The following is a 229,856-nucleotide window of genomic DNA, read 5'->3' as shown; positions in this document are numbered from 1 at the left end:
CGAGGAGATGTAGCACTTTGAGCAGCAGCACGACGACACCGCCCACCGGCCAGAACCCGTTCTGGTCGGTGGAAGAGCATCTGGACGACATCCTCGAAGCCGTCCGTCCGCTCGAACCCATCGAGCTCCAACTCCTCGACGCACAGGGCTGCGTCCTGGTCGAGGACGTGACGGTGCCCGTCTCGCTGCCGCCCTTCGACAACAGCTCCATGGACGGGTACGCGGTGCGGGTCGCCGATGTCGCGGGCGCGAGCGAGGAGTTCCCCGCCGTCCTCGCGGTCGTCGGCGACGTGGCCGCGGGCGCGGGCGAGCAGCCCACCGTCGGCCCCGGCCAGGCCGCCCGCATCATGACCGGGGCCCCGCTGCCGCCCGGCGCCGAGGCCGTCGTCCCCGTGGAGTGGACCGACGGGGGCCTGGGCGAGGGCCCCGTCTCCGGAATGCGCGCCCACAGCGCCGCCCCTGAGGGCGCGTCGGGCGAGGTGCGCGTGCACCGCCCCGCAGAGGCCCGCGCGCACGTGCGGGCCCGCGGCAGCGACGTCCAGGCGGGCGACCGCGCCCTGGCCGCGGGCGCCGTCCTCGGCCCCCCGCAGATCGCCCTGCTCGCAGCGATCGGCCGCGGCACGGTGAAGGTGCGCCCCCGCCCGCGCGTGGTCGTCATGTCCACCGGCAGCGAACTGATCCAGCCGGGCGAACAGTTGGCGGACGGCCAGATCTTCGACTCCAACAGCTTCACCCTCACCGCCGCGGCCCGCGACGCCGGAGCCATCGCCTACCGCGTGGGCGCCGTCGCCGACGACGCCGAGACGCTGCGCTCCACCATCGAGGACCAGCTGATCCGCGCCGACCTCATCGTCACCACGGGCGGCGTGAGCGTGGGGGCGTACGACGTCGTGAAGGAGGCCCTGTCCGCCATCGGCGACCCCGACGACGGGGACGGCATCGGGGCGGGCAGCGGCGTCGAGTTCCGCAAGGTCGCCATGCAGCCCGGCAAGCCCCAGGGGTTTGGCTCCATCGGCCCCGACCACACACCGCTGCTCGCGCTGCCGGGCAACCCGGTCTCCTCGTACGTCTCCTTCGAGCTCTTCGTGCGCCCCGCGATCCGCACCCTCATGGGCCTGCCCGAGGTGCGCAGGACCACCACGCGCGCGGAGCTCCTGTCGGACAAGGCGCTGTCCTCTCCCGCAGGGCGCCGCCAGTTCCTCCGCGGGCGGTACGACGCCGAGGCGGGCCGCGTGACGCCCGTCGGCGGGTCGGGCTCGCACCTGATCGCGGCTCTCGCGCACGCGAACGCGCTGATCGTCATCCCCGAGGACACCACTTCGGTGGAGCCCGCCGCCGAGGTCGAGGTGGTCCTGCTCGGCTGAGGAGGCCGCCCGCGCGGTACCGTGTCGCGCACAACAGGCCCGCGCGCCGCACCGCGCGGCGCCCGGACCGGGAGCGCCAAGCACATGACCGCGATTTCCCGGGGGAACACCCCCGGAGCCCCTGAGCAGCAGCGACTGACCCACATCGACGAGGCGGGCGCCGCCCGCATGGTCGACGTGTCCGCCAAGGACGTCACGGCGCGCACCGCCCGCGCCAGCGGCCGCGTCCTGGTCTCGCCGCGCGTGATCGAGCTGCTGCGCGGCGAGGGCGTGCCCAAGGGTGACGCCCTGGCGACCGCGCGGATCGCGGGGATCATGGGGGCCAAGCGCACCCCGGACCTGATCCCGCTCTGCCACCCGCTGGCCGTCTCCGGAGTGAAGCTCGACCTCTCCGTGGCGGACGACGCCGTGGAGATCCTCGCCACCGTGAAGACGACCGACCGCACGGGCGTCGAGATGGAGGCCCTCACTGCGGTGAGCGTCGCGGCCCTCACGGTCGTCGACATGGTCAAGGCCGTCGACAAGGGTGCCGTCATCACGGACGTACGGGTCGAGGAGAAGACCGGCGGCAAGTCGGGGCACTGGCAGCGCGACGGCGAGCGGTCCCAAGAGCCGACGAAGGAGCGGGCGGGAGAGCAGGCATGAGCAGCCAGGACCTCGACACATCGGTCGGCGGCGCGCTGCCCGCGCCGTACAGCGCGCTCGTCGTGACCGCCTCCAACCGCGCCGCCGCCGGTGTCTACGCCGACAAGGGCGGCCCGATCCTCGCCGAGGGCCTGACCGCGCTCGGCTTCGCCGTCGACGGGCCGCGGGTCGTCCCCGACGGCGACCCCGTCGAACAGGCTCTGCGCGCGGGCGCCGAGGCCGGCTACGACGTCATCCTGACCACCGGGGGCACCGGCATCTCGCCCACCGACCGCACGCCCGAGGCCACGCGCCGCGTCATCGACCACGAGGTGCCGGGCATCGGGGAGGCGATTCGGGCGTACGGCAGGGAGAAGGTCCCCACGGCCGCGCTCTCGCGGGGACTCGCGGGTGTCGCGGGCCGGACGCTCATCGTGAACCTGCCGGGCTCCACCGGAGGCGTACGCGACGGTCTCGCCGTCCTGGAGCCGCTGCTGAAGCACGCCGTCGACCAGCTGCGCGGCGGCGACCACCCGGGTCCGCCGGGGGGTGCGAGCTGAACGGCTCCTCCTGGCCCGTCGAGCTGACGGACGGCGACATCGCCCTCCGTCCCATAAAGATGCGCGACCAGCGGGCCTGGCGCGAGGTCAACCGGCGCAACCGGGACTGGCTGCGCCCCTGGGAGGCGACGATTCCGCCGCCCACCCCGAGCGGCCCGATCGTGCACCGCCCCACCTACCGGCAGATGGTCCGTCATCTGCGCGCGGAGGCCAACGCGGGCCGGATGCTGCCCTTCGTCATCGAGTACCAGGGCCGTCTCGTCGGACAGCTGACGGTCGCCGGGATCACCTGGGGCTCGATGTGCTCGGGCCACGTCGGCTACTGGGTCGACCGGTCCGTCGCGGGCCGCGGGGTCATGCCGACCGCCGTCGCGCTCGCCGTCGACCACTGCTTCCGATCGGTCGGGCTGCACCGTATCGAGGTCTGTATTCGACCCGAGAACACCCCGAGCCGACGGGTCGTGGAGAAACTCGGATTCCGCGAGGAGGGTCTTCGCCCGCGGTATCTGCACATCGACGGAGCGTGGCGCGATCATCTCGTCTTCGCGCTCACGACCGAAGAGGTTCCGGAAGGTTTGTTGCGCCGCTGGCACCGGGCGCGGCCTCGGAACACGGCTTAGCGGCCCGGCCCGTGACCTGGCCCCATGAGCCGGTGGGCTGGTCCGGACCTGTTCACGGCTCCGGCCGGTTCTCGACCCCCGTAAATGAAATAAGTGTTCGAAATTACCGCCCGAACGACCGTCTGAGACGCGTATGAGACTTGTCTCAGGCATTAATTTCCCGCTCTCGGCGGCCCGTTGATCGCACCAGTCACAAAAAAAGTTCGAGATATCAGCCAGATCGTGCGACACACCGGCGCAATTGGCAGATGGCCTCACACAAACCCCTCTACCGTGTGAGCGTGAGCAGCAGCGGCCTCATCTACGCAGTCATCGTCGGGGCCTGGGCCGCCTACTTGGTGCCGATGTGGCTCCGTAGGCAGGACGAGCTGAACGAAGCCCGTCCGACGGAACGCTTCAGCACCGCCATCCGGCTGCTGTCCGGACGGGCGGGGATGGAGCGCCGATACGCCAAGGACCTGCAAGCGCGCTCGCCCGAGGAAGGGGAGTCGCTCGACGACCCGGACGGCATCACCGGCTCGGTGGACGTCCGGTCCTTCGTCGCGCCCCTGACCGAGCGCGAGCCCGAACGGGAGCGGGAGCCCGAGCGAGAACCCGAACGCGCGCGCGAACCCGTGCGCGAGCGGGAGCCCGTGGGGAAGCGGATGCGTGAACGCGAATCCGCGCCGGCCCCCGCGACCGGTGCACCGTCCCGCGCGACACCCGCGCAGCGCGCCGCGTCGGCCGAAGCCGCCGCGCGCGCCCGGCGCACCAAGGTGCTCGCCCGGCGCCGCCGTACGACGGTCCTCCTCTTCCTCGCCTTCACCATCGGCACGATCGTCGCCGCGGTCGGCGGGCTCGCCTTCCTGTGGGCGCCCGCCGTGCCCGCCGTGCTCCTGAGCGGGTACATCGTCTACCTGCGCGGCCAGGAACGGCGCCGCTTCACGTACACGATGGACCGGCGCAGGGCCGAGGTCGCGGCGCAGCGGCTGCGCGAGCGGCAGCCCCGGCGCAGGCCCGTGGAGCCGTCGGCCGACGAGACGGCGGAGGAGGGCTCGGCGCCCGAGACGGAGACCGGCCTCTCGGCGCTCGCCGCGGACCGCCGCGCCCTCGTCGAGCAGACCGACCACGCCGAGTGGGTCGACCAGCAGCGCGAGCGGCAGCGCGGCCCCGGCCGCGGCGACAGCTGGGACCCGGTCCCGGTCCCGCTGCCGACGTACGTGACCGCGCCGGTCGCCCCGCGCGCCACCGGCAGCGTCGACCTGGGCGGACCCGACGCGTGGAGCGCGGCGCGCTCCAGCACGGTGGAACCGACCGCCGAGCCCGCGGCCGACCGCGAAGCGCGGGACGCGCGGGAGCGCGCCGCCGCGGGGCCGGGCGACATCGACGGGGCCGACGGCTCCGACGCCGCCGGCGGCCGCAGTGACAAGCGCCGGGCTGCGTCCGCGCGGCGGGCCCGTGAGCGCGGCCGCACACCGCTCTTCGACCAGTACGAGGACGGCGGTCGGCCGCGCGCGGCGAACGAGTGAGGGACCGAGCGGTCCCCCTGGGCTGACCAGCCAGGAACGGATTTCCAAGTACCCCGATCGGGATGCTAGAGTTTCACTCGTTGCAAGGGCCTGTGGCGCAGTCTGGTAGCGCACCTCGTTCGCATCGAGGGGGTCTGGGGTTCAAATCCCCACAGGTCCACTGCACATGAGATCCCGTCCAGTTCATCGAACTGGACGGGATCTTTGCGTTGTCCACGCAGGTCTTACGGATACATTTGATCCATGTCGTCCCCTTTGAGGGTTTCCGTCGCGTTGGCTGTCGTGCTGGGGGCGGGCGGGTGTGCCGCCGAGCCCCGGGGGCTGCACGTGGAAGGGCCCGCGTTGCGTCCTTCGCGGGTGGCGGGGCCCGTGTACGTCGCGGACGCGGCCGGGGTCGCGTTGCAGCAGCCGACGTCGGCTCAGCTCACCGAGTACGTCGTGGTCTCGCAGTTGAGCTGGCGGGACTGGGGCGGACCGACCGCGCGGGCCACCGGGAAGCTCGGTGGGCCCTGGTGCGGATCCAAGTGCTCCGGCGATCCGTATGACGCGACGCTGACGCTCAGCGGGCTCGAGCAGCAGGAGCGCATGGCGTACTACCGGCGGGCGACCGTCGAGCCGAAGAAGCCGGAGGACCTTCCCGCGGCGGCGGTGAACGTGCAGTTCCAGGGGATCCGGCTGTCGATCCCGGACATCTGAGGGCGCGGGGAGCGGCATGGGACTGCGTACCAAGATCGGTGTCGCCATCGCGGGCACCGCCGCCCTGGTGTCCGTCGTGATGGGGCTGCTCGTCCACCATCGCACCGTCGACGCGCAGTACGCGGGCGCGCGCAGCCAGATCGGGGACCGGCTGCAGACCGCCGTGCAGGACCACGCGGCCGGGGTCGACGGGGACCGTACGCTCATCGACCCCGTCGACCTGCCGGGACCGCTCGCCGGGGCCGTGGAGAACGGGCAGTGGGGTGTCTATCTGGACCGGTCCGGGCGCGTTCCGCAGCTGTGGGCGGCGAGCAAGTACGGCAAGGAGGTCGTCGCGCTGAAGCGGCCCTATGACAGGGAGGCGGAGACCGTACGGGACCTCGACCGGGTGCTGTGGATCTCGGGCGGCTTCGGGACCGCGCTCGCGTGTGTCGCCGGGTTGCTCGTCGCCACCTGGCTCGGGCGGCGGCTCAGGACCAAGGCCGCGGCGGCGCAGCGCATCGCGGAGGGGGACCTCACGGCGCGGCTGCCGCTGCGCGGCAAGGACGAGATCACCCGGCTCGCGTCGGCCGTGAACACCATGGCCGACGCGCTCGCCGCCCGGCTGCAGGCCGAGCGCGAGGTGACGGCGAACATCGCGCACGAACTGCGCACTCCGGTGGCCGGCATGGTGACGGCGGCCGGGCTGCTGCCGCCGGGGCGCCCCTCCGAGCTCGTGCGGGAGTCGGCGGGGCGGCTGCGGGAGCTCGTCGACGACGTCATCGAGGTGGCGCGGCTCGACGGGGCGGGGGAGCAGGTCGCGGCCGAGCCGTGCGCGCTGGGAGCGCTGGTGCGCAGGTCGGCTGCGGCGGGGGCCGCGGGTGCCGATGGCGTGACCGTCGACGTCGTGCGGGACGTGGAGGTGGTGACGGATCCGCGGCGCGTGGAGCGGATCGTCGCCAACCTCGTCAGCAACGCGCTGCGGCACGGGGCGGCGCCGGTGACGGTCGAGGTCGACGGCGGGGTGGTGCGGGTGCGGGACTCCGGAGGCGGCTTCCCGGAGTCCCTGCTGTCCGCCGGGCCGCAGCGGTTCCGGAGCGGGTGCGGGGAGAAGGGGGTGGGCCTCGGGCTCGGGCTGACGATCGCGCAGGGGCAGGCGCGGGTGCTCGGAGCCGGGCTGCGGTTCGGCAATCCGGCGGGGGGCGGGGCCGAGGCCGTGCTCGATCTGCGGTCGGCCGTCAGGGGGTAGGGCGGGGGCGGGGCAGCGGGGGTGACAGGAGCTTTTCGTAGCAGCGGCTCAGGTCGTCGAAGCGGTAGAGGCCGAACTTCTCCGCGGCGGGGGCGTAGCCGCTGGAGGTGTAGAGGGAGATCGCCTCGGGCTGCTTCGTGCCCGTTTCCAGGACCATGCGGACCCGGCCCGCCGCCTTGGCGTCGGCCTCCAGCGCCGCGAGGATGTGGCGGGCGAGGCCCAGGCCGCGGGCCTCCGGAGTGACGTACATCCGCTTCAGCTCGGCGTCGCCGTCCCGGTAGTTCTCCTCGTTCTCGTCCATGCCGCGCCAGCCGCCCGTCGCCAGTGCGGTGCCGTGTGCGTCGTACGCGATGAGATAGCGGCCGCGTGGCGGCTCGAACATGGTCGGGTCGAGGGGCGTGATGTCCCCCTCGTCGCCGTAGCGCTCGGCGTATTCGAGCTGGACGAGGTCGTTGAGCCGGACCGCGTCGGGGTGCGCGAACGTGACGGTGCGCAGCTGTATCCCGGAGGCGGTTTCGGCGGCGTTCGTCTGGATAGTCATGCGCTCCATCGTACTTCTATGCGTGACGGATGGTGGGTGTGGTGGCGGTGGTGCCGGACCAGTGTGCCGGTCTGGGCCGGTATCGTGCCGGGATGCTCACTGTGACCAGCGTGAATGTGAACGGGCTGCGCGCCGCCGCCAAGAAGGGCTTCGTGGAGTGGCTCGCCGGGACCTCGGCCGACGTGGTGTGCCTCCAGGAGGTGCGGGCCGAGGAGCACCAGCTGCCCGACGAGGTGCGGGCCCCCGAGGGCTGGCACGTCGTGCACGCGCCCGCCGCCGCCAAGGGGCGCGCCGGTGTCTCGCTGTACACGCGCCGTGAGCCGGACCGGGTGCGGGTCGGCTTCGGGTCGCAGGAGTTCGACGGCAGCGGCCGGTACGTCGAGGCGGACCTGCCGGGCGTCACCGTGGCCAGCCTGTACCTGCCCTCCGGCGAGGTCGGCACCGAGCGGCAGGACGAGAAGGTCCGCTTCATGGACGAGTTCCTCGCCTACCTGAAGGAGCTCAAGGCGCGGGCCGCCGCCGACGGGCGCCACGTCGTGGTCTGCGGCGACTGGAACATCGCCCACCGGGAGGCCGACCTCAAGAACTGGAAGGGCAACAAGAAGAACTCCGGGTTCCTGCCGGAGGAGCGTGCCTGGATGGACGAGGTCTTCGCGGAGTACGAGGACGTCGTGCGGGCGCAGCACCCGAACGTCGAGGGTCCCTACTCGTGGTGGTCCTACCGCGGGCGCGCCTTCGACAACGACACGGGCTGGCGCATCGACTACCAGGTCGCGACGGCGGGGCTCGCCGAGCGCGCGCTGAAGGCGTACGTGGAGCGCGCCGCGAGCCACGGCGAGCGGTGGAGCGACCACGCGCCGGTGACGGTGGTCTACGACCTGTAGAGGACTGCCCCAGGTGGGTGGCTGACGGTGGGACACGGGCACAAAGTCCGGTAGAAGGCTGTCCCGGTGCCGGGCGGCATGGCAGATTTCGGTCGCGTACACGCGTCGCGTACATGACCAACTGCCGCGCTGCCGGGGGGATTTCATGCCGACCGTACCCAGGCCTTCGAGTCCTTCGAGTCCTTCGAGTTCTTTGATCCCGTCGAGGCCTTCCAGGCGTGCCGTCGTGCTGGGCGCGGCCGGCGCCGGGATCGCGGCGGCGCTGCCCGCCACCCGCGCGTACGGAACGGGCGGCGACCGCGGGATTGCCGTCGGCACGCCGCCCGTTCTGCTGACCGAGCAGGCGTCCAGACGCCTCCTCGTGCTCGACCCGCGGCGCCGCGTCTGGGACCCGGCCGCCGACCCGTCCGTCGTGCGCTGGGCGTTCTCGCCGGTCGGCGACCCGCGCTACGAGGACCTGCTGCCCGACGTGAGCTGGGTCTACCCGTGCGAGGCGAAGGCGCGGCTGCACCGGCGGCGTACTTACGTCCTGACCACGGCGTCCTTCGGGTTCGTGGCCGTCGTCGAGTACCCGACCGGCAGGCGATACTGGGGTACGGCGATCGGACCCGGCGACGACCTGTTCAACCCGCACAGCGCCGAGATGCTGCCCGACGGCAACGTGGCCGTCGCGTGCAGCACGGGCGCGCGGGTGCGGCTGTACGCGGCGTCGCAGGGGCCGCGGGCCACGCGGTACGCGGAGGCCGGGCTCAAGGGCGCGCACGGGCTGCACTGGGACGGCGCGCGGAACGTGCTCTGGGCGCTCGGCGACGACGAGCTGGTGACGTACGACGTGTGCGGGACGCCCGCCCGGCCCGAGCTGCGGCAGACCTCCGCGATCGGTCTGCCCGTCGGGACGCCGGGGAAGACGCCCGGCGGCCACGATCTCCACCCCGTGGTGGGGCGGCCCGGACGGCTGTGGGTGACGACCAACGCCGCCGTCTTCCAGTACGAGATCGAGTCCCGCGCTTTCGTGCGGGACTTCCCAGGGGCCGCGGAGATCTCCCGCAAGTCCGTGAAGGCCGTCGGCGACGACCCGCGGACCGGGCAGGTCCTGACGACCGTCCCGGAGGGCGGGCTCGAAGAGACCTGGTGGACGACCACGGTGAGCGTGCACCGGCCCGAGTCGAGCTACAAGCTGGTCGGCGGCGGCATCTACAAGGCGCGCTGGTTCATTCCGCTGGACCACCGGGGCCGCCGGCGTCCTCCGGGGCGCGGTCGCTGAGCCTGCGGTCCAGTGCCATCGACAGCTCCGCCTCCACCACGCTCTTGGCGAGCGGACGCAGCTGGTCGATGTCGACGTCGGCGGCGTCCGGCGTATGGGTGCGCATGACGGTGATGAACAACTCCGCGAGCGCGTCCGCGTGTTCGCGCACGCGTTGGCCCGCCTCCAGGACCGCGGCCAGCGGAACTCCCTTGCGCACCAGGGTGGACGACGCGTCGAGCAGGCGGCGGCTGATGTGGACGAGCTCGTCGCCGTCCGTGCCCAGGTAGCCGAGGTCCAGGGCGGCGACGAGGTTCTCGGGGGTGACCTCGCCCGCGAAGTGGTCGGCGAGCTCCTCGGGCGTGAGGCGGACCGGCTGCTCCTCGGTCGGCTCGCCGAGGCCCAGGAGTTCGCCGACATCGCGGCCCTTCTCGAAGGCGTCGGCCAGCTCGGCGATCCCGTTCAGGGTGTGGCCGCGCTCAAGGAGGGCGGCGATCGTGCGGAGTCTGGCCAGGTGGTGCTCGTCGTACCAGGCGATACGGCCCTCGCGGCGGGGCGGCGGGATCAGTCCGCGCTCGCGGTAGAAGCGCACGGTGCGCACGGTGATGCCGGCCTCCGCGGCCAGCGCCTCCATGCGGAACTCGCGTACGCCGCCGTTCGGCGTGCCCCCGCCCCCGCCGCCGGAGGGTCCGTGCCCGGCTCCGCCTTCTCGTTGGTCTGCCACGCGGGCAGCCTAGCCGGGCCCTCGGGACCCCCGCTGCGGCGATACCGACGGTAACTTTCCCCCGCCGGACCCCTACCCATCAGTACGCGACTGCCTTACTCTCCCAATTGCGCCAGTAGACACTGGCAGGGTTCAGTACTTCCGGGAGGCGGCGGAATGACAGAGCACGAGCACGTACGGGTGGCGGTGATCGGATCCGGCTTCGGCGGCCTCGGTGCCGCCGTGCGGCTGCGCCGCGAGGGCATCACCGACTTCGTCGTCCTGGAGCGCGCCGGCGCGGTGGGCGGCACCTGGCGCGACAACAGCTACCCGGGCTGCGCCTGCGACGTGCCCTCGCACCTGTACTCGTTCTCCTTCGCGCCCAACCCGGACTGGCCGCGCACCTTCTCCGGCCAGGAGCACATCCAGGAGTACCTGGAGCACGTCGCCGTCACCTTCCGGCTCCGCCCGCACCTGCGCCTCGACACCGAGGTCAAGCTGATGACCTGGGACGCCGACCGGCTCCGCTGGGTGATCGAGACCAGCAACGGCACCTACAGCGCCGACGTCGTCGTCTCCGCCACCGGGCCGCTCTCCGACCCCAAGACCCCGGACATCGCCGGCATCGACACCTTCCCCGGCAAGGTCTTCCACTCGGCCCGCTGGGACCACGACTACGACCTCGGCGGCAAGCGCGTCGCCATGATCGGCACCGGCGCCTCCGCCATCCAGATCGTGCCCGAGATCCAGAAGCGGGTCGGCAGGCTCACCCTCTTCCAGCGCACGCCCCCGTGGGTCATGCCGCGCGCCGACCGCGCCATCACCGGCGCCGAGCGCTGGCTGCACAAGCAGCTGCCCTTCACCACGCAGGCCAGGCGCGGCCTCCTGTGGGGCATCAGGGAGCTGCAGGTCCAGGCGTTCACCAAGCGGCCCAACGAGCTCGGCATGGTCGAGCAGATCGCCAAGCGGAACATGTACCGGGCCATCAAGGACCCGGCGCTGCGGGCCAAGCTGACCCCGACGTACCGCATCGGCTGCAAGCGCATCCTGCTCTCCAACACGTACTACCCGGCGCTCGCGAAGCCCAATGTCGACGTCGTCGCCAGCGGTCTGAGCGAGGTGCGCGGCAACACCGTCGTCGCCGCGGACGGCACGGAGACCGAGGTCGACGCGATCATCTTCGGCACCGGGTTCCACGTCACGGACATGCCGATCGCCGAGCGCGTGGTGGGCGACGAGGGCCAGACCCTCATGGAGAGCTGGAAGGGCGGCATGAACGCGCTGCGCGGCGCGACCGCGGCCGGCTTCCCCAACTGGATGACGATCATCGGCCCGAACACCGGGCTCGGGAACTCCTCCATGATCCTGATGATCGAGTCGCAGCTGAACTACATGGCCGACTACCTGCGCCAGCTCGACGTCCTCGGGGGCCGCGCCGCCCTCGCCGCCCGGCCCGACTCCGTGAGCGCCTGGAACCACCGGGTGCAGGAGCGCATGAAGCGGACCGTGTGGAACACCGGCGGCTGCAACAGCTGGTACCTCGACGAGAACGGCGTCAACACGACGGTCTGGCCCGGCACGACCACCGAGTTCAGGGCGGCGACGCGGCGGGTCGACCTCTCCGAGTACGAGGTGGTGCGGCCCCCGAAGCCGCAGGCGGCGGCGGGCGACCGCGAGGCGAAGAAGGTCGAGGCCGGGGCATGAGCCGACTGACCCATGTGACGAGCGGCGCCTACGCCCCGCCCGCCGCCGCCCGCGAAGTCACCGCCGTCTCCGCCGACGGAGCCCGGATCCACGTCGAGGTGCACGGCCCCGAGTCGGCGCCCGCCGTGGTGCTCGCCCACGGGTGGACCTGCTCGACGGCCTTCTGGGCGGCACAGATACGCGACCTCCGTGCCGACCACCGCGTCATCGCCTACGACCAGCGGGGGCACGGGCGCAGTGTGGCTCCCGCGGCCGCCGACGGGTACAGCACGCGGGCGCTCGCCGACGACCTCGAGGCGGTGCTCGCCGAGACGCTCGCGCCGGGCGAGAAGGCCGTGCTCGTGGGGCACTCCATGGGCGGCATGACGATCATGGCCGCGGGCGGCCGCGCCGGGGTGCGGGAGCACGCCGCCGCCGTCCTGCTGTGCAGCACGGGGAGTTCGGCGCTGGTCGCGGAGTCGCTGGTCGTGCCGCTGCTGCGGGCCGGGCGGGCGCGGACCAGGATCACGCGGTCGGTGCTCGGCTCGCGCGCCCCGCTCGGGCCCGTCACGCCCGTGGCCAAGCGGATCCTCAAGTACGCGACGATGGGCCCCGGCGCCGCGCCCGAGAAGGTCGAGGCCTGCGCGCGCATCGTGCACGCCTGCCCCCGGGACGTGCGCCACGGCTGGTCGAGCGTGCTGGACGCGCTGCAACTGGACGTGGAAGTGGGCGGGTTGAAGGTGCCCACGGCCGTCGTCGCCGGCACGTCCGACCGCCTCACGCCCGTGGTGCACGCGCGGCGCATCGCGGCCGCCCTGCCGGAGTGCCTGGGGCTCACCGAGCTCGCCGGGATCGGACACATGACACCCATCGAGGCACCCGAGGCCGTCACGGGACGGATCAGGGAGCTCGTCGGAACGTACGTACAGGTCAAGGAGGGCGCATGAGCAGGGTCAGCCTCGAAGGACAGGTCGCGGTCGTCACGGGTGCGGCGCGCGGAGTCGGTGAACTGCTCGCGCGCAAGCTGTCGGCGCGCGGCGCGAAGGTCGCACTCGTCGGCCTGGAGCCCGACGAGCTGAAGCAGGTGTCGGAGCGGCTGCACACCGAGTCCGCGCACTGGCACGCGGACGTCACCGACCACGCGGCGATGGCGCAGGTCGCCCAGGAGGTCAAGCGGCACTTCGGCAAGGTCGACATCGTCGTCGCCAACGCGGGCGTCGCCAGCGGCGGCCCGTTCGTGGAGTCCGACCCGGACGCGTGGCGCCGCGTCATCGAGGTCAACCTCATCGGCAGCGCGGTGACCGGCCGGGCCTTCCTGCCCGTCCTCATGGAGAGCCGCGGCTATCTGCTGCAGATCGCCTCGCTTGCCGCGATCACCCCGGCGCCGATGATGACGGCGTACTGCGCGTCGAAGTCGGGCGTGGAGGCGTACGCGCACGCGCTGCGGGCCGAGGTCGGCTACAAGGGCGTCAAGGTCGGCGTCGGCTATCTGTCGTGGACCGACACGGACATGGTGCGGGGCGCCGACCAGGACGACGTGATGCGGGAGTTGCGGCAGCGGCTGCCGTGGCCGTCGAACAAGACGTATCCGCTGGGTCCCGCGGTGGACCGGATAGTGGCGGGCATAGAGCGCCGCTCCAGCCATGTGTACGCGCAGTGGTGGCTGCGGGGCATGCAGGGCATCCGCGGCTATCTGCCCGCGGTCATCGGGTCGGTCGGCCAGCGCGAGATGAAGCGGTTCGAGCCGCGGCTCGGCAGCGTGTCGACGGGGCTCGTCGGGGCGGGCGGCTCGGCGGACGAGCAGGCGCGCGCGGTGAGTTGATCCCCCGGGTGCGCGGAAACGGCAGAGGCCCCCGGCGTCCCGGGGGCCTCCTCGCACGAGCCAGGCGTCAGGCGTCGTAGTCCTGGTCGAACTTGTCCCGCTGCTCCTGCGCGGCCTCACGGGCCTGGTCCGGAGCCTGCGAGGACCGCTCGCTCGCCTCGTCCTGGGCCTGCGAGGCGCGGTCGCGCGCCTCGTCGCTCTTGTCGCCCATGGAGTCCTTGGCCTTGTTGGCGAGGTCCTGAGCCTTGTCCTGGAACTGGTCCTTGATGCCCATGCGTTTCACTCCCGGTTCTGGGTGAGGGGGATGGGGCCTCGACCAGATTTACACGGTCGGACATTTCGCGCATTTCGATCATGTGAGGCCCTGCATACGGGGCTTCACGGCGAGCCCGGAACCTTCACGGCCGGGGTGGCAGCGGTGGGCGGCGGCGGTCCGGCACGTCCGAGTGGTCCGGGGGCGCGGCCGCCGGATTCCGCTCCAGGAGGTCAAGCGCGAGCTGCACCGCGTCGTCGAGCTGCGCGTGCCGTCCCTCCGCCCAGTCCAGAGGGGTGCGCAGGATGTCGAGGTCGGGGCTGACGCCGTGGTTCTCCACGCCCCAGCCGTACGCGTCGAACCAGCCCGCGTTCATCGGCACCGTGATCACCGTGCCGTCGCCGAGCGCGTGCCGCCCGGTCATGCCGACCACGCCGCCCCAGGTGCGCTGCCCCACGACGGGCCCGAGCCCGAGCAGCTTGAAGGCAGCCGTGATCATGTCGCCGTCGGAGGAGGTCGCCTCGTCGGCGAGCGCCACCACGGGCCCCCGGGGCGCGTTCGAGGTGTACGACACCGGCTGGGCGTTGCGCGTCAGGTCCCAGCCGAGGATCTTCCGCGTCAGCTTCTCGATGACGAGTTCGCTGATGTGGCCGCCCGCGTTGCCGCGCACGTCCACGATCAGGGCGGGCCGCGACACCTCAAGGCGCAGGTCCCGGTTGAACTGGGCCCAGCCCGAGCCGCCCATGTCGGGGATGTGCAGGTAGCCGCAATTGCCGCCGCTCAACTCCCGGACGACGCCACGGCGTTTGGCCACCCAGTCCTGGTAGCGCAGGGGGCGTTCGTTGATGAGGGGGACGATCGCGACCCGGCGGGCCCGGCCCTCGCCCTCCGGCTCGAAGGTCAGCTCGACCGTGGTGCCGCCCGCCGCCGAGAGGAGGGGGTAGGGGCCGGTCACCGGGTCGACCGGGCGGCCGTCGATGTGCGTGAGGACCGCGCCCTCCCTGATGCCCGCGCCGGCCAGCGGCGAGCGGGCCTTGGAGTCGGAGGAGTCGCCGGGCAGGATCCGCTTGACCATCCAGCCGTCGTCCCTGCGCACGAGGTTGGCGCCGAGGAGGCCCATGGCGCGCTGGTAGTGGGGCGGGCCTTCGTTGCGGCGGGCGGGGGAGACGTACGCGTGGGAGGTGCCCAGTTCGCCGAGGACCTCGCGGAGCAGGTCCGCGAACTCGTCGGGGGACGCGACCCGTTCGACCAGCGGCCGGTACTGCGCGAGCACGCCGTCCCAGTCGATGCCGGACATCTCGGGGTCCCAGAAGTAGGCGCGGATGATCCGGCCCGCCTCTTCGTAGGCCTGGCGCCACTCGGCGGCCGGGTCGACCTCGTGCAGGATGCGGCGCAGGTCGATCCAGACGGTGGTGTCGCCGTCGCCGACCTCGGTGGAGGGCACGGCGCTCAGGTCGCCCTCGTCGACGACCACGAGCCGTGAGCCGTCGCCGCTGAGCGCGAACCAGTCGAGGTGGTCGACGAGCTGGGACTTCTTGGCCTTGGTGATGTTGAAGTACTCGAGGGTGGGGCGGCCCGACATGTCGGCGGGGTTCACGAAGGTCTCGCCGAGCGCGCCCGAGATCGGCCAGCGCAGCCAGACCAGGCCGCCGCCGCTGACGGGGTGCAGCGCCGAGTACTTCGACGCGGCGACGGGGAACGGTGTGACGCGCGACTCCAGGCCCTCGATCTCCACGGTGGTGGTGCCGTCGCCCCCGCTGCCCTCGGCCGGGTCCAGGCCGCCCGCCGCGGGCCGCCCGTCGGGCAGCAGCGCGAACGGGGACGGGGTCGCCGACGACAGCGGTACGAGGTAGGGGCGGCAGCCGAGCGGGAAGGACAGGTCGCCGGTGTGCACGTCGTAGACCGGGTCGAAGCCGCGCCAGGAGAGGAAGGCGAGGTAGCGGCCGTCGCGGGTGAAGACGGGGTTCTCGTCCTCGAAGCGGCCGTTGGTGACGTCGACGATCGCGCGCATGCCGGGGCCCGCGATACGGGCCAGCTTGATCTGGCGCAGAGACCGGCCGATGCCCGGGTGCGACCAGGTCAGCCAGCAGCCGTCGGGCGAGAAGGCCAGGTCGCGGACGGGCCCGTTGATGGAGCGGATCAGCTCGGTGACCTCGCCGTCGGACTCCTCCGTGACGTCGAGAAGGAGCAGGCGGCCGTCGTTGGACGCGATGGCGAGGCGCTCGCCGTCGCGGTCGGCCACCAGTTCCTGGACGCGGCCGAGCTGCCCGCCCGCCAGCCTGCGGGGCTCGCGGGCGCCGCTGGCCCTGGGCAGATAGGCGATCTCGACGGCGTCCTCGCCGTCGGCGTCGGTGACGTAGGCGACCTGTCCGCCCGTGCCGAGCATCTCGGGCAGCCGGACGCGCACGCCGGGGGTGTCGGTGATGGTGCGGGCGGGGCCGTCGCGGTGGGTGAGCCAGTAGAGGGAGCCGCGGACGACGACGGCGCTGGCCCGGCCCGTCGTGTCCACGGAGAGCGCGTCGACGTGCTGGGCGGCGGGCACCTGGTAGATCCGCCGTCCGGCGCGCGGTCCGCCGAGCCGCACGTCGAGCCTGCGGGGCACGGAGTCCGCCGCGAGAGTGTCGACCAGCCAGACGTCGCCCGCGCACTGGTAGACGACACGGGTGCCGTCGCTGGACGCGTGGCGGGCGTAGAACGTGTCGTGGTCGGTGTGGCGGCGCAGGTCGGAGCCGTCGGGCAGGCAGGAGTAGAGGTTGCCGACGCCCTCGTGGTCGGAGAGGAACGCGATGCGTCCCGCGACGAACATGGGGGAGTCGAGGTGCCCGTCGAGGTCGGCGAGGATCTGCTCGCCGTGCACCCACAGGCGGCCGGTCGCGCCGCCCCGGTACCGCTTCCAGGCGGCGGGTTCGTGCGGCGGCTTGCCCGTCAGGAGCAGGGTCTTGCGGTCCCCGTCGCCGTCGGCGAGCTCGTCGGTGATCGCGATGTCCCAGACCGGGCCCCAGGGCAGCTTGCCGCCGGGCGAGCCGTCGGTGGGGACGCAGTAGGCCCAGCAGAAGTACGAGAACGGCTGGCCGTGCGAGGAGACGGCGAGGATGTCGCCGTCGGGGGACCAGCCGCAGACCCGGGTGTCGGTGCTGCCCCAGTACGTCAGGCGGCGTGCGGGCCCGCCGTCCACGGGTGCGAGGTGGATCTCCGGGTCGAGGCTGCGCCAGGTCGTGTACGCGATGTGGCGGCCGTCCGGCGAGAAGCGGGGGTGGCTCACCTTCGTACGGTCGACGGTGAGCCGCCAGGCCCGGTCGGCGGGTGAGCCCTCGGGGGTGAGGGGTGCCACCCACAGGTCGTCCTCGGCCGCGAAGCAGAGGCGATCGCCGCTGAGGTGCGGAAAACGCAGGTAGGCGTGGTCGTCCTGGAGGTCGTCGCGCTCGTCGGTCACCTCACCATGCTTTTCCGCTCGGCAGGCGGCGGCAACTCGTGCCGGGGGTGAAATGGCGGGGTGAACGGGGGGTCGACGGATCGGGTGACGTAGCACACGTACGAAACGGTTTCGTTTCGCTCGGCGGGGAGCGTACAGTCGTGGCGTACGAAACCGTTTCGTTCCGCGTGACGAGTTCCGTGAGGCGAGCTCCATGAGACGAGCTCCGTGAGACGAGTACCGAGTGATGAGCAGGAGGTGACGATCGTGGCGGAGACCGCGACAACACGGCGCACCAGGATCACGCCCGAGCGCGAGGCCGAGCTGTACGAGGCCGTGCTCGACCTGCTCCGCGAGGTCGGCTACGACGCCCTCACCATGGACGCCGTCGCCGCCCGCACCCGGTCCAGCAAGGCGACCCTCTACCGCCAGTGGGGGAGCAAGCCGGAGCTGATCGCCAAGGCGCTGCGGCACAACAAGCCGGCGTCCCTCGCGGACATCGACACCGGGTCGCTGCGCGGCGACCTGGACGAGATGGTGTCCCGCTCGGACGACTGTCAGATGGAGAAGGACGCCGCGCTGATGCGGGGCCTGTTCCATGCCATCCACGACAACCCGGAACTCCACCAGGCGCTGCGGAACCTGCTCATCGAGCCGGAGCTCACCGGCCTGAACGACCTGCTGCGCAGAGCCGTGGAGCGTGGCGAGGTCGCCGCGGACAATCCGGCGCTGGAGTACGTCGTCCACATGATGGTCGGCGGTTTCGTCGCCCGGGACCTCATCGAGGACCGCCCGGTCGACCGCGAGTTCCTCGCCTCGTACATCGATGCCGTGATCCTCCCCGCCCTCGGCATCTGACCCGACCGCCCCCTGTTCCTGACGCGCACCGCTCACGTCGTCGGGCTGATCTCCCCTGCCCAATCCGGACCACACGACCTGACCGGGAGTACGCCTCCGTGGCCACTTTCCTCTACAAACTCGGCAAACTCGCCTTCCGGCGACGCCATTTCGTCGCCCTCATATGGGTGGCGCTCCTGACGCTCGCCGGGGTCGGCGCCGCGTCCGCGCCCACCGCCGCGTCCAGCAGCTTCTCCATACCTGGCACCGAGGCCCAGAAGGCCTTCGACCTGCTGGAGAAGCGGGCCCCCGAAGCCAGCGCCGACGGAGCCAGCGCCCGCGTCGTCTTCAAGGCACCGGACGGCGAGAAGGTCACCGACAAGGCCAACAAGGCCGAGATCGAGAAGACCGTCGCCGCCGTCAAGGCGGGCTCGGACCAGGTGGCCCGCGCGGACAGCCCCTTCGTCTCCAAGACGGTCAGCAAGGACGGCTCCACGGCGTACGCCTCCGTCTCGTACAAGGTCACTTCGATGGAGCTGACCGACGACGACCGCGACGCGCTGGAGAAGACCACCGACGACGCGCGGGACGCGGGGCTCACGGTCGAGGTCGGCGGCGACGCGCTGCAGGCCATGCCCGAGACCGGTTCCACCGAGATCATCGGCATCGCGATCGCGGCGGTCGTCCTCGTCATCACCTTCGGCTCGCTCATCGCGGCCGGACTGCCGCTGATCACCGCGCTGATCGGCGTGGGCATCGGCGTCTCCTCGATCACCGCGCTCGCCAACGCGCTCGACCTCGGCACCACCACGTCGACGCTCGCCATGATGATCGGCCTCGCGGTCGGCATCGACTACGCCCTCTTCATCGTCTCGCGCTACCGCGGCGAACTCGCCGAAGGACGCGACCGCGAGGATGCGGCGGGACGGGCCGTCGGCACCGCGGGTTCCGCGGTCGTCTTCGCCGGACTCACCGTGGTCATCGCGCTGGTCGGCCTCGCCGTCGTCAACATCCCGATGCTCACCAAGATGGGCTTCGCCGCGGCCGGCACGGTCGTCATCGCCGTCCTCATCGCGCTCACCCTCATCCCTGCGCTGCTCGGGTACGCGGGCAAGCGGGTCCTGCCCGCGGGCGAGAAGAGCAAGCTGTTCGGCGGCGGCAGGAAGAAGGCCGCCGACGGAGGCGAGGCCGGTGAGCCGAAGCAGAACATGGGCACCCGCTGGGCGCGCTTCGTGGTCCGCCGTCCCGTCGCCGTGCTGCTCGTCGGCATCGTGGGCCTCGGCGCCGCGGCCATCCCGGTCTCGCAGCTGGAGCTCGGCCTGCCGGACGACGGTGCGCAGCCGACGTCCACGACCCAGCGCAAGGCGTACGACCTGGTCTCGGAGGGCTTCGGGCCCGGCTTCAACGGCCCGCTGATGGTCGTCGGTGACCTCAAGGGCGCCGACGACCCGAAGGCCGCGGCCGGGGAGATCACCAAGACGATCTCCAAGCTCGACGACGTCCTGACCGTCGCCCCGCCGATGCTCAACAAGGACAAGGACACCGCGATCATCAGCGTCGTCCCGTCCTCCAAGCCCAGCGGCATCGAGACCGAGGACCTGGTCCACTCGATCCGCGACACCGGCGCGCAGATCAAGTCCGACTCGGGCGCCGACATCATGGTCACCGGCACCACGGCCATGAACATCGACGTCTCGCAGAAGCTCAACGACGCCCTGCTGCCCTATCTGGCACTGGTCGTGGGCCTCGCGTTCCTGCTCCTGATCATCGTCTTCCGCTCGATCCTGGTCCCGCTCAAGGCGGCCCTCGGCTTCCTGCTCTCGGTGCTCGCGGCCCTCGGCGCGGTCGTCGCGGTCTTCCAGTGGGGCTGGCTCGGCTCGCTCTTCGGCGTGGAGCAGACCGGACCGATCATGTCGATGATGCCGATCTTCATGGTGGGCGTCGTCTTCGGCCTCGCGATGGACTACGAGGTCTTCCTCGTGACCCGCATGCGGGAGGCGTACGTCCACGGGGAGCGGCCCGGCCAGGCGATCGTGACCGGGTTCCGGCACGGGGCCCGGGTGGTCTCCGCGGCGGCCGTCATCATGATCGCGGTCTTCGCCGGCTTCATCGGCTCGTCCGAGCAGATGGTGAAGATGATCGGCTTCGGCCTGGCCATCGCGGTCTTCTTCGACGCCTTCGTGGTCCGCATGGCGCTGGTGCCCGCGGTCCTCGCGCTGCTCGGCAAGAAGGCGTGGTGGCTGCCCAAGTGGCTGGACCGCGCGCTGCCGAACGTCGACGTCGAGGGAGAGGGCCTGCGCACGGTGGCGGAGAAGGGCGCCGACGGCGACCGGGAACTGGAACGCGTCTGAGCCGTCTGAGTTGTCTGAGCCATCTGGGCCGCGTACGGCTCAGTGGGTGATCGGGGTGGCGGCCACGTGGGTGCGGCGCAGGAAGCGGATCAGTGCCGACGCGTCGAACTGCACGACCGTTACCCCGTCCGCCTCGTGGAACTCCACGACCGTCTGGACCCGCCCGCACGGCCATACGTGGACATTGCCGGAGGTCACGGGCGCCCGGAGCCCGCGTTCCAGGAGCTGCCGGGAGAAGACCCGATGAGGGGAGCCGGGGAGGCCGATCCGCACCGCGTGCGGGTCAGCCTCCCCGTCGTAGTGGAGGATGACGGGGACGGCGCGGTGGCCCTCGGAGGAGTCCGTGACGAGGTGGGCGCGTGCGTACTGCTCGACTGCGGACATCGCTGAACTCCTCATCCTTACGGACACTTCCTCACCAATGTCCCATATGTCCCGAACTTCGCCGCGGATGACATCGACAGGGCATCGACAGGGCATCGACAGGGCATCGGCGGGCATCGGCAGGGCACCGGCGGTCGGCGTAGTCGAATCGGGACCGACGCGCTCTTGCAAGCCGTTTGCAACAGAGCACTATCATTGAACGGTTCACGAGCCGTCCGCCCTGTCCAGGGCCCCTGCCCAGGAGCGCGCGCATGCATGTCCCCGACGGGTTCATCAACGTCCCGGTCTCGGCGGCCGCCGGGGTCGTCGCGGCAGGTGCCGTCGCCGTCAGCCTCAAGGGCGCCCGGCGCGAGCTCGACGAGCGCACCGCGCCGCTCGCCGGCCTCGTCGCGGCCTTCATCTTCGCCGTGCAGATGCTGAACTTCCCCGTCGCGGCGGGCACCAGCGGCCACCTCCTCGGAGGGGCGCTCGCGGCGATCCTCGTCGGGCCCTTCACCGGGGTCCTCTGCGTCTCCGTCGTCCTGCTCATGCAGGGCGTGCTCTTCGCGGACGGCGGTCTGACCGCGCTCGGCGTGAACATCTCCGACATGGCGATCGTCACGACCGTCGTCGCCTACCTCGTCTTCCGCGGCCTGGTGAAGGTGCTGCCCCGCGGCCGCCGCTCGATCACGGTGGCCTCCTTCGCGGCCGCGCTCCTGTCCGTGCCCGCCGCCGCGGTCGCCTTCACCTTCATCTACGCCCTCGGCGGCACGACCGACGTCTCCATCGGCAAGGTCGCCACCGCGATGGTCGGCGTCCACGTCCTCATCGGCATCGGCGAGGCCGCCATCACCGCCCTCACCGTCGGCGCGGTCGTCGCCGTGCGGCCCGACCTCGTGTACGGAGCCCGGGGTCTCACGCGGCCGCTCAAGCTGCGCGTCGCCGGGGAACTGGTGGACGCGCCCGCCGCCGAACCCGTGCCCGCCGCTGCCCGCTCCCCCCGGTCCACCCGCACGGTGTGGATCGCGGGCATCGTCGCCTCCCTCGTCCTCGCGGGCTTCGTCAGCTTCTACGCCTCCGCCGACCCCGACGGTCTGGAGAAGGTCGCCCACGACAAGGGCATCGACAAGAAGGCCGAGGAGCACGCCGCCGCGGACTCCCCGCTCGCCGACTACGGCGTCAAGGACATCACCGACGCCCGCCTCTCCGGTGGCCTCGCGGGCGTGATCGGCGTCGGCGTCACGGTCGTCGCGGGCTCGGCGGTCTTCTGGGGTCTGCGCCGCCGCCGTACGAACGACACCTCACCGGCCGCCGTGCCCGAGGACGTCACCTCCGAGAAGGTCTGACATGGGCGCGGGCCACGCCCACCGGCTCTACCGGCGGGGCCACTCACCGGTGCACGCGCTGCCCCCGCACACCAAGCTCGCGGCGGTCCTCTGCTTCGTGATCGTCGTGGTCTCCACGCCGCGCGAGGCGATGTGGGCCTTCGGTCTGTACGCGGTGCTGCTGGGCGTGGTCACGTACGCCGCCCGCGTCCCCGCCGGGTTCGTGCTGAAGCGGCTCCTGATCGAGATCCCGTTCGTGGCGTTCGCCGTGCTGCTGCCGTTCGTCGCCCAGGGCGAGCGCGTCGACGTCCTCGGGCTCTCCCTGAGCGTCAACGGACTCTGGGGCGCCTGGAACGTCCTGGCCAAGGGGACGCTGGGCGTCGCCGCTTCGGTGCTGCTCGCCGCCACCACGGAGCTGCGCGAGCTCCTGCTCGGGCTCCAGCGGCTCAAGCTGCCGCCACTGCTCGTCCAGATCGCCTCGTTCATGATCCGGTACGGCGACGTGATCACCGACGAGATGCGCCGCATGAAGATCGCGCGGGAGTCGCGCGGCTTCGCGGCGCGGGGCGTGCGGCAGTGGGGCGTCCTCGCCAAATCGGCGGGCGCGCTCTTCATCCGCTCGTACGAGAGGGGGGAGCGGGTGCACCTGGCGATGGTCAGCCGGGGGTATGCCGGGTCGATGCCGGTCATCGACGACATCACGGCCTCCCGCGCCCAGTGGACGTACGCGCTGACTCTGCCCCTGACCGCTCTCGTCGTATGCCTGTTGGGATGGACGCTGTGACTGATGCGACCGATGTGATCGATGCGGCCACCGCATCTCTTGAGGTCTCGGGCCTCGCCTTCGCCTATCCGGACGGGCACCAGGCCCTCTTCGGCGTCGACTTCACCGTCGGGCGCGGCGAGCGCGTCGCCCTGCTCGGGCCGAACGGCGCGGGCAAGACGACCCTCGTCCTGCACCTCAACGGCATCCTGACCGGCGGCGCGGGCACGGTCACCGTGGCCGGGCTGCCCGTCGGCAAGACGCACATGGCGGAGATCAGGCGAAGGGTCGGCATCGTCTTCCAGGACCCGGACGACCAGCTGTTCATGCCGACCGTGCGCGAGGACGTGGCCTTTGGACCCGCGGCGGGCGGGCTGCGGGGGCCCGAGCTCGAGGCGCGGGTGCACAAGGCGCTGGGGCAGGTGGGCATGGCGGAGTTCGCGGACCGCCCGCCGCACCACCTCTCCTTCGGGCAGCGGCGCAGGGTGGCGGTCGCGACGGTGCTCGCGATGGAGCCGGAGATCCTCGTCCTGGACGAGCCGTCCTCGAACCTCGACCCGGCGTCGCGCCGCGAACTCGCCGACATCCTGCGGTCGCTGGACGTGACGGTCCTGATGGTCACGCACGACCTGCCGTACGCCCTGGAGCTGTGCCCGCGCGCCCTGATCCTCAGTGACGGCGTCATCGCGGCGGACGGCCCGACGGGCGAGCTGCTCTCCGACGGGGATCTGATGGGAGCCCACCGCCTGGAACTGCCTTTCGGCTTCGATCCGAAGACAGTGCGGGTTGGAGGCTAGGGAATCGACGGCGCTTGGGTGCTGTTGGCCTTGTTATGAGCGATGTCGCAGGTGTCATGAGCGTCAGGGGTGGGGTGCGGGCGCGGGTGCACGGCACCGTGGCTGCCGGATACGAGCCGGTGCGGGACGCGTTCGTACGCAACTTCGGTGAGCGCGGGGAGCGGGGCGCGGCGGTGACCGTGTACCGGGACGGGCGCCGGGTGGTGGACCTGTGGGGCGGCATGAAGGACATCGACGGGGACCCCTCGTCGTCCGGTGGCCCCGCCTCCTCCGGTGGCCCCGCCTCCTCCGGTGGCCCCGCCTCCTCCGGTGGCCCCGCCTCCTCCGGGGATGCTCCTTGGGAGCGGGGTACGGCTCAGATCGTGCGCTCGGCGACGAAGGGCGTGGCGGCGGCCGCGGTACTCCTCCTGCACCAGCGGGGCGAACTGGACCTGGACGCGCCGGTCGGCTCGTACTGGCCGGAGTTCAAGGCGCGCGGCAAGGAGCGCGTTCTCGTACGTCACGTCCTCGCGCACCGCGCCGGTGTCCCCGCCCTGGACCGTCCGCTGACGCCCGCCGAGGCGCTCGACCCGGACCTCGGCGCCGCGGTGGTCGCGGCGCAGGCCCCCTTCTGGGAGCCCGGCGAGGACCACGGCTACCACGCGCAGACGTACAGCTGGCTCGTCGGTGAACTCGTGCGGCGCGTGACGGGCAGGCCCGTCGGGGAGTGGATCGCGGACGAGATCGCGCGGCCGCTCGGGCTCGACCTGTGGCTCGGGTTGCCGGAAGCGGAGGTGGACCGGGCCGGGCGCCTGGGCCGCATCGAGGCTCCGGCGGGGCCGGGCGGGCTCCGGATGCGGCCCAAGCGGAACGTGGCGGAGGCGTACGCGGACGCGGAGTCGCTGACCCGTCGGGCGTTCGGGGCGATCGATCCCTCGCCGGACGAGAACGACTCCGCGTACCGGGCGGCGGCGCTGCCCGCGTCCAACGGTGTCGCGACGGCGGACGCGCTGGCCCGCTTCTACGCGGGGCTGATCGGCGATGTGGAGGGCGGGCGGCGCCTGTTCGCTCCCGCCACGGCGGAGCTGGCGCGGACGGAGGCGTCGGCGGGCCCCGACCGCGTCCTGGTCGTCAACACCCGCTTCGGCCTCGGCTACATGCTCCACGGGGCGGCGTCCCCGCTCCTCGGCCCCGGCTCGTTCGGCCACCCGGGCCGCGGCGGCGCCCTCGGTTTCGCCGACCCGGAGTCGGGCGTGGCCTTCGGCTACGTCACCAACGGCATGAACAAGGGCGTGACGGCGGACCCGCGGGCGCAGGCGTTGGTGCGGGCGCTGCGGGAGTCTCTGTAACGGGTGGGGCCACGGCCCTGCGGGGGCCCAGGTTCGCGCGCCGTGCCCTGCTGCCACGGTCTGACCTGATGTCCCCCTGCGCGCGGGGGCCGCGTCTGAGCCTCCGGCGCCGCCCCACTGGCGCGTTCCCGCCAGCTCCCCACCCGCCCGCCCCGACATCAGCGCCGGCGCCCGTCCTGGCCCCGGGGGGCTCCCAGGGTCTGCCCTGACGCCCCGCTGCGCGCAGGGGCCGCGTCCGCACCTCTCGCCCCGCCCCCTTGGCGCGTTCCCGCCAGCTCCCCACCCACCCGCCCTCAACAGCGGTCTGGACAGCCCCCAGGCCAGGCCATCGTTCAGGCCCCACGGGTCAGCCGTCGACGCACCGCCCGCCCGACCGTCCTCGCCGGCAATCTCCGCGTCCCGCAGCGTTGCGCCGTCGTGGCCAGCCTTCAGCTCCGGCTCCGTCGCTCGTCGGCGCCCCACGCGGAGCGATCGGAGACATCCGCCCGCGCCTCGACTCCGCGCAGGACCAGCAGCCCCCCGACACCCGGGACGAGCGCCCGCCATCGCGCACCCGGAGTCGACGCGGGCGTCAGCATCCACGTGGACGCGATGACCACCAGGTACGCCGTGCCGTGCAACGGACCGAGCAGCCCCGAGAGCAGACGGGCATGAACCGTGAACAGGTTGGCGAGGAGGAGGGCCAGGGACGCGGCCTCCACGAACGCCGCGATGCGGAGCGTACGCACGGCGATCACGCCCCCGTCGTGGAGCCGGGGCGGACGATCATCAGGACGGTGACCGTCGCCCAGAGGAGGTTGAAGACGCCGGTCAGCATGGCGAGGCGGGACGCTGCGCGCCGCGCGCCTTCGACCGGGCCGACCGAGCCAACCGGGGCAACCGCAGCCGGGCCAGCCGGGCCAGCCGGGTGAGCCGGACCGGCCGAGCCAACCGGGCCAACCGCAGCCGGGCCAGCCGGATCAGCCGGATCAGCCGGATCAGCCGGGCCAACCGCAGCCGGGCCAGCCGGATCAGCCGGGCCAACCGCAGCCGGGCCAGCCGGATCAGCCGGACCAGCCAGGTCAACCGGGCCAGCCGGATCAGCCGGACCAGCCAGGTCAACCGGGCCAGCCGGACCAGCCGGACCAGCCAGGTCAACCGGACCAGCCGGACCAGCCGGACCAGCCGGACCAGCCGGACCAGCCGGACCGGCCGGACCGGCGAGGCCAGCCGGGCCAGCCAGACCCGCCATGTCCAGCAGCCCCCGCTGCCCCGGCAGAATCACCAACGCAAGCAACCCCGCCGCGATCCCCGTCAGGAGCAGCGAGGCGATCAGCCACGCGTCGGTGAGGACGCCGAGCTGGACGGCCGTGGCGATGCCGAAGACGGGGACGGCGAGGCCGGCGACCGCGTAGGCGCGGCAGACGCGGTGCAGGAGCGCGGCGATTCCGGGGGCGCGGTCGTCGGCCGGCCCCCTGTCACCGGCACCGGCACCGGCACCGGCCGCGCCCAGGGCCCGCAGTGCATACCGCGGGAACATCGACGCCGCGACGGTGATCGACCCGACGGCGAGGATCGCCGCGAGGACGTGCACGGACAGCAGGAACTTGGTCATGGCGGAACCTCCAGGGGCGCGGGACGGCGCCCACGCACCGGAACTCGGAACTAATACGTTGGCTGCCAATACATACACCGCCAACCCATCCCTTGTGTAGGCTGCCTACTCATGAAGGCGGATGCGGTGCGAGGGCACCTCGACGGGCTGCTGCTGGCCGTACTGGAGCCGGGCCCGCTGCACGGGTACGCGATCATCACCTCGGTGCAGCGCCGAAGCGGCGGCGCGCTGGAGTTGCGTACGGGCACGATCTACCCGGCGCTGAACCGCCTGGAGCGCCTCGGCCTGCTGAGCAGCAGCTGGGAGTCGGCGGCGGGCGAGCGTCGCCGCAGGGCGTACGAACTGACGGACGCGGGACGCGCGACGCTCGCCGGGGAGCGGGCCGCGTGGAGCGAGTTCACCGCGGCGATCGGCGCGGTCCTGAACCCCGGCACCCAGCCCGGCGCACACCCCGGTACACAGCCCGGACTCGCCACATGAGCCCCATCGACGACCACGTCGCCGCACTGACGGCGGCCCTGCGCGGCCCGATGCGCGCCAAGTCCCGCCTCATCGAGGAGATGCACGACGGTCTGGTGGACACGGCGGCCGCGTACGCCGACGCGGGAATGGACGAGGCGGAGGCGGCGCGTCTGGCGGTACGCGAGTTCGGTACCGTCGACGAACTCGTCCCCGGCTGTCAGCGCGAACTGACCGTCGTCCAGGCTCGTCACACCGCACGCACGGTCGCGCTCACCGCGCCGTTCCTGGTCGCCTGCTGGTACCTCGCGCGTACGGCGGGCAGCGCCCCGGCGCCGGCCTGGCAACTGCCGCACGCGGCACAACTCGCACAACTCCTGGCAGTCCACCTGGCGTTCGTCGCGACCCTCGCCGCGCTGCTCGCCGCGGCGACACTGGCCGCGACCGGCACCCTCGCCCGCCGGCTGCCCACCCCGGACCGGCTGCCCCTCGTGGTCGCCTGGGCCGGCACCACCGCGAGCGCCGCGATGGCCGTCGCGACCCTCGCCCTCGCCACCGCCGCGGCCCTGGCCACGAACTGGCCCCTGCTCGCCGCCGCCGGAGCCCTCGCCGCCGCCGCCCACGCGATCGTGGCGACCTCGGCCCGGGCCTGCCGCCGCTGCGCGACCCTGCCCGCCCTGCGATTCGCGCTGGACTGAGCGGCTCAGAAAGGGCGCCGGGTCCTACCGCGGCGCCGGCGCACGCACCACGAGGGTGCCCGGATCCTTCGGGCCGGGAGCCTTATCGGGATCTCGGGATCTCGGGATCCTTGAGGGTGTGGGCGGCTATGCGGGCGCAGCAGGGTGAGTCGTCGGCGCGTCACCGTCCCCCCGATCGGACGGGGCAGACGGCAACCCCCCACCGCCAACCGCCGCCGGAACTACCCCGCGTGCAACATCAACCCGATCCCCGCCACCATCAACCCCGCCGCCACCAGCCGCGGCGCCCCGAACCGTTCCTTGAAGAAGATCGCGCCTATCGCCGCGCCCACGATGATCGAGGACTCCCGCAGCGCGGAGATCGGGGCCAGGTCCGCTCGCGTCTGGGCCCACAGGACCAGGCCGTACGCGGAGACCGAGAGGGCCGCGCCCGCGAGGCCGACCAGGGCGAACGGGCGGAGGCGCGGGATCAGTTCGGTGCGCCAGCGGTACGCCGCGTAGAGCGGGACCGCGATGCCCTCCAGGATCATCAGCCACGCGATGTAGCCCATGGAGGAGCCGGAGGCCCGTACGCCCAGGCCGTCCACCACCGTGTACGCCGCGATCGAGACGCCCGTCGCGAGTGCCGCGCCGATCGCCGCCCAGTCGGGGCGGCGGCCCGAGCCCCGGATGCCCCACAGGGCGAGGCCCGTCAGGCCCGCGCACGAGACCGCGACGCCCGCCGCCTGCCAGCCGTCCGGGACCTCGCCCGCGAAGACCGCCGCGAGGACGGTGACGACGAGCGGTGCCGTGCCGCGCGCGATCGGGTAGGCCTGGCCGAAGTCGCCGAGCTTGAACGACTTCATGAGCAGCGCGTAGTAGCCGACGTGGATGGCGGCGGAGAGGACCAGGTAGGGCCAGGCGGCCGCGTCCGGGATCGGGACGAAGGGGGACAGGAGCAGGCCGATCAGCGTGCCGCCGCCGGATATGAGCGTGAAGCCGACCAGCTTGTCGGTGATGTGGTGGGCTATCGCGTTCCAGCACGCGTGCGTGACGGCGGCGAGCAGGACGGCCGCCGCGACCAGCGGGGTCACGCGGCCGTCTCGCGCACGTCCACCAGCGTGCCGCCCGCGTGGGCGATCAGCTCCTTGGGGGCCATCGGGAAGACCGCGTAGGGCGTGCCGGCCGCCGCCCACACCTCGTCGTGGGCGAGGAGGGACCGGTCGGCCAGGACGCGGGTCCGTGTGGCGTGGCCGAAGGGCGGAACGCCGCCGATCGCGTACCCGGTCGTCTCGCGGACGACGTCCGCCTTCGCCCGGGTCACCTTCTCCGCGCCCAGCTCCCGGCGTACGAGGTCCAGGTCCACCCGTGACGCGCCGTCCATCAGGACGAGGACCGGGACGCCGTCCGCGGCGAAGATCAGGGACTTGCAGATCTGGCTCAGCTCGCAGCCGATCGCCGCGGCCGCCTCCTGCGCGGTGCGCGTCTGCTCCGGGAAGCGGCGGACCCGGGGAAGCAGATCGCCGAGGCCCAGCTGACGGAGGGCCTCGGCGAAACGGGGGTGGGCGTCGGATGCTTCGGGTGCTGTAGCGCTCATGCCCGGCACGCTAGCGGTCCGTGTACGGGGCACGCGAGCATGTATCCGCATAGCGGACGCCCCCCGTCCGGCACGTGTCGCACGCGGGCAGCGCGCTGTCAGGGGCGCGGGGAACTGTGCGAGCAATCCGGGTAAAGCCGCGGACGCGTCTGCCGAAGCAGCGCGCAGACGCGTCCGCGGATTCGTCGTGGCTGATCGCGCAGTTCCCCGCGCCCCTGACCCGCCCCCCCCGGCGCCCCTGACCCGCCCCCCCCGCGGGCGTCGCTCAGCCTCCCGCCCGCAACATCGCCCGTACCACCGGCCCCGCCGAGTCCCCGCCGTGCCCGCCCTCCTGCACGACCGCCGCCGACGCCAGGTCGCCCCGGTACGCCGTGAACCAGCCGTTGGGCTTCTTCTGGCCGTCGACCTCCGCCGAACCCGTCTTCGCGCCCATGTCGGAGCCGAGGCCCGACATCGGCTCGACCGCCGTGCCCGCGACCGCCGTGTAGTGCATCAGGTCCCGCAGCGCCGCGGCCGTGGAGCCCGACATCTTGCGCGTCGCCGTCGCCAGCTCGCGGTCGTCGACGTCGGGAGAGACCAGGTAGGGCTGCTTGAACGTGCCCGACTTCACCGTCGCCGCGACCGACGCCATGTTGAGGGGGTTCATGCGCACACCGCCCTGCCCGATGAGCGAGGCCGCCATCTGCGCGTCGCTCTGCACCGGCACCGCCCCGTCGAACGACGAGACGCCGATCGACCAGTTGTCGCGGCCGAGTCCGAAGACCTCCTGGGCCTGCTTGGTGAGGGAGTCGTTCTCCAGCTTCTTGGCCTGGCTGATGAAAGCCGTGTTGCAGGACCGCGCGAAGCTCGCCCGGAACGTGCCGTTCTTGATCTGGAACTTGTCGTCGTTCTGGAACTTCCAGCCGCCGTACGTCTCGTACTTGGGGCACGGGTGCTTCTTGTCGACTCCGGCGAGCTTCTTCTCAAGCAGCATCGACGAGCTGATGACCTTCATCGTGGAGCCGGGCGCGATCGAGCCCTGGAACGCCGTGTTGAAGCCGGCCGGTTCGGAGTTCGCCGCGGCCAGGATCTCGCCCGTGCTCGGTCTGACGACGACGACGGACGCCCGCTTCCGCTTGGCGGTCTCGCGCTCGGCGGTGGACTGCAGGGAGCCGCTGAACGTCGTCTTCAGCGTTCCCGGGGTGCCGGGGGAGAGCGTGAGGAGCGTCTTGTCGGGCGTCGACTTCGCGTCGTCCCCCTTACCGGCCCCGCCCTTCTTGGTCCCGGGCTTCTCCGCGCGCACCACCCGCAGCTCGACCCCCGCCTTGCCGCCCGCCTTCTTTCCGTACTTCTCGCGCAGCCCGTCGAGCACCGTGCCCAGTGACGGGTACTTCGCCGCCGTCAGCTCCGCCCCGTCCCGGTCCACCGCCTTGATCGGCGGGTCGCCGGCCTCGCCCGTGACCAGCCGGTCGCCCTCCTTCAGCTCCGGGTGGACCACCGAGGGCTCCCAGCCGACCAGCGTCTTCCCGTCGCTCTTCCTGCGGACGACCGTGAGTTCGGACTCGTACGACAGGGCCTTGCTCTTTCCCTCGTACGAGACCGTGGCCGCGGCCTTGAACGGCACGTCGGCGCCCGCGCGCTTGCCCGGCGTCAGACGGGGCTTCGTGAGGTGGGCGTCCTTGCGGTACGACGTCAGGGCCTTCTTCGCCGCCGCGGGGTCGTCCGTCAGCGCGGCCGCCCGCGCCGCGTCGCCCTCCGCCCACGCGGCGAGGAACGCCCGCGCGGTGGAGCGGACTTCGGCGGGCTTCGGCGGGCCCGACGCCACCGGCTTCTCGTCGACGGTCGAGCCGCCCCCGGAACCCGGACCACCGGACAGCGCGAACGCGGCGGCCCCCACGCCGCACACGACCACGGCCGCCGCCCCGCCGAGCACACCCGGGTGCACCTTCACGTTCCCGACGCCGACGTTCTTGCGCCCGGTGGCGCGCCTTCGCTTGCCCACAAACCCTCCGCAGTTCCCCAGAACCCCCGGCTCCTCACCGGAAGGCCACCTTAGAGGCGTACGGAGAAGCCCTTGACCAGTTCGGCGCCCGGCCGGGCGCCGGACCCGCGCACCGCCTACCCTGCGCCCAGCACCGCCGCCACGATCGGCCCGGCCGTGTCGCCGCCGTGCCCGCCCCGCTCCGCCAGCGCTGCCGCGGCGACATCGCCCCGATAGCCCGTGAACCAGCTGTCCGACACCTCCTGGCCACCTATCTCGGCCGACCCGGTCTTCGCGCCGATGTCGCTGCCCAGCCCGGCCATGGCGCGTGCGCCGGTGCCGCTGACCGCCGTGCGGTTCATCATCTGGCGCAGCTGCTGGACGGTGGAGGCGCGCAGGCCCTGGGCGGTGGCCAGTTGGCGGTCGTCGAGGGAGGCCGGCACGATCACGGGCTGCCGGAAGGTGCCCGTCATCGCCGTCGCCGTGACCGACGCCAAGTTCAGCGGGTTCATCAGGACCTCGCCCTGACCGATGGCGTTGGCCGCGCGGTTGGGGCCGGTGGACTCGGGGACGGAGCCGTCGTAGGACGGGATGCCGACCTTCCAGTCCTGGCCCAGGCCGAAGTTGTTCCGCGCCTCCTCGGTGAGCGACGAGTCGGAGATGCCGTCCTCGTCTATGAGCTTCACGAACGCGGTGTTGCAGGAGCGCGCGAAGTCCTCCGAGAACGTCGCGGACTCGTTCGGCACCATGCCCTTGAGGTTGCTGAACGTCTGGCTCTGCCAGGTCGCGGTGGCCGGGCAGGGCGCGGGGCCGCTCGCCTTGGTGATGCCCTTGTCGATGAGCATCGCCGCCGAGACGATCTTCATCGTCGAGCCGGGCGGGACCTTGCCGAGGAACGCCGCGTTGAACGCGTCCTTGCGGTTGTTGGCGACCGCGAGGACTTCACCGGTGCTCGGCTTCAGCGCGACCACGGACGACTCGTCGCTCCGCAGGACCGCCTGCTCCGCCGCCTTCTGCACGCCCGCGCTGAGCGTCGTGTGCAGTTTGCCGGGTTTGCCGGGCGCGAGGCTGACCAGGGAACGGGTGCCCGCGTCCTCGTCCGCGTGCTGGACGTACAGCTCCACGCCCGGCTTTCCGCCCGCGCTCTCGCCGTACTTCTCGCGCAGCGTGTCCAGGATCGGGCCGAGCGAGGGGTAGTCCTTCTTGCGCAGGACCGTACCCGCGCGGTCCACGGCCTGGATGGGCGGGGCGGCGGACTCGCCCGTCACGAGGGTGTCGCCCTTCTCCAGCGTGGGGTGGAGGACGGCTTCCGACCAGTCGACGAGCGCGCGCCCGGTGGTCTTGCCGCGGACGACGGTGAGCTGGGAGTCGTACGCGAAGGGCTTGCTCTTCCCTTTGTACGACACCGTTGTCGAGACGGAGAACGGTACGCGGGCGCCGGACGCCTCCTTCGGGACGAGCTTCGCCTTGGTCAGGCGCGCGTCCTCGCGGAACCCGGTCAGGGCCTTCGCGGCCGCCTCGGAGTTGTTCGTGTACGCGGCGGCCTGCCGGGCGTCGCCCTCGGCCCATGCCTTCAGGAAATCGCGGGCCGTCTCACGGACCTCGCCGTCCGACAGCGGCCCCGTCCTCACCTCGGCCGCCTCGGACCGCGGTGCGTCGTCGTCCCCGCTCACGTCGTTCACCAACGTGTACGCGCCGTACCCGGCGCCCCCCACCATGGCGGCGAAGACTCCACCGACCAACGCGGCCTTTGCTCCTCTGCGCACGATGCGCCCCCTCCCCAGGAGCCCTCCCGGACGTGGCCGGGAAGGTCATTCGCCCTGAACACTAAAGGGCCGGGAGGAACGGAGGTGAGGTACGGGACTGTCGTTATCCGAAGGTGTCCAAGGTGTGTACTACACCGAGGCGTGGCACCGGGGTGTCACACCCACGTATCCAGCCACATTCGCGACCGCCAGGAATCGATCGGAATCGCGGTGCCCGTGTAGATCGGCCAGAAATAGATGAAGTTCCAGAGGATGAGCAGGACGAGAACGCCCGACGCGGCCGCGCCCGCGACCCGGCGCCGCTCGCCGGACCCCGGCGGGCCGAGCATCGCGCCGATCATCATCGCCACCGCGAGGCACAGGAACGGCACGAAGACGACCGCGTAGAAGTAGAAGATCGTCCGCTCCTGGTAGAAGAACCAGGGCAGATAGCCCGCCACGACACCGCACAGGATCGCGCCCGCCCGCCAGTCGCGGCGGAACACCCACCGCCACAGGACGTACAGCAGCGCGAAGGCCGCCGCCCACCACAGCAGCGGCGTGCCGAGCGCGAGGACCTCGCGGGCGCACTTCTCCGTGGTGTCCGAGGGGCAGCCGTCGTTGCCGGGCAGCGGCGACTCGTAGAAGTACGAGACGGGCCTGCCGTCGACGATCCAGCTCCACGGGTTGGACTGGTAGGTGTGGGGCGAGGAGAGGCCCACGTGGAACTCGTACACCGCGTGTTCGTAGTGCCACAGGCTGCGCACCCAGTCCGGCAGCCACGTCCAGTCGCTGTTCTTGCCCGCCGTCGCCGCCCAGTTGCGGTAGTAGCCGCCGGTGCCGTCCGTGGGCGACAGGATCCAGCCGAGCCACGAGATCACGTACGTGGCGAGCGCCACCGGCACCGTCGATACGAACGCCGGGAGCACGTCCCGGCGCAGCACCGCGCGGTAGGGCCGCACCGCACCGGCCACCCGGCGCGCGCCCACGTCCCAGAAGACGGTCATCAGGCAGAGGAAGACCATGACGTACAGGCCGTTCCACTTCGTGCCGAAGGCGAGGCCCAGGCAGAGCCCGGCCGCCCACCGCCACGGCCGCCACCCCAGGCGCAGCGTCTCCGCGACGTGCGCGTCGGGGCGCACCCGCCCGTCCTCGTCGGCAGGCAGGGCGGCCGCGAGCCGTGCCCGCGCCCTGTCCCTGTCGATCAGGAAGCACCCGAACGCGGCGAGCACGAAGAACATCAGGACCTGGTCGAGCAGCGCCGTGCGGCTCATCACGAAGTGCAGGCCGTCCACCGCGAGCAGCGCGCCCGCCAGACACCCCAGGAACGTCGAGCGGAAGAGCCGCCGCCCGATCCGGCACAGCATCAGCACCGACAGCGTGCCGAGCACCGCCGTCATGAAGCGCCAGCCGAACGGGTCGAAGCCGAACAGCCACTCGCCGACGCCGATCACGTACTTGCCGACGGGCGGATGCACCACGTACGCCGCGTCGTGCGGGATCGCGATGTCGCTGCCCTGCTTCAGGACGTCACCGTTGACCTTCTCGGGCCAGTTGACCTCGAAGCCGCGGTGGATGAGCGCCCAGGCGTCCTTCGCGTAGTACGTCTCGTCGAATATCACGGCCTTCGGATTGCCGAGGTGCCAGAAGCGGGCCACTCCGGCGACGAGCGTGATCAGCAGCGGCCCGGCCCAGCCGGACCACCGCCCCACCAGGTCCGCGGCTCTCCTCGACAGGCCGAGCGTCATCCACAGGCGGGGCCCTGGCTGCGTGTACGGGGGCACGAGGCGCGCCCGCACGTCCTCCCTCGGCCGCTCCACATGGCCGAATCTGCGCAGCCGCCGCTGCCACGGAGGCTGCTGCCCCTCGGCTGCCTGGCCCTCGCGGGTGTCCGGGGAAGACGCGGTACTGGTCACCGCGCCATCGTAGGGAACCAGACTGTGCGAGTCCCGTCCGTGGGCCCTGCGAGGATGGAAGAGTGACAGGAAGCGCTGATTCCCCCGGAACCCTTGTGTTGGCAGGCACCCCCATCGGTGACGTCGCCGACGCGCCGCCGCGGCTCGCCGCCGAGCTGGAGTCGGCCGATGTCGTCGCCGCCGAGGACACGCGGCGCCTGCGCAGGCTCACCCAGGCGCTCGGCGTGCAGGTCGGCGGGCGGGTCGTCTCGTACTTCGAGGGCAACGAGACCGCGCGCACGCCCGAGCTGGTCGAGGCGCTGGTGGGCGGCGCGCGCGTGCTGCTCGTGACGGACGCGGGCATGCCGTCCGTCTCCGACCCCGGCTACCGACTGGTCGCGGCCGCCGTCGAGCGGGACGTGCGGGTGACGGCCGTGCCGGGCCCCTCGGCCGTGCTCACGGCGCTCGCGCTCTCCGGGCTGCCCGTCGATCGCTTCTGCTTCGAGGGCTTCCTGCCGCGCAAGGCGGGCGAACGCCTCTCGCGCCTCAAGGAGGTCGCGGAGGACCGCAGGACGCTCGTCTACTTCGAGGCGCCGCACCGCATCGACGACACGCTCGCCGCGATGGCCGAGGCGTTCGGCGAGGAGCGCAGGGCCGCGGTCTGCCGCGAGCTGACCAAGACGTACGAAGAGGTCAAGCGCGGTTCGCTGAAGGAACTCGCCGAGTGGGCCGCCGACGGCGTACGGGGCGAGATCACCGTCGTCGTCGAGGGCGCGCCCGAGAAGAGCGCGGCGGAACTGGGCCCGGACGAGCTGGTGCGCAGGGTGCGGGTGCGCGAGGAGGCGGGCGAGCGACGCAAGGAGGCGATCGCCGCGGTGGCCGCTGAAGCGGGACTTCCCAAACGCGAGGTCTTCGATGCCGTCGTGGCGGCAAAGAATGCGGATCGGGACAGCCCATCGGCAGGCAAAGGACTATCGTGAAAAGCAAAGCACGGGCCGCGCGCCAGGCCCTTTTCGGGCCCCTTTCCTAAGGAAAGGCCAAAAAGGCTCCAATGCTCGACAGGTCTGATGCGCTCGCTCCCGGAAAGGCGTCCACTGGTTGAAGGGACGCACCCGTCCCCACGCTTCCGGCCCGGGACCTTCCCGGACGTCGGCAGTGCTTGTCCCTCGGGCAAGAGGAGCAGCTGGCATGAGTGAGATCGCAGACACCGGCCACCCCGCCACGGCGCTGAATGTCGTTCACGAGTCGTACGCCTTCGCCTGCATGCGGTGCGGGCACGGTTGGGAGCAGTCCTACGAGATAGAGCACCACGTGGACGGCAAGGGTCAGGAGTTCGTGACGTACCTGGCGGACGGTGCGCGCGTGCCGTCGCCGCTGACCCGGCCCACGTGCCTGAACTGCGGCGGCCACGTCGTGCGGATCATGCGTGCCGGGCAGGTGTCCTCCGTGCTCGACATGATGCGGCGGCAGCACGCGGGAGCGGCGAAGGGCGTCGGGAAGCCGGCCGGGCCGGTGGACGCGGTCGAGCCGGGCGCCCTCGGAACCGGCGAGGGTGACAGCGCGGAACGTCACCACTGGCACCTGTCCGACCTGCTGCACCCGTTCCAGCACCGGCGGGCGCACTAGGTTCCCGTCCGGGCGGACGCGCTTCTTCTGTAAGAAGGGGCCGAGTCGGCCGGACGTGCTTCTTCTGTAAGAAGGGGCCCACCCAGGCGGATGGGCTTCTTCGTAGGATCGAGGCATGCCTTCGAAGAACGCCGACGTACCGCCGCCCCTGCCCGAACCGCTCCGGGTGGCGGTCGCCGACTCCCACACCCACCTCGACATGCAGTCGGGCACCGTGGAGGAGGGTCTCGCCAAGGCCGCGTCGGTCGGCGTCACGACGGTGGTCCAGGTGGGGTGCGACGTACGCGGTTCGCGGTGGGCGGCGGAGACCGCCGCCGCGTACGACAGCGTGCACGCCACCGTCGCCCTCCACCCCAACGAAGCGCCCCGCATCGTCCTCGGCGACCCCGACGGCTGGTCCCGGCAGGGCGCCCGCGAACCCGGCGGTGACGCCGCGCTCGACGAGGCGCTCGCCGAGATCGACCGGCTCGCCGCCCTGCCGCATGTGCTCGGCGTCGGCGAGACGGGCCTCGACTATTTCCGTACGGGACCCGAGGGCATGGCCGCCCAGGAGCGGTCGTTCCGCGCGCACATCGAGATCGCCAAGCGGCACGGCAAGGCGCTGGTCATCCACGATCGCGAGGCCCACGACGACGTGCTGCGCGTCCTGAAGGAGGAGGGCGCCCCCGAGCGCACCGTCTTCCACTGCTACTCCGGCGACGCCGACATGGCCCGCATCTGCGCCGAGCACGGGTACTTCATGTCCTTCGCGGGCAACGTCACCTTCAAGAACGCGCAGGGGCTGCGGGACGCGCTGGCCGTGGCCCCCCTCGACCTGGTCCTCGTGGAGACCGACGCGCCGTTCCTGACGCCCGCCCCGTACCGCGGACGGCCCAACGCCCCGTATCTCATTCCGGTCACGGTGCGGGCCATGGCCGAGATCCGCGGCATCGACGAGGACGCCATGGCCGCGGCGGTCTCGGCGAACACGGCTCGCGCGTTTGCTTACTGACCGATAACGCCCCGAGCCCTTCGCGGGGGGCGGCTCAGGTCAACGCGGCGACACAGCGTAGCCATGCCGCTTTGGAGAGTGACGAGAGCTCCGCTAGGTTCTGTCCGCCCCGGTACGGACCCCTGGAGCGTCATCGTGAGCAACTCGCAGTACGAGACGTACGAGACGACGTACGAGCCGCAGTACGGCCCGCCGTCGTACGAGCCTGCCTACGAGGTGTGGCAGGAGACGTCGTACTCCTACCAGGTGGCGTACGAGGAGACGCTGGACAGCGTGCCGCTCGCTCCGGAGCCGGAGCCCGCGTACGAGCCCGAGGCCGTGGTGCCCGCTCCCGGGCGGGCCGAGACGCGACGGGGCGGGCGCGGCAGGAAGCCCGCCCGGGCTCCCGAACGGATCGGAGCCGGAACCGGGGCCGGGGCCGGAACTGGAGCCGGAGCCGGGGCCGGGGCCGGTCCCGATGCGATGCGGCGGCTGGTCCCGCAGGCGCTCGTCGTCGCGTTCCTCGCAGGCGGCACGTCCGCGTTCGTCGCCGACGACAAGGCCGTGGAGCTCATCGTCGACGGCAAGCCGCGCACCCTGCACACCTTCGCGGACGACGTCGGTGAACTCCTCGCCGACGAGGGTGTGGACGTCGGCGACCACGACATCGTCGCGCCGGCGTCCGGTACGGCCCTGGCCAGCGGCGACGAGATCGCCGTCCGCTACGGCAGGCCCGTCCACCTCACCCTCGACGGGGAGCGCCGCCGGGTGTGGACCACGGCGCGCACGGTGGACGGGGCGCTGCGGCAGCTCGGGGTGCGCGCGGAGGGCGCGCACCTGTCGGCGTCGCGCAGCAGCCGCATCGGGCGGGCCGGCCTCGCCCTCGACGTCCGCACGGAACGCACCGTCACGATCATGGCGGACGGCAGGGAGCGGACGATCCGTACGAATGCGGCGACGGTACGGGAAGCGGTCGCCGAGTCCGGGGTGACGCTGCGGGGCCAGGACACGACGTCGGTCGCTCCCGACAGCTTTCCGCGCGACGGCCAGACGGTGACCGTCATGCGGGTCACGGGCGCGCGGGAGGTACGGGAGGAGCAGATCCCGTTCGACGTGGAGAGGACCGAGGACCCGTCGCTCTTCCGCGGCACGGAGGTCGTGGCGCACGCGGGACAGGCGGGGGTCAGACGGGTCACGTACACGGTGCGCACGGTCAACGGCGTCAAGCAGAAGCCGAAGCGGGTCGGGTCCGAGGTGGTGCGCGAGCCGCAGAAGCGGGTGATCAAGGTCGGCACGAAACAGATGCCGATGTCGGTGGCCGGTGCGGACGACCTCAACTGGGGCGGACTCGCGCACTGCGAGTCGGGCGGGCGGCCCGGGGCGGTGGACCCCTCCGGGACGTACGGCGGCCTGTACCAGTTCGACACGCGGACCTGGCAGGCCCTCGGTGGCTCGGGCCGCCCCCAGGACGCCTCCGCGGCGGAGCAGACGTTCCGGGCGAAGAAGCTCTACGTGCAACGAGGCGCCACCCCCTGGCCCCACTGCGGCAGCAGGCTGTAGGCCGGGCGCCGCGGCCTACCGGCCGGGCATCGCGCCGGCGCCCCTTAACCTGGTGCGGTGAGCACTGAGCAAGGCGCCCTCCTCGGCCCCGCCGACATCCGCGAGCTGGCCGCTGCCCTGGGCGTACGCCCGACCAAGCAGCGCGGCCAGAACTTCGTCATCGACGCCAACACCGTACGGCGCATCGTCCGCACCGCGGAGGTCCGCCCGGACGACGTCGTCGTCGAGGTCGGCCCGGGCCTCGGGTCCCTGACCCTGGCCCTCCTGGAGACCGCCGCCCACGTCACCGCCGTGGAGATCGACGACGTGCTCGCCGAGGCGCTGCCCGCCACCGTGCAGGCCCGCCTCCCGGAGAAGGTGGCGTCCTTCGGGCTCGTGCACAGCGACGCGATGCTCGTGGGCGAGCTGCCGGGCCCCGCGCCCACCGCCCTCGTCGCGAACCTCCCGTACAACGTGGCCGTACCCGTCCTGCTCCACATGCTCGACACCTTCCCGACCATCGAGCGCACCCTCGTGATGGTGCAGGCCGAGGTCGCCGACCGGCTCGCCGCCGGACCGGGGTCGCGCGTCTACGGCGTGCCGTCCGTGAAGGCCAACTGGTACGCGGAGGTGAAGCGCGCCGGATCCATCGGCCGCAACGTCTTCTGGCCCGCGCCCAACGTCGACTCCGGACTCGTCTCCCTCGTGCGCCGCGCCGAACCGGTCAGGACCAGCGCTTCCAAGCGTGAGGTCTTCGCCGTCGTCGACGCCGCCTTCGCACAGCGCAGGAAGACGCTGCGGGCCGCCCTCTCCGGATGGGCCGGATCCGCCGCCGCCGCGGAGGCCGCCCTGGTCGCCGCAGGAGTCTCGCCCCAGGCGCGCGGCGAGGCCCTGACCGTGGAGGAGTTCGCGCGGATCGCCGAGCACAAGGAGGCCGGCGCGTGAGCGTGACGGTACGGGTCCCCGCGAAGGTCAACGTCCAGCTGGCGGTGGGCGCCGCACGCCCCGACGGCTTCCACGACCTCGCCAACGTCTTCCTCGCCGTCGGCCTCTACGACGAGGTCACCGTCACCGCCGCCGACGAGCTGCGGGTGACCTGCGAGGGCCCCGGCGCGGACCAAGTCCCCCTGGACCGTACGAACCTGGCCGCCCGCGCCGCGGAGCTCCTTGCCGCGCGCCACGGCATCGCCCCCGACGTCCACCTGCACATCGCCAAGGACATCCCTGTCGCGGGCGGTATGGCGGGCGGCAGCGCCGATGCCGCGGGCGCGCTCGTGGCGTGCGACGCGCTGTGGGGGACCGGGGCGAGCTACGGCGAACTGAACGACATCTGCGCCGAGTTGGGCAGCGACGTACCGTTCAGCCTGGTGGGGGGCGCCGCGCTCGGCACCGGGCGCGGCGAGAAGCTGGAACCGCTGGACGTCGGAGGCGCCTTCTTCTGGGTGTTCGCCGTCGCCGACGGCGGACTCTCCACGCCCGCGGTGTACCGCGAGTTCGACCGGCTGACCCCGGACGCGCCCGCCCCCGAGGCCTCGCCCGCCCTGCTCGCGGCCCTGCGCGACGGTGACGTGGACGCCCTCGCCGCCACGGCCACCAACGACCTGCAGCCCGCGGCCCTCTCCCTCTTCCCCTCGCTGCGCGACACCCTCGCGGCGGGCACGGCGGCGGGTGCGCTCGCCGCGCTGGTCTCCGGCTCGGGCCCGACGACGGCGTTCCTCGCGCGGGACCACGCGTCCGCGGTGCGGGTGGCGGACGCGCTCCTGGCGTCCGGCACGTGCCGCGCGGCCCGGGTCGCGCAGTCGCCCGCGCCGGGCGCGATGCTCCTCTAGGACGCTCCTCCAGTAGGTGGTTCGCGATGGCGCTGGTCAGATGGCTCCTGGTCGAGCGGGTGGGCCGCGGAGTTGTCCACAACCGCTGAGTTGTCCACAGGGTCGGGCACGGTACGAGTGATCGCCGTAACCTGAATTCTCAGGGCCCCGGGGACGGAACGCAGCGGTCGGACGGCTGCGTTGGGGGCGAGAGGAATCGGGGGAACCATGCCGCACACACCACCAGGCGCACCGGACTCGCCGGACAATCCGGCGGAAGCGCCATTCGACCTGCCTCCGGAGGACACGCCGCCGGTGGATACGTCTCCGGAGGACAGGTCGCCGGTGGACATCTCCAAGTCTGCCGTGCCTGCGGCCGCGGAGCCGCCGTCCCCGGGGCCGCCGCCGACCGTCGCGCCCACGGTGGGGGTGCCGTTCTCGTGGGCGCCTCCTGTGGACGCGCCGTCGGCGAGCGGGCCGTCGGCGAGCGGGCCGTACCCGGTGGGGCCTCCGCCGGGTCCGCCGCTGCCGGGCATGGGCGCGGCCCCGCCCGGCCCGGTTCCGTCCGGCCCGTTTCCATCCGGACCCGCACCGTTCCCGCCGGGCCCGCCGGGGCCACCCCCAGCCCTCTATCCCCGTTACTACGTGCCGATCCCGCCCCGGCCCGCCCCGGTCGCCGGGATCGGTACGGCGGCCATGGTGCTGCTCGGGGGCGTCGCCGCGCTCGCGTTGCTGCGGCTGGTCGCGGACTTCGACCTGTACGACACGTTGGGGCGCTCCTGGTACGCGTTCTACCGGGACGACGACGTCGGGGACTTCTGGGCCTTCGCCGTGCTGCTGCTCGGCATCGGATTCCTCGCGGCGATCCCCGTCTTCCTGACGTGGTTCAACCGCGTGCGGACGAACGCGGAGGTCTTCGCCCCGGGGCGACACCGCCAGTCGCCGGGCATGGCCATCGGCGCGTGGTTCATACCGTTCGCCAACTGGTGGATACCGAAGCAGATCACCGACGACATCGTCGCGGTCAGCGACCCGTCGGGCGGCGTACACCCGTCAGGCGGCGCACACCCGTCGCCGTACGCCCGGCCGGGGCAGGGTGCCGTCACCGCATGGTGGGCGACCTGGGTCGCGTCCAGCGTGCTGAGCGCACTCGGCTGGCTGCTGCTCATCGCCTCCGACGAGGGCGACGTGGGGCAGGGACGCGCGGCCCTGCTGATGTTCATGTTCTCCGACGCCGCACTGATAGCCGCCGGCATCTGCGGCATCGTGATGATCCGGACGATCACGACCATGCAGGACCTCCGGCTCGGCTTCGCGTACCCGGGAACGCGGATGCCGCCACCGCCTCCCGCGGGCCCCCGGCACTGGTGACCGGTGCGCGGTCGAAGGGCCGCCCGCGCGGGCGACTACGCTTGAAAGTCGATCGTCCCCCCTGTCAGGAGTGAAATGGCCGTCAATCTGGTCAATGTCGAGGCAGTCAGCAAGGTGTACGGCACCCGTGCCCTGCTCGACGGCGTCTCACTCGGCGTGTCCGAGGGGGACAGGATCGGCGTCGTGGGGCGCAACGGCGACGGGAAGACCACCCTGATCCGGATGCTCGCCAAGCTGGAGGAGGCGGACACCGGCCGCGTCACCCACAACGGCGGGCTGCGCCTCGGCGTGCTGACGCAGCACGACTCCCTCGACCCGGCCGCCACCGTCCGGCACGAGGTCATCGGTGACCTCGCCGACCACGAGTGGGCGGGCAGCGCCAAGATCAGGGACGTGCTGACCGGGCTGTTCGGCGGCCTCGACCTGCCGGGGTTCCCGCAGGGGCTCGACACCGTCATCGGCCCGCTCTCCGGTGGCGAGCGGCGACGCATCGCGCTGGCGAAGCTGCTCATCGCCGAGCAGGATCTGATCGTGCTCGACGAGCCGACCAACCACCTCGACGTCGAGGGCATCTCGTGGCTGGCCGAGCACCTGCGGACGCGGCGCTCGGCGCTCGTGTGCGTGACGCACGACCGCTGGTTCCTGGACCAGGTGTGCACCCGTATGTGGGACGTGCAGAAGGGCTCCGTCTTCGAGTACGAGGGCGGCTACTCGGACTACGTGTTCGCGCGTGCCGAGCGCGAGCGCATCGCCGCCACCGAGGAGACCAAGCGGCAGAACCTGATGCGCAAGGAGCTGGCGTGGCTGCGTCGCGGCGCCCCCGCCCGCACCAGCAAGCCGAAGTTCCGCATCGAGGCGGCGAACGAACTGATCGCGGACGTGCCGCCGCCGCGGGACACCAGCGAGCTGATGAAGTTCGCGACGACGCGGCTCGGCAAGACCGTGTTCGACCTGGAGGACGTGTCCGTCCAGGCCGGGCCCAAGCTGCTGCTCAAGCACCTGACCTGGCAGCTCGGCCCCGGCGATCGCATCGGCCTGGTCGGTGTGAACGGCGCGGGCAAGACCTCGCTGCTGCGCGCCATGGCCGACGCGGCCCGCAGCGACGGCGACGTGCAGCCCGCGGAGGGGAAGATCGTCGTCGGCAGGACGGTGAAGCTGGCCTACCTGTCGCAGGAGGTCGCCGAGCTGAAGCCGACGCTCCGGGTCCTCGAAGCCGTGCAGCAGGTGCGCGAGCGCGTCGACCTCGGCAAGGGCCGCGAGATGACCGCGGGGCAGCTCTGCGAGACGTTCGGGTTCAACAAGGAGAAGCAGTGGACGCCGGTCGGCGACCTCTCCGGCGGTGAGCGGCGCAGGCTGCAGCTGCTGCGCCTCCTCATGGACGAGCCGAACGTCCTCTTCCTCGACGAGCCGACCAACGACCTCGACATCGAGACCCTGACACAGCTGGAGGACGTGCTCGACGGCTGGCCGGGCTCCATGGTCGTGATCTCCCACGACCGGTTCTTCGTCGAGCGGACGACGGACAAGGTGTTCGCGCTTCTGGGCGACGCCACCATGCGGATGCTGCCGCGCGGCATCGACGAGTACCTGGAGCGCAGGCAGCGGATGGCGGCCGCCGCGACCCCGTCGGCTCCCGCGGCCGCGCCCGCCGCAGCGCGGGACGCCGGGACGAGGACGGTTTCCGCCGCAGAGGCCCGCGCCGCCAAGAAGGAGCTCCAGAAGATCGAGCGGCAGCTGGACAAGGTCTCCCAGAAGGAGGCCAAGCTCCACGCCCAAATCGCCGATAACGCCACGGACTTCGAAAAGGTGGCCAAACTGGACGCCGAGCTCCGTGAACTGATCGGCGAGCGGGACGAGTTGGAAATGCGCTGGTTGGAGCTTGCGGAGGACGCGTAGAGCTGTCGTGGAGCTCGCGTAACGGACGCATTACAGGCCGGTCCTCCCTTGGGAACAGGGACAGGACCGGGCCCGTGTGGTACGGGGGCAGGGTGATAGAAAGGCTGCCCTCAGCACCATTTGGCGTGCCGAAAAATCAGTGAAGGGGGGAGCGCTGATGACTCAGCCGCCCAACCAGCCGCCGTCCGGCGGTTTCGGAGCTCCGCAGCCACCTGGCCAGCCGCAACAGCCGTCGGGCCAGCCGCCGCAGTCGCCCGGCCAGCCGCCGCAGCCGGGTTACGGCTACCCGCAGCAGCCGGGCCCGTACAGCGCGCCCCAGCAGCCGGGACCGTACGGCCAGCCGCAACAGCAGCCCGGCCCCTACGGCCAGCCGCAGCAGCCGGGACCGTATGGAAACCAGCCACAGTACGGGTACGCGCAGCTGCCGACGCAGCCGCAGTTCTCCGGCCCCGGTGCGCCCGGCACTCCGCCCGGCAACGGCAACGGCAAGCGCAACAAGCTCGTCGTGATCGTCGCCGCGGCGGTGGCCGCGCTGCTCGTCGCGGGCGGCGTCACCTACGCCGTCGTGAGCGGTGACGACGGCGGCGGCGAGAAGCCCGAGGCGAAGAACAAGGATCCAAAGCCCACCGCCTCCGCCCCGGTCAACCCGGGCAACGGCAGCGGCGACGGCCACGAGGGCAAGGAAGACCTCAACGAGGGCCGCCAGGCCGGCGAGGCGAAGGTCCTCTGGTACAAGGAGGCGCCCAAGGTGCCCGGCTCCGGCGGCGACGCCCCGGGCATGTGGATCCAGGGCGACATCGTGGTCAAGGCCGCGTACAAGCAGCTCCTCGCGTACAACGTGAAGACCGGCAGGACCGCGTGGAAGGCCATCACCTTCCCGGAGAAGCTCTGCGCCGCGACCGAGACGGCGACGGACGACGGCAAGATCGTCGTCGCGTACAAGGACGGCTCGCAGAGCGGTGCCGAGTGCAACCAGATCCAGGTCATCGACCTGAAGACCGGTGACAAGGGCTGGGGCCACCCGGTCAAGAAGGAGGGCCTGTTCGACTCGTCCCTCTCCAGCAACCTGGTCCTCGTCGGCGACGTGCTGATGGTCGGCCGCGACCAGTCCGGCACGGCGCTGCGGATGAGCGACGGCAAGAAGCTCTACGTCGCGAAGAAGAAGGACGAGGGCACCTGCTTCCCCAACGGCTTCGCCGGCGGCGAGAAGCTCCTGATGGCTCTCTCCTGCGGCGCGAGCACGCCCACCGAGCATGACGAGCTCCAGCAGCTCGACCCGAAGACCGGGCGCGCGCTGTGGACCAAGAAGTTCCCCAAGGGCTGGCGGATCGGCAAGGTCTACTCGGTCAGTCCCACGATCGTGTACCTCACCAATGAGGACAAGAAGAAGTGGAACGTCTCGGTGCTGAAGGAGAACAGCGACGAGACGCGCTCCGAGGTCGTCACCGACGACAACTTCGCGCCCGAGTGCGACACGGCGATCCTCAACCGCCAGCTCGGCGGCTGCCTGGGCGTGACGACGGACGACAAGTACCTGTACCTGCCGTCCGACGAGAAGAGCGGCGCCAACCAGATCGTCGCGTTCAGCCTGGCCACCGGTAAGGAGGCCTGGCGCGTGAAGTCGCCGATGGACGAAACGATGCTGCCGCTGAAGGTCGAGGGCGGCTCGCTGATCGCGTACGTCAAGCCGTCGTACGACTCCGGCGGCCGTGTCGTCTCCATCGGGACGTCCGGCTCGCACCAGCCCGAGACCCTTCTGCAGCACCCGAAGGGCACCTCGCAGATCGAGAGCGGCTTCTACTCGAAGGACGTCGACTACGTGGACGGTCGCTTCTACATCTCGACGACCAACATCATGCGCACGTCCGGCCAGGCCAAGCTGATGCTCGCCTACGGCAAGTGACGCGCTCCCACCCCGTCATCCGCTCGACCGCTCTCGTCCCCAAGGAATAGACCCGTCATGACCCAGCCGCCCCAGCCACCCCAGCAGCCCCCGAACGAGCCCCCACAGGGCGGCTTCGGTGCCCCGCAGGACCCTCCGCCCGGAGGCTTCGGCAAGGCCCCCGAGCCGTCGTACGGCTACCCGCAGACCCCGCCGCCCGCGGCCCCGCCGACGCCCCTCGGCCAGCCCCCGCAGACCCCGCCGCCCGCGGCACCCCCGGCACCTCCGGCGCCCCCGGCGGGCCAGCCCAACTACGGCTACCCCCAGGCGCCGCAGGCACCCCAGCCGCCCCAGGCCCCGCAGAGCTACGGCTATCCGACGCAGCCCGCGCAGCCGCAGGTCCCGCAGGGCTACGGCTACCCGACGCAGCCCGCGCAGCCCCAATACCAGCAGCAGGGCTACCCGCAGCCGCCCACCATGCCGATGCAGCCGCAGCCCGGTGACTCCGGCTCCGGCGGTGGCGGCAAGAAGATCAGCAGCCAGACGACGATCATCATCGCGGCGGTCGCCGCGATCGCGCTGATCGTCGGCGGCGGCGTCTTCTACGCCTCGACGAAGGACGACGACTCCAAGAACACCGCGCAGGAGTCGGGCGGCGCGAACGGCAAGGGCGGCAAGGGCGAGAAGGGCGGCAAGGAGGGCGGCGGCGCGATGCCCGACCAGGGCCCGGCCAAGGAGAAGGCTCCGGGCGACCCCGCGGCCAAGGTCCTCATGCAGCTCCCGCAGCCCGCGATCCCCAAGGACCAGATCTGGAACGCCACCGGATCCGTCCTCACCGACGACACCTACGTCAAGGCCGGCGTCAACGAGCTGAACGGCTACGACCCGGACACCGGCAAGGAGAAGTGGTCGATTCCGCTCTCCGGCATGACCTGCGCGCTGTCTCCCGAGGTCACCGAGGACGGCATCGCCGCGGTCGTCACCGAAGAGGCCAAGCGGAACAAGAAGGGCGACTACGAGCAGTGCAGCAACGTCTCCGCGGTCGACCTGAAGTCCGGTAAGAAGCTCTGGACCGAGAGCGCCGAGACCAACGGTGTGAAGGCGACGTTCAAGGAAGTCACCATCTCGGGCACCACGATCGCCGCGGGCTCGGGCACCTCCAGCGGTGGCGCCGCCTGGGACGTCAAGGGCAACTCCCTGTGGAAGCCGAAGGTCGGCAAGTGCAAGGACGTCGGGTACGCGGGCGGTGACCAGCTCGTCGCGGTCCGCGAGTGCGGCACGTACGGCGACGAGACGCTGAAGGTCCAGCTGCTCGACCCGAAGACCGGCGACGACAAGTGGACGTACCCGATCGCCCCCGGCGTCGACAACGCCAAGATCATCTCGACGAACCCGGTCGTCTTCGGCCAGGACACCACGAAGATCACGGCTTCCGGTGTCACGGACGTCTTCTCGCTCGGCAGCAACGGCAAGCTGCGCGCGAAGATCTCGCTGCCGGACGGGAAGTACGAGCACGACTGCGGCGTGAACATGGTCAACGACTGCAAGGCGATCGCGGTCGGCAACGACCGGCTGTACGTCCCGACGCGCCAGCACGACGGCAGCGGCGAGAGCTACAACCGCACCAACGAGATCGTGTCCTTCTCGCTGGCCACCGGCAAGCCCACCAGTGACCGCGCGGTCGCCGGCGACAACGGCGAGATCTTCCCGATCCGCATGGACGGCGGGAACGTCCTCGCGTACAAGGCGCACGGCTACAAGCAGGGCGCGCAGGTCGTCTCGCTCGACGGCAAGACGATGAAGGAGACCAAGCTCCTGGAGACCCCGGGCTCCGAGGCGGTCACCGAGGCGATCAGCGGCATGGTCCCGAAGTCCAACGAACTCCTCTACGCCAACGGGCACTTGTTCCTCGGCAAGAAGCTGCTGAGCAAGCCCTACTCGAAGGACGACAAGGAGTACGTGGCACTCGGCTTCGTGGCGAAGTAAGCCGCTTCGACGCGAAGCAGTCGAACAGCCGCGGCGCCATGGACGGCGGCGGGCGCCCCCACGCACCACGGGGGGCCCCCGCCGCCGTTCGCGTACCATCCGCGTCTCTCCAACGCCCCCCGAATGGCACGGATTTCGGCATTCCGGGCCGCTTCTGGCCGGTAGGGGGCGCGTAACCTCGAACAAGCGTGTAGCTTCCGGGGGATGAAGGGTCGGGGGGCCCGCGGGGAACTGGGGGGTTGCTATGGGTGTGCGGCTCATGGTGGTCGACGATCACCGACTGCTCGCCGAGGCCCTCGCCTCGGCACTGAAACTACGCGGGCACCGCGTGCTCGCCGCCGCCGCGCCCGCGGCGGGCGCCGCGGAACTGGTCATCAGCAGGGCCCCGGAGGTCTGCCTCCTGGGCACGGCCACACCGGCCGAACCGGGGATGTTCGACCCGGTCGTGAAGATCAAGCGGGACCGCCCGCAGGTGGCGGTCGTGGTGCTCGGCCCGGTGCCGAGCCCGCGCGGGATCGCCGCGGCCTTCGCCTCCGGCGCCTCCGGTTACGTACGCCATGACGAGCGCATCGAAGGAGTGGAGCGCGCCATCATGAAGGCGCGCGCGGGAGAGGCCGCCGTCGCGCCCCAGTTGCTGCAGGGCGCGTTCAGCGAACTGCTCAATCCGGCCGCGCAGCCCGACGACGAGGGGCAGCGGCTGCTGCAGATGCTCACGCCCCGTGAGGTCGAGGTCCTGGTGCGGGTCGCCGACGGTGAGGACACCCGGCTGATCGCCGCGGGCATGGGGATAGCCCCGAGCACCGCGCGCACGCACGTGCAGCGGGTTCTGATGAAGCTGGGCGTCGGATCGCGTCTGGAGGCCGCCGCGCTCGCGGCGCGCACGGGCCTCCTGGAGCGCGCCGAGCGTCCCGCGTCGGCCTACGCGCACCATGCGGGCGCCGCGGAGGACGCGGACATGACGACGGGGCCCGAGCCACCGCGGTGAACTCGGGCCCCGTCGTCGTACGGCAGGAGGTCAGTCGTCCGCCGGTTCCTCGGTGGGCACGACCGCCGGGCGCAGCCAGAGCCACCCCAGGAAGAACAACCCGAGGGCGAGCATGCCGAGGCCCGTCCACAGGTTGATGTTGATGTCCTCGGCCTTCTTCAGGTCGGCGTCGGACGCGGTGATCCCGGCGATCGTCACGATGATTCCGTAGACGACGAACAGGCCGCCGATGATGCGCCGGATGTCGAAGAGGCGCGCGGCTGTCGCGGACTTGCGCTCCAGCTCGGAGACTTCGTTGTGCAGGTCGGAGTTGTGCAGGTCGGACATGTCTTCGGTCCTCCGATCGGTCTAGAGCGAGTACGGCAGGTAGCAGGCCGCGGCGAGCACGATGGCACTCCAGCCGAGCAGGGCCGGCTTGCGGTACCAGGCGTCGTCACCCTCCTCCGCCCCCTCGTCCTCCAGGCCCGGCGAGGCCGTCCCGTAGACGAGACCGGCCAGTTCGGCCTCCGGCTTGGGCGCGGTGAAGAGCGTGACGACGACCATCACGACGGCACCGGCGACGAAGCCGACGATCGCCGAGACGAAGTTCGCGCCCTGGTCGGTCGGGATGTCGATGACGCCCTGCTTGTAGATCCAGAAGTAGTTGACCATCGCGGCGCTGGTGCCCGCGACCAGACCCCACACGCCGGACTTCATCGAGGCCCGCTTCCAGAACATGCCGATGATGAAGACGACGAACATCGGGACGTTGAAGAAGGAGAAGAGGGTCTGCAGGTACCCCATGATGTTGGAGAACGACGAGGCGATGAACGCCGTGCCGATGGAGGCGAGCACGCCGATCGCGGTGATGAGCCGCCCGAAGTTCAGGTAGTAGCGGTCCTCACGGTCCTTGATCACGTACTTCGCCCAGATGTCGTACGTGAACACGGTGTTGAAGGACGACACGTTCGCCGCCATGCCCGCCATGAACGCGGCGAGCAGGCCGGTGACCGCGATGCCGAGGACGCCGTTGGGCAGCAGCTCCTGCATCAGATACGGAATCGCGTCGTTGTACGTCAGGTCGGAGCCCGCCGTGCCGATCTTCGGGACGAGGACGGCGGCGACCAGGCCGGGGATCATCACCAGGAAGACGATGAAGATCTTCGGGAAGGCGGCGATCAGCGGGGTGCGCTGGGCGGCCGAGAGGTTCTTCGCGGAGAGGGCGCGCTGGACCTCGGCGAAGTTGGTCGTCCAGTAGCCGAAGGAGAGCACGAAGCCGAGGCCGAGGATGATCGTCAGCCAGTTGGCGCCGAGCGGGTTGGCGTCACCGATGCCGGTGCCGCCCCAGGCGGTCATGAAGTTCTCGCCGTGCTGCTTCTCGATGGAGCCGGTGAGGCCGTCCCAGCCGCCGACCTTCTTCAGGCCGATGACGCAGATCGGGATCAGCGCGGCGAGGATCACGAAGAACTGCAGGACCTCGTTGTAGATCGCCGACGAGAGGCCGCCGATGGTGATGTACGCGAGGACGAAGAGTCCTGCGACGACGATCGCCACCCACTGCGGCCAGCCGAGGAGCGCCTCGACGACGATCGAGAGGGCGTAGAGGTTCACGCCTGCGATGAGGATCGCGGCGAAGGCGAAGAGCGCCGAGCTGAGCAGGTGCGCCGGCTTGTCGAAGCGCTGGAGCAGGTACTCGGGGACGGATCGGACCTTGCTGCGGTAGTAGAACGGCATCATGACCAGGCCGAGGAAGACCATGGCCGGGATGGCGCCGATCCAGTACCAGTGGACGACCGCGACGCCGTACTGCGCGCCGGTGGCGGCCATGCCCAGGATCTCGGTGGCGCCCAGGTTCGCGGCGACGAAGGCGAGACCGGTCACCCACGCGGGCAGTGAGCGGCCCGAGAGGAAGAAGTCGAGACTGGTCTTCACGGAGCGCCGGGCGGCGAAGCCGATGCCGAGGACCACGGCGAAGTAGATCGCCAGGATCGCGTAGTCGAGGCCGTTGGTGGGCAGCCGAAGCCCCTCGGCCAGGGTTGTCGTGGTGGGGGACTGCATGTGAACTCGCTTCGTTGCGCGAACGGATCAGTCGGGAACCTACGCCTCTCGCTTCAATAACTGAACAGTTCTGTTGGTGTTCTTTGTTTGATTGTGATCGTTGACGTCGCTGTTGGCTTGTGATTTGTTATGTTCGATTCTGTTGGGTGGGTGGTGAGGAGCCCCGGACGTGAAGAAGACCTCGACCCGTCTCGCCGACGGTCGTGAGCTCATCTACTACGACGTGCGCGACGACACCGTGCGCGACGCCGTCGACCGGCGCCCGCTCGCGCCCGTCGCCACCACATCGGAGGTGCGCGAGGACCCCCTCCTCGGCGACTCCGTGGCCATCGCCTCGCACCGCCAGGGACGCACCTACCACCCCCCGGCCGACGAATGCCCCCTGTGCCCGTCCGCCGGGGACCGGCTCAGCGAGATCCCCGACGCGTCGTACGACGTCGTGGTCTTCGAGAACCGCTTCCCCTCGCTCGCGGGCGACGCGGGCCGCTGCGAGGTCGTCTGCTTCACCTCCGACCACGCCTCGTCCTTCGCGGACCTCACCCCCGAGCAGGCCGCGCTCGTCCTGGAGGCATGGACCGACCGGACCGCCGAGCTCTCCCACCTGCCCTCCGTCGAGCAGGTGTTCTGCTTCGAGAACCGCGGCGCCGAGATCGGCGTGACCCTCGGCCATCCGCACGGGCAGATCTACGCGTACCCCTTCGTCACCCCGCGCACGAACCTGATGCTGCGCTCGCTCGCCGCGTTCAAGGAGTCGTCCGGCGGCCTCAACCTCTTCGACGACGTCGTCGCCAGGGAGAGCGAGGGGGAGCGGGTCGTCCTGGAGGGCGAGCACTGGATCGCGTTCGTGCCGTACGCGGCGCACTGGCCCTACGAGGTCCACCTCTACCCCAAACGCCGGGTGCCCGACCTGCTCGGGCTCGACGAGGAGGCGCGCACCGAGTTCCCCCTGATCTATCTGGAACTCTTGCGGCGCTTCGACCGGATCTTCGGCGCGGGGGAGAACCCCACCCCCTACATCGCCGCCTGGCACCAGGCGCCGTTCGGGACGCTGGAGGGACATGAAGGGATCAACCGGGACGACTTCGCCCTCCATCTCGAACTTTTCACGATTCGCCGCACTTCGGGCAAGCTGAAGTTCCTCGCGGGTTCCGAATCCGGTATGAGCGTGTTCATCAACGACGTGCCGCCGGAAGCCGCGGCCCAGCGACTGCGAGAGGTAGCGAGTTCATGAGCGGTAAGTACCTGGTCACCGGTGGTGCGGGCTACGTCGGAAGTGTGGTGGCCCAGCATCTGCTCGAGGCCGGGCACGAGGTGACGGTCCTCGACAACCTCTCGACGGGCTTCCGCGAAGGCGTCCCCGCCGGCGCCTCGTTCGTCGAGGGCGACATCCGCGATGCCGCCAAGTGGCTGGACTCCTCCTACGACGCGGTGCTCCACTTCGCCGCCTTCTCGCAGGTCGGCGAGTCCGTCGTGAAGCCCGAGAAGTACTGGGACAACAACGTCGGCGGCACCATGGCGCTGCTCGCCGCCATGCGCGACGCCGACGTGCGCAGGCTCGTCTTCTCCTCGACGGCCGCGACGTACGGCGAGCCCGTGAACACCCCCATCACGGAGACCGACCCCACCGCCCCCACCTCGCCCTACGGCGCCTCCAAGCTCGCTGTCGACCACATGATCACCGGCGAGGCGGCCGCGCACGGCCTGGCCGCCGTCTCCCTGCGCTACTTCAACGTCGCGGGCGCGTACGGCGACTGCGGCGAGCGCCACGACCCCGAGTCGCACCTCATCCCGCTCGTCCTCCAGGTCGCGCAGGGCAGGCGCGAGGCGATCAGCGTCTTCGGCGACGACTACCCGACCCCCGACGGGACCTGCGTCCGCGACTACATCCACGTCGCCGACCTCGCCGAGGCCCACCTCCTCGCCGTCGAGGCCGCCACCCCCGGCGAGCACCTCATCTGCAACCTCGGCAACGGCAACGGCTTCTCCGTGCGCGAGGTCATCGAGACCGTCCGCAAGGTCACCGGGCACCCGATCCCCGAGGTCATGGCGCCGCGACGCGGCGGCGACCCGGCGGTCCTCGTCGCGTCCGCGGCCACCGCGCGGGAGCGGCTCGGCTGGAATCCGTCCCGCGCGGACCTCGCGGGCATCGTCGCCGACGCCTGGGCGTTCGCCCAGCGCTGACCGGGATCAAGGGGTAACTGATGGACGTAGCGGGGAAGTTCGCCGAGCTGTACGGGTACGAGCCGGAGGGCGTCTGGGCGGCGCCGGGACGGGTCAACCTCATCGGCGAGTACACGGACTTCAACGAGGGCTTCGTCATGCCGCTCGCGCTGCCGCACACCGCCGTGGCGGCGGTGGCGCGCCGCACCGACGGCGTCCTGCGGCTCCACTCCGCGGACATCGACGCCCCCGTCGCCGAACTCCGCGTCGACGAGCTCGAACCCCTCTCGGCGTACGGGCAGGGCGGCTGGGCCGCCTACCCCGCGGGCGTGGTGTGGGCGCTGCGGGACGCGGGCCACGACGTCTCCGGCGGCGCCGACCTCCATCTCGCCTCGACCGTGCCGACCGGGGCGGGCCTGTCCTCGTCGGCCGCCCTGGAGGTCGTCACGGCACTCGCCATGAACGACCTGTACGGACTCGGACTCGACCGGCCGCGCCTCGCGGTCCTCGCCCAGCGCGCCGAGAACGCCTTCGTCGGCGTGCCGTGCGGCGTGATGGACCAGATGGCCTCCGCGTGCGCCACGGAAGGCCACGTCCTGCACCTGGACTGCCGCGACCTGGCGATACGGCAGATCCCCTTCGACCTCGCCGCCCACGGCCTGCGCCTGCTCGTCGTCGACACCCGCGTCAAGCACGAGCTGGGCGACGGGGCGTACGCGGAGCGGCGGGCCGGCTGCGAGGAGGGCGCGCGCGTCCTGGGCGTCTCGCATCTGCGGGACGTCGCGTACGGCGAACTCCCCGCGGCCCTGACGAAGTTGACGGACGAAAAGATCCGTCGCTACGTACGCCACGTCGTGTCGGACAACCACCGCGTCGAGCGGGTCATCGGCCTCCTCGACTCCGGCGACGTCCGCGCGACCGGCGCCGTCCTCACCGAGGGCCACGCCTCACTCCGCGACGACCTGCGCATCTCCTGCCCCGAGCTGGACCTGGTCGTGACCTCCGCGAACGCGGCGGGCGCGCTCGGCGCCCGGATGACCGGCGGCGGCTTCGGCGGCTCGGCGGTCGTCCTGGTGGAGTCGGCGGACGAGGACACGGTGACGAAGTCGGTCCTTGACGCCTTCGCCGCGGCGGGCTTCACGGCGCCGCGCGTCTTCCCGGCGGAGGCGTCGGCGGGGGCGCGGCGGGAGGCCTGAGCGCCCGGGAAGGCCGCCGTCGGAAGCAGCCGGAAAAAGTTTCTGGAAAGAGGTGCCGTGAACCGGTCACACTCCTGTGGCCGGTTCCGTCAGGGCAGTGAAAAAGCCACCGCCCGATGAGGAGCACCCGCCATGTCCACAACCTGTGCAGTCGTCACGCTGATCGCCGCCGCCATGGTGGCCTTCTCCGCCGTATCGGTCTTCCTGCGCGCCGAGTGGGTGGTGAAGCCCATCGCCGACTACGGCATCCCCATGGCATGGCTGCCCTGGCTCGGCACCGCCAAGGCCGCGGGCGCGCTCGGCCTGGTCGCGGGCCTGTTCGTCCCGGTCGTCGGGTTCGTGGCGGGCATCGGCCTGGTGCTGTACTTCGCCGGGGCCGTCGTCACCGTGGTGCGGGCGCGCTGGTACACGCACATCCCGTTCCCGCTGATGTACGCGGCGCCGGTGATCGGCGCCCTGGCCCTCGCGGCCTGAGTCGGGGCGCCCCCGCCCTCCTCAGCCGATCCGCTTGATGAGCGTGAACTCCTTGACGCCCTCGGGGTAGTCGGGGATCACGCTCACCAGCTCGTACCCCCGGTTCCGGTAGAAGCCCGGTGCCTGGAAGTCCCATGTCTCCACACGGGAGTTGACGCACCCCCGATCCTCACGGGCCACCCGCTCCGCCTCGGCCAGGAGGCGGGAGCCGAGCCCCGCCCCGCGGTGCCGGTCGTCGACCCAGAGGTGGTTCACGTGCAGCCAGCGGGCCCACGTGTGCGCGGCGAGGCCCGCCGCGAGGCCGCCCCGCTCGTCCAACGCCCATATCGCCAACGGGACTTCCTGGTCCTCGCGCGTTCCGCGCAGGGCTCTGAGCTCAGGTGACGCCGCCGTGTTCGTCTCGCTCAGCCGCGAGCGAAGCAGACCGAGCCGCTCCTTGTCGACTCCCGTCTCAATACGAAACATAAGGCTCACCATAAACGCGCTGGCCAACCAGTTCTGCAAATCACCTTCCGCTCCTGGCGTCCGGCCCTACTCTGAAGGGCAGTGCCGGTGGGGGCCGGCACTGATCAGGGGGCGAGACAGTCGGGTACGGCGCCCGGCGATGGGGGTGGCGGTGACAGCGCGGCGGCGGCCGTGCGGCCGCGTCGGCCTCCGCTCCGTACGCCGTACCCGCACCAGGCGTTCTCCGATGATGGGGTATCCCCCGCTTCCGGCAGGGAGCGTGGGGAAGGGGGTTTCCGTGGTTCGCATTCGAGTCCTGGTCGTCGACGACCACCGCATCTTCGCCGAGTCGCTGGCGGCCGCGCTCGCGGCCGAGCCGGACGTCGACGTGTCCGCGGCCGGCAGCGGCCCCGCCGCGCTGCGCTGCCTGGAGCGGGCGGTCACCGAAGGCCGCAGATACGACGTGCTGCTCGTCGACGCCGACCTCGGCAGCACCGCGAGCGCGCTGCAGGGCGCCCGCCCCCAGGCTCTCGGCTTCGCCCGGGCAGGGGGGACACCCATCGCCGCCACCGTGCAGGACGGCAACGCCGAAGGGCTCGTCGACGGCATCTCGCTGGTGGCGGGCGTCCGTTCGGGCCAGCCCGCCGTGCGCACCGTCGTGCTCGCCGAGAAGGACGACCCGCGCCGCGCGGCCCTCGCCCTGCAGGCCGGCGCGTCGGGCTGGGTCGCCAAGGACTGCTCGCTCTCCCGTCTCCTGACGGTCATACGCGGCGTGCTCCGCGACGAGACCCACCTGCCGCCCGCCCTGCTCACCGGCGTCCTGCGCGAGCTGACCGCGGCCCGCAAGCACCGCACCGAGTCCGAGCGGCTCGTGGAGTCGCTGACCCCGCGCGAGCGGGAGGTGCTGCGCTGCATGGTGGCGGGGCTCGGCCGCAAGGCGGTCGCCGAGCGGCTCTTCCTCTCCCCGCACACGGTGCGGACGCACATGCAGAACGTGCTGGGGAAGCTGGGCGTCCACTCCACCCTCGCCGCCGTGGCGCTCGCCCGGCGCGCGGGCGTCGGGCCGGCCGATCTAGCCGGGGATGTTGTCGAACGGGGCGGTCAACTGGCGTAGCAGCGCGGCCAGTTCGGCGCGCTGGGCGCGGGAGAGCTCCGCGAGGATCGCCCGCTCCTGTTCCAGCAGTCCGGCAAGGGCCTGGTCCGCGCGGTCCCGGCCCTCGCCGGTGAGGCGTACGAGGACGCCGCGCCGGTCGCTCGGGTCCGGCAGGCGCTCGACGAGGCCCTTCTTCGCGAGGCGGTCGATGCGGTTCGTCATCGTGCCGGACGTCACGAGGGTCTGCGTCAGGAGCTGGCCGGGGGAGAGCTGGTAGGGCGCGCCCGCGCGCCGCAGCGACGTCAGGACGTCGAACTCCCACGGCTCCAGGTTGTGCTCCGAGAAGGCGAGCCTGCGGGCACGGTCCAGGTGCCGCGCGAGCCTGCTCACGCGGCTGAGCACCTCGAGTGGTTCCACGTCGAGGTCAGGGCGCTCCCGGCGCCACGCTGCGACCAGCCGATCGACCTCGTCCTCCATGACGATCAGTGTAGGGGGTCTGTCGACATGAAGTCTCTTGACGTCAAGATACCTCGGGTTCAGGATGAGATCAGAACCCCGTGACCCGAGGAGGTCGTCTCCATGCCTGCCGCCGCCACCTGGGACCCCCACCAGTACCTGCGCCACGCCGACCACCGCGCGCGCCCCTTCGTCGACCTGCTCGCCCGCGTCCCCGAACTCCCCGCCTTTCGGCGCCCGCCCCGCATCGCCGACCTCGGCTGCGGCCCCGGCAACGTCACCCGGCTCCTCGCGGACCGCTGGCCCACCGCGCACGTCACCGGCTTGGACAACTCTCCGGCGATGCTGGCGAGGGCGGACGAGCTGGCGGGCCCCACGGAGGGCGGCGGCCGCCTGGACTTCGCACGGGCGGACGCCACGGACTGGGCCCCGCCCCCGGGGACGTACGACCTCCTCCTCTCCAACGCCACCCTCCAATGGGTGCCGGACCACGCCGCGTCCTTCCCGGCGTGGATCGAGGCCCTGCCCCCCGGCGGCACGTTCGCCTTCCAGGTGCCGGGCAACTTCGACGCCCCGAGCCACGTCCTGATGCGCGACCTCGCCGCGTCCCCCCGCTGGCGCGACCGCCTCGGCGACGTTCTGCGCCACGCGGACGCGGTGCTCTCGCCGGGTGCGTACCTGGCACGGCTCGCGGACCTCGGCTGCGAGGTCGACGCGTGGGAGACGACGTACCAGCACCTCCTCGCGGGCGAGGACCCCGTCCTGGACTGGGTGAAGGGCACGGGCCTGCGCCCGGTCCTGACGGCCCTGGAGGGTGACGGGGCGGCGAAGGAGAAGTTCCTGGAGGAGTACCGATCCCTCCTCCGCGAGGCCTACCCGCCCACGCCCCACGGCACGGTGTTCCCGTTCCGCAGGGTGTTCGCGGTGGCCCGTCGTGCTTTCGAGTGATCAGGCGGGCTCTCAGCTCTTGCGGTGGCCTATCAGGCGCGGCTTCGGCTCCAGGCCGTCCAGTCCGTGCCACGCCAGGTTGACCAGGTGCGCGGCGACCTCCGCCTTCTTCGGCTTGCGCGCGTCCAGCCACCACTGACCCGTCAGCGCGACCATGCCGACCAGCGCCTGCGCGTACAGCGGAGCGAGTTTCTGGTCGAAGCCGCGGCCCTTGAACTCCTGGCCGAGGATGTCCTCGACCTGCGTGGCGATGTCGGAGATGAGGGAGGCGAAGGTGCCCGTGGACTGGGCCACGGGCGAGTCGCGGACCAGGATGCGGAAGCCGTCCGTGTACGTCTCGATGTAGTCGAGCAGGGCGAACGCGGCCTGTTCGAGGAGCTCCCGCGGGTGCCCCGCGGTGAGCGCGCTGGTCACCATGTCCAGGAGCTGTCGCATCTCGCGGTCCACCACGACCGCGTACAGCCCCTCCTTGCCGCCGAAGTGCTCGTACACGACCGGCTTGGAGACCCCCGCCTTCGCGGCGATCTCCTCCACGGACGTGCCCTCGAAGCCCTTGGCGGCGAACAGGGTGCGGCCGATGTCCAGCAGCTGTTCCCGTCGCTCGGCCCCCGTCATACGGGTCCGGCGGGTACGCCGGGGCTGCTTCTCTTTGCCGGCAGGGATGGAATTGCTGGAGTCGGTCGCCACGTCGTCAATCATGCCGCGTCGGAGGCGGCAGCCCCGCGCCGGGACTCGGCCGCGCCCTCCGGCTTGCGGCGCGAGTCGATGCGCGACTGCGACGGCCACCGCACGTCGTACGCCCAGCCGAGCTGCTCGCACCAGCGGATGATCCGCGCCGACGAGTCGACCTGGCCCCGCATCACCCCGTGCCGCGCCGACGTCGGGTCGGCGTGGTGGAGGTTGTGCCAGGACTCACCGCAGGACAGCACCGCGAGCCACCACACGTTGCCCGAACGGTCACGGGACTTGAAGGGGCGCTTGCCCACCGCGTGGCAGATCGAGTTGATCGACCACGTGACGTGGTGCAGCAGCGCGACGCGGACCAGCGACCCCCAGAAGAACGCCGTGAACGCGCCCCACCACGACATCGTGACCAGGCCGCCGACCACCGGCGGGATCGCGAGGGACACGATGGTCCAGAGCAGGAACTGCCGCGAGATCAGGCGGAGCGCCGGGTCCTTGACCAGGTCCGGCGCGTACTTCTCCTGCGACGTCTGCTCCTCGTCGAACATCCATCCGATGTGCGCCCACCACAGGCCCTTCATCAGGGCGGGAACCGTCTCGCCGAAGCGCCACGGGGAGTGCGGGTCGCCCTCCGCGTCCGAGAACTTGTGGTGCTTGCGGTGGTCGGCCACCCAGCGCACCAGGGGCCCCTCGACCGCCATGGATCCCGCGACGGCCAGCGCGATGCGCAGCGGCCGCTTGGCCTTGAAGGAGCCGTGCGTGAAGTAGCGGTGGAAACCGATGGTGATGCCGTGGCACCCCAGGTAGTACATGAAGACGAGCAGGCCGAGGTCCAGCCAGCTCACGCCCCAGCCCCAGGCCAGCGGCACCGCCGCGACCAGGGCGAGGAAGGGGACGGTGATGAACAGCAGCAGGGCCAGCTGTTCGAGCGAGCGTTTCTGCTCGCCGCCCAGCGTCGCCGAGGGCGGCGCGACGGCGGTGGTCGTGGCGGTGGCGGCGGAGCTCGCGTCCGCGCGTGGAGCGTCGTCGATCACATCGGCCTCGGAGTACGCATCGGAGGTTGTCGTCATGGGCACGTCCCCTGTGGGGTCGAGGGTTGAGGTGGGAGCAGTGCACGGGCACGGTTCCTGCAGCGGCTGCAATACCGCGTTTCCTACGGTTCCGTAACCTACGGCGACGTAAGTATGGCAGTGCGGAGCCTCGCGGCAAGAGGCCGCGAGCTCCGTGCCCGAGGTGACACCTATCCTTGGAGACGGTCGGACAGCGCGGTCCGCTCTGTATCTCCCCGGTTCCCCACCGGGACCCCTCCCAGTCTTGAAGCGCTTCAACACTGCAAGGAGCCGCACCTGTGAGCAGTGCCGACGACCAGGGCCAGCAGGCCACCAGCACCGCCAGCACCGAGCTGCGCGCCGACATCCGCCGTCTCGGCGACCTGCTCGGCGAGACCCTCGTACGCCAGGAGGGCCCCGAGCTCCTCGAACTGGTCGAAAAGGTCCGCCGCCTGACGCGCGAGGACGGCGAGGCCGCCGCCACCCTCCTCGGCGGTACGGAACTGGAGACCGCGGCCAAGCTGGTCCGTGCCTTCTCCACGTACTTCCATCTGGCGAACGTGACCGAGCAGGTCCACCGCGGGCGCGAGCTGCGCGCCAAGCGTGCCGCCGAGGGCGGACTGCTCGCGCGCACCGCGGACCGGCTGAAGGACGCCGACCCGGAGCACCTGCGCCAGACGGTGCAGCACCTCAACGTGCGCCCCGTCTTCACCGCGCACCCCACCGAGGCGGCCCGCCGCTCCGTGCTCAACAAGCTCCGCCGCGTCGCCGAGCTCCTGGAGACGCCGGTCATCGAGTCCGACCGGCGCCGCCACGACATCCGCCTGGCCGAGAACATCGACCTGGTGTGGCAGACCGACGAGCTCCGCGTGGTGCGCCCCGAGCCCGCCGACGAGGCGCGCAACGCCATCTACTACCTCGACGAACTGCACGCGGGCGCCGTCGGCGACGTCCTGGAGGACCTCACCGCGGAGCTGGAGCGCGTCGGCGTCGAGCTGCCCGAGGGGACCCGCCCCCTCAGCTTCGGCACCTGGATCGGCGGCGACCGCGACGGCAACCCGAACGTGACGCCCGCCGTCACCTGGGACGTCCTGATCCTCCAGCACGAGCACGGGATCAACGACGCGCTCGACATGATCGACGAGCTGCGCGGCTTCCTCTCCAACTCCATCCGCTACACGGGAGCGACCGAGGAGCTGAAGGCCTCCCTCCAGTGCGACCTGGAGCGGCTGCCCGAGATCAGCCCCCGCTACAAGCGCCTCAACTCCGAGGAGCCCTACCGCCTCAAGGCCACCTGCATCCGGCAGAAGCTGGAGAACACCAAGCAGCGCCTGGCCAAGGGCATCCCGCACGAGGAAGGCCGCGACTACCTCGGCACCGCCGAGCTCCTGCACGACCTCACGCTCATCCAGACCTCGCTGCGCGCGCACAAGGGCGCCCTCTTCGCCGACGGCCGGATGAACCGCACCATCCGCACGCTGGCGGCCTTCGGCCTCCAGCTGGCCACGATGGACGTACGCGAGCACGCGGACGCCCACCACCACGCGCTCGGCCAGCTCTTCGACCGGCTCGGCGAGGAGTCCTGGCGGTACGCGGACATGCCGCGCGAGTACCGGCAGAAGCTGCTCGCCAAGGAACTGCGTTCGCGGCGGCCGCTCGGCCCCTCCCCGGCACCGGTGGACGCCGCCGGCGAGAAGACCCTCGGCGTCTTCCTCACCGTCAAGAAGGCCCTCGAAGTCTTCGGGCCCGAGGTCATCGAGTCGTACATCATCTCGATGTGCCAGGGCGCGGACGACGTGTTCGCCGCGGCGGTCCTCGCACGCGAGGCGGGCCTCATCGATCTGCACGCCGGCTGGGCGAAGATCGGCATCGTGCCGCTCCTGGAGACCACCGACGAGCTGCGCGCCGCCGACGTCATCCTCGACGAGATGCTCGCCGACCCGTCGTACCGCCGCCTGGTCGCCCTGCGCGGCGACGTCCAGGAAGTCATGCTCGGCTACTCGGACTCCTCCAAGTTCGGCGGCATCACCACGTCCCAGTGGGAGATCCACCGCGCCCAGCGCAGGCTCCGTGACGTCGCGCACCGCTACGGCGTGCGGCTCCGCCTCTTCCACGGCCGCGGCGGCACCGTCGGCCGCGGCGGCGGCCCCTCGCACGACGCGATCCTCGCGCAGCCGTGGGGCACGCTGGAGGGCGAGATCAAGGTGACCGAGCAGGGCGAGGTCATCTCCGACAAGTACCTCGTGCCGTCACTGGCCCGCGAGAACCTCGAACTGACCGTCGCGGCGACGCTGCAGGCCTCCGCCCTGCACACCGCCCCGCGCCAGTCCGACGAGGCTCTGGCCCGCTGGGACGCCGCGATGGACGTCGTCTCGGACGCCGCGCACTCCGCGTACCGCAAGCTGGTCGAGGACCCGGACCTGCCGACGTACTTCCTCGCGTCGACGCCGGTCGACCAGCTCGCCGACCTGCACCTCGGCTCCCGGCCCTCGCGCCGCCCCGGCTCGGGCGTCTCGCTCGACGGCCTGCGCGCCATCCCGTGGGTCTTCGGCTGGACCCAGTCCCGGCAGATCGTGCCCGGCTGGTTCGGCGTGGGCTCGGGCCTGAAGGCGCTGCGCGAGGCGGGCCTGGACACCGTCCTCGACGAGATGCACGAGCACTGGCACTTCTTCCGCAACTTCGTCTCCAACGTCGAGATGACGCTCGCGAAGACGGACCTGCGGATCGCCAGGCACTACGTGGACACGCTCGTGCCGGACGAGCTCAAGCACGTCTTCGCCATGATCGAGGAAGAGCACGAGCTGACCGTCCGCGAGGTCCTGCGCATCACGGGCGGGAACGAACTCCTCGACTCCCACCCGGCGCTCCAGCAGACCTTCGCGATCCGCGACGCCTACCTGGACCCGATCTCGTACCTCCAGGTGGCGCTCCTCAAGCGCCAGCGAGACGCGGCGGCCGCGGGCACCGACCCGGACCCGCTGCTCGGGCGGGCCCTGCTGCTCACGGTGAACGGCGTGGCAGCGGGCCTCCGCAACACCGGCTGACGCCCTTGCCCGCGTGACAGGGCCCCGCGCCACTCGGGTGGTGCGGGGCCCTGTTCGTCTTTCGGCCGCGGGTTCGTCGTGGCTGGTCGCGCGGTTCCCCGCGCCCCCTGACCGGCACCGGCGCCCCCGGCGACGCAGCCTGAGCGTCCTCAGGAGTTGTACGTGCTCTGGGCGCGCTCCAGGCCCTCCGCGATCAGGGCCTCCACCGCGTCCGCCGCGCGGTCCACGAAGTAGTCGAGCTCCTTGCGTTCCGCCGAGGAGAAGTCCTTGAGGACGAAGTCCGCGACCTGCATGCGGCCCGGGGGGCGCCCGATGCCGAAGCGGATGCGGTGGTAGTCGGGGCCCATCGCCTTGGTCATCGACTTCAGGCCGTTGTGGCCGTTGTCGCCGCCGCCCAGCTTCAGGCGCAGCGTGCCGTAGTCGATGTCCAGCTCGTCGTGGACCGCGACGATGTTCGCCGTGGGGACCTTGTAGAAGTCGCGGAGCGCGGTGACGGGACCGCCCGAGACGTTCATGTACGACATGGGCTTGACCAGGATGACGCGGCGGTTCGCGGGGCCCGGCGCCCCGATCCGGCCCTCGACCACCTGTGCCTGCGCCTTGCCGGCCCGCTTGAACTTGCCGCCGATGCGCTGCGCGAGCAGGTCGGCCACCATGAAGCCCACGTTGTGCCGGTTCATGGCGTACTCGGGACCCGGATTGCCGAGGCCCGCGATCAGCCAGGGGGCGCTGGCGTCGGTCGTCACGTGCATGTCTCCTTCATACGCGCATCACTGGCTCAGAGGCTCGTAGGCTCACACGCGGCAGCCGCCGCCCCCCAGGGGAGCGGCGGCTGCCGTGCGGACGTGTGTCGCGGAGGCTCAGGCCTCGGCGGCCGCGTCACCCGCGGCGTCCTCGGCCGGGGCCTCCTCGGCCTGCGCGGCCAGGACCTGGAGGACGACGGTGTCGTCCTCGACGGCCAGCGTGGAGCCGGAGGGCAGCGGGATGTCCTTGGCGAGGACCGACGCGCCGGCGTCCAGGCCCGCCACGGAGACGGTGACCGACTCCGGGATGTGGGTGGCCTCGGCCTCGACCGGGAGGGTGTTCAGGACGTGCTCGAGCAGGTTGTTGCCCGGCGCCAGGTCGCCCTCGGTGTGGACGGGGATCTCGACGGTGACCTTCTCGCCGCGCTTCACGATGAGCAGGTCGACGTGCTCGAGGATGCCGATGCGGAGGGCGTCGCGCTGGACGGCCTTCGGGATGACGAGCTCGCTGCGGCCGTCGATGTCCAGGTTGATCAGGACGTTCGAGGTCTTCAGCGCCATGAGGGTGTCGTGGTGCGGAAGGGCGATGTGGACCGGCTCCGAGCCGTGGCCGTAGACAACGGCGGGCAGCTTGTCGGCGCGACGCAGACGGCGGGCGGCACCCTTGCCGAACTCGGTACGGGTCTCGGCGGTGATCTTCACCTCGGACATGTGCACTCCTCGTATATGCAGTGACGGAAAAGAATCGGTCACCCGGCCACGAACGGCCTGCTACGAAGAGCGCGTCGATAACGGACAGCCGCACACGAAAAGTGCGGCCTCCCTCGCCGAGCAACTTCAGCAGTCTACTCGGCGCGGGAGGCCGCACCAAAAGGATCTTCCGAGCGGGTCCTACTGCTCGTCGAAGAGGCTCGTCACCGAACCGTCCTCGAAGACCTCGCGCACCGCGTTCGCGATCGTCGGCGCGATGGAGAGCACCGTGATCTTGTCGAGCTCCAGCTCGCTCGGCGTCGGCAGCGTGTCCGTGAAGACGAACTCGCTGACCTTCGAGTTCTTCAGGCGGTCCGCGGCGGGGCCCGAGAGGACACCGTGCGTGGCCGTGACGATGACGTCCTCCGCGCCGTGCGCGAACAGGGCGTCGGCGGCGGCGCAGATCGTGCCGCCCGTGTCGATCATGTCGTCGACCAGGACGCAGACGCGGCCCTTCACCTCACCGACGACCTCGTGCACGGTGACCTGGTTCGCGACGTCCTTGTCGCGGCGCTTGTGCACGATCGCGAGCGGCGCGCCGAGGCGGTCGCACCAGCGGTCGGCGACGCGCACGCGGCCGGCGTCGGGGGAGACCACGGTCAGCTTCGAGCGGTCGACCTTCGCGCCCACGTAGTCCGCGAGGATCGGCAGCGCGAAGAGGTGGTCGACCGGGCCGTCGAAGAAGCCCTGGATCTGGTCGGTGTGCAGGTCGACCGTGAGGATGCGGTCGGCACCCGCGGTCTTCATGAGGTCCGCGATCAGACGCGCCGAGATCGGTTCACGCCCGCGGTGCTTCTTGTCCTGGCGCGCGTAACCGTAGAACGGCACGATGACGGTGATGGAGCGGGCCGACGCGCGCTTCAGCGCGTCGATCATGATCAGCTGCTCCATGATCCACTTGTTGATCGGAGCGGTGTGGCTCTGGATCAGGAAGCAGTCGGCGCCGCGCGCCGACTCCTGGTAGCGGACGTAGATCTCGCCGTTGGCGAAATCGAAGGCCTTCGTCGGCACGATGCCGACACCCAGCTTGTGTGCGACCTCCTCGGCCAACTCGGGGTGGGCGCGGCCGGAGAAGAGCATCAGCTTCTTCTCGCCGGTCGTCTTGATCCCGGTCACAGCACTGTCTCCTCAGAGAGTTCTTCCCGCTGCCGTACTCACGCGTCCCGGTGCGTCGAGTCGGCCGAATGTGCACTATCACGGTACGCCGTGTCCGGCGCACCCGTTTCCGGTCAGCTTTCGCCGGCCGGCTCCCGGGACGCCGCCTCGGCCGCCTTCGCGGCCGCGCTCCCCGGACGCTTTCGGGCCACCCAGCCCTCGATATTCCGCTGCTGGCCCCGCGCGACGGCCAGCGAACCCGCCGGCACGTCCTTCGTGATCACGGACCCGGCGGCGGTGTACGCACCGTCCCCGACCGTGACAGGAGCCACAAACATGTTGTCCGAACCGGTCCGGCAGTGGGACCCCACCGTGGTGTGGTGCTTGGCCTGGCCGTCGTAGTTCACGAAGACGCTCGCGGCGCCGATGTTGGAGTGCTCGCCGATCGTCGCGTCGCCCACGTACGACAGGTGCGGCACCTTCGAGCCGTCGCCGATCGTCGCGTTCTTCATCTCCACATACGTACCCGCCTTTGAACGCACTCCAAGCCGGGTGCCGGGGCGCAGGTACGCGAACGGGCCGACGAGCGCCTGCTCCCCGATCTCCGCGGTGTCCGCGACGCTGTTGTCGACGCGTGCCCCCGCGCCCACCGAGGTGTCCTTGAGGCGGGTGTTCGGGCCGACCTCGCAGCCCTTGCCGAGGTGCGTGGCACCGTGCAGCTGCGTGCCCGGCTGGATGACCGCGTCGCGCTCGAACGTCACCGTCGCGTCCACCCACGTCGACGCCGGGTCCACGACCGTCACGCCGGCCAGCATCGCGCCGGTCAGCAGCCGGTCGTTCAACGTGCGCCGGGCCTGTGCCAGTTGGACGCGGTTGTTGATGCCCGCGATCTCCTCGTGGTCGTCCGCCACGGCGGCGCCGACGCGGTGCCCGGCCTCGCGCAGGATGCCGAGTACGTCGGTCAGGTACTCCTCGCCCTGGCTGTTGTCCGTGCGGACCTTGCCGAGGGCCTCGGAGAGGAGCCGGCCGTCGAAGGCGAAGACCCCGGAGTTGATCTCGCGGATCTCGTGCTGCGCCTCGGTGGCGTCCTTGTGCTCGACGATCGCCGTGACGGAGCCGTCGGCACCGTCGCGCACGATGCGGCCGTAGCCGGTCGCGTCCGGCACCTCGGCGGTCAGCACGGTCACGGCGTTGCCGTCGCCGCTGTGCACGGCGGCGAGCTTCTGGAGCGTCGCGCCGGTCAGCAGGGGAGTGTCGCCGCAGACCACCACGACGGTCCCGTCGACCGTGCCGCCGAGCTCCTCGAGGCCGATGCGGACGGCGTGCCCCGTGCCGTTCTGCTCGGCCTGGTAGGCGGTGCGGACCTGCGGGGCGATGACCCCCAGGTGCTCGCGGACCTGGTCGCTCTGGAAACCGACGACGGTGACGAGCTGCTCGGGCGAGAGCGCGGAGGCGGCGTGGAGCACGTGTCCGATGAGGGAACGTCCACAGATGTCGTGCAGGACCTTGGGCCGGTCCGACTTCATACGGGTGCCCTCACCCGCTGCGAGGACGACGACGGCTGCCGGGCGGGTTGCGCTCACGGGGGATGCCCTTCGGCTTCGGATGGGTTGGGGTTCCTCTGGGAGGACATCCGCAGGATACCGGGGCGTTGTGCGGTGGAAATGAGGGCGGGTCCCGACCTCGGCGGTCAGGACCCGGAGAAAGAGTGCAGCTCCCCCATCAGGATTCGAACCTGAACAGACGGTACCAAAAACCGCAGTGCTGCCTGATTACACCATGGGGGATCAAAACCGACCGAACCGGACATTCCGTCAGGTTGCCGAGTCGGCACGCAACACTATGCCGTACCGACCCCCTTCGACGCGACGGTGGAGATCGGCGTCCGGTCGCGGAATGTGGACGTCCGGTCCGAAATCATGAGGGGTTCAGCAGTTCGAGGGATATCGGAAGGTTTCGCTTCCGGTCGAACAGGGCGTGTGCTGGATCACCGAGCCGGAAACTCACCGGAAAACCGGGGCGGAACGCCCGTACGCTGGAAGACATGACCACGACGGGGGACGACCGCACCACGGCCATGACCGGGCCGTGGTGGTGGGAGCGGTGGCGCGGTGCCGCGTTGGACGCGGGGCTCGCTGTGCTGTCCGCGGCGGAGTGCGGGGCGGAGGGAGTGGCCTTCGCGCGGGACGCGGGACTGCCCGTCCCGGTGGGGGTCGGCTTCGGCGCGCTCGCGGGGGCCGCGCTGCTGATCCGGCGGCGCTGGCCGATCGCGGTCGTCCTGATATCGATCGCCATCACGCCCGCCCAGATGGGCGTCCTGCTGACCGTCGTCGGCCTGTACACGCTCGCCGCCTCGGAGCTGCCGCGCCGCATCATCGGCGCCCTGGCCGGCATGTCGATGGCGGGCACCCTCATCGTCGCGCTGGTGCGGGCCAACCAGGACATGGCCGAGGGCAGCCCCTCGATCGGCAGCGAGTTCATCCCCTTCTTCGCGGTGACCGCCGCGATCGGCGTGACCGCGCCCCCCGTCCTCCTCGGGCTGTACGTGGGAGCGCGCCGCCGCCTCGTCGAGGGCATGCGGGAACGCGCGGACAGCCTGGAGCGGGAGCTCCAACTCCTCGCGGAGCGCGCCGAGGAGCGCGCGGAGTGGGCGCGGAACGAGGAGCGGACGCGGATCGCCCGCGAGATGCACGACGTGGTGGCGCACCGGGTGAGCCTGATGGTGGTGCACGCCGCGGCCCTCCAGGCGGTGGCGCGCAAGGACCCGGAGAAGGCGGTCAAGAACGCCGCGCTCGTCGGCGACATGGGACGTCAGGCGCTGACCGAGCTCCGCGAGATGCTCGGGGTGCTGCGTACGGGCGACGGCACGAAGGCGAAGGCGGAGAGGCCCGCCGAGCCGCCGCTGGCCGCCGTGGCCTTCGCGGCCGCAGCCGCGGCGTCCCGCGCGGTCGACGAGGACGGCCCGTGCCTCGCGGAGCTCGACGAGCTCGTGGGCCAGTCGCGGGCCGCGGGCATGGCGGTGGACCTGTCCGTGGAGGGCGAGGCGCGTGACTGCTCCGCCGAGGTGGAGCAGACGGCGTACCGGGTGGTGCAGGAGGCGCTGACCAACGTCCACAAGCACGCGGCGGGCGCCAAGACCCACGTGCGGCTCGCGTACCGCAGCGCGGAGATCGCGATGCAGGTGGAGAACGAACCCCCGCCGGACGCCGACGCCTCGTCCGACGCCCGGCTGCCGAGCGGCGGCAACGGCCTCGTCGGCATGCGGGAGCGTGTCATGGGCCTGGGCGGGGTGTTCGTCTCGGGTCCGACGGACGGGGGCGGCTTCCGGGTGTCGGCGGTGCTTCCGGCGGCCGTGTAGCAGGGTCGCCGTACAGCAGGGTCGCCTGTAGCAGGGTCGGGTGACCGGGGCGGGTTGTCCTGTATCCCCGAGCTGTATCGCCGAGCCGTATCCCCCGAGATTCCCGAGCTATATCCCCGAACTCGCCGACAGACGGGTGGGCTGGGCGCCGGTGATGAGGGTCGCCAGGGCCTGGTCGATGTGGGCGCCGAGGAACCAGTCGCCGCTGTGGTCGAGGCTGTAGACGCGGCCCTCGGTGTCGATGGCGAGCAGCGCCTGGGTGTCCGGCTCCTCACCGATGGGGCAGACCTCGGTGCCGAGGGCGCGGCCCAGGTCGCCGAAGGTGCGGGCGAGGTGGAGGCCGTACATCGGGTCGAGGTGCACGGTGGCGGGCGCTATCTGGCGGCCGGGGCCCTGCGGGGTGATGTGCAGGCCGCCGAACTCGGCCCATGCCTCGACGGCCGCGGGGAAGACGGTGTGCCGGTGCCCGGCGGGCGAGGTGTGGCGGCGCAGGGCGTCGGCCCAGATCTCGGCCTGCTTTATGTCCCAGTGGCCCGGGCGCCAGCCGGCGGCGCGCAGGGCGGCGTCGACGGGGACGGGGAAGCGGGTGCTGCCGCCGGTGCCGGGTGCGGCGGCGGTGGCGGGGTGGTCGGGGTGCATGGGGTGGTAACCCTCGTTCGGGTGGTGGGAACGGTCGGCCGGGCGGGCTCTCAGGCTTCGGTGGCCGTGGGGTCGACGACGCGGACACCGAAGTGGGCGGTGAGCGCGGTACAGGAACGGCAGGGCTGGGCGAAGTGCCCGTGCAGGGGGTCGCCGTCCTCACGGATGCGGCGGGTGGTGAGTTTGGCGTGTTTGAGCGCCTTGCGGGCCTCGCCGTTGGTCATGGGCTTGCGCGAGGCGCGCTTGGAGCGGCTCGCGTCGGCCGCCGTGAGGTGGCGGGAGATGAGGATGGCCTCGGCGCAGCGGCCGGTGAAGCGCTCGCGCTGCCCGCTGGTGAGGGCGTCGAGGAAGTCCTGGACGAGCGGGTGCAGGGCGGGGGGTTCCTCGCCGCGGCCCGCGGTGCAGGTGAGGGTGGTCTGGCCGCGTACGGAGAGGGCGGCGGCGACGGTGGGCAGGATGCCGTCGCGGCGCTGGCGCAGGATGGGAGCGTTGGCGGCGGTCGCGCTCCAGCCGACGCGTGGGTCTCCGGCGGCCTGCGCCGCCTGCGCGGCCGTCGGGACGGTGCCCGGGGCCGTGCCGTCGCCGGTCGTTGCGCCCGCCGTCGTCGCCAGTGTCTGGCCGGACATGCTGCTCTGTGCCGTCTGCATCGTGCTCTTCCCTCCCCCTGCTCGCGGCCGTCACCGCGTGTACAACGCCCCCGCGTCGCGGGGACAGCCTGCCAAATGGGGCGGGTGGTGCGGAAGCTGGGGCACCGCGACACGCCTGGCTTTCCGCCGGGATTCGTCACACCGTGACCGTCCGGTGGCTGGTGGTCATGGAACCGGAGGCCCGGTGACCGGTGCCGTGCTTGCGCATAGGCTGTGTCGACATCGCGGGACCGGAAACCGCTGAAGCGGGACCGGAATCCGCAGCAGTGGGACCGGAATCCGCAGCAGCGGGACCAGAAACCGCACAGACAGAACCAGAACCTTCCACAGTGCCGCAGGGGGCAACCGCCATGACGACAGGTCGGCTGGGGCAGCAGTCAGCGCCGCCGAACGCGGCCTACGCCGGGCAGGTCGTGCACTTCCCGGACCCGGTCCGTGCCGCCCGCCATCCCAGAGGCGTGCGGGTGGACGAGCACGGTTACCCGGACTTCTCGGCGTACGCCCGCGCGGCCGCCGAGATCGCCGAGCCCCCGGAGGGCTTCGGCGTCGACGAACTGCGCCTGACGGACTACGTGTCGGCGAACGCGGCGATGGCGGCGGCGGACCACGACCTGTGGGACACGATTCCCGCGGTGGCGACCCCGCACGGCTGGACCTGGCACCACGTGCCGAACAGCCGTCGCCTCGAACTGGTCCCCGTCGAGGTGAAGGCGCTGCTGCGGCACCACGGCGGCATCGCGACGACGGCCGTGGACCAGAACAAGAGGGGGACGCGTCCGCTGCAGGAGACGCGGCCCGCCCACTTCGGTCTGCCGAAGGCCGCGGTCGCGGTGACGGAACAGCAGGTGCAGAGCGTCGAGGAGGACCTCGGCTACCGGCTGCCGGGCGCCTACCGCTCGTTCCTGAAGGCCGCGGGCGGCTGCGCGCCGGTCGGCGCCGCGCTCGACGCCGAACTGGGACTCCTCGTGGACCAGCCGTTCTTCACGGTGCGGGACGAGGCCGCGGTCAACGACCTGGTGTACGTGAACAAGTGCCTGCGCGACCACCTCACCAAGGACTACCTGGGTGTCGCTTTCGTGCAGGGCGGTCTGCTCGCCGTGAAGGTGAAGGGCGACCGGATCGGCTCGGTGTGGTTCTGCGCGTACGACGACGCGCGCGACGTCTCGGAGGCGGCCGGGTGGCCTCCTGCCGAGCGGGTGCGGCAGCTGCTGCTGCCGTGCGGCGACGACTTCGACGCGTTCCTGTCCCGGCTCGCGGGCAATCCGCCGGAGCTGGAGACCGTGGCGAACCTGATGGTGGACGGCGGCTTCGCGCACGCCGTCTCCGTGTCCTCGGGTGGGGAGTGACGTAACGATGGTGACCTTCGCACAGGCGCAGGAGCGCGCCGAGGAATGGATCAACGGCGACGTGCCGGGCTACCAGCACCGTGAGGTGCGGGTCCGGGAGTTCGACCTCGGGTTCGTGGTGTGGGCCGAGGACCGGGAGAACGGTCCGGTGTCCGACGGCGGCGGGCAGCGGCTCGTCATCGCGCGGGACAGCGGCGAGGCGACGCTCTGGCCGAGCCTCGCGGTGGGTGAGGTGATCCGCCGGTACGAGGAGGAGTACGGGCTGCCGGACCTGGCACCGCAGGACGCGGTTCCTGCCCCGCCCGAGCGGGTCGACCTCAATCAGACGTCGTTCCTGCTGACTCCTCCGGAGTGGCTCCAGGAGGCGGCGGACAAGCTGGGCATCCCGGACCGGCGGGCGGAGACGCGGAGTTCGGACCGCGAGGAGCGTGCGGGTGCCGCGGGGTCCGGGGCACCCGGAGGCGCCGGGGGGCCCGGAGCACCCGGAGGTGCCGGAGCACCCGGAGAGCCTGCGGCTCCCGAGGCGCCTGCTGCGCCCTTCGCGCCCGCGGGGTCCGAGGCTGCGTCTGGCGTGCCCGTTGAGCCCTTCGCGTCCGCGGGGTCCGAGGCTGCGCCTGGTGCGCCCGCCGCGCCCGAGGCTCCGGCTGCTCCGGGCGCTCCTGCCGCGTCCGAGACTCCGTCGCCTTTCGCGCCCGCCGCGCCCGCGTCTTTCCCGCCCGCCGGGCCCGAGGCTCCGGTTGCTCCTTCCGCGCCTTCCGCGCCTTCCGCTCCTTCCGCGCCTGAGGCGCCCGTAGCGCCTGGGGCATCCGCGGCTCCCGAGGTGCCTTCCGGGCCCGAGGCTCCGGGTGCGCCTGCTTCGCCTTACGCGGCTGCCGCGCCCACCGCGCCCGGGGGCGGTACGCCGTGGCCCGCGGCCGAGGGGTCGGTCGAGGACGCCGTGCCGGAGCGCATGCCCGAATCCGTGGCCGAGTTCGACGACAGTCTGCCCGCGACGTCGGCGGGCGTGCCGGCGGACGCGACCCCGTGGGCCGGTACGGACACCAACGCCGATGCGGGCGAGGACCATTCGGTGCCGCTGCCCGCCACCGTGTTCGCGCCGCCGCTGACCGGCCTGGACGACGACGAGACGCCGCCGCCGGCCGCCACGCCGGAGGCCAAGACGGCGCTCATGCACGGGGGCAGCCAGCTGCCTGCGACGGCGATCGCGCCCGCGCTGAACAACCCGGCGCCGGGCGGCCCCGCGCCGTACGAGGCTCCGGCCACACCCGCCGGGCCGCCGCCGAACGCGCCGCAGCCGCCCGTCGGTTCGCCGGCGCCCCTGCCGCCGCCGTCCGGTGCCCCGGGCGCCCCCGCGCCGCAGCCCCCCGCTGGTTCGCCGACGTCCACTCCTCCGTCGCCGGGTGCTCCCGACGCCTCCGCGTACGGGTATCCGGCCCCTGCTGGTTCGCCGGCGCCCCTGCCGCCGCCGTCCGGTGCCCCGGGCGCCGCCGCGCCGCAGCCCCCCGTTGGTTCGCCGACGTCCACTCCTCCGTCGCCGGGTGCTCCTGACGCCTCCGCGTACGGGTATCCGGCTCCCGCTGGTTCGCCGACGTCCACTCCTCCGTCGCCGGGTGCTCCTGACGCCTCCGCGTACGGGTATCCGGCCCCTGCTGGTTCGCCGACGTCCACTCCTCCGTCGCCGGGTGCTCCCGACGCCTCCGCGTACGGGTATCCGAAGCCGCCCGCCGCGCCCGCGGCCGGGGACATCGCGGATGCCGCCACCCGCAAGGCGGGCACGAGCACGCCGCCGCCCTCCGGGCCCGGCGCTCCCGGCACGCCTGCCGGTGGCTACGTACCGACGCAGCTCGTCTCCTCGCTGGGCCCGGACGGACCGAAGCCGCCCGCGGCTCCGGGTACGCCTCCGGGTGGTGTGCACCACGCGGCGACGATGCTCGCCGACCCGAGCATGGGTGGCGGCCCGAAGCCGCCGGGTGCACCCGGTGCGCCAGGAGCTCCCGGCGCTCCGGGTACGCCCCCGGGCGCGCCCCAGCCTCCCGGCCCTCCCGGTGCCCCCGGCGCCCCCCAGCCTCCCGGTCCGCCCGGCGCTCCCGGTACGCCTCCGGGTGGTGTGCACCACGCGGCGACGATGCTCGCCGACCCGAGCATGGGCGGTGGCCTGAAGCCGCCCGGCGCCCCGGGTGCCCCCGGCGCGCCCCAGCCTCCGGGCCCGCCCGGCCCGCCCGGCCCGCCCGGTGCCCCCGGCGCCCCGCAGCCTCCCGGTCCGCCCGGTGCCCCGGGAGCTCCCGGCGCCCCCGGCACCCCGCCCCCCGGCGGCGGCGTCCACCACGCCGCGACCATGCTGGCCGGGCCCGCGGTCGGTGGTCCCGGCGCACCCGGCATGCCGTCGCCCCCCGCCCCGGGCCACCACGCACCCGGACCCGGCGTACCTCCCGGCATGCCCGGCGGTCCCGGCGCCCCCGGCGGTCAGCCGTACGGCTACCCCCAGCCGCCCACCGGCCAGCCCACCGTCGGCCCCGGCTACCAGGCCGTGCTGCGCTACCGCGCCGCCGACGGCTCCGAGCAGCAGCTCATCCGGCGTTCGGCGCCCGGTACGCCGCACCCGGAGTGGCAGATCCTGCACGAGCTGCGCGGCATGAACGTGCCGCCGCAGCAGGTGCTCGAGCTCCACACCGAGCTGGAGTCCTGCGAGCTGCCCGGCGCGTACTGCGCGCGGATGATCCGGGAGACCTGGCCGCAGGCGCGGATCACGTCGATCGCGCCGTACGGCAGGGACCACGCGTCCCGCCAGCAGGGCATGCAGCAGCTCCTCGCCCACCAGGGCGAGCTGCACCAGGTCGCGGACGGCCCCGCACGGCCCGGCCCCGTGCGTGCCCCGCTGCAGCAGATGCCGCCCGTGCCGCCGATCCCGCCGGAGGGCGTCGCGCAGGAACTGGCCGCGGCCTTCGGACCCGGCGTCTTCCGCTTCGACCAGCGGGCCGTGTCGCGGCAGGGCGTGCCGGACATCGTGGCGCACACCCTCGTCGTGGCGGGCCTGCCCGTCGACTTCGGGCCGTTCTTCTGGGCGCAGGCGCAGCCGGGCCGCCCCGTGCCGACGCTGGCGGAGCTGGCGCAGGAGCGGGGGGTGCAGCCGGCGTCCGACGCGGGGTCGTACCTGGTGATGGGCAGCGACTTCGGGCGCGCGCTGTGCGTGCAGTACGGCACGGCGAACATCGTGGCGGTGCCGGTGGAGGCAGGCCCCGGCGGCGCCCCCGTACCGCCGCAGTTCGTGAACACGGGCCTGCCCGAGTTCGCCCGCTGCATGGCGCTGCTCGGCCGGATGTGGCGGCTGCGGTTCGGGCTCAACCAGGAGCAGGCGGGCCGTTGGACCGTCGACTTCCAGAACCAGCTGGCCGCGCTCGACCCGGCGGCGCTCGCGTCGCCGGAGAGCTGGTGGTCCGTGCTGCTCGAGCAGATGTGGGACGGGCTGCTGTAGTGCGCGACCTGTAGGTGACATCGAGGCGCCCGGCCCGGGGACGGGGCGGGCGCCTCGCCCATTCGGGGCGCGAGCGGCGGGAATGGCGCCCCGATTCCGACTTCCGCCGCCAATTGACGCATCCTTGACCGGGTGGAGTGGGCGGAGTGTCGCGTTATGAGCGCTTCCGCTTGATCCATCAAGATGTGCGCCAATCGCGCTGTACGCGTGCGGTACGTCGGAGAGGGGATCCAAGGATGAGCAGCAGCGGTGCATCGTCGTCGCCCTACGGCTTCGTCACCGTGCGGGGGCGCGGCTACCGTCCCGAGCAGGTCGAGGCGTACGCCGCGGGCCTCTCCCAGGAGCGGGACGGGGCGTGGGAGCGCGCGGCCCGCCTCACCGTCCTCGCCAAGGACATGGAGGCGGAGGCGGAGCACCTGCGGGACGTGGTGTCGCGGCTCGCGCCCCAGACGTACGAGACGCTCGGCGAGCGGGCCCGGCAGATCCTGGCCCTCGCGGAGACGGAGGCCGCCGCGGTACGGGAGAGCGCGGCGGCCGAGGCACAGGCGGTCACGGAGGACGCGGAGGCGGGGGCGCGGGAGGTACGGGAGGCCGCGCGCGCCTACGCCGAGCGGATCGGCGCCGACGCGGAGGAGCGGGCCGCGCGGCGGCTCCAGGCGGACCGGGCGACGGCCGACGAGATCAGGATCTCCGCCCGGCAGGACGTGAAGGCGTGGCGGGGCGAGGCGCTCGCGGCGCTGCGCGAGATGCGGCAGCGGTGCGAGGGGCTGCTCGCCGAGCAGGAGAAGGAGCAGGGCGAGCGGTGGGAGGCGGCCGAGCGCGAGGCGGCCGAGCGCGAGGCGGCGTCGGACGCGCGGGACGCGGAGCGGGTGGCCGCCGCGGAGGCGAGGCTCTCCGAGGCCAAGCGGGCCTTCGCGCAGGCGGAGGAGTCGGCGCGGCACGGGCAGGAGGACGCGGAGGCGCGGGGCGCGGAGATCGTCGCGGAGGCGGTCCTCTGCGAGGAGCGGGTGACCCGCGAGACGGAACGGATCCTGCGCGAACACGGCGAGCGCTGGGACGAGGTACGGGCCCACATGGACCACGTACGCAGCAGCCTGGCGTCATTGACGGGCCGGGCGCCGGCCGAGGAGACGCCGTAGGAAAGGCTTCCCCCCCGCTCGCCCGGTGAGCGAGCGGGGGGAGTGAGGCAGCGGCTTGCCTAGGCCTCCAGTTCGGGCAGGATCCCCGCGGGCCCGCCCTCGTCCACGATCGCGCGGAACGCCGTCATCATCGCGTCGACCCCGCCCGTCGGGACCACGACCAGGTCCGGGCAATGGAAGAACGCGCCGCCCGCCGCTTCGCCCGTCTGCTTCCAGCGGTCCATGACGGCCGCGATCTCGCGGAGCGTCATGAAGGTGGCGCTCCACCGCGTGCCGTCGGGCAGCCGGAGTTCCGCGTCGGCGTTCTCGACGTCCTCGGCGCGGTCGTCCGCTCCCAGCAGGAAGAGGGCGGTGAACCGGTCGTCCGTGACGATGTGGTAGAGGTCACTTTCCATAGAGCTGCTTCAGCCTCGCAATCACCTTGGGCTCGTTGCCCTTGTCGGACTTGCCGACGATCTCGATGCCGCCCTCCACGTTCCGGAAGAACAGGCGTCCGCCGTTCCGGCCGCGGGCGTACGTGACGTCGGTGCCCGCCAGCGCCTTGCTGCCGAGCCCGGGGTTCATGTTTCCACGGGAGAGCTGCTCGAAGAGACCGTCGAGGTCGCGCTGGACGGCCTGGTTCTTGCCCGCCTGCTGGGCCGCCTTCGACAGCTGCGAGTCCTTGCCGATCGCCGACGTGATGATCTTGCACGGGGCGGCGTTGTGCACGAGGACCGGGGTGTCGCCCGCCAGCACGTAGTACGTGTGCGCGCCGGCCACGGTGAGGTTGCGGACCTCCTGGGCCGGTGCGGTCCAGGAGGTGACCGTGTCGACGCGGGCGGGTGCGCCCGAGTCGGTCCGCAGCGTCATCCCGGGTGCGAGGTCCGCCGCGTTGGTCCACTGGTCCAGGTCGCCGCCGGTCCAGAAGGGGTGCAGATCGGTCGCGGTGAGCGAGGCCGTGCGGTCGCCGCTGTCGCCGTCGACGTCCACGGCGACCTTGACGAGGTTCTTCTCGCCGTCACCGACGATGAGGTCCGTGACGGGCTGCCCCTGGGTCGTGCCGGTGCCCGGCTCGGTGGCCAGGACCTGGTCGCCCTCCCGCACCTGCTCGATGGGGACGGCGGAACCGTCGGCCATGAGCACCGGCGTGCCGGGCAGGAAGCTGTTGCTCGCGCACGAGACGGCGGTCGACCCGCCCTTGCGGGCCTTGCGGACGTCGTCGGCGGTCAGGGCCTTCGCACCCACCTTGGCGCCGACCTTGAGCCAGCGCAGGACGGCGAGGGAGCCTGCCGCCCGCTCCGCCCCGCTGAGTTCCTTGCCGGTGGCCAGGTCCTTGCCGGTCAGCGCCTCGACGATGCCCTTGCCGTCGCCGATGCCCGGCACCAGGTCGAGGAAGAGGGACATGCGGCGCTGCTGCGTGGCTTCGTCGAGGCCGGAGGAGCCGGAGCCCCAGGAGTCGCCGACGCGGGAGAAGTCGAAGTCGATGTCGGGGAGTTCGCTGAGCCGCTCGGCGCCCTTCTTGATGCCGGGGACGTGCTTGTTCGCGGTCTTCATGCCGCGGTTGGCCTGGGCGATGCCGTCGTTCATCTCCTTCATGCCCTTGTTGGCCTTGGAGATCCCCTTGTTGGCCTTGGCGAGGCCCTTGTTGACCTCGTCCACGCCGTCGTTCATCGTCTTGAGGCCGCGGTTCATCTGGGCGAAGCCCTTGTTCATCTGGTCGAACGCCGCGTTGAGCTCCCTGAGCTCCTTGCCCCAGTCGGGCAGGTCCTTGTCCTTGATGGGCTCGACCTTGCGGGACGGAGGGTAGCCGTAGTCGCCGACGACGACGGTGAGGATGCTGAGGGCGTAGAGCGAGTCGCTCGTCGTGCCCATCATCTCGTCGGCCTTGGCGACGTTCTTCGCGAGGTTGACCAGGTGCGGCTGGGCGGCCTTGGCGGTCTTGACCGCCTGGGTCAGGATCTTCTCCTGCTCCTTCGGGTCGGACGTCGACGAGGGGTCCTTGAGCTCGGCGAGCTTCAGCTTGCCCAGCTCGTTCAGCTCCGTGTCGAGCGTCTTGAAGCGGGCGCCGTGGTCCTTCATGATCGACTGTGTGCCGTAGAGGAACAGGGCGGTGCCGACGCCCGCGATCAGGGCCTTGCGGCTGAATTCCTTCAGGCAGCCGGCCTTTTCGACGAGTCCGAGATCGTCGCAGTGCGCGTAGTGGGAGACGCGCTCGGCGATCTCCAGGAGGCTCGCGGGCTCCTTCTCGGCGGCGGCCGCCGGGCTGCCCGCCGCGACGGCCGACGTGAACGAGAGGGAGAGGGCGGCCACCGTCGTGACGAGCCTGGTGGTGGTTCTGTGGTGCATGCGTTCCTAGGTCATGGGGGCACTACGCCCATGACGATGTGACCCCCCGAGGCTGTATTTCTGACGGGTACCCGCCAGAAATGGTTACCAGCGAGTACGGTAACACCCCGACTTCCTGGAATGTCTGACTTTCCCTCATCAAATGCTCACTTCCCCCGCCGTGCCGGCCCCGTCAGGATCCGGCCCTCCACCACCTCGTACCGCCTGCGGTGCTCCTCCGCCTCCGCGCGCCCGGAGAAGCGGGTGCCGAGCCACCCGAGGAGGAAGCCCAGCGGGATCGAGGCGATGCCCGTCGTCGTGAACGGGAACCAGGTGAAGTCGTGGTGCGGGAACGCGGCGCCGGGGCTCCCGGAGACCAGGTTCGTGCCGGTCATCAGGATCAGCGAGCCGAGCGTGCCGCCGAGCAGCGTCCAGAGCAGGCCCGTCCGTGTGTAGCGGCGCCAGAAGAGGCTGTAGACCAGGGCGGGCGCCAGGGCGGACGCGCCCAGACAGAACGAGAGGGTGGCCAGGGGCTGCAGATTGTGGTCCTCGACCAGGACCGCGAGGGCGATCGCGGGCACTCCTGTGGCCAGTGCGGAGGCGCGGGCCAGCGTCAGCTCGCGGCGCGGCGAAGGGGCGCGGCGGCCCTGCGCGAAGACGTCGTGGGCCAGGGAGTTGGCGCAGGCGAGGATCATGCCGGCGACCGAGGCGAGCAGCGTCAGGAACAGTGCCGTGGTGACCGTCGTGAAGATCAGGGTCTCGGCGGCCGAGCTGTGCGCGCCGAACGCCGCGCGGGAGCCGAGGAGGTAGGCGGTGTTGCCCTGCGGGTCGTCCGCCGCGATCGCCGCGCGGCCGAGCAGCGCCGTCGCGCCGAACCCCACGACGGTGATGACGAGGACGAAGAGGGCGACCGACGAGACCGCCCAGGACATGGAGCGCCGTATCTCGCGGGCGCTGCGGGCCGTGTACATCCGCATCGTGACGTGCGGGAGTGCCGCGCCGCCGAGGACCACGGTCAGCTCCGAACTGATCATGTCGAGGCGCGGGTGGGGGCTGTCCGCGAACTGGAGCCCGGAGCGGAGGTACGCCGGTCCCGCGCCGCTGCCGTCCCGTGCGGCGGCGAGCAGGGCGCCCGGGTTCCAGTCGAAGCGGCGCAGTATCAGGACGGCGACCACCGCGCCGGAGCCGAGCAGCATCACGATCTTCAGGATCTGGATGAGGGCGGTGCCCTTCATGCCGCCGATGGCCGCGTAGCTGATCATCAGGGCGCCGAGCGCGACGACGCAGCCGGTCTTCAGGCCGTCGTCGGAGAAACCGAGGACGAAGGCCAGCAGGTCGCCCGCGCCCGCCAGCTGGACCAGCATCAGCGGGAGCAGGGCGGCGATGGTGGCCGCGCACGCGGCGATCCGGACGGCGCGGCCCGGCATGCGGCGCGCCACGACGTCGCCCATGGTGAACAGGCCCGCGTTGCGCAGGGGTTCGGCCAGCAGGAACATCAGGAGCGTCAGGGAGAGCGCCGTGCTCAGGGCGAGGACCACGCCGTCGTACCCGACCAGGGCGATCACGCCCCCGGTGCCGAGGACGGTGGCCGCCGAGATGTAGTCGCCCGCGATGGCGAGGCCGTTGCGCAGCGGTGAGAGAGCGCCGTACCCGGTGTAGAACTCGTCGAGTTCGTCCCGGTCGGGCCCGGTCATGACGCACAACAGCAGGGTGAGGGTGGCCACGACGGTGAAGGCGACCAGGGACATGGTCTGCGCTTCGTGACTCACGGGGCCTCCCCGTCGGGCGCGGCGGTCGACGCGCGCTGTCTGCGCAGGCGTTCGGAGAGCGGGTCGAGGCGGCGGCGTGCCGTGCGCTCGAACAGGACGAGGGCGAGGCAGGTCACGGGGAGCTGGCAGAGGCCGAGGAGCAGCCCCGTGGTCAGGCCGCCGGAGACGGTGCCGGTCATGAAGGACGGCGCGAGGGCGGACAGGACGAGGAAGAGCGTGAAGTGGCCGAGCGCGGTGAGGGTGGCGACCCGGCGCTGGGTCCGGTAGGCGCCGCGCAGCTTGCGCAGGTCGCTGTGGCGGCCGGGAGCGGGGTGGCGGGGGAGTCGGGGGGCCGGGGGCGCTTGGGGCGGCGGTGGCTGCCAGGGGTAGGTGAGGTGGGGCTGTTGCTCGTACGGGGTGTACGGGGCGTGCGGGGTGTACGGCTCGTGCGGGAAGGGGGCGTCGTACGCGTCGTACGCGTCATGCGCGTCGTACGGAGGGTGGGTCATCCCGGTTCTCCTTGCGCGGCTTCCGGTCCGGTGGTGCGGACCGCAGGGAGCGAGAGGAGCCGAGACGTTACTCGTAAGTAGGGCCGGTGCGCGGGGTTTTCGTGGAACCGGTCAGTCGCTCTGTTGTGTGGGTGACAACTGGTCCTTCCGCGGGCCCGGTTGCCTCTCGTCGAGGACGGGGAAGCGGCGGGGCGCCAGGAAGAGCAGGACGGCCAGGGCGGCGACGGCGGCACACCCCGCGCCGAGGTACACCGAGTCGACGGCCGCGTCGACCGCGCGCCGCAGCGGCTCGGGGTCGGCCACGGAATCCGGGTCGTCCAGGACGCGCGCCACCGAGTCGAGCGAGCCGGCCCCGTCGAGCCGTGCGGCGAGCACTCCGTTGGCGACCGCCCCGAACAGGGCGGCGCCCAGCGTCTGGCCGATCTGCCGGCAGAACAGCACGGACGCGGTCGCCGTGCCGCGCTCGGCCCAGCCGACGCTGGACTGGACGCCGACGATGAGCGGCAGCTGGAAGAGCCCGAGGGCCGCGCCGAGCAGCAGCATGAGCAGCGCGGGCTGCCACGCCGTGCCGGGGTAGGGCAGGAGCGGGAACGTGAAGAGGATGAGCGCGGCCCCGGAGATGCCGGTGATCGCGGTGTTGCGGAAACCGATCCTGCGGTACACGTGCTGGCTGAGGGCGGCCGAGACCGGCCAGCTCAGCGTCATCACGGACAGTACGAACCCGGCGGCGACCGGGGCGAGTCCGAGGACGGACTGCGCGTACGTGGGCAGGAAGACGGTGGGCGCCACCATCAGGAGGCCGAGCGCGCCGAGGGCGAGGTTCACCGCGGCGATGGTGCGCCGCCGCCAGACCCAGCCGGGGATGATCGGCTCTGCCGCCCTGCGCTCGACGAGGACGACGACGCCGATGAGCGCGAGCCCGGCGCCGAACAGCGCGAAGGACGGCGCCGACACCCAGTCCCAGGCGACCCCGCCCTGCACGAGCGCGGTCAGGAGGGTGCCGCCGCAGGCGAAGACGGCGAGCGCGCCGGGCCAGTCGACGCGGCCGCGCGGGACCGCCTCGCGCTCGGGTTCGTGCAGGTGGCGCACGATCAGCCAGAGCGCGAGCGCCCCTATGGGCAGGTTGATCAGGAAGATCCAGCGCCAGTCCGCGTACGAGGTGATGGCCCCGCCGAGCGCGGGCCCGGCGACGGCCGAGGTGGCCCACACGGTCGACAACTTGGCCTGGATCTTGGGGCGTTCCTTGAGCGGGTAGAGGTCGGCGGCGAGGGTCTGCACGGTGCCCTGGACGGCGCCGCCGCCGAGCCCCTGGACGACGCGGAAGGCGATCAGCGACTCCATGTTCCAGGCGAGGGCGCAGAGTCCGGAGCCGAGGAGGAACAGCACGCAGCCCGCGATGAGGACGGGCTTGCGGCCGAAGGTGTCGGAGAGCTTGCCGTAGACGGGCAGGGTGACGGTGGCCGCGAGGAGGTAGCCGGAGAAGAGCCAGGAGAAGATCGAGAAGCCGCCGAGCGCGCCCACGATCTGCGGGACGGCGGTCGACACGATGGTGGAGTCGACGGCGGCCAGCGCCATGGCGAGCATGAGCGCGGCGACGACCGCACCCCTGCCGCGTATCGCGTCCTGGGTGCCCACAGAACTTCCTTCCCCCTGCATCCGGTTGCTGCGGGCCACCTTCTCACCCGGGGGAGCCCGGGGGCAGGGTGGACGGCCGGGTGGAGGCAACCCCGAGAAGGTCTCCACCGGCGGGTGGAGATCCCCTAGGGGTACCTCCGTACAACGGACCGGGGAGCGTTCGTCCCGCCGGAGGATGAGGCGGGCCGCGGCGGTCCTTAGATTTGCTTTACGGGCCGGGCACGGGGCCGGCTCGTGACAACCCGCCCCGCCGGAGTGGTGAACCACACCGGCGGGGGTGGGGTTTTCCCCCGGAAAAGACTGCGCTGAGCACCAGCGCGCCGGGACCCGTCGTGACACCAGACTGACAGCGCGAGAGCGCGCCGTGTATCCACCCGGCTCGTCGCAGGACCGACATAGGAGACTTACCGTGACAACGGCTATAACGGCACCCAGGCACGGGGGCACTGGAGGGCGTACGGCCGTGGCGGCACGGGCGCGCCAGGTCGTGAAGGCGTACGGCTCCGGGGAGACCCGCGTCGTCGCGCTCGACCACATCGACGTCGACATCGCCCGCGGTCAGTTCACCGCCATCATGGGCCCGTCGGGCTCCGGCAAGTCCACCCTGATGCACTGCCTCGCCGGCCTCGACACGGTCAGCAGCGGGCAGATCTACCTCGACGAGACCGAGATCACCGGCCTCAAGGACAAGAAGCTGACGCGGCTGCGCCGGGACCGGATCGGCTTCATCTTCCAGGCGTTCAACCTGCTCCCCACCCTGAACGCCATCGAGAACATCACGCTCCCCATGGACATCGCGGGCCGCAAGCCCGACCGTGCCTGGCTCGACCAGGTCGTGGAGACCGTGGGCCTGGCGGGGCGCCTCAAGCACCGCCCGACCGAGCTCTCCGGCGGCCAGCAGCAGCGCGTCGCCGTGGCCCGCGCGCTCGCCTCACGGCCCGAGATCATCTTCGGTGACGAGCCGACCGGAAACCTCGACTCCCGCGCCGGCGCCGAGGTGCTCGGCTTCCTGCGCCGCTCGGTGACCGACCTCGGCCAGACCATCGTGATGGTGACGCACGACCCGGTCGCCGCCTCGTACGCGGACCGCGTCCTGTACCTCGCCGACGGCCGGATCGTCGACGAGATGCACCACCCCACCGCCGACCAGGTCCTCGACCGTATGAAGTCCTTCGACGCCCGGGGACGTACGTCATGACCGTCCTCAAGACCTCGATGCGCAACTTCTTCGCGCACAAGGGCCGCATGGCGCTCTCCGCCGTGGCGGTGATCCTGTCGGTGGCGTTCGTGTGCGGCACGCTCGTCTTCTCCGACACCATGAGCACCACCTTCGACAAGCTCTTCGCGGCGACCTCCGCCGACGTCACCGTCACCCCCAAGTCCGCCGAGGACGCGGGCGACACCCCGCGCAGCGGCAAGCCCGAGTCGATGCCCGCCTCCGTCGTCCAGCAGGCGAAGCGGGCCAAGGGCGTGCGGGCGGCCGAGGGCGCGGTCAGCAGCCAGAGCGTGACCGTCGTCAACGCGAAGAACAAGAACATGGGCCCCACCAACGGCGGCCCGACCATCGCGGGCAACTGGACGCACAACGACCTGCGTTCCATGGACATCACCTCCGGCCACGCCCCGCGCGGCCCCACCGAGGTGATGATCGACGCCGACACCGCCGACAAGCACGACCTGAAACTCGGCGACGAACTGCGCACCGTCGCCGCCACCGGCGACCTCACCGCGAAGGTCTCCGGCATCGCCACCTTCAAGGTGACCAACCCCGGCGCCGCGATCGTCTACTTCGACACCGCGACCGCACAGCGCCAACTCCTCGGCACCACCGGCCGGTTCACGCACGTCAACCTCACCGCCACCGCGGGCGTCAGCGACACCGAGCTGAAGAAGAACGTCGCCGCGGCCTTCGACGGCAAGACCTCGTCGTACGACATCAAGACGCAGAAGGAGACCGCGGACGACAACCGCGAGTCCGTCGGCAGCTTCCTCGACGTCATGAAGTACGCGATGCTCGGCTTCGCGGGGATCGCCTTCCTCGTCGGCATCTTCCTCATCATCAACACCTTCTCGATGCTGGTCGCCCAGCGCACCCGCGAGATCGGCCTGATGCGCGCCATCGGCTCGAGCCGCAAGCAGGTCAACCGCTCCGTCCTCGTCGAGGCCCTGCTGCTCGGCGTGTTCGGCTCGGTCCTCGGCGTCGGCGCGGGCATCGGCCTCGCCGTCGGCCTCATGAAGCTCATGTCCGGCATGGGCATGGAACTCTCCACCGGCGACCTCACCGTCGACTGGACGACCCCCGTGGTCGGCCTGGCCCTCGGCATCGTCGTCACCGTCCTCGCCGCCTACCTCCCCGCACGACGGGCCGGCAAGGTCTCGCCGATGGCCGCACTGCGGGACGCGGGCACCCCGGCCGACGGCAGGGCGGGCGCGCTGCGCGCCGTCATCGGACTCGTCCTCACCGGCGCGGGTGGCTGCGCCCTCTGGGCCGCGTCGCAGGCCGACAAGGCCAAGGACGGCTCGCTCCTCCTCGGCGGCGGAGTCGTCCTCAGCCTCATCGGCTTCGTCGTCATCGGCCCCGTGCTCGCCTCCGGTGTGGTCCGCGTCATCAGCGCGGTCCTGCTGCGGATGTTCGGCCCGGTCGGCCGGATGGCCGAGCGCAACGCGCTGCGCAACCCGCGCCGCACCGGCGCCACCGGCGCCGCCCTGATGATCGGCCTCGCGCTGGTCGCCTGCCTCTCCGTCGTCGGCTCCTCGATGGTCGCATCGGCCACCGACGAACTCGACAAGTCGGTCGGCGCGGACTTCATCGTCCAGCCCACACAGCCCGGCATCTCCATCACGGAGAAGGCCGCGCAGTCCCTCGGCAAGGCCGACCACATCGCCCACGTCACCCGTTACAAGCAGATCAACGCGGACATGACCACGCCCTCCGGCAAGACCGTGGACGGCGTCGGCCTGAGCGCCGCCGATCCCTCCTACGCCACGGACCTGCGGCGCGAGACCACCGCGGGCAAGCTGTCCGCCGCCTACGGCAAGAACGCCATGTCGGTCGGCGACGACTTCGCCAAGAAGCACGGCCTGAAGGTCGGCGACGAGCTGAAGATCGCCTTCGAGCACGGCAGGACGGCGGAGCTGAGGCTCGCGGCCATCACCTCCGACGACACGTCCGTCGACAAGGGCGCGATGTACCTCAACATCACCACGATGGAGAAGTACGTCCCCGCGGACCGGATCCCGCAGAACGACATGATGTTCGCCTCGGCCACCAAGGGCCAGGAGGAGGCCGCCTACGCCTCCCTGAAGAAGTCCCTGGACGCCTACCCGCAGTACAAGGTGATGGACCAGACCGACTTCAAGCAGACCCTGAAGGACCAGGTCGGCCAGCTCCTGAACATGGTCTACGGCCTGCTCGGCCTCGCGATCATCGTCGCGGTCCTCGGTGTCGTGAACACCCTGGCCCTCTCGGTGGTGGAGCGCACCCGCGAGATCGGCCTCATGCGGGCCATCGGCCTCTCGCGCCGCCAGCTGCGCCGCATGATCCGCATGGAGTCCGTGGTCATCGCCCTCTTCGGCGCCCTGCTCGGCCTCGGCCTCGGCATGGGCTGGGGAGCGACGGCCCAGAAGCTCCTGGCGCTGGAAGGCCTGAAGGTCCTGGAGATCCCGTGGCCGACGATCATCGCGGTCTTCATCGGGTCGGCCTTCGTGGGCCTGTTCGCCGCGCTGGTCCCGGCGTTCCGGGCCGGCCGGATGAACGTACTCAACGCCATCGCCACCGAATAGCCACCACGACGGGGGAATCGGGGGAACGGGGGAGCCGGCCCCGGCGGGCGCGCACACCATGCGCGCCCGCCGGGGCCGGCCGCCGTCATTCCCGGCGCAGCAGCACGTAGCCGTACGCGGTGTCCTCGGCCACGTAACGGGTGCCCGGATGCAGGCCGTTGGCGTACGCGACCGGGTCCTTCGTCCAGCCGGAGCGGACGTCGAGGGCGACGTACCGGGGCACGACGGGGTCGGCCGCGCCGGTCCAGAAGACGCGGGTGCGGGAGGTCAGCCGGGTGATCGGCCCGATGTTCGCCTCGACGGTGGCGCCGTCCGGGATCCGGTCGAGCATCTTCTCGATGGCGACGACCTGCTCGCTCTTCCGGTACGTCGCCCCCTCGGTGAGGCCCGCGAGCGGCAGGGACGTGGTGAGGGCGAGCGCGGCCGCGGCGACGCACGCGGGAAGGAGGTCCGCGTACCGGCGCAGCCACGGCCTCGCGCTGCGGCGCGCGGTGGCGACGGCGTCGACGAGGGCGAGCAGGACCACCGGCATCAGGACGGCGCTGTAGTGCCAGTCCGTGCCCCAGTAGTGGTCGTCGGCGGAGAGGAACCGCCAGCCGAGCGTCGGCAGCGCGACCAGGAGCAGCGGCGAGCGCAGCGCGAGGAGCCCGGAGGTGGGGATCAGCAGCCAGGCGAGGGTACGCAGCTTCGTACCGAACCCGTCGAGGACCCCGGCGGCGCCGCCCCCGTCCCCGACCTTGTCCCAGTAGTCGTACCCGCCGACCGAGTTGAAGGCCGGAATGACCAGCGTGAGCGTGACCAGAGTGGCGACCGCGCCGAACGCGGCGACGCCGAGGGCGTAGGGCAGGGCCTTCGGGTCCGTACGACGGGACCGGATCGCCACGACCACGGCGAGGGCCGCGAGGGTCACCCCCAGGTCCTCCTTGACGAGGACCAGCGGCAGCGCCCAGAGCAGCGAGGCCCGCCACCGCTGCCGCAGCAGCGCTTCGAGGGAGAAGGCGATCAGCGGCACCGCGAAGCAGATCTCGTGGAAGTCGAAGTCGACGGCGCGCTGGATCCCCCACGACAGCCCGTACGCGACCCCGATCGCGAGCCCCGACGCGCGCCCCAGGATCCGGGTCGCCGCCCGGGTGACGGGCACGACGGAGACGGCGATCAGCAGCGCCTGCGCGACGAGCAGCGTCAGGGGCGAGGGGAAGAGCCGGTAGGCAGGGGCGAGGAGGGCGGTGACGGGACTGAAGTGGTCGCCGAGGATGTTGGCGCCGGGCCCCTTGAGGTCGGCCACCGGCACGCTGAGGTGCGCGTACGAGCGCACGGCCTGCTCGAAGATCCCGAGGTCCCAGGAGAGGCTTTCGAGCCGCCGGTACCGGCACACGGACACGACGGCGTACGCGACGAAGAGCCCGGCGGCGAGCAGGTGCGGGGTGCGGTCCCAGAGCCGTCTCCTCCCGTCGGCGACGGGAACGGAGACGCTCCGGTCCCGCCCGGGTATGAGCTCGTCGGCACGCTCCTGGACGGGGAGATCGGTTTCGGGACCGGGCATGGGGTGGCTTTCTGGTGGAGAGCGGGGCGGGGTGTGGTTGCTGAGACGTGTGGGGGGTGGCGGGGCGTTCCGGTCAGGGGGGCGCGGGCGGCGCGCGGGGGTGTGCCGGTTCCTCGGGCGTGTGGGAGGCGGGTGCAGATGTCAGCCTTCTCCGGCGATTGAGGAGTGGGGTCCGGGGCGGGGCCCGTGCGGCGGCGGTGGCGCGCTCGAAGATACTCAGTCCCCCGAGGGAGTCGCCGTCGCCGAGTCGCCGGGCGGCAGCGACGTCGACGGCGTCACCGTCGACGGCAGCCGCGTCGGCGTGCGCGTGGGCGTCCGCGTCGGCGAGGACGAGCCCGGGTCGGGCGACGGCGACCGGTCGGCGAGGGACGACTCCGGCAGGGACGCGGACTTCGTCGGGCTCGGCGGCACCGCGGGGCCCACCGGTTCACCCCCTCGGCCCAGCTGCGCCGCGGCGAGCGCGGCCCCGCCCGAGACCAGGCACACGGCGAGCGCCGCCCCCGCCGCGTACGTCCGCCGGCGGCGCCGGGCCCCGCGCGCGGACACCTGCTGGACCGGGAGCGGCGCGGCGGCCCGCCCGCCCGACGCGGCGGCCCGTTTCAGCGCGGCGGCGAGGATGTCGCTGTCGCCCACCGGGGGCGTGGGCTCGGTCACGGTGCTCCTCCGAGGTCGAGGTCCGGGGTGGGCGCGTCGTCGAGATGCGGCGCGAGCGCCGCCCTGGCACGGGACAGGTGGGACTTCACGGTCCCGGCCGCGATCCCGGTCTCCGCGGCGACCTGCTGCACGGTCAGGTCGCACACGTAGTGCAGAACGGCCACCCACCGCTGCCGCTCGGACAGCTGCCGCAGCGCGGCGACCAGCGCGACGGTCCCCGGATCCGGGGCGGGCGCGGTGCCCGCACGCTCCCCGTGGTGGCGCCGCCACGCCTCCGCGGCCCGCCCGCGCCGCCGCCACCGGCTGACGGCGAGCCGCCGGGCGACGGTCCTGACCCACGCCTCGGGCCCGGCGTCCCGATCCAGCCGCGCGCGGCGCGTCCACGCGCGGACGAAGGCCTCCTGGACCACGTCCTGCGCCTCGTGGAGGTCTCCCGTCATCAGATAGACCTGTCCGACCAGCGGTCTCACGGAGTGCGCGTAGAACGCCTCGAACTCCTCGTCGGTCAAGTGGTCTCCTGGTGCGCGTGCGGTGCTCTTGATGGCAGTACGCCCGGGGAGCGCGGCCGGTTTACACCCGTGGGGAAAATATTTTCGGACGGCGGTTTCGGGACATTGTGCGGGAGGGCGCGGGGAGCCCCGGGCCCGGGACCCGGCCCGACCGGGCCGCGCCGATCAGCACGGAGTCGTACGCTGGATACCCCCGGCCCGTGCGACGTGCCGGGCGGTTCGCGTTGCCCACTCACTCCCGGTCGTTGCCCACTCACTCCCGGTCTGTTGTCCACTCACTCCGGTTATCTGGACGGAAAGCCTCCAATGAGCCTGCACGGTCTGCTCGACGCTGTCGTCAAGGACTCGGCACTCGCCGAAGCGGCCAAGGCCGCGTCCGACGGCCACCGCACGCACGTCGACCTGGTCGGACCGCCCGCGGCCCGGCCCTTCGCGGTGGCGGCGCTGGCCCGCGAGTCCGGCCGCACCGTCCTGGCCGTGACGGCCACCGGCCGGGAGGCCGAGGACCTCGCCGCGGCGCTGCGGACGATCCTGCCGCCGGACGGCGTCGCGGAGTACCCGTCGTGGGAGACGCTGCCGCACGAGCGCCTCTCGCCGCGCTCCGACACCGTCGGCCGCCGCCTCGCGGTCCTGCGCCGCCTCGCGCACCCCAGCTCGGACGACCCGGAGACCGGCCCGGTCTCGGTGGTCGTCGCGCCGGTCCGCTCCGTTCTCCAGCCGCAGGTCAAGGGCCTCGGTGACCTGGAGCCCGTAGCGCTGCGCTCCGGGCAGACCACGGACCTGAACGAGACGGTGGAGGCCCTCGCGGCGGCCGCGTACTCGCGCGTGGAGCTGGTCGAGAAGCGCGGCGAGTTCGCCGTGCGGGGCGGCATCCTCGACGTCTTCCCGCCCACCGAGGAGCACCCGCTGCGCGTGGAGTTCTGGGGCGACGACGTCGAGGAGATCCGGTACTTCAAGGTCGCCGACCAGCGCTCCCTGGAGGTCGCCGAGCACGGCCTGTGGGCGCCGCCCTGCCGTGAGCTGCTGCTCACGGACGAGGTGCGCGAGAAGGCCGCCGTCCTCGCCGAGGAGCACCCGGAGCTGGGCGAGCTGCTCGGGAAGATCGCCGAGGGCATCGCGGTGGAGGGCATGGAGTCGCTCGCGCCGGTCCTGGTGGACGACATGGAGCTGCTCGTCGACGTCCTGCCGAAGGGCTCCATGGCCGTGGTCTGCGACCCGGAGCGGGTGCGGACGCGCGCGGCGGACCTGGTGGCGACCTCGCAGGAGTTCCTCCAGGCGAGCTGGGCGGCGACGGCGGGCGGCGGCGAGGCGCCGATCGACGTGGGCGCGGCGTCCCTGTGGGGCATCGCGGACGTCCGGGACCACGCCCGCGAGCTCGACATGATGTGGTGGTCGGTGAGCCCGTTCGCCGCCGACGAAGAGCTGGACGACGACACGCTCAAGCTGGGCATGCACGCCCCGGAAACGTATCGGGGCGATACGGCGAAGGCCCTGGCCGACACCAAGGGCTGGCTCGCCGACGGCTGGCGCGTCGTCTACGTCACCGAGGGCCACGGCCCCGCGGCCCGTACCGTCGAGGTGCTCGGCGGCGAGGGCATCGCGGCCCGCCTCGACGGCGACCTCGGCGAACTCACGCCGTCGCTGGTGCACGTCTCCTGCGGTTCGATCGACTACGGCTTCGTGGACCCGGCCCTCAGGCTCGCGGTCCTCACCGAGACCGACCTGTCCGGCCAGAAGGCGGCGGGCAAGGACGGCCAGCGCATGCCGGCCCGCCGCCGCAAGACGATCGACCCGCTGACCCTGGAGTCCGGCGACTACATCGTCCACGAGCAGCACGGTGTGGGCCGCTACATCGAGATGGTGCAGCGCACCGTCCAGGGCGCGACCCGCGAGTACCTCGTCGTGGAGTACGCGCCCGCCAAGCGCGGCCAGCCCGGCGACCGGCTCTACATCCCCACGGACCAGCTGGAGCAGATCACCAAGTACGTGGGCGGCGAGGCACCGACGCTGCACCGGCTCGGCGGCGCCGACTGGACGAAGACGAAGGCGCGCGCGAAGAAGGCGGTCAAGGAGATCGCCGCGGACCTCATCAAGCTGTACTCCGCGCGCATGGCGGCGCCAGGGCATTCCTTCGCGCCCGACACGCCCTGGCAGCGCGAGCTGGAGGACGCCTTCCCGTACGTGGAGACGCCCGACCAGCTGACCACGATCGCCGAGGTCAAGGAGGACATGGAGAAGACGGTCCCGATGGACCGCCTCATCTGCGGCGACGTCGGCTACGGCAAGACGGAGATCGCGGTCCGCGCGGCCTTCAAGGCGGTCCAGGACGGCAAGCAGGTAGCGGTCCTCGTCCCCACGACTCTCCTGGTCCAGCAGCACTTCGGCACGTTCTCCGAGCGGTACTCCCAGTTCCCGGTCAGCGTGAAGGCGCTGAGCCGCTTCCAGACGGAGACGGAGTCGAAGGCGACCCTGGAGGGCCTGCGCGAGGGCTCGGTCGACATCGTCATCGGCACGCACCGCCTGTTCTCCTCCGAGACCAAGTTCAAGGACCTGGGCCTGGTCATCGTCGACGAGGAGCAGCGCTTCGGCGTCGAGCACAAGGAGCAGCTGAAGAAGCTCCGCGCCAACGTCGACGTGCTGACCATGTCGGCGACCCCCATTCCCCGTACGCTCGAAATGGCCGTGACCGGCATCCGCGAGATGTCGACGATCACGACGCCGCCCGAGGAGCGTCACCCGGTCCTGACCTTCGTCGGCCCGTACGAGGAGAAGCAGATCGGCGCGGCGGTCCGCCGCGAACTGCTCCGCGAGGGCCAGGTCTTCTACATCCACAACCGTGTCGAGTCGATCGACCGCGCGGCGGCGAGGCTCCGGGACATCGTTCCCGAGGCGCGCATCGCGACGGCCCACGGCCAGATGTCGGAACAGGCCCTGGAGCAGGTGGTCGTGGACTTCTGGGAGAAGAAGTTCGACGTCCTGGTCTCGACGACGATCGTCGAATCGGGCATCGACATCTCCAACGCGAACACGCTGATCGTGGAGCGGGGCGACAACTTCGGCCTCTCCCAACTCCACCAGCTGCGCGGCCGGGTGGGCCGTGGCCGCGAGCGCGGCTACGCGTACTTCCTCTACCCCCCGGAGAAGCCCCTCACGGAAACGGCCCACGAGCGCCTGGCGACGATCGCCCAGCACACGGAGATGGGCGCGGGCATGTACGTGGCGATGAAGGACCTGGAGATCCGCGGCGCGGGCAACCTCCTGGGCGGCGAGCAGTCCGGCCACATCGCGGGCGTCGGCTTCGACCTCTACGTCCGCATGGTCGGCGAGGCCGTCGCCGACTACCGCGCGTCCCTGGAGGGTGGTGTCGAGGAGGAGCCGCCCCTGGAGGTCAAGATCGAGCTCCCGGTCGACGCGCACGTCCCCCACGACTACGCCCCCGGCGAGCGCCTCCGCCTCCAGGCCTACCGGGCCATCGCCTCCGCGAACACGGAGGAGGACATCAAGGCGGTACGCGAAGAACTCACCGACCGCTACGGCAAGCTCCCGGAGCCGGTGGAGAACCTCCTCCTGGTGGCGGGCCTGCGCATGCTGTCCCGAGCCTGCGAGGTCGGCGAGATCGTCCTCCAGGGCAACAACATCCGCTTCGCCCCGGTGGACCTCCGCGAATCCCAGGAACTCCGCCTCAAACGCCTCTACCCCGGAACGGTCATCAAGCCGACCGCGAACCAGCTCCTGGTCCCCCGCCCGAAGACCGCCAAGGTGGGCGGCAAGCCGCTGGTCGGCCGCGAACTGCTGTCCTGGGTCGGGGAGTTCCTGACGTCGATTCTGGGGTCGTAGGTTCGCAGAACACGCAATCGGGTGGCAGGTGGCATTGGGTGTGGTCGACCGGGTCGCGGACGTGCGCGACCCGGTCAGCCGTGACTCGGTGCGCCACGACATAAAAGCTTGAAAGCCTTTCGGGAAAGTCCTGAGGGAAATACCTCCCCACCGACCCACCCGTCGACGCATCGGCGTCCGTCACCCACGCGGGTGACATCTGCCAACTGGGCTGGCTTTCCCGCCTGTTCGCGGGCATATGCTCGCCGCGACAACCGCAGACATACGACGGCCCCCGGCGGGACTGGCATCCCGGCCGAGGGCCTGACCAACTAGGAAGAGAACAGCTTCCTGATGGCTTTCCAGCAGCCTAGCGCGCCCTCGCGCGCCGGGTCCTCCGTACCCGCCGACACCCCCCGATCCGGTGTCGTTCACGTCAACTCAAGGCACACGACCCGCTACACGGTCGTCGGCAACCACCTCGCCCAGCACCGCGAGCTCTCCCTGCTCGCGATCGGGCTCGCCGTGCACATCCAGTCGCTGCCCGCCGGGGCCCGCATCGGCATCAAGGTCCTCGCAGACCGCTTCCCGGAGAGCGAGCACCGCATCGCCGGGGCCCTGCGCGAACTGGAGCGGCACGGATATCTCTCCCGGACGCGGGAGCGCCTGCCCGGGGGTGAGGTGGTCACCCGGACGGTCTCGTACAACCGGCCCGGCACGCGGCCCGACGCCGACCCGCGTCCCGCTCCCGCACCGGAGAAGCCCGTACGAGTCGACCGCGAGCCTCCCCGTGAGCCCCTCCCCGAGCCGGACACCCCCGACCTCGACCGGCACAGGGCCGCCACGGAACTCCTCTCCGACCTGCGCCGCGACGACCCGCGCCTGCTCCTCGCCGAACGGGACGTCCGCCGCCTCGCCCCCGCGGCCGCCGCCTGGCTGGGGCGCGCGGTGGCCCCCGATGCCGTACGCCGCACGCTCACGGCCGCGCTCCCCGACGACCTGCGGCACCCGGCAGCCCTCCTGGCCCACCGGCTCACCGCCCTGCTGCCACCGCCCCTGCCCGTGGCGCCGGTCGGTGGTGCCGCACCGGCCCGTCCCGATCCGCTCCAGAACTGCGCGGGGTGTGATCGGGCCTTCCGCGCTCCGACATCCGGGCGGTGCCGCGACTGCGGCCCCGAGCTGCGGCGGGCCGCCTAGCATGAACGTGACGACCCTTGCCCCTGGGCACAGACGAGGAGCGCACGCCATGACCATCGCCTCAGGTGACGCCCGGCGGGCCGCGTCCCATCACGCTTATCGAGCCATGCGGGACTTCGTTCAGTCGATGGACGACACCCTTCCCGGCAAATTCGAGATCACCAAGCAAGGGATCGTCCACGACATGATGGCGCCGAACCGGCCGCACGAATTCACTTCGGGTCAGATCAGCCGCCGTTTGCAGCGGGTCATGCCGGACGAGCTCTGGGCACATACGGGGGCGCCCGATGTCGAGGACGAGCCGGAGAACATCATGCGGCTGCCGGACATCATCGTGATCGCCCAGGCGGATATGGCAGGCCAGGGCTCCTTCGACCCCCGCACCCTCATCGCCGCCATCGAGATCGTCTCCCGTTCGAACCCCGACAACGACTGGGTCGGCAAGACCCGCGACTATCCGCTCCTCGGCATCCCGGTGTACGCGATCTTCGACCCGCGTACCGGCTCCGGCGCCGTCCTTTCCGATATCCACTCCACGCCCGACGGGCCGCGCTACGCCACCCGTAAGGACTTCGTCTACGGCGAGGACGTCACCATCGCCGAGTGGACCATCTCCACGGAGGGTCTGCCCCGTTACGAGTGACGGGTGCGTGGGCCGTGGTCACGCCACCGTGCAGGCCGCCGCGATCGACACGCTGTTCTCGTAGAGGTGGTGCCGGGTGATCCGGCCGTTCTCCACCGTGAGGCGCAGGGCGAACGGGCCCCCGAAGGACTTGCCGGTGGCGCGCACGGTGCCCTTGAGGTGGCCGAAGAGGACGGCGTCGGTGCCGTCCACCAGGAACGTGTCGAGGGAGGCGTCGGCGTCCTCGGCGACCGTGTGCTCGGCCAGCTCCGCGGACTGGGCGGCGCACTCGGCGCCGGTGGAGCGGGGGCGGATCCACGGGACGACGGGGTTCTCGGCGAGCAGCCAGTCCACGTCGTCGGCGAAGAGTTCCACCATCCGTTCGGTGTTCCCGGACAGGCGGGCCTGGAGGAACTCCTGGACGACGGAGCGGGTGCGGGCGGCGACGGTCTCGGCGGTCTCGGCGGTCATGGGGCTCTCCTACGGGGATCTCGCTGGGCTGATGCGGCCGATCCTGCCGGGGGAGAGGGGGACGGTCGATTACCGCTCAGGTAATCGTCAGTCGCCGAACAGCTGGTCCTCCTTGTCACGGCACAGGGAGTGGGCGACGCCCATGATGCGGGACGTCTGCTTCTTGGTCGTGCCGAGGCGGCGTGTGGACTTCTTGAACTGCTCGCCGAGGGCCGCGCCCCGGATCGTGCACAGCGCGTCCCCCTCGGCGACGAGCGCGTCGTCGTCGATGTGGTCGAGGTCCGGGTAGTTTTTCCGCAGGGTCTTGAGGAAGAACTCGGCCGCCGGTCCCTTCAGCCCGCGCCCCTTGGGCGCGGAGGGCGTGGCGGCCGCGGAGGGCGTGGTGGTCGCGCTCGCCGACGGAGTGCGCGGCTTGTCGGACGAGCCGGAGGTGTCGGACGCACCGCACCCCGTGGTACCGAGGACGAGGACAGTGAGCAGCGGCAGGGCGAGCCGCGGCAGACGCTTGAGCATGAATCTCCTGATAGGGAAGGAACAGGAGATATTCTCATGATCTTCCGCGTGGTCCCGGAGCCCGCCCACTCGGAGTCCGCCCAGGGGAGGGGAGAGCGCAGTGACGTTCCAAGTCGTGGGTCTGCACCGGTTCCCGGTGAAGTCGATGCTCGGCGACGCGCACGACCGGCTGGAGTTCGGCGCGGCCGGCGTCGTCGGCGACCGGCTGTGGGCCCTGCGGTACCCGGACGGCAAGCTGGCCAGCGGGAAGAACCACGAGCGGTTCCGCCGGACACCCGGCATGCTCGAACACCGCGTGGTCTACGACGGTGACGGAACTCCTGTCGTCCTCGCACCCGACGGTGCGGAGCTGCGCCCCGGCGACCCGCGCATACCGGAACGTTTCGGCGAGGGCGTCGAGTTGGTCCGTGAGGAGGGGGACGACTCCCACAAGGACGTCTCCCCCGTCTCCGTCGTCGGCACCGCCTCCCTGCGCGCGCTCGGCGACCTCCTCGGCGACCCCGGCCCCGTCGACGTACGACGCCTGCGCAAGAACATCGTCGTGGAGACCGACGAACCGTGGATCGAGGAGAGCTGGGTGGGACGGGAGATCGCCCTGGGCGGGGGCGAAGGCCGCGAGCCCTTGCTGCTGCGCGTCAGCAAGCGCGTCAAGCGGTGCGTCATGGTCACCCAGGCCCAGCCCGGCCTGCCCGCCGACAACCGCGTCCTGAAGACCCTCACCGCCGCCCGCGGCATGTGCATCGGCGTCCACACGGACGTGGTGGCGCCCGCCCCGCTGGCCCTCGGCGACACGGTGGTCGTCCGATGACCCGACGTACCACTCGACGCACCGCTCCGGCCCTCCTCGCCCTCCTCGCCGTGCCCGCGCTCCTCACCGGCTGCGAGACCGCGACCAAGGACAAGGCGGAGGGCAGCGCCGCAGGACCTGACGCCAAGGCCGGGTCCGCGCTCGCCGCCGTGGACACGCTCACCGTCAAGGGGCGCGCCCCGAAGACCGGTTACGAGCGGAGCCGGTTCGGCACCGCGTGGGCCGACACCGACTCCAACCGCTGCCCGACCCGGGACGACATCCTGAAGCGGGACCTCAAGGACGTCACGTACCAGGGCGGCGACTGCCGGGTGGCGTCCGGGAAGCTCGCGCCCGACCCGTACACCGGCAAGGAAGTGACGTTCCGGCGCGGGCGCAGCCAGGTCGACATCGACCACCTCGTGGCGCTCTCCGACGCCTGGCAGAAGGGCGCGTTCCAGTGGGAGCCCGCCAAGCGCATAGCGTTCGCCAACGATCCGCTGAACCTCCTCGCCGTCGACGCGGGCCCCAACCGCGGCAAGGGCGACGGCGACACGGCGACGTGGCTGCCGCCGAACAAGGCCTACCGCTGCACGTACGTGGCCGGGCAGGTCGCGGTGAAGAAGAAGTACGGGGTGTGGGTGACCGGCGCCGAACGCGACGCCATGAAGAAGGTCCTCACCACGTGCCCGGACGAGGAACTCCCGACGGGCAACGCCCCGACCAAGGCGCCTGCCCGCTTCCACGCCCGCTGACCCAGACCCCTCGGAGGTGGCCCCGAGGGGCCTTTCAGGGGTGCGGGGAACTGCGCGACCAGCCCCCGCGGACCTGCGGAAAAATCAATACCGCTCACCCCGCGGGACGCGTACCGTCCGGTCACATGGACCTCAAGATCACGACCCTCGCCGAGCGCCCGGAGCTCACGGACCCGCTCTGGAACATGGCCGAGGACTGGCCGGAGTTCATCCTCCACGACCCTGTCGGGTGGTCGCTGATCGGTCGGATCGTCAAGGAACTCCCGGAGTACGTCCTGGTCGCCACCGACGAGGACGACGGCGGCAAGGTCGTCGCCCGCGCCTTCAGCGTGCCGTTCGCGCTGCGCTCCCGCGGCACCGGTGAACTGCCCGACGGCGGCTGGGACCAGGTCCTGCTGTGGGCCTTCTCCGACCTGCGCCACGGCAAGCGGGCCGACACCGTGAGCGCCATCGAGATAACCGTCGACGAGACGGCCCGGGGCAAGGGCCTCTCCGGGCGGATGCTCGACGCCATGCGGGACAACGCCCGCGCCCACGGCTTCACCGAGGTCGTCGCCCCCGTGCGGCCCAACGCCAAGCACCTCGAACCGGCGGCGCGGATCGACGAGTACGCGTACCGCACCCGCGAGGACGGCCTGCCGCACGACCCGTGGCTGCGGGTGCACGTGCGGGCCGGCGGGGTGGTGGAGAAGGTCGCGCACGCGTCCATGACCGTGTCCGGTTCGACCGCGCAGTGGCGCGAGTGGACCGGGCTGCCGTTCGACACGGAGGGACCGGTCGAGGTGCCGGGGGCGCTGGTGCCCGTGCACTGTGAACCGGCGCGCGGCTACGGGGTGTACGTCGAGCCGAACGTGTGGGTGCGGCACACGCTCTGAGGCCCGCCCGGGCGCCTGCCGTTACGCGCCCAGCTTGTCCAGGTCGATGACCTTGCCGGCCGGCGGCGTCGTCTTCACCGGCTTGTCGTACTCGCTGAACGTGATGCGCTCCGGCGCGGCCTTCTTCGCCTCCGCGTCGACGATCTTCAGCAGGTACGGCTTGCCCTCGGCGGCGACGTAGATCGTGTACTTCTCCTTGGCGTCGTGCGCGTCGATCTTTATCGCGGGGGTGCCGTCGAGGTCCGTCGTCGCGCCCCGGCGGGCGTTCGAGTTGATCCCGCCCTCGAACTCCTCGAGCAGGTCGTCGAGGTCGCACATGCCGGCCATGTCCTTCGCGTCGGCGCCCGACGCCTTCGTCTTCGACCAGCGGTCGGCGAGCATCTCGACCGCGGCCGCCGTCTGGTCCTCGGGCTCGCCCTTGCTCTGCGAGCGCAGGAACTTCTCGTCGTACTTCATGTAGACCGTGCCGTTGCCTGGGACGATCAGGTCGAACGAGCCCTCGTCGGCCATCGACATGGTGCCCGCGCACTTGCCCGAGGTGTCGAGGGCCAGGTCCATCTTCATCCGGCCGGTCTCGTCGTCGTCGATGTCGCCCGCGAGCCGGAGCGACGTGGCGCCCTTCGTCGCTTCGACGGCCTTGTCGACGATCTCGGTGCCGCTCATGCCCGCGAAGGGCTCCTTCGGCTTGCCGGCGTCGGACGCCTTGCCCGACTCCGAGCCGCAGGCCGTGAGGCCGACGGTCGCGGCGACGAGGGTGGCCGCGACGACAGCGGTACGGCGCAGGTGGTGGTGACGCATGGAAATCCCCCCAGGGAACTCGTTCGGTGGGGAACATGAGACCAGGTGCCTGTGAACCGAGTCAACACGAGCAAGAGTGGAACATGAGTTAACGGGCGTGAAGCGGCCCGTGCGGGCGATCGCTGGGTATGCTCGACGCCGCGCGACTGACCCCGCGCGTTCGAGGGGAGCCACAGGATGACGCCGCTGGACGACACGACCGAGGTCACCGCCGCCGGAATCGCCCGCCTCGCGGGAGTCGGCCGGGCGGCCGTCAGCAACTGGCGCCGCAGGCACGGCGACTTCCCCAAACCGGTCGGCGGCACCGAGACCAGCCCCTCCTTCGCGCTCGCCCAGGTCGAACACTGGCTGCGCGCCCAGGGCAAACTCGTCGAGGTCCCCCTCCGCGAACGCCTCTGGCAGCAGCTCGCGGGCCACCCCGCGGGCCCCGTCACCGCCCTGCTGCACACCGGATGCGCCCTGCTCCTGCTCCGCGACAGGCCCACCGACTGGCTCGCGGTGAGCGCCGTCTCGGACGAACGGATGGCGCAACTGCTGCCGGGCGCGCTCGACGAACCGGTCACGATGCGGTTCGGCGTACGGCGCAGACGGGCCGTCCAGATCCCGGCGGCCGCCGAACTCCTGCCGTCCGTCCCGCTGTTGCGCGGCGCCGCCGAGCTGGCGTCCGAGCTGGGCGCCAAGCAGACGTACGAGTTCCTGCTCGGCAGGCAGACCGACGCCAACCCCCGTCAGTACACGCTCACCCCGGCGGGCCCCGCCGAGCTGATGGCGCGGATCGCCGGGAGCACCGCCCCCGCCCGCACCGTCCTCGACCCCGCCTGCGGCACCGGCGCCCTGCTGCGCGCCGTCCCGCCACGCCCCGACCAGTACCTGTACGGCCAGGACAGCTCCCCGGAGCTCGCCGCCCTCACCGCGCTGCGCCTGGCCCTGCACGCGGACGCGACCGTGCGCACCATGGCCGCCGACACCCTGCGCGCCGACGCCTACGACGACCGCAAGGCGGAGGCCGTGCTCTGCCACCCGCCGTTCAACGAACGCAACTGGGGCCACGACGAACTGGCCTACGACCCCCGCTGGGAGTACGGCTTCCCGGCCCGCTCCGAGTCCGAACTCGCCTGGGTGCAGCACGCGTTGGCCCGGCTCACCGACGGCGGCACCGCCGTCCTCCTCATGCCGCCCGCCGCCGCGTCCCGCCGCTCAGGACGCCGCATCCGCGCCGACCTGCTGCGCCGCGGCGCGCTGCGCGCCGTCATCGCCCTGCCCGCCGGCACCGCACCCCCGTACAACCTGCCCCTGCACATCTGGGTGCTGCGCAAACCCGGCCCGGCGGCGCGGCCCGCGCCCGAGCTGCTGCTCGTCGAGACGGCCGGTGTGCCGACCGCCGACGGACGTGACAAACAGCTGTGGCCCGCCGTGCAGGACGCCGTGCTCGACGCCTGGCAGCACGTCGAACGGCACGGCACGCTCGACGAACGGCCCGGCACCGCCCGCAGCGTCCCGGTGCTCGAACTCCTCGACGACGAGGTCGACCTGGCCCCCGCCCGCCATCTGCCGCCGCCCGCCGCGGCCGCGGACGGCACGGAGCTCCTGACCGTCCGGCACGGTCTGGGCGAGGCCCTGCGCCGGGCCGCCGACCTCGCGCCCCCGCCGGACGACCTCGCCCCGGCCGACACCGGCACCGCACGGCCGCCCCTCACCACCGTCGGCGAACTGGCCCGCGCCGGCGCCCTCACCCTGTACACCGGAACCGGCGAAGGACCCGGCGGCACGCCCGTCCTCACCGACCACGACGTGCTGACGGGCGCCGCGCCCTCGGGCACCACCTACGAGGGCACCGCCCACGCGGGCACGGCGGGCCAGGACGACGTGGAGCCCGTGCGCACCGCCCCCGGCGACGTCGTCGTCCCCGTGCTCGGCGGCGGCACGGCCGCCCGCGTGATCGACGAGGCCACCGCGGGCGCCGCCCTCGGCCGCGGCCTCGCCCTGCTGCGCCCGGACCCCGCCGCGCTCGACCCGTGGTTCCTCGCCGGTTTCCTGCGCGGCACCGCCAACCACCGCCAGGCCAGCAGCTACGCGTCGACGTCCGCCCGCCTCGACGTCCGCCGCCTCCAGCTGCCCCGGCTGCCGCTCGCCGGACAGCACGCGTACAGCGAGCGCTTCCGCCGCCTCGCCGCGTTCGAGGACGCCGTGCGCCACGCGGCCCTGCTCGGGGACCGGCTGGTGCGCGGCATGCACGACGGACTGACGGAGGGAACCCTTCCGCCCGGGGCCGCGTGACCAGTACGACAACGGTTCGGTACAACCCGGGACCCGTCGTCGCGGTCGGCCTATACGCTCGAATCCTCGTCCCTTCGTTCAACAGGCAACAGGAGCCGCCATGCACGGCCACGGCTATGCGCCGCAGCACCCGCACCCTCCCTCCAGGGGGACGCATGTGACGCTGCGCGTGATGTTCGTGGTGCTCACGGTGCTGACGTGCGGCCTGCTGGCGTGGGCCGCGATGCTGCGGCTCGCCCTCGTGACGCGCAAGGCCCACAACTGGGCCCTCTTCGGCATCGTGACGGCGCTCGACGTCCTGGCCGTCGTCCTCGTCGGCGTCGACCCGGGAGAGGAGGAGTTCCAGGCTCCGGGCAGCGCGGGCATGGTGGTCATGCTCAGCACGATGGTGGCCGCCGTCGCCTACTACCTGTACGGGGACATCCGGCACTTCAGCCCGTACCGGCAGCAGCTCCACCAGCCCCAGCAGCCGCAGTACACGGGGTACGTACCGCAGCAGCCGCAGGCCTCGTACGGCTACCCGCAGCAGACCGCCCCGGCCCCCGCTCCGGCCCCGGGCCCCGCTCCCGCCCCGGCCCCCGCGCCCGGCCCGGTCCACCTCCGGCCCACCCAGCTCGGCCACGGCCACACCCCGCCGCCGCCCGCGCCCGCGCGCCCCGCGCCCGTCCGCATCGACCAGGTCCGTGCCGAGCTCGACGAGCTGAGCGACTACCTGCGCAAGCAGGAAGGCGGCAGCTGACCGTGCGTGTCGTCGCGGGGCGCTACGAACTCTCCACCCTCATCGGCCAGGGCGGCATGGGCCAGGTCTGGACGGCGTACGACCAGCGCCTCGACCGCCGCGTCGCCGTGAAGCTGCTCCGCCCCGACCGGGTCGCGGGCGCCGAGGCCGAGGAGCTGCGCCGCCGGTTCGTGCGCGAGTGCCGCGTCACCGCGCAGGTCGACCACCCGGGCCTCGTCACCGTGCACGACGCGGGCAGCGAGGGCGAGGACCTCTACCTCGTCATGCAGTACGTCGACGGCGCGGACCTCGGCGACCACCTCGCCGAGCACGACCCCTACCCCTGGCAGTGGGCCGTCGCGATCGCCGCCCAGCTGTGCGCCGTGCTCTCCGCCGTCCACGCCGTGCCGATCGTGCACCGCGACCTCAAGCCGCGGAACGTCATGGTCAAACAGGACGGCACCGTCAGCATCCTCGACCTCGGCATCGCCTCCGTGATGGACACCGACACCACCCGCCTCACCCACACCGGCTCCCCGATCGGCAGCCCCGCCTACATGGCGCCGGAGCAGGCGATGGGCGGCGCCGTCGGCCCGTACACCGACCTGTACGCGCTCGGCGTGCTCCTGCACGAACTCCTCAGCGGCGACGTCCCGTTCTCGGGGTCCACCGCGCTCGGCGTCCTCCACCGCCACCTCTACGAACCGCCCCTGCCGGTGCGCCGCCTGCGCCCCGAGGTGCCGGAGGCCCTGGAGGCCCTCGTCCTGCGGCTGCTCGCCAAGGACCCCCAGCACCGCCACGGCAGCGCCCAGGAGGTCTACGAGGAACTGGCGCCGCTGCTGCCCGCCCGCGGCATCCCCTCCGGCCGCCCGCTCGACCCCACCCGCCCCTTCCTGCGCCCGCACGCGCCGTGGCCGGACCGGTCCGCGACACCCGCCGCCGCACCCGACATGCCGACGCAGCCGCCGGGCGCCGTGCCCCAGCAGGACGTCGCCCGTGCCGTCGACGACGTCAAGCGCCTCCTCGGCGAGGGCCGCATCACCCAGGCCGTCGACATCCTCGGCGCGATCCTCCCGGCCGCCGCGGCCGAGCACGGCGAGCACTCGCCCGTCGTCCGCACCCTGCGCAAGCAGTACGCGGCGACGCTCATGGACGACGGCCAGTACCGCCGCGCCCTGCCCGAGCTGCGGCGCCTCGCCGACGAGCGCGCCGCCGAGTCGGGGCAGGCGGATCCGCACTCGCTCCAGTTCCGCTACGAGGTGGCGCAGTGCCTGGAACAGCTCGGCGAACCGGCGGCCGCGCTCGCCGAGTACCGCTCGCTGCTCCCCTATTACGAGAACCAGTACGCGACGGACGACCGCCGCCAGTCCCTGGAGATCCGCCGCCGCATCGGACATCTGCTCCTCGCCCTCGGCGACAGGAGCGCCGCCCACGACACGCTGGCGCGGCTGCTGCACGACGCGGAGCTGCTGCACGGTCCCGGGCACCCGTTCCCCGCGGAGGTCATGCGCACCCTGCAGTGGCTCGGACAAGTGCGCGGCTGACGGTGCCCCAACTGCCGGGAAATCGTTGGTCGAATAGGTGTCGAATGGCTGGCCGAGAACACGGTCACTGCCTAACATCGATCACCGCAAGACTTTGTGCACCGCCGCACAATCTCCTCGGGAGGCTTCCTTGCACCGCCGTCGTCGCACAGCGCTCATCCTCTCCGCGGCCGCGATCGCCGCGGCCCCTCTCCTCACCGCCTGCGGCAGCGACGCGCACCCGGGCGCCGCGGCCGTCGTCGGCGACGACCGCATCACGGTCGCGCAGCTGGAGGGCCGGGTGAACGAGGTGCGGGACGCGCAGCGCTCGGCCATCCCCGACGATGCGCAGTACGCGCAGGCCATCGCCAAGTCCGGCGGCCTCACCCGCGCCACGCTGCACACGATGGTCCTGGACAAGGTCCTGCACCGCGCGGCCACCGACGCCGGGGTGACCGTCACGCGCCGCGACATCCAGACCATGCGCCGCGGCATGGAGCAGCAGTCCGGCGGCAGGAAGGCCCTGGAGGAGGGCTGGCTGCAGCAGTACAACGTCGCACCGGCCCGCCTCGACGACAGCCTGCGCACGGAGATCGAGGCGCAGAAGCTCTCGGCGAAGCTGGACGCGGACATGAACGCGCCGGAGGGCCAGGCGGTCTTCTGGAAGGCGCTGTCGGCCGCGTCGAAGAAGCTCGACATCGACCTGAACCCGCGGTACGGCACGTGGGACGTCGACAAGAACAAGCGCACGGACGCGAAGACGCCGTGGGTGCGGCAGGTCACGCGGGCGGGGGCGGGTTCGGGGACGGCGGAGCAGCCGGCGTAGGAACGCCAGGCCCGGCTGGGTTACGTTCGACGGGTGAACGAGACCGAGACTCCGCCCCCGGCCGACTCCGCAGACTCCGCCGACGCGACCGTCGGCCGCGTCATCCTGCTCACCACGAGCCACCGGGTGGCGCCCGGCCTGCTCTCCTGGCCCGCCTGGCAGGCGCTGCACGCCGCCGACGAGGTGCTGTGCGCCGACGCGACGCACCCGCAGCTGCCGTACCTGCGGGAGGCGGGCGTGCGGGTGGAGCGGGCGGCACCCACCGCGCAGGAGCTGGTCGAGGCGTGCGCGGGCGGCCGCACGGTCCTGATCGTCGCCACGGCCGAGGGCGACCGGGCCCTCACGGACGGCCTGGCCCGGCTCGCGGGCACGGGCCGCGTCGCCATGCCGGACCTGGAGCTCCTCCCCGCCTCGTACGACCTGCCGGGCGCGCGCCTGCTCGACCTGATCCAGGTCATGGACCGCATCCGCGCCGAATGCCCGTGGTCCTCCCAGCAGACCCACAAGGGTCTGGCGAAGTACGGGATCGAGGAGGCGTACGAACTCGTCGAGGCGATCGAGGAGGGCGACAGGGACGAACTCCGCGAGGAGCTCGGCGACGTCCTGCTCCAGGTCGTCTTCCACGCGCGGATCGCCGAGGAGGCGACCGGCGACTCGACGGACGAGGCCCCCTTCTCCATCGACGACGTGGCGGCCGGCATCGTGGAGAAGCTGATCCACCGCCACCCGCACGTCTTCGGCGACGCCTCGGCGCAGACCCCCGAGGACGTACGCGCCCACTGGCTCCGCACGAAGGCGGAGGAGAAGCGCCGCACGTCGCTCACGGAGGGCATCCCGCTGGGTCAGCCCGCCCTGTCCCTGGCCGCGAAACTCGCCTCGCGCGCCCGGACGGCGGGCCTGGAGGTCCCGCTCCCGCCGGGCGAGGGCATCGGCTACGAACTCCTGACCCTGGCCCTGCGCGCGGAGTCGGAGGGAGTCGACCCGGAGTCAGCACTGAGGGCAGCGGCGCGGGCCTACAGGGACGCGGTCCTGACGGCGGAGACGTCAACGAGGTAGCCCCCGCACGAAGTCCCCCAGGGCCGCGGGGAACGGCCCGACAAGCCACGAAGCCCCCGCACCCAACAGCCGTCGGGGACACCCACCCCCCTAGGGGCGCGGGGAACTGCGCGACCAACCACGAAGCACCCGCACCCGTCACGCGACGGAGGCGCCCCTTAGGGGCGCGGGGAACTGCGCGACCAGCCACAACGGACCCGCACCCGGATACCGTCGACGCATGCACGACCGACAGCCGACCGGGGGCACCCCGGAGTCACCCGAGCCCAAGGGGCCAGAACTCTTCACGTGGGAGTTCGCCTCAGACCCGTACCCCGCGTACGCCTGGCTCCGCGACAACGCCCCCGTGAGGAAGACACCGCTCCCGAGCGGAGTGGAGGCGTGGCTGGTCACCCGTTACGCGGACGCCCGCCACGCCCTCGCCGACCAGCGCCTCAGCAAGAACCCGGCCCACCACGACGAGCCCGCGCACGCGAGGAGCAAGACCGGGATCCCGGGCGAGCGCAGCGCCAATCTCATGACGCATCTGCTCAACATCGACCCGCCGGACCACACCCGCCTCCGCCGCCTCGTCTCCAAGGCCTTCACCCCCCGCCGAGTGGCCGAGTTCGCCCCCCGCGTGCAGGAGCTGACGGACCAGCTCATCGACAGGTTCATCGAGGAGGGCTCCGCGGACCTCATCCACGAATTCGCCTTCCCCCTGCCCATCTACGCCATCTGCGACCTCCTCGGCGTCCCGCGCGAGGACCAGGACGACTTCCGCGACTGGGCGGGCATGATGATCCGGCACGGCGGCGGTCCGCGCGGCGGCGTCGCCCGGTCGGTGAAGAAGATGCGCGGCTATCTCGCCGAACTCATCCACCGCAAGCGCCTCGAACCCGGCGACGACCTCATCTCCGGGCTCATCAAGGCCTCCGACCACGGCGAGCACCTCACCGAGAACGAGGCCGCCGCCATGGCGTTCATCCTTCTCTTCGCCGGTTTCGAGACCACGGTGAACCTCATCGGCAACGGGACGTACGCCCTCCTCACCCACCCCGAGCAGCGTGCCCGCCTCCAGAAGGCGCTGGCCGAGGGCGACACCGGGCTCCTGGAGACCGGCGTCGAGGAACTGCTCCGCTTCGACGGGCCGGTCGAGCTCGCCACCTGGCGCTTCGCGACGGAGCCGCTCACCATCGGCGGGCAGGACATCGCCGCAGGCGACCCCGTCCTCGTCGTGCTCGCCGCCGCCGACCGCGACCCCGCCCGGTTCGAGGACCCCGACACGCTCGATCTTTCCCGTAGCGACAACCAGCACCTCGGATACGGGCACGGAATCCACTACTGCCTCGGCGCCCCGCTCGCCCGTCTGGAGGGCCAAACCGCCCTCGCGACGCTGCTCCGGCGCCTTCCCGACCTGCAACTCGCGGCGGAACCGGATGATTTGCGGTGGCGTGGCGGACTGATCATGCGGGGACTGCGCACCCTGCCGGTGAAGTTCACGACCGCACAGACAACGGTGTCCGGCTGACACCCCGTCACGACTGTGATGTTCGCGTGATCTCCGCTGCATCGACTTGTGACAAGCGTTCGACTGCGGCTACGTTCACGACGACTTGAGCGCCCCACGCGCACAAGTCGTCGCTGCAGTCTCGTGAAAGGCACCCGCATGCTCTCCGGCCATGGTCGTCACCGACGCCCCCGCCAAGCCCCGGCCCTCATCGTCGCGGCAGGAGTCACCGGATCAGCCATCGCCATTCCACTCCTCGGCGCCACGAGCGCGAACGCCGCCGAGACCACGACGTGGGAGAAGCTCGCCGAGTGCGAGAGCGGCGGCGAGTGGAGCGCCAACCCCGGCAACGGCTACTACGGCGGCCTCCAGCTCTCCCAGGAGACCTGGGAGGCGTACGGCGGCCTCGACTACGCGCCGAGCGCCGACCAGGCGAGCCGCTCCCAGCAGATCGCCGTCGCCGAGCAGGTCCTCGACGACAAGGGCACCGCCGCGTGGCCGAGCTGCGCCCCGATCGCCGGCCTCACCCAGGACGGCGCCGCGGCCGACGTGGACCCGGGCGCCCCGGTCACGCCGAAGCCCACCGAGCCGTCGGACCCCACAGGCTCCGGCAAGGACGGCAAGGACGGCAAGGACGGCAAGGACGCCAAGGGCCCCTCGGGCAAGGGCGGGGGCAAGGGCGAATCGTCCGGCGACGCCTCCGACTCGGCCGACCCGTCCGCCGACCCGGAGAAGCCCTCCGACGACGCGAGCGACAGGCCCGGCTCCGGCAAGGACTCCCGAGACAAGAATCACGACGAGTCCGGCGAAAAGGATGGCAAGGGCGGTAAGGGCGACACCGGCGGCAACAAGGGTGACTCCGGCAAGTCGGGCGACGAAGACGCCACTTCGCCCACTCCCGAGAACTCGACCGACCCCGCAGGCGGCGCTGACGACGCGGACGGCTCCGGCGACTCCGCCTCCGGCCGCCACCGCGGCGACCGCGCGGACGAGGGTGCGGACGCGGACGGCCGGTCCGGACGGCACGCCTCGCGCGGTGAGAAGCGCTCCGGCGGGATCGCCGACGGGACGTACACGGTGCGCTCCGGAGACAACCTCTCGGTCATCGCGGACGACCTCGGCGTCGACGGCGGATGGCACGAGCTCTACACCGAGAACAAGAAGACCGTCGGCAAGGACCCGGACCTCATTCTCCCCGGTCAGAGCCTCGATCTGGGCGAAAAGTAACGGTAGTTGACGAAGAGTCGGGTGGGGGCTTCGCGTCGTATGTCTGGTTTGGTGCGAGTGAGAGATGGGTCTCAGAAGCCCTGATCGTCTTTGAAATTCCGGCGATCGCGTGATTACCGTCGTCACCGCTCGCCACTCGTGAGCCCCGCCGGTCGGTACGCCGAATCCTGCCAACGGCCGGACGGGAACAGTCGTCGCTTTGAGCGCCGTAGGCAGGAGCGGGGGACCCAAGGTAAGCGCCGCGTCATGCGGCTAGGGGTGAAGCCGCACTCGAAGGAGTGCGGCCGGGCAACCACATCGGCCCGAACCCGACAGCTCACCTCGCAGGCGTCGGTGAGGGGATCAACGCATGCTGTTTTCCAGCAAGGGCAAGCACCGTCGTCCGTCCAAGGCCACCCGTGTCGTCACGCTCGCCGGTGTCACCGGTGCCGCAGTCGCGGCCCCGCTGATGGCCGCCGGTTCCGCCTCGGCCGCCACCACCTCCGAGTGGGACGCCGTCGCGCAGTGCGAGTCCGGCGGCAACTGGTCCATCAACACCGGCAACGGCTACTACGGCGGCGTGCAGTTCTCCGCCTCCACGTGGTCCGCGTACGGCGGCACGAAGTACGCGCCGACGGCCGACAAGGCCTCCAAGGCCCAGCAGATCGAGATCGCCGAGAAGGTCCTCGCCAGCCAGGGCAAGGGTGCCTGGCCGAGCTGCGGCGTCGGCCTCTCGGGCGCCTCGCCCAACAGCGGCGGCTCGCAGCAGCAGGCTCCGCAGCAGCAGCAGGCCGCGCCGAAGCCGCAGCAGACGCAGCAGCAGGCCGCCCCGCAGCAGCAGGCCGCGCCCAAGCCGCAGCCCAAGCCGCAGCCGCAGACCGAGTCCAAGAAGACCGTCGAGACCCCGACCGGCAAGACGGTCAAGAAGGGCGACGGCGAGTACAAGGTCAAGACGGGCGACACCCTGTCGAAGATCGCTGAGGCGAAGCACGTCAAGGGCGGCTGGCACAAGGTCTACAAGCTCAACGGCGACATCATCGACAACGCCGACATGATCTACCCGGGCCAGCAGCTCCACCTGAGCTGACCCGGACGGTCACGGCCGTGCCTCGGCGGACGCACGGCCGTACCCCCCGTCCCCACGGGCTCCCCGCCCCGGTGCGCGTATCCCCCGTACGCACCGGGGCGGGGCCATGTCCGCACCCCTTCCCCCGCCGTCCCCGGCCCCCTCTTGTTCGCTACTAGCGAGTAGAGAACATGGTCTTACGCCCTGTTTCCGCGCCATATGGCCTTTGTGCCGTCCCAGGGGACGGGCGGTCGGCTGGCCGAAGGCCCGGAGCCGGTTAGGCTCAGGAGACGCAGGGCCGAAGCGGCTCGCGTAAACGCGTCACATCCCAGAAGGAGATGCTCGTGCCGTCCATCGACGTCGTCGTAGCCCGGGAAATCCTGGACTCCCGAGGCAACCCCACGGTCGAGGTCGAGGTCGGCCTCGACGACGGCAGCACCGGTCGTGCCGCCGTTCCGTCCGGTGCCTCCACCGGTGCCTTCGAGGCCATCGAACTCCGCGACGGTGACCCCAACCGTTACCAGGGCAAGGGTGTCGAGAAGGCCGTCCTCGCCGTCATCGAGCAGATCGGCCCGGAGCTCGTCGGCTACGACGCCACCGAGCAGCGCCTGATCGACCAGGCCATGTTCGACCTGGACGCCACCGACAACAAGGGCTCGCTCGGCGCCAACGCCATCCTCGGCGTCTCGCTCGCCGTCGCGCACGCCGCCTCCGAGGCCAGCGACCTGCCGCTGTTCCGCTACCTCGGCGGCCCGAACGCGCACCTGCTGCCCGTCCCGATGATGAACATCCTGAACGGCGGGTCGCACGCCGACTCGAACGTCGACATCCAGGAATTCATGATCGCCCCGATCGGCGCGGAGTCCTTCTCCGAGGCGCTGCGCTGGGGCACCGAGGTCTACCACACCCTCAAGAAGGTCCTGAAGGACAAGGGTCTGTCGACCGGCCTCGGCGACGAGGGCGGCTTCGCCCCGAACCTGGACTCCAACCGCGCCGCGCTCGACCTCATCCTCGAGGCCATCAAGCAGGCCGGTTACGTCCCCGGCGAGCAGATCGCGCTCGCCCTCGACGTCGCCGCGTCCGAGTTCTACAAGGACGGCAAGTACTCCTTCGAGGGCAAGGAGCGCTCGGCCGCCGAGATGACCGAGTACTACGAGGAGCTCGTCGCCTCGTACCCGCTCGTCTCCATCGAGGACCCGCTGTTCGAGGACGACTGGGCCGGCTGGAACGCCATCACCGAGAAGCTCGGCGACAAGGTGCAGCTCGTCGGCGACGACCTGTTCGTCACCAACCCCGAGCGCCTGGCCCGCGGCATCGAGGAGAACTCGGCCAACGCCCTGCTCGTCAAGGTCAACCAGATCGGTTCGCTGACCGAGACCCTGGACGCCGTCGAGATGGCCCAGCGCAGCGGCTTCAAGTGCATGATGTCCCACCGCTCCGGCGAGACCGAGGACGTCACCATCGCCGACCTCGCCGTCGCCACCAACTGCGGCCAGATCAAGACCGGCGCCCCGGCCCGCTCCGAGCGCGTCGCCAAGTACAACCAGCTCCTGCGCATCGAGGAGATCCTGGACGACGCGGCGGTCTACGCGGGCCGCAGCGCCTTCCCGCGGTTCCGCTCCGCGGTCTAGTGAGCACAGCAAGGGCTGAACCCACGTAGCCACGTGGTTACCTACGTCCCCGCACGCGGTCCCGTACCGTGTGCGGGGACGTACGTACGTGTAAGCGCTGCGCAGCTCTGGGGAGGCGGAACCATGGCCAAGGCCGGGACCAAGGACCGGTTCTCCACCGCGACCCGCCTGCGGCTGCTCGGCGAGCAGACAGCCGAGCGCGTCTACCGCTCTCAGACCAAGCGCCAGGCGCGCCGCTCCCGGCTCACCGGCCGCGCCGCGCTCCTCGCGCTCGTGCTCTGCTCCCTGGTCGTCGCCCTCGCGTATCCGATGCGGCAGTACGTGTCGCAGCGCGCCGAGATCGACGACCTGCGCCGACAGCAGGCCGAGCACCGGGCGGACGTCGAGAAGCTGCGCGACGAGAAGGCCCGCTGGCAGGACGACGCGTACGCGGAGCAACGCGTCCGCGACCGCCTGCACTACGTGATGCCCGGCGAGACCGGCTTCACGGTGATCGACCCCGCGGCGATCGAGAGCCGCCGCGCGGACCAGGGGGCGGCGACGCGCCCCTGGTACTCGAACGTCTGGGACGGCGTCGACAAGGCGGACCGCCCCGACGACTGACTTCCCGACACGGACCGACACGAAAGACAGGCATGGAAACGCCCCCGCCGAGCACCCCGCGCACCGAGCCCACCGACGCCGACGTCGAGGCCTTCAAGCAGCAGCTCGGCCGCCCGCCGCGCGGCCTGCGGGCCATCGCGCACCGCTGCCCCTGCGGACAGCCGGACGTCGTCGAGACGGCGCCGCGCCTCCCGGACGGGACGCCGTTCCCCACGACGTACTACCTGACGTGCCCGCGGGCCGCCTCCGCCATCGGCACCCTCGAGGCCAACGGCGTCATGAAGGAGATGTCGGAGCGGCTCACGACGGACGAGGAACTGGCGAAGCGGTACCGCGCCGCGCACGAGGACTACATCGCGCGCCGCGACGCCATCGAGGTCCTGGAGGGCTTCCCGAGCGCGGGCGGCATGCCGGACCGCGTGAAGTGCCTGCACGTCCTGGTCGGCCACTCCCTGGCCGCGGGACCCGGCGTGAACCCGCTGGGCGACGAGGCCATCGCGATGCTCCCCGAGTGGTGGGCCAAGGGCCCCTGCGTCACGCCGTGCGCCACCGAGGGTGCCGAGTGACCCGGGTCGCCGCCATCGACTGCGGCACGAACTCGATCCGCCTGCTCGTGGCGGACGCCGACCCGGCCACGGGTGAACTCGTCGACCTGGACCGGCGCATGACGATCGTCCGGCTCGGCCAGGGCGTGGACAGGACGGGCCGGCTCGCCCAGGAGGCGCTGGACCGCACCTTCGCGGCCTGCCGCGAGTACGCCGCCGTCATCAAGCGGCACGGCGCCGAACGCGTCCGCTTCGTCGCCACGTCCGCGTCCCGCGACGCGGAGAACCGCGACGAGTTCGTGCGCGGCGTCCTGGACATCCTGGGCGTCGAGCCCGAGGTCATCAGCGGCGACCAGGAGGCGGAGTTCTCCTTCACCGGCGCCACCAAGGAACTGACGGGCCGTGACGACCTCGCGAAGCCGTACCTGGTGGTGGACATCGGCGGCGGCTCCACGGAGTTCGTGGTCGGCACGGACCGGGTGGAGGCCGCCCGGTCGGTCGACATCGGCTGTGTCCGCATGACCGAGCGGCACCTCGTGCGCGACGGCGTGGTCACCGACCCCCCTGCGCCCGAGCAGCTCGACGCGATCCGCGCGGACATCGAGTCCGCCCTCGACCTCGCCGAGCGCACGGTCCCGCTCAAGGAGGCCCGCACGCTGGTGGGCCTGGCGGGCTCGGTCACCACCGTCGCCGCGATCGCCCTGGACCTCGACGTCTACGACTCGCAGGCGATCCACCACGCCCGCATCCCGTACCAGCAGGTCAGCGCGATCGTGGACCGCCTGACCCGCGCCACGCACGCCGAGCGCGCGGCGATCCCGGTGATGCACCCGGGCCGGGCCGACGTCATCGCGTCGGGCGCCCTGGTCCTGCTGGCGATCATGGACAGGGTGGGCGCGCGCGAGGTCGTGGTGAGCGAGCACGACATCCTGGACGGCATCGGCTGGTCCATCGCCTGAGCGCGTCCTGTAGCGTCTGAGCGGTCGGGAGGGGGGTCGGAAGGCCCCCCGACGACACTCCGTCGGGAAAGTTCGTGAAGTTCTTCACAAGGAAAACGGCCCCGATGGGCGAGGTTCGTCGGTGACGGACCGCCTAAAGGGGGCTTTTCGAAGGCTCGGCCCCGTGGCCGGTGTGCTTCACGCAGGTGACGGGAGTGTGTCGCGGGGCCCTGGTTCATCCGGGCCGGAGCCTCGGAGTGCAGCTCACAAGGGGTGCACAACGACTCGCGTGACGCTGTGGTTCCCCACGGACACCATGACCTGGGTCACGTGGGCGGCGAAGTGTAGCAGAGGCCCTTGGCATGCTTGTGAAGGGGCGCACGAGCGACCCTCGTCGGGCAGGTGGATACTCGATGGCATGAGCACCACGGAGCGTCCCAGGATCCTCGTAGTAGGCGGTGGGTACGTAGGCCTGTACGCAGCTCGGCGCATTCTCAAGAAGATGCGCTTCGGAGAGGCGACCGTCACGGTCGTCGACCCCCGGTCGTACATGACCTACCAGCCTTTCCTCCCCGAAGCCGCCGCCGGCAGCATCTCGCCTCGGCACGTCGTCGTACCGCTGCGACGCGTACTCCCGAGGGCAGAGGTCCTCACCGGCCGGGTCACGACCATCGACCAGGACCGCAAGGTCGCCACGATCGCGCCGCTCGTCGGCGAGGCGTACGAGCTGCCTTTCGACTACCTCGTCATCGCGATGGGCGCGGTCTCCCGCACCTTCCCGATCCCCGGCCTCGCCGAGCAGGGCATCGGCATGAAGGGCATCGAGGAGGCCATCGGCCTGCGCAACCACGTCCTCGAGCAGCTCGACAAGGCTGACTCCACGACCGACGAGGAGGTCCGCCGCAAGGCGCTGACCTTCGTCTTCGTCGGCGGTGGCTTCGCGGGTGCGGAGACCATCGGCGAGGTCGAGGACATGGCCCGCGACGCGGCCAAGTACTACAACAACGTGAAGCGCGAGGACATGCGCTTCGTGCTGGTCGACGTCGCGGACAAGATCCTCCCCGAGGTCGGCCCGAAGCTCGGCCAGTACGGCAAGGAGCACCTCGAGGGCCGCGGTGTCGAGGTCTACCTCAAGACCGGCATGGACTCCTGCGTGGACGGCCACGTGGTCCTGAACAACGGCCTCGAGGTCGACTCGAACACGATCGTGTGGACCGCGGGCGTCAAGCCGAACCCGGCGCTGTCCCGCTTCGGTCTGCCGCTCGGCCCGCGCGGCCACGTCGACACCCAGACGACCCTCCAGGTCCAGGGCACCGACTACATCTGGGCCGCGGGCGACAACGCCCAGGTGCCGGACATGGTCGGCCGCAAGGCCGGCAACGAGAACGCCTGGTGCCCGCCGAACGCCCAGCACGCGCTGCGTCAGGCCAAGGTCCTCGGCGACAACGTGATCTCCGGCATGCGGGGCTTCCCGCAGAAGGAGTACAGCCACGCCAACAAGGGTGCGGTCGCCGGTCTCGGCCTGCACAAGGGCGTCGCGATGATCGTCATGGGCAAGATGAAGATCAAGCTCAAGGGCCGTCTCGCCTGGTACATGCACCGCGCGTACCACGGCATGGCGATGCCGACGTTCAACCGCAAGATCCGCGTCTTCGCGGACTGGACGCTGGGCATGTTCCTCAAGCGCGAGGTCGTCTCGCTCGGCGCCATGGAGACGCCGCGCGAGGAGTTCTACGAGGCGGCCAAGCCGGCTCCGAAGCCCGCGGTCGCGGCCGAGCCCGCTCCCGCGGTCAAGAACGAGGAGAAGGCCAAGGCCTCCTGAGGTCGGCCGAACCAACCTGAAGGGGTCGCTCGCCATCCGTGGTGCGAGTGGCCCCTTCGGGCTTTTCACCTCTTTTCGCCTCTTTTCCCCGCCGTGCAACTAGGTGCCCCCCGCATCTATTTTGCCTTTCCATGACGCGGCAACGGGACTGCGCACGCCGTCCATTGGTGTTTACGTGGTGTTGGACCCATCCACGGAGGTGTGCGCCATGCAGGACGCCGCACAGCGGCTCAAGACCCTCGCCGAGCAGCTCATGGGAGCCCCGCTGCCGGTACGTATCCGCGCCTGGGACGGCTCGGAATCGGGCCCGCCGACCGCTCCCGTCGTCGTCGTGCGCAACCGCCGGGCCCTGCGCCACCTCCTGTGGAAGCCGGGCGAGCTGGGCCTGGCCCGCGCCTGGGTCGCCGGCGACCTGGACGTCGACGGGGACCTGTACCAGGCCCTGGACGTGCTGGCGGAGTTCATCTGGGAGCGCGACGACAACGCCAGGAGCCTGCGGCAGTCCCTGCGCGACCCGGAGTTCCGCACCGCGGCCCGCTCCCTGCTCACCCTCTCCGCGCCCTTCCTGCCACCCGCCCCGCCGCCGGAGGAGATGCGCAGACACGGCCGCCTCCACCTCCACACCAAGGGCAGCGACCGCCGCGCCATCAGCCACCACTACGACGTCGGCAACGACTTCTACGAGCTGGTGCTCGGCCCGTCGATGGTCTACTCGTGCGCCTACTGGGAGTCGCCCGAAGGCACCCTGGAGGACGCCCAGCGCGACAAGCTCGGACTCGTCTGCCGCAAGCTCGGCCTGAAGCCCGGCATGCGGCTCCTGGACGTCGGCTGCGGCTGGGGCTCCATGGCCGTCCACGCGGCCCGCGAGTACGGCGTGAGCGTCGTCGGCGTCACCCTCTCCCAGGAGCAGGCCGCCTACGCACGCAAGCGGATCGCCGAGGAGGGCCTGACCGACCGGATCGAGATCCGCGTCCAGGACTACCGCGACGTACGTGACGGACCGTATGACGCCATCAGCTCCATCGGCATGGCCGAACACGTCGGCTCGACACGCTACTTGGAGTACGCCAACGACCTGTACGCCCTCCTGCGACCCGGCGGGCGTCTCCTGAACCACCAGATCGCGCGGCGGCCCCAGGCCGACGAGTCGGCGTACTCCGTGGACGAGTTCATCGACGCGTACGTCTTCCCCGACGGGGAGCTGGCACCCGTGGGCAGCACGGTCGCACTCCTGGAGAAGGCCGGGTTCGAGGTCCGCGACCTGGAGGCCATCCGCGAGCACTACGCCCTCACCCTGCGCCGCTGGGTCGCGAACCTCGAGGCCCGCTGGACGGAGGGGCAGCGGCTCACCTCGCCCGGCCGCGCCCGCATCTGGCGCCTCTACATGGCCGCCTCCGCGCTCGCCTTCGAGCGCAACCGCATCGGCGTCAACCAGGTCCTCGCGGTGAAGACGCCGGAGGGCGGGGCTTCAGGGATGCCGCTGAGAGCCAGGGACTGGCGGTGAGGTCCAGCCCGCCCGGCGGCTGAGGACGATACGAGTGGGGCCCCGGACGCGTCGGCGTCCGGGGCCCCACTCACGTACCGCTCCAGCCCGCGCGACTACTCGCTCTTGATGGCCATCAGCGGGTTCAGCTTCGCCGCGCTGCGGGCCGGCCACATCGCCGCGAGGACACCGACCAGGGCCGCGATCCCGAGGAAGATCACGATCCGGCCGAGCGGGATCTCCATGGAGTACGTGGAGACGGTGTTCGAGATGGTGCCGCCCGCGACCCAGCCCATGAAGAGGCCGAGGCCGATGCCGAGCACCGCTCCGAACAGGGAGATGATGACCGCCTCCAGGCGCACCATCTGCTTGACCTTCGCGCGGTCCAGGCCGATCGCCCGCAGCATGCCGATCTCGTGCTTGCGCTCGAAGACCGACATCGCGAGGGTGTTGATGACACCGAGCACCGCGATCAGGACAGCCATGGCGAGCAGGCCGTAGAGCATGTTCAGCATCAGGTTGATGGCGCCGGCCACCTGGTTGCTGATCGCGTCCTTGTCCTGGATGGTGATGGCGGGGTTGTCGCCGAGGGCGTCGACGATGGCGTCCTCGGCCTTGTCGGAGGCGCCGCCCTTCATCTTCACGAGCACCTGCTTGTCGACGACCTTGGTCAGGTGCGGGTCGACGGCGGAGGTCGGCGCGAAGAGGCCGTTGAGCATCTCGTTGCCCTCATAGACACCGGCGACCTTCAGCTCGACCTTCTTGCCGTCGTCGTCGAACTTCAGCGGGAAGGTGTCGCCCGTCTTGAGGCCCTTGTCCTTGGCGGTGTCCGTGTCGACGAGCGCGCCGCCGGACTTCAGGCCCTCCAGCGAGCCGCTGGTGAAGTCCAGGCCGACCAGCTTGCCGAAGGTCTTCGGGTCGACGCCGGAGACGGAGACGAAGCCGCCGTCGACCTCGCCGGAGGTGTTGCGCAGGGGGCTGCTCGCCTCGACGTCCGGGAGCTTGTCCAGCTTCTCGCGGACCTCGGGGGCCAGCGGCTGGAAGTTCGCCATGGAGACGCTGTAGTCGGCCTTCATCGCGCCGGCGGCCATCTTGTTGATGGCGGTGCTCATCGATCCTGCGACCACGGTCATCGCCGTGATGAGGGTCAGCCCGATCATCAGGGCCGCGGCCGTGGAGGCCGTGCGGCGCGGGTTGCGCACGGAGTTGAGGCGCGACAGCTTGCCGGTGACGCCGAACGGCTTCAGGAGCGGCGCCGACGCGGCGATGAACGGACGGGACAGCAACGGCGTGAGGACGATGACGCCGACGAGCATGACGGCCGCGCCGCCCGACTTCACGTAGTTGTCCTTCATGAAGAGCATCACCACGCCGAGCGCGACGATGAGCGAACCGATGGTGTTGCGGACCACCAGGCCCCGCACGGTCGGCGTCGCGTGGACGCTGTTCATCGCGGCGACCGGCGGGATGCGCGCGGCGCGGCGGCCCGGCAGCCAGGCGGCCAGCATGGTCACGACCACGCCGATGAGCAGCGCCACGACGATCGTGGTCGGGGCGATGACGAGCGGACCGTCGGGCAGCGAGGCGCCGGCGGAGTTCATCAGGGACTCCAGACCCACGGCCACACCGATGCCGAGCGCGAAACCGCTCACGGCCGCGATCATGCCGACGAGGAAGGCCTCGATCAGCACGGAGCGCGTCACCTGGCGGCGCGAGGCACCGACGGCCCGCATCAGCGCGAGCTCCTTGGTGCGCTGGGCGACCAGCATGGTGAAGGTGTTGGCGATGATGAAGATGCCGACGAACAGCGCGATGCCGGCGAAGATCAGCAGGACCTGGCTCATCGAGCTGGTCTGCCTCTCGATCATGTCGTCCTGCTGGGACTTGAGCTCGTCGCCCGTCATCGTCGAGGAGTCCTTGGGCAGGATCTTCTCGACCGCGCTGTTCAGGGCCGCCTCGGAGGTGCCCGCGGCCGCCTTCACGTCGATCTCGTCGTACTGGTTCTTGTTGAGCGCCTTGAGCGCGGTCTCGTTGTCGAAGACGACCAGGCTGCCGCCCGCGACGACACTGCCCTCGTCGGTGTCGAAGACGCCGCTGACCTTCGCGGTGCGCACGGGTCCGTCGGTGGAGTAGCGGACGGAGTCGCCCACCTTGTAGCCGGTGCGGTCGGCGGTGCGGGAGTCGAGGGCGATGTCGCCGGCGGACTTCGGGGCGGCGCCCTCGGTGAAGTCGTAGCGCGGGTCCTTGCCGTCCTTGCCCGGGAAGTAGTTGGCGCCGGTGGTGCCCCACTCGCCGCCGACCAGCTTGCCGTCCTTGTCGGCGAGCGCGGTGAAGCCGGAGACGGAGCCGATGGCGGAGTCGGCGCCGGGCAGTCCGTCGGCCTTCTTCAGGAGGGAGTCGGTGAGCTCGGGCTTCTGCTTGGGGCCGTGGTCGCCGTCGTCACCGGAGTAGGTGCTGTCGGACGTGATGGCGACGGAGACGTGGTCGAAGCTCTTCGCCGACTTGTTCTTGTAGGCGTTGCCGAAGGTGTCGGTGAAGACCAGCGTGCCGGAGACGAACGCGACGCCGAGCATGACGGCGAGCACGGTCATCAGCAGCCTGGCCTTGTGCGCGAGCACGTTGCGCAGGGCGGTACGGAACATGGGTGTGAGTCCAGGGTGAGGTGAAGGCGGGAGAAGTGCCCCGAAGGGCCTCCTCAGGGGCGCGGGGAACTGCGCGACAAGGCACGACGTGCGCGCGGGGAGGAACCGCGGACGTCGCCCGGAGCGCTAGCTCGTCCGGCCCTTGGCGTCGAAGTGCTTCATCCGGTCGAGCACCCCGTCCGCCGTCGGCCGGTGCATCTCGTCGACGACCCGCCCGTCCGCGAGGAAGATCACGCGGTCCGCGTACGACGCGGCCACGGGGTCGTGCGTGACCATCACGACGGTCTGCCCGAGGTCCCGCACGGAGTTGCGGAGGAAGCCGAGGACCTCCGCGCCGGAGCGCGAGTCGAGGTTTCCGGTCGGCTCGTCACCGAAGATGATCTCCGGCTGGGAGGCGAGCGCGCGGGCCACGGCCACGCGCTGCTGCTGGCCGCCGGAGAGCTCGGTCGGCCGGTGGCTGAGCCGCCCGGAGAGGCCGACCATCTCGATGACCTGCTCCAGCCACCGCTTGTCCGGCTTGCGGCCCGCGATGTCCATCGGCAGCGTGATGTTCTCCAGCGCCGTCAGCGTCGGCAGCAGGTTGAACGCCTGGAAGATGAAGCCGATCTTGTCCCGGCGGAGCTTGGTGAGCTGCTTGTCCTTGAGCGTGGACAGTTCCGTTTCGCCGATGCGCACGGAGCCGGAGCTGAAGCTGTCCAGGCCCGCGACGCAGTGCATCAGCGTCGACTTGCCGGAGCCCGAGGGACCCATGATCGCGGTGAACTCGCCCCGCCCGAAGTCGACTGAGACGTGGTCCAGGGCGACCACCTGGGTCTCACCCTGTCCGTACACCTTGGAGAGATCCGTGGCGCGCGCGGCCACGGTGGTGGCGCGGGCGGCGAAGGGGGTGGTGGTCACGGGACGGTGCTCCTGTCGGGACGACGAGTGGGGACGTACTCCATCGTCCTGGCCGATCTCCGCCCTGTAGTCAGCCGCTGTTCCGGTTCCCGGGGCCGTCTCCAGTCGGACTTGAGGTCGGCCTGTCATACCTGGGGATGACACGTATCCCTGAGTCCGGGAGGAGGCGAGGCGGCCGGGAGAAGGCGGAGAAGGGGGGTGAAAGCGGGACCGGGACCGCCCGGGCGGCTAAATTCCGTCATTCCGCGCAGAGAGCCACGAGACCGGCCGAGGCCGGGACAAGGCCTCCGGCATGTACCAACGGACCGTGTCAGGGTCTGATGCACCCTCAGACGTCAATAAAATAAGACAACATCGGGCTGCCCTTCCGCTGTTCGGGGGATGCCTCCCGATAGGGTCGAAGCCTCGACGCGGAGCCCATGGCCTGCCCGGATGGTGGAATGCAGACACGGCGAGCTTAAACCTCGCTGCCCCTCGGGGGCGTGCCGGTTCGAGTCCGGCTCCGGGCACATCCGCTGCACACCCGCCGTGCCTCACCGTCGACCCTTCGTCGCTCTCCGGGGTCACCCGGGCGGCGCAAGGCTGCCGATCCGGGAACAGTGGCCCCTTCGTGCGCGTTCTCCATCACAGTGAGGGAAAGATCCTCCCCAAGCACTAGGCTCATCCCTTTGCCTACGCATTACTCTTGAGGCAAAGCCACACACGGTGGCCATGGAGGAGTGAAATGAGGAGCAGTAACCCGGTCTTCTCGCGACGGGGGTTCAGCCGCGACAACGGCTTCGCCGGCTTCGGCCAGCAGCCGCAGGCCGGGGGACCCGCGGGCGCGACCCAGACCCATCAGGGCAACCCGTACGCGCAGGGCAATCCGTACGCCGGAGGCCAGCAGGCCCCCGCGGGCAACCCCTACGCCACGAATCCGTACGCCCAGCAGGACCTGCAGCACGGAGCGCCCCAGGCTCCCGTGACCACCGCGGGCCGTATGACGATGGACGACGTCGTCATGCGTACGGCGACCACGCTCGGCACCCTCGTGGTGACCGCCGCGCTCGCCTGGGCGCTGCTGCCGGTCGACGACGCCAACATCAGCAAGTCGTACGGCATCGCGATCGGCGCCGGTCTCGTCGCGATGGTCCTGGGCCTCGTCCAGGCCTTCAAGCGCAAGGCCTCGCCCGCGCTGATCCTGTCGTACGCCGCGCTGGAAGGTGTCTTCCTCGGCGTCGTCTCCAGCGTGGTCGACAACCGCATCGCCAGCGGCGCGGCCATGCAGGCCGTGCTCGGCACGATGGCCGTCTTCATCGGCGTCCTCGTGGCGTACAAGGCGGGCTGGATCCGCGTCAACCGTCGCTTCTACGGCTTCGTGATGGCCGCGGCGATGGGCTTCCTGCTGCTGACCGCGGTGAACCTGCTGTTCATGGTCTTCGGCGGCGGTGACGGCCTCGGCTTCCGCAGCGGCGGCCTCGGCATCGTGTTCGGCATCGTCGGCATCCTGCTCGGCGCGTGCTTCCTGGCCCTGGACTTCAAGCAGGTCGAGGACGGCATCGCGTACGGAGCGCCGAAGGAAGAGGCGTGGCTCGCCGCGTTCGGTCTGACGATGACGCTCGTCTGGATCTACATGGAGTTCCTGCGCCTGATCGCGATCTTCTCGGGCAACGACTGAGACGCGTAGTCGCACCAGTTGGTCGTCGCACCAGTTGGAAGCTGAAGGGCCCGCGGACCGGAGACGGTCCGCGGGCCCTTCGCCGTGTGGGTGGGGGTCAGAGAAGTTTGCGGGCGGCCCGCCTGAGGTCGTACTCGTGGATGATCGCCTTCGCGTGCCCGTACGCGAGATCGTGTTCGGAGCGAAGCCAGCTGACTTTTTCCTCGAAGCGGAAGAGGGAGGGTCCTTCGTCCACGGCCCGCAGCCAGTCGGAGACTTCACGACCGGTGCAGTGGGGGATTCGGGCGAGCAGGTTGCGGTGGGTCTCCTCGGAGAAGACTTGGGACATCGGCGCCTCCGGACGCGTCGCGATGTGTTCCGTCCTTCACGCCACCGTGCCTGAGCGTTGGGGTGTTGGCAACAGTGCCCGTAGGGCGCAGTAAGGTCGCTGCGTGCTCGATACGACGCCTTTGACAGCCGCAGTGGACCAATTCGCCGATCGTCTGCGGGCCGCCCCGCAGAGCCGCCTGCAGCGGGGGGCGGCGACCGAAGCGCTCGCTCTGGCCAGGGAGTTGGCGGCCCGCGCCCAGCGCATCGAGGAACCGGAGGCGCGGCCGCGGGAGATGCCGGACGCGGGGATGTTCGCCGCGGCCGACCAGATCACCGTCGCGGGGCGCGATCTCGCCCTCGTCCTGACGGACCCCGAGGAGCTCGCGCGGGCGCTGGAACTCGTTGAGGAGGCGCAGAAGCGGGCCGGGGTCTAGGGGCTTCCGACGCAGGCCCCGGGCCCCGTTCTGCGCGCTGCTCAGTGGTGGGCTGCTCGGTGGTTGACGCTGGTGGTCGGCGGTGGTCGCCAGTGGTCGCCCGGTGGTCGCTGGTTGGCGCCGGTTGTCGTCGGCTGTCGCTCAGACCGAGGCGATGACGCGGTCGGCCAGGATGTAGATGTTCTCGGTGCCGCACTCGAACGTCAGGGCGTACGCACCGGAGATGCCGGAACCGCCGAGCAGGAACGGGGTGCGGCCCTCGCGCAGCGCGGTCGCCAGGAGCTCCGCGGTCTCGCGGTGCCCGGGCGTCATGCACAGCGTCGTGCCGTCCGCGAAGACGTACACGTCCAGCGTGCCCAGCGGGCCGGGGCGGACGTCGGCGAGGGCGGTGCGGGCGTCGGCCAGCTCCTCCAGACACGCCACCGTGCGCTCGTGGTCGCCGTGGTCGCCGTGCCCCTCGGGCGTCGGGGTCTGCACCGGCACGAAGTCCGGGTGCGAGGGGTGCCGACGGCGCGCGGCGGCCAGCTCCGGGGAGTCCCCGGCGAACTCGTCCGCGCCCGTCGACTCGGCGAACGGCTCGGTCACCGGCTCCAGGCTGTCGGCCTCCAGGCCCGCGAAGTCGGCCTGCCGGGGCAGGAACAGTTCGTCGGCGATGCCGTCGGGCAGGCCGGGCAGGCCGCCGAGCAGCGAAGGCCCGTCGGCGCCCTCGCGGGCCTCCTGGGCGGCCCAGAACGCACGGGCCTCGGCGAGCTCGCGCTCGCGCTCCTCGGCGAGCGCCTCGGTCACGGCCGCGCGTATCTCGTCGGTGTCCACCGTGCTGCGGGCGCCCGGCACCGTGGGGTGCGGGGCGCTCGTGGCACGGTTGTCGGCCAGCTCGGTGTGCAGGGCTGTGATCTCGGCGAGCTGCTTCCGCAGGCCGTGCACCGCGTGCAGGGCAGCGACGCCCACGGCCGTGGCAGCGGCCGTGGAGAGCAGCAGGGCAAGAGGCAAGGCGCTCACTGACGTACTCCCGGTTTCAAGTCGACCCCCGACTTCCTACATCAGCTTGAAGCCTGCACGATCCACCTGTCAGTGCATTACGTCACGAATGGGACAGGACTTAGGGCCCGAGGTTTAACCCCAGATGTGCTCTGAGCTGGTCATATCCATCTCCCCCAGGAGATAGGTCACATCCTGGGGGAGATTGGGTCACGAAGTGATGCAGGGACGGAGGGTCAGCAAAGAGAACTGTGTGTCAGCAGTTTTCCGCTGTTACCGGCCGTTATTAGCTGAGGCGTTCGATAATCATGGCCATGCCCTGGCCGCCGCCGACGCACATCGTCTCCAGGCCGAACTGCTTGTCGTGGAACTGGAGGGAGTTGATGAGCGTGCCGGTGATGCGGGCGCCGGTCATGCCGAAGGGGTGGCCGACGGCGATGCCGCCGCCGTTGACGTTGAGCTTGTCGATGTCGATGCCCAGGTCGCGGTAGCTGGGGATCACCTGGGCGGCGAACGCCTCGTTGATCTCGACCAGGTCGATGTCGTCGATGGTCAGGCCCGCGCGCCGAAGGGCCTGCTTGCTCGCCTCGACCGGGCCGAGGCCCATGATCTCGGGGGAGAGGCCGGTGACGCCGGTGGAGACGATGCGGGCGAGCGGGGTCAGGCCGAGCTCGCGGGCCTTCGTGTCGCTCATGATCACGAGGGCGGCGGCGCCGTCGTTGAGGGGGCAGCAGTTGCCGGCGGTGACGAGGCCGTCGGGGCGGAAGACGGGCTTGAGGCCCTGGACGCCCTCCAGGGTGACGCCGGCGCGCGGGCCGTCGTCCTTGCTGACGACGGTGCCGTCCGGGGTGGTGACCGGGGTGATCTCCCGCTCCCAGAAGCCGTTCTTGATGGCTTCCTCGGCGAGGTTCTGCGAGCGGACGCCGAACTCGTCCATGTCCTGGCGGGTGATGCCCTTGAGCCGGGCCAGGTTCTCGGCGGTCTGGCCCATCGCGATGTACGCGTCCGGGATCAGGCCGTCCTCGCGCGGGTCGTGCCACGTGGAGCCCTCGGTCTTCGCGACGGCCTCGGTGCGGGCCTCCGCGTCGGCGAAGAGGGGGTTGTGGGTGTCGGGAAGCCCGTCGCTGGTCCCCTTGACGCTCCGCGACACCATCTCCACGCCCGCGGAGATGAAGACGTCGCCCTCGCCCGCCTTGATGGCGTGCAGGGCCATGCGGGACGTCTGGAGGGACGAGGAGCAGTACCGGGTGATGGTGCAGCCCGGGAGGTGATCCATGCCCATCTGCACGGCGACGATGCGGCCGAGGTTGTGCCCCTGCTCGCCGCCGGGCAGTCCGCAGCCCAGCATCAGGTCGTCGATGTCCTTCGGGTCCAGCTCGGGGACCTTGGCGAGGGCGGCCTCGATGATGGTCGCGGTCAGGTCGTCCGGCCGCAGATCCTTCAGCGAGCCCTTGAAGGCGCGGCCGATCGGGGTGCGGGCGGCGGAGACGATCACGGCTTCGGGCATCAGGGGCTCCAGTGGCGAAGGGGATGGACTCACTGGGAAGTTACCTGCACGTATTGCTGTCGGTCACCGGGTGGGGTGTGTGACTCCGACCGCATTTCTAAGCGGGCGCTCAGGTCGCGGGGCCGTGAACGGGATCGGCACCCTTGCTCGGGCCCTCGGGTGGGCCACTCAGGGGCGTGGGGAACTGCGCGGCAGGCCCCCACCGGGCGGTAGGTGAGCGGTGGCTACGCCCCCTCCACACCTTCCACGAAGTGGTCGAACTCGCCTGCCTGTACGCCGAGTACGAAGGCGTCCCACTTCTTGCGGGTGGTCGTGACGACGTTGTCCGGGTCGCTGGTCTCGCGGAGGTAGACGGCGTCGTCGTCCGTGCCGAAGGCGATCTCGATCCAGGGCCCTGGGCCCTCGGCGTCCTCGGGCGCGGCGCGGGTCCAGTCGAGGTCGGTGGGGATACGGGGGGTACGGGGGGTACGGGAGGTCTCGGTCATGGCTTGGGTCTGCGCCTTCTCTTCGTCTGTGGGGCGGGGCCGCGGAGGTATGTACGTCCTCGCCATCCCGGCGCGGGGCCTCGGACCGGGCACCCCCGGAGCGTGGCTCACCGTGCTCCGGGCGCACATACCTCCACGTCCCCTCAGGCCGTCTCGGCGTCCGCGCGCCGCTTCGTGGTGCGGAGCAGCGCGGCGAAGGCCGTGGGGGACGTGTTGAGTATCGCTCGGGTGGGGTCGCTGCTCTCGGCGAGTTTGACCGTGCCGGTCGCTGTCGCTGTGACGTGGACGCAGGAGTCGCCCTCGCCGCAGTAGGAGGACTTCTGCCACGTGAACACGGTCATCTCGGTTCCCTTCACAAGGTCTGGGCGATGCTGCGGATGAGGTCTTGCGACTTCTCGGCCGGGAGCGCTTTGGCCTCCATGCGCTCCAGGAGTACGCGGTACTTGGAGAGCTGGGCCTCGGCATCGAGGAACACGGGGCCGTGCGACTGGTCCAGGTGGACGGTGTCGAGTCGAGGGACGGAGCCACCGGAGTAGAAGAGGGACTGTCCCGATCCCGGAAAGGAACCGGCGGCGAAAGGGAGCACCTGGATCGTGACATGCTCCCGCTCGCTCATCTCCAGTAGATGCTGCAACTGCCTCTTGGTTACGTCAGGTCCGCCGAACTGCATCCGGAGGGCGGCCTCGTGGATGATCGCCCGGTACGGCGTCGGCGGGTCTCGGAAGAGGACCGCTTGCCGCTTGATGCGGAACGACACCCGGTGTTCCACCTCTGGGGGCGGGAGCTCGGGGACGACCTGGAGGAACAGTTCGCGGGCGTGGTCGGTGGTCTGGAGCAGGCCAGGAATGTGCGCGGTGATGGCGGTACTCAGGTGCGTGGCGTGGTGCTCGACCTCGGCCAGGTCCAACAGCCCGGCGGGCAGGATCTCGCGGTACTCCTCCCACCAGCCGCGCGTGCGGTCCTCGGCCATGTAGACCAGGGCGTCGACGAATTCCTGGTCAGAGCAGTCGTAGCTGCACGCCATCGCGCGGATGCGGGCCGCGCTCACCCCAAAGCGCGCGGTCTCGACGTTGCTGAGCTGCCCCTGGCTTGTCCCGAGGACACGCGCGGCCTCGGTGGCGGTCATGCCCGCATGCTCGCGGAGCCGCCGAAGTTCAGTGGCGACCCGGATGCGGCGGACCGTCGGCGCTGACCTTCCGGCCATGCAACTCCTCCTAGAGGCAGCTCAGTTCGTCACTCACACGGGGGATTGTGCACTGCATTCCATGGAATGGGTGCAAATTATATTTGCGCGCCCTTAGCCTGTGTCTCAGGCCACTCGCCCGGAAGTACCCCGCTCGCCGGAGCGGCACCGTCACTGGGCAACGCCGTTCAACTCCCCACCATGAAGGGCCGTTCCATGACAACCGTAGTCCCGCCCTGGACCTACACCCTCCAACTCCCCCACGATCCCCGCGCCCCGGGGATCGGCCGCGCCACCCTCCGCGCGGTCCTCGAGACGTACGGGCTCGGGGAGCTCACCCCCACCGCCGAACTCCTCGCGGGGGAACTCCTGAACAACGCGCACTGCCACACCGACGGCCCCTACGCCCTCCGCCTCCGCTCCTCCTCCCCGGAGGGGATCCGCGTGGCCGTGTGGGACTCCAATCCGCAGATCCCACCCGGGTTCGGAAAGGACGGCCGTGACGACGACCGCCGACCGCCGGAGACGGCGGAGGGCGGGCGGGGGCTGCACATCGTGCGGGCCTGCGCGGACAGTTGGGGGTCCTATGCCATGGGGGCGGGGGACGCGGGGAAGTTGTTGTGGGCCGAGGTCACGCCGAGTTCCCCGTGACGGGAGGGACGCTGCGCGCTCGCGCAGCCGCTGCCGCTTAGAGATCCCCTTGTCTGATCGCGCCGCGTCGTCCCCGCTTGCTCATGTGCAAGTGGCTCTTCTCGATCCCGTACTTGGCACTGACGGGTGCGGTCGTACTCACTTCGATCAGGAACCGGCCGCTCGGTCGACGGGTGACCACGGGGGTCACATCTGGGTCCCTGGCGGTGACCGACGCGGCGTACCGCTCGACGTACTTGCGCTGGCGTGGCGTCATCTCGGCGAGCGGCATCAGCTCGGTGGGATGGGCGAGATGGCGCAGCACCGTCCAGCCGTACCGCGCGGCAGGCGGCGCGAGTCGGCACCACGAACCGTCGGTGAAGCGGATCTTTGCCTCGCCCCAGACCTTGCTGTAGGTCATGCGTTCCACCCGGGCGATGTGCTGCCGGTCGATCTCCCAGAGGGTTTCGTCCTGGCCGGGGTTGTCGTTGGGGAAGCCGACGATGACGACGCGGCGGTCGGTGACGATGCAGTGTGTCCGGTAGTCGGCCGGGCGTCGGGCTGGGTCGAGCTGCCAAGGCAGGGTGCGGGCGAGGGAGCCGGGGACGCCCCACATGACGGGGAAGTCGTCGACCTCGTTCTCGGGCTCGCGCGGGCGGCCAGGGTCTTTGCTGCTGCCTGGCCCGGCGCCTCCCAGGCCATCCAGGAGCACCCCGAGGGCGATCACGACGACGGCGATCAGGGCGCCGAGCCCGAAGCGTCCGGCTCTGCGGGCGGTGCTACGGCGCGGTGGAGGCGGACCGGGAGTATAGGACGGGCCCTCGGGCCAACCGGCTTGTACGGTCAGCGCGTTCTGTACGTCCTTGCGCTCGGTGTCGCGGAACCAGCGCATGCCGGATACGGCGGGCGCCGTGCCGCTCGCGAACTCGGCGGCGTCGCGGGCGAGGAGGGTCTCGCCGGGGGCTGGCTGCCATGGTGCCATGCGGGGTCGGCTCCTTCTCGGCTCGGAAACAGCGGAAGCGGTGGCTCTCCGGCGAACTGCTGCTTCACAGATCGCCAGGGGCCGGTTCTGCTGGCTGTCCCGAGTCGTCCATCAGGATCGAGTGGGTCTCGAAGAGGCCCGACCCGGCTTTCACCGGGACACGCGACTCGACCAGCGTGACGCCACTGCGTAGACGGCTGTACGTCGGCGGGTGAGCCGTCTTCGGGAGGTCGGCCATGAATCGTGCTACTCGGGCGCGCTGCCCCTCGGGCAACTCGCTCTCCGTGAGCATGCGGACGGTGCCACCGAGTACCTGCCCGAGCCTTTCGGCATTGTCCGGATTGCCGACGGACAATCTCACCCAGGAGTCGTCGGTGAACGTGACGCGCACATCCGCGTTGACCTCGCTGAACTTCATGCGACGGACCTCGGCGACGGTGTCGCGTGCGAACTCACCAAGGATCTCGGCTTTCTCCAGGCTCCCCTTACGGGTTGCGAGGAAGAGCAGCCGGCGGTCTGTCAGGACCAGATCGGTCACACAGTCCTCGGGGCGCCGTCCGGGATCGAGCTGCCAGGGGACGGTCCTGGCGAGGCTGCCGGGCGCAGCCCACATGACGGGGAAGTCGTGCACCTCGTTCTCGGGTTCGTCCGGTTTGCCCCGGCCCGGAACGTCTCCCAGCGGAGTGCCCGAGGCTCCTCCGAGGTTCGCGATGAGGTTCGCGACCAGCGGGATGCCGACCAGCAGAGCGCGACCGGTACGACGGGCCGCTTTGTCCCCGGCGGAACGCAGCTGGTACGTCGGTCCTGGTGGCCAGCCGGGCAACTCGGCCTGTACGTCACGACGTTCGGGGTCGCGGAACCAGCGTGAGCCCGAGACGGCCGGTGCCAGGCCGGTGGCGAACCTGGCCGACGTGCGCAGGAGCAACTGCTCATCGGAGTTCGGGTACCAGTCCATCAGTGCGTCGCCTCCCTCTGAGGGTCGCGGACACCGTGTCGTCCTTCATCTGAGTCAGTGGGAAACGCCACGGATCCGACGATGCCAGCGACGGCATGGGTGAATTCCTCCCACTGTTCCATGGACGCCGTATCCAGAGTGACTACTGCCGTGTACGGGCCGTTCCCGAAGGGGATGTGCACCTGAAACTGGCCCATCACCAGTTCCTCGTCATTGCCGCTCTGGGTGTACTGGCCGTCAATGAGGAGGCGTCGGGCGGAGATCGACGACACTGCGGGGCCGCAAGGCAGGTCGAGCCACGTCACGTCGTGCAGGGGGTCGGCGCCGAGGGCGGCCCGAATTCCCTGGGCCACGACCTCTTGATCGACGGCACCGGATTCGAAGACCGACAACGTGAGGGAGCAATGCGCGACGCCGCCGCCGTCGATCTCGTACAGGCCGATGCCGAAGAAGGCGACACCGTCGGCCAGCATTCCGTCGGCTGTCTCGCTGTACAGCATGCTCATGGCTTCCCAGAGCGGCTCGTCGCCGTTCGGGTATATGTCGCGCACGAGTTGCCGGACGGCCTCCGCGCGTTCGTCAGCGTCGAGAGAGACCTCGATGGCATGCATGCCTTCGGGGAGGTCGAACGTCATGGGCGGCAGCGAGACTCCCTCAACTGAGAGAACCCGCTCGGCTGTGCCGTCGGAGCCACTGGGTGGGCCGAGACTGTTCATTGCGCTTGCTCTCAGTTCCCGTAGTCGGTGTGCGCGATGGTGTAGCCCTTGTAGCCGGTCAGGCCGGTCTTGATGGCAGCATCCAAGGCGCGGCCACCATGGCTCATGGGAGCGATCAGTTCATCGCTCTTGACGAACGGAAGCTTCGAGCCGAGGGCGTTGACTGTCTTCGTGCCGGCCAGCTGCCCCCCTCTGAAGTTCTGCAGACCGCTCTCCGCGGCAAGCCTCAGGCGGCTGCCGCCCTCTCCGAGTTTGACGACAGGCGTGGCCTTCAGCGGCCCGAAGAGCTTGTACGCCTTGCCGATGCTCGTCACCCCGCGATAGCCGGAGCCGAGCTTGGCGGCACGTGCTGCGGCATTGCCGCCCTTGGCCAGCGCAGCCCCTCCGATGAGTCCCTTGACGCCAGGAAGGGCACCGAGTGCATCAAAGGTGAGGGACGTCCAACTGACGTCCGCTCCGGCCGCCATGGCCGTCAAGTGGGTCAGAAGTGCTGCTCCGCTGGTCACCATGGCAGCGGCGGCGAAGATGGCTCCTAGAGGTTCGAAGGGGGCGGTGATGATGGCCAGGACGCCGAGGGCATTACTGACCAGGCTCAGAGCGTCGCCGATCGCCTTGATCATGTCGGCGTGTTCCTTGAACCACTCTCCAGTGGCGTCCCATGCCTCAGCGAGCCCCTTGCCCAGCTTGTCCCAGAAGCCGGGCTCGTCCGGGGCGATGTCGCTCGCCTTGTCGAGTTCCTTGCTGATCGCTCCGGCCGCTTTGGCGTAGCGGTCCTCCAGGTCGTGGACCTGGGCGATGACCTCGTCGACGTCGCCCGAGGCCTTTCCGCTCTCCTTGCTGTTGGGCTTCGCCTCAGAGCGGGCGTCCAGTTTTTCGCCGGCCTTCTTCTCGAGGCGGTCTGTCTCGTCCTGGAAGTCCTTGAGTTCCCTGGCCCACCGGTACAGCGCGCGCGACGCCTTGTCGAAGGATTCGTGGCTCTTGCGGATGAGTGGGGTGACGTCCTCGCCGATGTACTCGGTGAACGCGAGCGCCGCCTTGCCCTTCCAGGCGCCGCACTCGATGCGTTCCAGGTCCCGGACCGCAGTGCCCAGTTCACCTGCGAGGCCGCCGAGTTTCTTCGCCAGGTCGCGGGTGTCCTCGACGTTTCCGGGGGTGGGGTCCCAGCCTATGTTCGGGAGCGCGGGGCGCTTGGTGCCGCTCACGCTACTTGCTCTTCTTCTTGGCGGACTTGAGGGATTCGGCGAGGGCCTGGTCGAGTTTGCTGAATTCCTCGTCGATCTTGTTGATCATCTTGACGGCGCCCTCGGTGTGCTTGCCGAGCTGCTTGACGCCGTAGCCCCACTCGTCGGCGAACTCGTGTACGTCCTCGATGAGTTTTTCGGCCCCGACGACCGACCCGTCGGTGTTCTTGAGGGTTCTGCGTGCGGCGTCCATGCGGTCGCTGACCGAGGAGAAGGTCTTCTTGAGGTCTTCGAAGATCGTCCCGTCGAGGCGGAGGTCGCTCATGTCGGTGTCCGGGTTCCCTGGGTGGTCGTGGTCGTGGTCGTGGTCGCGGTATGTGGTCAGCGGTCAGCGGTTGACGGACTGGATTTCGCGTACGTCGACGTCCTGCGTCGTACCGAACTCGCCGGGGGGCAGTTCGCCACCCGGTTCAGTGGTGCTCTTCCAGGTGACCCGCCACGTGAGGGTGGCCCCGAGTTCGTACGGGGTGTCTGCGGAGGAGCGCAGGTAGCGCAGGCCGCACGGCGGGTCTGTGTCCCCCGGAGTTCCCTTGGCACGCGGCTTGCCGATCCGGCCGTCGTCCCCGATCGGGCACTCGCCGGATGACGGGTACGTCTCGGCGTCCGGCGTTCCCGGGTCGATCTTCAGGGAGACGGGCTCGGCGGTCGTCGTCGCGGAGAGGCCCGTTCCCGGCAGGCTCGCGGTCACCGAGATCTTCTTGAACCTGGCCTTGTCCAACCACACCCAGGTCGGCAGATTGACCTTCGTCTCGCCCTCGGGGGCCATCTTGATCTCCGTGTCGGGGACCGGGATCTGGCCGTAGGCGTACTCGGCGAGGACCTTGGGGGAGACCGCGAGCGGCTCCTTGGGCGGCTCGCCCTTGGGCACCCAGAACGGCATCCTGTCGCAGGCCTGGGCCTCTGGCTCGTCCTTGCGCTTCTCGTCGACCGCGGCCGCCCAGAACTGTCCCTCGCCCTGCTTGTCGAGGTTGTAGTTCTTGTAGGGGCGGCCCTCCTTGAAGTACGAGTCGAAGATCCCGCCGACAAGGTCGCCGATGCCGAGGATTCCGATCTGCCGGATCGCCTTGACCGAGGCCTGGATCTCCTTCGGGGAGTACGCCGGTTCGTACCAGCAGGCGGGCGGATTCCAGTTGCTGTTGGCCGGGGTGAGCGTGCCGGTCTTCGCGGACCTGGGGCTGCCTTCGACCGTCGTCTGTACCTTCGTCTCGACGGTGAGGTGCTGGTCCTGGCGATCACCTTTCGCGCTGCCGAGGGCGGCGCCGGGATTCTTGTCACCGGCATGCGCAGGGGCGACAGTCGCCGCCGCTGCCAGGACGAGGCCAGAAACGATCAGGGTGCGGAACTGGGTCCGCTTCACCGCCCGCACTTCTCCGACCCCTCATCCGAGATGATTCGGACCGCCTGCCATACGCCCTCCGAGTTCTTCTCCATACGGGTGTTGTAGAAGGTGAAGTCGTTCGAGTCGTCCGAGTCGCCTGATCTGTCGACCTTGCCGGTCTTGCGGTCCTTGCTGTAGGCCTTCGTGTCGTCACCGCAGTACGTCACCGCGGCCGCACTCCCCTTGAGGAAGGTGACCTCACGGTTGAAGTACCTGGTTTCGCCGACCCACGTCGTGTTGGCCTTGTAGAACGACTCGACGTACCGACCCGCACTGAGTAGGGCGTCGCCCTTCGAGTAGAACTTCAGCGCAGGGTGGTCCTCGGCGTGGACTGTGATGGCTTCGTCGATGGAATCGAGCATCCGCTCGTGATCGGCGAGCACCGCATCCTTCTCCGGGTCCCCGGTCGTCCCGCCCCCCTCGAAGACGTTCTTCACGTCCTTGGGCAGCTTGATCTGCGGGCGGTCGATCCCGTCGTCCGACGCCTTCGGGGACGGCGACTCCTTCTTCTTGCCGCCCGAGTCCGAGTCGGCGCCCGCGATCTTGTCCGTGGAGTCGCCGTCACCCCCTCCGCACGCCGAGAGCGAGAGGAGCGCGGCGGCGGTCATGGCGGCCGCTGCGAGCAGGGTGGGACGGCGGTTCACGTACGGCTCCCGAGGGGCGAGGGTTCTCTGGAGTGAACCAAGCTATCCAGGAGGGGTGGAGGGCACCAGCGGCAGGGGCGCCGGGCGAGGGCATAGATGGGCGCATACCGGCAGAGTTGGGGCGGTCTTTGATCACTCTTGGCTCGTATGTGTCGCGCACCGCTATGAGTCGGGAACCGGGCGACGATCTCGGAGAGCAAATCAGAGCTTGTTTCGGGTGGTGGTCGTGCCGGGGCGGTCCTCCTGCGCAGTTCGTTCCGTTGCGAGCAAGGCGGCCCGCCGTACCGGACGCGCCATTCTCTGACCTCGTGCAGGGGGCGCGGGCAATCCTCGAGTCAGTGGGAGAGGGAGGACGGGGTCGGGGGATGGATGCGGCGGCGGCGCCGGCGTTTGAGGAGGGCCCACGGGCCGCGGGGGCCTGTCGGCATCGCGGCCGTGACCTCCGTGCCGCCTTCCGAGGCCGCCTGAGCCGCCGCCCTGGCCACCGGCAGGAAACCCTCGCGGCGCGAGACGTCGGGGCGGTCCTCCTCGGGCCACAGGCCGAGCGCGGCGCACAACGTGGGGAGCACCGCCATCGCCGCGGTCGCGTACCCCTCCGCGGAGGGGTGGTAGCGGTCGGGGCCGAACAGTTCCCGGGGGTGTGCCGCGAACTCGGGGCCCAGGAGGTCGCCCAGCGACACCGTCCGGCCGCCCTGCTCGACCACCCCGATCGTCTGCGCCGCGGCCAGCTGCCGCGAGACACGGCGGGCCAGCCACCGCAGCGGCTGGTAGACGTTCTCGACCGTGCCCAGGTCGGGACACGTGCCGACCACCACCTCCGAACCGGCCGTACGGAGCCTGCGTACCGCGGAGGACAGATGCCGCACCGACCGCGTCGGCGGCATCCGGTGCGTCACGTCGTTCGCGCCGATCATGATGACGCAGACGTCCGGCACCCAGGAGGGGTCCGAGAGGATCAGCGTCACCTGGCGGTCCAGGTCGTCCGACTGGGCACCCGGCAGCGCCACGTTCCGAAGATCGACCGGCCGCTCGGCGACCGCCGCGAGCCCGGAGGCGAGCAGCGCCGCCGGGGTCTGCCTGGCCCGGTGCACGCCCTGCCCCGCCGCCGTGGAGTCCCCGAGCATCGCGAACCGCACCGGTTCCGCGTGCGTGGGCCGCGCGGCCTCCGCGGCGAACGCCCCGCCGTAGCGCCCGTCGGCCCGTGGCGGATCCACGTGCCCGTTGCCCACCGTCCGCTTCGCCAGCTGCACCTCGGCGAGCACCACGCCCACCGTGGCGGCCCCGAGCAGCCCGATGCCTCCGCCGCCGTACGCCGCGCCCGCGGCGATCCGCCGCGCCACCCTCGCCCTCGACATGCCCTGCAGCCACCTCCTCGTGCCGTACCGGTTCGTACGGCCGTACATCCACTCATTGCCCCGTAAGCACGGTCGGCCAATCGCAAGCGGAGGTGAACGGATGAGCCGGACCCTTAGGCTGACCGCACCAATTCGTCGCACTACATCGCAGCCCGGAGACAACGGTGCAATTCCACGACTCGATGATCAGCCTCGTCGGCAACACCCCGCTGGTGAGACTCAACAACGTGACCGCGGGCATCCAGGCGACCGTCCTGGCCAAGGTCGAGTACTTCAACCCCGGCGGTTCCGTGAAGGACCGCATCGCGCTGCGCATGATCGAGGCGGCCGAACAGAGCGGGGAGCTGAAGCCCGGCGGCACCATCGTCGAGCCCACCTCAGGGAACACCGGGGTCGGTCTCGCCATCGTGGCCCAGCAGAAGGGCTACAAGTGCATCTTCGTCTGCCCGGACAAGGTGTCCCTCGACAAGATCAACGTGCTGCGCGCGTACGGCGCCGATGTGGTGGTCTGCCCGACCGCCGTCGACCCCGAGCACCCGGATTCGTACTACAACGTCTCCGACCGGCTCGTGCGCGAGACGCCCGGCGCCTGGAAGCCCGACCAGTACAGCAACCCGAACAACCCCCTCTCCCACTACCACTCCACCGGCCCCGAGCTGTGGGAGCAGACGGAGGGGAAGATCACCCACTTCGTGACGGGCATCGGGACCGGCGGCACGATCTCCGGTACGGGCGGCTATCTGAAGGAGATCTCCAAGGGCGCCGTCACCGTCGTCGGTGCCGACCCCGAGGGGTCCGTGTACTCGGGCGGGTCCGGGCGGCCCTACCTCGTCGAGGGCGTCGGTGAGGACTTCTGGCCGACGGCGTACGACCGCAACGTCACCGACGAGATCATCGCCGTGTCCGACAAGGACTCCTTCCAGATGACGCGGCGGCTCGCCAAGGAGGAGGGGCTCCTCGTCGGCGGGTCCTGCGGCATGGCCGTCGTGGCGGCGCTGCGGGTCGCGGAGCGGCTCGGTCCGGACGACGTGGTGGTCGTCCTGCTGCCGGACAGCGGGCGCGGCTACATGAGCAAGATCTTCAGCGACGAGTGGATGAACGACTACGGCTTCCTGGAGGAGGCCGGCGACCAGCCGCGCGTCAGCGACGTGCTGAGCCGCAAGGAGGGCGGCGAGCTGCCCTCGCTCGTCCACATGCACCCCGAGGAGACGGTGGGGGAGGCGATCGAGGTCCTTCGCGAGTACGGCGTCTCGCAGATGCCGATCGTCAAGCCGGGCGCGGGGCATCCCGACGTCATGGCGGCGGAGGTCATCGGGTCGGTCGTCGAACGCGAGCTGCTCGACGCGTTGTTCGCGCAGCGGGCGTCGCTCTCCGATCCGCTGGAGAAGCACATGTCGGACCCGCTGCCGCAGGTCGGCTCCGGTGAGCCGGTCGCCGACCTGATGTCGGTGCTGGGCAGGGCCGACGCGGCGATCGTGCTGGTCGAGGGGAAGCCGACGGGTGTGGTGAGCCGTCAGGACCTGCTCGCGTTCCTCGCGGAGCAGCAGTCGCAGTAACGGCAGTCGCAGTAACGGCGGTCGCAGTAACGGCAGGCGCAGTAACGGCAGTCGCAGTAACGCGGGTGGCACGAGGACGTCATGTGCGCGCAGCACCTGCTTAACACGGTGCGGGCATGCTGGTGGTTGTCGGCGTCAGGAACTCCGGAGCGGCTCCCGGGTCCGTGGACGCCTGGGCGCGGCCGGTTCTGACCCGGTGCGTTGTCCCGCGCGGGGGGTCGCCGTCGTCCCGCCCCCTGGACACCCGGGGGTGCGGCGGCCCCCCGTGGTGACGACCCCTCCGCGGGGTAGCTGTTTTCGCCTGCGGGGCGGTGGGGGTTGCTCGCGCAGTTCCCCGCGCCCCTGGGGTGGTCTGGTCGACGTTTGGTTTTGTCTGCGGGCCGGTGGGGGGTGCTCGCGCAGTTCCCCGCGCCCCTGGGGGTGGTTGCCGTGCGGCTTCGTCTGCGGGGCGTCGTGGGCTTGTCGCGCAGTTCCTCGCGCCCCTGGGTAGGCCTGCCTGGTGTCTTACTGGAGGTGCCCCGTACGGGCGGTGCCGGTGGGCTTTCAGGGGCGCGGGGAACTGCGCGAGCAACCCCCGCCGACCCGCAGACGGCGACGGGCATGCGGCCCCGGGCCCGGGGGGCGGGCTGTCGGCAGTGGTCAGGCGTTTGCGTGCTCGGGTGGTGGTGGGGCCGTCCAGCTGGAGAGTAGGGACAGGCGGTCCGCGGATTCGGAGCCGGGCGTCGGCGTGTAGACGACCATCAGGTGGTCCGGATCGGCGGGCAGGGTCAGCGTTTCGTAGGGGAGGACCAGTTCGCCCACCACGGGGTGGTTGATGCGTTTGACGCCGTGCGTCTTCTCCTTCACCTCGTGGTCCGCCCACAGACGGCGGAAGGCTTCGCTCCTCACGCTCAGCTCGCCCACCAGGGCGGACAGTTCCGCGTCCGCGGGGAAGCGCGCCGCGTCCAGGCGAAGGTAGGCGACCGTTTCCGCCGCCACCGACTCCCATTCCGGGTAGCAGTCACGCCCGGGAGCATCGAGGAAGACCTGGCGGGGGATGTTGCGCTCCGCCGGGGCCAGGCGGGAGAAGCCGTTGAGCGCGTCGGCCATGGCGTTCCACGCGAGGACGTCCATGCGGCGGCCGAAGACGAACGCCGGCGCCCGGTCGATGCTGTCGAGCAGCAGCCGCAGCCCGGGGCGGACGGTCCTGCCGGTACGAGCGCGGGCCTGCCGAGGACGCGCCACCGTACGCAGGTACGCGTGTTCCGTCTCGTCAAGACGCAACGCACGCGCGACGGAGTCGAGCACCGCGTCCGACACCGACGAACCCCGGCCCTGTTCGAGGCGGATGTAGTAGTCCACGCTCACGCCCGCCAGCTGCGCGACCTCCTCCCGGCGCAACCCGGGCACGCGCCGCCTGCCGTACGCGGTGAGGCCCACGTCGGCGGGCTGAATGCGGGCACGCCGTGAGCGAAGGAAGTCTCCGAGGTCACCGTCCATGCGTTCGATCCTAGGTCGCGCGGACGTTGCCATCCTGGTACTGGCGGACCCAGGAAAAGCGCAGCCCTGGGTAGTGGGGAGCGGGCGGTCGAGGGTGGGGGAGGCGGGGCGTCGAGGTCACTCCTCGGACACACCGACTCCCCCCACCCCTACTCGTACAGGAGATCATTTATGTCGTACGCCACCCTCAAGGACCGCACCGCCCTCATCACCGGCGCCGCCAGCGGCATCGGCGAAGCCGCGGCCCGGCTCCTTGCCGCCCACGGCGCGCGCGTCGTCCTGCTCGCCCGCCGCACGGATCGGCTCGAAGAGCTGGCCGGCACCATCCGGGCGGACGGCGGCCACGCACTCGCCGTCACCGCCGACGTCACCGACCAGGCATCCGTGGACGCCGCCGCCGAGCGCACCCACGCGACGTACGGCCGCGTCGACCTCGTGGTGAACTCGGCGGGTGTGATGCTGCCGAACCCCGTCACCGAGGCCCGTACCGACGAGTGGCAGCGGATGCTGGACACGAACGTGTCCGGCGCGCTGCGTGTCATCGGCGCCTTCACGCCGGACCTGATCGCGGCGGCCGCGGAGGGCGGGGCCGCGGACCTCGTCAACATCTCCTCGATCGGCGCGCACATCCCGTTCACCAACTACGCGGTGTACGGGGCCACGAAGGCGGCGCTGACCCATCTGTCGGAGTGCCTGCGCACCGAGCTCGGGCCGCGCGACGTGCGCGTCACCAACGTCGAGCCGGGCTTCACGGACACCGAGCTGCGGGGGCACATAGCCAATGCCGAGCTCAGCGGGGAGCTCGAAGGGATGTTCGGAGCCGTCGGCTCGCTGGATTCGGAGGACATCGCGGATCTGATCGCGTACGCGGCCAGCCGCCCGCGCCACGTCAACCTGCGCCAGCTGATCGTGCTCCCCACGCGGCAGGCGTGAGGCCCCCGTGCGGGGAGCGGTCTCAGTCGTCCCACTCCGACTTGCGGTCCTCGCGCCTGCGGCCGAAGGACAGGCCGCGGAACGAGGTGACCGCGTTCACGCCCACGATCCCCGCCCAGCACACGAAGAGCCCGGTCAGTCCCGCGTTGACCACGGCGATCGCGGAGAGCGGGATCGCGAGGATCAGCGAGATGACGGCGAACCCGAAGCGCTCGCCCCAGGAGTCGATTCCGCTCGCGGGGGAGCGGGTGCCGCGGGCGACCACCATCTGCTGCTCCGCCAGATGGCGTCGCATGCGGCGGTCGACCGTGCCGTCCAGGCGTTGCTCGATCTTCCCGAGGAACGAGTCGACCAAGGCGGAGTCGTACTCTTCGCCGAGCTCTCTGCGGGCGTGCAGAGTGGCGTCGAGTTCCTTCTTGAGTTCGGCGTCACGGGCTTCCATACCGGTTCACGTTACGTCGCCGGGGCGCTCTCGGCGCTGGGGTTAACCCCCCTTTCCGAACGGGTCCCAGCCCCAGGGACGGGCGGGTTCCGCCTGGCCAGGGCCCAGTACAGCACCGCGGGCACCACAAGACCCACGATCCACGAGATGTCGGCGCCGCCCAGCGGCTCGACCAGCGGGCCCGTGTAGAAGTGCGTGACCAGGAACGGGAGCTGGGCCAGGAGTCCCACGCCGTAGACGACCAGGGCGTCCCAGCGCCAGGCGCCGTAGCGGCCGCGCGGGTCGAAGAGGGCGGGGATGTCGTACCGCTCGCGGGAGATCAGGTAGTAGTCGACCAGGTTGATGGCCGACCACGGCGTGAAGAACGTCAGCAGGAACAGCAGGAAGTCCTTGAAGGACGACAGGAAGCTGTCCTTGCCGAGCAGGGCGACCGTCGTGCCCGCCACCATGATCACGGCGATGTACGCGGCCCGCCCGCGCGCCCCGAGCACCTTCTGGCCGCGGAAGCCGCTGATGCTCGTGACCATCGACATGAAGCCGCCGTAGGTGTTGAGGACGTTGATGGTCAGTTTGCCGAGTGCGATCACGAAGTAGAGGAAGGAGGCGATGAGGCCGGTGCCGCCGAGGCCGACGACGTAGCCGACCTGGTGGGCGAGGAACGCGTCGCCCGCGCTCGCCGCGACGAGCACCCCGAACGTCATCGACCACTGCGAGCCGATCGCCGACCCCGACAGGGTCCACCAGAACGTGGCCTTGGCGGAGGTGGTGCGCGGCAGGTAGCGCGAGTAGTCGGCGACGTACGGGCCGAACGCCAGCTGCCAGGAGGCCGAGAGCGACACGGCGAGCAGGAACATCGGCAGGTCGAAGTGGGCGTCGCCGAGGAGCGCGGACAGGTCCACGCGGTCCAGGAGCCGGATGCCGAGGTAGACGAAGGCGAGCGCGCAGATCACGCTCGCCACCCGGCCGAGCGCGTGGATGACGCGGTAGCCGACCGCCGCCATGACCGCCGTGACGACGGCGAAGACGACGATGCCCGTGGTGTCGTTCGTGTGCGTCAGCTTCGCCGTCGCCTGGCCCGCGAGGACGCTGCCGCTCGCGAAGAAACCGACGTACATGAGGATGACGAGGAGCAGCGGGACGACCGCGCCCTTCACCCCGAACTGGGCCCGCGACTGGATCATCTGCGGCAGCCCCAGCTTCGGCCCCTGCGCCGAGTGCAGCGCCATGACGGCGCCGCCGAGCAGATTGCCGAGGACGAGGCCGGCGAGCGACCACACCACGTCGCCGCCGAACACGACGGCGAGGGCGCCCGTCACGACCGCGGTGATCTGAAGGTTGGCGCCGAGCCAGAGCGTGAACTGGCTGAACGCGGTGCCGTGCCGTTCGTCGTCCGGGACGACGTCGATGGAGTGCCGCTCCACCAGGTCTTCAGCTGCCATGCCGGTCAACTCCCGTTGTTGGTACGCCTGCCGTTGTCGTTACGCCTGCCGTCGTCGGTACGTCCGCCGTCGTCGGTACATCCGCTGTTGTCGGTGCGTCCGCCGCTGTCGGTGCGCCTACTTCTGCGTGATGCCGTGCTGGTCCGCCCAGTCCCGCGCGACGTCCTCCGGGTCCTTCTTGTCCTTGTCCACCAGACGGTTGAGCTCGGTGAGCTGGTCCGTCGTCAGGAGGGCGCCGACGCGGGCGAGGGCCTTGCGGACCGTCGAGTCGGCCTTGCGGTCGGCGACGAGCGGGACGATGTGCTGGCCGGGGACGAGGTTCTTGGGGTCGGTGAGGACGACCCAGTGCTCGGCCGCGATGTCGGTGTCGGTGGTGAAGAGGTTCGCGACGTCGACGTCGCCCTTGCGCAGGGCGCCCTTGACCAGCGGCCCGGACGAGTCGAGCGACTTGAACTCCTTGAACTCGACTCCGTAGACGTCCTTGAGGCCGACCGCGCCGACCGTCCGCTTCTTCACCTCGGCCGCGGCACCGATCACCAGCTTGCCGTTGTGCTCGGCCAGGTCGGCGAGGGACTTCAGGCCGTACTTCTTCGCGGTCTCGCGCGTCACGACGAACGCGTCGGAGTCCTCGGCCCGCCCGTACGGGAGGATCTGCAGACCGCGGGGGAGGCGCAGGGCGAGGGCGTTCTGCATCTCGCCCTCCTCCGTGGCCTTCGCCTTGGGGTCCAGGTAGTGCAGGAGGGCGCCCTGGTACTCGGGGAGCAGGTCGATGTCGCCGCCCTTGAGCGCGGGGATGAGGATCTCGCGGGTGCCGAGGTTGGGGCGGACGCTCGTCTTCACGCCCGCCGCTTCCAGGGCGGCCGCGTAGAGGTGTCCGAGGACCTGGTTCTCGGTGAAGTTGGCGGTGCCGATGGTGACGCCGTCCTTGCTGGAGCCGCCTCCGCCGGCACCGGCGCCGCCGCCGTCGAGGGAGGTGATGCCGCCGCTGCACGCGGCGAGCGCGGGGACGGAGGCGGTGGCGAAGAGTCCGCCGAGGAGAGTTCTACGGTTCATGGGGGATCGCTCCTAGACCTGCTGGGGCCTTCGATGGGGGCCGCTCAGGCCTGCTGGGCGGGACGGTGGCGGAAGAGGGCGCGCTGGAGGCCGGCGAGCGCCAGATCGAGTACGACGGCGACGACGGCCACGAGCACGGCGCCGCCGAGCACCTGGACGAGGTCGCGCTGGGCGAGACCGTCGAACACGTACCTGCCGAGACCGCCGAACGAGACGTACGCGGCGATGGTCGCCGTCGCGACGACCTGGATCAGCGCGAGCCGCAGCCCGGTCATGATCAGCGGCAGCGCGAGCGGCAACTCGACCCGCGTCAGCACCTGGTGGGCCCGCATGCCCTGGCCGCGCGCCGCGTCCCGCACCTCGGGGTCGACGGCGGTCATGCCCGCGTACGTGTTGGTGACGATGGAGGGGACGGCGAGCGCGACGAGCGCGATGTAGACGGGCCACATCGACAGGCCGCTCGCCAGGAAGACCAGCACGACGAGTCCGACGGTGGGCAGCGCGCGGCCGAACGAGGACAGGTTGATGGCGATGAACGCGCCGCGTCCGGTGTGGCCGATGAGCAGGCCGACCGGCAGGGCGATGGCGGCGGCGACGAAGGTGGCGATCAGCGAGTACTGGAGGTGCTCGACGAGCCGGTGCCCGATGCCGTCGGGGCCGGTCCACTGGTCGCCGCTGACCAGCCAGGCGCCGAGGTCCTTGAAGAGTTCGTACATGTCAGGCGCTCCTCCGGCGGCGGGTCCAGGGCGTCAGGACGTACTGGAGCGTGACGAGCAGCGCGTCCGCGACGAGCGCGAGGAGCAGCGTGAGGACCACGCCGGCGATCACGGGGGTGGGGAAGTTCCGCTGGAACCCGTCGGTGAAGAGCTGGCCGAGACCGCCGTCGCCGATGTACGTCGCCACGGAGACGAGGGAGATCGACATGACCGTCGCGATCCGTACGCCGGCCATGATCACGGGCAGTGCGAGGGGGAGTTCGACGGTGAGCAGCGTGCGGAGGGGGCGGGTGCCCATGGCCTTGGCCGCTTCCTTCGTCTTCGCCGGGACGGAGTCGAGGCCCTCGACGGTGTTCCTCAGGAGCACGACGAGGGTGTAGATCGTCAGGCCGATGACGGTGGTGGTGCGGGTGAGGCCGCTGACCGGCAGGAGCAGGACGAAGACGGCGATGGACGGGATGGTGAAGAGGACGTTCGACAGGCCGAGGAGGAGGCCGCGGAGGGGGCGGATGCGGTGGGCGACCACCGCCAGCGGGAGGGATATCAGCAGTCCCAGGGCTACGGCGGAGAGGGCGGCCTGGAGGTGGGAGAGGGTGAGGGTGGTGAGGTCGTCGGTGTGGTCGGCTATCCACGACCAGTCGACGGTCATGAACTGCGCTCCGCTGACGCGGGGCCGTCTTCTGGGTGCGGGTGGTTGCGGGCCGGTCGCGCAGTTCCCCGCGCCCCTGGGGCCGTTCCCGCCGTACTCGCCTGCGGCTCCTCGTGGGTTGCTCGCGCAGTTCCCCGCGCCCCTGGGTGGTCCACCTGGGCCGGCGCCGCTGGGTGGTCCGTCTCGGCCGGTGCTTCGGGGTGCGGGTCGTCGTGGGTTGCTCGCGCAGTTCCCCGCGCCCCTGGGTGGTCCACCTGGGCCGGCGCCGCTGGGTGGTCCGTCTCGGCCGGTGCTTCGGGGTGCGGCTCCTCGTGGGTTGCTCGCGCAGTTCCCCGCGCCCCTGGGGAGTCCACCTCGGCCGGCGCCTTCGGGGGCGGGGGCTTCTTCGTGCCGGGGTCGGGGGGTGACTCAGGGGCGCGGGGAACTGCGCGATCAGCCCCCACCGGGCCGCGGGCGGAGAGGCGGCCCCGCTCGTGCGCCGCGGCAGCGCCGTCGTGGATGTCGGCTCGGGGCGTTACCCCCGTGAACACACCCTCCGCGTCCACGCGGGCCACCAGCCCCGTCGGGGCGGACAGGGACTCGTCCAGCGCCGAGAGGAGGGAGTCCGTGTCGCGGAGAGGACGTACGGGGACGTCCGGCGCGTCGCCGTCGACGTGGCGCCAGGCAAGAGGGGCCCCGGACGCGTCCAGGCGGAGCGTCCACGCGCCGCCCTCCGGGGCAGGGCCCTGCGGGACGCCCGACAACGTCGACAGGGAAAGGAGCTTCAGGCCGCGCTCCGCACCCAGGAAGTCCGCGACGAAGTCGTCCGCGGGCCGGGCGAGGAGCTCCGCGGGCTCGGCGCACTGCACGAGATGGCCACCCGTGCGGAACACGGCTATGCGGTCACCGATCCGCACCGCCTCGTCGATGTCGTGCGTGACGAAGACGATGGTCTTGCTCAACTCTCGTTGCAGGCGCAGCAGTTCGTCCTGGAGCTGGGTACGGACCACCGGGTCCACCGCCCCGAACGGCTCGTCCATGAGGAGGACCGGCGGGTCCGCGGCGAGCGCGCGGGCCACGCCGACGCGCTGCTGCTGCCCGCCGGAGAGCTGGTGCGGGTACCGCCGCCCCGCGTCCGCCGCGAGCCCGACCGTCTCCAGGAGCTCCGCCGCCCGCGCCCGCGCCTTCCTGCGGCCCCAGCCGAGCAGCAGCGGCACCGTGGCGATGTTGTCGAGGACCGTGCGGTGCGGGAAGAGACCGGCCTGCTGGATGACGTAGCCGATGGAGCGGCGCAGGTCCGCCGCGTCCTGCTCCAGGACGTCGCGGCCGCCGACCCGGATGGTCCCGGAGGTCGGGTCGACCATCCGGTTGATCATGCGGAGGGTCGTCGTCTTGCCGCAACCGGAAGATCCGACGAGGACGGTCACGCCGCCTTCGGGCATGTCGAGGGTGAGGTCGTGGACCGCTGTCGTGCCGTTCGGGAAGCGCTTGTGGACCGTATCGAATTGGATCATGTGGAGTCCCTTGCCCGGCTGTATATCGTCATGCAGAGTTCTCGTTGTCTGAATAGGTTGTCAATAGTTCGCGGCGCTCCGGCATAAATCGCTGAGCGATAAATGGCCGATGGGCAAGACGGAACGTCCGGTTGAGGAGGATTCACGAGTGAAGTCGTCTCGTATCGCGGACACCGCGGCCAACGACAGAAAAGCGGTCGTCGTCCTCGACGGCCGGGGAATGATGGTCGCAGACGTCGTACGTCTGGCCGAATCCGATGCCCGGCCGGTCCCCGCGACCGACGGGATGAAGCGCGCCGAGAACTCCTGGAACGCCGCGAGGGAGATCGCCGCATGGGGCCGCGTCTACGGCCGCTCCACCGGCGTCGGCGCCAACCGGAATGAAGACGTGCCCACCGAGGCCGCCGCCGACCACGGCCTGAGACTGCTCCGCTCGCACGCCGGGGCCATCGGCGCCGAACTGCCCGCACGGCAGGTCCGCGCGATGCTCGCCGTCCGCGCCAACCAACTCCTCGCGGGCGGCGCCGGACTGCGCCCCAGCGTCGTCACGGCGCTCTGCGAAGCCCTGGAGACGGGCGCGTACCCCACCGTCAACGAGTTCGGCTCGGTCGGCACCGGCGACATCGCGGCCCTCTCCCAGATGGGTCTCGCGCTCGCCGGTGAACACCCCTGGCGGGGCGCCGGGAGGCCCCCGGAACCGCAACCGCTCGACAACAACGACGCCCTCGCCCTGATCAGCAGCAACGCCCTCACCCTCGGCCAGTCCGCGCTCGCCCTGCACGAACTGCGCGGTCTGATCGGCGCCACACAGGTGGTCGCGGCACTGTCGCTGATGGCGGTCGACGGGTCGTACGAGGCGTACGCGCTGCCCGTGCACGAGGCGCGACGCCACCCCGGCTCGTACGCGGTCGCCGAGCGCATGCGCCGATTGCTGGGCGCCCCCGATCGCCCCACTCCGCCCCTGGGCCGCATCCAGGACCCGTACGGCTTCCGGTGCGTGCCGCAGATCCACGGTCCCGCGCACGACGCGGCGGACGCCCTGGAGGATGTCCTGACCGTCGAGATCAACGCGGCCGCGGAGAACCCGCTGATCTCCCCGGAGGACCTGGCCGCGTACCACCACGGCGGCTTCTACCTGGCCCAACTCTCCCTTGCCCTGGACCACTTCAGGCTCGCGGTGACCCAGGCGGCCCGTCTCTCCACCTCCCGGCTCTCCACCCTCAACGAACCGGCCTTCACCCGCCTGCGCCCCTTCCTCGCGGACGGCGAACCGGCCTCGTCCGGCGTCATGATCCTCGAATACGCGGCCGGGGCCGCCCTCGGTGACCTGCGGGCCTTCTCCGCGCCCGCCTCCCTCGGCCACGCCGTGCTCTCGCGCGGCGTCGAGGAACAGGCGAGCTTCGCCTCGCTCGCCGCCCGCCAGACCCTGCGCGCCTGCGAGGCGTTCCGCATGGTCGTGGGGTGTGAACTGGTGGCCGCCGTCCGGGCGTTGCGGCAGCGGGACATGCGACTCGATCCGGACACACCGCTCGCGCGGGCCTTCGAACTCGCCGACTCCGTTCTGGAAGCGGAGTTCGCGGACCGGCCGCTGACGGATGATGTGACGGCGGCGGCGGGCCTGCTCGACCGGTTCACCACGGTGTGGTCGGAGCTCGGCGCAGGAACGACCGCCGGAACGACAGCGGGTACGGACATCATGAGGGGGACGGCATGAGTGACAGCCCTGCCGCGCGACTGCAAGTGCTCTTCGAGGGCCACCGGCTCACACCCACCCAGCGGCGCATCGCGCACTGCATGGTGCGCAGGGCCGCCGACGCGCCCTTCCTCTCCAGCGTGGAGCTGGCCGAACTCGCCGGCGTCAGCCAGCCGTCGGTCACCCGCTTCGCGGTCGCCCTCGGCTTCGACGGCTATCCGGCGCTGCGCAGACACCTGCGGGACGTGGCACCCGCGGAGGAGTCGGGGGCGACGGCCGCCAACGAGTACCAGCAGGCGGTCGACGCGGAGATCGAGAACCTCAGGCACCTGGCGGAGGTCCTCGCCGACCCCGAACCGGTCGAGCGCGCGGGACGGGTCCTCGCCGCGTCCCGGCCCCTGCCCGTCCTCGGCCTGCGGGCCGCCGCGTCGCAGGCGTACGGCTTCTCGTACTTCGCCGCGAAGGTCCACCCCGAGGTGCGCCTCCTCGACGAGGGCGGCACGATGCTCGCCGACCGGATCGACGCGGCGGTCCGCGCCGGTGCGTCGGCCCTCCTCTGCTTCGCGCTGCCCCGCCACCCCCGCGAGGTGGTCGACGCGCTCGCCTACGCCCGGTCGGCGGGCCTGACCGTCGTCACGGTCGCCGACTCGGCCTTCGCCCCCGTCGCCGCCCACTCCGACCTCCTCCTCCCGGCGGCCGTCGGCACGGGCCTCGCCTTCGACACGGCCTGCGCACCGATGCTCCTGGGCCGCGTCCTCCTGGAGGCCATGTGCGACAACCTGCCGGACGCGCAGGCCCGCCTGGAGGAGTTCGACGTACGGGCGGCGGCGCGCGGACTCTTCGTGGAGTAGGGCGGAGCACGCGAAGGCGGCGCCGCGTCCCGAGGGAGCACGGCGCCGCCGGGGCGGTGGGACGTCAGACGTCCAGGCCGGTCTCGATGCGTTTGAGCTGGTGGCGGGCCATCGCCAGGTTGGCGCGGTCCTTGTCCAGGGCCAGATACAGGAAGAGGCCGTTGTTGTTGCGCCCCTTCATCAGCCGGATGAGGTGGTACTGCGTGCCCAGCGAGATCAGGATGTCCTCGATCTCGTCCTTGAGCCCGAGCATCTCCATGGTGCGCAGCTTGGCGCGCACGACGTCCGTGTTGCCGGCCGCCGCCACCGAAAGGTCCAGGTCCTTTCCGCCCCCGATGGTGCCGAGGGCCATTCCGCTCGTGTAGTCGACCAGAGCGGCGCCGATGACGCCCTCGATCGTGGTGGTCGCTTCCTTGAGTGCGGTCTCCGTGTCGGTCATGTGCTTGGTGCTTCCTTTCCGTCTGCCGGGTGTCCGCGGTGAGGGGGATGACGAGGGTGTGGTGGGGGGCATGGGTCAGGTTTCCTCCGCTCGATCGACGGCGGCGTCGACCAGCTCTCCGATGAGCGCGCTGGAACGGCGGGCCTCCAGGTGCAGCCGGCCCACGTTGATGCGGGGCTCGGCGAGCAGCGTGAGCACGGCGGACGAACCGGCCGCGTACGTGGCCACGTAGCCCTGTTCGCCGCGGATGATCAGTTCGCGGAAGTCGCCCTGATGGGTGGCGTCGGACAGCCGCAGCGCCACGCCGAGCGCCGCCGCGGTGAGCGCGCAGACGCCCTCCGCCTCCACGTCGGAGGCGTCCTGCGCCAGCAGGAGCCCGTCGACGCTGGCCGTCAGGGCGCCGCGGAGCTGGGGAATCCGGGTCCGCAGCCGTTTCAGTTCGCCGAGTACGTCGGCTTCGGCAGCCACCAGCTCTCTCCTCCCTGCGCGCCGCCAGGACGCGAAGAACTTCATGTGGTCGAGGTCCCGGCCCGGGGGACGGCGGGGAGTTTCACAGCGCCTCCAGGGCGTCACGGACCCGGCGGAGCAGCGCGATGTCGGGATCGGCGCAGTCCGTCGCGGCCGGGAAGGGGAGGGCGACGGACACCGGCTCCCGCGCCGGTGTCCCCGGAACCTCCACGAGTCCGGCGGCCGCCAGCCGCCTGACCTCGATCAGGGTGTGGAACGAGGGCCTGCCGAGGGCCCAGGCGATGGCCGTCGGCGTCCGTACGCCGTCCGCGAGCCGCAGCAGCGCACGCTGCCGCACGGTGAGGGTCTGGCCGGGCGCGGGCGCGCGGGGCACGACCGGTGCGGTGTCGACCTCGGGCCGGGGCCAGATGCTGTCCAGGAGCGCCCGGCGCCGCAGCGTCTCGCGTTCGAGGACCGCGGCGGGCACCGGGCGGACCCCGCCGAGCCAGTGCGCGACGCCGTAGCGGAACCGGGTGGGGCCGCTCGCCGCGCCCAGCACGAAGAACGCGGCGTCGAAGAGCGCGCCGAGGTGGCACATCTCCAGCTCGCCCGCGGTGACCCGGCCGCTGGTGACGAGCTCGCGTCCCACCTCGTGCCGGGTGCCCGCCGTGGACAGGACCTCCTGCCAGCCCTGCGCGGCGAGCGCGCCGCCGGCCGTGAGCAGGACGTCTATGCCGGGCGCCGCCGGGCTCTCGGCGTGCACGACGCGCCCGTCCACGAGGTAGAGGGTGCCCTGGGAGCGCAGGAAGGCGCCGGTGGCCCGCTCGGCGGCGAGCCGCGTCAGCAGGGGCGAGACGGTGGGCGCGGCGACGGCCCGCGGGACGGCGGAGGGGGGCTCGGCGGCCCGCAGGCCGTTCACACCAGCACCAGCCGTTCGGCCAGGCTCCGCAGCCGTATCCGCGCCATGGCGAGGTTGCCGGTGTGCCGGTCGAGCCAGAGGTAGAGGAAGACGCTGCTGTCGAAGGTCGTCTCCACGTAGCGGATCAGGTGGAATCCGGACTGGGTCGTGAGCATGAGGTCCTCGACCGGAAGCCCCTTGCCGGTCGCGCCGTCCACGTCGTCCGCGCCGTCCCCGCCGTACTCACCGTCCGCGTCGTCGACCGGTGCGAACGCCTGGTACTCGGCGGCCGCGCGGGCCACCTCGGCGGTCTCGGCGGCGGTCGCTTCGTAGTCTCCGTTGGGGGAGTCGCCGACCGAACCGAGCGCGAGTCCGCTGGTCCAGTCGACGATGGCGGCTCCACGGGCACCGGGCAGTGTCATCGCTTCGTACAGACACTCGTCGATTCCGGGCACGCGGCCTCCCCTTCCCCGGGTGGAACCGGGTGGTCCCCACCACCCGACCGGGCGGCTCCCGCCACCCGGTGGAGAGGAAAGTACGCAGGGAAACCGGAGTTCGCGGTGAAAGGGCATATTCCGCGGGAATGCGTTCGAGCCCGACGGGACGCGTTCGGTCATGGCGCTGGTCGGCCCATCGCTGACCGAATGTGCCGGTCACGTGATCGAGGCGTCCCCCGGGACGGTGTCAGTCCTCGCCGCGGGTGCGGAGTACCACCTTGTTCACGCCCCAGAGGGCGACGCCGATCGCGATGAGGACGCCGGCGCGGACGTAGACCTCCGCGGGGCGGTCCGCGAGGGGGCTCGCGAGGATCAGGGACGTGACGGCGCCGAGCACCGGGAAGACCGTCGGCGCGCGGAAGTGCCGGTGCCCGACGGGGTCGCGGCGCAGGACCAGGACCGCCACGTTGACCACCGCGAACACGCACAGGAGCAGGAACGCCGTCGTGTCGCCGAGGCCCTCGATCTCGCCCGTGGAGACCAGCCCGACGGCGAGGAGCGAGACGAAGACGATGCCGACGACCGGGGTACGGCGCCCGGCGAGGACGCGGCCCATCGCGCGCGGCAGGATGCGTTCGTTGGCCATGCCGTAGCAGAGCCGGGAGGCCATCATGATGTTGATCAGTGCCGAGTTGGTGACGGCGAACAGGGCGATCAGGGCGAAGAGTTCGTGCGGGAAGTCGACGCCGCCCGCCTTCACGACGTCGAGCAGCGGACCGCTCGACCCCGCCAGGGTCTCGGAGTCGACGAGGAGGGACGAGACCAGCGCGACGAGGACGTAGATCGTGCCGGTCACCGCGACGCCGATGAAGATCGCGCGCGGGAAGGTGCGCACCGGATCCTTCGTCTCCTCGGCCATGTTCACGGAGTCCTCGAAGCCGACGAAGGCGAAGAAGCCGAGGGCCGTGGCGCCCAGCACCCCGGTCATCAGGGCGTATCCGGTGCCGCCGGACTCGAACTCGGTGAGGCGCGAGGTCTCGCCGTCCCCGCTCAGGACGGCGTACGCCCCGATCGCGAGGATGATCGCGAGGCCGGTGAGCTCGACGAGCGTGAGGACCACGTTCGTCTTCACGGACTCCGACACGCCCCGCATGTTGAGCGCCGCGAGCAGCACGATGAAGGCGATGGCGATCAGGGTCGGCGGCAGTGCGTCGCCGGTCAGCTCGGCGAGGTAGTCGCCGCTGAAGGCGCGGGCGGCGGCGCTCGCGGAGGAGAGCCCGGAGCACATCACCATGAAGGCGATGATGAAGGTGAGGAACGGTGCCTTGAACGCCTTCTGCGTGTAGAGCGCGGCACCGGCCGCCTTCGGGTACTTGCCGACGAGTTCGACGTACGACGCCGCGGTCAGGATGGCCACGACGAAGCCGATGGCGAACGGCAGCCAGAGCGCGCCGCCGACCTTCCCCGCGACCTTGCCGGTGGTGGCGTAGATGCCGGTGCCGAGGATGTCGCCGACCACGAAGAGGATCAGCAGCCTGGGGCCGATGGCGCGGTGCAGCGCGCCCTCTTCGGCGGGCGGTGGTGCGGTGGTGGTGGACGTGTCGGATGTCGTCACAGGTGCCTCCCCCGAGACCGAGTGCGGGTCGAGGAGGTTTTGCCCGTGACGCAGGTCACTATGCGGAAGTTGAGGAAGGCCAGAGGGTCGGGTGTGGGTCCGTGGGCCTCCGGCGGGGTTTCACAGGTTCCGCAGCGCGTCCCGTTCCGTTCCGCCGCCCGCCTCCGCCACGATCTCGTCCAGCGTCTGCGGTTCGCGCACCACGGCGAAGCGCACGTGCTCGGCGTCCGCGGCGAAGCCGTGGACACCCGGCCTGGCGAGGCTGTTGTACGAGTAGTGCTGGGCGAAGTAGTAGGCGCCGGTGTCCAGCGCGGCCACGTAGTCACCCGGTTCGAGCAGTGGCAGCGGGCGGTTCTCGGCGAGCAGGTCACCCGCGAAGCAGGCGGGGCCCGCGACGTCCTGGCCGACGGCGGGACCGCTCTTGGGCAGCCCCTTCGCGTCGAACGCGGCGATGCGCAGCGGCCACGACGCGGGCGCGTACACGGTCCTCGTCGCCACCTGCACGCCCGCGTGCGTCACGGCGATGGGCCGGCCGCCCGCCCGTTTCGCGTACTCGACGCGGGCGAGCACGGTGCCGTGCTTGGCGAGCAGCGAGCGGCCGAACTCGGTGACGATGCCGTACCGGCCGTCGAGCAGCCCCGGCACCCGGGACTTGAGGCGGCGCGCGTACTGCGCGTGGGTCGGCGTCTCGTCGTCCGAGCCGAAGTTGACCGGCAGGCCGCCGCCGATGTCGACGGTGTCGACCTGCTGCCGCCCTGCGCGTTCGTTGATCTCCTCGGCCAGTTCGTACGTGGCCGCCACGCCCCGCACCATCATCTCCAGGGGCATGCCCTGCGACCCGGAGTGCGCGTGCAGGCGGGTCAGCCACGGCCGGTCGAGGAACGCCCGGACCACCCACTCCCTGGCGTCCTCGTCGCGCAGCGGCACCCCGAACTTCGACGTGGCCGTCGCCGTCGAGAGGGCGCCGATCGCGCCGCCGCCGATCTGCGGGTTGACGCGGATGCCGAGGGGGGAGCCGGTCAGCGCCGACCGGGTCATGGCGTCCATGCGGGCCAGTTCCTGCGGGTTGTCCGCGTTCACGGCGATGCCGAGCGCGAGGGCCTCGCGGAGTTCGGCGGGGGTCTTGGCGGGCGAGTCGAGGACGGTCGCGGTGGGCGGCATCCCGGCGGCCCGCGCCAGGGCCAGCTCGCCGGGGCTCGCCACCTCGGCGCCGATCCCCGCCGCGCGCAGCAGCCGCAGGACCGGGACGAGCGGGGTCGCCTTCACCGCGAAGGCGTGCAGGACGGGGGTGCCGGGCGGGGTGACGGCCTCGAAGGCGGCGTGCAGGGCGGCGGCGCTCGCGCGGATGCCGGTGACGTCGAGGAGGCCCGCGACGGGGGTGTCGGGGCCGACGACGCCCTGCTCGACGGCGGCACGGACGGCGCGGTCGCGGCGGGCGGCGGCGTCGCTGCCCGGGGTGGCGCCGGAGGTGGGGGCTGGGGTGGTTCCGGGTGTCGCGTCCGTGCGGAGAACCGTGGTCTGGTCGTTGTCCTCGTCGTGGCCCATGTGATTCAGCCAATCACTCACGACCGGACGCCGCTGCCGTACTCGCGCATTCGTTCGCTATTGACTAGCTCTATTCAGGCCCCCAGGATGTGAATAACAAGGTCACAGCAACGAGGTCACAGCTTCGAGGAGGCATCGCCATGTCAGGACCCCGCCCCGTACGGGCACCGCGCGGTACGGAACTGAGCGCCCTGGGATGGCAGCAGGAAGCCGCCCTCCGCATGCTGCAGAACAACCTCGACCCCGAGGTCGCCGAGCACCCCGACAAGCTCGTCGTCTACGGCGGCACGGGCAAGGCGGCCCGCGACTGGCGCTCCTTCGGCGCGATGGTCCGCACCCTCAAGACCCTCAAGCAGGACGAGACGATGCTCGTCCAGTCCGGCCGCCCCGTCGGCGTCATGCAGACCCACGAGTGGGCGCCGCGCGTCCTCATCGCCAACTCCAACCTGGTCGGCGACTGGGCGAACTGGGAGGAGTTCCGCCGCCTGGAGCAGCTCGGCCTCACCATGTACGGCCAGATGACCGCGGGCTCCTGGATCTACATCGGCACGCAGGGCATCCTTCAGGGCACGTACGAGACGTTCGCCGCGGTCGCCGCCAAGCGGTTCAACGGCACGCTCGCAGGAACGATCACCCTCACCGCCGGCCTCGGCGGCATGGGCGGCGCCCAGCCCCTCGCCGTCACGATGAACGACGGCGTCGCGATCTGCGTCGACTGCGACCCGCGCGCCATCGAGCGCCGCATCGAGCACAAGTACCTGGACGTGCGGGCGGACTCCCTGGAGCACGCGCTCCAGCTGGCCACGGAGGCCCGCGACGCCCGCCGTCCGCTCTCCATCGGCCTCCTCGGCAACGCCGCCGACCTGCTCCCGCGCATGCTCGCCGAGGGCGCGCCCATCGACATCGTGACGGACCAGACCTCCGCCCACGACCCGCTGTCGTACCTGCCGACGGGCGTCGCCTTCGAGGACATGGCGGCGTACGCGACGAAGGACCCGGCAGGCTTCACCACCCGCGCCCGCGAGTCGATGGCGAAGCACGTCGAGGCGATGGTCGGCTTCATGGACGCGGGCGCCGAGGTCTTCGACTACGGCAACTCGATCCGCGGCGAGGCCCAACTCGCCGGATACGACCGCGCGTTCGCGTTCCCCGGCTTCGTCCCCGCCTACATCCGCCCCCTCTTCTGCGAGGGCAAGGGCCCGTTCCGCTGGGCGGCGCTCTCCGGCGAGGCGTCCGACATCCACAAGACGGACAAGGCGCTCCTCGACCTCTTCCCGGAGAACGAATCCCTCCACCGCTGGATCAGGATGGCGGGCGAGCGCGTCCACTTCCAGGGCCTCCCCGCCCGCATCTGCTGGCTCGGTCAGGGCGAGCGCGACAAGGCGGGCGACATGTTCAACGACATGGTCGGCAACGGCACGCTCGCCGCACCCCTCGCGATCGGCCGCGACCACCTGGACTGCGGCTCCGTCGCGTCGCCGTACCGCGAGACGGAGGCCATGCTCGACGGCTCCGACGCGATCGCCGACTGGCCGCTCCTGAACGCGATGGTGAACGTCGCCTCGGGCGCGTCCTGGGTCTCCATCCACCACGGCGGCGGCGTCGGCATGGGCCGCTCCATCCACGCGGGCCAGGTCTCGGTGGCCGACGGCACGAAGCTCGCCGGCGAGAAGATCCGCCGGGTCCTCACCAACGACCCGGGGATGGGCGTGATCCGGCACGTGGACGCGGGGTACGACATCGCGGAGACCGTGGCGGACGAGCGGGGCGTGCGGGTTCCCATGCGCGAGGACGGCGACGCGTGACCTCCACGTTCCACAGCATGTGGGCGGAGCTGCTGCCCATCGGTCGCGACGCCCGCAGCCGCGGCTACCGCCGCTACGCCTGGACCGGCGCCGACGCGGACTGCCGCGCCTGGTTCAAGGCGCAGGCGGACACCCGCGGACTGACCTACGAGCTGGACCGCAACGGCAACCAGTGGGCCTGGCTCGGCGACCCCGCGGCCGGTGACGCCGTCGTCACGGGCTCCCACCTGGACTCGGTCCCGGACGGCGGCGCGTTCGACGGCCCGCTGGGCGTGGTGTCCTCGTTCGCGGCGCTGGACGAACTCCGCGCACGCAAGGCGGAGTTCACCCGCCCCCTCGCGATCGTCAACTTCGGCGACGAGGAGGGCGCCCGCTTCGGCCTGGCCTGCGTGGGCTCCCGGCTCACCGCCGGACAGCTCACCGTCGAGGCCGCGCACAGGCTCACGGACGGCGACGGCGTGACGCTGCCGAGGGCCATGGAGGCGGCGGGCTACGACCCGTACGGCATCGGCCCGGACCCCGAACGCCTCGCCCGCATCGGCGCGTTCGTGGAACTGCACGTGGAACAGGGCCGCGCCCTGGACCTGTCCGGCGACCCGGTCGGCATCGCGTCCGCCATCTGGCCGCACGGCCGCTGGCGCTTCGACTTCCGGGGCGAGGCCAACCACGCGGGCACCACGCGCCTCGTGGACCGCAGGGACCCGATGCTCTCGTACGCGGAGACGGTCCTGGCGGCGCGCCGAGAGGCCGAACTCGCAGGCGCGGTCGCCACGTTCGGCAAGATCTCGGTCGAGCCGAACGGCGTCAACGCGATCCCGTCGCTCGTCCGCGGCTGGCTGGACTCGCGCGCGGCCGACCAGTCGACGCTCGACACGGTCGTCACCGGCATCGAGAAGGCGGCCCGCGAGTACGCGGAGCGGAACGGCATCGACCTCGAAGTCGCCCGCGAATCGTTCACACCGGTGGTCGAGTTCGAGGACGCGCTCCGCGACGAGCTGGGCTCGATCCTCGGCGCACGCGCGGAGCGCCCGCTCCCGGTCCTCGGCACGGGGGCGGGACACGACGCGGGTATTCTGTCCGGCTCGATCCCCACCGCCATGCTGTTCGTACGGAACCCCACGGGTGTCTCGCACTCCCCGGCCGAGTTCGCCGCCGAGGACGACTGCCTGGCCGGGGTGACCGCACTGGCCGACGTACTGGAAGGGCTGGCGTGCAGGTGACGACGGAGACCTACTGGCTGGAGCAGGCCTGGCTCGACACGAACGTCGAGCCGGGCGTCGCGGTCGACGTGGCGGGCGACCGGATCACGGCCGTCCGCAAAGGCGTCGACGCGCCTCCGCCCGGCGCGACGGTCCTGCGCGGCCTGACGCTCCCGGGCCTCGCGAACGCCCACTCGCACGCCTTCCACCGTGCCCTGCGCGGCACGGTCCAGGTCGGCTCCGGCACGTTCTGGACGTGGCGCGAGGTCATGTACTCGGTGGCGGACCGCCTCACCCCCGAGACGTACCACGCGCTGGCGCGGGCCGTGTACGCGGAGATGGCGCTGGCCGGCATCACGACGGTCGGCGAGTTCCACTACCTCCACCACGCGCCGGGCGGCACCCCGTACGCAGATCCGAACGCGATGGGCGAGGCACTGATCCAGGCGGCGGCGGACGCGGGCATCCGCATCACCCTCCTCGACACGGCGTACGTGGCGTCGGGCCTCCTCGACGCGGACCGGGGCAAGGCCCCCGACCGCCACCAGCTGCGCTTCTCCGACGGTACGACCCAGGCGTGGGCGGAGCGGGCGTCGCTCCTCAAGGACCGCCCGCACGCCAGGGTCGGTGCGGCGATCCACTCCGTGCGGGCGGTACCGGCACGGCAGCTGGCCACGGTGGCGGAGTGGTCGTCCGCCCGCACGGCCCCCCTCCACGTCCACCTCTCCGAGCAGACGGCGGAGAACGACGCGTGCATGTCGACACACGGCTGCACGCCCACGCAACTCCTCGCGGACCACGGGGTCCTGGGCCCACGCACGACGGGCATCCACAACACCCACCTCACCGACGAGGACATCGCCCTGCTCGGCGGCTCGTCGTCCGGCACCTGCATGTGCCCGACGACGGAACGCGACCTGGCGGACGGCATCGGCCCGGCGCTCCGCCTCCAGCGGGCGGGCAGCCCCCTCTCCCTGGGCAGCGACAGCCACGCGGTGATCGACATCCTGGAGGAGGCCCGCGCCATGGAGCTGAACGAACGCCTCCGCTCCCACACGCGCGGCCACTGGACGGCGGCGGCGCTGCTCCGCGCGGCAACGGCGGACGGCCACGCGGCGCTGGGCTGGCCCGACGCGGGCACGCTGGAGCGGGGCGCGCTCGCCGACCTCACGACGATCGCCCTGGACTCGGTCCGCACGGCGGGCCCCCTCCCACGCCTGGCGGCGGAGACGGCGGTCTTCGCGGCGACGGCGGCGGACGTCCGCCATACGGTGGTGGGCGGCGCGCATGTCGTACGCGACGGGGAACATGCGCTGGTGCAGGACGTACCGGGGGCATTGACGGAGGCGATCGCGGCGCTGAGAGATTGACGCGTTCCCCGATCCCGCGGATTTCCGGATTTCAGCCCCTCCGGCGTTTGAGGAGCGGGGTCCGGGGCGGAGCCCCGGTTTCGGGAAGGGGCGGGATCGGGGAAGTGATCCCGCTTGAACCCCAGCCCCCACCCACCCCGGGAGACGCCCCATGCCCCGCACCACCCTGATCACCAACATCGCAAGCCTCGTCACGAACGACCCGGCGCAGGGCGACGGAAGCCCCCTGGGCCTCATGACCGACGCGGCCGTAGTCCTCGACGGCGAGACCATCGCCTGGGTGGGCCCGGCAGCCAAGGCCCCGTCGGCAGACGAGACGTACGACGCCGCGGGCCGCGCCGCGATCCCCGGCTTCGTGGACTCCCACTCCCACCTCGTCTTCGCCGGCGACCGCACCCAGGAGTTCAACGCCCGCATGTCGGGCCGCGCGTACGAGGCGGGCGGCATCCGTACGACGGTCGCGGCGACCCGAGCCGCCACGGACGCGACGCTCGAAGCGAACCTCACCCACTACCTCGACGAGGCACTCCGCCAGGGCACGACCACGTTCGAGACGAAGTCGGGCTACGGCCTGAACACGGAGGACGAGTCCCGCGCCCTCCGCATCGCCGCCCGCCACACCGACGAGGTGACGTTCCTCGGCGCGCACATCGTCTCCCCGGACTACGCGGAGGACCCGGCGGCGTACGTGGACCTGGTGACGGGGGAGATGCTGGAGGCCTGCGCCCCCCACGCCCGCTGGATCGACGTCTTCTGCGAGAAGGGCGCGTTCGACGGCGACCAGGCCCGCGCGATCCTGACGGCCGGCAGGGCGAAGGGCCTGCACCCGCGCATCCACGCGAACCAGCTGTCGTACGGCCCCGGAGTGCAGCTGGCGGTGGAACTGGACGCGGCATCGGCGGACCACTGCACGCACCTGACGGACGACGACGTCGACGCGCTCGCCCAGGGCAACACCGTGGCAACCCTTCTCCCCGGCGCCGAGTTCTCCACCCGGGCCGAGTGGCCCGACGCCCGCCGCCTCCTGGACGCGGGCGCGACCGTGGCCCTCTCCACGGACTGCAACCCGGGCTCGTCCTTCACGTCCTCGGTGCCGTTCTGCATCGCCCTGGCCGTAAGGGACATGGGCATGACCCCGGACGAGGCGATCTGGTCGGCGACGGCGGGCGGCGCGGCGGCCCTGCGCAGGAACGACGTGGGCCGGGTGGCGGTAGGGGCCCGAGCGGATTTCGCCCTCCTGAACGCCCCGAGCCACGTCCACCTGGCGTACCGCCCGGGCGTCCCGCTGGTCAGCGAGGTGTGGCGCCGGGGCGCGCGGGTGGCCTGAAGGGGAGGCGGCCCGTGATCAGCTCTCAGAGCTGAGGCCTCAGGCCGCCCACATCCCCCCATCGACCCGCAGCACCGTGCCGGTGACGTACGAGGCCCGGTCGCTCAGCAGCCACGCGGCGGCCTGAGCGATCTCCTCCGGATCGGCGGCACGCCCCAGCGGAGTCTGGGAGTTCAGGTGGTCGATGGTGCCGGGCGACGTGTCGTCCCACTCGCGGAGCATCTCGGTGAGCGTGGTGCCGGGCGCGACGGCGTTGACACGGATGTTCTCGGGCCCGTACGTGACGCCGGCGGACGCGGTGAGGCTGTTGAGCGCCCGCTTCGTCGCCCCGTACACGGGCAGGGCGGGGTTGGCCATGAGGCTCCCGACACTGGACGTGTTGACGATGGCGCCGCGCTCCGCCGTGGCGCGGATGGCGGCGATCTCCGCGTTCATGGCGAGCCACGGCCCCTTGAGGTTCACGCCACAAACACGGTCGAAGTCGTCCTCGGACAACTCGTCCATGGGCCCGGGCGGCTGCCCGGTCGCCCCATTGTTGAAGGCGACATCGAGCCGCCCGTACAGCTCGACGGCCCGTTCAACCGCACGCCGGACACTGACGCCATCGGCAAGATCACACACGACGTACTCGGCGACACCACCACCGCCCCGAATCTCCTCGACCACACCTTTCAACTGCGCCTCGGTACGCGAGGCGAGAACCACCCGGGCCCCTTCCCGGGCAAAGAGCCGGGCGGCGGCGGCACCGATGCCGCGACCGGCACCGGTGACGAGGGCGACTTTGCCGCAGAGCAGACCAGCACCACTGGAATTCGTCATGTCATTCATACCGAGGAGCCTGAGCCGCCCCGCGCCCCCCATCCAGGCCCCACCAGTACCTGGCTGAGCTGCGACGACGCCCGGCACACTGGACCGGTGAACCGACAAGAACGGGAACGTGCACGGGAACGGGACCTGGCGGACTTCCTGCGCAGCCGGCGCGAACGCATCACGCCCGCCGACGTGGGCCTGCCCGCGGGCCCGCGCCGCCGCACGCCGGGCCTGCGCCGCGAGGAGGTGGCGCAGCTGGCGTACATCTCGACGGAGTACTACACGCGTCTGGAACAGGCCCGCGCCCCGCACCCGTCCCGAGAGGTCCTCGCCCAACTCTCCAGGGCCCTCCGCCTGACGGACCCGGAACGCGACCACCTCCACCACCTGGCAGGTGTCCCACCGGCCCCGCCCTCGGGCCCATCGAGGGAGGTGAGGCCGAGCATCACCCAACTCCTGGACAGACTCCCGGAGGCGGCCGCGGTCGTGATGTCGGCGACGTACGAGGTCATAGCCTGGAACAACCTGGCGGCAGCGCTGATGGAGGACTTCTCCCTCCTGTCCCGCCCCGACCGGAACCTGGCCCGCCGCACGTTCCTGGGCCCGCACGAGGACGACCGCCCGCTGTACGGGGTCTCGGACACGGACGAGTTCGCCCGGACGATGGCGCAACACCTCCGGGCGACGGCGGCGCGCTATCCCGACGACCGTGAAGTCCAGACCCTCATCACCGAACTCCGCGCGGGCAGCGCCGAGTTCGCCGCCCACTGGTCGGCCCACGAGGTGGCGACCCGCCCCACCCTCTGCAAGACCTTCCAGCACCCCACGGTCGGCTTCGTGGCCGTCCACTGCGACGTCCTGGACATCACGGACCGCGACCAACGGGTCTTCATCTACACGGCGGCGCCGGGATCGGAGGAGGCGATGCGACTCCTGTCGGTGATCGGCACGCAGCGCATGGACGTACCGGGCTGACGCCCGCACCGCACCGCCGGGAAGACAGCTTGCTAGTCGTGCCGGGGCCAGATGGGGCCCTGGTCAGTCCAGATGACGCCCTTGTTGCGGCAGAGGCAGAAGGGATGGCCGACGGGGTCGGTGTAGACGCGGAAGCCGTAGCCGTTGGGGCCGACCATGTCCTGCTTCAGGGTCGCGCCGAGGGCGAGGACGCGGCTCTGTTCGGCCTCGATGTCGTCGACCTCGAAGTCCAGGTGGAAGTGCTTGGGGTGCTCGCTGCCGGGCCACTGCGGGGCGCGGTAGTCCTCCACCGGGGTGAAGGCCAGCTCGACGTTGCCGAGCTGGATACCGGCCCAGTGCTCGGTGCTGTCCTCCTTGACCGGGACTCCCGTCACCTCGGAGTAGAAGGCTGCCAGCTTCATCGCGTCCGGGCAGTCGATGATGAAGTCAGTTAGTCGTAGCATTCGGCGATCTTGCCACAAGGGGATTCGTCGCTGCGGCTGTTATTGCGCCTGTCGGACGGTCCATCCAGAAGTGCTCGCCTTCCTCGTCGCAGGTGACCCCGAAGCGTGTGTAGTGCGGCTGTCCCGCGAGCCGCCAAGCGCTGTACGCATCGACAAGCTCGCTCCAGAGGTCGCGGTCTCCGTAAACGGTCACCGCGTCCGCCCGCCACCACTCGTCGTGGTCGACGATCGCGACCGACGTCCCCGCCTCGTCCCAGAGCTGTACCTGCTTGTCCTCGCCCTCCCCGCGATGGCAGAGGGATACGTCCGGCAGGTACAGGCCCAGCGTGAAGTCCTGGGCCCAGCCCCGCTCCAGGACCTCCGCGGGGTCGATGGGCGAGGCCTTCTTCCGGCTGTCGGGAGGAGGGGACAGCCGATGCTCGGGGCGATGGCTGCGTACCCACATGTAGCAGGCACCACCGACGAACCGGCCTGACGCGGCCCGTCCCCGCATCCGCAGCCTCAGGAGGCCCCCACGGGCGTAGCGGGTATTGAAAGGCGTCAGGATGATCCCCCCGTCGTTGCACTGCTCGCGCCACTGAAGAGGGATGCTTTGTACGGCTGCCGTCGAGATGATGCGGTCGTAGGGCGCGTTCGCCGCCCACCCCTCCAGGCCGTCGCCGCAAACCGTTGTCGGCGTGTACCCGGCCCCTCGAAGGTTCCTTGCGCCGCCCGCGGCCAGCACCGGATCGAACTCGACCGTCGTCACATGCCCCGTACCGATTCCCACGCCTTCGCTGAGCAGCGCGGAGTCGTAACCCGACGCGGTGCCGATGTGCAGAACCCTGTGGCCGGGTGCGACCGCGAGTTGGTTCAGCTTCTCGAAGACGATGTCCAGCGCCGAGATGGAAGAGCTGAAGTCCCCTGAGACAGGGCCCAGTTCTGCCGTGTCCCCGTCGTTCATCTGGGTGATGAGTGAGCGATGGGTGTTCCACACGGCCCTGCGCCACGCGTCTTCGTCGACCGTCCTGTCGATCACCTCGTGCCGGCCGCGGTCGTCCGTGCCGTACCCCCAGAACGCGTCGGGAACGAAGGCCTCGCGGTCCACAGCGTCGAAGGCCGCCCGAAGCCATGGGGACCGGAACGCCCCCATGACGTCGAGTTCCCGGCGAGCGATTGCCCGGTAGTTCATTCCACCCGCTTACTCGGGCCGCTGCCATCGGGGCTCGGCGGCTCCGGAGGCGGCGTCCACGGCTTGTCGCTCGGCTCGCCCTTGCGCTTGCCCATAGGTCCTCCTTGCGATGTGACCCGCTTCTTTCACCGGAAGTCAGGCTTACGAGCCCAACGCCGCCAGTTCCGCACGCACCAGCGCCTTCGCGTCCTCGCCGTAGACCGCTGACCGCTCCAGAAGGCCGAAGGCCTTCTCGTAGAGCCGGACCTGGGTCTCGTCGGTGAGTGTCGGGGCCTCTCCGAACAGCTCGACCTCGACGCGCTTCCCGTCGAAGATTCCGAAGCTGTTGCCCGGGAACACGTGGAGCCGGGCGCGGCTCGGGACGATCCCGAGTGTTACGCCGGGGAGTGCGAACGACTCGAGGACGCGGCTGAGTTGTCCGCGCATGACGTCGCTGCCACCGATGTTGCAGCGGAGTGCCTGCTCGCCCAGCAGGGTCTTGTACGTCCGCCCGTCCTTGCCGAAAAGCTCCGCGCGCGCCGTCCGTGCTTTGACACCTGCCTCGATGTCCCGCGGCGTCTCGAGGAAGTCGACGACAAGAGTGAGCATGGCTCGCACGTACTCGGGGGTCTGAAGACTTCCCCAGATCACGTCGGGGCAATAGTGCTTGGTTTCCTTGGTCTCCCGCACTAGATCCAGAAACGCTTCCTGCGTCGGTCCCATGCCCTCCCGGTGCAGTTCATCCCAGGTCTTCGCGCGGCCTTCAGGCGTGTCCGCCCTCATGAGTGCTTCCTCTCATTGGTGCCGGTGTGCGCAGATGAAGTCAGTTGTGCGGCCTGCCCTTTGCGTAGGACCCGCCCACAGGGCACGGGAGTGCGGGCAGAGAACGATTCGGGGAGCAGCACACGAGGGCCAAGGACAGGAACGTGGGGCGTTCCAGGTAGCAGCCGTGGGACACGTCCCCTCCCTGACCAAGCCGCTCGGCTGCGGACGCGACGAGCATGGCAAGGCGCCCGCGGTCTCGTCCACCTTTGGAGTCGAAGCGGACGGCGTACTCGGCCAGTTGCGTCCCGAGCCAGTCCGCAGCTTCCTTCGGTCCCTCCCACGTGCCCCGGACCAGCTTTCCAGGCTTGATCAGCCAGTACGCCGTCTCCAGCGGCGGCAGATCCACGGTCGGGAACTCCGCCTTCACTTCCCGGTGACGCAGCACGAGTTCGGGGCGGCTTCCGTCCGGGGGCTGGTGTGGTGGCGGAGGCCGCCGCAGCGCCTCGTCGTCGTACCGCTCTTTGGGACCGGTCCACAAATATCCGTGGTGGTGCACCTGTCGTCCCCTTCGGGGAGTACGGATTACGGAGAGCGATATGGAGTCCGGCCGGTCGCCGCCCGGTGCAGGGAGCGGAGCCCGGCCGGAGGAGCGTGAGCGGTCAGGTGGAGAGCCCGAACCGCGCCGGGTTGATGCCGGCGGCGTCCAGCTCAGCCGTGGTGAAACGCAGTGGTTCGGCGCCGGGCCGCTTGCTGTCACCCACGGCCCAAGTGCCCTCGCCGATCTTCGCGAGGGTCACACACGCTTCACCGTCCGGGTGAGTGTTGCCACCGCAAGCCTTGTTGGCCACAAGGGATGTGGGGAGCGGGATGCTGTACAGGTCGGTTTCGCTATACATTGCCGCACCTTCCTATTTCTGGGAGATCTGTCGGGTCTGTGCGAACCCATGGTGACGCCCCCGTCGGACGATGTGGAGTTTCAGTTGCGTCATCGCATAAATTCTTCAGCGGCGTCATTGAGGTAATGGGAAACCTCGTCACCGGTGATGGCGTGAGACCAGAACAGCTCAAATAGGTGCAGGTGTTGCGATACGTCCCGTGGGTCGCGCAGCACGACCTCTCCGGAGAAGAGTTCGACTGTTACCAGGCGGTCGTCGTATACGACGAAGATGTTCATCGGGGTGCCTGATACCCGCACTTCCTGCGGGACTATTCCGATCTCAACGTTGGGTTTCCTGTTGACCTCCGCCATATGTGCACATTGTGCCGCCATGGTTTCGGTGCTCGCCCGTCGCCACTTGACAGCCTGCTCGGTCATCAAGAACCAGAATGAGCGCGATGTGTCGTCCAGGATGGCCTGCCGATCCATGCGGGCCTGTACGGCTCTGCCGACATCCCTCGCGGGATCGCTGCCCACCGATGGTGACAGCGTCTCCGTGGCGTACTCGCGGACATGTAGAAGTCCGGTAGGGATGGCAGGTAGGAAGTGCCGCATCACTCGCGAGGACGACTCAAGTGCTTTGAGTTCCCCTTGCTTGTGGTGAAGGCCAACGCGCGCATATGCGCGCCAAGATGCGTAATCAACATTCGCTCTGCGTGCCAGTCGTATCAGTTCGCCTGCGACCTCGTCGGGCACTGACAAAGCCTTGAGGATCCGCTCGACGTCGATGACCGTGGGCAACGCGCGACCGGTTTCGATACGGCTGATCTTCGTCTGGCTCATGTTGCAACGCAGTGCCAGACGTTCTCCACTGAGACCGGAAGCGAGACGGAGACCCCGCAGGGTCTCCGCCAGATCCTTCCGTTCTCGTGCTTGTTTCTCAGGTTCGATAGGCACTGAACGGTATGGCGCTTTCCAGGGCGAGGTCGCGCCAGGCGAGGTACTTGCCCATGTCGGGGTTCTGGACGAGTTCGCGGTTGATCTGTGTGCCGTCGGGACGGTAATTGAGGTGTACGACGGTCGTTTCGTCGAACATCCAGAAGTCCTGCTCGGGAAGTCCAGGATTCGGTCGGTCCGTCACGTCGACTATCCGGTAGTCCTCCCCAGCGGCGACGTTTCCAGGGATGCACCACTCGAACAGATACCTGCTGTACGGCGTGAGCGGCCGATGCACGATCTTTGCGCGTGTCATCGTCCGACCGGCCGACGCGTGATCTCTGATAGTGCGGTGCCACGACGTGTTGAAGGCCTCGGGCCTTTCGGCCCCGGCAAGAAATGCGCGGACCGTCGAGGCCTCGGCGGGCATGGTGTACGTCTGATGCACTTCGAGCCGGAAGGCGGAACGCTTGAAGTCGCGGAAGTATGCTTGCCACGCGTCGCCGTCCAGCAGTACGGGGCTAGAGCCATCCACGGGCACGAGCCGCCTCCTTCAGGATGTCTTCCGGGATCAGTACGACCGATTCACCCTCGGGCGTCGGGTGAGCCATGTCGTATCCCTGGATCGCCAGCATTGCGGGGTCCAACGTCTCGTACACGGTCGGGCAGTCACCGTTCCCGCACTTGTCGTCGTCACTCCTGCACGAGCCACCGGCAATCATCCGCAGTTCATTCACTGAGCGCCTCCGGTTCTTGTAGCCAGAAAGCTACGGACAGTCATGCCCGGACTGCAAGGCGCCCAGCAGTTCAGTCACGTTGTCGCATAGAACCGTGGCGGGGTCATCCTCCAGACAGAGGCCGCCGGATCCGTTGCTGTAGCTGCTCTTGCGCCAGTGGAGGGCGCCGAAGTCAATCGGGGTGCTTGCCATTTGCGTAGTCCTCCGCTGCTTTCGCGATCATCTTCAGGGATTGCTCGGGCGGCAAGGCTGCGGCTTTCAGGCGGCCGTACGCGCTGGTGTACTGGTGCACGAGTTCGGGCTCGTCGATGATCTGCCCGCTGTACATGCCCTCGGTATACATGACCGGTGGCTCGTCGCTGAACGTCATGAGCCAGGTCGTACCCATCATGAACGGGTGCGCTCCGGAGTTCCACGGAAGGATCTGTGGAATCAACCGGCGCCGTTCGGCGACGGTGACGATGTGAGCCAGCTGTTCCGCCATCGCGTCTCCCGTGATGATCGGTTGTCGCAGAACCGACTCGTGCAGCACGAGCCAGCACTCGGGTCCCTTCGCGTCTTCGAAGACCCACGCCCGCTCGCGCCGGGCCTCGACCTTGGCCTTGGTCGCCTCTTCGGTCTCGCGAGGGTGGGCGGCGTGAACGACGGCACGGATGTAAGGCTCCAGCTGAAGGGGACCAGGGATCAGAGTGGGGTTCTACTCCTCGATCTCCTTGGCGCGTGCTTCCATCTCGGCGACGTGGGCGAAGTACTCGGCGTGCTTGCTCCTGCGGGCTTTGTGCACGTCCGCGCAGCGGCGTTCGAAGAAGCCGTCCGTCCGCAGGAACTGGTCTACGTGGCGGGCCAGTTCAACCGGCATCCGACGCTGCCCGCGCTCGATCTCGCTCAGATACGTAGCGCCGAAGTAGCTGCCCTCCACCGTCTCCTGGAGCGTGCGGCCCGCCGCTTCCCGTTTCCAGCGCAGCTCCTTGCCGTAGAAGGCGGGCACGCTCGCCGAGCCGTCGATGTCCTTGCGTACCGCCACAGTTGACCGCCTTCCACACTTCGCACTGTGGAACCCAAACCCCTGTCACGTTACGCCGCGCGACGCCACTGTGTGACCGAACCATCACAGAGTGCACGGAAGGCGTTCCCCCATGCAAGAGCCACCCCCCCGCCCCGGCCCCCACATCCCCGCCCCCCTTCGAACTCTCCCTGCTGGCCGTCCCAAAGGCCGTCCCCGAGATCCGTCGCACCCTGAGTGAGCACCCCCACGGCAGCCCCCACCCCGACGTACAACTCTGCGTCAGCGAGCTGCTCAGCAACGTGATCCGGCACCTCGGCGAGGGGACACCCGTCACCGTCCGCCTCACCACCTCCCGCGACCGCATCCGCGTGGCCGTCACCGACCCGGACCCCCGCGCCTGGCCGCTCCTCCGCAGCGCGGGCCGCGACGACGAGACGGGAAGAGGGCTCGCCCTGCTCGACGCCGGCTCGCTGCGGTGGGGCGTGGAGCAGGGGCCCGACAGCAAGACCGTCTGGTGCGAACTGGGGGAGGGGTAGGCACGTGCTGCGCCGCCTCTTGAGTCGACTCCTGCCCGGCACGGGTACGCGCCGCGCGCCGAGGGAGGGGGAGGAGGAGGGGGAGGGGGAGTGTGAGTGCCGGCCGCAGGCCCGCCCCGGGGCCCGCGACCTCCGGCCCCGCAGCCCGTACGCCCGCGAAGTCACCGAAGACCGCACCGTCGACGTCACCGGCGTCCCCCTCACCCGCCCCTATCTCGCCCATCTCGGGGCCCTCCGCCATGCGGAGCCGTCCGGCATCCTGGCCCCATGAAGACCACTGGCCCCATGAAGACCATCGGCCTCATCGGCGGCATGAGCTGGGAGTCCAGCGCCGAGTACTACCGATTGCTCAACGAACTCGTACGGGACCGGCTCGGCGGGCTGCACTCGGCGCGGTGCGTGCTGTACTCCGTCGACTTCGCCGAGATCGAGCAGCTCCAAGTACAGGGGGAGTGGGCGCGGGCCGGCGAGGTTCTCGGTGCCGCCGCCAAGGGCGTCGAGGCCGCCGGTGCCGAGCTCGTTCTCCTCTGCACCAACACCATGCACAAGGTCGCCGACCAGGTGCAGGCCGCGATCTCCGTGCCGCTGCTGCACCTCGGGGACGCCACCGCCGAAGCCGTACGCCGAGCGGGCATCACCCGCGTCGGGCTGCTCGGGACCGCGTTCACCATGGAGCAGGACTTCTACCGTGAGCGGCTGGCGCAGCACGGCCTTGACGTGATCGTGCCGGACGACGCCGGGCGGGCCCTCGTCCACCGCGTCATCTACAAAGAGCTGTGCCTCGGCGTCGTACGCGAGGAGTCCCGTGCCGCGTACCAGGAGGTCATCCGGAGCCTGGTCGACAGAGGCACGCAGGGCGTCATCCTCGGGTGCACCGAGATCGAGCTGCTCATCGGGCAGGAGCACAGCCCCGTACCCGTGTTTCCGACCACCCGTCTCCACGCCGAAGCCGCGATCGACGCCGCACTCGCCGGCAGCGGGTGACGGGACGTCAGTAGGGCCCGCCCCTTCAAGGGGCGGGCCCTACAGCGGCGTTCGCGCGCTGACGCACAGCGCGGCGCCACCTCACTCCTCGACCGTAAGTCCCTTGCGGAGCTTGACGAGAGTCCGCGACAACAGTCGCGAAACGTGCATCTGCGAGATGCCGAGCTCCTCGCCGATCTCCGACTGCGTCATGTTCGCGACGAAACGGAGGGAGAGGATCTTGCGGTCGCGCGGGGGGAGTTCGGCGATGAGGGGCTTGAGGGACTCGACGTACTCGATGCCCTCCAGGCCGTGGTCCTCGTACCCGATGCGGTCCGCGAGCGCGCCTTCGGAGTCGTCCTCCTCGGGCTGCGCGTCCAGGGAGCTCGCCGTGTAGGCGTTGGACGCCGCCATGCCCTCGACGACCTCCTCGTTGGAGATGCCCAGGCGCTCGGCGAGCTCGCCCACCGTGGGGGCGCGATCGAACTGCTGGGCGAGTTCGTCGCCCGCCTTGGCGAGGTCCAGTCGGAGTTCCTGGAGACGGCGCGGGACGCGCACCGACCAGCTGGTGTCGCGGAAGAAGCGCTTGATCTCGCCGACGATCGTCGGCATGGCGAAGGTGGGGAACTCGACGCCGCGGCTGAGTTCGAAGCGGTCGATCGCCTTGATGAGGCCGATCGTGCCGACCTGGATGATGTCCTCCATGGGCTCGCTGCGGGAGCGGAACCGGGAGGCGGCGAACTTCACCAGGGCGAGGTTCAGTTCGACCAGGGTGTTGCGGACGTACGCGTATTCGTGCGTGCCTTCTTCGAGGGATTCCAGGCGCTCGAAGAGGGTCTTGGACAGGGCCCTCGCGTCCAGCGGCGCCACCTCGTCGTACGGCGGGATCTCGGGGAGACCGTCGAGGCCGTCGTAGGTGTCCTCGGCGATTTCGTGGGCACCCTGAGTCGGGACGGACTCGTTGGCGGGGGCCGGGATCTCGGGGGCGGAGCGGTGCGGCGGGAGTGTCGACGTCGCCTGGTCAGTATGCGATTCGTCGAGCCGGGGTGACATGGTGTCCTCCATCGTTCTCGGCATATGGCTGCCGATGCCAATACGTGCACTGCGGTGTGCGGCGCCTCCAAAGCCGTCCGTGTCGATTGATGTCTCTTCTACCCCTACCCGCTTCCGCGCTCCGGTCGCAAGTGCGTTCTGAGGCTAAATGTCCGAATTCGGGGGGATGTTCGGGTACCCCGGAGCGCCAGGAGGGCGTAATGTTCAGGGGCGTCATCAACAGCAACGACGGTCGGAAGAGAGAGACGGCATGGACCGCGGGACGGTCGGCAGCGCACACAGGGGCCGGCTTCTGGTCGAAGTCCGGAAGGTGGGCGCGAGTGCCGTCGTGACCCCGGCGGGTGAGTTGGATCACCACACCGCCGACGTGTTGCGCGAACCACTCGAGAATTGCCTGGCGGACGGCTACGCACGGCTTGTCGTCGACTGCTCACGCCTTGAGTTCTGTGATTCCACGGGACTCAACGTGCTCCTCGGCGCCCGGCTCAAGGCCGAGGCCGCGGGCGGCGGCGTTCATCTGGCCGGGATGCTTCCGGTGGTCGCCAGGGTCTTCGAGATCACCGGCGCGGAAGCGGTCTTCACCGTCCATGACAACCTCGAAGCGGCCCTCTGAGAGTGACTCCGAAGCGGTCGTGCGAGAAAATGTCGTGGTCACACGCGAAAGTTATGCGTCAGTTGTCTCTGTGTGATCATGGCGTTACCAGCGTCACACGGGCCGTGCCGAACTAGTGGGTGTTCTCACGGTTCGTCCGGGCAGGAGAGACCTGGATCCCGCAGTCGGCGATCCGCGGAGTCAACAGTCAGAACGGCAAGCAGCAGCCGATGTATCCAGTCCAGTCCTCCTGTCGGTGAGGTGAAGCGCTGATGAGCACCACCCGGCCTTACTCGCCGGGCGACCGCGGCCCGGAGTCCGAGGCCGCAGTCGCGGACGCTCCCGCGGAGCGGGCCTCGCACGCGCCCGCCGCCCGGCAGGTCCGCAGACTGAGCCTGAACGGCGCGAGCGGCATCGTCCCGCTCGCCCGCGACTACACGCGCGAGGCGCTGCACGCGTGGGGCTGGCTCCCCGCGGAGAGCGCCGACCGGCGCGCGGCCGCCGAGGACGTGCTCCTCGTCGTCTCCGAGCTGGTGACCAACGCCTGCCTGCACGCCGAGGGGCCCGACGAGCTCTGGCTGTCCTCCGACGGCAAGGTGCTGCGCATCGAGGTCTCCGACCGCGGTACGGGACAGCCCGCGCCGCGCACCCCGCACCGCGCCGGGCGGCCCGGTGGGCACGGCATGTTCATCGTGCAGCGGCTCTGCCTGGACTGGGGTGTCGTCCGCAGCCCCGGAGTCGCGGGCAAGACGGTCTGGGCGGAGGTGGGGGCGCCCGCGTAGTCCGCGGGCCCTCGCACGGGCACTTGCCCAGGCCCTCGCATAGGCCCTGACCCAGGCCCTCGCACGGGTCCTGGCCCGGCAGTCGCACGACCCCTCGGCTCTGCCCAGCAGCGTTACCCACGGTTACAGACAGTTCGTACACGCGCCGGATCACCACGGATCCGGCGCGTATTTTGTCTTCCCTCGTCAAGGTCCCCGGCGTACCTTGAGCGCCCAATCTGATGTGCCGTCAGTAACACCCGTAACTCCGCACCGCGGCACGCCACGACCGGCATGAGGGGACAAACGAGGTGTCGCACACGAAAAAATCGGCCGCGCTCGCGCTCGCCACCGTCCTGGCCGGCGGCTCAGCGGTGCTGCTGGCCGCCCCCGCCGCGCAGGCCACCGTCCAGGACGTCAACTACCAGTGCAAGACGCCGATCGGGGACAAGAGCGCCGTCTCGCCGATCGACATCAAGAGCGTCAAGAGCGGCAGCGGCTACAAGCTCACCATGTCCTTCCAGAAGGGCGTCTCCTCCAGCCCCGTGGAGCTCGGCAAGGGCGCGATGAAGCCGAGCGCGGTGATCAAGCTGGGTGGCGCCGAGAGCGGGACGGTGCCGGTGTCCGGCGCCACGAACGCCGAGGCCATCCCCGCCAACACCCCCATCAAGATCAGTGACCTCTCCGGGACGTACACGCCCAAGAAGAGCGGCAAGGTCACGTTCACCGCCGGCGTCCTCACGATCAAGGCCCTCGGTACGACCACGACGTGCACGCCGTCCAACAATCCCAAGCCGTCCCTCGAACTGGACGTCAAGGGATCCGGGGGTTCCGGGGGTTCCGGAGGATCCGGAGGCGGGTCGGACGGGGGCTCCGATGCGGGGGGCAGCGGTACGTCCGGCGGCTCCGGCACCACGGGCGGCTCCGACAGCGCGCCCTCCGGCGGCGAGCTCCCGCAGACCGGCCCCGCGGACTCCGCCGTCGCACTCGGCACCCTCGGCGGCACGGTGCTGCTCGCGGGAGCGGCCGGGGCGCTGTGGCTGACGCGCAGGAACCAGGCGGCTCGCTCGCGGTAGGCCTGCCGGACGACTACGCGAGCCAGGTCCCGCAGGAAGGTCAGGAGCCGCCGATGACGTTTTCCGCGCGAGGTGCGCTGTGCGCGGCTGCTCGGACGCTGGTGGTGGCGTCGGCTCTGGCACTGGCGCCGGTGGTGGCGGCCGTCGGCGCCGGTCCCGCGCACGCGGACGATGGTGGCGGTGGCGACGGCCCGGCCGCGTGGTCCGTCGCGCCCTCGTCCGGCGGCGGCACCCGGCCCGCGAAGGACGGGCGGCCCTCCTTCTACGCGGAGGGCACCCCCGGAGCCGTGCTCCGGGACACCCTCTCCGTCACCAACCCGGGACCGAAGCCCCGCACGGTCACCCTGCGGGGCGCGGATGCCCGCAACACCGGCTCCGGGGCGTTCTCCGTCACCCCGGCCAAGGGCACGCCGAAGGACACCGGGGCGTGGATCAGTTTCGCGAAACGCCAGGTCAAGGTGCCTGCGCGGACTCGCGCCGAGGTGCCGTTCACGATCACCGTCCCCACGGACGCGATGCCCGGCGACCACCCGGGGGCCATCGTCGCGAGCGGCGGCGGCCGCACCGTGGGCGTACGCGTGGACCTGCGGGTCGACGGGCCGACACTCTCCGCGCTCACCGTCGAACGCGTCGACGTCGACACCGACGCGGGCAGCATCTCGTACGACCTGGTCAACCGCGGCAACACCGTGCTGACGCCGAAGCTCGCGGTGCACGCGGACGGTGCCCTCGGCACCCTCCTCGACCGCCCCGCGCGCACACTGCCCGTCGAGCTGCTGCCCGGGCGCCGGGTCTCCCTGACCGAGCCGTGGCCAGACGCCCCGGCGCTTGACGCGGTCGACGTCGAGCTGACGGCCACGGCGGCGGGCGGCGCCCGCGGCACCGCCACGGCCTCGGCCCGCTTCGTGCCGTGGGGCGCCGTGGCGGGCGGGGGAGCGCTGCTGCTCGCGGCGGCGGGCGGGGCGCTGCATCTCGTACGCGGACGGGGGCTGCATCTCGTACGCGGACGGGGGCGGCGGCGTACGGAGGAGCCTGCGCAGGGCGGTGGCGCCGAACAGGCGGGCGCGACGCGGGAGTTGGCGCGAGCGGGGACGGGAGACGAACTGTGAACGGTACGAACGGGCCCGGCCCGGGGGCGCGTGGGCGAGGGGGAGCGGGAGGGGGAGCGGTGGTGCCGGTGATGCCGGTGATGCAGGTGGTTCCGGTGGTGCAGGTGGTTCCGGTGGTGCGGGGGGTGTCGTCGGTACGGGTGGTGTCGGTGGTGTCGCGGGTACGGGTGGCGCCGGTGGTTTCGGCGGTACGGGTGGTGGCGGCGGTACGGGGGGCTCTGGCCGTCCTCGCCTCCCTGGTCCTCCTCGGCCTCGCGCTGCTGCCGCTGTCCCCGGTGGCCGCCGCCGCGGACGGGCCCACCGTGAAGCTCTCGGCGTCCCAGGCGGGCAAGGGCGGGTCCGTCACCGTCAAGGGCGCGGGGTGGCGGCCCGACGCCCTCCTGATGATGCTCGTCTGCGGTCAGTCGGCGCCCGGCAAGGGCGTCGTCGGCGGCACGAACTCGTGCGCGAACTCCGACGGCCGCGCCGTCACCACGGACGACGACGGAGCCTTCAGCAAGAAGCTCCCCGTCGCCGAGCCGCCGGAGCCCTGCCCCTGTGTCGTCCACGTGGCCACGGTGACGGGTGAGAAACAGCAGGTCGACGCGGTACTGAAGGTCGCGGGCCACCCCGTGAAGGCGCTGCCCGAGCAGGCGAGCGGCGGCAAGCTGTCCGTCCTGACGGACACCGCTCTGGAGGGGTCCGGAGGGGTGCTCACCTGGTTCGGTGCCCCGCCGCGGCGCACGCTCGAATTCACCGTCGGCAACGTCGGCTCGGCGCCGGTGAAGGACCCCGTCTTCCAGGTCGGCACGTCCCACGGCGTGTTCGCGCCGCAGTGGGAGGAGCAGCAGTGGCGCGGCACGATCGCTCCCGGCAAGAAGGCGCAGATCAAGCTGCCGGTGGGGCTTTCGGCGGGGGCGCACGGGGACTACCTGGTCTCGCTGAAGTTCGGCGGGAAGGTCCTCGCCGAACAGCCGTGGGGCGTGGGGCGCCCGTGGGGCGTGACGCTCTTCTGGATCCTGCTCTGCGTCGTCGTGCCCGCGGCCGTCTTCCGTATCGGCATGGCGGTCGTGGACCGGTTCCGGCCGCACCGGCGCGGCGCCTCCCGGTCGGGCCGCCGCCGCGGTGCTCGCTTCGCCGAACTGGCGCGGCGTGTGCCGCGGTTGCGGATGCCGCAGGGGGCGGTCGACGCGGACCGGAAGGGGCGGGCGTCGCACGCGGCGCGTACGCCCGGCAGAAATCCCGCGGGGGCGGCGGGCACGGGCGGTACGGGTGGAGCGGGCGGTGTGGGCGGTACGGGTGGTTCGGGCGAACCGACGGCTACCGCCCCCGGCCCCGCCACCGCCGCCCTGCCCTGGTTCACCCCCGACACAGACCCCGGCGGCGCACCCGCAGGCCGGCTCTCCGCACCGTCCGACGACAGTCCGACGAAGGGAACCACGTGATCACGCAACGACGGAGAGCGGGCGCGGCCTCGGTCGCGCTCCTGCTGGGCGGAGCGGGCATCCTGCTGACCGCGGGGCCCGCGCACGCCGCCGCGGCCGCCGGAGCCACCGCGGTCGCCTACAAGACGGAGTGCATCCCGCCGCCGATCTCCAACCTGCCGCCCGTGCAGGGCACGACCCAGGTCGAGATCACCGCGCCCGCGACGGCGAAGGTGGGCGACGAGGTCGACGTCGTGTGGAAGACGACGCAGGCCGCGTCCAAGAACCCGGACGTCCTGGACCTCGGCGAGAACACCGTGCAGCCGACCGGCACGATCAAGCTGGGCGGCGGTCAGACGGGCGACCTGAAGATGACGGGTGAGCGCAAGAACCCGCCCATCAAGAAGAACAGCCCCATGATCCTCTCCGACATGAAGGGCAAGCTGAAGCTGACGGCGGCGGGCGAGGTGACGCTGACGCCGGACGCGTACAACATCAACGTCAACAAGCCGATCTCGACGGACACGAAGTGCACGCCCAAGGAGCAGGTGGGGGCGGGCGCGACGATCAAGGTGACGGCGGCGGGCGGCAGTTCGGGCGGTTCGACGGGTGGTTCGTCGGGCGGTACGACGGCGGGGTCTTCCGGCGGCTCCACGGGTGGCTCGACCGGCGGCTCGACGGGTGGCTCGGCCGGCGGGAACGCGGGCGGCTCCTCCTCCGGCGGGGGTGGCGGGCAGACCGACTTCCCCGGCAAGGAGGTCCAGACCCCGTACAAGTGCAAGACACCCATCGGCGACAAGGAAGCGACCTCGCCGGTCCAGATCAACGCCAGGAAGAACGGCGGGAGTTACGGCCTGACCGTGCAGTTCAAGAAGGCGGTGATGGACAGCCCGGCGGACATCCCCGCGGACTCCGTGAAGCCGTCGATGGAGGTCGCGCTGGGCGGTGCGGACAAGGGCACGGTGCATGTGGAGGGGCCGACCAACAAGGAGCCGATCAAGTCGGGCGACCCGATGACGATTCCGGACCTGACCGGGACGTACAAGCCGGGGGCGGACGGCAGGTCAACGCTGTCGCCGGGGGTCCTGACGGTGAAGGCGCTGGGCACGACGACGACGTGTACACCGGCGAAGGCGGAGGTCTCCCTCGAACTCGACACGTCCGCGCAGCCGGGCGGGGCGGCGGGGGGTTCCTCCGGTACGGGTGGTTCCGGTACGGGGGGTTCGGGGACGGCGGGGGGCTCGTCCGCGACGGGCGGCTCCGCGTCGGGCGGCGGCCTCGCGGAGACGGGGGCGGGCGACCACGGAACGCTGCGGGCGCTCGGGCTGGTCGCCGGCACGGTGATCCTCCTCGGCGGAGCGGTCTTCACCTTCCTCCCCAGGCGCCGGGGAGGCCTGCGCTGACGTTGCGCTGGGCGGGTGCGGGGTCTGCTGCTGGCCGTCGTGGCTGATCGCGCAGTTCCCCGCGCCCCTTAACGGCACGTCCGTGCGGGTTGCGTAGCGGGTGACCTGCGCCCCGGTTCCGCCCAGGGGCGCGGGGAACTGCGCGAGCGGCCCCACGATGGGCCGCAGCCGCCGTTGCACCGCTGTGGGCAGACGGGTCTGCGGGTTGTGGGTGGCTGGGCGCGCAGTTCCCCGCGCCCCTGGGTAAACCTCCGTGCGGGGAGTGTTGCGTGGCGGGTGGGGCGAGCCCTGGTTCCGGCTAGGGGCGCGGGGAACCGCGCGAGCAACCGAAGGCGGCCCGCAGACGACCCCGAGACGTTCCGGAACCGGGCTCACGCGTGTGTTCGTAGCCAGCGCAGGACTGACTGGGCCATCCCCGGGCCCCGGAGGAGCGGGCCCCCGTGCGCGGAGCCCGGCACCGTGCGGACGGTGACGTCGCCGAGGCCCGCGCCCCGCTCCGCACCCGCCAGCTCCGACGAGTGCGTCCGCGGAACGAAGTCCCCCGCCGAGTGGACCAGGAGGAGCGGCGCGTCGTCCGCCCCTGACGCGTGGGACGCGACCGACAGGTCCGCCCACCGCGCCCGGCACGCCCGCCCCGCCCCGTCCCCCGGCACGCACCCCGCGAGCCGCACCGCCGCCCTCCGCAGCGCCCGCCGCTCCGCGGACGCCCCCGGCCTCGCCCCGTCGCGCCACGCCCGCCGCGGCGACGCCACCGGCGACAGCGCGACCACACCCGGCGTCCGCGCCCGCCCCGCCCCGTACGCCCCGGCCTGCAGCGCGAGGTGCCCGCCCGCCGAGGAGCCGAGTACGAGGGGCCGCCGTCCGTCCTCCCGCAGCCGCACCCAGCGCAGCGCCGCGAGGACGTCGTCGCGCTGCGCGGGCCAGACCGCGTCCGAGGTCAGGCGGTAGTCGGTGTCGTACACGGTGAACCCGCGCGCCGCGAACCACCGCGCCCAGCCGCTCCAGTCGGTGTCCTTCGACCAGTAGCCGCCGTGCACGATGACGAGCGGGGTGCCGCCGTCGCCGTACACCGTGATGTTCTGGCGGGGGTGTGCCCCGTAGTGGAAGAGCTGCCCGTGCGGCGGCTCGGGGGCCGCCTCGGCGGCGGCACTGGACGACAGCAGCGCCCCGCAGAGGGCCAGGCTGAGCAACGTACGACGCATGGCGAGATGCTGCACCGCGCGGGCGCCCGCTTCCCGCGCAACCCCTGCGCACCACCTGTGCGAGTGGCAGAGCGTTCCTCTGTTCGCCCGCACCCCTCCCCCCGAACGGCCATGAACGCGGAGAGGGCCGCTGCTCGGGGGCGGTCGCCGTCGCAGTGATCATCGCTGTCCTCGCGGGCCTGGGAATCTGGATGCCCCGCAAGAAGGTCGAGGAACTCAATTGTTCAGGTCCACGCCCAGCTGCGGCGAGGTCAGCAGGCCCGCACTCGGGTGTGAGTGCCCGTCAGCTCCAAGGACCGGCCCGGCCCGCCGCGGGGCATGGTCATCGCGCCACACGAATGAAAGTGGTGGCCCCGTCGGCATGTGCAGACGAGGCCACCACGGAGGGATCAAGGTGAACGGTGGATCAGCGCACGTCGCCCATGAGCCCGCTGACCTTCTTGCGCGCCATGTAGACCGAGATGCCCGCGAGCACCGCGGCCGTGGCCTCCAGAGCGACCATGCCCCGGCCGTTGAGGTCGACGCCGGCGATGGCGAGCATGCCGGTCACACTGTCGCCCGCGGTGACGGCGAGGAAGAAGACACCCATCATCTGGGAGGCGTACTTCGCGGGCGCCATCTTCGTGGTCAGGGAGAGACCCACGGGGGACAGGCACAGTTCGGCGACCGTGTGCATCAGGAAGATCAGCACCAGCCACCACATGGTGACCTTCGTGTCGCCGGTGGCCATGCCCATCGGGACGAGGAACACGAAGAACGAGGCGCCGGCCATCACCAGGGCGAAGGAGAACTTCACGATGGTGCTGGGCTCGCGGTTGCTGCGGGCCATCTTGATCCACAGCGCGGCGAAGACCGGGGCGAGCAGCATGATGAAGCCCGGGTTCAGCGACTGGAACAGGGTGTTCGGCATCTCCCAGCCGAAGATGTCCCGGGAGGTGTGGGAGTCACCGAAGAGGGACAGCGTCGACGCGCCCTGGTCGAAGATCATCCAGAAGATCGCGGCGGCCACGAAGAACCAGATGAACGCCGTCATCTTCGTCTGCTCTTCGGTGTTGAGCTCCTTGTCCCGCTTGATCTTGACCAGGACCGCGACGGGGATCAGCAGACCGGCGACGGTGATCGGGAGCAGCGCCCAGTTCAGGGTCAGGCGGTAGACGTCGGTGAAGGCCACGACGAGGTAGCACGCCGCGATGACGGCGACGGCGCCCAGCGTCTTGACGATGACGCCGCGCTTTTCCTCGGCCGACAGCGGGTTCGGGACCAGGCTGCTCTCCGCGGAGAGGTGCCGGGAACCGACCATGAACTGGATCGCGCCGAGCGCCATGCCGACGGCGGCCAGGCCGAAGCCCAGGTGCCAGTTTACCTTCTCGCCGAGGATGCCGATGGCGAAGGGCGCGGCGAAGGCACCGAGGTTGATGCCCATGTAGAAGATGGTGAAGCCACCGTCGCGACGGAGGTCCTTCGGGTCGCTGTAGAGCTGGCCGACCATCGTCGAGATGTTGGCCTTCAGGAGACCCGAGCCGACCGCGACCAGGGCCAGGCCGACGAAGAACATCACCGAGCTCGGCAGGGCCAGGCACACATGGCCGGCGACGATCACGCAGCTCGCGATCGCGACGGTCTTGCGGGCGCCCCAGACGCGGTCGCCGATCCAGCCGCCGGGCATGGCCATGAGGTAGACCATGGCCACGTAGACGGAGTAGATGGCCGTGGCGGCCGCCGCGGTGTACGCGAGACCGCCGCCCTGGCTGCCGGTGGCCGCGTCGGCGCCGCCGGAGACCAGGTAGAGCACGAGCAGAGCGCGCATGCCGTAGTAGGAGAACCGCTCCCACATCTCGGTCATGAACAGAGTGGCCAGTCCGCGGGGGTGGCCGAAGAAGGTCTTCTCGGAGCCAGGGGTGCTGGCGGAGTCCTTCGTCAGGCTGGACGCCATGGGTCGATCCTCGTGGGTTCGGGACGCGCGCGGCAGGAGCGTGAGCGCGCCCGGTGGGGGGCGGTCGGCACCGTCGTCATGGCCGCCCACCCCCACGCCCAGGGGGAGTTCACCCCGCTGAAGAGGCGAGGGGCGGTGACTCCGGGATCCACACCCTGGCGCATCCTCGCGCACAGGGCCCGACCACAGGTCATTCCTTTCAAGGCTGGCCGAAGCCGGCCCGCACATAAAAGAGACCTAAGGCGCGCACAGCGGGCCAAAGGTCCTTGAGTAGTGCATCAGGCGTTGGGTCACCATACGACACGTCAGGGAGGCATATGGAAGGACTTGAGAGATGGATCACAGGTGTCGCTGCAACCAACGGCACACATTCAAAGGTGTTTCACAGAATTGCTTCCCATAGCCGCAGGGTCGCTCCCACACTCTGCGATCACCTCCCTGACGTTGTCCACTGCGGACTACCATCACCCCATGACCCGTGTACTGCTCGCCGAGGACGACGCGTCCATCTCGGAGCCGCTGGCCCGTGCCCTGCGCAGGGAGGGTTACGAGGTCGAAGTCCGTGAGGACGGCCCGACCGCCCTCGACGCAGGCCTGCAGGGCGGCGTCGACCTTGTCGTACTCGACCTGGGGCTGCCCGGCATGGACGGCCTGGAGGTCGCCCGCCGGCTGCGGGCCGACGGGCTCACGGTGCCGATCCTGATCCTGACCGCGCGCGCCGACGAGGTGGACACGGTCGTCGGTCTGGACGCGGGAGCCGATGACTACGTGACCAAGCCCTTCCGGCTCGCCGAGCTCCTCGCCCGGGTCCGGGCGCTGCTGCGGCGCGGCGCCACGGAGCAGAAGGAGGCGCCCGCCACGCACGGCGTGCGGATCGACGTCGAGTCGCACCGGGCGTGGATGGGCGACGAGGAGCTCCAGCTCACCGCGAAGGAGTTCGACCTGCTCCGGGTCCTGGTGCGGGACGCGGGCCGGGTCGTCACGCGCGACCAGCTGATGCGGGAGGTCTGGGACACGACGTGGTGGTCCTCCACGAAGACCCTCGACATGCACATCTCCTGGCTCCGCAAGAAGCTCGGCGACGACGCGGCGAATCCTCGCTACATCGCGACGGTACGGGGCGTCGGTTTCCGCTTCGAGAAGAGCTGACGTCACCCCTGCGGGGGCGGTGCGCGAAGTCTCCCCAGGGGCGCGGGGAACTGCGCGCTCGGCCACGACGGACCCGCGGACGCGTCTGCCTGCGGCACTATGGACGCGTCTGCCTGCGGCACTATGACGGCGGGTGCGGCTCTGGTCGTGGTTGCTCGCGCAGTTCCCCGCGCCCCTGACGGGGCGCTCGATCCGCGAGACTGAGTGCATGCGCCGTCGCCTGATCAACTCCACCCTCGCCGTCGTCCTCGTGGTCATCGCGGTGTTCGGGGTGAGCCTCGTCATCGTCGAGACGAGGACCATCAGCAGCAGCGCCCAGGAGCGCGTCGACTCCGAGGCGCTGCGGCTCGCCAGCATCGTGGACAGCCGGCTGATCAGCGAGGAGAAGATCAGCGGCGAGATCCTGCGCGACCAGGTCGCCTCCGACCGGTACGCCCGCATCGAGATCCCCGGCCGCAAGGACATCCAGATCGGCAAGCGCCCCGGTGGCCAGGTCATCAGCGCCACCCGCCCCGGCGAACAGGGCGAGAAGGTCACCGTGCAGGAGTCGAAGGCCGCGGTGACCCGCGAGGTCGGCAGGACCCTGCTCATCATCGCCGCCGTGGCGCTGCTCGCCATCGTCGCCGCCGTGCTCCTCGCGGTCCGGCAGGCCAACCGCCTCGCCTCCCCGCTCACCGACCTCGCAGAGACCGCGGAGCGCCTCGGCTCGGGCGACCCCCGCCCCCGCCACAAGCGGTACGGCGTACCGGAGCTCGACCGTGTCGCCGACGTCCTGGACGCCTCCGCCGAGCGCATCGGGCGGATGCTGACCGCCGAGCGGCGCCTGGCCGCCGACGCGTCGCACCAGCTGCGCACCCCGCTGACCGCGCTCTCCATGCGCCTGGAGGAGATCACCGTCACCGAGGAGCTGGACACGGTGAAGGAGGAGGCGACGATCGCGCTGGCGCAGGTCGAGCGGCTCACCGACGTCGTTGAGCGGCTCCTGACCAACTCCCGCGATCCGCGTACGGGCTCCGCCGTCGCCTTCGACCTGGACGAGGTCGTCAAGCAGCAGTTGGAGGAGTGGCGGCCCGCCTACCGCAGTGCGGGCCGCGCCATCGTCAGCTCGGGCAAGCGGCACCTGGAGGCGGTGGGCACGCCGGGAGCGGTGGCGCAGGTCCTCGCCGCGCTGATCGAGAACTCGCTGATGCACGGTGGCGGCACGGTCGCGCTGCGTACCCGTGTCACCGGCAATCAGGCGGTCATCGAGGTCACGGACGAGGGCCCGGGCGTCCCCGCCGATCTGGGGGCGCGCATTTTCGAGCGGACGATCAGTGGCCGCAACTCGACGGGAATCGGCCTCGCGGTGGCGCGGGATCTGGCCGAGGCGGACGGCGGCCGCCTGGAGATGCTGCAGACGCAGCCGCCGGTCTTCGGTCTCTTCCTGTCCCGTACGCCGCTGTCGAGGAGCACCGACAGCGAAGCGGACGACAAGACGATCCGCTAGGGCCTTTCCTCGGCGACCCCGCGACCCCGCGACCCCGCGACCCCTAGGGGCGGCGGGCCACGGGCTTCTCGTCCGCGGCCGTCTCCTCCAGGAACGATTCCGCATGCGCGACCGTCGTCTCGCGCACGGGCAGGGCCTTGAAGACCCAGCTGCGGTACGACCAGAAGCGGAAGAGCGTCGCGATGCCCATGCCGAGGAACTTGAAGAAGTTGGACTGGAGACGGCTGTCCCAGCCGAACCAGTACGTCGCGGCGTAGAGCACGCCGTTCTCGATCACCAGGCCCACCGCGCTGAACAGCAGGAACAGCGTGAGTTCCTTGGTGCGGCCGCTCTTGTCACGGTCCTTGTACGTGAAGTAGCGGAACCCGACGTAGTTGAACGCGATGGCGACGACCGTGGCGATCACGCTCGCGCGCACCACGTGGAGGTCGGTGACGTGCCGCACGAGGTTGAAGACACCGAAGTTGACCAGGGTTCCGACCGCCCCCACGGCTCCGAACTTGGCAACTTCACGCCCGAGCCTGTCCAGCCGCACGCGCAGTGAGCCCCGTTCCGTCATGGTGTCGCCCCAGCCCCCGTCGATTCCGTACCGGTCGTTCGTACCGGTCGTGTACGTGCCGACGGATTGGTGTTTCGGTCGTGTCGACCCAGCCATGCTAACCAGCGGCCATCGCGGGCGCTCGCGGGCGCCCGGACACTGTGGCGCCCCTGTGACAGGAGGGGCCGCGGGGCGCGGGTTCCGGCCGTTCCGCGGTGGCCGATACCGGCCGATACCCTGGGGGCGTGACGTTCCCGGTAGTCGGCATGGTCGGCGGCGGTCAGCTCGCCCGCATGACCCACGAGGCGGGCATCCCCCTCGGCCTTAAATTCAAGCTCCTCAGTGACACCCCGCAGGATTCCGCGGCGCAGGTCGTCGGCGACGTCGTCATCGGCGACTATCGCGACCTGGACACGCTGCGCGAGTTCGCGCGGGGCTGCGACGTGATCACTTTCGATCACGAACACGTACCCACCGAGCATCTACGGGCCCTGGAGGCGGACGGCATCCCCGTGCGTCCGGGGCCCGACGCGTTGGTGCACGCCCAGGACAAGGGCGTCATGCGCGCGAAGCTCACGGAGATCGGCGTGCCCTGCCCGCGCCACCGGATCGTGAAGGACCCGGCCGACGTGGCCGCCTTCGCGGCCGAGGGCGCCGAGGACGGCGGCGACGGCTTCCCCGTGATCCTGAAGACGGTGCGGGGCGGCTACGACGGAAAGGGGGTGTGGTTCGTACGTTCCGTCGAGGACGCCGAAGACCCCTTCCGGGCCGGTGTCCCGGTGCTCGCCGAGGAGAAGGTCGACTTCGTGCGGGAACTGGCGGCGAACGTCGTCCGCTCGCCGCACGGCCAGGCCGTCGCCTACCCCGTCGTCGAGTCCCAGCAGGTCGACGGCGTCTGCGACACGGTGATCGCCCCCGCGCCCGGCCTCTCCGAGGACCTCGCGGGCCAGGCACAGGAACTGGCACTGCGCATCGCCAAGCAGCTCGGCGTCGTCGGACACCTCGCCGTCGAGCTCTTCGAGACCCACGACGGCCGCATCCTCGTCAACGAACTGGCGATGCGCCCGCACAACTCCGGCCACTGGACGCAGGACGGCGCGATCACCTCGCAGTTCGCCAACCACGTCCGCGCCGTCCTCGACCTGCCGCTCGGCGACCCGCGCCCGCGCGCCAAGTGGACCGTGATGGCCAACGTGCTGGGCGGGGACTACCCCGACATGTACACCGCGTACCTGCACTGCATGGCCCGCGACCCGCAGCTCAAGATCCACATGTACGGCAAGGACGTGAAGCCCGGCCGCAAGGTCGGTCACGTGAACACCTACGGCGACGATCTGGACGAGGTCCTCGACCGCGCCCGGCACGCGGCCGGCTATCTCAGAGGAACGATCACCGAATGACTGCACCTGTTGTCGGCATCGTCATGGGCTCGGACTCCGACTGGCCGGTGATGGAGGGCGCCGCCAAGGCACTCGACGAGTTCGAGATCCCCTTCGAGGTCGACGTCGTCTCCGCGCACCGCATGCCGCACGAGATGATCGCGTACGGCGAGCAGGCGGCCGACCGCGGCCTCAAGGCGGTCATCGCCGGTGCGGGCGGCGCCGCCCACCTGCCCGGCATGCTGGCGTCGGTGACCCCGCTCCCGGTGATCGGCGTGCCCGTCCCGCTCAAGTACCTGGACGGCATGGACAGTCTCCTGTCCATCGTGCAGATGCCCGCGGGCGTCCCGGTCGCGACGGTCTCCGTGGGCGGCGCGCGCAACGCCGGCCTGCTCGCGGCCCGCATCCTCGCGGCGCACGACCCCGAACTCCTGGGCCGCATGCGGGAGTTCCAGCAGGAGCTGAACGACCAGGCGACGGAGAAGGGCAAGCGGCTCCGGGCCAAGGTCGAGGGAGCGGGTTCCGGTTTCGGCTTCGGCTCGGGAAAGTGATCGCATGACATCCCTCGACGAAGCACGCGCACTCCTCGCCGACTTCCCCGTCGTCGACGGCCACAACGACCTGCCGTGGGCCCTGCGCGAGAAGGCCGGCTACGACATCGGCAAGCTCGACATCGCGACGGACCAGCGGGGCAGCCTGCACACGGACATAGCCAGGCTGCGTGCGGGCGGCGTCGGCGCACAGTTCTGGTCGGTGTACGTCCGCACGGACCTGACCGGCGACGCGGCGGTCAGCGCCACGCTCGAACAGATCGACTGCGTCGACCAGTTGCTCACCCGCCACCCGGCGGACCTGGCCCGCGCGCTGACGGCGGCGGACATGGAGAAGGTCCGCGCCGAGGGCCGCGTCGCCTCCCTGATGGGCGCCGAGGGCGGGCACTCCATCAACAACTCCCTCGCCACGCTGCGGGCGCTGCACACGCTCGGCGTCCGCTACATGACGCTCACGCACAACGACAACATCGCGTGGGCGGACTCGGCGACGGACGAGCCCGGCGTCGGCGGTCTCTCGCCCTTCGGCCACGAGGTCGTACGCGAGATGAACCGCGTCGGCATGCTCGTGGACCTCTCCCACGTCGCGGCGACGACGATGCGGGCGGCCCTGGACACGTCGGCGGCTCCGGTGATCTTCTCGCACTCCTCGTCGCGGGCGGTCTGCGACCACCCGCGCAACATCCCGGACGACGTCCTGGAGCGGCTGCCCGCCAACGGCGGCGTGGCGATGGCGACCTTCGTCCCGAAGTTCGTCCTCCAGGCGGCGGTCGACTGGACGCAGGCGGCCGACGACAACATGCGGGCCAACGGCTTCCACCACCTGGACACCCGGCCGGAGGCGATGAAGGTCCACGAGGCCTTCGAGGCGACGAACCCGCGGCCGGTCGCCACCGCGTCGACGGTCGCCGACCACCTCGACCACATGCGCGAGGTGGCGGGCGTCGACCACATCGGCATCGGCGGCGACTACGACGGCACGGCGTTCACCCCGTCCGGCCTGGACGACGTGGCGGGCTACCCGAACCTGATCGCGGAGCTCATCGACCGCGGCTGGTCCAGGCCCGACCTCGCCAAGCTGACGTGGCAGAACGCGGTACGGGTGCTCGGCGCGGCGGAGGACGTGGCGCGGGACCTCCAGTCCCGCAGGGGCCCGTCCATCGCGACGCTGGAGCAGCTGGACGGCTGAGGGCGGGGAACTGCGCGCTCAGCCACGACGCACCCGCAGCCGCGTCTGCCTACGGCGGTTCGGCGGCGGGTGCGGCTCTGCTCTTGGTTGCTCGCGCAGTTCCCCGCGCCCCTGACGGGGCTACGGCAGGTTCCTCGCCATCACGATGCGCTGGACCTGGTTCGTGCCCTCGTAGATCTGCGTGATCTTCGCGTCGCGCATCATGCGCTCGACGGGGTAGTCGCGGGTGTAGCCGTACCCACCGAGGAGCTGCACCGCGTCCGTGGTGACCTCCATCGCCACGTCCGAGGCGAAGCACTTGGCGGCCGCACCCTGGAAGGTGAGGTCCTTGTCGCCGCGCTCGGACTTGGCCGCCGCCGCGTACGTCAGCTGACGCGCCGCCTCGATCTTCATCGCCATGTCGGCGAGCATGAACTGGACGCCCTGGAAGTCGGCGATCGGCTTGCCGAACTGCTTGCGCTCCTTGACGTACCCCTTGGCGTAGTCGAGCGCGCCCTGGGCGATGCCGAGAGCCTGGGCCGCGATGGTGATGCGGGTGTGGTCCAGGGTCTTCATGGCGGTCGCGAAGCCCGTGCCCTCCTCGCCGATCATGCGGTCGGCGGGGATGCGGACGTTGTCGAGGTAGACCTCGCGGGTGGGGGAGCCCTTGATGCCGAGCTTCTTCTCCGGGGCGCCGAAGGAGACGCCCTCGTCGCCCTTCTCGACGACGAACGCGCTGATGCCCTTGGAACGCTTCTCCGGGTCGGTGACAGCCATCACCGTGTAGTACTCGGAGACGCCCGCGTTGGTGATCCAGCGCTTCACGCCGTTGAGCACCCAGAAGTCGCCGTCGCGCACGGCCTTGGTCTTCATGCCCGCCGCGTCCGAACCGGCGTCCGGCTCGGAGAGGCAGTACGAGAACATGCCCTCGCCGCCGGCGAGCGGCGCCATGTACTTCTTCTTCAGCTCCTCGGAGCCGGAGAGGATGACCGGCAGCGAGCCGAGCTTGTTGACGGCGGGGATCAGCGAGGAGCTGGCGCACACACGCGCGACTTCCTCGATGACGATGACCGTGGCGAGGGCATCGGCGCCCGCGCCGCCGTAGCTCTCCGGGACGTGCACGGCGTGCAGGTCGCTGGCGACCAGGGCGTCGAGGGCCTCCTGCGGGAAGCGGGCCTCCTCGTCCACCGCGGCGGCGAACGGCGCGATCTTCGCCTCGGCCAGCGAACGGATCGCGTCGCGGAGCATGTCGTGCTCCTCGGACGGGCGGTACAGGTCGAAATCAGCCGATCCGGCCAAGGTCTCTCACGCTCCAAGGATGCTAATTACCGTTAAGTAACCCAAATTTTAGTGGTGCCCCCCACGCAAGGGATACGTGAGCTTCGCGACAGCGGAAATCCTGCCCGGTGAGAGGCCGGGACACGCGGGACTATGCTCGTCTGCGCACTGACGCCACAGCCCCCTGGAGCACCGCATGGCCCTCAAGATCACCGTGATCGGTACCGGCTATCTCGGCGCCACACACGCCGCGGCCATGGCCGAGCTCGGTTTCGAGGTCCTGGGTCTCGACGTGGTGCCCGAGAAGATCGAGATGCTCCAGCGGGGCGAGGTCCCCATGTACGAGCCCGGTCTCGAGGAGCTCCTGCGCAAGCACGTCGCGGGCATCGAGGGCGCCAGCGGGCGGCTGCGCTTCACGATGGACTGGGCGGAGGTCGCGGACTTCGGCGACGTCCACTTCATCTGCGTGAACACCCCGCAGAAGCACGGCGAGTACGCGTGCGACATGTCGTACGTAGACAACGCCCTGGAGTCCCTCGCCAAGCACCTCACCAAGCCCTCCCTGGTCGTCGGCAAGTCCACCGTCCCGGTGGGCAGCGCGGACCGCCTCGCCACCCGCCTCGCCGAGCTCGCCCCGGCGGGCGACGAGGTCGAGCTGGCCTGGAACCCCGAGTTCCTGCGCGAGGGCTTCGCCGTCAAGGACACGCTGCACCCCGACCGGATCGTCGTCGGCGTGCGCAGCGAGCGCGCGGAGAAGCTGCTGCGCGAGGTGTACGCGTCGCCCGTCGGCGAGGGTTCGCCGTTCGTCGTCACGGACTTCCCGACCGCGGAGCTCGTGAAGACGTCAGCGAACTCGTTCCTCGCCACGAAGATCTCCTTCATCAACGCCATGGCCGAGGTGTGCGAGGCCGCGGGCGGCGACGTCGTGAAGCTCGCCGAGGCCCTCGGCCACGACGACCGCATCGGCAAGAAGTTCCTGCGGGCCGGCATCGGCTTCGGCGGCGGCTGCCTGCCCAAGGACATCCGCGCCTTCATGGCGCGGGCCGGTGAGCTCGGCGCGGACCAGGCCCTGACCTTCCTGCGCGAGATCGACTCCATCAACATGCGGCGCCGCGGCCAGATGGTCGAGATGGCGCGCGAGGCGCTCGGCGGCGGGTCCTTCCTCGGCAAGCGGGTCGCGGTCCTCGGCGCCACGTTCAAGCCGGACTCGGACGACGTGCGCGACTCCCCGGCCCTGAACGTGGCAGGACAGATCCACCTCCAGGGCGGCCAGGTGACCGTCTACGACCCCAAGGGCATGGAGAACGCCCGCAGGCTGTTCCCCACCCTCGGGTACGCGGACACGGCCCTGGACGCCGTCCGCGGCGCCGACGTGGTCCTGCACCTCACCGAGTGGCGCGAGTTTCGCGAGCTCGACCCGGCGGAGCTCGCCGCCGCCGCGACCGCCCCGCTCATCCTGGACGGCCGCAACGCCCTGGACCCGGAGGTGTGGCGCGCCGCCGGGTGGACGTACCGGGCGATGGGCCGCCCCGCGGCTTAGAAGTGACCATGGGCGGCTCCGGGGTAACCATGGAGAGATGGACATGACGCAACCCATCGCCCGCCTGCGCAACGTCGTCCTGGACTGCCCGGACCCGCGCGCACTCGCCGAGTTCTACGCCGCCCTCATCGGCGGCACCATCGAAGAGGACGGGGACTGGATCGACCTCGTGTCGCCCGGCCGCGTGAAGGTGTCGTTCCAGAAGGTGGTGGGCCTGCGCCCGCCGGAATGGCCCCGCTCCGACGTCAACGCGCAACAGGTCCACCTGGACCTGGACGCGGGACGCACCGTCGAGGAGATCGACGCCGCCCAGGAGAAGGTGCTCGCGCTCGGCGCGACACCCCTCGACCTGGACGACGACGGAGGCAGGCGCGACTTCCGCGTGTACGCCGACCCCGCGGGTCACCCGTTCTGCCTCTGCAAGATCCCCTGACGGGCCGGACCGACCCGACGATCGGGCTACCGGACCGGCCGGGCGGCCGGGCGGCGGGACGACTGGGCGGGGCTCACCCGTCCAGTCGGTTTATCGTCGCCGTCGACGCGGACCGCCGCTCCCGCATCGCCCGCGCCGTGAAGTCCGCACCGCGCAGCGCGCGTTGGACGTTGCCCCAGGTGAGCAGCGCCAAGTCGGCCTCGGGCCAGCCGCGTTCGACGAGTTCGGCGATCAGCCGCGGATGACCCGCCGGGTCCGCCAGACCCTCCGGGTGCGCCTCGCGGGTGTCGTGCGTGCCGGAGATCCCGACGCACTCCGGCCCCGCGACCCGGCGCACGTGGTCGAGGTGGTCCGCCACCGTGCGCACCGTGGGCCCGGTCCGCCCGGTGGCGAGCGGGACGAGGACCAGGCCCTTGGCGGCGCCGACCGCCGCGAGGAGGCCGTCCGAGAGGTTCGACGGATGGTCGTACAGGGCGCGGGCCCCCGAGCGCGTGAAGACCACCGGCGCCTTGGAGACAGCGAGCACCCGCCGCGCCGTCACCTCGGAGGCGCCGGACAGGTCCGCGAGGACCCCGAGCCGGTTCATCTCCCTGACGACCTCCTCGCCGAACGGCGTCAGACCGCCCTCGCCCGCCCACGACGTCCCGCAGAGCGTGACCACGCACAGGCCCAGGCTGTGCAGCGCCCGCAGCGTGCCCAGCGAGTCGCCGAGGGCGGCGCCGCGGGCCGGGCCGATCAGGGTGGCGACGCGGCCGCAGTTGCGGGCGTCGGCGGTCTCCGAGGCGTTGCGGGCGAGCCGCAGTGCTTCGGGGTGCGTGGCGACGACGTGCTTGACGAGGTCGATCTGTTCGAGCGTCGTGCGGACGGTGCGGTCGCCGCTCGGTCCGTCGGGCACGTGCACCGACCAGAACTGCGCGCCGACCCGGCCCGCCCGCAGCCGTGGCACGTCGCCCTCGAGCCCGCTGTCGCCGGTCTCGAAGTCGTGCCGGGGCAGCTCGCGCAGCGCCCACGGCAGACCGCTGTAGCCGTCGGCGACGGGGTGGGCGGCGAGCAGGGCGCGGGCCCGGTCCGCGGGGGAGGCGCAGCGGACCGTCTCCGCGCCGGGTGCGGACGCGAGGGTGGGGTCGGGCACGGGGTCGGGCGGGACGAGGGCCTGGTCGCCGGGTGGGACGAGGGCCTGATCGAGGGCCCCCGCCTCGGCGGTGGCGCTGAATTCCTCCTGCAGGTCTGCCATGGCAGGTGCTCCGGACGTCGGCTCGGCGGGTGGCAGTTCGAATAAACCGTGGCACGGCGTGGCCACGGCTTCGCGGCGGACGGAGCGTTCGGGGTACGGGGCGGCCGCCGCGGTACGCGAAAGGGCCCCGCCGACCTGGATCGGCGGGGCCCTCTCACACGTGAGCGGTCAACGGCGTCACCGGTTGTCCGAGACCGTCACCTTCTCGTCGTTGTTGAGCTCCTTGACCAGCTGCTTGACCTTGGCCTTGTCCCAGAGGAGGTTGCCGCGCGTCTGGCCCGCGATCGGCATGTTCATCGACGTGCCGTCGCCGCCGGTCACGCCCTTCATCGCCCAGAACATGGAGGCCACGTCGAACAGGCCCATGTCCTTGTCGACGATCAGCGTGTCCAGGCCGGCGCCCATCGTCGGGTACAGCTTGAACGGGTTCATGACCGTGCCGGGCGTCGCCGCCTGGTGGGCCAGGGACGCGAGGAACTTCTGCTGGTTCTTCGTACGGTCCAGGTCGCTGGAGAAGGCGTGCCGGGTGCGGACGAAGGCCAGGGCCTCCTGGCCGTTGAGCGTCTGCTTGCCCTTCTCGAAGTCGGCGCCCGACCACTTGTCCTTGAAGGCCTTGGGGATGTCCATCTCGACGCCGCCGACCGCGTCCACGATCTTGGCGAAGCCGCCGAAGCCGATCTCGGCGTAGTGGTCGATCTTCAGGCCGGTGTTGTACTCGACGGTCCGCACGAGGAGCTCGGGGCCGTCCTCCGCGTACGCCGCGTTGAGCTTCGTCTGGCGGCCCTGGTTCGGGTAGAGCTTGCCGGACTCGGCGCCCTTGAAGGAGGGGATTGTGACGTTCGAGTCGCGGGGCAGCGAGATCATCGTGTTCCCGCCGTCGTCCGCGACGTGCAGGATCATCATCGAGTCCGTGCGCTTGCCCTCGGCGGAGCCCGTGTGGAGCTCCTTCTTCTCCTCGTCGGACATGCCCTCGCGGCTGTCGGAGCCCACGATCAGGTAGTTCGTGCCGGCGCCGCCCTCGGGCCGCTCGATGACCTTGGAGAGGTCGACCTCGCGCTTGAGCTTGGAGTCGGCCCAGAAGTACGTGATGACGGAGGTTACGACCAGCACGCTGACCAGCGTGATCGCGGTCCACTTGATCCGCTTGCGCCAGTTCGGCGCGGGGCGCGGGGCGCGGGGCGGGCGTCCGTCGCCACCCGGGCCGCCGCCGTCGGCCGCGCCGGGCCTGCCGTAGACCTGGCCGGTGTTGTAGCCGCTGTCGTAGCCCTGGCTCCGGTTCTGCGCGTACGGGTCCCGGCGTGCGGCGCGCGGCTCGAAGACCTCGTCCCGGGCGTCGCCGTACGGCTGCCCGTTGCCGCGCGGCTCGTCGTACCCGTCGTCGTACCCGGACTGCTGCGGGACCCCGCCGGGCGGCGGTCCGGCCGGACGGGAGGGCCGGCCGCGCTGGATGTGCCGCATCGCACGGGCACCCTCGGGCTGGGAGTTCCCGCTGCCGCGGCCGTATCCCCGGCCGCCACCCTGATCGTCAGGCCAATCGCTCATGTGGCCCAGTCTGCCGTCTTTGGGGCCGTGCCTTACAGGGCGGTCGGGAATTCGGGTCACGGCTGTTGCAGAGCTGATGCAAAGCGGCCGGGGGAGGGCTCGGTCATACGTCCGGCATAGGGTGGAGGGCATGACAGACCAGGCTCCCCATCCGGAATCGGATATTCCGGGTAAGCCGACCTCGGCATCCCGCACCACGCTCAGCCACATCATGACCCACAACGACACCAACCTCCTCGGTACGGTGCATGGTGGTGTGATCATGAAACTGGTGGACGACGCGGCGGGCGCCGTCGCCGGACGCCACTCCGGCGGCCCCGCGGTCACCGCGTCCATGGACGAGATGGTGTTCCTCGAGCCGGTCAGGGTCGGAGACCTGGTCCATGTGAAGGCCCAGGTGAACTGGACCGGACGCAGCTCCATGGAGGTCGGCGTCCGGGTCCTCGCCGAGCGCTGGAACGAGTCGACGCCCGCACAGCAGGTCGGCTCCGCCTACCTGGTCTTCGCCGCGGTCGACGCGGACGGCAAGCCCCGCACGGTCCCCCCGGTCGTCCCCGAGACCGACCGCGACCGCCGCCGCTACCAGGAGGCCCAGATCCGCCGCACCCACCGCCTGGCCCGCCGCCGCGCAATCAAGGAGCTGCGCGAGTCCCGCGCGGCCGAGGGCTTCGACGACTGACCCCGGCCCGACCGCGGCCGGGGAGCCCGGCCCTCGGCCCGGGAGCCGCACCCTCGGCTCGGGAGCCCCGGCCCTCGGCCCGGGAGCCGCACCCTCGGCCCGGCAGCCCCGGCCCACAGCCCGGCAGCCCCGGCCCTCGGTCAGGGAGTCCCACCCTCGGTCCGGCAGCCCCGGCCCACGGTCCGGCAGCCCCGGCCCACGGTCCGGCAGCCCCGGCCCACAGCCCGGCAGCCCCGGCCCACAGCCCGGCAGCCCCGGCCCACAGCCCGGCAGCCCCGGCCCACAGCCCGGCAGCCCCGGCCCTCGGCCCGGGAGCCGCACCCACAGCCCGGCAGCCCCGGCCCACAGCCCGGCAGCCCCACCCACAGCCCGGCAGCCCCGGCCCACGACCCGGCAGCCCCGCCCAGGACCCGGACGCCCGACCCGCCGCTTCGGCCCCCCGGCTCAGGGACAGACCACCTCGTCCCCGGTGACCGCGCCGAACTCGCCCAGTCGCACATCCTCCGCGCGCACCCGTCGTACCTCCTTGAAGTCCGTCCCCGCGATGACCTTCAAGGTCGCGCCCTGCCCCGCGACCTCGCGCATCTCGCTCCCCGGCAGGGCCGTGGCCAGGGCCTTCGCGGACCGGTCCCACCGCGGGTCGTACGCGACGACGGTCCGCGCGACGGGCCTGGCCGCGGCCCCCGGCACGTTCCCCGGCAGCTGCGAGGTCCGGAAACCGGTCTTCCGCAGCGCCGCGTCGACCCGCTTCCCGAGCCCCGGGTCGGCCGTGCCGTTGTCGACCTGGACCTGGATCTGCTGCGGTGCGACGCCGACCATGGTGGCCCTGCCCTTGCCGTGACGCACCGCCAGCGGACGGTCCTCGCGCAGCGCCTCGAACAGCTTCTCGGACTTCTGCGGTTGCCAGACGAGCGCCGAGCCGATGCCCGGGATGTTCGTCCCCTTGTCGTTCAGCGGCACGGTCGTGAACTCCGACGACGACGGCGAGAAGCCCCGCATCGCCCGCCCGAGGTCGAGGATCTCGTCCGTCCCGAAGCCGTTGTCCGCGCGGACCGCGCCGAGCAGCGTCAGTGTGACGTCGCGGAACTTGACCGGGTTCAGGAGCACGCCGCTGCCCGTCGCCTTGGCGATGAGCGCCGCGAGGAAGCGCTGCTGACGCTGCATGCGGCCGAGGTCCGACGCCCCGTCGACGTACCGGGAACGGACGTACTGCAACGCCTCGCCGCCGTTCATGAGGTGCGTGCCCTCCGCCAGGTTCAGACCGGTGTGCGAGTCCTGGAGCGGCCGCGCGGTGCAGATCTCCACGCCGCCGAGCACGTCCACCGTCTTCATGAAGCTGGTGAAGTCGACCTCCAAGTAGTGGTCGATCTTGACCTTCGTCATGTGCTCGACGGTGCGCACCGTCAGGTTCGGGCCGCCCTCCGCGTACGCCGCGTTGATCTTGTTGGGGTGCTCGTGGTGCTTCTCGCCCGTGTTCCTGTCGGTGTGCGCGGGCAGGTCGGCGTAGCTGTCCCGGGGCAGACTCACGACGCTGGCGCGGTCCCTGTCCTCCGAGATGTGCACGATCATGATCGTGTCCGTGCAGTGGCAAGGGGCGCCGCCGAGGCGGTACTTCTGCTTGTCCTCGGGGGAGAGCTTGTCGCGGCCGTCGGTGCCGACGAGCAGCACGTTCATGCCGTGGCCCGGCTCGGGCCTGTTCTTCATGTCCCGGAAGGCGTCGACCCGCTTGATGCCGGTGTCCAGACCGGTCACGACCGCGTGCCCGATGCCGGCCGCGGCGAGGACCGTCACGGAGAACCCGGTCGCCACACGCATGACCCAGCGCGGCCGTCTCCGCCGCCCTGCGGACTTCCGGGGAACCCGCTCGGCACGCATGGCCCGCTCGGCCCTCGGAGCCGGTGGACGGGGGCGGCGCGGTGGCGGGGCGGGGGAGCGGCGGGGCGGTGTGGGCACGTGCGGGGCACCTCCGCGAGACGGGCCGTGGCCCGCTTGAGGACGAGCCGGTAACCCGAGAAACGTAAGGCCATACGAAATGCGGCCCGGGGTAGCGACCCGGACGGCGCGCACCCGTGTCCCCCATTCGCGGTAACGTGACGCGTGATGAACGCGAAGTCTGAGGTGCAGCCTCCAGCCGTATCCGTGATCATGCCGGTCCTCAACGAGGAGCGGCATCTGCGCGAGGCCGTGCACGCGATCCTGCAGCAGGAGTACGCGGGCGAGATGGAGGTCGTCGTCGCGCTCGGCCCCTCCACCGACCGCACGGACGAGATCGCCGCCGAGCTAGTCCGCGAAGATCCGCGGGTGCACACGGTCCCGAACCCGACGGGGCGCACGCCCGCGGCGCTCAACGCCGCCATCAAGGCATCCCGTCACCCGATCGTGGTGCGCGTCGACGGCCACGCCGCGCTCTCGCCCGGCTACATCACGACGGCCGTCCGCCTCCTGGAGGAGACCGGCGCGATGAACGTCGGCGGCATCATGCACGCCGAGGGACAGAACGACTGGGAGCACGCGGTCGCCGCCGCCATGACGTCGAAGATCGGCGTGGGCAACGCCGCCTTCCACACCGGCGGCGACGCCCAGCAGGCCGAGACGGTCTACCTGGGTGTGTTCCGCCGCGAGGCCCTGGAGCAGCAGGGCGGGTACAACGTGGAGTTCATCCGCGCCCAGGACTGGGAGCTGAACTTCCGCATCCGCGAGGCCGGCGGCATGATCTGGTTCTCGCCCGAGCTGAAGGTCTCGTACCGCCCGCGGCCGAGCGTGAAGGCGCTCGCCAAGCAGTACAAGGACTACGGCAGGTGGCGCCACGTCGTCGCCCGCTACCACGAAGGCTCCATCAACCTCCGCTACCTCGCGCCGCCGACCGCGGTCTGCGCGATCGCCGCGGGCATCGTCGTGGGCGCGGCCCTCACGCCGTGGGGCTTCGTGATCCCCGGCGGCTACCTCGCGGCCATCGCCGCAGGGTCCGTCCCCGCGGGCAAGGGCCTGCCCCTGAAGGCACGCCTGCAGATCCCGGTGGCCCTCGCGACCATGCACATGTCGTGGGGCTGGGGCTTCCTCACCAGCCCGCGCTCGCTGGCCAAGCGGGTCATCGCCTCGCGCCGCCCTGCGGTGCTCGGGGAGACGCAGGAGGCGTAGCGAGTACGCGGTCACGCGGTCAGCCGCATGACGAGGGCCCCGGCATCGCGCCGGGGCCCTTCGCGCGTCCTGGGCCGGTTACCAGGTGAAGTTCGGGTCGACCTTCATGCACGCCTTCTTGTCGGACCCGCTGAGCGCGTCCGCGGAGTCCGGCGTCGAGTCGTCCTTCTTCTTCGCCTTGGGCGGCCCGTCGCCCTCGCGCCAGTCGGCGCCGACGACCAGCGTCACCCCCGACACGTCCGTCGACTTCTTCGCCGCGCTCAGCGGAAGACCGAGGGACTTGGCGATCCGCTGGGCGTCGCCCTCCAGGTCCGCGCTGGGGTAGCGGACGACCGTCTTCTCCTCGGCAAGCGCCGCCGTCGAGTCCGGCGTCGCCTTCTTGAACCCCTTGCCCGCAAGGAGCTGGGCCACCGTGGACGCCCGGCCACTGACCGGCGGCTCCGTGGAGCTGCGCGTGCCGTTCTGGACCTGCACCGCGATCTCGCCGTCCGCGGCGGCCGGGTCGTCCGACACCTTCTCCTTGGCCTTCTTCTTGCCCTTGCCGTCCAGTGGGACGTCGTCGCGGACCAGTCGGAACAGCTGCTCCGCGTCGTCGGGCTTGGGAACGACGCGCGCGCCGGCGTAGTCGAACGGCATGGTGGTCATCGTCGTACGGCTCGGCGTGACCTTCTTGAGCTCGTTGCCCAGGTCGTACAGACTCTTGGGGCTGCCCAGGCCGTCGTCCACCGTCAGCGCCTTCGTCGCCTTGTCGGCGAGCTTGCGCAGCTGGTTGGGGCTGGTCAGGCCCGTGTTCTCGCGGAGCTTGCGGACCAGCGCGTTCATGTACATGTGCTGGGCCTTGGCGCGGCTGATGTCGGTGCCGCCCTCGAAGCCGTAGCGGGTGCGCAGCCATTGCAGGGCCTGTTCGCCCTGGATCTCCGTGGTGCCCTTCTTCAGCTTCAGGCCCGAGCCCTTGCCCTCGCTGGTGCGCGAGTGGATGTTCTTGTCCACGCAGACCGGTACGCCGCCGATGGCGTCCGCCATGGAGACCACACCCGAGAAGTCGACCATCATGAAGTGGTCGATGTGGATGTTGGTGAGCTTCTCCCAGGTGGCGACGGTGCAGCCGGGGCCACCGCGGCCCAGCGACTCGTTCGTCATGTACTTGGGGCCGGTCTCCGGATAGACCTTGCCGTCGTCCGGGTCGGTGCACTTGGGGATCTGGAGCAGGGTGTCGCGCGGCATGCTGACGACCGACATGTTGCTGCGGTCGGCCGACAGGTGCAGCAGCATCTGCACGTCCGCGAGGGGCGGGGAACCGAAGGTGTCCTTGGCGCCGCCGAGCTTCTGGTTCGCCTTGGAGTCCCGCGCGTCCGATCCGATGAGCAGGATGTTCAGCGGGGTCTGGCCCGCGGCGTTGGGCGTGGGCTCGGGGGCCCGGTGCTCGCCGAGGTTCAGGTCGTCCGTCTCGAGGTTGTTTTTGAGGTGCTGGTAGTAGAGGTATCCGGCGCCGGCCGTGCCGAGTATCAGGACCGACAGGATCGTCGCCGACCAGCGCAGGACACGGCGCTTGCGGCGCGGCGGACGTGCCCCGCCGCGCGTGCCGCGCCGGTGTCTGGCGTTGCCCTCCGGGGGCTCGCCGCCGCCTTTCGACGACTTCGCGGAGTGAGCTCCGCCCTCACGAGAGCCGCTACGAGAGCCGCTGCGAGAGCCGCTGCGAGAGCCCTCACGAGACCCGCTACGAGACCCCTCACGAGCCCCGTCGTCGGTGTCCTCGTCCCAGCCGTGATCACTTGCGTGCGGAGCGCGTTGTCGCGCCCCCTCCTTACGCACGCTGTTCTGCCTCATCCCCAGCCCCTCCCCGCCCCATTCATGAACTGCGGTCGTTCCGCGACGCCTTGGCGCATTGTTAGACGCAGAACGACCGCTTCAGGTCACTTGGCGCACTTAACCTTGTCCGCTTCGACCTTGTCGATGTCCTTCGGTGCCTTCGAAGAAGCATCAACGGGCACCCCCGCGCCCTTGAAGTCTCCGCCGAGCGTCAGCTTCATGGCCGGGAGGCCCTGTGCGTTCTTCTCGCTCTTGCCCGGCTTGAGGGCGGCGCCGGAAAGCCCCATCATGTCGGCGAGCCGACGGGCCTGGTCCGCCTGGGCCGGCGCGTACTCGAGCGTCGTCTTCTTGATGTCCGAGGGCGCGTTCCCCAGTTGGCTGGACTTGAGCACGCCCTCAGTGTTCTGCAGCCACGTGAGAGTTGTCTGAGCGGCGCCCGTCTTGCCGCTGCCGTTGTAGATGTCGACGCGCACCTCGGAGGCGTCGGCCTTGGGGCCCTTGAGGCGGGCGGCCACCGCGGCCTTCTCCTTCTTCTCCTTCTTCTTCACCACGGTGAGCGACTGGTCGGCGCGCATCATCGCGAAGAGCTGCTCGGACTTGGTCGGATTCGGCACGACCGTGGTGTGGACCGTCTCGGCCGGGTTGTCGACGACCGGGACCGTGGCGAAGCTCAGGTTCTTCATGTCGAGCTTGCCCAGCTCCATGCCGAGGTCCTTGAGCTTCATGATGTCGGCGATCGTGGAGTCGACGGTGAGGGCCTCGGTGCCCGCCTCCGCGAGGCTGAACATCTTCTTCGGGTTGGAGAGGGTGTCGTTCGACTTGAGCTTGCGCATGAGCGCGCTGAGGAACTGCTGCTGCAGCTCGATGCGGCTCAAGTCGCCGCCGGTGCCCACCGAGTGGCGCGTACGGACGAACGCGAGCGCGTCCTCGCCCTCGATCGTGTGCTTGCCCTTGGAGAGCTTCAGGTGCGACTTCGGGTCGTCGATGTCCTTGGCCAGGCAGACGTCCACACCGCCGACGGCGCTGGAGAGCGTCTTCACCGCGTTGAAGTCGGCCACCATGAAGTGGTCCATCTTTATGCCGGTGATCTTGGTGACCGTTCGCATGGTGCAGCTCGGCGTGCGGTCGCTCTGGCCGAGGCTCTCGTTGAAGCGGACCTTCTGGCTGCCCGGGATGACCTTCTCGCTGCCGTCCTTCTGCTTCGTCGGGCAGTCCGGAATGTCGACGATCATGTCGCGCGGGATGCTGAGCGCGGTCGCGTTCGTACGGTCCTTGGAGACGTGCAGGAGGATCGTCGTGTCGGCGTGACCGGCGCTTCCCTCGTCGCCGTACCCCTTGTTGCCGCTGCCGCTGCGCTTGTCCGTGCCCATCACGAGGATGTTGATGGCGCGGTCCTTGCTGAAGCCGCCGGTGCCCGCGCCGTCATCGTCTATCGACGTGATGTTGTCGTTGAGGTGCTGGTAGTACAGATAGCCGCCGGTGCAGCCCGCGACGAGCAGGAAGGCCAGCGTGCCGCCCGTCCAGACCAGCACCTTCTTGCCCTTGGCCTTGGGTTTGCCCTTGCCCTTGGACTTACTGCGGGGATTCTGCTTGCGCCGTCCGCCCGAGCCGGGCTCCGGCTCCTTCACCCGGCGCCTGCGCTGCCCCGGCACCTCGCGGCGCTCGTCGCGCTCGTCCGGGCGGGAGCGTTCACGGCCCGGCGCGGAGCGGCCGCGGCCGCCCTGCCGGGGTGACGATCCACGGGGTCCTGGCACCGACGACTGCCCAGCGGAGGGGCTCAGTCGCAGTTCGTAGTCACCGGTGTCCGGGTTGAGAACCCACTGGTCTGCGGGGTCGATGTTCTCCGCCCGCCCACGGCCTTGCGCGTCCACGGTTGTTTGCGTCCTCCGTCGGGGCCACGCGGCGCCTTTCCCCCCTCAAGAAGGCGCTCGGTCAGGTTCAGCGGTGCATGGCCGAGAGGGCCTTGGCGCACCGGATCGCTCACACTATCCGCCCAGTTCAGCGTCGAACGACGCCGGTGACAAATTCCACTCCCCTACAACTGGGCAATCCGCCCTATTTCTTAGTGGGGCGAGCCCTTCGCTTGGGGATCGTTTTACTCACAGGTGGATCCGGCGGCCGTGTTGCCCCGGAATGTCGGCGCGGGTGACGGCGTCTCCGACGGATCGTCCGGCTTCTCGTCGCTCCACTCCTCGCCGGAGCCGTCGTACTCCTCCTCGGCGGAGGACTCGCCTTCAACGGAGGACCCCTCTTCGTACGCGCCCTCCGGCGACTCCTGACGCGCCTGTTCCGCGGGCTGCCGCGGGTCGACGGCCACGGGGGCATCCGTGCGCAGCCGCGCGAAGAGCTCTTTCGCCGCGGGCTCGACGAGCTCGTCGCGATTGGCGTCGTACGTGTACGACTGACGCGGCACGGTGAGGAACTGCACCCGTTCCGTGGGGATATTGCGCATGCCGCGCACCAGTTCGTACAAACCCCGCAGACTTGCGAGTCCCGGGTCGGTCGTCAGCGAGGAAGTCGCCGCGTCGAGAACGGGATACAGCTTCGTCGGATTCAGCAGGACGTCATTGCTCTGCACCTTGTTGACGAGCGCGCCGAGGAACTTCTGCTGCCGGTCCATCCGGTCGGTGTCGCTGCCATTGCCGAGGCTCTTGCGGGCGCGGACAAAACCCAGCGCCTGTTCGCCGTTGAGGGTCCGCAGTCCCGGCGCGAGTTTCACGTGCGCGTCGGAGTCGTCGATCGGCGCCCGCAGGCAGACCTGTACGCCGTCGACCGCGTCGACCATGCCCTTGAACCCCGCGAAGTCCACGACCATGTGGTGGTCGACGCGGATGTCGGTGAGCTTCTCGACCGTACGGATCGTGCAGGCCGTCCCGCCGAACTCGAAGGCCCAGTTGAACTGGGCGAACCGCGCCTGTGTCCGGGAGCCGTCCGGCTTGCGGCAGCTGGGGATCTCCACCATCAGGTCGCGCGGGATCGACACGGCGGTCGCGCTCCGCCGGTCGGCGGCGAGGTGCAGCAGGATCGTGGTGTCGGAGCGCTGGGTGCCGGGGTCCCTGCCGTACTTGCGGTTGCCCTGGCCGGCCCGGGTGTCGGAGCCGAGCAGCAGAATGTTCTGCGCGTCGTGCACGAGGGGCGTGGGCCGCTCCTTCTCGTACCGGGCCAGCTCGGCGGCGGCGTCCGTGTCCGTGGTGATGTTCCCGTTGAGCTTCTGGTACGCGGCCCACCCGAGGCCTCCGGCCCCGAGCACCACGGCAGCGACCCCGACGGCGCAGTACCGCACCCACCGCCTCTTCCGCAGCCCCACCCCCACTCCGCTGGCACTGGCCCCCACGCCGGGCCCGTAGGGGGCCGGCCCCTCTCCCGTTCCAGAGGGACCGACTCCGGAGTGGCTGCCTGCATCCTCACCCACGTGTGCGTCCACCCCTCACGGCTGCGTAGCTGCGTACTGCGTCCACTACGACCATGGCCCGCAAAGCCCCGGCAGGCCTCTGGGCCGGGGGAGGGGCTGGGCTGAACGGGGGACAGGGACAGGGACAGGGGACAGGGGCAGAGGGGCGCGGGGAATGGTGCCGGGGTTCTTTAGGGGCGCGGGGAACTGCGCGACAAGCCACGATGAACCCGCACCCGAGTGCACGCCAGGGGCGCAGGGGGACGCGCAGGGCGGTGTGTCAGGGGCGCCGGGGAACGGTGCCGGGGGTTCTTCAGGGGCGCGGGGAACTGCGCGACAAGCCACGACGGGCCCGCACCCGGGTGCATACCAGGGGCGTCGGGGGACGCGCAGGGCGGTGTGTCAGGGGCGCCGGGGAACTGCGCGACAAGCCACGACGGACCCGCACCGGGGACCGGCCCCCCCAACCCCGCCCACCTACCGCCGCACAACCCCCACCCGCTCATCCCCCACCCTCTTCTCCAGCCCACCCTCGGGCAGCCGGTCCAGATTCCGGCACAACACCACAGAACCACCCCCGGCCAGCGCCGCGAAAAGCCCCGCACTGAGCCCGTCCCACGTCGAATAGGGCAGCCCGGACAGCACTCGGCCCCCCTCCGCGACCCCCAACCGCCCCGCGTCCGCACGCGCCCGAGCGACGACCTCCGAGCCCGTCAGCTCGACCCCGTCGACCACGAGCGCGAGCTCGTCCGGGTCCACGGGAGCGTACGGAGCGAACCGGTCCCCCTGCCCCGGCACCTCCACCGCGTAATCGGCGAAGCCGGCCGGCGGCTGCGGAAAGCGTCCCCCGAGCGGCCGCAGCGCAAGAGCGACCCGCTCCCCGGAACACGCGCGCGCCGCATCGAGCGAGTCGGGCCCGCTGACGACGAGATCCGCCGACGCCGGATCGCCGCCCACGTCAGCGACCACGCCCACCGACGAACAGGCGAGCAGCCACACGGCCGTCTGCCAGTGCGCGGGCAGCAGCAGCACGGCCCGGTCGCCCGGCTCCGCGGCGAGATCGCCCTGGAGGAGATTGGCGGTCTTGGCCACCCAATTGGCGAAGGTGGCGACGGACAATTCCACCCGCTCACCGGTGGCGTCGTCGTAGAAGGTGACGAGTGGGCGGCCCGGGTCCGAGGCGAGCGCGGATCGCAGCAGGTCGGCAGGGGTGCGGTCGTTGGCGTTCACGGGCGCAAGCGTACGCGGACCACCGCGCGCCCCCGGCGTGGCGGGGGAGTACCGCGTGACCGGATCACCCACACTTGGCCGACGCCCCGTCAGTTCCCCAATGGACAGAAAAGCACCGCTATGCCAACGATCGTACGTATGCGTGGATTTCTAGCTTCCTCGATCGGCGTCACGTGCGCGGCCGCCCTGGCCCTGCCCCTCACACTGCCGTCGTCCGGCGCCCGAGCCGCGGCGCCAGGCGCACCGTCGGCCGCCGGGCCCGCCACGGAGGCGGTCCCCGGCACCACCCAGTCCATCCCGCTCACTCCGCTCGGCTCCGACCGCGCACTCGGCGCGGCCGAGGCACGGGAACAGGGTCTCGACCGGCGCGATGTCAGCCCCTTCTCCCTGGTCGGCGTCGTCTGGAACGACCCCGAAGCGGAACTGCACGGCACCGTCCAGGTCCGCACCCGCGCGACCGGCACCACCAGCTGGTCCGACTGGCAGCACGTGGAGACTCACAACCACGAGCACGCCGCCGACCCGGGCACCCCCGAGCGCGCCGCCGGCACGGTCCGCGGCTCGACCGCGCCGCTGTGGGTCGGCGACTCGGACGGCGTGGAGATCCGCGTACGCGCGGAAGCCCCCGCCGCCACGAATCGCGCCCTCGTCACCGGCTCCGCGGCCACCCCTCTCCCCGAAGGCCTCCGCCTGGAACTCGTCGGCCCGGGCGACGAGCCACCCGCACGGAACCCCGGGCACAAGGCGCCGCGCGCCCCCTCGATGAGCGAGCTGTCCGCCGAGTCCTCCGCGGCCAACGCGGACCTCGCGCCCATCGGCGCCCCCGTGATCCCCGCCCTGACGAAGCGGCAGACGGAGGACGACCTCATCGCCGCGCGCGGCGGCAAGGCGGGGACCAAGGCACGCCCGTACGTCGGCCCGCGCCCGCGCATCATCACCCGCAAGGGCTGGGGCGCCGACGAGAAGCTCCGTGAGAGGGGCTTCGGTTACACGAAGACGGTCAAGGCCGCCTTCGTCCACCACAGCGCGACCGGCAACAACTACCGCTGCTCACAGTCCGCCGCGGTGATCCGCAGCATCTACCGCTTCCACGTCAAGAGCAGCGGCTGGCGCGACTTCGGCTACAACTTCGCCGTCGACAAGTGCGGAAACATCTACGAAGGACGTGCCGGAGGTGTGGCCAAGCCGGTCATGGGGGCCCACACTCTCGGATTCAACACCAACAGCACGGGCATCGCCGTCCTCGGCACCTACAGCTACTCCAGCCCGCCGAAGGCGGCCGTGAACGCCATCGCCCGGCTGACCGCGTGGAAGCTCGGCCTGTACGGAGCCAACCCGCGCGGTACTACCTACCTGAAGTCGGGCGGTGGCAACCTGTACAAGAAGGGCAAGAACGTCCGGCTCCGCGTGATCTCCGGGCATCGGGACGGATTCGCCACCGAGTGCCCCGGCAGCCGCCTGTACATGAAGCTCGGCAAGGCCCGGTCCACGTCGGCCCGCTTCCAGGGCCGCTGAGGACACGCCCGACACTACCCGTACGTCCCGGCACTACCCGTACGTCCCGGCACCATCCGTACGTCCCAGCATCACCCGTACGCCCCGGCACCACCCGTAGGCCCATGCACCACCCGTACGCCTCGCACCACCCGCAGGCTGTAAGACCCGCACGCCCTGCACGACCTGCACATCCATCTGCATACACTGGCCGGCCGAAACTCAAGTTCGGCCGGCCCCAGCAGGAAGCAGAGACGACAGGTGACAGAAGCGATCCTCCTGGTCGGCGGCAAGGGAACCCGGCTGCGGCCCCTCACGGTCCACACCCCCAAACCGATGGTCCCGGCGGCAGGCGTCCCGTTCCTCACCCATCAGCTGGCGCGGGCCCGCGCGGCCGGCGTGGACCACATCGTCCTCGCCACCTCCTACCTCGCCGAGGTCTTCGAGCCGTACTTCGGGGACGGCTCGGCCCTCGGCCTGCACATCGAGTACGTCACGGAGACCGAGCCCCTCGGCACGGGCGGCGCCATCCGCAACGTGGCGTCGCGGCTGCGCTCCGGCCCCGACGAACCGGTCCTGATCTTCAACGGCGACATCCTCACGGGCCTGGACATCCGCGCCCTGGTCGACACCCACGAGACGTCCGGCGCGGACGTCTCCCTGCACCTGACCCGGGTCGACGACCCGCGCGCCTACGGTCTGGTCCCCACCGACGCGACCGGCAGGGTCACCGCCTTCCTGGAGAAGCCGCAGACCCCCGAGGAGATCGTCACCGACCAGATCAACGCGGGAGCGTACGTCTTCCGCCGCTCGGTCATCGACACGATCCCCGCGGGCCGCCCCGTCTCCGTCGAACGCGAGACCTTCCCCGACCTCCTCGCCTCCGGCGCCCACCTCCAGGGCATGGTCGACTCGACGTACTGGCTGGACCTGGGGACGCCCCAGGCGTTCGTACGAGGCTCGGCGGATCTGGTCCTCGGGCGCGCGCCCTCCCCGGCGGTGCCCGGCCGCTGCGGCGAGCACCTGGTCATGGCCGGCGCCGACGTCGCGCCCGGCGCCAAGCTCACCGGCGGCACGGTGATCGGCGAGAACGCGCGGATCGGAGAGGGCGCGCGGATCTCCGGCAGTACGGTCCTGTCCGGCGCGGTCGTCGAACCCGGCGCGGTCGTCTCGGACTCCCTGATCGGCGCGGGCGCCCGGGTCGGGGCGCGCTCGACGCTGTCGGGAGCGGTGATCGGCGACGGCGCGACCGTCGGCGCGGACAACGAGCTGCGCGACGGCGTACGGGTGTGGTGCGAGGCGACGCTGCCGGCAGGTGCCGTTCGCTTCTCCTCGGACCAGTAGCAAGCACGCACCGGGGGCGGCACGTCCCCTACCCTCATACACATGTCGTCCCGTTTCGCCCCGCGCCCCACGCGCACCACTGTGCGCGGCGGCGAGACGGCGGTACCCACCGGCGTTCCCCGCCAGGCCACCGCGGCCCTGACCCGCACCTGGCAGCCGCCCTACGCGCTGGACCTGGGCCTGACCCTGGGCCCGCTGCGCCGCGGTCCGCACGACCCCACGTTCCGTGCGACGCCGGACGGCTCGGTGTGGCGCGCGAGCCGTACGCCGCTGGGTCCCGGCACGCTGCGGGTCGCCGCGCGCGGCGGTTCGGTGGAGGCGGAGGCCTGGGGGCCGGGAGCCCCCTGGCTCCTCGACGGCCTCCCCGCCCTCCTGGGCGCGACGGACGACCCCACGCTCTTCACCCCCCGCCACCGTCTGGTCGCCATGACGGCCCACCGTCGCCCGGGGCTGCGCCTGGGCCGTACGGGCCTGGTCCTGGAATCCCTGATCCCCTCCATCCTGGAGCAGAAGATCACGACGGACGAGGCGTACCGGGCGTGGCGCCTCCTGGTCCGCAAGTACGGCGAGCCGGCCCCCGGTCCGACCCCCGCGCAGGCCCGCATGCACGTGATGCCGGACCCGCGCGCCTGGGCCCTCATCCCGTCGTGGGAGTGGCACAAGGCGGGCGTCGACAACAAGCGGTCGTCCACGATTCTGCGCGCGGTGGCGCGGGCGGGCCGCCTGGAAGAGGCGGCATCGATGGACCCTCCGCAGGCCCGGACGCGCCTGGAACTCATCCCCGGCATCGGCCCCTGGACCTCGGCGGAAACGGTCCAGCGCAGCAATGGGGCGCCCGACGCGGTGACGGTCGGCGACGTCCACCTCCCCGGCATCATCGGCCACGCCTTGGCGGACAACCGCGACGCGAACGACGAGGACATGCTGGCCCTCCTCGCCCCCTACGAGGGCCAGCGCCACAGGGCGGCCCGCCTCATCCTCCTGAGCGGCCGAACCCCACCCCGCAGAGACCCCAAAATGCGCAAAACAAACATCGCCCACTGGTAACCCCCACCACGCCATCCACCCACTGCGCCCTGCCGCGCCAACCGCCCACTGCGCCCCGCCGACTGGCCTCGTCTCCCACCGCGACCCGGTGGGGGCAGGCCGCGCAGTTCCCCGCGCCCCTGACCCACCCCCACCACCCCACACGAAACGCACCGGGGAAGCGCCCCAGGGGCACGGGAAACTGCGCAAAATCAGCCCACGATCCCCAGCTGAACGCGCCCCGCGGGCGGGATGTCACGGCGCCGGGGAAGCGTTCCAGGGGCGCGGGGAACTGCGCAAAAACAACCCACGGCCCGCAGGTAACAACCGCCGGAGGGCGAGTCTCAGGGGCGCGGGGAACTGCGCAAAAAACCCACGGCCCGCAGGCGGCAACCGCCGGAGGGCGAGTTTCAGGGGCGCGGGGAACTGCGCAAAAACAACCCACGGCCCGCAGCCGACAACGGCCGGAGGGCGAGTTCCAGGGGCGCGGGGAACTGCGCAAAAAACACCGCCCGCACCCAAGTCACCGCCCTAGCGAACCGCCACGAACTCCTCGACGACCCGCCCGCCCCGCACCCCCGGCTCCCTCACCGGATGCCCCACGGCCACCGCCCCCATCGGCTCCCAGGACCCCGGCAGCCCCAGCACATTCCGCACCACGTCCCGACAGAACATCGTCGAGGAAACCCACGCGGACCCAAGCCGCTCCCCGGCCAACGCGACCAGGAAGTTCTGCACGCCCGCCCCCATCGCGACGACGAACATCTCCCGCTCGGCCGCATCCCGCCGCGCGTCCCCGTACGTATGGGAGCCGTCCATGACCAGACACGGCACCACCAGGTAGGGCGCCTTGCGCAGGACGTCCCCCCGCCGCACCCGCTTCGCGATGGCCTCCTCGGACTTCCCGTCCCGCCGCAGGTCCGCGACCCACGCGTCCCGCATCGCGTCGAGCAGCTCGACCCGTGACGCCGCGGACTCGAGGAGCACGAAGCGCCACGGCGTCGTGTGGTGCGGCGCGGGCGCGGTCACCGCCGCCGCGACGGCCCGCCGCACCGCACCCGGGTCGACCTCCTCGTCGGTGAACTCCCGCACGGTCCGCCGCCGCGTAACCGCTTCGCGCACCGCCTCGGACGTCCCGAGCCGGAACATGTCGTCCCGAGCCGCACGCACCAGCGCCCGAGCCCCGGCATCAACGCCACCCGAGTCACCGGAACCCACGCCCGAACCCGAACCCGAAGCCACACCCGAACCCGAACCCGAACCCACTCCCGAACCCGCGACCACCCGCGAAAGCCCCCGGACCACCGCGACCGGCAGCCCCGCGGCCTTCCCCTTCACCAGGTCCCCCGCCGCGGCGAGCTCGTCCGCCGTGGCGACGACCGTCACGCCGAGCGGATTGCCGTGCGTGTCCTCGCTGCCCCGCAGGTCGTCGAGGACCCGCACCCCCGCCGCCCCGATGGCGACATCGGTGAGCCCGGCCCGCCAGGGCCGCCCGAACGTGTCGGTGACGATGACGCCGACGTCGACACCCAGCGCGTCCCGCAACCCCTCGCGCACCGCGCGGGCCGACGCGTCGGGATCGGCCGGAAGCAGCAGCACGGTCCCCGGGGGCGTGTTCGACGCGTCGACACCCGCCGCCGCCATCACAAGTCCCTGCCGGTTCTCGACGATGCGCAGCGCCCCACGGCGCGCCACGACCCGTACCGTCTCCGCGTCGATCGCCGCCTCCCGGTCGGCCGCCTCGACGATCCGCCCCTCCGCCTTGCTGACGATCTTGGAGGTGACCAGCACGACGTCCCCGTCGGCGAGCCCCGGCTCGGCGGCCGCGATCAGCTTGGCGAGGTCGTCGCCCTGCCGCACCTCGGGCAGCCCGGGCACGGCCCACACGCGGTACGACGGCGGAGTCTCAGGGGTCGCAGCGGTCACAGACGACGCGGAAGACGCAGAAGACGCAGGGGTCGCAGAGGTCACGCCCGTACCTCCGAGGCCAGCGCGAGGGCTTCGCGGGCCATCTGTGCGGTGGCGTCGAGGTCGCTCATCATCAGCGGTACGGCCCGGCACCGGATCCCGGCCTCCTCCACCCGCTCGACCACGCCCGCGTCGACGCTGTCGACCAGCCAGCCGTCGAGCAGTCCGCTTCCGTAGTGCTCGGCGACGGCCGCGGCACTCGTCTCCACGCCGACGGCGGCGAGCATCTTGTCGGCCATGCCCCGCACGGGGGCGTCGCCGACGATGGGGGAGAGGCCGACGACGGGCACGCCCGCGTCGGCGATGGCCTCGCGGATGCCGGGCACGGCGAGGATCGTGCCGACGCTGACGACCGGGTTGGACGGCGGGAAGAGCACGACGTCGGCGTCGGCGATGGCCTCCAGGACGCCGGGCGCGGGCTTGGCCTGCTCGGCGCCGACGGGCACCACGGCGTGCGCGTCCACGGAGGCGCGCAGCCGCACCCAGTACTCCTGGAAGTGCACGGCTTTCTGTTCGCCGTCCACGGTGACCGCGACGTGCGTCTCGATGCGGTCGTCGGACATGGGGATGAGCCGCACCCCGGGCTGCCACCGCTCGCACAGCGCAGCGGTGACGGCGCTGAGCGGGTACCCGGCGCCCAGCATCTGCGTCCGCACGATGTGCGTGGCGAAGTCCCGGTCGCCGAGCCCGAACCACTCGGGCCCGACTCCGTAGGCCGCGAGTTCTTCCTTGACCTTGAACGTCTCGTCCGTACGCCCCCAGCCCTGTTCTTCGTTGATGCCGCCGCCGAGCGTGTACATCACGGTGTCGAGGTCGGGGCAGACCTTGAGACCGAACAGGTGAATGTCGTCACCGGTGTTGCCGATGACCGTGATGTCCGCGTCGGGCGCGGCCTTCTTGAGGCCACGGAGGAAACGGGCGCCACCGATGCCGCCGGCCAGAACCACAATGCGCATGGCCCCCAGCATGTCAGGCGCATACGACACCGTGTCAGGCGGTTACGACATCCTCCGCGGCGCCCGGCGCGACGGCGGCGGCGCACCGGGCGGAGTGCATCGGCATCTCGGTGAGGCCGGGGTAGTAGATGTGCAGGCTGACGGCGGGTTCCAGGGAGTCGTTGACGACTTCGTGGACGTACCCCGGCGCGAAGACGCGTTGCGCGCCCGCGCCGAGCGCCCGTGTGCCGTGTTCCGTGCGTTCGGTCAGCTCGCCCTCGAGGAGGGTGAGGACGCCGGAGGAGGGCCCGTGGTCGTGCAGACCGCTGCCCTGGCCGGGCACCCAGGAGAGCAGCCACACCTCGTAGCCGAGAGGGGCCTCCCCTGCTCGAGCGGAGTCGAGAGCTTGGGGAACGGTGCGCAGGCGGTGGTACCAGCGGCTGGTGGCGTCGTACTCGACGAGGTGCTCCCACTGGGAGCGGTCGGCGGCGATGGCGCGGGCGAGGCCGACGAACTCGGCCACGGTGGCGGGGTGCTCGCGGGCGGGCTGCAGGAGGTGCGGGACTTCGAGGATGTCGCCGGCGATCTGGAGGTCGCTGTCGCTGTTCATCGTGCGGTGGTTCCTCAACGTAAGAGTGCTGGGGTGTCGCGAAGGAAGGTGGAGCGCAGAGGGAGAGCGAAAGAACGGTGGAGAAGAGCTGAGAGGGGAGGAGAAGAGAGGTGGAGCGAGAAAGCGGCTCGACAGCTGGAGTGGACTCAACAGCTGGAGCAGGAACAGCGACAGCGCGCGTGGGCAGCACCGATGGACCCGCTGGTGCGGGTCATCGAAAGAGCCATGTTCGCGAGCATGCCCACCAGGACAGCGCTTCACACCTCCGGTGTCAACTCAGTGTCCAGTATGTGGAATATGTTTCACCTCATCCGGTTGTTCTGTCAGGCGAAAGGTTTGTGCAGACGCCCCTCCGGACACATGGCGCAGCAACCGACGCTCAAACATCGTCGTCTTTCTCGTTGGGACCCGACCGAGTGATCTCCGACTGAGATCACTTTTTGGGGGAACGCGTTGCGGAGCGCCGGGCGGGCCGCCGAACGGTGTCATGGTTTAGGCCGATTTGAACACTTTCCGCACAGCCTTGGTTCCGCAGAGTGAATAAGGGGCCCAATAGCAGATCTCGGCTTGACTGGCCCGGATCGGCGCACTTGTAATTTCACTCGTGTCGTTCACCCGAAATCGGCACAGCAGCACCACGGGGACGCACAGACAGACGAGGGGCGCACATGACCGAGCTGGTTCAGGAACTGCTGGTCGAGGACGCGGACGAGGAACTCGGCTGGCAGGAGCGCGCACTGTGCGCCCAGACCGACCCCGAGTCCTTCTTCCCCGAGAAGGGCGGCTCCACGCGCGAGGCCAAGAAGGTCTGCCTCGCCTGCGAAGTCCGCTCCGAATGCCTTGAGTATGCACTCGCGAACGACGAACGATTCGGTATCTGGGGCGGCTTGTCCGAGCGTGAACGCCGCCGACTGAAAAAGGCCGCGGTCTGAACCCCCGTCGGCCCGCGCCGCACGACCGGTACGGCACACATATCCCTCAAACAATGCGCAACGAACGGCCCGTCGCCCAGGGGTTATCCACAGGCGGCGGGCCGTTCCTGTGCCAGCCGTTAGTGTGGGGCCCCGTCCGAGACGCCCCGGCGCCCCCGCAGGGCGCAGGCGTCCACCGCAGTCCATCGAACCGGGGCCCGTACCTCGATGTCCGTGCACAGCCATTCGGCAGCCCACCAAGAGGCCGCCGCCGCCGGGTTCGACCCGACACACCCGCCCGCGTTCCCGCGGCACATCGTGACCGCCGTCCTCGTCTCCCACGACGGCGCCCGCTGGCTGCCCGACGCCCTGGCCGGGCTCCTCGGCCAGGAGCGCCCCGTGCAGAACGCCGTGGCCGCGGACACCGGCAGCGCGGACGACTCCGCCCGGCTCGTCACCGAGGCGCTCGGCGCCGACCGCGTGCTGCACCTCGCCCGCCGCTCCGGCTTCGGCACCGCTGTCGACGAGGCCGTCCGCGCCGCCGCCGTCCTCACCCCCGAAGAGCTGCCGTACCTCAAGCGCCCCAGCGGCTGGGACCCGGTGAGCCGCACCTGGCGCGACGAGACGTACGACATGCCGGAACTGCCGCACGGCGAGCCCGTGCAGTGGCTCTGGCTGCTCCACGACGACTGCGCGCCCGACCCCGACGCCCTCTCCGAAATGCTCCGCGTCGTCGAGAACGAACAGGAGCTCGGCAAGGAAGTCGCCGTCGTAGGCCCCAAACTCCGTGGGTGGTACGACCGCAGGCAACTCCTCGAGGTCGGCGTCTCCATCGCCAACAGCGGCCGCCGCTGGACCGGCCTCGACCGGCGCGAACAGGACCAGGGCCAGCACGACCACGTCCGTCCCGTGCTCTCCGTCTCCACCGCGGGCATGCTGATCCGCCGCGACGTCTACGAACAGCTGGGCGGCTTCGACCGCCGCCTGCCGCTGATGCGCGACGACGTCGACCTGTGCTGGCGCGCACACGCCGCGGGCCACCGCGTCCTCGTCGCCCCCGACGCCGTCGTCCGGCACGCCGAGGCCTCCTCGCGCGAGCGCCGCACCGTCGACTGCGTCGGCCGCACGGCGACGTCACCGCACCGCGTCGACAAGGCCGGCGCCACGTACACCCTGCTCGTCAACGCCCGCACGGCCGTGCTCCCCTGGGTGCTCTTCAGAGTCGTCGTCGGCACCCTCCTGCGCACCGTCGCCTACCTCGTCGGCAAGGCGCCCGTGCAGGCCCTCGACGAAGTCGCGGGGCTCCTCGCCACCCTGCTGCGGCCAGGACGCCTCCTCGCCGCCCGTAAACAGCGCGGCAAGCCCGTGCCCGACGCGGGCGAGATGCGCGCCCTCTTCCCGCCGCCCGGCGCCACGGTGCGCGCCACCGTCGAACAGGCCGCGGGCAGCCTCGTCGGACGCAACGACGCCGAAGCCCCCGCGGGCGCGGGACGGCACGGAGCCGTCGAGTCGGGACCCGGCGGCGACGACGCCGACTTCCTGGAGATCGAGCAGTTCGCCCGCCTCAAGCGCATCGCCCGCAAACCGGGACCGATGCTCTTCGTAGTACTCCTCTTCGCCTCCCTCATCGCCTGCCGCGCCCTGCTCGGCTCCGGCGCTCTCGCGGGCGGCGCCCTGCTGCCGGCACCCGCGGACTCCTCGGACCTGTGGGCGCGCTACCTGAACGTCTGGCACCCCGTAGGCACCGGCGGCACCCAGGGCGCACCGCCCTACGTCGCGCTCGTCGCGGGCCTGTCCACGCTCTTCTTCGGCTCCACCGGACTCGCGGTCACGGTCCTGCTCGTCGGCTCCGTCCCCCTCGCGGGCTTCGCCGCGTACTTCGCCTCGCGCCCGCTCGTCACCTCGCGCCTGCTGCGCGCCTGGGCATCGATCGCGTACGCCTTCCTGCCCGCCGCCACCGGCGCCCTCGCCGGCGGCCACATCGGCACCGCCGCCCTCGCCGTCCTGCTGCCGCTCATCGCCCGCGCGGGCATCGCCGCGAGCGGCCTCGCGGCCCCGCACGGCACCCGCGGCACCTGGCGCGCCACCTGGGCGTACACGCTGCTCCTGACCCTCGCCACGGCCTTCGCGCCCATCGTCTGGCCGATCGCTCTGGTCCTCGGCCTCGCCCTCCTCGTGGTGCGCCGGGGCGACATCACGGCGTACGGCCTGCGGTTCCTCGCCGCGCTCGGCACCCCGCTGCTCGTCCTCGCCCCCTGGTCCCTGACGCTGCTGCCCTTCGGTTTCTTCAAGGAAGCGGGCCTGGAGTTCGGCGCCGACTCCGCGACCGCCACCGACCTGCTCGGCGCCAGCCCCGGCGGCCCCGGCACCGTGGACGGCCTGCTGCTCATCGGCATCGTCCTCGCCGCGCTCGGCGCCCTGCTGCGCGGCGAGCGGCAGCGCGCGGTCCGCACCGCATGGGCCGCCGCCCTGGTCTCGCTGGTCTTCGCCGTCCTGTCGAACGGCTCGACCTGGGCAGGACCCGCCACGCTCGGCTACGGAATCGCGCTCCTGGCCGCCGCCGCACTCGGCGCCGACGGCGCACGCGCGCGTGTCGCCGAGCAGAGCTTCGGCTGGCGCCAGCCGGTCGCCGCGCTCATCGCGTTCGCCGCGGCCGCGGGACCGCTGCTCGTCGCCGCGGGCTGGATGATCGGCGGCGCCGACGGCCCGCTGGAGCGCCGCGACCCCGTGCAGGTGCCCGCCTTCGTCGCGGAGGAGAGCGGCACGGAGGACCAGGCCCGCACCCTCGTCCTCGGCAGCGACTCCGCCGCCCAGGTCTCCTACTCGCTCGTACGGGGCTCGGGCGCCCGGCTCGGCGACGCGGAACTCGCCGCGGCGGCCGCCGACGACGAGCGGCTCGACAAGATCGTCGCCCGCCTCGTCGCGGGCTCCGGCGCCGACCAGGCGGACCAGCTCGGCGGCTACGCGGTGCGGTACGTCCTCGTACGCGACGGAGCGCCCCGCCAGATGAGCCGCACCCTGGACGCGACCCCGGGCCTGACCCGGCTCAGCCAGGAGGACGGCAGCGCCCTGTGGCGCGTGGACCGGCAGGTGGCCCGCGCCGCCGTCGTCCCGAAGACGGGCGACCCCGAGCCCGTCGCGGCAGGTCCCGTCGAGCTCCACACGAAGATCGAGTCCGGCGACGAGGGCCGCGTCCTGCGCCTCGCCGACTCCGCGGACCCGGGCTGGACGGCGACCCTCGACGGCCGCCCGCTGCCCCGCACCACGGTCGACGGCTGGGCCCAGGGCTTCGAACTGCCCACCGCGGGCGGCCGACTGGACGTCACCTACGACACCCCGATGACCCACACGGCCTGGCTGTGGGCGCAGGGCGCGCTCGCCGTCGTCCTCGTGGTGATGGCCCTGCCGGGCCGCCGCCGCGACGTCGACGACGACCTGCCCGACGAGCCCGTCGTCCCGGCCCAGGCCGTCGAGGGCGAGGGCCGCAGGGCGCGCAGGCTGCGGGCCCAGAACGAGCAGGCGGCCCAGGAGGCGGGCCAGGACGTACCGCCTCCTCCTTCGGAGGAGGCACTCGCCGCGGTCCCGCACCAGCAGTCGCAGTCCTACGACGCGTGGCAGGCCCCCGCCTCCGCGGGCGCCGAGCAGAGTGCGTACGACGTCGGGCAGCAGTATCAGGGCTGCCAGTACCAAGGCGGCCAGTACCCGTCAGGGACGTACGTGCAGGAGGCGTACCAGCAGGACGCCTACCAGAGCGGCGCCCAGTACGACCCGTACGCGTCCTACGGAGGGGCGGGCGGTGTCTACGGAGGAGGGCACCAGCAGTATGGGCAGTCCTTCGACGCGTCGTACGACGCGTCCTACGACCGCCATCAGCAGCACCAGGGCCAGTCGCATCAGGGCCAGTCGCATCAGGACCAGCAGCAGCCCCCGATGCCGCCGCCGCCCCCGCAGCCGCCCCACGGCACCGACAGTGAGCGCCCCGACGGGAGCCAGCAGTGAACCGCACCACCCAGTCCCTGATCGCCGTGGTCGTCGCGCTCGGCGCCGTCACCGGGTTCGCCGCGTTCGGCGGCTCGGACGGCACGGACGACGCCGGGGCGAAGGCCGCGGTGCGGCTGCCCGTCGAGCGCACCAGCCTGCTCTGCCCGGTGCCCAGCTCCTCCGACCTCGCCGAGACCTCGTACACCGCGTTCACCCCCAAGGCGGACGGAGCCGAGGACAAGGGCAAGGCGGAACTGCTGCCCGTCAGCAAGGCACTCACGGACGCCGCCAAGGAGAAGGACAAGAAGGCCAAGCCCTTCCTGTCCCAGAAGGCGCCCGGCGAGCCGGTCGCGGGCGAGGCGTCCGGCGCCGAGTCGCCCGCGCTCATCGGCACCGCCGACGGCGGGCTCGCCCCCGGCTGGACCGTGCAGCAGACCACGACGTACGCGGCGGGCAGCGGCCGCGGCATGCACGGCACCAACTGCACGGCGCCCGACACGGACTTCTGGTTCCCCGGCGCGAGCACCGCCAAGGACCGCAGCGACTACATCCACCTGACGAACCCGGACGACTCCGCCGCCGTCGTCGACGTGGAGCTCTTCGGCCCCGACGGCGAGGTCACGTCCGCGGTGGGCGACTCGATCCAGGTCCAGCCGCACTCCAGCGTCCCGGTGCTGCTGTCCACGCTCGCCGACAAGAAGGTCACCAACCTCACCATGCACGTGACCGCGCGCAGCGGACGCGTCGCGGCCGCCGTGCAGTCCTCCGACGAGAAGCTGGGCGGCGACTGGCTGCCCGCGTCGGCCGACCCCGCCGACAGCCTCGTCCTGCCCGGCATCCCCAAGGACGCCACCTCGGTCCGCCTGGTGGCCTACACGCCGGGCTCCGACGACGCCGACCTGAAGGTCCAGCTCGCCTCGCCGACCGGCACCATCACCCCGGCCGGGCACGAGAGCCTCCAGGTCAAGTCCGGCATGACGGCCGCCGTCGACCTCGGCGACATCACCAAGGGCGAAGCGGGCTCGCTGGTCCTGTCGCCGACCGACAGGTCGGTGCCCGTGGTGGCGGCCCTGCGGGTCACCCGCGGCAAGGGAAGCAAGCAGGAGACGGCGTTCATCCCGGCGACCCCCGCGGTCGGCGCGCGCGCCACGGTCGCCGACAACCGCGCCAAGGGCTCCACGCTCTCGCTGGTCGCCCCGGAGAAGTCGGCGAAGGTGAAGGTCACGGCGTCCGCGGGCACCGAGGGCGGCTCACCGGCCACCAAGACGTACACGGTCAAGGGCGGCACCACCCTGGAGATCGCGGACCCGCCGGCGCCCGCGGGCCTGAAGGGTGCGTACGCGCTCACGGTGGAGCCGGTCTCCGGCGGCCCGGTCCACGGATCGCGGATGCTGTCGGCGCCCGAGGAAGGCCTCCCCATGTTCACCGTCCAGCCGCTGCCGGACGACCGGGGGACGGTGGAGGTGCCGAAGGCGGAACGGGATCTGGCGGTGCTCCAGAAGTAGACCTGGCGGTGCTCCAGAAGTAGGTCCGGCGGTCCTTCAGGAGGGGAACGGACGTCCCGCGCGGGGGCGGCGGCTCACTCCTCGTCCCCGTAGCGCGGGTCCACCGACTCGGGGGAGAGGCCGAGCAGCTCCGCGACCTGCTCGACGACCACCTCGTGCACGAGGTGCGCCCGCTCGTCGCGCCCCTTCGTACGGATCTCCACGGGGCGGCGGTAGACCACCACCCGCGCGGGCCGCCCCTCGGCCGCCGAGATCGTGCCGCCCAGCGGCACCACCTCGTCCTGCCAGTCCGCGTCGGGCCCGCCCACGGGCGGCACCTCAAGCACCACGAACTCGATCTCCGTGAGCTGCGGCCAGCGCCGCTCGAGCCGCTCCACGGAGTCCTGCACGAGGTCGGTGAAGGCCTCCCCCCGGCTGGTGGAGAGCGGTACCTGAGGCGGAGCCACGGGGCCGCGCATGCCCCGGCCGTGGCGGTCGCGGCGGCGGGGCCTCGGGTCGGCGGCGCGGGGCTGTACGGGGTCGTCCATCACTGACGAAGCGTAGTCCCCGAGATCGGCCTTTCCGCGCGGTGCGCGACATGTCGCTTCATGACCGTTCCCGACGAGCTTGGACTCAATTCCGTATCTCTCCTGGACCGTCGATCTCACGCCAAATGACCTGATCCAAGCTATGTGATGACCGGATTCAACCCCACCCGCCCCAGTGGCCACTGGTGTCTTCGCAGGTCAAGCAGGTGTTCGGGTGACGCGCCGGTGGACGGACCGTCAGACGACACGGTGGAGTGACCTCATGGAGAGTCGTCGCGGCCCGCTCAAGAGTGCGGTACCGTCCAACGCTGTGAGCCCTGTACGTCGCTGTTCGCGCACCGCTTGCGGCCGTCCCGCCGTCGCGACGCTGACGTACGTCTACGCCGACTCGACCGCGGTCCTCGGCCCCCTCGCCACCTACGCCGAACCCCACTGCTACGACCTGTGCGCCGAGCACTCCGAGCGCCTCACCGCGCCCCGCGGCTGGGAGGTCGTCCGGCTCGCCGACGCCTCGGGCCCGGCCCGCCCCTCCGGCGACGACCTCGAAGCGCTCGCCAACGCCGTGCGCGAGGCCGCCCGCCCCCAGGAGCGCGCGGCGGAGGCCGGCGGCGGCGCCCGCAGGGCCGACCCCATGGAGGTCGCGCGCCGCGGCCACCTGCGAGTGCTGCGCTCACCGGACAACTGAGCCCCCGGCCCCGCCGGCTCCGGGCACGCCTCCGCGCCCTTCACCGGATCTTCGCCGTCCGCATCGTTGACGCGTGTTTGCCGAGGCCCTGAGGATTTCGCCACCCCACAGCCGGGAGGCGTCCTGTGTTCGTGCAGCAACTGGAGCCCGTGGCCGACTCGCTCGGCCTGTCCGCACTCGTCGCGACCCTGCCCCTCCTGACCGTCCTCGTCCTCCTCGGCGCCGTCCGCATGAAGGCCCACAGGGCCGGACTCATCGGCCTCGCCGTCGCCGTCCTCGTCGCCTGGCTCGCGTACGGCATGCCGCTCGGCCAGACCGCCTCCAGCGCCGCCCAAGGGGCCCTCTTCGGCCTTTTCCCCATCCTGTGGATCGTCGTCAACGCCCTGTGGGTGTACCGCATGACGGTCCGCACCCGGCACTTCGACATCCTCCGCCGCTCCTTCGGCAGGCTCTCCGACGACCCGCGCATCCAGGCACTCGTCGTGGCGTTCTGCTTCGGCGCGCTCCTGGAGGCGCTCGCCGGCTTCGGGGCGCCCGTCGCGATCAGCGCCGTCATGCTCGTCGCGCTCGGCTTCGACCCGGTGCGCGCCGCGGTCGTCGCCCTCGTCGCCAACACCGCGCCCGTGGCCTTCGGCGCGATGGGCACCCCCGTGGTGACGCTGGCTCAGGTGACGGGCCTGCCGCTCGACACCGTCGCCACGGTCGTCGGCCGCCAGACACCGCTGCTCGCCCTGGTCGTGCCACTGCTCCTGGTGGTCCTCGTGGACGGGCGGCGCGGCCTCCGCGAGACCTGGGTGCCCGCCCTGGCCTGCGGATCTGCCTTCGCCGTCGCACAGTTCGTGGCATCCAACTTCGTCTCCGCGCAGCTCGCCGACATCGGCGCGGCCCTGGCGGGCGCCGCCGCGCTCATGGCCGTGCCGCACGCGCGCAGGCCCGCCGCCGAACCCGTCCGCGCCGCGGTCCTCACCGGCGCACGCAGCGAAGACCTCGACCAGCACGACCCGCGCCCCGAAGTGCTGCGCGCCTACGCCCCGTACGCCCTCATCGTCGCCGTCTTCTCCCTCGCCCAGATCCCCGCCGTCAAGGACTTCCTCGCGAAGGCGACCCGCACCTTCGACTGGCCCTTCCTGAACGTCGCCGACCCCTCCGGAGACCCGGTCGGCGGCAACGTCTTCTCGCTGCCGCTGGTGTCCACGGGCGGGACGCTGGTACTGCTCGCGGGCGTGGGCACCGCCGCCGTCATCGGGGTGCACGCGCGCGTGGCGGTACGGGAATGGGGGGCCACCGTCCACGAACTGCGCTTCGCGATCCTCACCGTGACGTCCGTGCTGGCCCTCGCGTACGTCATGAACCTCTCCGGGCAGGCCGCCACGATCGGGCACTACGTAGCGGCCGCCGGCGCGGGACTCGCCTTCCTGTCACCCGTGCTCGGCTGGTTCGGCGTCGCGGTGACCGGCTCCGACACCTCCGCCAACGCGCTGTTCGGCGCCCTCCAGGTGACGGCCGCTCAGCAGTCCGGGCTCTCCCCGGAACTCCTCGCCGCCGCCAACAGCTCCGGCGGCGTCCTCGGCAAGATGATCTCCCCGCAGAACCTCACGATCGCGTGCGCCGCCGTCGGACTCGCGGGCAAGGAGGGCGACCTGCTGCGCAAGGTGCTGCCGTGGAGCCTCGGCCTGCTCCTGGTGATGTGCCTGATCGTGGTGGGGCAGAGCACGGCCGTCCTCGGCTGGATGCTGCCGTGAGGTGTCCGTGGCGCGAGACCCGCGGCCGGGGCCCGGCCCGCTGTCGGCGCCAGCGGGTAGTTTTGTGATGCGCGGAGGACTCTCCGTGCGCGCTGAACTCGCAGAACCTGCAGAGAGGGTTGGCCGTGACTGCTGATCTGTCCCAGATCGTGAAGGCGTACGACGTCCGCGGGGTGGTCCCGGACCAGTGGGACGAGTCGCTCGCCGAGCTGTTCGGGGCGACCTTCGCGCGGGTCACGGTGGCGGACGCGATCGTCGTCGGCCACGACATGCGCCCCTCGTCGCCGGGCCTCTCGCGCGCCTTCGCGCGCGGCGCCGCCGCCCTCGGCGTCGACGTCACGGAGATCGGGCTGTGCTCGACGGACCAGCTGTACTACGCGTCGGGGGCGCTGAACCTGCCGGGCGCGATGTTCACGGCGTCGCACAACCCCGCCCAGTACAACGGCATCAAGATGTGCCGGGCCGGCGCCGCCCCCGTCGGCCAGGACACCGGACTCGCCGAGATCCGCGCCCTCGTGGAGCGCTGGCGCGACTCCGGTGCCCCCGAGTCCGCGGCGACCCCGGGCACCGTCACCCGGCGCGACACCCTCACCGACTACGCGGCGCACCTTCGCGGCCTCGTCGACCTGACCGCCATCCGCCCCCTCAAGGTCGTCGTCGACGCGGGCAACGGCATGGGCGGACACACGGTCCCCACCGTCTTCGACGGCCTGCCCCTCGAACTCGTGCCGATGTACTTCGAACTCGACGGCACGTTCCCCAACCACGAGGCCAACCCGCTGGACCCGGCCAACATCGTGGACCTGCAGCAGCGGGTCCGCGAGGAGGGCGCCGACCTCGGCATCGCCTTCGACGGCGACGCGGACCGCTGCTTCGTCGTCGACGAGAACGGGGACCCGGTCTCCCCGTCGGCCATCACCGCCCTGGTCGCCTCCCGCGAGCTCGCCAAGCACGGCGGCAAGGGCACGGTCATCCACAACCTCATCACCTCCTGGTCGGTCCCGGAGGTCGTGAAGGAGAACGGCGGCACACCGGTCCGCACGCGCGTGGGCCACTCCTTCATCAAGGCGGAGATGGCCAGGACCGGCGCGATCTTCGGCGGCGAACACTCGGCGCACTACTACTTCAAGGACTTCTGGAACGCGGACACCGGCATGCTCGCCGCGCTCCACGTCCTCGCGGCCCTCGGCGGCCAGGAAGGCCCGCTCTCCGGACTCGTCGCCCAATACGACCGCTACGCGGGCTCCGGCGAGATCAACTCCACCGTCGACGACCAGACCGCCCGCCTCGCCGCGATCAAGACGGCGTACGAGGACCAGGACGGCGTCACCCTCGACGAGCTCGACGGACTCACCGTGACCGCCGCCGACTGGTGGTTCAACGTACGCGCGTCGAACACCGAGCCCCTCCTGCGCCTGAACGTGGAGGCACGCGACGAGACGACGATGGCCAAGGTGCGGGACGAGGCGCTGGGGATCATCCGCGCCTGACGCCCACCGCGAGCAGCGGCAGTGCCGTCGCCACCGGCCACGGCACTGCCCTTCCGCACCGCAGACCCCGTGACGGCCCCCACGCCCCGCCCCGCTCGGAGGTAGGCTGACCAGGCCGCATCCTGCGCGGCGGCGGCGCGGTTCTCGGCGGGCGGACCACCGCGTGCGAACACCCCGCCGCAGCAGCGCACCACCCATCACATCCGTTCGAAGGGACCCACCCCATGCCGCTCGAAGCCGGCCTCCTGGAGATCCTCGCCTGCCCGGCCTGCCACGCTCCCCTCAAGGAGACGGAGACCGAGCTGGTCTGCACGGCGGACGCCAAGGAATGCGGCCTCGCCTACCCGCTCCGCGACGGCATCCCCGTACTCCTCGTCGACGAGGCACGCCGCCCCGCGTAGCGACAGCAACCGGTCACCGACCGGCACCCGCAGGAAGCCGCGCCCCGCGATCGGAGACCTGACCCCATGCTCGACGAGTCGCATCTCGACGACCCCGAGGCGCTCGCCCGCGCCGACCGCCGCGGACTGCTCCGCGGCGCGGCGGAGGCAGGCGCCCGCGTCCGCACCGCCGCCCGGCACGCCGGGGAGGCGGGGCTCACCGAGCTCAAGCCCGACGGCCGCCCCCGCGCCGTCCTCCTCGCGGGCCCCGGCACCGCCGCCGCCTGCGTGGCCGACCTCCTCGACGGCCTCGTGGGCTCCGGGTGCCCCGTGATCAGGCTGGCCCCGACCGGCGTCGCACCCGCCGCCGGAGCCCTGCGCTGGGCGCTGCCCGGCTGGGTCGGCCCCGTCGACCTGTTGCTCATCGCCACCCCCGACGGCACCGAGCCCGGCCTCTCGCTCCTCGCCGAGCAGGCCTACCGCCGCGGCTGCACCGTCGTCGCCGTCGCCCCCGCCCGCACCCCGCTCGCCGAGAGCGTGGAGGGCAGCCACGGCCTCACCGTGCCCCTGGCGACCTCGCCCTACGGCGCGTACGAGGGCGCGAACGACGAAGCCACCCGCGGCTCCGCGTCGTACGAGGCACGTCGCGTCGAGGACGAGGCCGCGCCCGGCGCCCCCGGCACCCTGTGGGCCCTCCTCGTCCCGCTCCTCGTCCTCCTCGACCGCACCGGCCTCGTCACCGCCCCCGTCGACGCCCTGCAGAAGGTCGCCGACCGCCTCGACCACGTCGCCGAACGCTGCGGGCCCGCCGTCGCGACGTACAGCAACCCCGCCAAGACGCTCGCCGCCGAGCTCACCGACGCGCTCCCGCTGATCTGGACCGAAGGGCAGTCCGCGGGCGCGGCGGGCCGCCGCTTCGCCGCCACCCTCGCCGAACTCGCCGGGCACGCCGCGCTCGCCGCCGAACTGCCCGAGGCGCTCCCCGCGCACGGCGCCGTCCTCGCGGGCAACACCACGGGCGGCGACGACACCGACGACTTCTTCCGCGACCGCGTCGACGACCCGGCGGCCCTCCGCCCGCGCGTGGTCCTGCTCCGCGACCGCCCCACGGACGCAGGCGGCCTCACCGCCGCCCCCGCCGCGCGCGAACTGGCCCACGGCCACGACGTCGCGCTCAGCGAGCTGGAACCGGAGACCGGCGACGAACTGGAAGCCCTCGCGGAGCTGATCGCCATCACGGATTTCGCCGCCGTTTACCTGGCGCTCGCCCCGAGGGGCGGATCATGACCACCGCGCCGGTCACGGTCCGGGAGGCTACGCCGGCCACGGTTCGGAGAGGCACGCCGGTCACCGGCCGGGTCACCCTTACGGGCCCCGGGCCGGCCACCCCGCCGGTCACCGTCCGGGCCGCGCCCCCGGTCACCGCCGCCGATCAGCACCCGCGTACGCAGTAAGCAAGGGAGAGCCCCTCCGTGGACCGCCTCACCAACACCATCCGCCCCTACGCATGGGGCTCCACCACCGCCATCGCCGAGCTCATCGGCGCCGAACCGAGCGGTGAACCACAGGCCGAGATGTGGATGGGCGCCCACCCCGGCGCCCCCTCACGCACCGAGCGCGGCGCACTGAACGAGGTCATCGACGCCGCCCCGGAGCGCGAGCTCGGCACGGCGGCCGCCGCCAAGTTCGGCCCGCGCCTGCCCTTCCTCCTCAAGCTCCTCGCCGCCGGCGCCCCGCTCTCCCTCCAGGTCCACCCCGACCTCGCGCAGGCCAAGGAGGGGTACGCGGACGAGCAGAACCGCGGCGTCCCCGTCGACGCCCCGAACCGCAACTACAAGGACGCCAACCACAAGCCCGAACTGATCTGCGCCCTCACGCCGTTCGACGGTCTCTGCGGCTTCCGCCCGCCCGCCGAGACCGCGGACCTCCTGGAGGCGCTGGAGGTCGACTCCCTCAAGCCGTACGTCGACCTGCTGCGCGCCCAGCCCGAAGAGGCCGCCCTGCGCGAGGTCCTGACGGCCGTACTGACCGCCGACCCCGAGCAGATGACCGAGACGGTCGCCGACGTCACGGCCGCCGCCCAGCGCCTCGGCGGTGCCTACGAGCCGTACGCCGGCATCGCCCACCACTACCCCGGCGACCCCGGCGTCATCGCGGCGATGCTCCTCAACCACGTCCGGCTGCAGCCCGGCGAGGCCCTGTTCCTCGGCGCCGGCGTCCCGCACGCCTACCTCGACGGCCTCGGCGTGGAGATCATGGCCAACAGCGACAACGTCCTGCGCTGCGGCCTGACCCCCAAGCACGTAGACGTCCCCGAACTCCTGCGCATCGTGCGCTTCGAGGCGACCGACCCCGGCGTGCTGCGCCCGGAGGCATCGCCCGACGGCGAAGAGGTCTACGAAACCCCCATCGACGAATTCCGCCTCTCCCGCTTCGTCCTCCCCGAGGGCACCGCCCCGCACGACCTCACCGCCGCGACGCCGCAGATCCTGCTCTGCACGGCGGGCTCGGTTCACGCGGGCGAACTCACCCTGACGCCCGGTCAGTCCGCATTCGTCCCCGCGGGCGAAAAGGCCGAAGTGTCCGGCGCTGGCACGGTTTTCCGGGCCACTGTGGTGGCCTGACGCACCAGCGCCCTCCCGTGCTGCAACAATGACCCACCGCAAAGGGCGGGCAAAGCCCCGCCCGACAGGGTCGATACGTACGAAGGCGAAGGGACACCCCGCACTCATGAGCGCGTCAGGCGGAACAAAGGCGATTGTCGCGGCACTCGCCGCGAACCTCGCGATCGCGGTGGCGAAGTTCGTCGCGTTCATCTTCAGCGGCTCGTCGTCGATGCTCGCCGAGAGCGTCCACTCGCTCGCCGACTCCGGCAACCAGGGCCTGCTGCTCCTCGGCGGCAAGAAGGCGCAGCGCGAGGCGACCCCGCAGCACCCGTTCGGCTACGGCCGCGAGCGCTACATCTACGCCTTCCTCGTCTCCATCGTCCTCTTCTCGGTCGGCGGCATGTTCGCGATCTACGAGGGCTACGAGAAGATCAAGGACCCGCACGAGCTGGAGCACTGGTACTGGCCCGTCGGGGTCCTGGTCTTCGCGATCATCGCCGAGGGCTTCTCCTTCCGTACCGCCATCAAGGAGTCCAACCAGACGCGCGGCGGCCTCAGCTGGGCGCAGTTCGTCCGCCGCGCCAAGGCTCCCGAGCTGCCCGTCGTCCTCCTGGAGGACCTCGGCGCGCTCGTCGGCCTGATCCTCGCCCTCGGCGGCGTCGGCCTCGCCCTGGCCACCGGCGACGGCGTCTGGGACGGCATCGGCACGCTCTGCATCGGTGTCCTGCTCATCCTGATCGCGATCATCCTGGCCGCGGAGACCAAGTCCCTGCTGCTCGGCGAGGCCGCGGGCACGGAAGAGGTCACCAAGATCGAGAAGGCCGTGGTCGACGGCGACACCGTCACCAAGGTCATCCACATGCGCACGCTCCACCTCGGCCCCGAGGAACTGCTCGTCGCCGCCAAGATCGCCGTTCAGCACGACGACACGGCCACCGAGGTCGCCAGCGCGATCAACGCGGCGGAGGAGCGTATCCGCGCCGCCGTCCCGATCGCCCGCGTGATCTACCTCGAGCCGGACATCTACAGCGAGTCGGCCGCAGCCGCGGGCGAGAACCCGGCGAAGTCGCCCGGCGGCCACTGAGCCCGTCGCGCTCCTACGTCTGTACGTCGAGTCGCGCGCGTACGCCTGTACGTCGATGGGGCCCCGCACCGAGCATGGTGCGAGACCCCATCGACGTAACGGGGGAAACCCTGCCGCTACCGGACCTCGCGCAGCACGTCGAGGATCGCGGCGTCGTCCGGCGCGGCCTCGAGCCGCTCACGGAAGCCCGTGTCCATGAGCTTGCGCGACAGGAGCGCGAGGATCCGCAGGTGCTCGTCGCCCGCGGCCGCCTCCGGCACGGAGATCATGAAGATCAGCTTCGCCTTCGTACCGTCCAGCGAGCCCCACTCGATGCCCTCCGGCGACCGCGCGAACCCGACGAGCGGCGAGTCCACGGCGTCCGTCTTGGCGTGCGGAATGGCGATCTCCTCGCCGAGCCCCGTGGTGCCCTGCGCCTCGCGCCGCAGCGCGGTCCGCACGAGCTCCTCGACGTCGTTGACCTTGCCGGTGGAGGCAAGCAGCGCCGCCATCTCCCGGATGGCCGCTTCCTTGTCGGCGGCGGCCAGCCGGACCTCGACGGTCTGCTCGGTGAGGTAGCCGGAGAGGACCTCACCGGCCTGCTCCTCCTTCGCGGGCGCGGGGGAGGGAACGGCAGGCTGCTTCTGCGCCGTCCCGCCCTGTGAGGACCCGGCGGCCACGGCCGCGCCGCTCGCGGTGGTACCGACCCCCGCGAGCACCGGCTCGGGACCGCCGAGCCCGCCCTGTGCGCCCTGCGCGTCGGCCGGGGATGCCCCACGCCGCTTGCGCTCGCTCAGGTCGACCAGCGTCACGGTGGCGAGCGCCGTGACGACCGAACCGATGGCGAGGGCGACGAAGAACATCGGCACCCCGCCGACCGCACCAAGCACCGCCACGATCGGCCCGCCGTGCGGCACCGCGTCCTTCACGCTCGCCATGCCGGCGATGGCACCGGCGACGGCGCCACCGAGCATGTTGGCGGGAATGACCTGCGCGGGCCGCGCGGCGGCGAACGGAATGGCCCCTTCGGAGATCCCGAAGAATCCCATGAACAAGGACGCCAGCCCGGTCTCCCGTTCCTGCTCGGTGTAGAGCCGCTTGCGGAGCAGCGTCGCGAGACCCTGCCCGAGCGGCATGACCGGGATGGCAGCGGCGCACATGCCCATGACGGTCTGGTTGCCGGTCGCGATGAGTCCCGCGCCGAACAGGAAGGCCGTCTTGTTGACGGGACCGCCCATGTCGAAGGCGATCATCAGCCCGAGGATCGCGCCGAGCAGGATCGCACTCGTACCCGTCATCCCGCTGAGCCAGCTGGTCAGATGCTCGAAGACCCACGAGATGGGCTTGCCGATGACGTAGATGAAGAACAGCCCGAGCGCGGTCGTCGCGATGATGGGGATCACGATGATCGGCATGATCGGCTGGACGAACTTCGGAACCTTGACCTTCTTGATCCACAGCACCAGATAACCGGCCAGGAAACCGGTGACGATGGCGCCGATGAAGCCCGCGCCCGCCTTGGAGTCGTACAGCTCGCCGGTGTTCGCGATCCAGCCGCCGATCATGCCCGGCACCAGCGCGGGCCGGTCGCCGATCGCGTACGCGATGTATCCCGACAGGATCGGCACCATCAGCGTGAACCCGATGGTGCCGATCTGGTTGACGTGCATCCAGAACGAGTCGTCCGGAATGACGAGCCCGCCCTTGGGGTCGGTGTGCCCGCCGAGCGAGAGCGAGATGGCGATCAGCAGCCCGCCGACCACGACGAACGGAATCATGTACGAGACGCCGTTCATCAGCGCCTTGTACGCGACGCTCCGCTCCCGACCGCCGCCTCCGCTGCCTCCGCCGCCGGTCGCGGCACCTTCCGCGGCGCCACCGCCCGCACCCCCGCCGTGCACGGGCGCGCTCCGCACCTGCTCGATGAGCTGCTCGGGGCGGCTGATGCCCTCGGAGACGCCGACGGACAGCACACGCTTACCGGCGAACCGGCTGCGGTCCACGTCCTTGTCGGCTGCGATGATGATGCCGTCGGCTTCTCTGACATCGTTGTCAGTCAGGACGTTCTCGGCCCCGATGGAGCCCTGCGTCTCCACCTTCATGTCGACGCCGAGGCTCTCCGCGGCCTGCGAGAGCTTCTCGGCGGCCATGTACGTGTGAGCGATGCCGGTCGGACAGGCGGTCACGGCGAGCAGCTTGAGCTTCTTCCGCTCGCCGCTGCCACCGCCTATGGGGGGGTCGGCCGGACTGGTCACGTGGATCTCCTTAAGCCTTTGCTCCGAACAAGATCGCGCAAATGTTCCCGATCTCAAGGCATCCTGCAACACGTAAGCGCAGGATCAAAAGCGCAAAGGTCCCATCTCGTCCAGGTCTGACGGCCTCATGACGCCCTGCTCGCCAGACATCACGTCACCGAAGGCGGGCTGGGGCTTGCTGGGCCAATCGGTGTAGCTTGGACACGAGCCAGACGTCGCTGCTGATGGCGGTCGGGCGGTCCGCGCACGGGCTGTCCGAGGGAGAGAGGGCCTCCGACGGACTGCGCTGCGCGCGTCGGTGCACCGGTGTGGCCACCTCCGTGTCCACCCAACACACCCAACGCCGCAGGTCAGCCATGTCCACCCTCGACCCATCCACGAGGAGCAGCTCACTCATGACTCTCATCAACGGCAAGGACTTCAAGGTCGCCGATCTCTCGCTGGCCGCGTTCGGCCGCAAGGAGATCACGCTGGCCGAGCACGAGATGCCCGGTCTGATGGCGATCCGCAAGGAATTCGCCGCCACCCAGCCGCTCGCCGGAGCCCGCATCATGGGCTCGCTGCACATGACCGTGCAGACCGCTGTGCTCATCGAGACCCTGGTCGCGCTCGGCGCCGAGGTCCGCTGGGTCTCCTGCAACATCTTCTCCACCCAGGACCACGCGGCCGCGGCCATCGCGGTCGGCCCCAACGGCACGCCGGAGGACCCGCAGGGCGTGCCGGTCTTCGCCTGGAAGGGCGAGACCCTGGAGGAGTACTGGTGGTGCACGGAGCAGGCGCTGACCTGGCCGAACACGCCCACCGGCGGCCCGAACATGATCCTGGACGACGGCGGTGACGCCACCCTCCTGGTCCACAAGGGCGTCGAGTACGAGAAGGCCGGCAAGGTCCCCGCCGTCGACACGGCCGAGAACGACGAGCACCGCGTCATCCTGCAGCTCCTCAACCGCACCATCACCGAGGGCTCGCAGAAGTGGACCCAGCTCGCCTCGGAGATCCGCGGCGTGACCGAGGAGACCACCACGGGCGTGCACCGTCTGTACGAGATGCAGCGCGACGGCCAGCTCCTCTTCCCCGCGATCAACGTGAACGACGCGGTGACGAAGTCGAAGTTCGACAACAAGTACGGCTGCCGGCACTCCCTGATCGACGGCATCAACCGCGCCACGGACGTCCTGATCGGCGGCAAGACCGCCGTCGTGTGCGGCTACGGCGACGTCGGCAAGGGCTGCGCGGAGTCGCTGCGCGGCCAGGGCGCCCGGGTGATCGTCACCGAGATCGACCCGATCTGCGCGCTGCAGGCGGCGATGGACGGCTACCAGGTCACCACCCTGGACGACGTCGTCGAGACCGCCGACATCTTCGTCACCACGACGGGCAACAAGGACATCATCATGGCCTCGCACATGGCCCGGATGAAGCACCAGGCGATCGTCGGCAACATCGGCCACTTCGACAACGAGATCGACATGGCCGGCCTCGCGGCGATCGACGGCATCGTCAAGGACGAGGTCAAGCCGCAGGTGCACACCTGGACCTTCCCCGAGGGCAAGGTCCTGATCGTCCTCTCCGAGGGCCGCCTGCTCAACCTCGGCAACGCGACCGGCCACCCGTCCTTCGTGATGTCCAACTCGTTCGCGGACCAGACGCTGGCCCAGATCGAGCTGTTCACCAAGCAGGAGGAGTACCCGACCGACGTCTACGTGCTGCCCAAGCACCTCGACGAGAAGGTCGCCCGCCTCCACCTGGACGCCCTCGGCGTCAAGCTCACGAAGCTGAGCGCGGAGCAGGCCGCGTACATCGGCGTCGAGGTGGAGGGCCCCTTCAAGCCGGACCACTACCGCTACTGACCCCGACGGTCCTACAAGCCCGCCAGCACAATCCGGCTCAGCACAATCCGGCTCAGCGCAGCACGGAGTCACCTCAGCAGGCCCTCGCCCTCCCGGCGGGGGCCTGCCCCGTTGCCACCCGGGCTCGGCCGCGCGGCCCGCCCGGCGGATACGGCCTACCCGGCGGATACGGCCCGCCGACGCCGCACAACCCCACCGCAGGCACACGGCCGACCGGGCACGACGGGGGACCCGCCGAACCCCGGCACCGCGAACCTGCGACCGCTCGAGCCCCCCCGAAATCCGCCGCGCCCCGGGCACCGCAGGTAGGCGGACGCCGGGACACTGCGGGCCCGCAAGGGGCAATCCGGGCACGCGACCGGCCGGTCAGGGTGGATCTGCCGAGCCCCGGGCACCGGAGCTTCGCGGACGGCGGGACACCACGGACCTGCTCGGGGTATCTCGGGTACGCGGCCGACCGGACGCGGTGAATCTGCCTGCCGAGCCTCGCGCACCGCAGCTACGCGGACGGCCTCGGCGGTTCCGGCCAATCCCGCCACCGGCGGACCGCCCAGAAACATAGGTGGCCCTGCACCGAGGTCTCACGCACACCGCAGCACCACACACGTCCCCGTCAGCTCCGTGCCCTAGGCTCGCCGATGGTTCGACAGCGAGACACATGAACGGCACGCACCACCGCTCACCATCCCGCTGTCGACCCAACGCGACAGTCAGACGCGTGGACGGCACGCCCTACAGCCCACCCATCCCGCCGTGGACTCAACGCGACGGGCGTGGCGACGGCTCAGCGCCCCCGTACTCCCGCCTACGACTCACCGCCACAGCCCCGACCCCCTAGCCCCGACGTCCCAACGCCCCGACAACGCGACGCCCCAGCCCCGGCGCCCCAGCTCTCTACGAGCCGCAACGCCCCGACCCCGACCCCGACGCTCCACCGCTCCGCCACCGCCCCCCACCGGTTCAGCGCGGAAACCCGACCGAGGACCAGGACCCAAGCCCATGCCCCGCGGCCGCTATTCGCTCCACGATCCGCACGATCACACCCCCCTCGGTGAAGAACACTTCCACTGCGCACCCGGCCCCTCCGGCTGGCGCTACGTCTCCCAACGAATCACCCCCGAAGGCACCCCCGCAGGCTCCGTCGACCTCGCACTCGACGCCCGGGGCCGACCCATCCGCCTGGAACTCCGCGCAGGCGACTGGCAGGTCCGCGCCGGCGCCCTCAACGGCGTCACCTGGGTCCGCACCGACCCCACTGGCGCGCACGCCACCGAAGACAACGCCCCCGCCCACGCATTCACCGGCACATCCCCCGCTTTCCTCGTCGCAACGGCCAGGCTCCTGAACCTGACCCCCGCTTCCCCCTCGACCAGACTCCGCCTGGTCGCCTTCACGGACCCGGTCCTCGCCCCCCGCACGCTCGACCAGTCCTGGGCCCTGAAGAAAAGCGAAGCACACGCCACTGACAACGGCTCCCTGATCGTCGACGAATACCAGGTCACAGCCCTGGACACGGGCGAACAGCACGCCGTCCACATAGCCGGAGACGTAGTCCTGGCGGCCCCCGGCATCGAGCTGGAACACCTCGAGACCCCACCGTCGACCTTCGCCTGACACGGCGCCTCACGCAGGCGGCACGAACCCCGTGGCCGGGGGAGCCTCCTCCGCACCCGACCCGCCAGTGCCGGCACCACGAACACGGGGGCCAGCAGAAGCCCCAAACACACCCGGAGCACCCGGAGCACCCGGAGCACCCGGAGCACCCGGAGCACCCGGAGCACCCGGAGCACCCGGAGCACCCGGAGCACCCGGAGCACCCGGAGTAACGGGAGCAGCAAAAGCCCCGGAGTGAGCCGCAGCCACAGAGCCGCCCCCACCCCCGCCCCCGTACCCATATCCGGAGCGAGAGTCGAGCCCGCCCAGCCCACCCCCCGCTTCCGTTCCCGGCCCACCAAACGCCCGCCGAGCATCTCGAGCCTGCCGCTCATGCACGACCGCGGCGAGATACGCGGCCGCCGGCACCCCGTACGGCGCCGGCGCCCCCGTCCGCTCCACCAGATCCCCCGCGAGCCGCTCAGCCATCGCCCCGCCCACCTGCGGATCCAGTTGCCCCATCCGCGTGAGGTACTGGCGAATGGCCAGCCACAGCCCCTCGGGCACGCCGGACAGATCCAGCTCGGCGAACCGCCCGACCAGCCAGGGCGGCGGCGGAGGAACGAACGCAGCACGCCCCGCAGGCACCCGCTCACGTACGACCAGCGTCCCCGCGAACACATCCCCGAGCCGCCGCCCCCGCGCCGAGACCAGCGACGCGATGCACGCGACGACCCCGAACGTCATCAGAATCTCGACGACCCCGACGGCCCCCCGCACCAGCGCGTGCCGGAACCGGATGGGCCCGCCGTCGTCCCGCACCACCCGCAGCCCGCACGCCAGTTTCCCGAGCGACCGCCCATGGCTCAGCGTCTCCACCGCGATGGGGACACCGATCAGAACGAGTACGAAACTGGCGACCGCCACCGCGGCAGCCGCGGCATCGTCCAACGACGAAGTAGAGGCGATGATCCCGAAGGTCACCACCAGATACACCACGAAAGCCACGGCCAGGTCGATCAGCACCGCCAGCGCCCGGCTCGGCAACTTCGCGGGCCGCAGCTCCAGCGCCACCGCCTCGCCCGTCACAAGCTCACTCACGCCGGCCACCCTTCCCTGCCCTGCCGTAGGAGTGGCCAGTCTGCCAAGCTGAACAATCACGCGCCGCAGTACGAGGAGCAGTCTTCCGATGGACCTCGACGTCTTCGTGTCCGCCCACCGAGCCGAGTGGGACCGACTGGACGCCCTGCTGCGCCGTCGGCGCCGCCTCTCCGGAGCCGAGGCCGACGAACTGGTCGCCCTCTACCAGCGCACCGCCACCCATCTCTCCCTGATCCAGTCCAGCTCACCGGACCCACAGCTGACCGGACGGCTGACCCAACTGGTTGCACGCGCGCGTAGCGCCGTCACCGGCACGCGACGCGCCTCCTGGCGCGACGTGACCCGCTTCCTGACACAGGGCTTCCCCGCCGCGGTCTACCGCTCCCGACGCTGGTGGATCCCCACGGCCCTCCTGTCGACGGTCCTGGCGGCGATCATCGGCTGGTGGATCGCCGCACACCCCGAAGTGCAGTCGACGATCGCCGCCCCCAGCGAGCTCCGGCAGATGACCCGCCCCGGCGGCGAGTACGAGACGTACTACTCCAGTCACCCGGCAGCCTCATTCGCCGCCCAGGTGTGGACGAACAACGCCCAGGCAGCCGCAATGTGCCTCGTCCTGGGTGCGTTCCTGTGCTTCCCCGTCCTATGGATCCTCTTCCAGAACATGCTCAACCTCGGGGTGGGCATCGGCCTGATGTCCTCGGCCGGCCGCCTGGACACCTTCCTGGGCCTGGTCCTGCCCCACGGCCTCCTGGAGCTGACCGCAGTGTTCGTCGCGGCAGGTACAGGCCTACGTCTCGGCTGGACCGTCATCGACCCGGGCCCTCGCACGCGCCGCACGGCCCTCGCGGAAGAGGGCCGCTCCGCTCTGGGGATGGCCATCGGCCTGGCTCTGGTCCTCTTCGTCTCGGGCGCCATCGAAGGCTTCGTCACCCCGTCGGGCCTCCCGACCTGGGCCCGCATCGTCATCGGCATCGGCGCCGAAACGGCCTTCCTCGTGTACGTCTACGTGCTGGGCGGAAGAGCCGCCCGAGCAGGCGAGACGGGCGACCTCGACAGCGCCGAACGCAGCGCTTCCGTCCCTCTCGCAGCGTGATGTGCATAGGGCGCATCCGACCTGCTAGTCTCCTCATCGCCCCGGAAAAACCGTTGACACGGAAGGACCGGGGAGGTAGATTCGAACAGTTGCCTACAGCTGGACAAGTTCGGCGGTAACGGTTAATATCTTCCTGCTTCTTGAATCTCATCAATGCAAGAAGCCGCCCCGATGATTCGGAATCCGAAGCCGGTAAGACCGGCCGAAAACTTCTGATAAAGTCGGATCCGCCGGAAAGGGCAACGCGAAAGCCGAAAGGCCGGAGCGGGAACCGGAAAGGCACCGAGGAAATCGGACACGAAAGAGTCTGATAGAGTCGGAAACGCAAGAACAAAAGAAACACCGAAGGGAAGCGCCCGGAGGAAAGCCCGCGAGGGTGAGTACAAAGGAAGCGTCCGTTCCTTGAGAACTCAACAGCGTGCCAAAAGTCAACGCCAGATATGTTGATTACCCCGTCTCCAGCATCAGCTGGGACGAGGTTCCTTTGAAAAAACACAGCGAGGACGCTGTGAACCGGGGGGATTATTCCTCTCCCTGGTTCCGCTCTCGTGGTGTTGCACCGGATTACCGGTACACATTCACGGAGAGTTTGATCCTGGCTCAGGACGAACGCTGGCGGCGTGCTTAACACATGCAAGTCGAACGATGAAGCCCTTCGGGGTGGATTAG

General features: G+C 71.1%; 202 protein-coding genes, 3 tRNA genes, 1 rRNA gene, 2 pseudogenes and 1 riboswitch (1 of these 209 running past the window's edge). Of the genes and pseudogenes, 114 read left to right on the top strand and 94 right to left on the bottom strand.

All coding sequences use genetic code 11. The annotated features are described in order from the left end of the window. The 9 genes from galU to AC07DO_RS19115 all read left to right on the top strand — a co-directional run. Positions 1–13, top strand: the 3' portion of a protein-coding gene (galU, locus tag AC07DO_RS19155; protein WP_479061014.1) for a UTP--glucose-1-phosphate uridylyltransferase GalU. The gene continues 899 nt to the left of window position 1, outside the view; the window shows 13 of its 912 coding nt (coding positions 900–912); its start codon lies beyond the left edge, outside the window; it ends in the stop codon at positions 11–13. A gap of 4 nt (positions 14–17) precedes the next feature. Next, the gene (gene glp, locus AC07DO_RS19150; protein WP_479061013.1) at positions 18–1,364 is read left to right on the top strand and encodes a molybdotransferase-like divisome protein Glp; all 1,347 of its coding nucleotides are present in this window, start codon (positions 18–20) and stop codon (positions 1,362–1,364) included. 84 nt (positions 1,365–1,448) lie between these two features. Then, the gene (gene moaC / locus AC07DO_RS19145; RefSeq protein ID WP_479061012.1) at positions 1,449–2,009 is read left to right on the top strand and encodes a cyclic pyranopterin monophosphate synthase MoaC; all 561 of its coding nucleotides are present in this window, start codon (positions 1,449–1,451) and stop codon (positions 2,007–2,009) included. Next, on the top strand, positions 2,006–2,548 hold the full coding sequence (locus AC07DO_RS19140; protein ID WP_479061011.1) for a MogA/MoaB family molybdenum cofactor biosynthesis protein: 543 nt from the start codon (positions 2,006–2,008) through the stop codon (positions 2,546–2,548). Before moaC ends, AC07DO_RS19140 begins: the two co-directional genes overlap by 4 nt. After that, positions 2,545–3,168: a GNAT family N-acetyltransferase gene (locus tag AC07DO_RS19135; RefSeq protein WP_479061600.1), complete on the top strand. Its 624-nt coding sequence runs from the start codon at positions 2,545–2,547 to the stop codon at positions 3,166–3,168. The genes AC07DO_RS19140 and AC07DO_RS19135 overlap by 4 nt, the downstream gene beginning before the upstream one ends. Positions 3,169–3,449: 281 nt before the next feature. Further along, entirely contained in the window at positions 3,450–4,676 is a 1,227-nt protein-coding gene (gene sepX, locus AC07DO_RS19130; protein ID WP_479061010.1) for a divisome protein SepX/GlpR, read from the top strand. Between the two features lie 86 nt (positions 4,677–4,762). After that, a tRNA-Ala gene (locus AC07DO_RS19125) sits at positions 4,763–4,836 on the top strand. An 83-nt stretch (positions 4,837–4,919) separates the two neighbouring features. Further along, positions 4,920–5,372: a hypothetical protein gene (locus tag AC07DO_RS19120; protein WP_479061009.1), complete on the top strand. Its 453-nt coding sequence runs from the start codon at positions 4,920–4,922 to the stop codon at positions 5,370–5,372. Positions 5,373–5,388: 16 nt separating this feature from the next. Beyond that, positions 5,389–6,600 carry a HAMP domain-containing sensor histidine kinase gene (locus AC07DO_RS19115; protein WP_479061008.1) on the top strand — a complete coding sequence of 404 codons (1,212 nt, stop codon included), beginning with the start codon at positions 5,389–5,391 and terminating at the stop codon, positions 6,598–6,600. On the opposite strand, the gene AC07DO_RS19110 is transcribed toward AC07DO_RS19115, so the two are convergent. After that, on the bottom strand, positions 6,590–7,141 hold the full coding sequence (locus AC07DO_RS19110) for a GNAT family N-acetyltransferase (RefSeq protein ID WP_479061007.1): 552 nt from the start codon (positions 7,139–7,141) through the stop codon (positions 6,590–6,592). The genes AC07DO_RS19115 and AC07DO_RS19110 overlap by 11 nt on opposite strands. A 92-nt stretch (positions 7,142–7,233) precedes the next feature. Here AC07DO_RS19110 and AC07DO_RS19105 point away from each other — a divergent pair, with 92 nt between their 5' ends. Both AC07DO_RS19105 and AC07DO_RS19100 read left to right on the top strand, forming a co-directional pair. After that, positions 7,234–8,025, top strand: coding sequence for an exodeoxyribonuclease III (locus tag AC07DO_RS19105; RefSeq protein WP_479061006.1), 792 nt, complete (start codon positions 7,234–7,236; stop codon positions 8,023–8,025). 226 nt (positions 8,026–8,251) lie between these two features. Next, positions 8,252–9,289 carry a DUF6528 family protein gene (locus AC07DO_RS19100; RefSeq protein WP_479061005.1) on the top strand — a complete coding sequence of 346 codons (1,038 nt, stop codon included), beginning with the start codon at positions 8,252–8,254 and terminating at the stop codon, positions 9,287–9,289. Here the strand turns inward: AC07DO_RS19100 and AC07DO_RS19095 are convergent. Then, positions 9,237–9,902: a MerR family transcriptional regulator gene (locus AC07DO_RS19095; protein WP_479061598.1), complete on the bottom strand. Its 666-nt coding sequence runs from the start codon at positions 9,900–9,902 to the stop codon at positions 9,237–9,239. The two genes, AC07DO_RS19100 and AC07DO_RS19095, sit on opposite strands and share 53 nt — an antisense overlap. Positions 9,903–10,148: 246 nt before the next feature. On the opposite strand from AC07DO_RS19095, the gene AC07DO_RS19090 reads away from it, so the two are divergent. The 3 genes from AC07DO_RS19090 to AC07DO_RS19080 are packed head-to-tail and all read left to right on the top strand — an operon-like array spanning position 10,149 to position 13,476. After that, positions 10,149–11,675: a flavin-containing monooxygenase gene (locus AC07DO_RS19090; RefSeq protein WP_479061004.1), complete on the top strand. Its 1,527-nt coding sequence runs from the start codon at positions 10,149–10,151 to the stop codon at positions 11,673–11,675. Then, positions 11,672–12,601: an alpha/beta fold hydrolase gene (locus AC07DO_RS19085; RefSeq protein ID WP_479061003.1), complete on the top strand. Its 930-nt coding sequence runs from the start codon at positions 11,672–11,674 to the stop codon at positions 12,599–12,601. The genes AC07DO_RS19090 and AC07DO_RS19085 overlap by 4 nt, the downstream gene beginning before the upstream one ends. Beyond that, the gene (locus AC07DO_RS19080; protein ID WP_479061002.1) at positions 12,598–13,476 is read left to right on the top strand and encodes an SDR family oxidoreductase; all 879 of its coding nucleotides are present in this window, start codon (positions 12,598–12,600) and stop codon (positions 13,474–13,476) included. The genes AC07DO_RS19085 and AC07DO_RS19080 overlap by 4 nt, the downstream gene beginning before the upstream one ends. Positions 13,477–13,543: 67 nt before the next feature. Here AC07DO_RS19080 and AC07DO_RS19075 read toward each other — a convergent pair whose 3' ends face one another. Together AC07DO_RS19075 and AC07DO_RS19070 are read right to left on the bottom strand one after the other, a co-directional pair. Then, positions 13,544–13,750 (bottom strand): hypothetical protein, encoded by a 207-nt coding sequence (locus tag AC07DO_RS19075; protein WP_479061000.1) that lies wholly within the window; start codon positions 13,748–13,750, stop codon positions 13,544–13,546. 124 nt (positions 13,751–13,874) lie between these two features. Next, complete coding sequence (locus AC07DO_RS19070; RefSeq protein ID WP_479060998.1) at positions 13,875–17,162, bottom strand: S41 family peptidase; 3,288 nt, start codon at positions 17,160–17,162, stop codon at positions 13,875–13,877. A 246-nt stretch (positions 17,163–17,408) separates the two neighbouring features. Between AC07DO_RS19070 and AC07DO_RS19065 the strand changes: the two genes are divergently transcribed. Then, complete coding sequence (locus AC07DO_RS19065; RefSeq protein ID WP_479061596.1) at positions 17,409–17,999, top strand: TetR/AcrR family transcriptional regulator; 591 nt, start codon at positions 17,409–17,411, stop codon at positions 17,997–17,999. Positions 18,000–18,097: 98 nt separating this feature from the next. Then, positions 18,098–20,329 carry an MMPL family transporter gene (locus AC07DO_RS19060; RefSeq protein ID WP_479060996.1) on the top strand — a complete coding sequence of 744 codons (2,232 nt, stop codon included), beginning with the start codon at positions 18,098–18,100 and terminating at the stop codon, positions 20,327–20,329. A gap of 39 nt (positions 20,330–20,368) precedes the next feature. Here the strand turns inward: AC07DO_RS19060 and AC07DO_RS19055 are convergent, their stop codons facing one another. Beyond that, positions 20,369–20,713, bottom strand: a complete 345-nt coding sequence (locus AC07DO_RS19055; protein ID WP_479060995.1) for an SsgA family sporulation/cell division regulator — start codon at positions 20,711–20,713, stop codon at positions 20,369–20,371. 251 nt (positions 20,714–20,964) lie between these two features. Here AC07DO_RS19055 and AC07DO_RS19050 point away from each other — a divergent pair, with 251 nt between their 5' ends. The 4 genes from AC07DO_RS19050 to AC07DO_RS19035 are packed head-to-tail and all read left to right on the top strand — an operon-like array spanning position 20,965 to position 24,905. Next, positions 20,965–22,038 (top strand): energy-coupling factor ABC transporter permease, encoded by a 1,074-nt coding sequence (locus AC07DO_RS19050; protein WP_479060994.1) that lies wholly within the window; start codon positions 20,965–20,967, stop codon positions 22,036–22,038. Position 22,039: 1 nt separating this feature from the next. After that, entirely contained in the window at positions 22,040–22,801 is a 762-nt protein-coding gene (gene cbiQ, locus AC07DO_RS19045; RefSeq protein ID WP_479060993.1) for a cobalt ECF transporter T component CbiQ, read from the top strand. Then, complete coding sequence (locus AC07DO_RS19040; protein WP_479060992.1) at positions 22,777–23,577, top strand: energy-coupling factor ABC transporter ATP-binding protein; 801 nt, start codon at positions 22,777–22,779, stop codon at positions 23,575–23,577. Before cbiQ ends, AC07DO_RS19040 begins: the two co-directional genes overlap by 25 nt. A gap of 56 nt (positions 23,578–23,633) precedes the next feature. Continuing rightward, positions 23,634–24,905 carry a serine hydrolase domain-containing protein gene (locus AC07DO_RS19035; protein ID WP_479060991.1) on the top strand — a complete coding sequence of 424 codons (1,272 nt, stop codon included), beginning with the start codon at positions 23,634–23,636 and terminating at the stop codon, positions 24,903–24,905. A gap of 428 nt (positions 24,906–25,333) precedes the next feature. On the opposite strand, the gene AC07DO_RS19030 is transcribed toward AC07DO_RS19035, so the two are convergent. The 3 genes and pseudogenes from AC07DO_RS19030 to AC07DO_RS19020 form a co-directional block, all read right to left on the bottom strand. Further along, positions 25,334–25,642 (bottom strand): hypothetical protein, encoded by a 309-nt coding sequence (locus AC07DO_RS19030; RefSeq protein ID WP_479060989.1) that lies wholly within the window; start codon positions 25,640–25,642, stop codon positions 25,334–25,336. After that, complete coding sequence (locus AC07DO_RS19025) at positions 25,639–26,037, bottom strand: hypothetical protein (RefSeq protein WP_479061594.1); 399 nt, start codon at positions 26,035–26,037, stop codon at positions 25,639–25,641. The genes AC07DO_RS19030 and AC07DO_RS19025 overlap by 4 nt, the downstream gene beginning before the upstream one ends. A 75-nt stretch (positions 26,038–26,112) precedes the next feature. Then, positions 26,113–26,499 (bottom strand): annotated as a pseudogene (locus AC07DO_RS19020) (hypothetical protein); the annotation flags it as partial. A 111-nt stretch (positions 26,500–26,610) separates the two neighbouring features. On the opposite strand from AC07DO_RS19020, the gene AC07DO_RS19015 reads away from it, so the two are divergent. Both AC07DO_RS19015 and AC07DO_RS19010 read left to right on the top strand, forming a co-directional pair. Then, a complete protein-coding gene (locus AC07DO_RS19015; protein ID WP_479060987.1) occupies positions 26,611–26,979 on the top strand; it encodes a PadR family transcriptional regulator in 369 nt (122 codons plus the stop codon). Then, positions 26,976–27,656 carry a permease prefix domain 1-containing protein gene (locus AC07DO_RS19010; protein WP_479060986.1) on the top strand — a complete coding sequence of 227 codons (681 nt, stop codon included), beginning with the start codon at positions 26,976–26,978 and terminating at the stop codon, positions 27,654–27,656. Before AC07DO_RS19015 ends, AC07DO_RS19010 begins: the two co-directional genes overlap by 4 nt. Positions 27,657–27,877: 221 nt before the next feature. Here AC07DO_RS19010 and AC07DO_RS19005 read toward each other — a convergent pair whose 3' ends face one another. The 5 genes from AC07DO_RS19005 to AC07DO_RS18985 form a co-directional block, all read right to left on the bottom strand. Next, complete coding sequence (locus tag AC07DO_RS19005) at positions 27,878–28,729, bottom strand: DMT family transporter (RefSeq protein ID WP_479060985.1); 852 nt, start codon at positions 28,727–28,729, stop codon at positions 27,878–27,880. Next, on the bottom strand, positions 28,726–29,232 hold the full coding sequence (locus tag AC07DO_RS19000; protein WP_479060983.1) for a YbaK/EbsC family protein: 507 nt from the start codon (positions 29,230–29,232) through the stop codon (positions 28,726–28,728). The genes AC07DO_RS19005 and AC07DO_RS19000 overlap by 4 nt, the downstream gene beginning before the upstream one ends. Positions 29,233–29,497: 265 nt before the next feature. Beyond that, positions 29,498–31,213, bottom strand: coding sequence for a penicillin-binding transpeptidase domain-containing protein (locus AC07DO_RS18995; RefSeq protein ID WP_479060982.1), 1,716 nt, complete (start codon positions 31,211–31,213; stop codon positions 29,498–29,500). Positions 31,214–31,329: 116 nt separating this feature from the next. Further along, entirely contained in the window at positions 31,330–32,958 is a 1,629-nt protein-coding gene (locus AC07DO_RS18990) for a penicillin-binding transpeptidase domain-containing protein (RefSeq protein WP_479060980.1), read from the bottom strand. Positions 32,959–33,113: 155 nt separating this feature from the next. Further along, on the bottom strand, positions 33,114–34,853 hold the full coding sequence (locus tag AC07DO_RS18985; protein ID WP_479060979.1) for a dolichyl-phosphate-mannose--protein mannosyltransferase: 1,740 nt from the start codon (positions 34,851–34,853) through the stop codon (positions 33,114–33,116). A 95-nt stretch (positions 34,854–34,948) separates the two neighbouring features. Here AC07DO_RS18985 and rsmI point away from each other — a divergent pair, with 95 nt between their 5' ends. From rsmI to AC07DO_RS18930, 11 genes are all read left to right on the top strand, one after another. Then, positions 34,949–35,812, top strand: coding sequence for a 16S rRNA (cytidine(1402)-2'-O)-methyltransferase (gene rsmI, locus AC07DO_RS18980; protein WP_479060977.1), 864 nt, complete (start codon positions 34,949–34,951; stop codon positions 35,810–35,812). Positions 35,813–36,020: 208 nt separating this feature from the next. Then, positions 36,021–36,458, top strand: a complete 438-nt coding sequence (locus AC07DO_RS18975; protein WP_479060975.1) for a hypothetical protein — start codon at positions 36,021–36,023, stop codon at positions 36,456–36,458. Between the two features lie 115 nt (positions 36,459–36,573). Beyond that, a complete protein-coding gene (locus AC07DO_RS18970) occupies positions 36,574–37,449 on the top strand; it encodes a TatD family hydrolase (RefSeq protein ID WP_479060974.1) in 876 nt (291 codons plus the stop codon). A 135-nt stretch (positions 37,450–37,584) separates the two neighbouring features. After that, entirely contained in the window at positions 37,585–38,988 is a 1,404-nt protein-coding gene (locus AC07DO_RS18965) for a ubiquitin-like domain-containing protein (protein WP_479060972.1), read from the top strand. Positions 38,989–39,045: 57 nt separating this feature from the next. After that, entirely contained in the window at positions 39,046–39,912 is an 867-nt protein-coding gene (gene rsmA, locus AC07DO_RS18960; RefSeq protein ID WP_479060971.1) for a 16S rRNA (adenine(1518)-N(6)/adenine(1519)-N(6))-dimethyltransferase RsmA, read from the top strand. Next, positions 39,909–40,796 carry a 4-(cytidine 5'-diphospho)-2-C-methyl-D-erythritol kinase gene (locus AC07DO_RS18955; protein WP_479060970.1) on the top strand — a complete coding sequence of 296 codons (888 nt, stop codon included), beginning with the start codon at positions 39,909–39,911 and terminating at the stop codon, positions 40,794–40,796. The genes rsmA and AC07DO_RS18955 overlap by 4 nt, the downstream gene beginning before the upstream one ends. 624 nt (positions 40,797–41,420) lie before the next feature. After that, complete coding sequence (locus AC07DO_RS18950; protein ID WP_479060969.1) at positions 41,421–42,146, top strand: DUF4328 domain-containing protein; 726 nt, start codon at positions 41,421–41,423, stop codon at positions 42,144–42,146. Between the two features lie 75 nt (positions 42,147–42,221). Next, the gene (locus tag AC07DO_RS18945; RefSeq protein ID WP_479060968.1) at positions 42,222–44,042 is read left to right on the top strand and encodes an ABC-F family ATP-binding cassette domain-containing protein; all 1,821 of its coding nucleotides are present in this window, start codon (positions 42,222–42,224) and stop codon (positions 44,040–44,042) included. A 157-nt stretch (positions 44,043–44,199) separates the two neighbouring features. Further along, positions 44,200–45,945 carry an outer membrane protein assembly factor BamB family protein gene (locus AC07DO_RS18940; RefSeq protein ID WP_479060967.1) on the top strand — a complete coding sequence of 582 codons (1,746 nt, stop codon included), beginning with the start codon at positions 44,200–44,202 and terminating at the stop codon, positions 45,943–45,945. A 57-nt stretch (positions 45,946–46,002) separates the two neighbouring features. Continuing rightward, positions 46,003–47,910 carry an outer membrane protein assembly factor BamB family protein gene (locus AC07DO_RS18935; protein ID WP_479060965.1) on the top strand — a complete coding sequence of 636 codons (1,908 nt, stop codon included), beginning with the start codon at positions 46,003–46,005 and terminating at the stop codon, positions 47,908–47,910. 244 nt (positions 47,911–48,154) lie between these two features. Next, positions 48,155–48,895, top strand: coding sequence for a helix-turn-helix transcriptional regulator (locus AC07DO_RS18930; protein WP_479060963.1), 741 nt, complete (start codon positions 48,155–48,157; stop codon positions 48,893–48,895). A 30-nt stretch (positions 48,896–48,925) separates the two neighbouring features. On the opposite strand, the gene AC07DO_RS18925 is transcribed toward AC07DO_RS18930, so the two are convergent. Both AC07DO_RS18925 and AC07DO_RS18920 read right to left on the bottom strand, forming a co-directional pair. Continuing rightward, positions 48,926–49,222 (bottom strand): hypothetical protein, encoded by a 297-nt coding sequence (locus tag AC07DO_RS18925; protein ID WP_479060962.1) that lies wholly within the window; start codon positions 49,220–49,222, stop codon positions 48,926–48,928. Positions 49,223–49,243: 21 nt separating this feature from the next. Next, positions 49,244–50,932, bottom strand: a complete 1,689-nt coding sequence (locus AC07DO_RS18920) for a sodium:solute symporter family protein (protein WP_479060961.1) — start codon at positions 50,930–50,932, stop codon at positions 49,244–49,246. A 169-nt stretch (positions 50,933–51,101) separates the two neighbouring features. Between AC07DO_RS18920 and galT the strand changes: the two genes are divergently transcribed. The 4 genes from galT (at position 51,102) to AC07DO_RS18900 (ending at position 54,762) form a co-directional block, all read left to right on the top strand. Beyond that, on the top strand, positions 51,102–52,163 hold the full coding sequence (galT, locus tag AC07DO_RS18915; RefSeq protein WP_479060960.1) for a galactose-1-phosphate uridylyltransferase: 1,062 nt from the start codon (positions 51,102–51,104) through the stop codon (positions 52,161–52,163). Continuing rightward, complete coding sequence (gene galE / locus AC07DO_RS18910) at positions 52,160–53,113, top strand: UDP-glucose 4-epimerase GalE (protein WP_479060959.1); 954 nt, start codon at positions 52,160–52,162, stop codon at positions 53,111–53,113. The genes galT and galE overlap by 4 nt, the downstream gene beginning before the upstream one ends. A 20-nt stretch (positions 53,114–53,133) precedes the next feature. After that, the gene (galK, locus tag AC07DO_RS18905; RefSeq protein ID WP_479060958.1) at positions 53,134–54,288 is read left to right on the top strand and encodes a galactokinase; all 1,155 of its coding nucleotides are present in this window, start codon (positions 53,134–53,136) and stop codon (positions 54,286–54,288) included. 132 nt (positions 54,289–54,420) lie between these two features. Further along, on the top strand, positions 54,421–54,762 hold the full coding sequence (locus AC07DO_RS18900) for a DoxX family protein (protein ID WP_479060956.1): 342 nt from the start codon (positions 54,421–54,423) through the stop codon (positions 54,760–54,762). 21 nt (positions 54,763–54,783) lie between these two features. On the opposite strand, the gene AC07DO_RS18895 is transcribed toward AC07DO_RS18900, so the two are convergent. After that, positions 54,784–55,239 (bottom strand): GNAT family N-acetyltransferase, encoded by a 456-nt coding sequence (locus AC07DO_RS18895; protein ID WP_479061593.1) that lies wholly within the window; start codon positions 55,237–55,239, stop codon positions 54,784–54,786. Between the two features lie 265 nt (positions 55,240–55,504). Between AC07DO_RS18895 and AC07DO_RS18890 the strand changes: the two genes are divergently transcribed. Then, entirely contained in the window at positions 55,505–56,320 is an 816-nt protein-coding gene (locus AC07DO_RS18890) for a LuxR C-terminal-related transcriptional regulator (RefSeq protein ID WP_479060954.1), read from the top strand. Here the strand turns inward: AC07DO_RS18890 and tamR are convergent. Then, positions 56,279–56,776: a MarR family transcriptional regulator TamR gene (tamR, locus tag AC07DO_RS18885; RefSeq protein WP_479060952.1), complete on the bottom strand. Its 498-nt coding sequence runs from the start codon at positions 56,774–56,776 to the stop codon at positions 56,279–56,281. The two genes, AC07DO_RS18890 and tamR, sit on opposite strands and share 42 nt — an antisense overlap. Before the next feature lie 102 nt (positions 56,777–56,878). Here tamR and AC07DO_RS18880 point away from each other — a divergent pair, with 102 nt between their 5' ends. Next, positions 56,879–57,703 (top strand): trans-aconitate 2-methyltransferase, encoded by an 825-nt coding sequence (locus AC07DO_RS18880; RefSeq protein WP_479060950.1) that lies wholly within the window; start codon positions 56,879–56,881, stop codon positions 57,701–57,703. A 12-nt stretch (positions 57,704–57,715) separates the two neighbouring features. Here the strand turns inward: AC07DO_RS18880 and AC07DO_RS18875 are convergent, their stop codons facing one another. Continuing rightward, positions 57,716–58,402 carry a TetR/AcrR family transcriptional regulator gene (locus AC07DO_RS18875; protein ID WP_150168849.1) on the bottom strand — a complete coding sequence of 229 codons (687 nt, stop codon included), beginning with the start codon at positions 58,400–58,402 and terminating at the stop codon, positions 57,716–57,718. Further along, positions 58,399–59,457 (bottom strand): acyl-CoA desaturase, encoded by a 1,059-nt coding sequence (locus tag AC07DO_RS18870; protein ID WP_479060947.1) that lies wholly within the window; start codon positions 59,455–59,457, stop codon positions 58,399–58,401. The genes AC07DO_RS18875 and AC07DO_RS18870 overlap by 4 nt, the downstream gene beginning before the upstream one ends. 278 nt (positions 59,458–59,735) lie before the next feature. On the opposite strand from AC07DO_RS18870, the gene ppc reads away from it, so the two are divergent. Then, on the top strand, positions 59,736–62,480 hold the full coding sequence (gene ppc, locus AC07DO_RS18865) for a phosphoenolpyruvate carboxylase (protein ID WP_479060945.1): 2,745 nt from the start codon (positions 59,736–59,738) through the stop codon (positions 62,478–62,480). A gap of 149 nt (positions 62,481–62,629) precedes the next feature. Here ppc and pth read toward each other — a convergent pair whose 3' ends face one another. The 5 genes from pth to AC07DO_RS18840 form a co-directional block, all read right to left on the bottom strand. Then, positions 62,630–63,232 carry an aminoacyl-tRNA hydrolase gene (gene pth, locus AC07DO_RS18860; RefSeq protein WP_479060944.1) on the bottom strand — a complete coding sequence of 201 codons (603 nt, stop codon included), beginning with the start codon at positions 63,230–63,232 and terminating at the stop codon, positions 62,630–62,632. 108 nt (positions 63,233–63,340) lie between these two features. Further along, entirely contained in the window at positions 63,341–63,934 is a 594-nt protein-coding gene (locus AC07DO_RS18855; protein ID WP_479060943.1) for a 50S ribosomal protein L25/general stress protein Ctc, read from the bottom strand. 180 nt (positions 63,935–64,114) lie between these two features. Then, positions 64,115–65,089 (bottom strand): ribose-phosphate diphosphokinase, encoded by a 975-nt coding sequence (locus AC07DO_RS18850; RefSeq protein WP_150168841.1) that lies wholly within the window; start codon positions 65,087–65,089, stop codon positions 64,115–64,117. A 113-nt stretch (positions 65,090–65,202) separates the two neighbouring features. Next, positions 65,203–66,651: a bifunctional UDP-N-acetylglucosamine diphosphorylase/glucosamine-1-phosphate N-acetyltransferase GlmU gene (gene glmU, locus AC07DO_RS18845; protein ID WP_479060942.1), complete on the bottom strand. Its 1,449-nt coding sequence runs from the start codon at positions 66,649–66,651 to the stop codon at positions 65,203–65,205. Positions 66,652–66,782: 131 nt separating this feature from the next. Then, a tRNA-Gln gene (locus tag AC07DO_RS18840) sits at positions 66,783–66,855 on the bottom strand. A 257-nt stretch (positions 66,856–67,112) separates the two neighbouring features. On the opposite strand from AC07DO_RS18840, the gene AC07DO_RS18835 reads away from it, so the two are divergent. Then, a complete protein-coding gene (locus AC07DO_RS18835; protein ID WP_479060941.1) occupies positions 67,113–68,426 on the top strand; it encodes a sensor histidine kinase in 1,314 nt (437 codons plus the stop codon). 108 nt (positions 68,427–68,534) lie between these two features. On the opposite strand, the gene AC07DO_RS18830 is transcribed toward AC07DO_RS18835, so the two are convergent. Together AC07DO_RS18830 and AC07DO_RS18825 are read right to left on the bottom strand one after the other, a co-directional pair. After that, on the bottom strand, positions 68,535–69,065 hold the full coding sequence (locus AC07DO_RS18830) for an SUKH-3 domain-containing protein (protein WP_479060940.1): 531 nt from the start codon (positions 69,063–69,065) through the stop codon (positions 68,535–68,537). Between the two features lie 50 nt (positions 69,066–69,115). Further along, entirely contained in the window at positions 69,116–69,712 is a 597-nt protein-coding gene (locus tag AC07DO_RS18825) for a YwqJ-related putative deaminase (protein WP_479060939.1), read from the bottom strand. Positions 69,713–70,062: 350 nt separating this feature from the next. On the opposite strand from AC07DO_RS18825, the gene AC07DO_RS18820 reads away from it, so the two are divergent. The 3 genes from AC07DO_RS18820 (at position 70,063) to AC07DO_RS18810 (ending at position 75,669) form a co-directional block, all read left to right on the top strand. Then, positions 70,063–71,058 carry an SMI1/KNR4 family protein gene (locus AC07DO_RS18820; RefSeq protein WP_479060937.1) on the top strand — a complete coding sequence of 332 codons (996 nt, stop codon included), beginning with the start codon at positions 70,063–70,065 and terminating at the stop codon, positions 71,056–71,058. Positions 71,059–71,065: 7 nt separating this feature from the next. Next, positions 71,066–74,530 carry an SUKH-4 family immunity protein gene (locus tag AC07DO_RS18815; protein ID WP_479060935.1) on the top strand — a complete coding sequence of 1,155 codons (3,465 nt, stop codon included), beginning with the start codon at positions 71,066–71,068 and terminating at the stop codon, positions 74,528–74,530. 236 nt (positions 74,531–74,766) lie between these two features. Then, positions 74,767–75,669: a cellulose-binding protein gene (locus tag AC07DO_RS18810; RefSeq protein ID WP_479060934.1), complete on the top strand. Its 903-nt coding sequence runs from the start codon at positions 74,767–74,769 to the stop codon at positions 75,667–75,669. 59 nt (positions 75,670–75,728) lie between these two features. Here the strand turns inward: AC07DO_RS18810 and AC07DO_RS18805 are convergent, their stop codons facing one another. The 5 genes from AC07DO_RS18805 to AC07DO_RS18785 all read right to left on the bottom strand — a co-directional run bounded on the left by AC07DO_RS18805 (position 75,729) and on the right by AC07DO_RS18785 (position 81,886). Next, positions 75,729–76,064 carry a hypothetical protein gene (locus AC07DO_RS18805; protein ID WP_479060932.1) on the bottom strand — a complete coding sequence of 112 codons (336 nt, stop codon included), beginning with the start codon at positions 76,062–76,064 and terminating at the stop codon, positions 75,729–75,731. Beyond that, entirely contained in the window at positions 76,054–77,994 is a 1,941-nt protein-coding gene (locus AC07DO_RS18800; RefSeq protein ID WP_479060930.1) for a pre-toxin TG domain-containing protein, read from the bottom strand. The genes AC07DO_RS18805 and AC07DO_RS18800 overlap by 11 nt, the downstream gene beginning before the upstream one ends. A 146-nt stretch (positions 77,995–78,140) precedes the next feature. Then, positions 78,141–79,721 (bottom strand): sodium/solute symporter, encoded by a 1,581-nt coding sequence (locus AC07DO_RS18795; RefSeq protein WP_479061591.1) that lies wholly within the window; start codon positions 79,719–79,721, stop codon positions 78,141–78,143. A gap of 17 nt (positions 79,722–79,738) precedes the next feature. After that, entirely contained in the window at positions 79,739–80,230 is a 492-nt protein-coding gene (locus tag AC07DO_RS18790) for a DUF485 domain-containing protein (protein WP_479060928.1), read from the bottom strand. A gap of 111 nt (positions 80,231–80,341) precedes the next feature. Next, complete coding sequence (locus AC07DO_RS18785) at positions 80,342–81,886, bottom strand: MFS transporter (RefSeq protein ID WP_479061589.1); 1,545 nt, start codon at positions 81,884–81,886, stop codon at positions 80,342–80,344. A gap of 388 nt (positions 81,887–82,274) precedes the next feature. Between AC07DO_RS18785 and AC07DO_RS18780 the strand changes: the two genes are divergently transcribed. Both AC07DO_RS18780 and AC07DO_RS18775 read left to right on the top strand, forming a co-directional pair. Further along, on the top strand, positions 82,275–83,063 hold the full coding sequence (locus AC07DO_RS18780; RefSeq protein WP_479060926.1) for an ABC transporter ATP-binding protein: 789 nt from the start codon (positions 82,275–82,277) through the stop codon (positions 83,061–83,063). Next, a complete protein-coding gene (locus tag AC07DO_RS18775; RefSeq protein WP_479060925.1) occupies positions 83,060–85,648 on the top strand; it encodes an ABC transporter permease in 2,589 nt (862 codons plus the stop codon). The genes AC07DO_RS18780 and AC07DO_RS18775 overlap by 4 nt, the downstream gene beginning before the upstream one ends. A gap of 85 nt (positions 85,649–85,733) precedes the next feature. Here the strand turns inward: AC07DO_RS18775 and AC07DO_RS18770 are convergent, their stop codons facing one another. The 3 genes from AC07DO_RS18770 to AC07DO_RS18760 all read right to left on the bottom strand — a co-directional run bounded on the left by AC07DO_RS18770 (position 85,734) and on the right by AC07DO_RS18760 (position 88,354). Continuing rightward, positions 85,734–87,191, bottom strand: coding sequence for a DUF2079 domain-containing protein (locus AC07DO_RS18770; protein ID WP_479060924.1), 1,458 nt, complete (start codon positions 87,189–87,191; stop codon positions 85,734–85,736). Positions 87,192–87,407: 216 nt separating this feature from the next. Further along, positions 87,408–87,845, bottom strand: coding sequence for a hypothetical protein (locus AC07DO_RS18765; RefSeq protein ID WP_479060923.1), 438 nt, complete (start codon positions 87,843–87,845; stop codon positions 87,408–87,410). Next, positions 87,842–88,354 carry a SigE family RNA polymerase sigma factor gene (locus AC07DO_RS18760; RefSeq protein ID WP_479060921.1) on the bottom strand — a complete coding sequence of 171 codons (513 nt, stop codon included), beginning with the start codon at positions 88,352–88,354 and terminating at the stop codon, positions 87,842–87,844. Before AC07DO_RS18760 ends, AC07DO_RS18765 begins: the two co-directional genes overlap by 4 nt. 306 nt (positions 88,355–88,660) lie before the next feature. Between AC07DO_RS18760 and mfd the strand changes: the two genes are divergently transcribed. The 3 genes from mfd to AC07DO_RS18745 all read left to right on the top strand — a co-directional run bounded on the left by mfd (position 88,661) and on the right by AC07DO_RS18745 (position 94,010). Next, entirely contained in the window at positions 88,661–92,191 is a 3,531-nt protein-coding gene (mfd, locus tag AC07DO_RS18755; RefSeq protein WP_479060920.1) for a transcription-repair coupling factor, read from the top strand. Positions 92,192–92,524: 333 nt separating this feature from the next. Continuing rightward, positions 92,525–93,367 carry a helix-turn-helix domain-containing protein gene (locus tag AC07DO_RS18750; RefSeq protein ID WP_479060918.1) on the top strand — a complete coding sequence of 281 codons (843 nt, stop codon included), beginning with the start codon at positions 92,525–92,527 and terminating at the stop codon, positions 93,365–93,367. Positions 93,368–93,416: 49 nt separating this feature from the next. Beyond that, positions 93,417–94,010, top strand: a complete 594-nt coding sequence (locus tag AC07DO_RS18745; protein ID WP_479060917.1) for a Uma2 family endonuclease — start codon at positions 93,417–93,419, stop codon at positions 94,008–94,010. An 18-nt stretch (positions 94,011–94,028) separates the two neighbouring features. Here the strand turns inward: AC07DO_RS18745 and AC07DO_RS18740 are convergent, their stop codons facing one another. Together AC07DO_RS18740 and AC07DO_RS18735 are read right to left on the bottom strand one after the other, a co-directional pair. Beyond that, on the bottom strand, positions 94,029–94,460 hold the full coding sequence (locus AC07DO_RS18740; protein WP_479060916.1) for a nuclear transport factor 2 family protein: 432 nt from the start codon (positions 94,458–94,460) through the stop codon (positions 94,029–94,031). An 87-nt stretch (positions 94,461–94,547) separates the two neighbouring features. Continuing rightward, positions 94,548–94,973 carry a hypothetical protein gene (locus AC07DO_RS18735; RefSeq protein ID WP_479060915.1) on the bottom strand — a complete coding sequence of 142 codons (426 nt, stop codon included), beginning with the start codon at positions 94,971–94,973 and terminating at the stop codon, positions 94,548–94,550. A gap of 100 nt (positions 94,974–95,073) precedes the next feature. On the opposite strand from AC07DO_RS18735, the gene AC07DO_RS18730 reads away from it, so the two are divergent. The 3 genes from AC07DO_RS18730 (at position 95,074) to AC07DO_RS18720 (ending at position 97,390) form a co-directional block, all read left to right on the top strand. Beyond that, positions 95,074–95,781 (top strand): MOSC domain-containing protein, encoded by a 708-nt coding sequence (locus AC07DO_RS18730; protein ID WP_479060914.1) that lies wholly within the window; start codon positions 95,074–95,076, stop codon positions 95,779–95,781. Then, positions 95,778–96,515, top strand: coding sequence for an HNH endonuclease family protein (locus AC07DO_RS18725; RefSeq protein WP_479060913.1), 738 nt, complete (start codon positions 95,778–95,780; stop codon positions 96,513–96,515). Before AC07DO_RS18730 ends, AC07DO_RS18725 begins: the two co-directional genes overlap by 4 nt. Before the next feature lie 125 nt (positions 96,516–96,640). Next, the gene (locus AC07DO_RS18720) at positions 96,641–97,390 is read left to right on the top strand and encodes an N-acetyltransferase (RefSeq protein ID WP_479060911.1); all 750 of its coding nucleotides are present in this window, start codon (positions 96,641–96,643) and stop codon (positions 97,388–97,390) included. A 21-nt stretch (positions 97,391–97,411) separates the two neighbouring features. Here the strand turns inward: AC07DO_RS18720 and AC07DO_RS18715 are convergent, their stop codons facing one another. Then, positions 97,412–98,188 (bottom strand): hypothetical protein, encoded by a 777-nt coding sequence (locus AC07DO_RS18715; protein ID WP_479060909.1) that lies wholly within the window; start codon positions 98,186–98,188, stop codon positions 97,412–97,414. Positions 98,189–98,365: 177 nt separating this feature from the next. Between AC07DO_RS18715 and AC07DO_RS18710 the strand changes: the two genes are divergently transcribed. The 14 genes from AC07DO_RS18710 to AC07DO_RS18645 all read left to right on the top strand — a co-directional run bounded on the left by AC07DO_RS18710 (position 98,366) and on the right by AC07DO_RS18645 (position 115,392). Beyond that, a complete protein-coding gene (locus AC07DO_RS18710; protein ID WP_479060907.1) occupies positions 98,366–100,465 on the top strand; it encodes an N-6 DNA methylase in 2,100 nt (699 codons plus the stop codon). 157 nt (positions 100,466–100,622) lie between these two features. After that, positions 100,623–101,204 (top strand): hypothetical protein, encoded by a 582-nt coding sequence (locus AC07DO_RS18705; RefSeq protein WP_479060905.1) that lies wholly within the window; start codon positions 100,623–100,625, stop codon positions 101,202–101,204. 2 nt (positions 101,205–101,206) lie between these two features. Beyond that, positions 101,207–102,727: a serine/threonine-protein kinase gene (locus tag AC07DO_RS18700; RefSeq protein ID WP_479060903.1), complete on the top strand. Its 1,521-nt coding sequence runs from the start codon at positions 101,207–101,209 to the stop codon at positions 102,725–102,727. Positions 102,728–102,857: 130 nt separating this feature from the next. Further along, a complete protein-coding gene (locus AC07DO_RS18695) occupies positions 102,858–103,532 on the top strand; it encodes a SurA N-terminal domain-containing protein (protein ID WP_479060901.1) in 675 nt (224 codons plus the stop codon). Positions 103,533–103,565: 33 nt separating this feature from the next. Beyond that, complete coding sequence (locus AC07DO_RS18690) at positions 103,566–104,588, top strand: nucleoside triphosphate pyrophosphohydrolase (RefSeq protein WP_479060900.1); 1,023 nt, start codon at positions 103,566–103,568, stop codon at positions 104,586–104,588. A gap of 220 nt (positions 104,589–104,808) precedes the next feature. Further along, positions 104,809–106,098: a cytochrome P450 family protein gene (locus tag AC07DO_RS18685; RefSeq protein WP_479060898.1), complete on the top strand. Its 1,290-nt coding sequence runs from the start codon at positions 104,809–104,811 to the stop codon at positions 106,096–106,098. 138 nt (positions 106,099–106,236) lie between these two features. After that, positions 106,237–107,304, top strand: coding sequence for a LysM peptidoglycan-binding domain-containing protein (locus AC07DO_RS18680; RefSeq protein ID WP_479060897.1), 1,068 nt, complete (start codon positions 106,237–106,239; stop codon positions 107,302–107,304). 194 nt (positions 107,305–107,498) lie between these two features. Then, positions 107,499–107,649: riboswitch (cyclic di-AMP (ydaO/yuaA leader) on the top strand. Positions 107,650–107,653: 4 nt separating this feature from the next. Further along, positions 107,654–108,370 carry a transglycosylase family protein gene (locus tag AC07DO_RS18675; protein WP_479060895.1) on the top strand — a complete coding sequence of 239 codons (717 nt, stop codon included), beginning with the start codon at positions 107,654–107,656 and terminating at the stop codon, positions 108,368–108,370. Positions 108,371–108,687: 317 nt separating this feature from the next. Then, positions 108,688–109,980: a phosphopyruvate hydratase gene (eno, locus tag AC07DO_RS18670; RefSeq protein ID WP_479060894.1), complete on the top strand. Its 1,293-nt coding sequence runs from the start codon at positions 108,688–108,690 to the stop codon at positions 109,978–109,980. A 123-nt stretch (positions 109,981–110,103) separates the two neighbouring features. Then, positions 110,104–110,583 carry an FtsB family cell division protein gene (locus tag AC07DO_RS18665; protein ID WP_479060892.1) on the top strand — a complete coding sequence of 160 codons (480 nt, stop codon included), beginning with the start codon at positions 110,104–110,106 and terminating at the stop codon, positions 110,581–110,583. Positions 110,584–110,615: 32 nt separating this feature from the next. Then, the gene (locus AC07DO_RS18660; protein ID WP_479060891.1) at positions 110,616–111,149 is read left to right on the top strand and encodes a DUF501 domain-containing protein; all 534 of its coding nucleotides are present in this window, start codon (positions 110,616–110,618) and stop codon (positions 111,147–111,149) included. Continuing rightward, positions 111,146–112,087 carry a Ppx/GppA phosphatase family protein gene (locus AC07DO_RS18655; RefSeq protein ID WP_479060889.1) on the top strand — a complete coding sequence of 314 codons (942 nt, stop codon included), beginning with the start codon at positions 111,146–111,148 and terminating at the stop codon, positions 112,085–112,087. Before AC07DO_RS18660 ends, AC07DO_RS18655 begins: the two co-directional genes overlap by 4 nt. Positions 112,088–112,484: 397 nt before the next feature. Next, complete coding sequence (locus tag AC07DO_RS18650; protein ID WP_479060887.1) at positions 112,485–113,888, top strand: NAD(P)/FAD-dependent oxidoreductase; 1,404 nt, start codon at positions 112,485–112,487, stop codon at positions 113,886–113,888. Positions 113,889–114,096: 208 nt separating this feature from the next. Continuing rightward, on the top strand, positions 114,097–115,392 hold the full coding sequence (locus AC07DO_RS18645; RefSeq protein ID WP_479060885.1) for a class I SAM-dependent methyltransferase: 1,296 nt from the start codon (positions 114,097–114,099) through the stop codon (positions 115,390–115,392). A 95-nt stretch (positions 115,393–115,487) separates the two neighbouring features. Here AC07DO_RS18645 and AC07DO_RS18640 read toward each other — a convergent pair whose 3' ends face one another. Beyond that, a complete protein-coding gene (locus AC07DO_RS18640; protein ID WP_479060884.1) occupies positions 115,488–118,013 on the bottom strand; it encodes an ABC transporter permease in 2,526 nt (841 codons plus the stop codon). 126 nt (positions 118,014–118,139) lie between these two features. Continuing rightward, positions 118,140–118,910 carry an ABC transporter ATP-binding protein gene (locus AC07DO_RS18635; protein WP_479060883.1) on the bottom strand — a complete coding sequence of 257 codons (771 nt, stop codon included), beginning with the start codon at positions 118,908–118,910 and terminating at the stop codon, positions 118,140–118,142. A 426-nt stretch (positions 118,911–119,336) separates the two neighbouring features. On the opposite strand from AC07DO_RS18635, the gene AC07DO_RS18630 reads away from it, so the two are divergent. Both AC07DO_RS18630 and AC07DO_RS18625 read left to right on the top strand, forming a co-directional pair. Next, positions 119,337–119,419 (top strand) — tRNA-Leu (locus AC07DO_RS18630). A gap of 215 nt (positions 119,420–119,634) precedes the next feature. After that, positions 119,635–120,567 (top strand): Bax inhibitor-1/YccA family protein, encoded by a 933-nt coding sequence (locus AC07DO_RS18625; RefSeq protein ID WP_479060882.1) that lies wholly within the window; start codon positions 119,635–119,637, stop codon positions 120,565–120,567. 97 nt (positions 120,568–120,664) lie between these two features. On the opposite strand, the gene AC07DO_RS18620 is transcribed toward AC07DO_RS18625, so the two are convergent. Next, positions 120,665–120,895: a DUF4287 domain-containing protein gene (locus AC07DO_RS18620; RefSeq protein ID WP_479060880.1), complete on the bottom strand. Its 231-nt coding sequence runs from the start codon at positions 120,893–120,895 to the stop codon at positions 120,665–120,667. 103 nt (positions 120,896–120,998) lie between these two features. On the opposite strand from AC07DO_RS18620, the gene AC07DO_RS18615 reads away from it, so the two are divergent. After that, on the top strand, positions 120,999–121,310 hold the full coding sequence (locus AC07DO_RS18615; RefSeq protein WP_479060878.1) for a hypothetical protein: 312 nt from the start codon (positions 120,999–121,001) through the stop codon (positions 121,308–121,310). A gap of 141 nt (positions 121,311–121,451) precedes the next feature. Here the strand turns inward: AC07DO_RS18615 and AC07DO_RS18610 are convergent, their stop codons facing one another. The 5 genes from AC07DO_RS18610 to AC07DO_RS18590 all read right to left on the bottom strand — a co-directional run bounded on the left by AC07DO_RS18610 (position 121,452) and on the right by AC07DO_RS18590 (position 125,484). After that, a complete protein-coding gene (locus tag AC07DO_RS18610; RefSeq protein ID WP_479060877.1) occupies positions 121,452–122,309 on the bottom strand; it encodes a hypothetical protein in 858 nt (285 codons plus the stop codon). A gap of 265 nt (positions 122,310–122,574) precedes the next feature. After that, on the bottom strand, positions 122,575–123,795 hold the full coding sequence (locus tag AC07DO_RS18605; protein WP_479060876.1) for an acetyl-CoA C-acetyltransferase: 1,221 nt from the start codon (positions 123,793–123,795) through the stop codon (positions 122,575–122,577). 224 nt (positions 123,796–124,019) lie between these two features. Then, positions 124,020–124,280, bottom strand: coding sequence for a DUF397 domain-containing protein (locus AC07DO_RS18600; protein WP_479060874.1), 261 nt, complete (start codon positions 124,278–124,280; stop codon positions 124,020–124,022). Between the two features lie 143 nt (positions 124,281–124,423). Then, positions 124,424–124,621: a DUF397 domain-containing protein gene (locus AC07DO_RS18595; protein ID WP_479060872.1), complete on the bottom strand. Its 198-nt coding sequence runs from the start codon at positions 124,619–124,621 to the stop codon at positions 124,424–124,426. An 11-nt stretch (positions 124,622–124,632) separates the two neighbouring features. Beyond that, positions 124,633–125,484, bottom strand: a complete 852-nt coding sequence (locus AC07DO_RS18590; protein WP_479060870.1) for a helix-turn-helix domain-containing protein — start codon at positions 125,482–125,484, stop codon at positions 124,633–124,635. Positions 125,485–125,679: 195 nt separating this feature from the next. Between AC07DO_RS18590 and AC07DO_RS18585 the strand changes: the two genes are divergently transcribed. Then, on the top strand, positions 125,680–126,114 hold the full coding sequence (locus AC07DO_RS18585) for an ATP-binding protein (RefSeq protein WP_479060868.1): 435 nt from the start codon (positions 125,680–125,682) through the stop codon (positions 126,112–126,114). A 37-nt stretch (positions 126,115–126,151) separates the two neighbouring features. Here the strand turns inward: AC07DO_RS18585 and AC07DO_RS18580 are convergent, their stop codons facing one another. The 8 genes from AC07DO_RS18580 to AC07DO_RS18545 form a co-directional block, all read right to left on the bottom strand. Continuing rightward, a complete protein-coding gene (locus tag AC07DO_RS18580) occupies positions 126,152–127,075 on the bottom strand; it encodes a hypothetical protein (RefSeq protein WP_479060866.1) in 924 nt (307 codons plus the stop codon). A 64-nt stretch (positions 127,076–127,139) separates the two neighbouring features. After that, positions 127,140–128,030, bottom strand: coding sequence for a hypothetical protein (locus AC07DO_RS18575; protein WP_479060865.1), 891 nt, complete (start codon positions 128,028–128,030; stop codon positions 127,140–127,142). After that, a complete protein-coding gene (locus AC07DO_RS18570; RefSeq protein WP_479060863.1) occupies positions 128,030–128,665 on the bottom strand; it encodes a hypothetical protein in 636 nt (211 codons plus the stop codon). The genes AC07DO_RS18575 and AC07DO_RS18570 overlap by 1 nt, the downstream gene beginning before the upstream one ends. A 92-nt stretch (positions 128,666–128,757) precedes the next feature. Beyond that, a complete protein-coding gene (locus AC07DO_RS18565) occupies positions 128,758–129,948 on the bottom strand; it encodes an enoyl-CoA hydratase/isomerase family protein (RefSeq protein ID WP_479060861.1) in 1,191 nt (396 codons plus the stop codon). A gap of 1 nt (position 129,949) precedes the next feature. Beyond that, entirely contained in the window at positions 129,950–130,252 is a 303-nt protein-coding gene (locus AC07DO_RS18560) for a hypothetical protein (protein ID WP_479060860.1), read from the bottom strand. 63 nt (positions 130,253–130,315) lie between these two features. Next, a complete protein-coding gene (locus AC07DO_RS18555; RefSeq protein WP_479060858.1) occupies positions 130,316–131,344 on the bottom strand; it encodes a hypothetical protein in 1,029 nt (342 codons plus the stop codon). Then, positions 131,341–132,009: a hypothetical protein gene (locus tag AC07DO_RS18550; RefSeq protein ID WP_479060857.1), complete on the bottom strand. Its 669-nt coding sequence runs from the start codon at positions 132,007–132,009 to the stop codon at positions 131,341–131,343. Before AC07DO_RS18550 ends, AC07DO_RS18555 begins: the two co-directional genes overlap by 4 nt. Positions 132,010–132,344: 335 nt before the next feature. After that, on the bottom strand, positions 132,345–133,373 hold the full coding sequence (locus tag AC07DO_RS18545) for an SGNH/GDSL hydrolase family protein (RefSeq protein ID WP_479061587.1): 1,029 nt from the start codon (positions 133,371–133,373) through the stop codon (positions 132,345–132,347). A gap of 155 nt (positions 133,374–133,528) precedes the next feature. Here AC07DO_RS18545 and AC07DO_RS18540 point away from each other — a divergent pair, with 155 nt between their 5' ends. Then, a complete protein-coding gene (locus AC07DO_RS18540) occupies positions 133,529–134,920 on the top strand; it encodes a cystathionine beta-synthase (protein WP_479060856.1) in 1,392 nt (463 codons plus the stop codon). Between the two features lie 639 nt (positions 134,921–135,559). Here AC07DO_RS18540 and AC07DO_RS18535 read toward each other — a convergent pair. Further along, entirely contained in the window at positions 135,560–136,399 is an 840-nt protein-coding gene (locus AC07DO_RS18535) for a helix-turn-helix transcriptional regulator (protein ID WP_479060854.1), read from the bottom strand. Positions 136,400–136,570: 171 nt separating this feature from the next. Between AC07DO_RS18535 and AC07DO_RS18530 the strand changes: the two genes are divergently transcribed. Further along, positions 136,571–137,332, top strand: a complete 762-nt coding sequence (locus tag AC07DO_RS18530; RefSeq protein WP_479060852.1) for an SDR family oxidoreductase — start codon at positions 136,571–136,573, stop codon at positions 137,330–137,332. Between the two features lie 22 nt (positions 137,333–137,354). Here AC07DO_RS18530 and AC07DO_RS18525 read toward each other — a convergent pair whose 3' ends face one another. The 6 genes and pseudogenes from AC07DO_RS18525 to AC07DO_RS18500 form a co-directional block, all read right to left on the bottom strand. After that, positions 137,355–137,774 carry a hypothetical protein gene (locus AC07DO_RS18525; RefSeq protein ID WP_479060851.1) on the bottom strand — a complete coding sequence of 140 codons (420 nt, stop codon included), beginning with the start codon at positions 137,772–137,774 and terminating at the stop codon, positions 137,355–137,357. A gap of 11 nt (positions 137,775–137,785) precedes the next feature. Continuing rightward, on the bottom strand, positions 137,786–139,213 hold the full coding sequence (locus AC07DO_RS18520; RefSeq protein WP_479060850.1) for a purine-cytosine permease family protein: 1,428 nt from the start codon (positions 139,211–139,213) through the stop codon (positions 137,786–137,788). A gap of 117 nt (positions 139,214–139,330) precedes the next feature. Beyond that, entirely contained in the window at positions 139,331–140,266 is a 936-nt protein-coding gene (locus AC07DO_RS18515) for an ABC transporter substrate-binding protein (RefSeq protein ID WP_479060849.1), read from the bottom strand. A gap of 44 nt (positions 140,267–140,310) precedes the next feature. After that, entirely contained in the window at positions 140,311–140,982 is a 672-nt protein-coding gene (locus AC07DO_RS18510) for an ABC transporter permease (RefSeq protein WP_479060847.1), read from the bottom strand. A 1-nt stretch (position 140,983) separates the two neighbouring features. After that, a complete protein-coding gene (locus AC07DO_RS18505; RefSeq protein ID WP_479060845.1) occupies positions 140,984–141,631 on the bottom strand; it encodes an ABC transporter permease in 648 nt (215 codons plus the stop codon). A 452-nt stretch (positions 141,632–142,083) separates the two neighbouring features. Then, positions 142,084–143,124, bottom strand: a pseudogene (locus tag AC07DO_RS18500) (ABC transporter ATP-binding protein); the annotation flags it as partial. A 109-nt stretch (positions 143,125–143,233) separates the two neighbouring features. Between AC07DO_RS18500 and AC07DO_RS18495 the strand changes: the two are divergent. Further along, positions 143,234–144,838, top strand: a complete 1,605-nt coding sequence (locus tag AC07DO_RS18495) for an aromatic amino acid ammonia-lyase (RefSeq protein WP_479060843.1) — start codon at positions 143,234–143,236, stop codon at positions 144,836–144,838. Further along, the gene (locus AC07DO_RS18490; protein WP_479060842.1) at positions 144,835–145,668 is read left to right on the top strand and encodes a MurR/RpiR family transcriptional regulator; all 834 of its coding nucleotides are present in this window, start codon (positions 144,835–144,837) and stop codon (positions 145,666–145,668) included. Before AC07DO_RS18495 ends, AC07DO_RS18490 begins: the two co-directional genes overlap by 4 nt. Positions 145,669–145,732: 64 nt before the next feature. On the opposite strand, the gene AC07DO_RS18485 is transcribed toward AC07DO_RS18490, so the two are convergent. The 6 genes from AC07DO_RS18485 to AC07DO_RS18460 all read right to left on the bottom strand — a co-directional run bounded on the left by AC07DO_RS18485 (position 145,733) and on the right by AC07DO_RS18460 (position 151,049). Beyond that, positions 145,733–146,107, bottom strand: coding sequence for a hypothetical protein (locus AC07DO_RS18485; protein ID WP_399539538.1), 375 nt, complete (start codon positions 146,105–146,107; stop codon positions 145,733–145,735). Between the two features lie 75 nt (positions 146,108–146,182). Then, positions 146,183–146,620 carry a roadblock/LC7 domain-containing protein gene (locus tag AC07DO_RS18480; RefSeq protein ID WP_479060840.1) on the bottom strand — a complete coding sequence of 146 codons (438 nt, stop codon included), beginning with the start codon at positions 146,618–146,620 and terminating at the stop codon, positions 146,183–146,185. Between the two features lie 37 nt (positions 146,621–146,657). Beyond that, positions 146,658–147,473: a transcriptional regulator gene (locus tag AC07DO_RS18475; RefSeq protein WP_479060839.1), complete on the bottom strand. Its 816-nt coding sequence runs from the start codon at positions 147,471–147,473 to the stop codon at positions 146,658–146,660. Next, positions 147,470–147,907 (bottom strand): hypothetical protein, encoded by a 438-nt coding sequence (locus AC07DO_RS18470; RefSeq protein WP_479060837.1) that lies wholly within the window; start codon positions 147,905–147,907, stop codon positions 147,470–147,472. Before AC07DO_RS18470 ends, AC07DO_RS18475 begins: the two co-directional genes overlap by 4 nt. A gap of 229 nt (positions 147,908–148,136) precedes the next feature. Next, a complete protein-coding gene (locus AC07DO_RS18465; RefSeq protein WP_479060835.1) occupies positions 148,137–149,504 on the bottom strand; it encodes an APC family permease in 1,368 nt (455 codons plus the stop codon). A 120-nt stretch (positions 149,505–149,624) separates the two neighbouring features. Next, a complete protein-coding gene (locus AC07DO_RS18460; RefSeq protein WP_479060834.1) occupies positions 149,625–151,049 on the bottom strand; it encodes a type III PLP-dependent enzyme domain-containing protein in 1,425 nt (474 codons plus the stop codon). A gap of 140 nt (positions 151,050–151,189) precedes the next feature. On the opposite strand from AC07DO_RS18460, the gene hutU reads away from it, so the two are divergent. The 4 genes from hutU to hutI all read left to right on the top strand — a co-directional run bounded on the left by hutU (position 151,190) and on the right by hutI (position 156,750). Beyond that, complete coding sequence (gene hutU / locus AC07DO_RS18455) at positions 151,190–152,854, top strand: urocanate hydratase (protein ID WP_479060833.1); 1,665 nt, start codon at positions 151,190–151,192, stop codon at positions 152,852–152,854. A 17-nt stretch (positions 152,855–152,871) separates the two neighbouring features. Next, positions 152,872–154,074 (top strand): allantoate amidohydrolase, encoded by a 1,203-nt coding sequence (locus tag AC07DO_RS18450; protein ID WP_479061585.1) that lies wholly within the window; start codon positions 152,872–152,874, stop codon positions 154,072–154,074. Then, on the top strand, positions 154,071–155,423 hold the full coding sequence (locus AC07DO_RS18445; RefSeq protein WP_479061583.1) for a formimidoylglutamate deiminase: 1,353 nt from the start codon (positions 154,071–154,073) through the stop codon (positions 155,421–155,423). The genes AC07DO_RS18450 and AC07DO_RS18445 overlap by 4 nt, the downstream gene beginning before the upstream one ends. A gap of 151 nt (positions 155,424–155,574) precedes the next feature. After that, positions 155,575–156,750 carry an imidazolonepropionase gene (gene hutI, locus AC07DO_RS18440; protein WP_479060832.1) on the top strand — a complete coding sequence of 392 codons (1,176 nt, stop codon included), beginning with the start codon at positions 155,575–155,577 and terminating at the stop codon, positions 156,748–156,750. Positions 156,751–156,789: 39 nt separating this feature from the next. Here the strand turns inward: hutI and AC07DO_RS18435 are convergent, their stop codons facing one another. Further along, on the bottom strand, positions 156,790–157,578 hold the full coding sequence (locus tag AC07DO_RS18435) for an SDR family NAD(P)-dependent oxidoreductase (protein WP_479060830.1): 789 nt from the start codon (positions 157,576–157,578) through the stop codon (positions 156,790–156,792). A gap of 87 nt (positions 157,579–157,665) precedes the next feature. Between AC07DO_RS18435 and AC07DO_RS18430 the strand changes: the two genes are divergently transcribed. After that, entirely contained in the window at positions 157,666–158,535 is an 870-nt protein-coding gene (locus AC07DO_RS18430; RefSeq protein ID WP_479060828.1) for a helix-turn-helix transcriptional regulator, read from the top strand. 32 nt (positions 158,536–158,567) lie between these two features. On the opposite strand, the gene AC07DO_RS18425 is transcribed toward AC07DO_RS18430, so the two are convergent. The 9 genes from AC07DO_RS18425 to AC07DO_RS18385 form a co-directional block, all read right to left on the bottom strand. Beyond that, positions 158,568–158,978, bottom strand: coding sequence for a VOC family protein (locus AC07DO_RS18425; protein WP_479060826.1), 411 nt, complete (start codon positions 158,976–158,978; stop codon positions 158,568–158,570). Further along, on the bottom strand, positions 158,962–160,149 hold the full coding sequence (locus AC07DO_RS18420; protein WP_479060824.1) for a methyltransferase domain-containing protein: 1,188 nt from the start codon (positions 160,147–160,149) through the stop codon (positions 158,962–158,964). The genes AC07DO_RS18425 and AC07DO_RS18420 overlap by 17 nt, the downstream gene beginning before the upstream one ends. A gap of 141 nt (positions 160,150–160,290) precedes the next feature. Next, complete coding sequence (locus tag AC07DO_RS18415; protein ID WP_479060823.1) at positions 160,291–160,911, bottom strand: DUF5753 domain-containing protein; 621 nt, start codon at positions 160,909–160,911, stop codon at positions 160,291–160,293. A 40-nt stretch (positions 160,912–160,951) separates the two neighbouring features. Continuing rightward, positions 160,952–161,449 (bottom strand): hypothetical protein, encoded by a 498-nt coding sequence (locus AC07DO_RS18410; RefSeq protein ID WP_479060822.1) that lies wholly within the window; start codon positions 161,447–161,449, stop codon positions 160,952–160,954. A 103-nt stretch (positions 161,450–161,552) separates the two neighbouring features. Next, positions 161,553–161,789: a DUF397 domain-containing protein gene (locus AC07DO_RS18405; RefSeq protein ID WP_479060821.1), complete on the bottom strand. Its 237-nt coding sequence runs from the start codon at positions 161,787–161,789 to the stop codon at positions 161,553–161,555. 89 nt (positions 161,790–161,878) lie between these two features. Then, on the bottom strand, positions 161,879–162,727 hold the full coding sequence (locus tag AC07DO_RS18400; protein ID WP_479060820.1) for a helix-turn-helix domain-containing protein: 849 nt from the start codon (positions 162,725–162,727) through the stop codon (positions 161,879–161,881). Then, positions 162,711–163,247, bottom strand: coding sequence for a DUF6879 family protein (locus tag AC07DO_RS18395; protein WP_479060819.1), 537 nt, complete (start codon positions 163,245–163,247; stop codon positions 162,711–162,713). The genes AC07DO_RS18400 and AC07DO_RS18395 overlap by 17 nt, the downstream gene beginning before the upstream one ends. Before the next feature lie 368 nt (positions 163,248–163,615). After that, the gene (locus tag AC07DO_RS18390) at positions 163,616–164,128 is read right to left on the bottom strand and encodes a DUF5753 domain-containing protein (protein WP_479061582.1); all 513 of its coding nucleotides are present in this window, start codon (positions 164,126–164,128) and stop codon (positions 163,616–163,618) included. A 12-nt stretch (positions 164,129–164,140) separates the two neighbouring features. After that, positions 164,141–164,467, bottom strand: a complete 327-nt coding sequence (locus AC07DO_RS18385) for a helix-turn-helix domain-containing protein (RefSeq protein WP_479060817.1) — start codon at positions 164,465–164,467, stop codon at positions 164,141–164,143. 2 nt (positions 164,468–164,469) lie between these two features. On the opposite strand from AC07DO_RS18385, the gene AC07DO_RS18380 reads away from it, so the two are divergent. The 3 genes from AC07DO_RS18380 to AC07DO_RS18370 are packed head-to-tail and all read left to right on the top strand — an operon-like array spanning position 164,470 to position 165,969. After that, positions 164,470–164,985, top strand: coding sequence for an ATP-binding protein (locus tag AC07DO_RS18380; RefSeq protein ID WP_479060816.1), 516 nt, complete (start codon positions 164,470–164,472; stop codon positions 164,983–164,985). Between the two features lie 4 nt (positions 164,986–164,989). Further along, positions 164,990–165,256 carry a hypothetical protein gene (locus AC07DO_RS18375; protein ID WP_479060814.1) on the top strand — a complete coding sequence of 89 codons (267 nt, stop codon included), beginning with the start codon at positions 164,990–164,992 and terminating at the stop codon, positions 165,254–165,256. A 14-nt stretch (positions 165,257–165,270) separates the two neighbouring features. Next, positions 165,271–165,969: an aspartate/glutamate racemase family protein gene (locus AC07DO_RS18370; RefSeq protein ID WP_479061580.1), complete on the top strand. Its 699-nt coding sequence runs from the start codon at positions 165,271–165,273 to the stop codon at positions 165,967–165,969. Positions 165,970–166,050: 81 nt separating this feature from the next. Here the strand turns inward: AC07DO_RS18370 and AC07DO_RS18365 are convergent, their stop codons facing one another. After that, entirely contained in the window at positions 166,051–167,013 is a 963-nt protein-coding gene (locus AC07DO_RS18365; protein ID WP_479060812.1) for an RNA polymerase sigma factor SigF, read from the bottom strand. Positions 167,014–167,251: 238 nt separating this feature from the next. Here AC07DO_RS18365 and AC07DO_RS18360 point away from each other — a divergent pair, with 238 nt between their 5' ends. The 6 genes from AC07DO_RS18360 (at position 167,252) to AC07DO_RS18335 (ending at position 173,345) form a co-directional block, all read left to right on the top strand. After that, entirely contained in the window at positions 167,252–167,614 is a 363-nt protein-coding gene (locus AC07DO_RS18360; RefSeq protein WP_479060811.1) for an STAS domain-containing protein, read from the top strand. Between the two features lie 251 nt (positions 167,615–167,865). After that, positions 167,866–168,375 carry an ATP-binding protein gene (locus AC07DO_RS18355; RefSeq protein ID WP_479060809.1) on the top strand — a complete coding sequence of 170 codons (510 nt, stop codon included), beginning with the start codon at positions 167,866–167,868 and terminating at the stop codon, positions 168,373–168,375. 290 nt (positions 168,376–168,665) lie between these two features. Continuing rightward, positions 168,666–169,430 (top strand): LPXTG cell wall anchor domain-containing protein, encoded by a 765-nt coding sequence (locus tag AC07DO_RS18350; RefSeq protein WP_479060807.1) that lies wholly within the window; start codon positions 168,666–168,668, stop codon positions 169,428–169,430. Positions 169,431–169,483: 53 nt separating this feature from the next. Continuing rightward, entirely contained in the window at positions 169,484–170,539 is a 1,056-nt protein-coding gene (locus tag AC07DO_RS18345) for a hypothetical protein (RefSeq protein WP_479060806.1), read from the top strand. Positions 170,540–170,610: 71 nt separating this feature from the next. After that, complete coding sequence (locus AC07DO_RS18340) at positions 170,611–171,963, top strand: hypothetical protein (protein WP_479060805.1); 1,353 nt, start codon at positions 170,611–170,613, stop codon at positions 171,961–171,963. Beyond that, positions 171,963–173,345 carry a hypothetical protein gene (locus tag AC07DO_RS18335; protein WP_479061578.1) on the top strand — a complete coding sequence of 461 codons (1,383 nt, stop codon included), beginning with the start codon at positions 171,963–171,965 and terminating at the stop codon, positions 173,343–173,345. The genes AC07DO_RS18340 and AC07DO_RS18335 overlap by 1 nt, the downstream gene beginning before the upstream one ends. 371 nt (positions 173,346–173,716) lie before the next feature. On the opposite strand, the gene AC07DO_RS18330 is transcribed toward AC07DO_RS18335, so the two are convergent. Both AC07DO_RS18330 and AC07DO_RS18325 read right to left on the bottom strand, forming a co-directional pair. Beyond that, a complete protein-coding gene (locus tag AC07DO_RS18330) occupies positions 173,717–174,547 on the bottom strand; it encodes an alpha/beta hydrolase family protein (RefSeq protein ID WP_479060804.1) in 831 nt (276 codons plus the stop codon). Positions 174,548–174,953: 406 nt separating this feature from the next. Next, positions 174,954–176,480, bottom strand: coding sequence for a peptide MFS transporter (locus tag AC07DO_RS18325; protein WP_479060803.1), 1,527 nt, complete (start codon positions 176,478–176,480; stop codon positions 174,954–174,956). 471 nt (positions 176,481–176,951) lie between these two features. Between AC07DO_RS18325 and AC07DO_RS18320 the strand changes: the two genes are divergently transcribed. Together AC07DO_RS18320 and AC07DO_RS18315 are read left to right on the top strand one after the other, a co-directional pair. After that, positions 176,952–177,629: a response regulator transcription factor gene (locus AC07DO_RS18320; protein ID WP_479060801.1), complete on the top strand. Its 678-nt coding sequence runs from the start codon at positions 176,952–176,954 to the stop codon at positions 177,627–177,629. A 208-nt stretch (positions 177,630–177,837) separates the two neighbouring features. Next, positions 177,838–179,115: an ATP-binding protein gene (locus AC07DO_RS18315; protein WP_479060799.1), complete on the top strand. Its 1,278-nt coding sequence runs from the start codon at positions 177,838–177,840 to the stop codon at positions 179,113–179,115. 43 nt (positions 179,116–179,158) lie between these two features. On the opposite strand, the gene AC07DO_RS18310 is transcribed toward AC07DO_RS18315, so the two are convergent. Further along, a complete protein-coding gene (locus AC07DO_RS18310; protein ID WP_479061576.1) occupies positions 179,159–179,674 on the bottom strand; it encodes a GtrA family protein in 516 nt (171 codons plus the stop codon). Between the two features lie 224 nt (positions 179,675–179,898). On the opposite strand from AC07DO_RS18310, the gene AC07DO_RS18305 reads away from it, so the two are divergent. The 3 genes from AC07DO_RS18305 to AC07DO_RS18295 are packed head-to-tail and all read left to right on the top strand — an operon-like array spanning position 179,899 to position 182,772. Then, on the top strand, positions 179,899–181,053 hold the full coding sequence (locus tag AC07DO_RS18305; protein WP_479060798.1) for a 5-(carboxyamino)imidazole ribonucleotide synthase: 1,155 nt from the start codon (positions 179,899–179,901) through the stop codon (positions 181,051–181,053). After that, a complete protein-coding gene (gene purE, locus AC07DO_RS18300) occupies positions 181,050–181,583 on the top strand; it encodes a 5-(carboxyamino)imidazole ribonucleotide mutase (protein ID WP_479060796.1) in 534 nt (177 codons plus the stop codon). The genes AC07DO_RS18305 and purE overlap by 4 nt, the downstream gene beginning before the upstream one ends. Positions 181,584–181,587: 4 nt before the next feature. Then, entirely contained in the window at positions 181,588–182,772 is a 1,185-nt protein-coding gene (locus AC07DO_RS18295; RefSeq protein ID WP_479060794.1) for a dipeptidase, read from the top strand. 120 nt (positions 182,773–182,892) lie between these two features. Here the strand turns inward: AC07DO_RS18295 and AC07DO_RS18290 are convergent, their stop codons facing one another. Further along, entirely contained in the window at positions 182,893–184,050 is a 1,158-nt protein-coding gene (locus tag AC07DO_RS18290) for an acyl-CoA dehydrogenase (protein ID WP_479060792.1), read from the bottom strand. A 175-nt stretch (positions 184,051–184,225) separates the two neighbouring features. On the opposite strand from AC07DO_RS18290, the gene AC07DO_RS18285 reads away from it, so the two are divergent. Beyond that, complete coding sequence (locus tag AC07DO_RS18285; RefSeq protein ID WP_479060791.1) at positions 184,226–185,569, top strand: UDP-glucose dehydrogenase family protein; 1,344 nt, start codon at positions 184,226–184,228, stop codon at positions 185,567–185,569. Between the two features lie 43 nt (positions 185,570–185,612). Then, positions 185,613–186,002, top strand: a complete 390-nt coding sequence (locus AC07DO_RS18280; RefSeq protein ID WP_479060789.1) for a VOC family protein — start codon at positions 185,613–185,615, stop codon at positions 186,000–186,002. A gap of 73 nt (positions 186,003–186,075) precedes the next feature. Here the strand turns inward: AC07DO_RS18280 and AC07DO_RS18275 are convergent, their stop codons facing one another. Both AC07DO_RS18275 and AC07DO_RS18270 read right to left on the bottom strand, forming a co-directional pair. After that, positions 186,076–187,236, bottom strand: a complete 1,161-nt coding sequence (locus AC07DO_RS18275; RefSeq protein WP_479060787.1) for a dipeptidase — start codon at positions 187,234–187,236, stop codon at positions 186,076–186,078. A 177-nt stretch (positions 187,237–187,413) separates the two neighbouring features. Next, positions 187,414–188,778, bottom strand: coding sequence for an LCP family protein (locus AC07DO_RS18270; protein WP_479060786.1), 1,365 nt, complete (start codon positions 188,776–188,778; stop codon positions 187,414–187,416). 130 nt (positions 188,779–188,908) lie between these two features. On the opposite strand from AC07DO_RS18270, the gene AC07DO_RS18265 reads away from it, so the two are divergent. Continuing rightward, positions 188,909–189,457, top strand: a complete 549-nt coding sequence (locus AC07DO_RS18265) for an acyl-CoA thioesterase (RefSeq protein ID WP_479060785.1) — start codon at positions 188,909–188,911, stop codon at positions 189,455–189,457. Between the two features lie 444 nt (positions 189,458–189,901). Here the strand turns inward: AC07DO_RS18265 and AC07DO_RS18260 are convergent, their stop codons facing one another. After that, positions 189,902–191,410: an LCP family protein gene (locus AC07DO_RS18260; protein ID WP_479060783.1), complete on the bottom strand. Its 1,509-nt coding sequence runs from the start codon at positions 191,408–191,410 to the stop codon at positions 189,902–189,904. A gap of 147 nt (positions 191,411–191,557) precedes the next feature. On the opposite strand from AC07DO_RS18260, the gene AC07DO_RS18255 reads away from it, so the two are divergent. Continuing rightward, entirely contained in the window at positions 191,558–192,595 is a 1,038-nt protein-coding gene (locus tag AC07DO_RS18255) for a glycosyltransferase family 2 protein (RefSeq protein ID WP_479060781.1), read from the top strand. A 78-nt stretch (positions 192,596–192,673) separates the two neighbouring features. On the opposite strand, the gene AC07DO_RS18250 is transcribed toward AC07DO_RS18255, so the two are convergent. The 4 genes from AC07DO_RS18250 to AC07DO_RS18235 form a co-directional block, all read right to left on the bottom strand. Further along, on the bottom strand, positions 192,674–194,422 hold the full coding sequence (locus AC07DO_RS18250; RefSeq protein WP_479060780.1) for an LCP family protein: 1,749 nt from the start codon (positions 194,420–194,422) through the stop codon (positions 192,674–192,676). Between the two features lie 86 nt (positions 194,423–194,508). Continuing rightward, entirely contained in the window at positions 194,509–196,275 is a 1,767-nt protein-coding gene (locus AC07DO_RS18245) for an LCP family protein (RefSeq protein WP_479060778.1), read from the bottom strand. 224 nt (positions 196,276–196,499) lie between these two features. Next, positions 196,500–197,738, bottom strand: a complete 1,239-nt coding sequence (locus AC07DO_RS18240) for an LCP family protein (protein WP_479060776.1) — start codon at positions 197,736–197,738, stop codon at positions 196,500–196,502. A 534-nt stretch (positions 197,739–198,272) separates the two neighbouring features. Then, positions 198,273–199,025: a TIGR03089 family protein gene (locus AC07DO_RS18235; RefSeq protein WP_479060775.1), complete on the bottom strand. Its 753-nt coding sequence runs from the start codon at positions 199,023–199,025 to the stop codon at positions 198,273–198,275. A gap of 138 nt (positions 199,026–199,163) precedes the next feature. Between AC07DO_RS18235 and AC07DO_RS18230 the strand changes: the two genes are divergently transcribed. The 3 genes from AC07DO_RS18230 (at position 199,164) to AC07DO_RS18220 (ending at position 202,910) form a co-directional block, all read left to right on the top strand. Further along, the gene (locus tag AC07DO_RS18230; RefSeq protein ID WP_479060773.1) at positions 199,164–200,540 is read left to right on the top strand and encodes a peptidoglycan recognition protein family protein; all 1,377 of its coding nucleotides are present in this window, start codon (positions 199,164–199,166) and stop codon (positions 200,538–200,540) included. Between the two features lie 240 nt (positions 200,541–200,780). After that, on the top strand, positions 200,781–201,863 hold the full coding sequence (gene manB, locus AC07DO_RS18225) for a mannose-1-phosphate guanylyltransferase (RefSeq protein ID WP_479060772.1): 1,083 nt from the start codon (positions 200,781–200,783) through the stop codon (positions 201,861–201,863). A 42-nt stretch (positions 201,864–201,905) separates the two neighbouring features. Next, positions 201,906–202,910 (top strand): DNA-3-methyladenine glycosylase family protein, encoded by a 1,005-nt coding sequence (locus AC07DO_RS18220; RefSeq protein WP_479060770.1) that lies wholly within the window; start codon positions 201,906–201,908, stop codon positions 202,908–202,910. 510 nt (positions 202,911–203,420) lie between these two features. Here the strand turns inward: AC07DO_RS18220 and AC07DO_RS18215 are convergent. From AC07DO_RS18215 to AC07DO_RS18205, 3 genes are read right to left on the bottom strand one after another with little or no spacing between them, the layout of a single operon-like run. Further along, entirely contained in the window at positions 203,421–204,815 is a 1,395-nt protein-coding gene (locus tag AC07DO_RS18215) for a coenzyme F420-0:L-glutamate ligase (RefSeq protein WP_479060769.1), read from the bottom strand. A gap of 41 nt (positions 204,816–204,856) precedes the next feature. Next, entirely contained in the window at positions 204,857–205,813 is a 957-nt protein-coding gene (cofD, locus tag AC07DO_RS18210; RefSeq protein WP_479060768.1) for a 2-phospho-L-lactate transferase, read from the bottom strand. A 34-nt stretch (positions 205,814–205,847) separates the two neighbouring features. Then, entirely contained in the window at positions 205,848–206,402 is a 555-nt protein-coding gene (locus tag AC07DO_RS18205) for a cysteine dioxygenase (protein WP_479060766.1), read from the bottom strand. Between the two features lie 668 nt (positions 206,403–207,070). On the opposite strand from AC07DO_RS18205, the gene AC07DO_RS18200 reads away from it, so the two are divergent. The 3 genes from AC07DO_RS18200 (at position 207,071) to AC07DO_RS18190 (ending at position 212,799) form a co-directional block, all read left to right on the top strand. Next, on the top strand, positions 207,071–207,334 hold the full coding sequence (locus tag AC07DO_RS18200; RefSeq protein WP_016642094.1) for a WhiB family transcriptional regulator: 264 nt from the start codon (positions 207,071–207,073) through the stop codon (positions 207,332–207,334). Positions 207,335–207,541: 207 nt separating this feature from the next. Beyond that, positions 207,542–211,312, top strand: a complete 3,771-nt coding sequence (locus tag AC07DO_RS18195; RefSeq protein WP_479060765.1) for a glycosyltransferase family 2 protein — start codon at positions 207,542–207,544, stop codon at positions 211,310–211,312. Further along, positions 211,309–212,799, top strand: coding sequence for a DUF5719 family protein (locus tag AC07DO_RS18190; protein WP_479060762.1), 1,491 nt, complete (start codon positions 211,309–211,311; stop codon positions 212,797–212,799). The genes AC07DO_RS18195 and AC07DO_RS18190 overlap by 4 nt, the downstream gene beginning before the upstream one ends. 74 nt (positions 212,800–212,873) lie before the next feature. Here the strand turns inward: AC07DO_RS18190 and AC07DO_RS18185 are convergent, their stop codons facing one another. Then, complete coding sequence (locus AC07DO_RS18185) at positions 212,874–213,326, bottom strand: metallopeptidase family protein (protein WP_399539486.1); 453 nt, start codon at positions 213,324–213,326, stop codon at positions 212,874–212,876. Between the two features lie 262 nt (positions 213,327–213,588). On the opposite strand from AC07DO_RS18185, the gene AC07DO_RS18180 reads away from it, so the two are divergent. From AC07DO_RS18180 to AC07DO_RS18150, 7 genes are all read left to right on the top strand, one after another. Then, on the top strand, positions 213,589–214,011 hold the full coding sequence (locus AC07DO_RS18180; protein ID WP_150184425.1) for a DUF3499 domain-containing protein: 423 nt from the start codon (positions 213,589–213,591) through the stop codon (positions 214,009–214,011). A 125-nt stretch (positions 214,012–214,136) separates the two neighbouring features. Continuing rightward, positions 214,137–215,753: an L-lactate permease gene (locus AC07DO_RS18175; RefSeq protein ID WP_479060761.1), complete on the top strand. Its 1,617-nt coding sequence runs from the start codon at positions 214,137–214,139 to the stop codon at positions 215,751–215,753. Positions 215,754–215,878: 125 nt separating this feature from the next. Continuing rightward, the gene (locus AC07DO_RS18170) at positions 215,879–217,243 is read left to right on the top strand and encodes a phosphomannomutase/phosphoglucomutase (RefSeq protein ID WP_479060760.1); all 1,365 of its coding nucleotides are present in this window, start codon (positions 215,879–215,881) and stop codon (positions 217,241–217,243) included. 224 nt (positions 217,244–217,467) lie between these two features. Continuing rightward, on the top strand, positions 217,468–217,644 hold the full coding sequence (locus tag AC07DO_RS18165) for a Trm112 family protein (RefSeq protein WP_150168621.1): 177 nt from the start codon (positions 217,468–217,470) through the stop codon (positions 217,642–217,644). A 66-nt stretch (positions 217,645–217,710) separates the two neighbouring features. Continuing rightward, positions 217,711–218,910, top strand: coding sequence for an SIS domain-containing protein (locus tag AC07DO_RS18160; protein ID WP_479060758.1), 1,200 nt, complete (start codon positions 217,711–217,713; stop codon positions 218,908–218,910). A 185-nt stretch (positions 218,911–219,095) separates the two neighbouring features. Continuing rightward, positions 219,096–220,247, top strand: a complete 1,152-nt coding sequence (manA, locus tag AC07DO_RS18155; RefSeq protein ID WP_479060757.1) for a mannose-6-phosphate isomerase, class I — start codon at positions 219,096–219,098, stop codon at positions 220,245–220,247. A gap of 106 nt (positions 220,248–220,353) precedes the next feature. After that, on the top strand, positions 220,354–221,313 hold the full coding sequence (locus AC07DO_RS18150) for a cation diffusion facilitator family transporter (RefSeq protein WP_479060756.1): 960 nt from the start codon (positions 220,354–220,356) through the stop codon (positions 221,311–221,313). Positions 221,314–221,429: 116 nt separating this feature from the next. Here the strand turns inward: AC07DO_RS18150 and AC07DO_RS18145 are convergent, their stop codons facing one another. Further along, entirely contained in the window at positions 221,430–223,547 is a 2,118-nt protein-coding gene (locus AC07DO_RS18145) for a fructose-specific PTS transporter subunit EIIC (RefSeq protein WP_479060754.1), read from the bottom strand. A gap of 395 nt (positions 223,548–223,942) precedes the next feature. On the opposite strand from AC07DO_RS18145, the gene ahcY reads away from it, so the two are divergent. Beyond that, positions 223,943–225,397: an adenosylhomocysteinase gene (gene ahcY, locus AC07DO_RS18140; RefSeq protein WP_479060753.1), complete on the top strand. Its 1,455-nt coding sequence runs from the start codon at positions 223,943–223,945 to the stop codon at positions 225,395–225,397. Between the two features lie 999 nt (positions 225,398–226,396). Further along, on the top strand, positions 226,397–227,011 hold the full coding sequence (locus tag AC07DO_RS18135; protein WP_479060752.1) for a hypothetical protein: 615 nt from the start codon (positions 226,397–226,399) through the stop codon (positions 227,009–227,011). A gap of 9 nt (positions 227,012–227,020) precedes the next feature. Here AC07DO_RS18135 and AC07DO_RS18130 read toward each other — a convergent pair whose 3' ends face one another. Then, on the bottom strand, positions 227,021–228,091 hold the full coding sequence (locus AC07DO_RS18130) for an RDD family protein (protein WP_479060751.1): 1,071 nt from the start codon (positions 228,089–228,091) through the stop codon (positions 227,021–227,023). Positions 228,092–228,179: 88 nt separating this feature from the next. On the opposite strand from AC07DO_RS18130, the gene AC07DO_RS18125 reads away from it, so the two are divergent. Then, a complete protein-coding gene (locus tag AC07DO_RS18125) occupies positions 228,180–229,187 on the top strand; it encodes a stage II sporulation protein M (RefSeq protein ID WP_479060749.1) in 1,008 nt (335 codons plus the stop codon). Positions 229,188–229,764: 577 nt separating this feature from the next. After that, positions 229,765–229,856 (top strand): 16S ribosomal RNA (locus AC07DO_RS18120); the annotation flags it as partial.

This window comes from Streptomyces sp. NPDC045678 (genome assembly GCF_056432085.1).
The sequence above is the reverse complement of the archived record's forward strand: the minus strand, read 5'-3'. Positions and strand labels throughout refer to the sequence as shown.

Coding starts and splice junctions, on each gene's coding strand:
- AC07DO_RS18125 (WP_479060749.1), top strand. CDS start 228,180: ATGGACCTCGACGTCTTCGTGTCCGCCCACCGAGCCGAGTGGGACCGA.
- AC07DO_RS18815 (WP_479060935.1), top strand. CDS start 71,066: ATGGTGACCTTCGCACAGGCGCAGGAGCGCGCCGAGGAATGGATCAAC.
- AC07DO_RS18425 (WP_479060826.1), bottom strand. CDS start 158,978: ATGCTACGACTAACTGACTTCATCATCGACTGCCCGGACGCGATGAAG.
- AC07DO_RS19055 (WP_479060995.1), bottom strand. CDS start 20,713: ATGTCCGCAGTCGAGCAGTACGCACGCGCCCACCTCGTCACGGACTCC.
- AC07DO_RS18135 (WP_479060752.1), top strand. CDS start 226,397: ATGCCCCGCGGCCGCTATTCGCTCCACGATCCGCACGATCACACCCCC.
- cbiQ (WP_479060993.1), top strand. CDS start 22,040: ATGGGCGCGGGCCACGCCCACCGGCTCTACCGGCGGGGCCACTCACCG.
- AC07DO_RS18665 (WP_479060892.1), top strand. CDS start 110,104: ATGGCCAAGGCCGGGACCAAGGACCGGTTCTCCACCGCGACCCGCCTG.
- AC07DO_RS18270 (WP_479060786.1), bottom strand. CDS start 188,778: ATGAGCGATTGGCCTGACGATCAGGGTGGCGGCCGGGGATACGGCCGC.
- AC07DO_RS18535 (WP_479060854.1), bottom strand. CDS start 136,399: ATGGACGGTGACCTCGGAGACTTCCTTCGCTCACGGCGTGCCCGCATT.
- AC07DO_RS18510 (WP_479060847.1), bottom strand. CDS start 140,982: ATGTACGAACTCTTCAAGGACCTCGGCGCCTGGCTGGTCAGCGGCGAC.
- AC07DO_RS18560 (WP_479060860.1), bottom strand. CDS start 130,252: ATGAGCGACCTCCGCCTCGACGGGACGATCTTCGAAGACCTCAAGAAG.
- AC07DO_RS18250 (WP_479060780.1), bottom strand. CDS start 194,422: ATGAGGCAGAACAGCGTGCGTAAGGAGGGGGCGCGACAACGCGCTCCG.
- AC07DO_RS18920 (WP_479060961.1), bottom strand. CDS start 50,932: ATGCAGTCCCCCACCACGACAACCCTGGCCGAGGGGCTTCGGCTGCCC.
- AC07DO_RS19140 (WP_479061011.1), top strand. CDS start 2,006: ATGAGCAGCCAGGACCTCGACACATCGGTCGGCGGCGCGCTGCCCGCG.
- AC07DO_RS18625 (WP_479060882.1), top strand. CDS start 119,635: ATGAGGAGCAGTAACCCGGTCTTCTCGCGACGGGGGTTCAGCCGCGAC.
- AC07DO_RS18490 (WP_479060842.1), top strand. CDS start 144,835: ATGAGTGACAGCCCTGCCGCGCGACTGCAAGTGCTCTTCGAGGGCCAC.
- AC07DO_RS18970 (WP_479060974.1), top strand. CDS start 36,574: ATGCCTTCGAAGAACGCCGACGTACCGCCGCCCCTGCCCGAACCGCTC.
- cofD (WP_479060768.1), bottom strand. CDS start 205,813: ATGCGCATTGTGGTTCTGGCCGGCGGCATCGGTGGCGCCCGTTTCCTC.
- AC07DO_RS18370 (WP_479061580.1), top strand. CDS start 165,271: ATGAAGACCATCGGCCTCATCGGCGGCATGAGCTGGGAGTCCAGCGCC.
- AC07DO_RS18820 (WP_479060937.1), top strand. CDS start 70,063: ATGACGACAGGTCGGCTGGGGCAGCAGTCAGCGCCGCCGAACGCGGCC.
- AC07DO_RS18485 (WP_399539538.1), bottom strand. CDS start 146,107: ATGACCGACACGGAGACCGCACTCAAGGAAGCGACCACCACGATCGAG.
- AC07DO_RS18650 (WP_479060887.1), top strand. CDS start 112,485: ATGAGCACCACGGAGCGTCCCAGGATCCTCGTAGTAGGCGGTGGGTAC.
- AC07DO_RS18770 (WP_479060924.1), bottom strand. CDS start 87,191: ATGCCCGGTCCCGAAACCGATCTCCCCGTCCAGGAGCGTGCCGACGAG.
- hutU (WP_479060833.1), top strand. CDS start 151,190: ATGTCAGGACCCCGCCCCGTACGGGCACCGCGCGGTACGGAACTGAGC.
- galE (WP_479060959.1), top strand. CDS start 52,160: ATGAGCGGTAAGTACCTGGTCACCGGTGGTGCGGGCTACGTCGGAAGT.
- AC07DO_RS18310 (WP_479061576.1), bottom strand. CDS start 179,674: ATGACGGAACGGGGCTCACTGCGCGTGCGGCTGGACAGGCTCGGGCGT.
- AC07DO_RS18340 (WP_479060805.1), top strand. CDS start 170,611: ATGCCGGTGATGCAGGTGGTTCCGGTGGTGCAGGTGGTTCCGGTGGTG.
- AC07DO_RS19050 (WP_479060994.1), top strand. CDS start 20,965: ATGCATGTCCCCGACGGGTTCATCAACGTCCCGGTCTCGGCGGCCGCC.
- pth (WP_479060944.1), bottom strand. CDS start 63,232: ATGCACGTGACGACCGACGCCAGCGCCCCCTGGCTGATCGCGGGCCTC.
- AC07DO_RS18595 (WP_479060872.1), bottom strand. CDS start 124,621: ATGACCGTGTTCACGTGGCAGAAGTCCTCCTACTGCGGCGAGGGCGAC.
- tamR (WP_479060952.1), bottom strand. CDS start 56,776: ATGGAGGACGAGGTCGATCGGCTGGTCGCAGCGTGGCGCCGGGAGCGC.
- AC07DO_RS18295 (WP_479060794.1), top strand. CDS start 181,588: ATGACATCCCTCGACGAAGCACGCGCACTCCTCGCCGACTTCCCCGTC.
- AC07DO_RS18900 (WP_479060956.1), top strand. CDS start 54,421: ATGTCCACAACCTGTGCAGTCGTCACGCTGATCGCCGCCGCCATGGTG.
- AC07DO_RS19075 (WP_479061000.1), bottom strand. CDS start 13,750: ATGGGCATCAAGGACCAGTTCCAGGACAAGGCTCAGGACCTCGCCAAC.
- AC07DO_RS18195 (WP_479060765.1), top strand. CDS start 207,542: ATGTCCGTGCACAGCCATTCGGCAGCCCACCAAGAGGCCGCCGCCGCC.
- AC07DO_RS19105 (WP_479061006.1), top strand. CDS start 7,234: ATGCTCACTGTGACCAGCGTGAATGTGAACGGGCTGCGCGCCGCCGCC.
- eno (WP_479060894.1), top strand. CDS start 108,688: ATGCTCGTGCCGTCCATCGACGTCGTCGTAGCCCGGGAAATCCTGGAC.
- AC07DO_RS18735 (WP_479060915.1), bottom strand. CDS start 94,973: ATGCTCAAGCGTCTGCCGCGGCTCGCCCTGCCGCTGCTCACTGTCCTC.
- AC07DO_RS18710 (WP_479060907.1), top strand. CDS start 98,366: ATGACGCCGCTGGACGACACGACCGAGGTCACCGCCGCCGGAATCGCC.
- AC07DO_RS18515 (WP_479060849.1), bottom strand. CDS start 140,266: ATGAACCGTAGAACTCTCCTCGGCGGACTCTTCGCCACCGCCTCCGTC.
- AC07DO_RS18875 (WP_150168849.1), bottom strand. CDS start 58,402: ATGATTGACGACGTGGCGACCGACTCCAGCAATTCCATCCCTGCCGGC.
- AC07DO_RS18835 (WP_479060941.1), top strand. CDS start 67,113: ATGACCACGACGGGGGACGACCGCACCACGGCCATGACCGGGCCGTGG.
- AC07DO_RS18825 (WP_479060939.1), bottom strand. CDS start 69,712: ATGCAGACGGCACAGAGCAGCATGTCCGGCCAGACACTGGCGACGACG.
- AC07DO_RS18575 (WP_479060865.1), bottom strand. CDS start 128,030: ATGGACTGGTACCCGAACTCCGATGAGCAGTTGCTCCTGCGCACGTCG.
- AC07DO_RS18925 (WP_479060962.1), bottom strand. CDS start 49,222: ATGTCCGACCTGCACAACTCCGACCTGCACAACGAAGTCTCCGAGCTG.
- AC07DO_RS19115 (WP_479061008.1), top strand. CDS start 5,389: ATGGGACTGCGTACCAAGATCGGTGTCGCCATCGCGGGCACCGCCGCC.
- AC07DO_RS19040 (WP_479060992.1), top strand. CDS start 22,777: ATGCCTGTTGGGATGGACGCTGTGACTGATGCGACCGATGTGATCGAT.
- AC07DO_RS18600 (WP_479060874.1), bottom strand. CDS start 124,280: ATGACCGAGACCTCCCGTACCCCCCGTACCCCCCGTATCCCCACCGAC.
- AC07DO_RS18460 (WP_479060834.1), bottom strand. CDS start 151,049: ATGGGCCACGACGAGGACAACGACCAGACCACGGTTCTCCGCACGGAC.
- AC07DO_RS18945 (WP_479060968.1), top strand. CDS start 42,222: ATGGCCGTCAATCTGGTCAATGTCGAGGCAGTCAGCAAGGTGTACGGC.
- AC07DO_RS18715 (WP_479060909.1), bottom strand. CDS start 98,188: ATGCGTCACCACCACCTGCGCCGTACCGCTGTCGTCGCGGCCACCCTC.
- AC07DO_RS18165 (WP_150168621.1), top strand. CDS start 217,468: ATGCCGCTCGAAGCCGGCCTCCTGGAGATCCTCGCCTGCCCGGCCTGC.
- AC07DO_RS19110 (WP_479061007.1), bottom strand. CDS start 7,141: ATGACTATCCAGACGAACGCCGCCGAAACCGCCTCCGGGATACAGCTG.
- AC07DO_RS19000 (WP_479060983.1), bottom strand. CDS start 29,232: ATGAGCGCTACAGCACCCGAAGCATCCGACGCCCACCCCCGTTTCGCC.
- AC07DO_RS18935 (WP_479060965.1), top strand. CDS start 46,003: ATGACCCAGCCGCCCCAGCCACCCCAGCAGCCCCCGAACGAGCCCCCA.
- AC07DO_RS18495 (WP_479060843.1), top strand. CDS start 143,234: ATGGGCAAGACGGAACGTCCGGTTGAGGAGGATTCACGAGTGAAGTCG.
- AC07DO_RS18750 (WP_479060918.1), top strand. CDS start 92,525: ATGGCTTTCCAGCAGCCTAGCGCGCCCTCGCGCGCCGGGTCCTCCGTA.
- hutI (WP_479060832.1), top strand. CDS start 155,575: ATGCCCCGCACCACCCTGATCACCAACATCGCAAGCCTCGTCACGAAC.
- AC07DO_RS18200 (WP_016642094.1), top strand. CDS start 207,071: ATGACCGAGCTGGTTCAGGAACTGCTGGTCGAGGACGCGGACGAGGAA.
- AC07DO_RS18185 (WP_399539486.1), bottom strand. CDS start 213,326: ATGGACGACCCCGTACAGCCCCGCGCCGCCGACCCGAGGCCCCGCCGC.
- AC07DO_RS18255 (WP_479060781.1), top strand. CDS start 191,558: ATGAACGCGAAGTCTGAGGTGCAGCCTCCAGCCGTATCCGTGATCATG.
- AC07DO_RS18800 (WP_479060930.1), bottom strand. CDS start 77,994: ATGCACCACAGAACCACCACCAGGCTCGTCACGACGGTGGCCGCCCTC.
- AC07DO_RS18530 (WP_479060852.1), top strand. CDS start 136,571: ATGTCGTACGCCACCCTCAAGGACCGCACCGCCCTCATCACCGGCGCC.
- AC07DO_RS18265 (WP_479060785.1), top strand. CDS start 188,909: ATGACAGACCAGGCTCCCCATCCGGAATCGGATATTCCGGGTAAGCCG.
- AC07DO_RS18420 (WP_479060824.1), bottom strand. CDS start 160,149: ATGAACTACCGGGCAATCGCTCGCCGGGAACTCGACGTCATGGGGGCG.
- AC07DO_RS19035 (WP_479060991.1), top strand. CDS start 23,634: ATGAGCGTCAGGGGTGGGGTGCGGGCGCGGGTGCACGGCACCGTGGCT.
- AC07DO_RS18365 (WP_479060812.1), bottom strand. CDS start 167,013: ATGGAGGACACCATGTCACCCCGGCTCGACGAATCGCATACTGACCAG.
- AC07DO_RS18590 (WP_479060870.1), bottom strand. CDS start 125,484: ATGGCCGGAAGGTCAGCGCCGACGGTCCGCCGCATCCGGGTCGCCACT.
- AC07DO_RS18330 (WP_479060804.1), bottom strand. CDS start 174,547: ATGCGTCGTACGTTGCTCAGCCTGGCCCTCTGCGGGGCGCTGCTGTCG.
- AC07DO_RS18805 (WP_479060932.1), bottom strand. CDS start 76,064: ATGGAAAGTGACCTCTACCACATCGTCACGGACGACCGGTTCACCGCC.
- AC07DO_RS18435 (WP_479060830.1), bottom strand. CDS start 157,578: ATGAATGACATGACGAATTCCAGTGGTGCTGGTCTGCTCTGCGGCAAA.
- AC07DO_RS18720 (WP_479060911.1), top strand. CDS start 96,641: ATGGACCTCAAGATCACGACCCTCGCCGAGCGCCCGGAGCTCACGGAC.
- AC07DO_RS18830 (WP_479060940.1), bottom strand. CDS start 69,065: ATGCACCCCGACCACCCCGCCACCGCCGCCGCACCCGGCACCGGCGGC.
- AC07DO_RS18810 (WP_479060934.1), top strand. CDS start 74,767: ATGAGCAGCAGCGGTGCATCGTCGTCGCCCTACGGCTTCGTCACCGTG.
- mfd (WP_479060920.1), top strand. CDS start 88,661: ATGAGCCTGCACGGTCTGCTCGACGCTGTCGTCAAGGACTCGGCACTC.
- AC07DO_RS18975 (WP_479060975.1), top strand. CDS start 36,021: ATGAGTGAGATCGCAGACACCGGCCACCCCGCCACGGCGCTGAATGTC.
- AC07DO_RS18740 (WP_479060916.1), bottom strand. CDS start 94,460: ATGACCGCCGAGACCGCCGAGACCGTCGCCGCCCGCACCCGCTCCGTC.
- AC07DO_RS18150 (WP_479060756.1), top strand. CDS start 220,354: ATGAGCGCGTCAGGCGGAACAAAGGCGATTGTCGCGGCACTCGCCGCG.
- AC07DO_RS19015 (WP_479060987.1), top strand. CDS start 26,611: ATGAAGGCGGATGCGGTGCGAGGGCACCTCGACGGGCTGCTGCTGGCC.
- ahcY (WP_479060753.1), top strand. CDS start 223,943: ATGACTCTCATCAACGGCAAGGACTTCAAGGTCGCCGATCTCTCGCTG.
- AC07DO_RS18725 (WP_479060913.1), top strand. CDS start 95,778: ATGACCCGACGTACCACTCGACGCACCGCTCCGGCCCTCCTCGCCCTC.
- AC07DO_RS18160 (WP_479060758.1), top strand. CDS start 217,711: ATGCTCGACGAGTCGCATCTCGACGACCCCGAGGCGCTCGCCCGCGCC.
- AC07DO_RS18360 (WP_479060811.1), top strand. CDS start 167,252: ATGGACCGCGGGACGGTCGGCAGCGCACACAGGGGCCGGCTTCTGGTC.
- AC07DO_RS18505 (WP_479060845.1), bottom strand. CDS start 141,631: ATGACCGTCGACTGGTCGTGGATAGCCGACCACACCGACGACCTCACC.
- AC07DO_RS19095 (WP_479061598.1), bottom strand. CDS start 9,902: ATGGAGGCGCTGGCCGCGGAGGCCGGCATCACCGTGCGCACCGTGCGC.
- AC07DO_RS18580 (WP_479060866.1), bottom strand. CDS start 127,075: ATGGCACCATGGCAGCCAGCCCCCGGCGAGACCCTCCTCGCCCGCGAC.
- AC07DO_RS18320 (WP_479060801.1), top strand. CDS start 176,952: ATGACCCGTGTACTGCTCGCCGAGGACGACGCGTCCATCTCGGAGCCG.
- AC07DO_RS18315 (WP_479060799.1), top strand. CDS start 177,838: ATGCGCCGTCGCCTGATCAACTCCACCCTCGCCGTCGTCCTCGTGGTC.
- AC07DO_RS18415 (WP_479060823.1), bottom strand. CDS start 160,911: ATGAGGGCGGACACGCCTGAAGGCCGCGCGAAGACCTGGGATGAACTG.
- purE (WP_479060796.1), top strand. CDS start 181,050: ATGACTGCACCTGTTGTCGGCATCGTCATGGGCTCGGACTCCGACTGG.
- galK (WP_479060958.1), top strand. CDS start 53,134: ATGGACGTAGCGGGGAAGTTCGCCGAGCTGTACGGGTACGAGCCGGAG.
- AC07DO_RS18205 (WP_479060766.1), bottom strand. CDS start 206,402: ATGAACAGCGACAGCGACCTCCAGATCGCCGGCGACATCCTCGAAGTC.
- AC07DO_RS18285 (WP_479060791.1), top strand. CDS start 184,226: ATGGCCCTCAAGATCACCGTGATCGGTACCGGCTATCTCGGCGCCACA.
- AC07DO_RS18450 (WP_479061585.1), top strand. CDS start 152,872: ATGTGGGCGGAGCTGCTGCCCATCGGTCGCGACGCCCGCAGCCGCGGC.
- AC07DO_RS18585 (WP_479060868.1), top strand. CDS start 125,680: ATGACAACCGTAGTCCCGCCCTGGACCTACACCCTCCAACTCCCCCAC.
- AC07DO_RS18520 (WP_479060850.1), bottom strand. CDS start 139,213: ATGGCAGCTGAAGACCTGGTGGAGCGGCACTCCATCGACGTCGTCCCG.
- AC07DO_RS18640 (WP_479060884.1), bottom strand. CDS start 118,013: ATGTTCCGTACCGCCCTGCGCAACGTGCTCGCGCACAAGGCCAGGCTG.
- AC07DO_RS18775 (WP_479060925.1), top strand. CDS start 83,060: ATGACCGTCCTCAAGACCTCGATGCGCAACTTCTTCGCGCACAAGGGC.
- AC07DO_RS18525 (WP_479060851.1), bottom strand. CDS start 137,774: ATGGAAGCCCGTGACGCCGAACTCAAGAAGGAACTCGACGCCACTCTG.
- AC07DO_RS18790 (WP_479060928.1), bottom strand. CDS start 80,230: ATGACCCACCCTCCGTACGACGCGCATGACGCGTACGACGCGTACGAC.
- AC07DO_RS18870 (WP_479060947.1), bottom strand. CDS start 59,457: ATGACGACAACCTCCGATGCGTACTCCGAGGCCGATGTGATCGACGAC.
- AC07DO_RS18745 (WP_479060917.1), top strand. CDS start 93,417: ATGACCATCGCCTCAGGTGACGCCCGGCGGGCCGCGTCCCATCACGCT.
- AC07DO_RS18880 (WP_479060950.1), top strand. CDS start 56,879: ATGCCTGCCGCCGCCACCTGGGACCCCCACCAGTACCTGCGCCACGCC.
- AC07DO_RS19010 (WP_479060986.1), top strand. CDS start 26,976: ATGAGCCCCATCGACGACCACGTCGCCGCACTGACGGCGGCCCTGCGC.
- AC07DO_RS18570 (WP_479060863.1), bottom strand. CDS start 128,665: ATGACGTTCGACCTCCCCGAAGGCATGCATGCCATCGAGGTCTCTCTC.
- AC07DO_RS18645 (WP_479060885.1), top strand. CDS start 114,097: ATGCAGGACGCCGCACAGCGGCTCAAGACCCTCGCCGAGCAGCTCATG.
- AC07DO_RS18355 (WP_479060809.1), top strand. CDS start 167,866: ATGAGCACCACCCGGCCTTACTCGCCGGGCGACCGCGGCCCGGAGTCC.
- AC07DO_RS18605 (WP_479060876.1), bottom strand. CDS start 123,795: ATGCCCGAAGCCGTGATCGTCTCCGCCGCCCGCACCCCGATCGGCCGC.
- AC07DO_RS18230 (WP_479060773.1), top strand. CDS start 199,164: ATGCGTGGATTTCTAGCTTCCTCGATCGGCGTCACGTGCGCGGCCGCC.
- AC07DO_RS18275 (WP_479060787.1), bottom strand. CDS start 187,236: ATGGCAGACCTGCAGGAGGAATTCAGCGCCACCGCCGAGGCGGGGGCC.
- AC07DO_RS18855 (WP_479060943.1), bottom strand. CDS start 63,934: ATGTCCGAGGTGAAGATCACCGCCGAGACCCGTACCGAGTTCGGCAAG.
- AC07DO_RS18405 (WP_479060821.1), bottom strand. CDS start 161,789: ATGTATAGCGAAACCGACCTGTACAGCATCCCGCTCCCCACATCCCTT.
- AC07DO_RS18280 (WP_479060789.1), top strand. CDS start 185,613: ATGACGCAACCCATCGCCCGCCTGCGCAACGTCGTCCTGGACTGCCCG.
- AC07DO_RS18930 (WP_479060963.1), top strand. CDS start 48,155: ATGGGTGTGCGGCTCATGGTGGTCGACGATCACCGACTGCTCGCCGAG.
- AC07DO_RS19090 (WP_479061004.1), top strand. CDS start 10,149: ATGACAGAGCACGAGCACGTACGGGTGGCGGTGATCGGATCCGGCTTC.
- AC07DO_RS18785 (WP_479061589.1), bottom strand. CDS start 81,886: ATGCAGGGGGAAGGAAGTTCTGTGGGCACCCAGGACGCGATACGCGGC.
- AC07DO_RS18940 (WP_479060967.1), top strand. CDS start 44,200: ATGACTCAGCCGCCCAACCAGCCGCCGTCCGGCGGTTTCGGAGCTCCG.
- AC07DO_RS18480 (WP_479060840.1), bottom strand. CDS start 146,620: ATGAAGTTCTTCGCGTCCTGGCGGCGCGCAGGGAGGAGAGAGCTGGTG.
- AC07DO_RS18620 (WP_479060880.1), bottom strand. CDS start 120,895: ATGTCCCAAGTCTTCTCCGAGGAGACCCACCGCAACCTGCTCGCCCGA.
- moaC (WP_479061012.1), top strand. CDS start 1,449: ATGACCGCGATTTCCCGGGGGAACACCCCCGGAGCCCCTGAGCAGCAG.
- AC07DO_RS18660 (WP_479060891.1), top strand. CDS start 110,616: ATGGAAACGCCCCCGCCGAGCACCCCGCGCACCGAGCCCACCGACGCC.
- AC07DO_RS19120 (WP_479061009.1), top strand. CDS start 4,920: ATGTCGTCCCCTTTGAGGGTTTCCGTCGCGTTGGCTGTCGTGCTGGGG.
- AC07DO_RS19085 (WP_479061003.1), top strand. CDS start 11,672: ATGAGCCGACTGACCCATGTGACGAGCGGCGCCTACGCCCCGCCCGCC.
- AC07DO_RS18795 (WP_479061591.1), bottom strand. CDS start 79,721: ATGTCCCTGGTCGCCTTCACCGTCGTGGCCACCCTCACCCTGCTGTTG.
- AC07DO_RS19080 (WP_479061002.1), top strand. CDS start 12,598: ATGAGCAGGGTCAGCCTCGAAGGACAGGTCGCGGTCGTCACGGGTGCG.
- AC07DO_RS18685 (WP_479060898.1), top strand. CDS start 104,809: ATGCACGACCGACAGCCGACCGGGGGCACCCCGGAGTCACCCGAGCCC.
- AC07DO_RS18325 (WP_479060803.1), bottom strand. CDS start 176,480: ATGGCGTCCAGCCTGACGAAGGACTCCGCCAGCACCCCTGGCTCCGAG.
- AC07DO_RS18675 (WP_479060895.1), top strand. CDS start 107,654: ATGCTGTTTTCCAGCAAGGGCAAGCACCGTCGTCCGTCCAAGGCCACC.
- AC07DO_RS18895 (WP_479061593.1), bottom strand. CDS start 55,239: ATGGTGAGCCTTATGTTTCGTATTGAGACGGGAGTCGACAAGGAGCGG.
- AC07DO_RS18220 (WP_479060770.1), top strand. CDS start 201,906: ATGTCGTCCCGTTTCGCCCCGCGCCCCACGCGCACCACTGTGCGCGGC.
- AC07DO_RS18680 (WP_479060897.1), top strand. CDS start 106,237: ATGCTCTCCGGCCATGGTCGTCACCGACGCCCCCGCCAAGCCCCGGCC.
- AC07DO_RS18180 (WP_150184425.1), top strand. CDS start 213,589: ATGGAGAGTCGTCGCGGCCCGCTCAAGAGTGCGGTACCGTCCAACGCT.
- AC07DO_RS18345 (WP_479060806.1), top strand. CDS start 169,484: ATGACGTTTTCCGCGCGAGGTGCGCTGTGCGCGGCTGCTCGGACGCTG.